183 protein-coding genes and 1 tRNA gene (2 of these 184 cut by a window edge) are annotated in these 230,686 nt (G+C 72.5%); 107 read left to right on the forward strand and 77 right to left on the reverse strand.

Annotation, left to right across the window (positions count from 1 at the left end; genetic code table 11):
• From AMK18_RS03120 to AMK18_RS03145, 5 genes are all read right to left on the reverse strand, one after another.
• Nucleotides 1-1,813, reverse strand: partial view of a non-ribosomal peptide synthetase gene (locus tag AMK18_RS03120; protein WP_073861542.1) — the 5' portion only. It extends 17 nt beyond the left edge of the window; 1,813 of the gene's 1,830 nt are visible here — the first part of the coding sequence; it begins with the start codon at nt 1,811-1,813; its stop codon lies beyond the left edge, outside the window.
• Nucleotides 1,814-1,821: 8 nt separating this feature from the next.
• Complete coding sequence (locus AMK18_RS03125; protein ID WP_018100445.1) at nt 1,822-2,853, reverse strand: TauD/TfdA family dioxygenase; 1,032 nt, start codon at nt 2,851-2,853, stop codon at nt 1,822-1,824.
• Between the two features lie 48 nt (nt 2,854-2,901).
• Nucleotides 2,902-3,684, reverse strand: a complete 783-nt coding sequence (locus AMK18_RS03130) for a thioesterase II family protein (protein WP_018100444.1) — start codon at nt 3,682-3,684, stop codon at nt 2,902-2,904.
• A complete protein-coding gene (locus tag AMK18_RS03135; protein ID WP_158071797.1) occupies nt 3,681-16,325 on the reverse strand; it encodes a non-ribosomal peptide synthetase in 12,645 nt (4,214 codons plus the stop codon). Before AMK18_RS03135 ends, AMK18_RS03130 begins: the two co-directional genes overlap by 4 nt.
• Nucleotides 16,326-16,491: 166 nt before the next feature.
• A complete protein-coding gene (locus AMK18_RS03145) occupies nt 16,492-17,841 on the reverse strand; it encodes a helix-turn-helix domain-containing protein (protein ID WP_073861543.1) in 1,350 nt (449 codons plus the stop codon).
• Between the two features lie 316 nt (nt 17,842-18,157).
• Here AMK18_RS03145 and AMK18_RS03150 point away from each other — a divergent pair, with 316 nt between their 5' ends.
• Nucleotides 18,158-18,352, forward strand: a complete 195-nt coding sequence (locus AMK18_RS03150) for a hypothetical protein (protein WP_018100441.1) — start codon at nt 18,158-18,160, stop codon at nt 18,350-18,352.
• Between the two features lie 12 nt (nt 18,353-18,364).
• On the opposite strand, the gene AMK18_RS03155 is transcribed toward AMK18_RS03150, so the two are convergent.
• A complete protein-coding gene (locus AMK18_RS03155) occupies nt 18,365-21,436 on the reverse strand; it encodes an AfsR/SARP family transcriptional regulator (RefSeq protein WP_073861544.1) in 3,072 nt (1,023 codons plus the stop codon).
• A gap of 242 nt (nt 21,437-21,678) precedes the next feature.
• Here AMK18_RS03155 and AMK18_RS03160 point away from each other — a divergent pair, with 242 nt between their 5' ends.
• Nucleotides 21,679-22,077, forward strand: coding sequence for a nuclear transport factor 2 family protein (locus tag AMK18_RS03160; protein ID WP_073861545.1), 399 nt, complete (start codon nt 21,679-21,681; stop codon nt 22,075-22,077).
• Here the strand turns inward: AMK18_RS03160 and AMK18_RS03165 are convergent.
• The 6 genes from AMK18_RS03165 to AMK18_RS03190 all read right to left on the reverse strand — a co-directional run bounded on the left by AMK18_RS03165 (nt 22,059) and on the right by AMK18_RS03190 (nt 26,139).
• Complete coding sequence (locus tag AMK18_RS03165; RefSeq protein ID WP_241836434.1) at nt 22,059-23,060, reverse strand: helix-turn-helix domain-containing protein; 1,002 nt, start codon at nt 23,058-23,060, stop codon at nt 22,059-22,061. The genes AMK18_RS03160 and AMK18_RS03165 overlap by 19 nt on opposite strands.
• 114 nt (nt 23,061-23,174) lie before the next feature.
• Nucleotides 23,175-24,404: a metallophosphoesterase gene (locus AMK18_RS03170; RefSeq protein ID WP_073861547.1), complete on the reverse strand. Its 1,230-nt coding sequence runs from the start codon at nt 24,402-24,404 to the stop codon at nt 23,175-23,177.
• Nucleotides 24,405-24,499: 95 nt separating this feature from the next.
• Nucleotides 24,500-24,967 (reverse strand): hypothetical protein, encoded by a 468-nt coding sequence (locus tag AMK18_RS03175; protein ID WP_018100436.1) that lies wholly within the window; start codon nt 24,965-24,967, stop codon nt 24,500-24,502.
• A gap of 19 nt (nt 24,968-24,986) precedes the next feature.
• A complete protein-coding gene (locus AMK18_RS03180; protein WP_018100435.1) occupies nt 24,987-25,226 on the reverse strand; it encodes a hypothetical protein in 240 nt (79 codons plus the stop codon).
• A 126-nt stretch (nt 25,227-25,352) separates the two neighbouring features.
• Nucleotides 25,353-25,541, reverse strand: a complete 189-nt coding sequence (locus AMK18_RS03185; RefSeq protein ID WP_018100434.1) for a hypothetical protein — start codon at nt 25,539-25,541, stop codon at nt 25,353-25,355.
• A 13-nt stretch (nt 25,542-25,554) separates the two neighbouring features.
• Complete coding sequence (locus tag AMK18_RS03190) at nt 25,555-26,139, reverse strand: ArsR/SmtB family transcription factor (RefSeq protein ID WP_018100433.1); 585 nt, start codon at nt 26,137-26,139, stop codon at nt 25,555-25,557.
• A gap of 96 nt (nt 26,140-26,235) precedes the next feature.
• Here AMK18_RS03190 and pcaDC point away from each other — a divergent pair, with 96 nt between their 5' ends.
• The 8 genes from pcaDC to AMK18_RS03230 all read left to right on the forward strand — a co-directional run bounded on the left by pcaDC (nt 26,236) and on the right by AMK18_RS03230 (nt 32,945).
• On the forward strand, nt 26,236-27,549 hold the full coding sequence (pcaDC, locus tag AMK18_RS03195) for a bifunctional 3-oxoadipate enol-lactonase/4-carboxymuconolactone decarboxylase PcaDC (RefSeq protein WP_202532903.1): 1,314 nt from the start codon (nt 26,236-26,238) through the stop codon (nt 27,547-27,549).
• A gap of 12 nt (nt 27,550-27,561) precedes the next feature.
• A complete protein-coding gene (locus tag AMK18_RS03200) occupies nt 27,562-28,221 on the forward strand; it encodes an MBL fold metallo-hydrolase (protein WP_073861548.1) in 660 nt (219 codons plus the stop codon).
• Between the two features lie 48 nt (nt 28,222-28,269).
• Nucleotides 28,270-29,049, forward strand: a complete 780-nt coding sequence (locus AMK18_RS03205) for an exodeoxyribonuclease III (protein ID WP_073861549.1) — start codon at nt 28,270-28,272, stop codon at nt 29,047-29,049.
• A 117-nt stretch (nt 29,050-29,166) separates the two neighbouring features.
• Nucleotides 29,167-29,607 carry a DUF6278 family protein gene (locus AMK18_RS03210; protein WP_026171167.1) on the forward strand — a complete coding sequence of 147 codons (441 nt, stop codon included), beginning with the start codon at nt 29,167-29,169 and terminating at the stop codon, nt 29,605-29,607.
• A gap of 137 nt (nt 29,608-29,744) precedes the next feature.
• Nucleotides 29,745-30,488 carry an amino acid ABC transporter ATP-binding protein gene (locus AMK18_RS03215; protein ID WP_018100428.1) on the forward strand — a complete coding sequence of 248 codons (744 nt, stop codon included), beginning with the start codon at nt 29,745-29,747 and terminating at the stop codon, nt 30,486-30,488.
• A 14-nt stretch (nt 30,489-30,502) separates the two neighbouring features.
• On the forward strand, nt 30,503-31,414 hold the full coding sequence (locus AMK18_RS03220) for a glutamate ABC transporter substrate-binding protein (protein WP_073861550.1): 912 nt from the start codon (nt 30,503-30,505) through the stop codon (nt 31,412-31,414).
• A 17-nt stretch (nt 31,415-31,431) separates the two neighbouring features.
• On the forward strand, nt 31,432-32,076 hold the full coding sequence (locus tag AMK18_RS03225) for an amino acid ABC transporter permease (protein WP_018100426.1): 645 nt from the start codon (nt 31,432-31,434) through the stop codon (nt 32,074-32,076).
• Nucleotides 32,073-32,945 carry an amino acid ABC transporter permease gene (locus AMK18_RS03230; protein ID WP_018100425.1) on the forward strand — a complete coding sequence of 291 codons (873 nt, stop codon included), beginning with the start codon at nt 32,073-32,075 and terminating at the stop codon, nt 32,943-32,945. The genes AMK18_RS03225 and AMK18_RS03230 overlap by 4 nt, the downstream gene beginning before the upstream one ends.
• 86 nt (nt 32,946-33,031) lie before the next feature.
• Here the strand turns inward: AMK18_RS03230 and AMK18_RS03235 are convergent, their stop codons facing one another.
• Entirely contained in the window at nt 33,032-34,249 is a 1,218-nt protein-coding gene (locus tag AMK18_RS03235; protein WP_073861551.1) for a L,D-transpeptidase, read from the reverse strand.
• 226 nt (nt 34,250-34,475) lie between these two features.
• Here AMK18_RS03235 and AMK18_RS03240 point away from each other — a divergent pair, with 226 nt between their 5' ends.
• The 5 genes from AMK18_RS03240 to AMK18_RS03260 are packed head-to-tail and all read left to right on the forward strand — an operon-like array spanning nt 34,476 to nt 40,018.
• Nucleotides 34,476-35,639, forward strand: coding sequence for a lipid II:glycine glycyltransferase FemX (locus AMK18_RS03240; RefSeq protein ID WP_073861552.1), 1,164 nt, complete (start codon nt 34,476-34,478; stop codon nt 35,637-35,639).
• A complete protein-coding gene (gene murJ, locus AMK18_RS03245; protein ID WP_073861553.1) occupies nt 35,636-37,330 on the forward strand; it encodes a murein biosynthesis integral membrane protein MurJ in 1,695 nt (564 codons plus the stop codon). The genes AMK18_RS03240 and murJ overlap by 4 nt, the downstream gene beginning before the upstream one ends.
• Before the next feature lie 59 nt (nt 37,331-37,389).
• Nucleotides 37,390-38,073, forward strand: coding sequence for a response regulator transcription factor (locus tag AMK18_RS03250; protein WP_073861554.1), 684 nt, complete (start codon nt 37,390-37,392; stop codon nt 38,071-38,073).
• On the forward strand, nt 38,070-39,491 hold the full coding sequence (locus AMK18_RS03255; protein WP_073861555.1) for a sensor histidine kinase: 1,422 nt from the start codon (nt 38,070-38,072) through the stop codon (nt 39,489-39,491). The genes AMK18_RS03250 and AMK18_RS03255 overlap by 4 nt, the downstream gene beginning before the upstream one ends.
• The gene (locus tag AMK18_RS03260) at nt 39,488-40,018 is read left to right on the forward strand and encodes a hypothetical protein (protein WP_073861556.1); all 531 of its coding nucleotides are present in this window, start codon (nt 39,488-39,490) and stop codon (nt 40,016-40,018) included. Before AMK18_RS03255 ends, AMK18_RS03260 begins: the two co-directional genes overlap by 4 nt.
• A gap of 15 nt (nt 40,019-40,033) precedes the next feature.
• Here the strand turns inward: AMK18_RS03260 and AMK18_RS03265 are convergent, their stop codons facing one another.
• The gene (locus AMK18_RS03265) at nt 40,034-40,831 is read right to left on the reverse strand and encodes an SAM-dependent methyltransferase (RefSeq protein ID WP_073861557.1); all 798 of its coding nucleotides are present in this window, start codon (nt 40,829-40,831) and stop codon (nt 40,034-40,036) included.
• A gap of 232 nt (nt 40,832-41,063) precedes the next feature.
• On the opposite strand from AMK18_RS03265, the gene AMK18_RS03270 reads away from it, so the two are divergent.
• Nucleotides 41,064-41,528 carry a hypothetical protein gene (locus tag AMK18_RS03270; RefSeq protein ID WP_073861558.1) on the forward strand — a complete coding sequence of 155 codons (465 nt, stop codon included), beginning with the start codon at nt 41,064-41,066 and terminating at the stop codon, nt 41,526-41,528.
• A complete protein-coding gene (locus AMK18_RS03275; RefSeq protein WP_073861559.1) occupies nt 41,528-42,307 on the forward strand; it encodes a hypothetical protein in 780 nt (259 codons plus the stop codon). The genes AMK18_RS03270 and AMK18_RS03275 overlap by 1 nt, the downstream gene beginning before the upstream one ends.
• Here AMK18_RS03275 and AMK18_RS03280 read toward each other — a convergent pair.
• The 3 genes from AMK18_RS03280 to AMK18_RS03290 all read right to left on the reverse strand — a co-directional run bounded on the left by AMK18_RS03280 (nt 42,304) and on the right by AMK18_RS03290 (nt 45,127).
• On the reverse strand, nt 42,304-43,476 hold the full coding sequence (locus AMK18_RS03280; RefSeq protein ID WP_073861560.1) for a 4-hydroxybenzoate 3-monooxygenase: 1,173 nt from the start codon (nt 43,474-43,476) through the stop codon (nt 42,304-42,306). The genes AMK18_RS03275 and AMK18_RS03280 overlap by 4 nt on opposite strands.
• Nucleotides 43,477-43,559: 83 nt before the next feature.
• Nucleotides 43,560-44,345, reverse strand: a complete 786-nt coding sequence (locus tag AMK18_RS03285; RefSeq protein ID WP_073861561.1) for an AraC family transcriptional regulator — start codon at nt 44,343-44,345, stop codon at nt 43,560-43,562.
• Between the two features lie 38 nt (nt 44,346-44,383).
• A complete protein-coding gene (locus tag AMK18_RS03290; protein WP_073861562.1) occupies nt 44,384-45,127 on the reverse strand; it encodes a hypothetical protein in 744 nt (247 codons plus the stop codon).
• Nucleotides 45,128-45,232: 105 nt separating this feature from the next.
• Here AMK18_RS03290 and ggt point away from each other — a divergent pair, with 105 nt between their 5' ends.
• Together ggt and AMK18_RS03300 are read left to right on the forward strand one after the other, a co-directional pair.
• Entirely contained in the window at nt 45,233-47,050 is a 1,818-nt protein-coding gene (gene ggt / locus AMK18_RS03295) for a gamma-glutamyltransferase (RefSeq protein ID WP_073861563.1), read from the forward strand.
• A 69-nt stretch (nt 47,051-47,119) separates the two neighbouring features.
• Nucleotides 47,120-47,929, forward strand: a complete 810-nt coding sequence (locus tag AMK18_RS03300) for a glycoside hydrolase family 75 protein (protein ID WP_073861564.1) — start codon at nt 47,120-47,122, stop codon at nt 47,927-47,929.
• Here AMK18_RS03300 and map read toward each other — a convergent pair.
• A complete protein-coding gene (map, locus tag AMK18_RS03305; protein WP_018100410.1) occupies nt 47,926-48,693 on the reverse strand; it encodes a type I methionyl aminopeptidase in 768 nt (255 codons plus the stop codon). The two genes, AMK18_RS03300 and map, sit on opposite strands and share 4 nt — an antisense overlap.
• 72 nt (nt 48,694-48,765) lie before the next feature.
• On the opposite strand from map, the gene AMK18_RS03310 reads away from it, so the two are divergent.
• The 8 genes from AMK18_RS03310 to AMK18_RS03345 all read left to right on the forward strand — a co-directional run bounded on the left by AMK18_RS03310 (nt 48,766) and on the right by AMK18_RS03345 (nt 57,329).
• Entirely contained in the window at nt 48,766-49,035 is a 270-nt protein-coding gene (locus tag AMK18_RS03310; RefSeq protein WP_073861565.1) for a helix-turn-helix domain-containing protein, read from the forward strand.
• A gap of 47 nt (nt 49,036-49,082) precedes the next feature.
• Nucleotides 49,083-49,463 (forward strand): PPOX class F420-dependent oxidoreductase, encoded by a 381-nt coding sequence (locus tag AMK18_RS03315; protein ID WP_018100408.1) that lies wholly within the window; start codon nt 49,083-49,085, stop codon nt 49,461-49,463.
• A 142-nt stretch (nt 49,464-49,605) separates the two neighbouring features.
• Nucleotides 49,606-50,874, forward strand: a complete 1,269-nt coding sequence (locus AMK18_RS03320) for a hypothetical protein (protein WP_198956934.1) — start codon at nt 49,606-49,608, stop codon at nt 50,872-50,874.
• A 171-nt stretch (nt 50,875-51,045) separates the two neighbouring features.
• Nucleotides 51,046-51,888, forward strand: a complete 843-nt coding sequence (locus AMK18_RS03325) for a nitrilase-related carbon-nitrogen hydrolase (protein WP_018100406.1) — start codon at nt 51,046-51,048, stop codon at nt 51,886-51,888.
• Nucleotides 51,885-53,168, forward strand: a complete 1,284-nt coding sequence (locus tag AMK18_RS03330; RefSeq protein ID WP_073861567.1) for an aspartate aminotransferase family protein — start codon at nt 51,885-51,887, stop codon at nt 53,166-53,168. Before AMK18_RS03325 ends, AMK18_RS03330 begins: the two co-directional genes overlap by 4 nt.
• 75 nt (nt 53,169-53,243) lie before the next feature.
• On the forward strand, nt 53,244-54,644 hold the full coding sequence (hydA, locus tag AMK18_RS03335; RefSeq protein WP_073861568.1) for a dihydropyrimidinase: 1,401 nt from the start codon (nt 53,244-53,246) through the stop codon (nt 54,642-54,644).
• An 11-nt stretch (nt 54,645-54,655) separates the two neighbouring features.
• Nucleotides 54,656-55,672, forward strand: coding sequence for a TIGR03842 family LLM class F420-dependent oxidoreductase (locus AMK18_RS03340; protein ID WP_073861569.1), 1,017 nt, complete (start codon nt 54,656-54,658; stop codon nt 55,670-55,672).
• A 94-nt stretch (nt 55,673-55,766) separates the two neighbouring features.
• Entirely contained in the window at nt 55,767-57,329 is a 1,563-nt protein-coding gene (locus AMK18_RS03345; protein WP_073861570.1) for an NCS1 family nucleobase:cation symporter-1, read from the forward strand.
• On the opposite strand, the gene AMK18_RS03350 is transcribed toward AMK18_RS03345, so the two are convergent.
• Nucleotides 57,292-58,065, reverse strand: a complete 774-nt coding sequence (locus AMK18_RS03350; protein WP_018100401.1) for a hypothetical protein — start codon at nt 58,063-58,065, stop codon at nt 57,292-57,294. The two genes, AMK18_RS03345 and AMK18_RS03350, sit on opposite strands and share 38 nt — an antisense overlap.
• 276 nt (nt 58,066-58,341) lie before the next feature.
• Between AMK18_RS03350 and AMK18_RS03355 the strand changes: the two genes are divergently transcribed.
• Together AMK18_RS03355 and AMK18_RS03360 are read left to right on the forward strand one after the other, a co-directional pair.
• Nucleotides 58,342-58,683, forward strand: a complete 342-nt coding sequence (locus tag AMK18_RS03355; protein ID WP_018100400.1) for a hypothetical protein — start codon at nt 58,342-58,344, stop codon at nt 58,681-58,683.
• Nucleotides 58,684-58,796: 113 nt separating this feature from the next.
• Entirely contained in the window at nt 58,797-60,272 is a 1,476-nt protein-coding gene (locus tag AMK18_RS03360; RefSeq protein WP_073861571.1) for an amidase, read from the forward strand.
• Here the strand turns inward: AMK18_RS03360 and AMK18_RS03365 are convergent.
• Nucleotides 60,269-61,333 carry a lipoate--protein ligase family protein gene (locus tag AMK18_RS03365; RefSeq protein WP_073861572.1) on the reverse strand — a complete coding sequence of 355 codons (1,065 nt, stop codon included), beginning with the start codon at nt 61,331-61,333 and terminating at the stop codon, nt 60,269-60,271. The genes AMK18_RS03360 and AMK18_RS03365 overlap by 4 nt on opposite strands.
• Before the next feature lie 247 nt (nt 61,334-61,580).
• On the opposite strand from AMK18_RS03365, the gene AMK18_RS03370 reads away from it, so the two are divergent.
• From AMK18_RS03370 to AMK18_RS03395, 6 genes are all read left to right on the forward strand, one after another.
• Nucleotides 61,581-62,564: an ABC transporter permease gene (locus AMK18_RS03370; RefSeq protein WP_018100397.1), complete on the forward strand. Its 984-nt coding sequence runs from the start codon at nt 61,581-61,583 to the stop codon at nt 62,562-62,564.
• A 1-nt stretch (nt 62,565) separates the two neighbouring features.
• On the forward strand, nt 62,566-63,489 hold the full coding sequence (locus tag AMK18_RS03375; RefSeq protein WP_073861573.1) for an ABC transporter permease: 924 nt from the start codon (nt 62,566-62,568) through the stop codon (nt 63,487-63,489).
• On the forward strand, nt 63,486-65,585 hold the full coding sequence (locus AMK18_RS03380; protein ID WP_073861574.1) for a dipeptide ABC transporter ATP-binding protein: 2,100 nt from the start codon (nt 63,486-63,488) through the stop codon (nt 65,583-65,585). The genes AMK18_RS03375 and AMK18_RS03380 overlap by 4 nt, the downstream gene beginning before the upstream one ends.
• A gap of 73 nt (nt 65,586-65,658) precedes the next feature.
• Nucleotides 65,659-67,323 (forward strand): ABC transporter family substrate-binding protein, encoded by a 1,665-nt coding sequence (locus AMK18_RS03385; RefSeq protein WP_073861575.1) that lies wholly within the window; start codon nt 65,659-65,661, stop codon nt 67,321-67,323.
• Nucleotides 67,324-67,604: 281 nt separating this feature from the next.
• A complete protein-coding gene (locus tag AMK18_RS03390) occupies nt 67,605-68,885 on the forward strand; it encodes a glycoside hydrolase family 16 protein (RefSeq protein ID WP_020207239.1) in 1,281 nt (426 codons plus the stop codon).
• Between the two features lie 47 nt (nt 68,886-68,932).
• The gene (locus AMK18_RS03395; RefSeq protein ID WP_073861576.1) at nt 68,933-69,760 is read left to right on the forward strand and encodes an inositol monophosphatase family protein; all 828 of its coding nucleotides are present in this window, start codon (nt 68,933-68,935) and stop codon (nt 69,758-69,760) included.
• 15 nt (nt 69,761-69,775) lie between these two features.
• Here the strand turns inward: AMK18_RS03395 and AMK18_RS03400 are convergent, their stop codons facing one another.
• Entirely contained in the window at nt 69,776-70,621 is an 846-nt protein-coding gene (locus AMK18_RS03400) for an SDR family NAD(P)-dependent oxidoreductase (RefSeq protein ID WP_073861577.1), read from the reverse strand.
• Between the two features lie 90 nt (nt 70,622-70,711).
• Between AMK18_RS03400 and AMK18_RS03405 the strand changes: the two genes are divergently transcribed.
• Nucleotides 70,712-71,143, forward strand: a complete 432-nt coding sequence (locus tag AMK18_RS03405; RefSeq protein WP_241836437.1) for a MarR family winged helix-turn-helix transcriptional regulator — start codon at nt 70,712-70,714, stop codon at nt 71,141-71,143.
• Nucleotides 71,144-71,149: 6 nt separating this feature from the next.
• On the opposite strand, the gene AMK18_RS03410 is transcribed toward AMK18_RS03405, so the two are convergent.
• Nucleotides 71,150-71,953 carry a nucleotidyltransferase domain-containing protein gene (locus tag AMK18_RS03410; RefSeq protein ID WP_079199216.1) on the reverse strand — a complete coding sequence of 268 codons (804 nt, stop codon included), beginning with the start codon at nt 71,951-71,953 and terminating at the stop codon, nt 71,150-71,152.
• A 126-nt stretch (nt 71,954-72,079) separates the two neighbouring features.
• Here AMK18_RS03410 and AMK18_RS03415 point away from each other — a divergent pair, with 126 nt between their 5' ends.
• Nucleotides 72,080-73,516: a phytoene desaturase family protein gene (locus AMK18_RS03415; RefSeq protein WP_073861580.1), complete on the forward strand. Its 1,437-nt coding sequence runs from the start codon at nt 72,080-72,082 to the stop codon at nt 73,514-73,516.
• A gap of 6 nt (nt 73,517-73,522) precedes the next feature.
• On the opposite strand, the gene AMK18_RS03420 is transcribed toward AMK18_RS03415, so the two are convergent.
• Nucleotides 73,523-74,542, reverse strand: a complete 1,020-nt coding sequence (locus AMK18_RS03420; protein ID WP_073861581.1) for a DUF389 domain-containing protein — start codon at nt 74,540-74,542, stop codon at nt 73,523-73,525.
• A 4-nt stretch (nt 74,543-74,546) separates the two neighbouring features.
• A complete protein-coding gene (locus AMK18_RS03425; RefSeq protein ID WP_073861582.1) occupies nt 74,547-75,860 on the reverse strand; it encodes a hypothetical protein in 1,314 nt (437 codons plus the stop codon).
• A gap of 139 nt (nt 75,861-75,999) precedes the next feature.
• Here AMK18_RS03425 and AMK18_RS03430 point away from each other — a divergent pair, with 139 nt between their 5' ends.
• Nucleotides 76,000-79,347: an ATP-binding protein gene (locus tag AMK18_RS03430; protein ID WP_073861583.1), complete on the forward strand. Its 3,348-nt coding sequence runs from the start codon at nt 76,000-76,002 to the stop codon at nt 79,345-79,347.
• 30 nt (nt 79,348-79,377) lie between these two features.
• On the opposite strand, the gene AMK18_RS03435 is transcribed toward AMK18_RS03430, so the two are convergent.
• Nucleotides 79,378-81,036, reverse strand: a complete 1,659-nt coding sequence (locus tag AMK18_RS03435) for an acyl-CoA dehydrogenase family protein (RefSeq protein WP_073861584.1) — start codon at nt 81,034-81,036, stop codon at nt 79,378-79,380.
• A gap of 23 nt (nt 81,037-81,059) precedes the next feature.
• On the reverse strand, nt 81,060-81,677 hold the full coding sequence (locus AMK18_RS03440) for a TetR/AcrR family transcriptional regulator (RefSeq protein ID WP_018100383.1): 618 nt from the start codon (nt 81,675-81,677) through the stop codon (nt 81,060-81,062).
• A 73-nt stretch (nt 81,678-81,750) separates the two neighbouring features.
• Between AMK18_RS03440 and AMK18_RS03445 the strand changes: the two genes are divergently transcribed.
• The 7 genes from AMK18_RS03445 to AMK18_RS03475 all read left to right on the forward strand — a co-directional run bounded on the left by AMK18_RS03445 (nt 81,751) and on the right by AMK18_RS03475 (nt 90,194).
• Entirely contained in the window at nt 81,751-83,271 is a 1,521-nt protein-coding gene (locus tag AMK18_RS03445) for a class I adenylate-forming enzyme family protein (RefSeq protein ID WP_073861585.1), read from the forward strand.
• Nucleotides 83,272-83,327: 56 nt separating this feature from the next.
• Complete coding sequence (locus tag AMK18_RS03450) at nt 83,328-83,930, forward strand: TetR/AcrR family transcriptional regulator (protein WP_018100381.1); 603 nt, start codon at nt 83,328-83,330, stop codon at nt 83,928-83,930.
• A 178-nt stretch (nt 83,931-84,108) separates the two neighbouring features.
• Nucleotides 84,109-85,032, forward strand: a complete 924-nt coding sequence (locus AMK18_RS03455) for a TauD/TfdA dioxygenase family protein (RefSeq protein ID WP_018100380.1) — start codon at nt 84,109-84,111, stop codon at nt 85,030-85,032.
• 32 nt (nt 85,033-85,064) lie between these two features.
• Nucleotides 85,065-86,366, forward strand: a complete 1,302-nt coding sequence (locus AMK18_RS03460) for an MFS transporter (protein ID WP_073861586.1) — start codon at nt 85,065-85,067, stop codon at nt 86,364-86,366.
• 35 nt (nt 86,367-86,401) lie between these two features.
• Nucleotides 86,402-88,114: an aldehyde dehydrogenase family protein gene (locus tag AMK18_RS03465; RefSeq protein WP_073861587.1), complete on the forward strand. Its 1,713-nt coding sequence runs from the start codon at nt 86,402-86,404 to the stop codon at nt 88,112-88,114.
• A gap of 92 nt (nt 88,115-88,206) precedes the next feature.
• Nucleotides 88,207-89,697 carry an AlkA N-terminal domain-containing protein gene (locus tag AMK18_RS03470; RefSeq protein WP_073861588.1) on the forward strand — a complete coding sequence of 497 codons (1,491 nt, stop codon included), beginning with the start codon at nt 88,207-88,209 and terminating at the stop codon, nt 89,695-89,697.
• The gene (locus tag AMK18_RS03475; RefSeq protein WP_018100376.1) at nt 89,694-90,194 is read left to right on the forward strand and encodes a methylated-DNA--[protein]-cysteine S-methyltransferase; all 501 of its coding nucleotides are present in this window, start codon (nt 89,694-89,696) and stop codon (nt 90,192-90,194) included. The genes AMK18_RS03470 and AMK18_RS03475 overlap by 4 nt, the downstream gene beginning before the upstream one ends.
• Before the next feature lie 69 nt (nt 90,195-90,263).
• On the opposite strand, the gene AMK18_RS03480 is transcribed toward AMK18_RS03475, so the two are convergent.
• Entirely contained in the window at nt 90,264-90,848 is a 585-nt protein-coding gene (locus AMK18_RS03480; protein WP_018100375.1) for a TMEM165/GDT1 family protein, read from the reverse strand.
• 239 nt (nt 90,849-91,087) lie between these two features.
• Entirely contained in the window at nt 91,088-91,729 is a 642-nt protein-coding gene (locus tag AMK18_RS03485; RefSeq protein WP_073861589.1) for a class I SAM-dependent DNA methyltransferase, read from the reverse strand.
• Between the two features lie 40 nt (nt 91,730-91,769).
• Between AMK18_RS03485 and AMK18_RS03490 the strand changes: the two genes are divergently transcribed.
• Nucleotides 91,770-91,970: a hypothetical protein gene (locus AMK18_RS03490; RefSeq protein ID WP_018100373.1), complete on the forward strand. Its 201-nt coding sequence runs from the start codon at nt 91,770-91,772 to the stop codon at nt 91,968-91,970.
• 14 nt (nt 91,971-91,984) lie between these two features.
• On the opposite strand, the gene AMK18_RS03495 is transcribed toward AMK18_RS03490, so the two are convergent.
• The gene (locus AMK18_RS03495; RefSeq protein ID WP_073861590.1) at nt 91,985-92,476 is read right to left on the reverse strand and encodes an NUDIX domain-containing protein; all 492 of its coding nucleotides are present in this window, start codon (nt 92,474-92,476) and stop codon (nt 91,985-91,987) included.
• A 105-nt stretch (nt 92,477-92,581) separates the two neighbouring features.
• Between AMK18_RS03495 and AMK18_RS03500 the strand changes: the two genes are divergently transcribed.
• The 6 genes from AMK18_RS03500 to AMK18_RS03525 all read left to right on the forward strand — a co-directional run bounded on the left by AMK18_RS03500 (nt 92,582) and on the right by AMK18_RS03525 (nt 98,742).
• The gene (locus tag AMK18_RS03500; protein ID WP_073861591.1) at nt 92,582-93,712 is read left to right on the forward strand and encodes a glycerate kinase; all 1,131 of its coding nucleotides are present in this window, start codon (nt 92,582-92,584) and stop codon (nt 93,710-93,712) included.
• A gap of 241 nt (nt 93,713-93,953) precedes the next feature.
• Entirely contained in the window at nt 93,954-94,754 is an 801-nt protein-coding gene (locus tag AMK18_RS03505; RefSeq protein WP_073861592.1) for an ABC transporter ATP-binding protein, read from the forward strand.
• The gene (locus tag AMK18_RS03510) at nt 94,742-95,524 is read left to right on the forward strand and encodes an ABC transporter ATP-binding protein (RefSeq protein ID WP_073861593.1); all 783 of its coding nucleotides are present in this window, start codon (nt 94,742-94,744) and stop codon (nt 95,522-95,524) included. Before AMK18_RS03505 ends, AMK18_RS03510 begins: the two co-directional genes overlap by 13 nt.
• On the forward strand, nt 95,521-96,411 hold the full coding sequence (locus AMK18_RS03515; RefSeq protein WP_018100368.1) for a branched-chain amino acid ABC transporter permease: 891 nt from the start codon (nt 95,521-95,523) through the stop codon (nt 96,409-96,411). The genes AMK18_RS03510 and AMK18_RS03515 overlap by 4 nt, the downstream gene beginning before the upstream one ends.
• Nucleotides 96,404-97,495 carry a branched-chain amino acid ABC transporter permease gene (locus AMK18_RS03520; protein WP_073861594.1) on the forward strand — a complete coding sequence of 364 codons (1,092 nt, stop codon included), beginning with the start codon at nt 96,404-96,406 and terminating at the stop codon, nt 97,493-97,495. Before AMK18_RS03515 ends, AMK18_RS03520 begins: the two co-directional genes overlap by 8 nt.
• Nucleotides 97,492-98,742 (forward strand): ABC transporter substrate-binding protein, encoded by a 1,251-nt coding sequence (locus tag AMK18_RS03525; RefSeq protein WP_073861595.1) that lies wholly within the window; start codon nt 97,492-97,494, stop codon nt 98,740-98,742. Before AMK18_RS03520 ends, AMK18_RS03525 begins: the two co-directional genes overlap by 4 nt.
• Before the next feature lie 75 nt (nt 98,743-98,817).
• Here AMK18_RS03525 and AMK18_RS03530 read toward each other — a convergent pair whose 3' ends face one another.
• Both AMK18_RS03530 and AMK18_RS03535 read right to left on the reverse strand, forming a co-directional pair.
• Nucleotides 98,818-101,196 (reverse strand): discoidin domain-containing protein, encoded by a 2,379-nt coding sequence (locus AMK18_RS03530; RefSeq protein ID WP_073861596.1) that lies wholly within the window; start codon nt 101,194-101,196, stop codon nt 98,818-98,820.
• Nucleotides 101,197-101,415: 219 nt separating this feature from the next.
• Nucleotides 101,416-103,368 (reverse strand): MGH1-like glycoside hydrolase domain-containing protein, encoded by a 1,953-nt coding sequence (locus AMK18_RS03535; protein WP_241836438.1) that lies wholly within the window; start codon nt 103,366-103,368, stop codon nt 101,416-101,418.
• Nucleotides 103,369-103,947: 579 nt separating this feature from the next.
• Between AMK18_RS03535 and AMK18_RS03540 the strand changes: the two genes are divergently transcribed.
• On the forward strand, nt 103,948-105,303 hold the full coding sequence (locus AMK18_RS03540) for a glycoside hydrolase family 5 protein (protein ID WP_073861598.1): 1,356 nt from the start codon (nt 103,948-103,950) through the stop codon (nt 105,301-105,303).
• Between the two features lie 54 nt (nt 105,304-105,357).
• On the opposite strand, the gene AMK18_RS03545 is transcribed toward AMK18_RS03540, so the two are convergent.
• The 4 genes from AMK18_RS03545 to AMK18_RS03560 all read right to left on the reverse strand — a co-directional run bounded on the left by AMK18_RS03545 (nt 105,358) and on the right by AMK18_RS03560 (nt 111,869).
• Complete coding sequence (locus AMK18_RS03545; RefSeq protein WP_073861599.1) at nt 105,358-107,598, reverse strand: CBM35 domain-containing protein; 2,241 nt, start codon at nt 107,596-107,598, stop codon at nt 105,358-105,360.
• Entirely contained in the window at nt 107,595-108,788 is a 1,194-nt protein-coding gene (locus AMK18_RS03550; protein ID WP_073861600.1) for a GH12 family glycosyl hydrolase domain-containing protein, read from the reverse strand. Before AMK18_RS03550 ends, AMK18_RS03545 begins: the two co-directional genes overlap by 4 nt.
• Before the next feature lie 118 nt (nt 108,789-108,906).
• Nucleotides 108,907-110,133 (reverse strand): hypothetical protein, encoded by a 1,227-nt coding sequence (locus tag AMK18_RS03555; protein WP_018100361.1) that lies wholly within the window; start codon nt 110,131-110,133, stop codon nt 108,907-108,909.
• Nucleotides 110,134-110,207: 74 nt separating this feature from the next.
• Nucleotides 110,208-111,869 carry a glycoside hydrolase family 26 protein gene (locus tag AMK18_RS03560; RefSeq protein WP_241836439.1) on the reverse strand — a complete coding sequence of 554 codons (1,662 nt, stop codon included), beginning with the start codon at nt 111,867-111,869 and terminating at the stop codon, nt 110,208-110,210.
• Between the two features lie 313 nt (nt 111,870-112,182).
• Between AMK18_RS03560 and AMK18_RS03565 the strand changes: the two genes are divergently transcribed.
• The 5 genes from AMK18_RS03565 to AMK18_RS03585 all read left to right on the forward strand — a co-directional run bounded on the left by AMK18_RS03565 (nt 112,183) and on the right by AMK18_RS03585 (nt 118,249).
• Complete coding sequence (locus AMK18_RS03565; protein WP_073861602.1) at nt 112,183-113,463, forward strand: ABC transporter substrate-binding protein; 1,281 nt, start codon at nt 112,183-112,185, stop codon at nt 113,461-113,463.
• 89 nt (nt 113,464-113,552) lie between these two features.
• On the forward strand, nt 113,553-114,503 hold the full coding sequence (locus AMK18_RS03570) for a carbohydrate ABC transporter permease (protein ID WP_018100358.1): 951 nt from the start codon (nt 113,553-113,555) through the stop codon (nt 114,501-114,503).
• A gap of 20 nt (nt 114,504-114,523) precedes the next feature.
• Entirely contained in the window at nt 114,524-115,438 is a 915-nt protein-coding gene (locus tag AMK18_RS03575) for a carbohydrate ABC transporter permease (protein WP_073861603.1), read from the forward strand.
• 44 nt (nt 115,439-115,482) lie between these two features.
• Nucleotides 115,483-117,183, forward strand: a complete 1,701-nt coding sequence (locus AMK18_RS03580; RefSeq protein ID WP_073861604.1) for a glycoside hydrolase family 43 protein — start codon at nt 115,483-115,485, stop codon at nt 117,181-117,183.
• Nucleotides 117,184-117,208: 25 nt separating this feature from the next.
• Nucleotides 117,209-118,249: a LacI family DNA-binding transcriptional regulator gene (locus AMK18_RS03585; protein WP_018100355.1), complete on the forward strand. Its 1,041-nt coding sequence runs from the start codon at nt 117,209-117,211 to the stop codon at nt 118,247-118,249.
• A gap of 65 nt (nt 118,250-118,314) precedes the next feature.
• Here AMK18_RS03585 and pssA read toward each other — a convergent pair whose 3' ends face one another.
• The 10 genes from pssA to AMK18_RS03635 form a co-directional block, all read right to left on the reverse strand.
• Nucleotides 118,315-119,169 (reverse strand): CDP-diacylglycerol--serine O-phosphatidyltransferase, encoded by an 855-nt coding sequence (gene pssA / locus AMK18_RS03590; RefSeq protein ID WP_018100354.1) that lies wholly within the window; start codon nt 119,167-119,169, stop codon nt 118,315-118,317.
• Nucleotides 119,156-119,803, reverse strand: coding sequence for a phosphatidylserine decarboxylase (locus tag AMK18_RS03595; protein WP_018100353.1), 648 nt, complete (start codon nt 119,801-119,803; stop codon nt 119,156-119,158). Before AMK18_RS03595 ends, pssA begins: the two co-directional genes overlap by 14 nt.
• Before the next feature lie 182 nt (nt 119,804-119,985).
• Nucleotides 119,986-121,191 carry an acyl-CoA dehydrogenase family protein gene (locus AMK18_RS03600; protein ID WP_018100352.1) on the reverse strand — a complete coding sequence of 402 codons (1,206 nt, stop codon included), beginning with the start codon at nt 121,189-121,191 and terminating at the stop codon, nt 119,986-119,988.
• Nucleotides 121,188-121,721 (reverse strand): MaoC family dehydratase, encoded by a 534-nt coding sequence (locus tag AMK18_RS03605; RefSeq protein ID WP_018100351.1) that lies wholly within the window; start codon nt 121,719-121,721, stop codon nt 121,188-121,190. The genes AMK18_RS03600 and AMK18_RS03605 overlap by 4 nt, the downstream gene beginning before the upstream one ends.
• A 1-nt stretch (nt 121,722) precedes the next feature.
• A complete protein-coding gene (locus AMK18_RS03610) occupies nt 121,723-122,688 on the reverse strand; it encodes an HpcH/HpaI aldolase/citrate lyase family protein (protein ID WP_018100350.1) in 966 nt (321 codons plus the stop codon).
• Nucleotides 122,685-124,697, reverse strand: coding sequence for a protein meaA (locus AMK18_RS03615; RefSeq protein WP_073861605.1), 2,013 nt, complete (start codon nt 124,695-124,697; stop codon nt 122,685-122,687). The genes AMK18_RS03610 and AMK18_RS03615 overlap by 4 nt, the downstream gene beginning before the upstream one ends.
• A gap of 9 nt (nt 124,698-124,706) precedes the next feature.
• Entirely contained in the window at nt 124,707-126,068 is a 1,362-nt protein-coding gene (gene ccrA, locus AMK18_RS03620; RefSeq protein WP_018100348.1) for a crotonyl-CoA carboxylase/reductase, read from the reverse strand.
• 352 nt (nt 126,069-126,420) lie between these two features.
• Nucleotides 126,421-127,233 carry a GNAT family N-acetyltransferase gene (locus AMK18_RS03625; protein ID WP_073862288.1) on the reverse strand — a complete coding sequence of 271 codons (813 nt, stop codon included), beginning with the start codon at nt 127,231-127,233 and terminating at the stop codon, nt 126,421-126,423.
• A 53-nt stretch (nt 127,234-127,286) separates the two neighbouring features.
• Nucleotides 127,287-128,102, reverse strand: a complete 816-nt coding sequence (locus AMK18_RS03630; RefSeq protein WP_026171159.1) for a TetR family transcriptional regulator — start codon at nt 128,100-128,102, stop codon at nt 127,287-127,289.
• 91 nt (nt 128,103-128,193) lie between these two features.
• Nucleotides 128,194-129,975 carry a 3-hydroxyacyl-CoA dehydrogenase family protein gene (locus AMK18_RS03635; protein ID WP_018100345.1) on the reverse strand — a complete coding sequence of 594 codons (1,782 nt, stop codon included), beginning with the start codon at nt 129,973-129,975 and terminating at the stop codon, nt 128,194-128,196.
• A gap of 341 nt (nt 129,976-130,316) precedes the next feature.
• On the opposite strand from AMK18_RS03635, the gene AMK18_RS03640 reads away from it, so the two are divergent.
• Entirely contained in the window at nt 130,317-130,892 is a 576-nt protein-coding gene (locus AMK18_RS03640) for a HEAT repeat domain-containing protein (RefSeq protein WP_073862289.1), read from the forward strand.
• Between the two features lie 48 nt (nt 130,893-130,940).
• On the opposite strand, the gene AMK18_RS03645 is transcribed toward AMK18_RS03640, so the two are convergent.
• Nucleotides 130,941-132,515: an alpha/beta hydrolase gene (locus tag AMK18_RS03645; protein WP_073861606.1), complete on the reverse strand. Its 1,575-nt coding sequence runs from the start codon at nt 132,513-132,515 to the stop codon at nt 130,941-130,943.
• Nucleotides 132,516-132,648: 133 nt separating this feature from the next.
• On the reverse strand, nt 132,649-133,695 hold the full coding sequence (locus tag AMK18_RS03650; protein ID WP_018100342.1) for an Rv2578c family radical SAM protein: 1,047 nt from the start codon (nt 133,693-133,695) through the stop codon (nt 132,649-132,651).
• 148 nt (nt 133,696-133,843) lie between these two features.
• Between AMK18_RS03650 and AMK18_RS03655 the strand changes: the two genes are divergently transcribed.
• From AMK18_RS03655 to AMK18_RS03670, 4 genes are all read left to right on the forward strand, one after another.
• Nucleotides 133,844-134,287 carry an SRPBCC family protein gene (locus AMK18_RS03655; RefSeq protein ID WP_073861607.1) on the forward strand — a complete coding sequence of 148 codons (444 nt, stop codon included), beginning with the start codon at nt 133,844-133,846 and terminating at the stop codon, nt 134,285-134,287.
• 185 nt (nt 134,288-134,472) lie between these two features.
• Nucleotides 134,473-136,935, forward strand: coding sequence for an MFS transporter (locus tag AMK18_RS03660; RefSeq protein WP_073861608.1), 2,463 nt, complete (start codon nt 134,473-134,475; stop codon nt 136,933-136,935).
• Nucleotides 136,936-137,088: 153 nt separating this feature from the next.
• Nucleotides 137,089-139,527: an ATP-binding SpoIIE family protein phosphatase gene (locus AMK18_RS03665; RefSeq protein ID WP_073861609.1), complete on the forward strand. Its 2,439-nt coding sequence runs from the start codon at nt 137,089-137,091 to the stop codon at nt 139,525-139,527.
• Between the two features lie 97 nt (nt 139,528-139,624).
• Nucleotides 139,625-140,344, forward strand: coding sequence for a class I SAM-dependent methyltransferase (locus tag AMK18_RS03670; protein ID WP_018100338.1), 720 nt, complete (start codon nt 139,625-139,627; stop codon nt 140,342-140,344).
• Between the two features lie 39 nt (nt 140,345-140,383).
• Here AMK18_RS03670 and AMK18_RS03675 read toward each other — a convergent pair whose 3' ends face one another.
• Nucleotides 140,384-141,274 carry a LysR family transcriptional regulator gene (locus tag AMK18_RS03675; protein ID WP_026171158.1) on the reverse strand — a complete coding sequence of 297 codons (891 nt, stop codon included), beginning with the start codon at nt 141,272-141,274 and terminating at the stop codon, nt 140,384-140,386.
• Nucleotides 141,275-141,394: 120 nt separating this feature from the next.
• Between AMK18_RS03675 and AMK18_RS03680 the strand changes: the two genes are divergently transcribed.
• The 7 genes from AMK18_RS03680 (at nt 141,395) to AMK18_RS03710 (ending at nt 148,608) form a co-directional block, all read left to right on the forward strand.
• A complete protein-coding gene (locus tag AMK18_RS03680) occupies nt 141,395-142,396 on the forward strand; it encodes an aldo/keto reductase (RefSeq protein ID WP_073861610.1) in 1,002 nt (333 codons plus the stop codon).
• Nucleotides 142,397-142,512: 116 nt separating this feature from the next.
• Complete coding sequence (locus tag AMK18_RS03685) at nt 142,513-143,346, forward strand: M55 family metallopeptidase (protein ID WP_073861611.1); 834 nt, start codon at nt 142,513-142,515, stop codon at nt 143,344-143,346.
• Nucleotides 143,339-144,682 carry a M20/M25/M40 family metallo-hydrolase gene (locus AMK18_RS03690; RefSeq protein WP_073861612.1) on the forward strand — a complete coding sequence of 448 codons (1,344 nt, stop codon included), beginning with the start codon at nt 143,339-143,341 and terminating at the stop codon, nt 144,680-144,682. Before AMK18_RS03685 ends, AMK18_RS03690 begins: the two co-directional genes overlap by 8 nt.
• A gap of 24 nt (nt 144,683-144,706) precedes the next feature.
• A complete protein-coding gene (locus tag AMK18_RS03695; protein WP_073861613.1) occupies nt 144,707-146,695 on the forward strand; it encodes a S9 family peptidase in 1,989 nt (662 codons plus the stop codon).
• The gene (locus AMK18_RS03700; RefSeq protein ID WP_073861614.1) at nt 146,692-147,636 is read left to right on the forward strand and encodes a S66 peptidase family protein; all 945 of its coding nucleotides are present in this window, start codon (nt 146,692-146,694) and stop codon (nt 147,634-147,636) included. The genes AMK18_RS03695 and AMK18_RS03700 overlap by 4 nt, the downstream gene beginning before the upstream one ends.
• A gap of 120 nt (nt 147,637-147,756) precedes the next feature.
• Nucleotides 147,757-147,996 carry a DUF1049 domain-containing protein gene (locus AMK18_RS03705; RefSeq protein WP_018100331.1) on the forward strand — a complete coding sequence of 80 codons (240 nt, stop codon included), beginning with the start codon at nt 147,757-147,759 and terminating at the stop codon, nt 147,994-147,996.
• 63 nt (nt 147,997-148,059) lie between these two features.
• Complete coding sequence (locus AMK18_RS03710) at nt 148,060-148,608, forward strand: GNAT family N-acetyltransferase (RefSeq protein WP_073861615.1); 549 nt, start codon at nt 148,060-148,062, stop codon at nt 148,606-148,608.
• Nucleotides 148,609-148,625: 17 nt separating this feature from the next.
• Here AMK18_RS03710 and AMK18_RS03715 read toward each other — a convergent pair whose 3' ends face one another.
• Together AMK18_RS03715 and AMK18_RS03720 are read right to left on the reverse strand one after the other, a co-directional pair.
• A complete protein-coding gene (locus AMK18_RS03715; RefSeq protein ID WP_073861616.1) occupies nt 148,626-150,494 on the reverse strand; it encodes a transketolase in 1,869 nt (622 codons plus the stop codon).
• Nucleotides 150,495-150,601: 107 nt separating this feature from the next.
• Complete coding sequence (locus tag AMK18_RS03720; RefSeq protein ID WP_018100328.1) at nt 150,602-150,937, reverse strand: DUF6204 family protein; 336 nt, start codon at nt 150,935-150,937, stop codon at nt 150,602-150,604.
• A gap of 185 nt (nt 150,938-151,122) precedes the next feature.
• Between AMK18_RS03720 and AMK18_RS03725 the strand changes: the two genes are divergently transcribed.
• Nucleotides 151,123-153,090, forward strand: a complete 1,968-nt coding sequence (locus AMK18_RS03725; RefSeq protein WP_073861617.1) for a DUF5107 domain-containing protein — start codon at nt 151,123-151,125, stop codon at nt 153,088-153,090.
• A 15-nt stretch (nt 153,091-153,105) separates the two neighbouring features.
• Nucleotides 153,106-153,642, forward strand: coding sequence for an AAA family ATPase (locus tag AMK18_RS03730; protein WP_018100326.1), 537 nt, complete (start codon nt 153,106-153,108; stop codon nt 153,640-153,642).
• On the opposite strand, the gene AMK18_RS03735 is transcribed toward AMK18_RS03730, so the two are convergent.
• The 3 genes from AMK18_RS03735 to AMK18_RS03745 form a co-directional block, all read right to left on the reverse strand.
• Nucleotides 153,639-153,992, reverse strand: coding sequence for a VOC family protein (locus tag AMK18_RS03735; protein WP_073861618.1), 354 nt, complete (start codon nt 153,990-153,992; stop codon nt 153,639-153,641). The genes AMK18_RS03730 and AMK18_RS03735 overlap by 4 nt on opposite strands.
• Before the next feature lie 57 nt (nt 153,993-154,049).
• Nucleotides 154,050-154,859, reverse strand: coding sequence for a class I SAM-dependent methyltransferase (locus tag AMK18_RS03740; protein WP_018100324.1), 810 nt, complete (start codon nt 154,857-154,859; stop codon nt 154,050-154,052).
• Between the two features lie 177 nt (nt 154,860-155,036).
• The gene (locus tag AMK18_RS03745) at nt 155,037-156,533 is read right to left on the reverse strand and encodes a bifunctional phosphatase PAP2/diacylglycerol kinase family protein (protein ID WP_018100323.1); all 1,497 of its coding nucleotides are present in this window, start codon (nt 156,531-156,533) and stop codon (nt 155,037-155,039) included.
• A gap of 113 nt (nt 156,534-156,646) precedes the next feature.
• Between AMK18_RS03745 and AMK18_RS03750 the strand changes: the two genes are divergently transcribed.
• The 3 genes from AMK18_RS03750 (at nt 156,647) to AMK18_RS03760 (ending at nt 159,872) form a co-directional block, all read left to right on the forward strand.
• Complete coding sequence (locus AMK18_RS03750) at nt 156,647-157,420, forward strand: IclR family transcriptional regulator (RefSeq protein ID WP_073861619.1); 774 nt, start codon at nt 156,647-156,649, stop codon at nt 157,418-157,420.
• 73 nt (nt 157,421-157,493) lie between these two features.
• The gene (locus AMK18_RS03755; RefSeq protein WP_073861620.1) at nt 157,494-158,744 is read left to right on the forward strand and encodes an aminotransferase class I/II-fold pyridoxal phosphate-dependent enzyme; all 1,251 of its coding nucleotides are present in this window, start codon (nt 157,494-157,496) and stop codon (nt 158,742-158,744) included.
• Nucleotides 158,745-158,780: 36 nt separating this feature from the next.
• Complete coding sequence (locus AMK18_RS03760) at nt 158,781-159,872, forward strand: MBL fold metallo-hydrolase (protein WP_073861621.1); 1,092 nt, start codon at nt 158,781-158,783, stop codon at nt 159,870-159,872.
• Here AMK18_RS03760 and AMK18_RS03765 read toward each other — a convergent pair.
• Nucleotides 159,820-160,446, reverse strand: coding sequence for a DedA family protein (locus AMK18_RS03765; protein ID WP_018100319.1), 627 nt, complete (start codon nt 160,444-160,446; stop codon nt 159,820-159,822). The genes AMK18_RS03760 and AMK18_RS03765 overlap by 53 nt on opposite strands.
• Nucleotides 160,443-161,225, reverse strand: a complete 783-nt coding sequence (locus AMK18_RS03770; protein WP_079199218.1) for an MBL fold metallo-hydrolase — start codon at nt 161,223-161,225, stop codon at nt 160,443-160,445. The genes AMK18_RS03765 and AMK18_RS03770 overlap by 4 nt, the downstream gene beginning before the upstream one ends.
• A gap of 226 nt (nt 161,226-161,451) precedes the next feature.
• Here AMK18_RS03770 and AMK18_RS03775 point away from each other — a divergent pair, with 226 nt between their 5' ends.
• Nucleotides 161,452-161,856, forward strand: a complete 405-nt coding sequence (locus tag AMK18_RS03775; protein ID WP_073861622.1) for a hypothetical protein — start codon at nt 161,452-161,454, stop codon at nt 161,854-161,856.
• Between the two features lie 83 nt (nt 161,857-161,939).
• A complete protein-coding gene (locus AMK18_RS03780) occupies nt 161,940-164,030 on the forward strand; it encodes a phage holin family protein (protein ID WP_018100316.1) in 2,091 nt (696 codons plus the stop codon).
• Here the strand turns inward: AMK18_RS03780 and AMK18_RS03785 are convergent, their stop codons facing one another.
• From AMK18_RS03785 to AMK18_RS03795, 3 genes are all read right to left on the reverse strand, one after another.
• The gene (locus tag AMK18_RS03785; RefSeq protein WP_073861623.1) at nt 164,031-165,083 is read right to left on the reverse strand and encodes a LacI family DNA-binding transcriptional regulator; all 1,053 of its coding nucleotides are present in this window, start codon (nt 165,081-165,083) and stop codon (nt 164,031-164,033) included.
• 74 nt (nt 165,084-165,157) lie between these two features.
• Complete coding sequence (locus AMK18_RS03790) at nt 165,158-165,733, reverse strand: DUF305 domain-containing protein (RefSeq protein ID WP_073861624.1); 576 nt, start codon at nt 165,731-165,733, stop codon at nt 165,158-165,160.
• Between the two features lie 71 nt (nt 165,734-165,804).
• Entirely contained in the window at nt 165,805-166,740 is a 936-nt protein-coding gene (locus AMK18_RS03795; protein ID WP_073861625.1) for a DUF1996 domain-containing protein, read from the reverse strand.
• Between the two features lie 280 nt (nt 166,741-167,020).
• On the opposite strand from AMK18_RS03795, the gene ligA reads away from it, so the two are divergent.
• From ligA to secD, 3 genes are all read left to right on the forward strand, one after another.
• The gene (gene ligA, locus AMK18_RS03800) at nt 167,021-169,120 is read left to right on the forward strand and encodes an NAD-dependent DNA ligase LigA (RefSeq protein ID WP_073861626.1); all 2,100 of its coding nucleotides are present in this window, start codon (nt 167,021-167,023) and stop codon (nt 169,118-169,120) included.
• A gap of 195 nt (nt 169,121-169,315) precedes the next feature.
• A complete protein-coding gene (locus tag AMK18_RS03805) occupies nt 169,316-170,107 on the forward strand; it encodes a rod shape-determining protein (protein WP_234011715.1) in 792 nt (263 codons plus the stop codon).
• Nucleotides 170,108-170,920: 813 nt separating this feature from the next.
• Nucleotides 170,921-173,212, forward strand: a complete 2,292-nt coding sequence (secD, locus tag AMK18_RS03815) for a protein translocase subunit SecD (RefSeq protein ID WP_073861627.1) — start codon at nt 170,921-170,923, stop codon at nt 173,210-173,212.
• A 51-nt stretch (nt 173,213-173,263) separates the two neighbouring features.
• Here the strand turns inward: secD and AMK18_RS03820 are convergent, their stop codons facing one another.
• Nucleotides 173,264-174,073 (reverse strand): helix-turn-helix domain-containing protein, encoded by an 810-nt coding sequence (locus AMK18_RS03820; RefSeq protein WP_073861628.1) that lies wholly within the window; start codon nt 174,071-174,073, stop codon nt 173,264-173,266.
• A 63-nt stretch (nt 174,074-174,136) separates the two neighbouring features.
• Here AMK18_RS03820 and AMK18_RS03825 point away from each other — a divergent pair, with 63 nt between their 5' ends.
• On the forward strand, nt 174,137-174,442 hold the full coding sequence (locus tag AMK18_RS03825) for a 4a-hydroxytetrahydrobiopterin dehydratase (RefSeq protein WP_018100308.1): 306 nt from the start codon (nt 174,137-174,139) through the stop codon (nt 174,440-174,442).
• 4 nt (nt 174,443-174,446) lie between these two features.
• Here the strand turns inward: AMK18_RS03825 and AMK18_RS03830 are convergent, their stop codons facing one another.
• Entirely contained in the window at nt 174,447-175,409 is a 963-nt protein-coding gene (locus AMK18_RS03830) for a LysR family transcriptional regulator (protein WP_073861629.1), read from the reverse strand.
• Nucleotides 175,410-175,511: 102 nt separating this feature from the next.
• On the opposite strand from AMK18_RS03830, the gene AMK18_RS03835 reads away from it, so the two are divergent.
• Nucleotides 175,512-176,252 carry a class I SAM-dependent methyltransferase gene (locus AMK18_RS03835; protein WP_018100306.1) on the forward strand — a complete coding sequence of 247 codons (741 nt, stop codon included), beginning with the start codon at nt 175,512-175,514 and terminating at the stop codon, nt 176,250-176,252.
• A gap of 70 nt (nt 176,253-176,322) precedes the next feature.
• Nucleotides 176,323-177,258 (forward strand): class I SAM-dependent methyltransferase, encoded by a 936-nt coding sequence (locus AMK18_RS03840; RefSeq protein WP_073861630.1) that lies wholly within the window; start codon nt 176,323-176,325, stop codon nt 177,256-177,258.
• Nucleotides 177,259-177,343: 85 nt separating this feature from the next.
• Here AMK18_RS03840 and AMK18_RS03845 read toward each other — a convergent pair whose 3' ends face one another.
• The 3 genes from AMK18_RS03845 to AMK18_RS03855 all read right to left on the reverse strand — a co-directional run bounded on the left by AMK18_RS03845 (nt 177,344) and on the right by AMK18_RS03855 (nt 181,272).
• The gene (locus AMK18_RS03845; RefSeq protein ID WP_018100304.1) at nt 177,344-178,180 is read right to left on the reverse strand and encodes an aldo/keto reductase; all 837 of its coding nucleotides are present in this window, start codon (nt 178,178-178,180) and stop codon (nt 177,344-177,346) included.
• A gap of 93 nt (nt 178,181-178,273) precedes the next feature.
• Nucleotides 178,274-180,073, reverse strand: a complete 1,800-nt coding sequence (locus AMK18_RS03850; RefSeq protein WP_018100303.1) for an AMP-dependent synthetase/ligase — start codon at nt 180,071-180,073, stop codon at nt 178,274-178,276.
• A 314-nt stretch (nt 180,074-180,387) separates the two neighbouring features.
• Nucleotides 180,388-181,272: a LysR family transcriptional regulator gene (locus tag AMK18_RS03855; RefSeq protein ID WP_073861631.1), complete on the reverse strand. Its 885-nt coding sequence runs from the start codon at nt 181,270-181,272 to the stop codon at nt 180,388-180,390.
• A 124-nt stretch (nt 181,273-181,396) separates the two neighbouring features.
• Between AMK18_RS03855 and AMK18_RS03860 the strand changes: the two genes are divergently transcribed.
• Nucleotides 181,397-182,410 (forward strand): bile acid:sodium symporter family protein, encoded by a 1,014-nt coding sequence (locus AMK18_RS03860; RefSeq protein WP_198956935.1) that lies wholly within the window; start codon nt 181,397-181,399, stop codon nt 182,408-182,410.
• Nucleotides 182,411-182,441: 31 nt separating this feature from the next.
• Here the strand turns inward: AMK18_RS03860 and fdhD are convergent, their stop codons facing one another.
• On the reverse strand, nt 182,442-183,278 hold the full coding sequence (gene fdhD, locus AMK18_RS03865) for a formate dehydrogenase accessory sulfurtransferase FdhD (protein ID WP_073861633.1): 837 nt from the start codon (nt 183,276-183,278) through the stop codon (nt 182,442-182,444).
• A gap of 235 nt (nt 183,279-183,513) precedes the next feature.
• Between fdhD and AMK18_RS03870 the strand changes: the two genes are divergently transcribed.
• From AMK18_RS03870 to AMK18_RS03945, 16 genes are all read left to right on the forward strand, one after another.
• Nucleotides 183,514-184,467 carry a beta-ketoacyl-ACP synthase III gene (locus tag AMK18_RS03870; RefSeq protein WP_018100299.1) on the forward strand — a complete coding sequence of 318 codons (954 nt, stop codon included), beginning with the start codon at nt 183,514-183,516 and terminating at the stop codon, nt 184,465-184,467.
• A gap of 148 nt (nt 184,468-184,615) precedes the next feature.
• Nucleotides 184,616-185,797: an ROK family protein gene (locus AMK18_RS03875; RefSeq protein WP_018100298.1), complete on the forward strand. Its 1,182-nt coding sequence runs from the start codon at nt 184,616-184,618 to the stop codon at nt 185,795-185,797.
• 60 nt (nt 185,798-185,857) lie between these two features.
• The gene (locus AMK18_RS03880) at nt 185,858-187,384 is read left to right on the forward strand and encodes a sugar ABC transporter ATP-binding protein (RefSeq protein WP_063822574.1); all 1,527 of its coding nucleotides are present in this window, start codon (nt 185,858-185,860) and stop codon (nt 187,382-187,384) included.
• Nucleotides 187,381-188,415, forward strand: coding sequence for an ABC transporter permease (locus AMK18_RS03885; RefSeq protein WP_073861634.1), 1,035 nt, complete (start codon nt 187,381-187,383; stop codon nt 188,413-188,415). Before AMK18_RS03880 ends, AMK18_RS03885 begins: the two co-directional genes overlap by 4 nt.
• A 58-nt stretch (nt 188,416-188,473) precedes the next feature.
• On the forward strand, nt 188,474-189,514 hold the full coding sequence (locus tag AMK18_RS03890; RefSeq protein WP_073861635.1) for a substrate-binding domain-containing protein: 1,041 nt from the start codon (nt 188,474-188,476) through the stop codon (nt 189,512-189,514).
• A 50-nt stretch (nt 189,515-189,564) separates the two neighbouring features.
• A complete protein-coding gene (locus AMK18_RS03895; protein ID WP_018100294.1) occupies nt 189,565-190,776 on the forward strand; it encodes a Gfo/Idh/MocA family protein in 1,212 nt (403 codons plus the stop codon).
• 14 nt (nt 190,777-190,790) lie between these two features.
• Entirely contained in the window at nt 190,791-191,795 is a 1,005-nt protein-coding gene (locus tag AMK18_RS03900) for a sugar phosphate isomerase/epimerase family protein (RefSeq protein ID WP_018100293.1), read from the forward strand.
• Between the two features lie 293 nt (nt 191,796-192,088).
• Nucleotides 192,089-195,805: a ThuA domain-containing protein gene (locus AMK18_RS03905; RefSeq protein WP_073861636.1), complete on the forward strand. Its 3,717-nt coding sequence runs from the start codon at nt 192,089-192,091 to the stop codon at nt 195,803-195,805.
• A 112-nt stretch (nt 195,806-195,917) separates the two neighbouring features.
• Nucleotides 195,918-197,036 carry an inositol-3-phosphate synthase gene (locus tag AMK18_RS03910; RefSeq protein ID WP_073861637.1) on the forward strand — a complete coding sequence of 373 codons (1,119 nt, stop codon included), beginning with the start codon at nt 195,918-195,920 and terminating at the stop codon, nt 197,034-197,036.
• The gene (locus tag AMK18_RS03915; RefSeq protein WP_073861638.1) at nt 197,033-197,917 is read left to right on the forward strand and encodes an SCO3242 family prenyltransferase; all 885 of its coding nucleotides are present in this window, start codon (nt 197,033-197,035) and stop codon (nt 197,915-197,917) included. The genes AMK18_RS03910 and AMK18_RS03915 overlap by 4 nt, the downstream gene beginning before the upstream one ends.
• Complete coding sequence (locus tag AMK18_RS03920) at nt 197,914-198,771, forward strand: sugar phosphate isomerase/epimerase family protein (RefSeq protein ID WP_073861639.1); 858 nt, start codon at nt 197,914-197,916, stop codon at nt 198,769-198,771. Before AMK18_RS03915 ends, AMK18_RS03920 begins: the two co-directional genes overlap by 4 nt.
• Nucleotides 198,772-198,792: 21 nt before the next feature.
• Nucleotides 198,793-199,452: an EboA domain-containing protein gene (locus tag AMK18_RS03925; protein ID WP_073861640.1), complete on the forward strand. Its 660-nt coding sequence runs from the start codon at nt 198,793-198,795 to the stop codon at nt 199,450-199,452.
• A complete protein-coding gene (locus tag AMK18_RS03930; protein WP_073861641.1) occupies nt 199,452-200,300 on the forward strand; it encodes a TatD family hydrolase in 849 nt (282 codons plus the stop codon). The genes AMK18_RS03925 and AMK18_RS03930 overlap by 1 nt, the downstream gene beginning before the upstream one ends.
• 4 nt (nt 200,301-200,304) lie before the next feature.
• Nucleotides 200,305-201,480 (forward strand): metabolite traffic protein EboE, encoded by a 1,176-nt coding sequence (gene eboE, locus AMK18_RS03935; RefSeq protein ID WP_073861642.1) that lies wholly within the window; start codon nt 200,305-200,307, stop codon nt 201,478-201,480.
• Nucleotides 201,477-202,901, forward strand: coding sequence for a nucleotide pyrophosphatase/phosphodiesterase family protein (locus AMK18_RS03940; RefSeq protein ID WP_073861643.1), 1,425 nt, complete (start codon nt 201,477-201,479; stop codon nt 202,899-202,901). The genes eboE and AMK18_RS03940 overlap by 4 nt, the downstream gene beginning before the upstream one ends.
• A gap of 6 nt (nt 202,902-202,907) precedes the next feature.
• A complete protein-coding gene (locus tag AMK18_RS03945) occupies nt 202,908-204,083 on the forward strand; it encodes a sugar phosphate isomerase/epimerase family protein (RefSeq protein ID WP_018100284.1) in 1,176 nt (391 codons plus the stop codon).
• A 22-nt stretch (nt 204,084-204,105) separates the two neighbouring features.
• On the opposite strand, the gene AMK18_RS03950 is transcribed toward AMK18_RS03945, so the two are convergent.
• Entirely contained in the window at nt 204,106-205,410 is a 1,305-nt protein-coding gene (locus AMK18_RS03950) for a DUF2254 domain-containing protein (RefSeq protein WP_073861644.1), read from the reverse strand.
• A 257-nt stretch (nt 205,411-205,667) separates the two neighbouring features.
• Between AMK18_RS03950 and AMK18_RS03955 the strand changes: the two genes are divergently transcribed.
• A tRNA-Leu gene (locus AMK18_RS03955) sits at nt 205,668-205,752 on the forward strand.
• 109 nt (nt 205,753-205,861) lie between these two features.
• The gene (locus tag AMK18_RS03960; RefSeq protein ID WP_079199219.1) at nt 205,862-206,683 is read left to right on the forward strand and encodes an RNA methyltransferase; all 822 of its coding nucleotides are present in this window, start codon (nt 205,862-205,864) and stop codon (nt 206,681-206,683) included.
• A gap of 9 nt (nt 206,684-206,692) precedes the next feature.
• Here the strand turns inward: AMK18_RS03960 and AMK18_RS03965 are convergent, their stop codons facing one another.
• The 5 genes from AMK18_RS03965 to AMK18_RS03985 all read right to left on the reverse strand — a co-directional run bounded on the left by AMK18_RS03965 (nt 206,693) and on the right by AMK18_RS03985 (nt 212,380).
• Complete coding sequence (locus AMK18_RS03965) at nt 206,693-207,289, reverse strand: class F sortase (protein ID WP_073861646.1); 597 nt, start codon at nt 207,287-207,289, stop codon at nt 206,693-206,695.
• Nucleotides 207,290-207,379: 90 nt separating this feature from the next.
• Nucleotides 207,380-207,745, reverse strand: coding sequence for a lipase chaperone (locus tag AMK18_RS03970; protein WP_073861647.1), 366 nt, complete (start codon nt 207,743-207,745; stop codon nt 207,380-207,382).
• Between the two features lie 104 nt (nt 207,746-207,849).
• Entirely contained in the window at nt 207,850-209,910 is a 2,061-nt protein-coding gene (locus AMK18_RS03975) for a sensor histidine kinase (RefSeq protein ID WP_241836440.1), read from the reverse strand.
• On the reverse strand, nt 209,894-210,622 hold the full coding sequence (locus AMK18_RS03980; RefSeq protein ID WP_241836441.1) for a response regulator transcription factor: 729 nt from the start codon (nt 210,620-210,622) through the stop codon (nt 209,894-209,896). The genes AMK18_RS03975 and AMK18_RS03980 overlap by 17 nt, the downstream gene beginning before the upstream one ends.
• 21 nt (nt 210,623-210,643) lie before the next feature.
• A complete protein-coding gene (locus AMK18_RS03985) occupies nt 210,644-212,380 on the reverse strand; it encodes an AAA family ATPase (RefSeq protein WP_241836442.1) in 1,737 nt (578 codons plus the stop codon).
• A 207-nt stretch (nt 212,381-212,587) separates the two neighbouring features.
• On the opposite strand from AMK18_RS03985, the gene AMK18_RS03990 reads away from it, so the two are divergent.
• Nucleotides 212,588-215,650, forward strand: coding sequence for an Eco57I restriction-modification methylase domain-containing protein (locus AMK18_RS03990; protein ID WP_073861651.1), 3,063 nt, complete (start codon nt 212,588-212,590; stop codon nt 215,648-215,650).
• Here AMK18_RS03990 and AMK18_RS03995 read toward each other — a convergent pair.
• Nucleotides 215,604-216,839, reverse strand: a complete 1,236-nt coding sequence (locus AMK18_RS03995; protein WP_241836443.1) for a hypothetical protein — start codon at nt 216,837-216,839, stop codon at nt 215,604-215,606. The two genes, AMK18_RS03990 and AMK18_RS03995, sit on opposite strands and share 47 nt — an antisense overlap.
• A gap of 289 nt (nt 216,840-217,128) precedes the next feature.
• Here AMK18_RS03995 and AMK18_RS04000 point away from each other — a divergent pair, with 289 nt between their 5' ends.
• From AMK18_RS04000 to AMK18_RS04015, 4 genes are all read left to right on the forward strand, one after another.
• Nucleotides 217,129-219,195, forward strand: a complete 2,067-nt coding sequence (locus AMK18_RS04000; protein ID WP_073861653.1) for a phosphocholine-specific phospholipase C — start codon at nt 217,129-217,131, stop codon at nt 219,193-219,195.
• A 148-nt stretch (nt 219,196-219,343) separates the two neighbouring features.
• The gene (locus AMK18_RS04005) at nt 219,344-220,639 is read left to right on the forward strand and encodes a cytochrome P450 (RefSeq protein ID WP_018100261.1); all 1,296 of its coding nucleotides are present in this window, start codon (nt 219,344-219,346) and stop codon (nt 220,637-220,639) included.
• A complete protein-coding gene (locus AMK18_RS04010) occupies nt 220,636-221,889 on the forward strand; it encodes a cytochrome P450 family protein (RefSeq protein ID WP_073861654.1) in 1,254 nt (417 codons plus the stop codon). The genes AMK18_RS04005 and AMK18_RS04010 overlap by 4 nt, the downstream gene beginning before the upstream one ends.
• Before the next feature lie 190 nt (nt 221,890-222,079).
• Nucleotides 222,080-223,087 carry a LacI family DNA-binding transcriptional regulator gene (locus AMK18_RS04015; protein WP_073861655.1) on the forward strand — a complete coding sequence of 336 codons (1,008 nt, stop codon included), beginning with the start codon at nt 222,080-222,082 and terminating at the stop codon, nt 223,085-223,087.
• A gap of 48 nt (nt 223,088-223,135) precedes the next feature.
• Here the strand turns inward: AMK18_RS04015 and AMK18_RS04020 are convergent, their stop codons facing one another.
• From AMK18_RS04020 to AMK18_RS04045, 6 genes are all read right to left on the reverse strand, one after another.
• Entirely contained in the window at nt 223,136-223,843 is a 708-nt protein-coding gene (locus AMK18_RS04020; protein WP_073861656.1) for a glycoside hydrolase family 12 protein, read from the reverse strand.
• A gap of 32 nt (nt 223,844-223,875) precedes the next feature.
• Nucleotides 223,876-226,128, reverse strand: coding sequence for a glycosyl hydrolase family 95 catalytic domain-containing protein (locus AMK18_RS04025; RefSeq protein ID WP_073861657.1), 2,253 nt, complete (start codon nt 226,126-226,128; stop codon nt 223,876-223,878).
• Nucleotides 226,125-228,101: a beta-galactosidase gene (locus tag AMK18_RS04030; protein ID WP_073861658.1), complete on the reverse strand. Its 1,977-nt coding sequence runs from the start codon at nt 228,099-228,101 to the stop codon at nt 226,125-226,127. The genes AMK18_RS04025 and AMK18_RS04030 overlap by 4 nt, the downstream gene beginning before the upstream one ends.
• A gap of 40 nt (nt 228,102-228,141) precedes the next feature.
• Complete coding sequence (locus tag AMK18_RS04035; protein ID WP_073861659.1) at nt 228,142-229,104, reverse strand: carbohydrate ABC transporter permease; 963 nt, start codon at nt 229,102-229,104, stop codon at nt 228,142-228,144.
• A complete protein-coding gene (locus AMK18_RS04040; protein WP_073861660.1) occupies nt 229,101-230,177 on the reverse strand; it encodes an ABC transporter permease in 1,077 nt (358 codons plus the stop codon). The genes AMK18_RS04035 and AMK18_RS04040 overlap by 4 nt, the downstream gene beginning before the upstream one ends.
• An 83-nt stretch (nt 230,178-230,260) precedes the next feature.
• Nucleotides 230,261-230,686, reverse strand: the final stretch of a protein-coding gene (locus AMK18_RS04045) for an extracellular solute-binding protein (protein WP_073861661.1). 1,182 nt of this gene lie beyond the right edge of the window; the window shows 426 of its 1,608 coding nt (coding positions 1,183-1,608); its start codon lies off the right edge, out of view; the stop codon is at nt 230,261-230,263.

Below are 230,686 nucleotides of genomic sequence, written 5' to 3' on the forward strand. Positions count from 1 at the left end.
CCGTCAACTCCTCGATGTGGGCGGCGAGATCACGCAGCCTCGGGTGGGCGTAGACGGCCTTCACCGGAAGTGCGACGGCGAGTTCGGCACGTACGCGGGACACGAGCTTGATGGCGAGCAGCGAGTGTCCGCCCAGCTTGAAGAAGTTGTCGTCCGGGCCGATCGACGCGGCGCCCAGCACCTGCGCCCACACCCGGGCGATCAGCTCCTCCGCCCGCCCGTTCGGCCCGGCGCCCTGCTCCGGCGCCTCGACCGGCGCGGCCGCCTCGATCCGGGCGGGCAGCGCGGATCGGTCCAGCTTGCCGCTGGGCGTCGTCGCGAACCGGTCGACCGCGACGAACGCGGACGGCGTCATGTACGAGGGCAGCGCCCCCGCCACGGCGGTACGCAGCGCGGTGGCGTCCCCGCCCCGGTGGTAGGCGATCAGGCACGGCGTGCCCCCGGCGTCCTCGCCCAGGACCACCGCCGCCTCGGTGGCGCCCGCCCGGCTCAGCGTCGCCTCGATCTCCTGCACCTCGATGCGGTGGCCGCGCAGCTTCACCTGCCCGTCGAGCCGTCCGAGGTGCACGAGGTGCCCGTCCGGCAGCAGCCGGCAGCGGTCCCCGGTGCGGTACATCCGGCTCCCCGGCGCGCCGAACGGGTCGGCGACGAACCGCTGGGCGGTCAGGTGCGGGCTGCGCCGGTAGCCGCGCGCGATCCGGGGCCCGGCGAGATACAGCTCCCCGGCCTCACCCGGCCCGACCGGCGCCATGCGGGCGTCGAGCAGCCGCATCCGCAGCCCCGGGAGCACGGCACCGATGTGCGGCTCGCCCGGCTCCTCGATCCAGCCGGCCGTGGCGTCGACCGTGCACTCGGTCGGCCCGTACACGTTCACCGCGCGCAGCACGCCCGCCCGGTGGGCGTCGGCCAGCCGGTCCCACAGCGCCGGGCCGATCGCCTCGCCGCCGACGAGCAGCGTCAGCGGGCGCGGGCCGCCGTCCGGGGTGAGCAGGTCCAGGAGCGGTTCGGCGTGCGACGGGGTGATGTCCAGGTCGGTGAGCCCCTGCGCGTCGATGAAGGCGGCCAGCAGGGCCGGGTCGCGGCGGGTCTCCTCGTCCATCATCACCAGCGTGTCCCCGCGCGACAGCCGGACCCACTGCTGCACCGACGCGTCGAACGACGGTGACGCGTTCCATCCGACCCGCCGCCCCTCACCGCGTGCCGCGCCCTCGTCCTCCAGCTCCCGCAGCAGCAGCGAGGCCGAACCGCGCGCGATCTCCACCCCCTTGGGCCGGCCCGTGGAGCCGGAGGTGTAGATGACGTACGCGAGTGCGTCCGGCCCCACCGGCACCGGCGCGAACGCCTCGCCGGGGAGCGCGGTCAGCTCGCCGACCGTGACGGCCCGGGGGCCGGGAAGCGCCGGACCGGTGCCGTCGGTGACCACCAGGTCGGCCCCGGAGTCCTCGAGGAGCAGCCGCCGCCGCTCCTCGGGGAGCGCCGGGTCCACGGGCAGGTAGGCGGCGGCCGCCGTGAGGGTGCCGACGATGGCGGTGACCAGGTCGGCCCCGCGCGGCAGGCAGAGCGCCACGACGCTCTCCGGACCGGCGCCCAGCCGGGCGATCTGGGCCGCGAACGAGGCTGCGCGCTTGCGGAACTGATCGAACGTCAGCTCCTGGTCCCCGGAGACCACGGCGGTGCGGTCGCCGGGCACGGTCGCGAGCCGGGCCATCAGGTCGGCGGCGCCGGTCCCGGCGGCCGTGCACGTCGCGCAGGGGCAGCCGGCCGGGTGGGCGAGGGCCGGGGCGGTCGCGCGCTCGGGGAGTACGGCGGTCATGGCGGGGCTCACTTTCCGTACAGGGTGGTGGAGGGGGCGGAGGCGGGCGAGCAGTCGGACAGCGGCACCGGCTCGCCCATCGCGACGAGGATCTTCCGGTCGCCGGTGAACGCCTCGCGGCCGTGCGCGCAGAGGATGTTGTCCACGAGCATCACGTCACCGGACTGCCAGCTCTCCCGCACGGTGACCGCCTGGTACGCCTCGTTGATCGCGTCCACCTCCGCGTCGGTGAGGGCGGTGCCGTCCCCGAGGAAGGTGTTGAACGGCAGCCCGTCCGCGCCGAACGTCTCGACCAGCACGTCGCGGACGTCCTCGTCCAGGCTGCGGGCGTTCCAGAAGGCGAAGTGGTTGAACCAGACCTTCTCACCGGTCACCGGGTGGGTGATGATCGCCGAACGCCGCTGCCGGGTCCGCAGGGTGTCCTCGTCCAGCCAGTCGTAGCCGATGGCGTGCGCGTCGCAGTACTCCTCGGCACCGGCCGGGTCCTCCGAGGAGAACGCCTTGCGCCACGGCATGCCCGCCAGGTCCGAGTAGTTGCGTACGAGCAGCCAGCCGGCCTCCGCGAACCGCGCGGTCAGCTCCGGCGGCAGCTTCGCGAGCGCCGCCCGCATGTCACCGACCGTCGTCGCGCCGCCGGTCTCGGCCGCGGTGACGCAGCCGAAGAGCAGCACACCGGGGAAGTCCAGCGTGTAGCTGTTCTCGTTGTGCAGCCGGATCGGCTGGACGGCCGGCAGGTCCGTGGAGGAGAACACGCCCTCACCGAAGTCGGTGCGCGGGGTGGCCTTCTCCTTGTAGCCGGCCCGCTCCGCGATCAGCGCGTCCCGCGCCTCGGCGAACGTCGCCGCGTCGCGCACGGGCAGACCGCGCAGCATGACCGCGCCGGACCGGTGCAACTCGGCCTGGATCGCGGGCCGCTGGGCGGTCAGCCACGCGGTGGCCTCCGCCATGGTGCCGAACTCCGGCGTGTGGACGATCACCGGCTTGCCGGGCTCCCGGACGGGGGCGATACCGGTGGCGGGCGGCTGGGCGAGAGCGGTCACGATGGGTTCCTCTTCCTTGGGTTGCTTCGGGCGAAGTCGGGTGGGTGGTTACGCGGATGCCGCGGCGGAGTCGCGGAGGGTGTCCAGGACCGGGTTGAGGCGGGCGAAGAAGCCCGGCAGGTCCTGCTGGAAGTAGAAGTGGTCACCGGGCAGCACCTGCGGCACGACCTCGTGGCCGGTCACCAGCGACCAGCCGGCGAGCATCTCCGCCGGGACGATCGGGTCCTCGGACCCGCCGAACACGGCCACCGGGCAGTCGAGTCGCGCGTCCGGGGCGGTGCACCGGTAGGCGTCGTCGATCGCGAAGTCGGCCCGGATGGACGGCAGGACGATCTCTCGCAGCTCCGGGTCGTCGAGGATGCCGTCGTCGGTGCCGCCGCGCTCCTTGATGGCCGCGACCAGCTCGTCGTCGTCCAGCCGCTCCGGGTGCACCGGGCACTGGTTCGGCAGCACCGGCGCCCGGCAGGCGGACGCGATCAGCAGACGCGGAGTGCGGCCGGCGGCCCGCAGGGCGCGTACCACCTCGAAGGCGACCAGCGACCCCATGCTGTGCCCCAGCACCACCAGCTCACCGGTGTCGGCGGGCAGCGAGTCCACCACAGGCTGCGCCAGGTCGTCCACGGACAGCGGCAGGTCCTCGCAGTAGCGGGCGCCGCGGCCCGGGTACTGGCCGATCAGCAGCCGCACATCGGCCGGCAGGTGCTCGCGCCAGCCGCCGTAGGCGTGGGCGTTGCCCCCGGCGTGCGGCAGCACCAGCAGCGAGAGGCGGTGCGGGCCGTCACCGGGAAGGTCCCAGACGACGTCTTCGGGGGCGGGGGACACGGGGGTCATGAGCTGATCCGTTCTGTCTCGGTACGACGGCGGAGGGTGGGCCGGGCCTTCTTGGCGGCCGGCGCGGACTTCAGCGCGGTGATGTGCTCGGCGAGCCGGGCCGGTGTCGGGTGCTCGAAGACGTCGCGGACGGTGAGCCGGACGTCCAGGGAGACCGCGATGTGGTTGGTGAGGCGGGCGCCCAGGAGGGAGTGGCCGCCGTGGTGGAAGAAGTCGTCATCGATGGTCAGTGCTTCCTCGGCCCCCAGGGTGCGGGCGAAGAGGCCGGTCAGGGTCTCTTCCAGCGGGTTGCGCGGGGCGCGGCCCCGGGAGGCGACGGCGGCCGGTTCCGGCAGGGCGCGTCGGTCGATCTTGCCGTTGGGGGTGAGAGGGAGCCGGTCGAGGACGGTGAGGTAGGTGGGCACCATGTGCTCGGGCAGCCGCTCGGTGAGGTGCCTGCGGATGTCCTCGGTCGTCGTGTCGGTGTCGGTGACGACGTAGGCGGCGAGCTGGCGGCGGTGGGTGGTGACGGTGGCCTGGGTGAGGTGGGGGTGGCTGAGGAGCGCGGTCTCCACCTCGGCGGGTTCGACGCGGAAGCCCCGTATCTTCACCTGGTTGTCGGCGCGGCCGTGGTAGTGCAGGTGGCCCTCGTGGTCGAAGTGGGCGAGGTCTCCGGTGCGGTAGAGCCGGGTGCCGGGCTCGCCGTAGGGGTTGGGGATGAAGGTGGTGGCGGTGAGGTCGGGGCGGTTGAGGTAGCCGTGGGCGAGGCCGTGTCCGGTGAGGTAGAGGTGGCCGGTGACGCCGGGCGGGACGGGTTGGAGGGTGGCGTCGAGGATGTAGGCGGCCTTGTTGGTGAGGGGTGCGCCGATCGGGATGGTGGTGTGGGGTTCGGTGGTGGGGGCGATGGCGTGGGTGGTGGTGAACCCCATGGATTCGGCGGGGCCGTATCCGTTGACGACCGTCGTGTGGGGCGAGAGCTGTTGGAGTTTGTGCACGTGGGCGGGGGAGGCTGCCTCGCCGCCGGTGTAGGCGACGGTGACGGTGGTGAATGCCTCGGGGTGTTCGTCGGTGAGGTAGTTGAAGAGGCTGGCGGAGAGTTGGAGCATCGTGACGCCGTGGCGGTGGGACAGCTCGGCGATGAGAGCAGGTTCCGGCTTCTGGCCGGGCTGGAGAACGGTGGTACCGCCGTGGAGGAGTGCGCCCCAGAATTCGAGGCTGAAGGCGTCCCAGGAGACCGGCGAGCACTGGAGGAACACCTCGTCGGGCCCGAAGTTCCCGTACGTCTGCGCGGTGACCGTGGAGACCAGGTTGCGGTGTGAGGACAGGATGCCCTTGGGCCGTCCGGTCGAGCCGGAGGTGAACATCACGCACGCCACGTCCTGGCCCCGGACCGGTACACCGAGGTTGCTCGCGTCGTGGTGGGCCAGGTCGTCCGGGTCTTCGGTGCAGGTGGTCCAGGTTCCGGGGAGGCGGTCGGCGAGTGCGGTGTCGGTGACGAGGTGGCTGATGGCGGCCTCGGTCGCGGCGGACCGCAGGCGCTCGTCGGGGAAGTCCGGGTCGAGCAGCACGTGCCCGGCGCCGGTCTTGAGTACGGCGATGAGGGCGGTGGCGAAGGTGGCGTTGCGTTCCAGGAGGATGCCGGCGAGGTCGCCCCGGCCGAGGCCGCGTTCGCGTAGATGGTGGGCCCAGCGGTTGGCGGTGGCGTTGAGCTCCGCGTACGTGTAGCTGTTCTCGCCGTCGATGAGCGCGACGGCCTCCGGGGTGAGCGCGGCCTGCTCCTCGAACCGTGCGACCAGCGAGGTCTCGGCGATGTCGGCGGTGGTCCCGGCCCATGGCCCGAGGATCAGTTGCCGTTCGGTGGCCGACACCACGTCCAGCTCACCGACGCGCAGCTCGGGATCGGCCAGCGCCTGGCGCAGCACCTCGCCGAGCACGGTCACCATGCGTTCGACGGTGGACCGGTCGAACAGGTCCTCCGCGTAGAGCACCGTGCCCCGCAGCCCCTGGCCGTCGTCCGTGCGGAGCAGGAACTCCACGTCGAACTTGGCCGCGCCGCTCGTGACGTCGGGCATCGCGGTGACCGTCGCGTCCCCGAGCCGCAGCTCCGGAACGCCTCCGGATTCCAGCGTGAGGCAGATTTGGAAGAGGGGGTGGCGGGCGAGTGTGCGGGTGGGGTTGAGGGCGTCGAGGACGAGGTCGAAGGGTGCGTCCTGGTGGGCGAAGGCGTCGAGGTCGGTGGTGCGGACGCGTTCCAGGAGTTCGCGGAAGGTGGGGTTGCCGTCGGTGTGGGTGCGCAGGACCAGGGTGTTGACGAAGAACCCGACCAGATCGCGCAGCGCCTCATCGGTGCGCCCGGCGACGGGTGAGCCGATGGCCAGGTCGGTGCCGGCGCCGAGGCGGGTGAGCGCTGCGGCCAGGGCCGCGTGCACCACCATGAACGGGGTGCACCCTTCGGCCCGGGCGAGCTCACCGATGCGCTCGAACAGGTCGTCTCCCAGGGTGACTTCGACCTGACCGCCCCGGTGCGAGGCGCGTGCGGGGCGCGGGCGGTCCAGGTTCAGGGCGTGCTCCTCGGGGAGCCCTTCCAGCGTCTTGTGCCAGAACGCCAACTCCTGGGAGAGCACGCTGTCCGCGTCGTCGGCGGCTCCCAGCGCCCGCTGCTGCCACACCGCGTAGTCCGCGTACCGCACCGGCAACGGTTCCAGGACACTCGCGGTCGCACCCGCGCTCCGCGCCTCGTAGGCCCGGGACAGGTCATCGAACAGCACTCCGGTGGACCGGCCGTCCGTCGCGATGTGGTGGAGCAGGAGCAGGAGGACCGAAGACTCATCACCGACCTCGAACAGGGTGGCCCGGACGGGGAGTTCGCTGCGGAGATCGAAAACGTGGCGCGCGGCCTCGGCCATGACCCGGTCCAGCTCGCCGGAGGTCACCTCGCGGCGCTCGAAGGGCACCTGGGCCTCCGCGGCCGGTACGACGTGCTGGCGCGGTTCGCCGTCGACCGTCACGAACACGGTCCGCAGCGGGGTGTGGCGTACGACCACGTCCTGCAGCGCCGCGTCGAGCACCCCGGCGTCCAGCGGTCCGGTCAGCCGTACCGCCATCGGTACGTTGTACGCGGCGCTGCCGCCGTCCAGCTCGGCCATCAGCCACAGTCGGCGCTGGGCGAAGGACACGGGCGCGTCGCCGTCACCGGACCAGGCCCCGGCGGTGAGCGGCGGGAGCGCGGGCCGGCCGTCGAGGGTGGCGATGTGCTGGGCGAGGCGTGCGGGCGTCGGGTGCTGGAACACGTCCCGCATGGTCAGCCGGATGCCCAGCACCTCGGCGAGGTGGTTGGTGAGGCGGGCCGCCAGCAGCGAGTGCCCGCCATGGGCGAAGAAGCTGTCCTCGACACCCACGGGCCCCGGTGTGCCCAGAACCTTGCTGAACAGGGCGACCGTGACCTCTTCGAGCTGGCTCCCCGGGGCGCGGCCCTGCGAGGCGACGGCGGCCGGTTCGGGCAGGGCGCGTCGGTCGATCTTGCCGTTGGGGGTGAGGGGGAGCCGGTCGAGGACGGTGAGGTAGGCGGGGACCATGTGCTCGGGGAGCCGCTCGGTGAGGTGCCTGCGGATGTCCTCGGTCGTCGTGTCGGTGTCGGTGACGACGTAGGCGGCGAGCTGGCGGCGGTGGGTGGTGACGGTGGCCTGGGTGAGGTGGGGGTGGGTGAGGAGCGCGGCCTCGATCTCACCGGGTTCGATGCGGAAGCCGCGCACCTTGACCTGGCTGTCCGCCCGGCCTTCGTAGTGCAGGTGGCCTTCGCGGTCGAACCGGGCGAGGTCTCCGGTGCGGTAGAGCCGGGTGCCGGGCTCGCCGTAGGGGTTGGGGATGAAGGTGGTGGCGGTGAGGTCGGGGCGGTTGAGGTAGCCGTGAGCGAGGCCGTGTCCGGTGAGGTAGAGGTGGCCGGTGACGCCGGGCGGGACGGGCTGGAGGGTGGAGTCGAGGACGTAGGCGGCCTTGTTGGTGAGAGGCGAGCCGATCGGGATGGTGGGGTGGGGTTCGGTGGTGGGGGCGATGGTGTGGGTGGTGGTGAAGCCCATGGACTCGGCGGGGCCGTATCCGTTGACCACGGTGGTGTGAGGTGACAGGTGCTGAAGCTTGTGGACGTGCGCGGGCGAAGCTGCTTCCCCGCCGGTGTAGGCGACGGTGACCGACGCGAATGCTTCGGGGTGTTCGTCGGTGAGGTAGTTGAAGAGGCTGGCGGAGAGTTGGAGCATCGTGACGCCGCGGCGGTGGGACAGCTCGGCGATCAGAGCAGGTTCCGGCTTCTGGCCGGGCTGGAGAACGGTGGCACCGCCGTGGAGGAGTGCGCCCCAGAATTCGAGACTGAAGGCGTCCCAGGACACCGGCGAGCACTGAAGGAACACTTCATCCGGTCCGAAGTTCCCGTACGTCTGCGCGGTGACCGTGGAGACGAGGTTGCGGTGCGAGGACAGGATGCCCTTGGGCCGCCCGGTGGACCCCGACGTGAACATCACGCACGCCACGTCGTCCCCCGTGACCGGCACACCCAGGTTGTCCTCCGCCGCATCGGCCGGCGCCCCGCCGGAGCACGAGACCACGCGCCAGGGGCCAGTCACGCGCTGCCCGAGGACGTCGTCTGTGACGAGCAGGGCGATGCCCGCATCCCGCGCGGCCGAGCGAAGGCGCTCGTCCGGGAAATCGGGGTCGAGCAGGGTGTAACCGGCGCCGGTCTTGAGTACGGCGATGAGCGCGGCGGCGAAGGTGGCGTTGCGTTCCACGAGGATGCCGGCGAGCTGGCCCCGGCCGAGGCCGTGTGCGCGCAGGTGGTGGGCCCAGCGGTTGGCGGTGGCGTTGAGCTCCGCGTACGTGAAGCTGTTCTCGCCGTCGATGAGCGCGACGGCCTCCGGGGACCGGGCGGCCTGGTCCTCGAAGCGCGCGACCAGCGAGGTTTCGTCGATGTCGGCGGTGGTCCCGGCCCAGGGCCCGAGGATCAGCCCCCGCTCGGCGGCCGACAGCACCTCCACGTCTCCGATGTGTGCTTCCGGGTCGTCCAGGGCCTGGCGCAGCACCCCGCCGAGCACGGTCACCATGCGCTCCACGGTGGCCCGGTCGAACACGTCCTCCGCGAAGACGACCACCCCGTGCAGGCCCCGGCTGTCGTCCGACCGGAGCAGGAACTCCAGGTCGAACTTGGCCGAGCCGTTGGTCAGCCCCCGCACCTCGGCCGTGTGGCCGCCCAGCCCCAGCACCGGAGCCTCCCCGGCCTCCAGGGCGAGGCAGATTTGGAAGAGGGGGTGGCGGGCGAGTGTGCGGGTGGGGTTGAGGGTGTCGAGGACGAGGTCGAAGGGTGCGTCTTGGTGGGCGAAGGCGTCGAGGTCGGTGGTGCGGACGTGTTCGAGCAGTTCGCGGAAGGTGGGGTTGCCGTCGGTGTGGGTGCGCAGGACGAGGGTGTTGACGAAGAAGCCGACGAGATCGCGCAGTGCCTCATCGGTGCGTCCGGCGACGGGTGAGCCGATGGCCAGGTCGGTGCCGGCGCCGAGGCGGGTGAGCGCTGCGGCCAGGGCCGCGTGGACGACCATGAAGGGGGTGCACCCTTCGGCCCGGGCCAGCTCGCCGATGCGCTCGAACAGGTCGTCACCCAGGGCCACTTCGACCTGACCGCCCCGGTGCGAGGCCACCGCCGGACGGGGCCGGTCGAGACTCAGCCCGTGCTCCTCCGGCAGTGCGCCCAAGGCGTCCCGCCAGAAGGCGAGTTCGCTGGAGAGCACGCTGTACGCGTCGTCGGCCGAGCCCAGCACCCGCTGCTGCCATACCGCGTAGTCCGCGTACTGCACGGGCAGCGGCTCAAGCACGCTTCCCTCGGCCCCGGCCAGCCGTGCCTCGTAAGCCCGGGCCAGGTCATCGAAGAAAACACCCGCCGAGCGGCCGTCCGTCGCGATGTGGTGGAAGAGCAGGAACAGGACGGGGTGCCCGTCTTCGAGGTCGAACAGGGCGGCCCGCAGCGGGTTCCCGGTCCTGAGGTCGAACCGGTGCCGGGTGGCCGCGTCCAGGTCGCCGTCCAGCGAGGCCGCCGTCGACGTCCGGCGCTCGATGACGACCCGGGCTCCGGCGGCCGGCTGGACGCGCTGCCGAGGCTCCCCGTCGCCCGTCGTGAACACGGTGCGCAGCGGCGCGTGGCGCTCCACGACGTCGTTGAGTGCGGCTTCCAGGGCATCGACGTCCGGGGTGCCGTCCAGGCGTACGGCCATCGGCACGTTGTACGCGGTGCTCCCGCCGTCCAACTCGGCGAGCAGCCACAGGCGGCGCTGGGCGAACGAGGCGGGGCTGTCCGGCCCGTCGCCCGCCTCGCCCGCGACCAGGGGCGGCAGCGCGGGCCGCCCCTTCAACGAGGCGATGTACTGCGCGAGGCGTGCGGGGGTGGGGTGCTGGAACACGTCCCGGATGGTCAGCCGCACGCCCAGCACATCGGCCATGTGGTTGGTGAGGCGGGCCGCCAGCAGCGAGTGCCCGCCGTGGGCGAAGAAACTGTCGTCCACACCCACCGGCTCCGAGGTGCGCAGCACCCGGCTGAAGAGGGCAACCGTCACCTCTTCCAGCTGCGTCTGCGGCACCCGCTCGGTACTCACCACCGCGACCGGCTCGGGCAGCGCGCGCTTGTCGATCTTCCCGTTCGGCATGAGGGGGAAGCGGTCGAGCGGGGTGAGGTAGGCGGGGACGAGGTGTTCCGGAAGCCGGTCGGCGAGGTGGCGGCGGAGCTCTGCCGGGTCGGCGGTGGTGACGACGTAGGCGGAGAGCTGGTCCTGGTGCTTGGTGACGACGGCCTGGGAGACCTTCGCGTGAGTGAGGAGCGCGGCTTCGACCTCGGCGGGTTCGATGCGGAAGCCGCGGATCTTGATCTGGTGGTCGGCGCGGCCTTCGTAGTGGAGGCGTCCGTCGTGGTCGAAGTGGGCGAGGTCGCCGGTGCGGTAGAGGCGGGTGCCGGGCTTGCCGTACGGGTTGGGTACGAAGCTGGTGGCGGTGAGGTCGGGGCGGTTGAGGTAGCCGTGGGCCAGGCCGTCGCCGGATACGTACAGCTCACCGGTGGCACCCGGTGCGCAGAGCCGGAGCGCGGTGTCGAGCACGTACAGCGGCTTGTTGACGAGTGGTGTGCCGATGGGGATGGCGGTGTGGGGCTCGTCGGCGGGCTCGATGGTGTGTGTGGTGGCGTAGATCATCGCCTCCGCCGGCCCGTACCCGTTGACCACGTTGATGCCCGGCCTGGCGCTGTGCAGCTTGTGTACGTGGACGGGCGAGGCGGCTTCCCCGACGGTGTAGGCCGTGGTTACCGAGTCGAAAGTCTCGGGGTGTTCGTCGGTGAGGTAGTTGAAGAGGCTGGCCGACAGCAGGAGGGTGGTGACGCGGTGCTTGGGGGCCAACTCCGCGATGAGCGACGGTTCCGGCTTTTGTCCGGGTTGCAGGACGACGCGTGCGCCGTGGAGCAGCGGGCCCCAGAATTCGAGGCTGAAGGCGTCCCAGGAGATGGGGGAGGACTGGAGGTATACCTCGTCCGGGCCGGTGGGCAGGTAGGTCTGTCCGACCAGGGTCGATACGAGGTTGCGGTGCGAGGAGACGATGCCCTTGGGCCGTCCGGTGGAGCCGGAGGTGAACATCACGCACGCCACGTCCTGGCCCCGGACCGGTACACCGAGGTTGCTCGCGTCGTGGTGGGCCAGGTCGTCCGGGTCTTCGGTGCAGGTGGTCCAGGTTCCGGGGAGGCGGTCGGCGAGTGCGGTGTGGGTGACCAGGTGGCTGATGGCGGCCTCGGTCGCGGCGGACCGCAGGCGCTCATCGGGGAAGTCCGGGTCGAGCAGTACATGTCCCGCACCGGTCTTGAGTACGGCGATGAGGGCGGTGGCGAAGGTGGCATTGCGTTCCAGGAGAATGCCCGCCAGGTCACCTCGGCCGAGGCCGCGCCCGCGCAGCTCGCGTGCCCAGCGGTTGGCGGTGGCGTTCAGCTCCGCGTACGTATAGCTGCGATCTCCGTCGATCAGCGCAACCGCATCCGGGACCCGTGCCACCTGCTCCTCGAAGCGCTGCACGAGCGACACATCGTCCCGGTCGGCCACCTTCCCGGCCCACGCCCCGAGCAGCACCTCCCGCTCACCCGCCGACAGCACATCGACGTCCCCGATGCGCGCCTCCGGGTCGGCCAGCGCCTGGCGCAGCACCGTTCCGAGCACGGTCACCATGCGTTCGACGGTGGATCGGTCGAACAGGTCCTCCGCGAAGACGACCATGCCGCGCAGGCCCTCGCCGTCGCCCGTGCGGAGCAGGAACTCCAGGTCGAACTTGGCCGAGCCGTTGGCGAACGTCTGCACGGCTTGCGGTCGCACCCCGGGCAGAGCCAGCACCGGTGTGCTGGTCTCCAGGGTGAGGCAGATTTGGAAGAGGGGGTGGCGGGCGAGTGTGCGGGTGGGGTTGAGGGTGTCGAGGACGAGGTCGAAGGGTGCGTCTTGGTGGGCGAAGGCGTCGAGGTCGGTGGTGCGGACGCGTTCGAGTAGTTCGCGGAAGGTGGGGTTGCCGTCGGTGTGGGTGCGCAGGACGAGGGTGTTGACGAAGAAGCCGACCAGATCGCGCAGCGCCTCATCGGTGCGTCCGGCGACGGGTGAGCCGATGGCCAGGTCGGTGCCGGCGCCCAGTCGGGTGAGCGCTGCGGCCAGGGCCGCGTGCACCACCATGAACGGGGTGCACCCCTCGGCGCGGGCCAGCTCACCCACGCGGGCGAACAGGTCGTCACCGAGATCGACGGCCACCTCACCGCCCCGGTGCGAGGCCCGTGCGGGGCGCGGCCGGTCCGGGTTGAGACCGTGCTCCTCCGGAAGGTTCGCCAAGGCGCCCTGCCAGAAGGCGAGTTCGCGGGAGAGCACGCTGTCCGCGTCGTCGGCCGAGCCCAGCACCCGCTGCTGCCACACCGCGTAGTCCGCGTACTGCACGGGCAGCGGCTCAAGCACGCTTCCCTCGGCCCCGGCCACCCGTGCCTCGTACGCACGGGCCAGGTCGGTCACGTACACCTCGCCCGACTGGCCGTCCGTGGCGATGTGGTGCAGCACGAAGACCAGGTGATGCGTGGTGTCGTCCAGCCGGAACAGCGTGACGGCGAGCGGGAGTTCACTGCGGAGGTCGAAGACATGGCGACCGGCCTCGGCCACCGCGTGGTCCAGCTCCCCGGCGGTCACCTCACGGCGCTCCATGCGCAACCGCGCCCCGGTGGCCGGGAGAATGCGCTGCCGAGGTTCGCCGTCCACCGTTTCGTACCGGGTGCGCAGGGGCGCGTGGCGCTCGATGACGTCGTTGAGCGCGGCTTCCAGGGCGTCGGCGTCCAGGGTGCCGTCCAGGCGTACGGCCATCGGCACGTTGTACGCGGTGCTTCCGCCGTCCAGGTCCTCCAGTAGCCACAACCGGCGCTGGGCGAACGACATGGGAGCCAGCCCCTCGCCCGGACCCTCACCGGCGGTCGGCGGAGGCAGCGCCGGAAGGCCCTTCGCCGCACCGACCTTCTCCGCGAGCCGCGCCACGGTCGGGTTCTCGAACACGTCCCGGATCGTCAGCCGGACGCCGAGAGCCTGCGCGATCCGGTTGGTGAGGCGGGCCGCGAGGATCGAGTGCCCGCCGTGATGGAAGAAGTCGTCATCGATCGTCAGCGTGCCGGGCACGTCGAGCGTGCTGGTGAAGAGGCCTATCAGGGTCTCTTCCAGCAGGGTGCGCGGGGCACGACCGCCCGACGACACCGCGACCGGCTCGGGCAGCGCGCGCTTGTCGATCTTCCCGTTCGGCATGAGGGGGAAGCGGTCGAGCGGGGTGAGGTAGGCGGGGACGAGGTGTTCCGGAAGCCGGTCGGCGAGGTGGCGTCGGAGCTCTGCCGGGTCGGCGGTGGTGACGACGTAGGCCGAGAGCTGGTCCTGGTGCTTGGCGACGACGGCCTGGGAGACCTTCGCGTGAGTGAGGAGCGCGGCTTCGACCTCGGCGGGTTCGATACGGAAGCCGCGGATCTTGATCTGGTGGTCGGCGCGGCCTTCGTAGTGGAGGCGTCCTTCGTGGTCGAAGTGGGCGAGGTCGCCGGTGCGGTAGAGGCGTGTCCCGGCGGGGCCGTACGGGTTCGGGACGAAGCTGGTCGCGGTGAGGTCGGGGCGGTTGAGGTAGCCGTGGGCGAGGCCGTCGCCGGATACGTACAGCTCACCGGTGGCGCCCGGCGGGCACAGCCGCAGCGACGTATCGAGGACGTAGAGGGGCTTGTTGACCAGCGGGGTGCCGATCGGAATCACGGTGTGCGGGGCGTCGGCGGGCTCGATGACGTGCGTGGTGGCGTAGATCATCGCCTCTGCCGGCCCGTACCCGTTGACCACCTTGATGCCCGGCCGGACGGTCTGAAGCTTGTGCACGTGTACCGGGGAAGCCGCCTCACCCACCGTGTACGCGGTCGTGACCGAGTCGAAGGTCTCGGGGTGTTCGTCGGTGAGGTAGTTGAAGAGGCTGGCCGACAGGAGCAGGGTGGTGACGCGGTGCTTGGGGGCCAACTCCGCGATGAGCGAGGGCTCCGGCTTCTGCCCGGGTTGCAGGACGACGCGCGCGCCGTGCAGCAGCGGGCCCCAGAATTCGAGGCTGAAGGCATCCCACGAGATGGGGGAGGACTGGAGGTACACCTCATCCGCACCCGTCGGCAGGTAGGTCTGTCCGACCAGCGTCGACACGAGGTTGCGGTGCGAGGAGACGATTCCCTTGGGCCGTCCGGTGGAGCCCGACGTAAACATCACGCAGGCGAGGTCGTCACCGCGGATCGGCACACCCAGGTTGTCCGCGTCGTGGTGGGCCACCGCGTCCGGGCCCTCCACACACGTAACCCATTCACCCTCAAGGCGGCCCGCCAGCCCCGCATGGGTGACCAGGTGACTGATCGCGGTCTCGTCCGCCGCCGACCGCAGACGCTCGTCCGGGAAGTCCGGGTCGAGCAGCACGTGCCCCGCACCGGTCTTGAGTACGGCGATGAGCGCGGTGGCGAAGGTGGCGTTGCGTTCCAGCAGGATGCCGGCGAGTTGACCCCGACCCAGGCCGCGTTCGCGCAGGTGGTGGGCCCAGCGGTTGGCGGTGGCGTTGAGCTCTGCGTACGTGTAGCCGCGCTCGCCGTCGATCAGCGCGACCGCATCCGGGACCCGTGCCACCTGCTCCTCGAAGCGCTGCACGAGCGACACGTCGTCCCGAGCGGTCACCTCTCCGGCCCACGCCCCGAGCAGCATCGACCGCTCGCCTGCGGACAGCACCTCCAGCTCTGCCGCGTTCCGCTCGGCCGGCTCGACCCCGCCCGGGGACGGTTCGACCGAACGGGTGAAGAAGGCGGCCAGCCGGTCCTGGTGGGCGGCCACGGCGGAGACGTCGACGCCCTCCACCGGTGTATCGAAGTCGATGCGGAAACCGTCCGAGGCGCCCAGGTCGTACACGGTGACGTTGAGGTCCTCCACCGGGCCGCTGGTGACGTTGTGGTTCACCGTGGTGCTGCCGCAGACCGTCAGGTCCGCGTTGAAGGACATGATGTTGAGCACCGGACCGGTCAGCCGACGACCGCCGGTGAGCGTCCCCGCGTCCCGGCGCATGTCCTCGAACCGCGTCAACTGGTGGCGCAGACCGTGCTTGACCTCGGCGGCCACCGCACGCACCAGGGTGCGCAGGGACTCGTCCGTGCCCACACGGAGCCGCAGGGGCACGATGTTCGACGTCATGCCCGGCGTACTGCGGGCCGTCTTCGTGGCTCGGCCCGCCACCGGCAGGGCGACCATCAGCTCGTCCAGGTCCGTGACACGGTGCAGGTAGACCGTGAACAGCGCGACCACGAGCACCGGCCAGGAGACCCGCTCGGCGCGCGCCACGGCACGCAGCCGGTCGGCCTCCGCTGCCGTGACGAGGACCGTGCGCCGGGCGAAGGGCAGCAGAGCCCGGGCCGGGGCGGCCCGGCCGGCGCCCCTGACCAGGCTGGGGAACGTCTCCGGAGCGCCCGCCAAGTGCTCCCGCCAGGCCGCCCGTTCGACCGTGGCCTGCTCGGAGGCTCGGTACGCGGCGTCCTCGGCGTACAGCTCGGCGAGCCCACCGAAGGGCGAGTCACCCCACGGCTCCCCGGCGACCGCCCGCTCGTACAACTCGACCAGCCGTTGGAGCAGCATCCCCATGCCCGCGCCGTCCACGACCAGGTGGTGGAAGGCGTAGACGTAGAAGTACCGGTCGTCGGCCAGCTTGATCAGCATGCAGCGGACCGGGCATTCGCCGGTCAGATCGAAGGGCGCCCCGACCGCCGCGTCCACCAGCTCCCAGGCCGCGCCCGCCGGATCCGCCGCACCGCTCACATCGGTGTAGGCGAGCGTGCGCTCCGCCGCGTCGGCGTCGATCAGCTGCCACACCTGCTCGCCGTCGTCCTCGAAGCAGCGGGTGCGCATGACATCGGCTTCCACGACGAGGCGGCGCCAAGCGGCGGCCATCAGCACCGGGTCGACCGGGCCCAGGATGTCCCGGCACTCCGCGATGGTGTACTTCAGGCCGGTGGGGTCCAGGGTGTGCGCCGTCCAGATATCGCGCTGGGCCTCCGAGAGCGGCAGCCGGTAGACGGCCGGAGCGGGTGCGACGGTGGCGTCGGACGGCATGAGGTCTCCTGTGAGTCGCGGCGGGAGCGGGCGGGGCAGTGCCATACAACCGCCGGGGCCGGACGCCGAGCGGCAGTTGTTCCGGCGGTAGGGCCAGCAGTTCGGCGGTGCGGCGGCAGTCGGACGGCAGGCACGGCACACCCCGTCCGCCGCCGCACCGGAGCCCTCACACCCCGGCCGTCGCCCCCGCCGCCGCCCGCACCACGCACAGCACACGGAAGGCCGAGCGCCCGCCGTCCGCGCTGGTCCGGATCACGCCGCCGACCAGCAGTTCGCGGATCAGCCGGCCGCACTCCGGCAGCGGGCGGCCGGTGAGCCGCACGACGTCCTGGAGAAGGAACTCCCCGTCGCCCACCTCGCCCAGGTCGCCGATCAGGGCCCGGTGGGAGGCGGGCAGCGCGGCGAGCGTGCGGCTCACCCGGACCTGGAGGCGGGAGCCGTCCGGGCCGTCGGCCAGGTGGTCGAGGAGCGGGGCCGGGTCGGAGTCCACGATGTTCCGCAGGGTGGACAGGTCGCACACGGTGAGCCAGGAAGCGGCGGCACCGAGGGCCGCCGGGTGGCCGTCGAGGCGGTGGCAGATCCAGGCCACATCCGCGAGCGCCTGCTCATCGGGCACGATGTCGGGCCGGACGCGGCGGAGCTGGCTGAGGAAGAACCGTACGGCGGGCGCGTCCACATGCCCGGCGGCCGGGTCCGGCGCCTCCAACGGGGAGAGCAGGAAAAGGCGTTCACCGGGCACGTTCCAGGGACGCTCACCGGTGATCAGCAGCCGCAGGCCCGGGAACGTACGCAGGAGCCGGCTCAGGCGACCGAAGTCCAGGGCGGCGGTGTCGGCACCGTCGAGGACGAGCACGGCCGCACCGCGTACGGAGGAACCGCCGTCGTCGAGGGCGGCCAGCGCGTCCGCCAGCGCGGGCAGCACCTTCTCGGACGCGCCGCCGCGCAGGAACCGGGCGCAGTCGTCGGCGAGTTGGGGCATCGGATCGTCGTCGGGGCGCAGGCAGTCGGCGGTGGCGCCGTCACCGTAGTGCCAGAGCACCGGCAGCCCGGCGTCGTGCAGACGGGCGGCCGCCTCCAGGGCGAGCCGGGTCTTGCCCACCCCGCTCAACCCGACGACCGTCACCAGCCGTTCGGCGCCTGAACCCAGCTCCTCCACCAGGACACCGGTCTCCGCGTCCCGCCCGACCAGCGGGTACAGCGGCACGGGCGGTGCGGCCCGCTCCATGGACAGACGCCGGACGTCACCGTCCGCCCGGGACCCGCTGCGGGCCGCTGCCTCCAGCGCTGCCCGGGCCCGGGGGCCGAGCCTGAGCGCGTCGGCGATGAGCCGCACCGTATCCGTCCTGGGCCGCTGGGCCTTCCCCTTCTCCAGGTCCCGGATGGCCCGCACGCTGATGGTGGACAGATCCGCCAACTCCCTCTGGGTCTGGCCGATACGGAGCCGGTGGCCGCGTATCAGGGAACCGAGCGGGGCGGTGGTGGCCGGGGTGTCCTGCGGGGGGTGGCTGAGCGTCATGGGAAGGACTCCTGCTCGTCGGGGGGATGGGCGCCCCGGAAGCTGCTGCGGGCCGGGGTGCCGGAGGGGACGGCTGTCGTGCCTTGCTGCTGCCGGAATCCTCCGCGCGCGCCCTATCCGGGAGGCATCGCGAGACCAACGCCCTCACCGGCCCCGACGGCCCCTCGGGATAGGCGGCAGGAGCCCCCGCCCGGGCCGGCGATAAGGCCCCAGCGCCGTGATAGCGGGGGGATAGGCGCGGGGGCGGTGCCGTGAATCCGCCCGTTCCTAACTTGGTGTCCAGAAGGAAACGGAACACCGACGAAGGGACAGTCCGATGAACCGCAACACCACCGCCCGCAACGCCCTCCGCGCCGCTTTCGCCACCGTCGCCGTCGTGATCGTCACCGGCATCGGCGTCCAGGTGGGCTGGGCCGACGACACGTCCGGCACCGGCACCCAGCCGACCGGCACCAGCAGCACCCCCACCCCGGGCGCCACCGGCTCCACCGACAACAACCCCTGGGACTGACCCCCGCAGGACTCAGCCGGCGCCCAACAGCCGCCGGGTCTCAGCGAGTTCCCGCTTCATCCCCCGGCTCGTGAAGACCTCCACCGCGGGGGCCAGCAGTTCACGGGAACGCCCCGGCTCCTCCTCGCCGAGCAGCCGCGCCAGATCCAGGCGGGCCAGAGCGCCACCGCCGAAATCCATGATCTGCTCCCGGGCCGCGACGGCCCGGTCGAAGAAATACCTCGCCCGGTCGGGCCGCCCCATCAGGACGAACGCCTGGCCGAGGTCCCGCAGCAGATGCCCCTCGCCGATCACATCACCGGAATCCCGGCACAGCTCCAGGACCTCCGTGAACGTCAGCACCGCGAGGTCCAGCTCACCCCGCTCCAGCAGCAGTTGGCCCACCCGGCGCAGGGTCCGCGCCCGGCCCCCGAGATAGCCCACCCCGTCGTATATCTCCAGCGCCTCGTCCAACTGCGCCTGCGCCACGTCCACGTCACCCCGGCGCATCCGGATGTGGGCGCTCTGCGTCAGCACGATCGCCCGCCCCACCACATCACCGGCCCGGTCGAAATCCGCCAGCGACCGCCCGTACAGATCGAGGGCGGTGTCGTCGTCGCCGTTCGTCCGCGCGATCAGGGCCATGTCACGCCGGCACAGCGCCTCGCCCTGCGGTTCGTCCAGTGCCTGGAAGACGTCGAGCGCCGAACTCAGCGCCTGGCGCGCCATGTCGAACTCGTTGCGGCTCATGTACAGCGAACCCAGCGACGCCCGCACGGCGGCCGTCCCCCGCAGATTGCCCGCCTTGCGCACGGCGGCCAGCGCCCGTACGTGGGTCTGCTCCCACAGGTCGTAATGGCCCCGCACCTCGAACAACGTCACCAGGGTCGTCGCCAGATTCCAGCTGACGTCGTGCAGGCCCTCGTCGGCGGCGTGCTCCACCATCCCGCACAGGGCACCCTGCTCCGCGTCGAACCAGGCCAGCGGATCGGCGAGCAGGTCACTCGTGCACGACGGGGGCGGCGCCCAGCGCGGGGCGTCGCCGTGCAGGACGGTGAAGTCGCCGCCGTACACCTTGCGATGGGCCTCCTGCGCCAGATACATCCACCCGCCCGCCATCCGCACGAGCGCGTCCCGGCGCAGCTCCGGCGCGTCCTGCGCGGCCAGCTGCTCGCGCGCGTAGACGCGGATGATCTCGTGGAACTGGTACCGGTAGCCGCCGGTCCGCTCCACCCCGACCACGTCCAGCATCTGCATGTCGACCAGCGGTTCCAGCAGGTCCGACGGCACGGGCCGGTCGTCGTCGAGCAGCGCGCCCGCGAGCCAGCCCGGCAGTGTCGGCGTCCGCGCCATGGAGAGCAGCCGCAGCAGCCCCCGGTCCTCGGGCGCCAGACCGTTGTACGTGAGCGACAGGCTGGCGCGCATCGTCATCTCACCGTGCGCCAGCTCATCCAGCCGGTGCCGCTCGTTGGCCAGCCGGTGCACCATCGACGCGAGCGTCCAGTGCGGGCGGGCGGCGAGCCGGGCCGCCACGATCCGCAGCGCGAGCGGCAGCCGTCCCACCGTACGCACCAGGGCCTCGGCCGACGCGGCCTCGCCCTCCACCCGCTCCTCCCCGATGATCCGGGACAGCAGCTTCAGCGCCCGCTCCTCGTCCAGGACGTCCAGCTCCACGCGGTGCGCGCCCGGCAGCGCGGTCAGCCGGGCCCGGCTGGTGACCAGGACCGCGCAGTCCCGGCTCCCCGGCAGCAGCGGCTGCACCTGGCTTTCCGACGCGGCGTCGTCCAGGACCACCAGGAGGCGGCGGGAGGCGAGCCGGGTGCGGTACATCTCCGCCCGCTCGTCGAGCGAGTCCGGGATCAGCTGGCCCGGGATGCCCAGGGCCCGCAGGAAGCGGCCCAGCACCTCCGAGGTGGTGGCCGGGGTCCCCGTGCCGCGCAGATCGCAGTACAACTGGCCGTCGGGGAACCCCGTCTCCGCCAGCCGGTGCGCGAGATTCACGGCCAGCGTGGACTTGCCGGTGCCCGGCTTCCCGGTGATCACGGCAAGACCGACCGCCTTGCGCTCCCGGCCACCGGTCAGCGCCTTCTCCAAGACGGCGAGCTGGGCGTCGTCCGCCACGAAGTCCGAGGTGGCGGCGGGGAGCTGCTGCGGGCGGGCGTCGTGCGGCTGCGGTTCGGCGGCGGGGGAGTCCTGGGCGGCGGCCCTGGACACCGGCTCGGCGCTCGGGGCGGCGGCGCGTTCCGCGTCGGCACGGCCTGGCTCGCTGCGGTCGATGGCGACGGCCGGGCGCCGGGGCGCGGCGGCCTCGACTGCGCTCTCGCCGGGGTCGGCGCTCCCACCGGCGGACCGGGGCGCCTGCCCCCGTACCGGCGGAGGCAGTTCCCCGGCGAGGATGGCCGCCTCCAACCGGCGCAGTTCCCGGCCCGGTTCGAGGCCCAGCTCCTGGTCGAGGATCCGGCGCCCGTCCCGGAACGCCTCCAGCGCCTCCGCCTGCCGGCCCGACCAGTACAGGGCGCACATCAGCTGGCCCCGGAGCCGCTCCCGCAACGGGTTCTCGTGGGTGAGGAGTTGGAGCTCACCCACCAGCCGGTCGTGGCGGCCGAGCTCCAGCTCCAACTGCATCCGCAGCTCGACGGCGCTCAGCCGCTCCTCGTCCAGCTGGCGCGCCTTGTTGGCCAGGGGGCCGCTGTCCAGGCCGGTCAGGGAGTCCCCCTGCCACAGCGCCACCGCGGACTTCAGGAGCGCCACCGCCTTCTCGGACTCGCCGTCGTCGCGCTGCCGCCTCGCCATCGCGACCAGGCCGGTGAAGAGCAGCGAGTCCACGTCCCCGGTGTCCACGTGCAGGACGTATCCCGGCGGCCGGGTCGATATGGAGACCGTGCTGTCCGCACCGGCCAGGAGCTTCCGCAGCCGGGACACGCAGATCTGGACCTGGGTGCGGGCGGTCTCCGGCGGGCTGTCCTCCCAGATGAGGTCCACCAGGTAGTTCGTGCTGACCACCCGGTTTGCTTCGAGCAGCAGGGCGGCGAGGATGACCTCCTGACGGCCCGGCGGCACCCGCAGCGGCCCCTCCTTGCCTCGCACCTGAAGCGGGCCCAGCAATTGGAAGGGTGGTCGCGCCGCGCCCGGGGCATCCTGGACCGTGTGCGTCGTACCCTCGGCCACCGAGACCCCCAGCTCGTAAGCGCGTTGATGCTCCGGGATCAACGTCCCCAAAGTTTTCACAACCCTCACGCATCTGTCCATCCTGCATGCCCAGCGTGACCGGCCCGCGAATAGCGGCGCGATAGGCGGGGGTTGGTGCGGCCCGGAAGAGTACCGGGCGAAGGAGAAAGGAGACGTCCATGCACGCCGACGCCTGGACGAGCAGCGCCCCCTACACCGGGGGCGATCTGGTCACCGCCGCGGGAACCGATCACGTCCGTCTCGTCTACGAGTACCTGGACGCCGGAGACCTCGACGCGTGTGCCTCCCTGCTGCACGACCACATCGCTCTGGAGCTGCCCGGCGCCCCGACGGCCCACGGCCGGACCGCGTTCCTGCACGCCCACCGCAACCACCCGGGGGCACCCGCCCGCCACGAGATCGACCAGGTCGTCGCCCACTCCCGGAGTGTGGTGGCGGCGGGGCGCCGCCTCGGCACGGGCGCCGATGACGCGGGTGTGCGCTTCGTGGACGTCTTCCGCATCGCTGAGGACGGCATGGTGGAGTCCTGCACCCGCTACTACCACGCGGTGCCCTGACCGGCCCCGTCCGCCGGGCGCAGGGCGGCCGCACGGTAGTCGCGCGGAGCCATCCCGTACGCCGTCCGGAAGGCCCGGCTGAACACGGTCGCGTCGGTGAACCCCCACCGGGCGGCGACGGCCTGGATGGGCTGCCGGCGCAGCTCGGGGCGGGCCAGGTCCGCGCGGCAGCCGTCGAGCCGGCGGCGGCGGATCGTCGCGGCGACGCTCTCGGGCTGGTCCCGGAAGAGCGCGTGCAGGCTCCGCAGCGACAGGTGGTGGCGGGCGGCGATGAGGCTCGGGGACAGCCCGGGGTCGCCGATGTGATGGTCGATGAAGGCGCTGACCCGCCGCAGCAGCACATGCGCCCGCAGCTCGGCGGGCGCCTCCACCGGGAACGACCCGATGCGGTCGGCCAGGCAGGACGCGGCCATGTCCACGGCCATCTCGCCCAGCACGCCCAGCTGCTGGGGTGAGCAGTCGGCCCCCGTTGCGGCGAGGTTCGTCAGGAAACCGGCCAGCATCGCGCCCATCCCCGTATCGCCCGGGACACTCCGCGCGAGGATCCGGTCCACCCGCTGCGAGGGCAACGGCATCCGGGCCTTCGGTATCTGGAGGACGATGACCTCGACGTCCCGCCCGTCCGTCCCCGACCCGGACTCGTACGGACGCGAGGTGTCCCACAACGCCATCCCGCCGACGCCGAGTTCGGCCTCACCGCCCTGCTGCGCGAACCAGGCCGAGCCACTGGTCACCAGCGCCAGCTGGTACTGCTCCGGATCACCCTGCCGGATCAGCGCCGGGGTCCTGCGCGACCGCAGCGGACCGTAGCCGAACCGCGCCAGCTGTACGGTCCCGAGACCGAGCATCCCGCCCCGCGCGTCGAAGCTGTCCGGGTCCGCGGCGCGGAACTCCGTGGGGAGCAGGACGTCGGACACCACCTGCTCGAACCACTCGAACCGGTTGTCCGGCGCCATCTCGGCCGCCGCCATCTCCTGCCACACCGTCGGGCACCCCCCTCACGCCTGATCAGCCGCCGGACAGGTCAGGTTCCGGCCAGGTGCAGTCTGATGGATCGGCCAAGATCGCGACAAGCGTTGTCCGCGGCCGGTCGCGGGTCAGGACGCGGCGGACCCGGCCGGGCCCTCCGGCGAACGCAGCACCAGGAGCGTGATCTCGCTGGGGGCGAAGACACGGAACGGCGGGCCCCAGAACCCGGTGCCCCGGCTGGTGTACAGCTGGGTGCGGTCGCCGTGGCGGCTCAGCCCGGCGACGGCCGGCTGGTCGAGGCGGACCAGGTAGTGGAACGGCCAGATCTGGCCGCCGTGGGTGTGGCCCGACAGCTGGAGGTCGACGCCGCCCTCGGCGGCCCGGTCGATGAACTTCGGCTGGTGCGCCAGGAGCAGCACCGGAAGATCCGGGTCGGCGCCGTCCAGCGCCCCGGCGAGGTGCGCGCGGTGACCGGCCAGACCGGAGGACTCGGCGGTGACATCGTCCACCCCCGCCACCACGAGGGTGTCGCCGCCGCGTTCGAGCAGCACATGGCGGTTGCGCAGCGGCTGCCAGCCCAGCTCGTCCATCAGGTCCACCCAGCCCTGCGCCTCGCTGTAGTACTCGTGGTTGCCGGTGACGTAGACGCGGGCGTGGGCGGCGCGCACCGTGCCGAGCGGGGCGGCCTGGGCACGGCGGCGCTCCGCGGTGCCGTCCGCGATGTCACCGGTGTGGCAGACCAGGTCCGCCTCCAGCGCGTTGACCTCCTCGCAGACCCGCTCCGACCAGCGGGCCCGGTCCAGCGGCCCGTAGTGCGTGTCGGTGATGAGGGCGACCCGGGTGCCGTCCAGGCCCGGCCCCAGGCGCGGCAGTCGGACTTCGACCCGGCGCACCCTCGGCACCCGGCGCGCTTCGGCGTACCCCCAGGCGAGCAGGGCGGCGGCGGCCCCGAGCACCGACCAGGTGACGATCCTGGCCCGGTCCTGCCCGTCGCCGGTTCCGGCCAGGGTCAGGGCGAGCCGGAGCAGGACGCCGAGCAGCACGGACCAGGTGAACAGCACCCAGATGGAGCCGAGCATGCTGTCCCCGAGGATCGCCGCCCGGTCCTGCTGCCGCTTGCCGTGGCCCCGCATCATCGCGACGGGCATGGTGACGAGGCCGAGCGCGAACAGGCAGGTGCCGGCCACGGTGACGGGGAGCGGCCAGTGCTGCCCGGTGTACAGCAGTACCCAGCACGGGACGGCCCACAGCAGGACCGGGGCGACCAGGGGGACGTAACGCATGAGGCGCCGCACCCGGCTCGGTGGCGCCGCTGCCGCCCCGCCGTCCGCGGACCGGGCCTCGCTGGTGTCGGTCACGTTTCCTCCTCGGACGGCCGGAATGCCGCCCGGCACTGTACCCGGTCGCCCCCGAGGTCCCGGAGACGGCCACCGCAGGACCGGTGGCCGGAGGGTCAGCCGGTCCCGGCGGCGATCCAGGCGTCGAGCTGTTCGCGGGTGGTGGTGGGGTCCGCGATCAGCCCGGCCAGTTCGTCGTCGGCGTGATGGCGGGTCGAGACCGCAGGGCAGCGCCGGCACGCCTCGACGCCGCTCTGCGTCCACCACTGGCACTTCGTCCGCAGGTGGCAGCGCGGCACGGCCGCCTCGACCACCCTGGGCGCGGCGGCGACCACCCGCTCCACGAGGGCGCAGTCGTCGCCGCGGCGGTTGGCGCAGCCACTGACGCAGTGCGAGGCGAACCGCAGGATGCGCCGGGGGTCGATGCCCTCGGGCACGTCGCCCAGCACCTCGGAGGCGGGCACCGGGTCGGCCAGATAGGCGACGCGGCCGCCCTGCCCGGACCGCACACCCAGGACGACCGCCTCGGGCGCATGCGCGTCACCGCTGGGACACCAGCTCGTCGGAGACTTGTCCTTGTCCACGGTCCTCGGCCCCTTCGCGTCAGCAGGCGGCCCGGGCGGCCGCGCCGTTCTGGGTGATGTAGCCGGTCGGGTTGATGTCCAGGGCGGCGCCGGACTCCTGCTCGGCGGCCTGCTGGATGCCCGCCTTCAGCTGCTCCAGCGAGGTGACGCGTTCGACGGGGGCGGCGGTGGCGGTGGCCGACCCCGCCACCAGGACACCGGCGGCGACGAGGGCCACGGCGGCGGAGGCCGCCGCCGTACGGGACGAGTTCTTCTTCATGGGGACTCCCTTTGCTGCGGACACGGTCCGGCCGCCCGGACGGGCGGCCGCTCACCTGTGCGGCACGCTAGGGTCCGGACCGCGCGCCGGGCGGCAGTCGCCGCGGCGGTCGACCGGCAGTCCGTCCTAGGGGAGCGCGACGGTGCGGCGGGGCGCGGCGGTCAGGCGGAGGCCGACCTCGATCAGGGTCCACCCGAGGACGGTGCGCAGGGGCCGGGGGGCCCGGGCGGAACGGGCGAGGCGGTACTCCTCTGCCTCGGCGTGGAGTTCGGCGGCGCGGAGCTGGTGCAGGGCGAGGTGGGCGTGCGCGTGCATGGGTGGTTCTCCTTTACTCGGTGGTGAGGGGGAACGCATGGGTGTGGACGCGTACGCGGGCGCTGTCGCCCTCGTCCTCGTCGGTGATCAGGTCGCGGTACTCGTTGAGGAGCGCGTGCATCTTCTCGATGAGCTCTCCGGCGAGCGTGGGCGTCAGCCGCAGGGTCGCGCTGCTCATGTCCCAGGTGCGGTTCCACTCCTCGGGCCAGTTGGTGCGTTCGCCGAGCCAGGACGACAGGTCCCGGGCCTGGGTGAGCGCGACCTCCTGCAGATACATCTCGGCGGCACCGCGCACCTCCGGGCTGGAGTGGTTGAGCAGCGAGTCGTCGAACCGCAGCCCCTGGCTCGCCGCCTGCCACCAGCGCTCCCGCCCCTTGCCGTGCTCGGGGGCGTCCGTGATGAAGCCGTGCGCCGCGAGCTGCCGCAGGTGGTAGCTGGTGGACCCGCTCGACTCACCCAGTTTCGCGGCGAGCTGGGAAGCGGTGGCCGGCCCGTCGAAGCGCAGGGTGTCCAGCAGCTGCATGCGCAGCGGATGGGCGAGCCCCCGCAGCGAGCGGGCGTCGAGATTGCGGATCAGTCCGTCGGGCTGTTCTTCCATGGCCTCAACGTTAGCCATGCAAAGACTCGGTTGCAAGGACTTCTTTGCAACTAATCCTTTGCATCGATTTCTTTGGACCCCGGCGAGAACCCGCCCATGGGCACTGCCCTGCTACGTGAGAGGGTCGAGGGCGTGAGTGAGACACCACCGAACACCCTGCAATACCGCTTCGACGGCCCCGAGGACGCGCCGGTCCTGGTCATCGGGCCCTCACTCGGCACCACCTGGCACATGTGGGACCGCCAGATACCCGAGCTCGTCCGGCACTGGAGAGTCTTCCGGTACGACCTCCCCGGTCACGGCGGCGCCCCCGCCCGGCCCGCGACCGCCGTGGCGGAGCTGGGGGACCGGCTCCTCGCGACGCTCGACGGGGTCGGGGTCCAGCGCTTCGGGTACGTGGGGTGCTCCATCGGCGGGGCGATCGGCGCGGACCTGGCGCTGCGGCACCCGCACCGGGTGGCCGCGCTCGCCCTGGTGGCGTCCTCCGCCCGGTTCGGCAGCGCCGACGAGTTCCGGCAGCGCGGCGTCATCGTGCGTACGAACGGCCTGGAGCCCATGGCGCGCACCGCGCCCGAGCGCTGGTTCACGCCCGCCTTCGCCGCGGCGCAGCCCGCCATCGTGGAGTGGGCCGTCCAGATGGTGCGGACCACCGACCCTGGGTGCTACATCGCCGCCTGCGAGGCCCTGGCCGCCTTCGACGTCCGTACGGAACTGAGCCGCATCCCCGTCCCCACCCTCGTCGTGGTCGGGGCGGAGGACCGGGTGACCGGGCCCGGCGACGCGCGCACCCTGGTCGCGGGGATACCGGACGCCCGGCTCGCGCTGGTGCCCGCGGCCTCGCACCTGGCGCCCGTCGAGCAGCCCGGGGCGGTCACCGACCTCCTGCTCACCCACTTCTCCACCGCCTGGCAGGACACCCAGGCGGCCATCCCGATGCCCGACTCCGTGCCCCGGCTCTCCGCCCCCGTCCAGCCCCTCGCGGAGATCGCCCCCGCAGGGCCGGCCCCCGAGGCGGCGGCCGGCGGGCGGCCCGACCCGTACGCGCCGGGCATGCGGCTGCGGCGCGAGGTGCTGGGCGACGCCCAGGTGGACGGGGTCCTGGCCGCCACCGACGACTTCACCGAGGACTTCCAGGAGCTGGTCACCCGGTACGCCTGGGGCGAGGTGTGGAGCAGGGAAGGGCTGGACCGGCGCACCCGCTCCACCGTCACGCTCACCGCGCTCGTCGCCTCCGGGCGGATGGAGAGCCTGGCCGCGCACACCAGGGCCGCCCTGCGCAACGGACTCACGCCCACCGAGATCCGGGAGGTGCTGATGCAGACGGCCGTGTACTGCGGGGTCCCGGCCGCGAGCGCCGCCTTCACGATCGCGCAGTCGGTGATTCGGGCGGAAACGACCCCGCCCGCGTAGCAGGATGGACCTATGAGCAGCCACCCCGGGAACACCGCGCCGACCCTGACCAAGCAGTCGCACTCCTGCATCCGCCTGGAGAAGGACGGGCGCACGCTCGTCATCGACCCGGGCGGCTTCTCGGAGGGCGACGCGGCGATCGGCGCCGAGGCGATCCTCGTGACGCACGAGCACCCCGACCACTTCGACGAGGGGCGCATCAGGGCCGGTCTCGAAGCCGACCCGGAGGCCCGGGTCTGGACCCTGCGCAGCGTCGCGGAGCGGCTGAGCGCGGCCTTCCCGGGGCGCGTCCACACGGTCGGCCACGGCGACACCTTCTCGGCCGCCGGGTTCGACATCGAGGTGCACGGCGAGCTGCACGCGGTGATCCATCCGGACATCCCGCGCGTCACCAACATCGGCTTCCTGGCCGACGGACAGGTCTTCCACCCCGGCGACGCGCTGACGGTCCCCGGCCGGGCCGTCGACACACTCCTGCTGCCCGTGATGGCCCCGTGGAACAAGATCTCCGAGGTCATCGACTACGTGCGCGAGGTGAAGCCGCGCCGCGCGATCGACATCCACGACGCACTCCTGACCGACCTGGCCCGGCCGATCTACGACCGGCAGATCGGCGAGCTGGGCGGCTCCGACCACGGCCGGATGGCGCCGGGCGACTCGACGGGCCTGTGACGGCCGCCGCCCCGGCGGCTGTCAGTGGCAGGCGTTAGGTTTACGTACATGCGCATCGCCACCTGGAACGTCAACTCGATCACCGCCCGCCTGCCGAGGCTGCTGGCCTGGCTGGAGAGCAGCGGCACCGACGTGCTGTGCCTCCAGGAGACCAAGTGCACCGCCGAGCAGTTCCCCGCCGACGCGCTCCGCGAGGCGGGCTACGAGTCCGCGGTCAACGCCAACGGGCGGTGGAACGGGGTCGCGCTGATCTCCCGCGCCGGCCTCTCCGACATCGTCCTCGGCCTGCCCGACGGCCCGGCCTACGAGGACGCGCAGGAGCCCCGCGCGATCAGCGCCACCTGCGGCCCGGTGCGCCTCTGGTCGGTGTACGTGCCCAACGGCCGCGAGGTCGCCCACGAGCACTACGCGTACAAGCTGCGCTGGCTGGAGGCGCTGCGCAAGGCCGTGGCCGCCGACGCCGCCGGTGCGGTCCCCTTCGCCGTGCTCGGCGACTTCAACGTGGCCCCCACCGACGAGGACGTCTGGGACCCGGCCCTCTTCGAGGGGGCCACGCATGTCACCCCCGCCGAGCGGGAAGCCCTGGCCGCCCTGCGCGCCGAGGGTCTGTCCGACGTCGTGCCCCGCCCCCTGAAGTACGACCGCCCGTACACCTTCTGGGACTACCGCGAGCTGCGCTTCCCGAAGAACAAGGGCATGCGCATCGACCTCGCCTACGGCAACGCCCCCTTCACCGCAGCGGTCAAGGACAGCTACGTGGACCGCGAGGAGCGCAAGGGCAAGGGCGCCTCCGACCACGCCCCGGTCGTGGTCGACCTCGACCTCTGAGGGGGCCCCGGCGCCCGCGTTCCGTGAACGCGCGGTGACCGTGTGGTGTTCGGCACTCGAACGACAGGCCGCGCGCCCTGTGGTGCGCAGGCGCGCCGGGATGCGATTCTGAGCGGTATGAACATCCCTTTCTTGGACAACTGGCGTAAGCGTCACGACGGGGCGCGAAAGACGGGCCTCGCGGGCGCCGTCGACGCCGATCCGGAGGGCGTGGCCGAACTGCTCGCCGAATGCGAGCTGCTCCGGGTCCGGGTGGGGGAGCGCGGCATCGAACTGGACGACAGCCCCGCCTCGTTGACGGCGCTCGACCAGCTGGTGCCGCGCTGGCGCGACGACCCGGAGGAGCTGCCCTGGCTGGGCAACGACGCCGGGCTCTACCTCGGCACGGTCCTGGTGCGCAATGTCGACGGGGCGCACTGGCACATCTGGCCGAGCGGTCAGCCCGTCGTGCGGCTCGCCTCCGGCCGGGAGATCGACGTGGTCGAGGCGGGCCTCGACTGGGCGATGTCCGGCAGCCCCGAACTGTCCCAGGTGTACGCGGAGTCCGCCGAGGGCTGACCCTCTCTCCGCGCGCCGGACCGGGCGAAGCGATAAGAATCCTTTTGCCCCATTGGTGCGTGTCGGTCGGGAAGTCCCTTTCCGGGCTGGTTAGTTTGCGCTGACCTCGACCGAGCGACAAGTGGGTAGGGCAGCGTATGGCCGTCGATCCGTTGATCGAGCTGCGAGACGTCAACAAGTACTACGGAAAGTTGCACGTACTGCAGGACATCAATCTCACCGTCGGCCGCGGGGAGGTGGTGGTGGTCATCGGCCCGTCCGGCTCCGGGAAGTCGACGCTCTGCCGGACGATCAACCGGCTGGAGACCATCGAGTCGGGCCACATCGCCATCGACGGCAACCCCCTCCCCGAGGAGGGCCGGGGACTGGCCCAGCTGAGGGCCGAAGTCGGCATGGTCTTCCAGTCGTTCAACCTCTTCGCGCACAAGACCGTCCTCGCCAACGTCTCCCTGGCCCAGGTCAAGGTGCGCAAGCGGAAGAAGGACGAGGCGGACCAGCGCTCCCGCGAACTCCTGGACCGGGTGGGGCTCGGCGCGCACGCCGACAAGTTCCCCGCCCAGCTCTCCGGCGGGCAGCAGCAGCGCGTCGCCATCGCCCGCGCCCTCGCCATGGACCCCAAGGCGCTCCTGTTCGACGAGCCGACCTCGGCACTCGACCCGGAGATGATCAACGAGGTCCTGGAGGTCATGCAGCAGCTCGCCCGCGAGGGCATGACCATGGTCGTCGTGACCCACGAGATGGGCTTCGCCCGCTCCGCCGCCAACCGGGTCGTCTTCATGGCCGACGGCTGCGTCGTGGAGGACCGCACCCCGGAGGACTTCTTCACCGCCCCGGAGAGTGACCGGGCCAAGGACTTCCTGTCCAAGATCCTCAAGCACTGACGGGAGGCCCTGAGTTGCGTACGAGGAAACTGCTGGCCACCTGTGCCGGCCTGCTGCTCGCCCTCTTCGCCGCCGCCTGCGGCAAGGAGGGCAGCCCGCCGGTCAAGGGCCCGAAGGCCGACCAACTGCCCGTCTACCAGGTCGACAAGGGCTTCCAGCTGCCCGAATCGCGGACCTGGCGGAGCGCGAAGAAGCGCGGATACCTCCGGGTGGGCGCCAAGGAGGACCAGCCCTACCTGGGCGAGAAGGACCCGGCCACCGGCGTCTACTCCGGCTTCGACATCGAGATCGCCCGCATGATGTCCGCCTCGCTGGGCTTCGACCCGAAGACGATCCGCTTCAAGACGATCGCCTCCGCCAACCGCGAGACCGCCCTCCAGAACGGGCAGATCGACTACTACGTCGGCACCTACACCATCAACGACATGCGCAAGAAGCTCGTCGGCTTCGCCGGGCCCTACTACATGGCGGGCCAGGGGCTCCTGGTGCGCACCGACGAGGACGACATCCACGGCCCCCAGGACCTGGCGGGCAAGACGGTCTGCTCCGCCGCGGGCTCGACCCCGTACCAGCGGATCGCCGCCGACTACCCGAAGGCGAAGCTCGTCTCGTACGACACCTACTCGATCTGTGTCGACAACCTGCTGACGTTCCAGGTGGACGTCGTCACCACCGACGACGCGATCCTGCTCGGTTTCGCCGCCAAGGCGCCCGACGAGATGAAGGTCGTCGGCAAACCCTTCTCCGAGGAGCCGTACGGCATCGGGGTCCCGCGCAGCGACAACGCCCTGCGCTTCACACTCAACGACGCGCTGGAGGCCAACGAGAAGAACGGCAACTGGAAAAAGGCGTTCGACGCGACGCTCGGCCTGTCCGGCGCACCCGCGCCCAAGCCGCCGCCCATCGACCGCTACCCGGCGAACTGAGAGGACGGCCCACCCCCATGGACGTACTCACCGACAACTTCTCGCTCTACGGCAAGGGCTTCCTCGGCACCCTCGAACTCACCGTCTACGCCTCGATCCTGGCGCTGGTCCTCGGCTTCGTCATGGCCTCCTTCAGGGTGGCGCCGGTCGGCTCGCTCCGGGTGTTCGGCACCGTATGGGTGACGGTCCTGCGCAACACCCCGCTGACCCTGCTCTTCTTCGCCGTACTCCTCGGCCTGCCGCGCTTCGGGCTCGTCCTGCCGTTCAACGTGTTCGCGATCCTCGCGCTGGGGTGCTACACCTCCGCGTTCATCTGCGAGGTGCTGCGCTCCGGCATCAACACCGTGCCCACCGGACAGGGTGAGGCGGCCCGGAGCCTCGGGATGACCTTCGGGCAGAGCCTCGGCTCCATCGTGCTGCCGCAGGCGTTCCGTTCGGTGATCCCGCCGATCGGCTCGACGCTCATCGCGCTCGCGAAGAACTCGGCGATCGCCGGGGCGTTCAGCGTCACCGAGCTCCTCGGCACCTACAAGACCCTCAACGAGCTGGGGTACAGCATCATCTGGACCTTCGTGTGGATCGCGGTGGGGTACCTGATCATCACCCTCGCCATCAGCGCGCTCTTCCACGTCATGGAAAAGCGCTGGGGAGTCGCCCGATGACCGCCCACACCGCACCCACCGCCAACGCCCTGTACGACATCCCGGGGCCGCACACCCGGAAACGGCACCGCCTCTACGGGGTCGTGTCGACGGTCCTCATCCTCGCGCTGATCGGCTGGGTGATCTATCTCCTCTTCGACACCGACCAGTTCACCGCCGCCAAGTGGACGCCCTTCGAGTACAAGGGCATCCAGGAACTCCTGCTGCGCGGACTCGGCAACACCCTCAAGGCGTTCGCGTACGCCGCCGTCCTCTCGTTGGCCCTCGGCGCCGTCCTCGCGGTCGGGCGGCTCTCCGAACACCGCCCGGTGCGCTGGGTGGCGACGATCCTCGTCGAGTTCTTCCGCGCCATGCCCGTCCTGGTGATGATCTTCTTCATCTTCGTGGCGCTGAAGGTGCAGCCGCTGCCCGCGCTGGTCGCCGGACTGACGCTCTACAACGGCTCGGTGCTCGCCGAGGTGTTCCGTACCGGCATCAACTCCGTGGAGCGCGGCCAGCGCGAGGCGGCGTACGCGCTGGGGATGCGGAAGACGCAGGTCACCACCTTCGTCCTGGCGCCGCAGGCGATCCGCGCGATGCTGCCCACCATCATCAGCCAGCTGGTGGTGGCCCTGAAGGACACCTCGCTCGGCTACCTCATCACGTACGAGGAATTCCTCCACGCGGGCAAGCTCATCGCCTCCAATTTGGACTACGATCTGCCTTTCATCCCCGTGGTGATGGTGATCTCACCGATCTACATCGGGATGTGCATGCTGCTCTCCTGGTTCGCCACCTGGGTGGCGAGGCGGCAACGGCGCAATCCGAAGACGGAGGCGGTGGGCGTCGGACCGGCACAGCCCGGCACGCTGATGCCGGGAGGGCGGTAGACGGACGGGAGCGGGGTCCGCCCGGCAGCAGCCGGTGATCACTTCTCGCACGCGGGAAGAAGGTCAGCTGCGCGCCGGCGGACCGGTCAGCCGAGGGCGCTCCTCGTCTGCCACTCGTCCCACGAGACGTTCCACGCCCCGTAGCCGTTGCCCTCCGCGACCGTGCCCTTGGTCTCCGCACCCGTGATCTCGAACGGGTCGCCGACGTGAGCCTGCCGGTAGAGGGCGGCGGCGTTCGCGTCGCTCATCCCGACACACCCCGAACTGTGGTTCGCCACCCCGAAGTACGCCGCGTTCCACGGCGCCGCGTGGGCGTACATGCCCGACCAGGTCAGCCGCATCGAGTAGTCGACCATCTTGTCGTACGTGTGGCCCAGGCCCACCGTCTCGGAGCGCATGTTGATCGTGCCCTCCTTCGCCATCAGCACGGCCGTCCCCCGCCACGAGCGCTTGTCGCCGCCCGGAGTGCCGCCGGAGACGGGCACGTCCATGACCGTGCGCCCGTCCCGCTGCAGCGCCAGCCGGTGCCGGTCCAGGTCCACCTTCACCACCTGGCTCGCGCCCACCGTGAACGTCGTCGCGTAGTCCCGTACGAAGAAGCCGCCGCCAGGACCTGAGTCGACGCCGTTCAGCTCGGCGTCCAGCGTGATGCGCGTCCCGGACTTCCAGTACTCCTTGGGGCGCCAGTCGACGCGGTCGCGGCCCGAGTAGTCGCGCAGCCAGCCCCAGGAGCCCTCGGTGTTGTTCGAGGTCGACACCTTGAGGGCCTTCTCGACGGCCGCCTTGTCCTTGACCGGGTTGTCGAAGACGATCGACAACGGCTGGGCGATGCCCACCGTCGTGTTCTTGCCGGGCGCCAGCGTCAGCTTGTTCACCTTGTCGGCCGCCTTCGTCGTGAACGAGGCCGTGTCGCTGCCGCCCGAGGTGTCGCGCGCCTCCACCCGGTACGTGGTGCCCGGCGCCGCCGCCCGGTCGGACGTCCAGGTCCGCCCGTCGGCGGAGATCCGGCCGCTGAGTGTGCCGTCCTTCCCGGCCGAGACGGTCACCTCATTCAGCTTCCCGGCCGCCAGGGTCACCGTCACCGGCTTCCCCGCGGCGGCCGCGGTGCCGTGCAGGTTGACCGAGATGGAGGCCCGCGCCGCCTTCGAGGGAGCCGCGTCACCGTTCTTGCCGGCCTCGCGGTCCGACGCGGCGGCGCCGCCGGAACAGGCCGTGAGGGCCACGCCGAGCACCGCGCAGCCGGCGATCAGCGCGAGCCGGGCGGGGCGCTGCGGGCGCGCCGGTATCAGGAATGCGGGAATCAACGGAAAACCTCCAGGGCCGTACTCGGTCATCGGTGAAGAGGAACGCACCGGAGCCTAAGTTCCGTAAATCCACGGAAAAGCTGGAATTCCCTGTGTGACGGGAAGCGCAGCGCAACGGTCATGGTCCGGTCACATTCGGCGCGCGGACCCGTCACGGACCGCTGTGAGCATCCTGTGCAGCCCCGCAGAGCAGACCGCGGGGCCCACGAGGGGGAGGGCCACCGACATGTCAGCGCTGCTCGCGACCGGAGACCGCAGCAGGGAACGGGACCTGCGCGTCCACGGCCTCACGCCCGACGAGCACCGGGCCCACCTGGCCACGCGGGCCGACGCCAGCTTCCTGCAGCACCCCTCCTGGGCCGGGGTGAAAGGGGGCTGGTCCTCGGAAAGCCTCGGCTGGCACGACGACGACGGCACCCTGAACGGCAGCGCACTCGTCCTCTACCGGCAATTCCCGGGCACCCGGAAATACTTCGCCTATCTTCCGGAGGGCCCGGCGGCCGACTGGGCCGATCCCGGAATGGACCGCTGGCTGCGCCCCCTGCTCGCGCACCTGCGCGCCGCCGGGGCCTTCGCCGTACGCATCGGCCCCGGTCCCGCCTACCGCCGCTGGACCGGCGCCCGCCTCAAGGCCGCCACCGGCCCCGGCCGCACCGTCGGCGACGTCCTGGCGAGCGAGGTCGACCCGCTCGGTGCCGCCGTGGCCGACCGGCTGCGGGCGCGCGGCTGGCGGCGCTGCGGCGGGGACGGCGACGACGCGGACGCCCAGCCCCGGTACGTCTTCCGGGTGCCGCTCGCCGGACGGACCACCGAGGACCTGTGGTCCGGGCTCAACCAGGAATGGCGCCGCAACGTCCGCCGCGCGCAGAAGGCGGGGGTGCGGATCGTGACCGGGAGCGCCGCCGAACTGCCCGAGTTCCACCGGCTGCTGAGGATCACCGAGGAGCGCGACGGCTTCCGGCTCGGCCGCTCGCTCGGCTACTACCAGCGCCAGTACGCGGTGCTCAACGCCGAGGAGCCCGGCCGGATGAAGCTCTGCCTCGCCGTGCACGACGGGGAGATCCTGGCCGCCCACACCATGATCAGCACCGGCCGTCGGGTCTGGTACCAGACGGGCGCCTCCGCCGACCACCGCCGCGAGGTCCGCCCCAGCAACGCCCTGCAGTGGCAGATGATGTGCGACGCCCTCGCGGGCGGCGCCGAGGTGTACGACATGCGCGGGGTATCCTCCACCCTCGATCCCCACGACCGGCCCTTCGGGCTGCTGCGCTGGAAGCTGGGCACCGGCGGGGAGGTCGTGGAGACCCTCGGAGAGTGGGAGACATCGGTGGGCGGAGCCGCCAACAACACGTTGTACCGGGCGTTCCAGGCGTACCTGGCACGCCGGTGACGGCCACCGGCGCCGCCCCGGAGGCGGCCGCCCCCGAGGAGGAGAACGGCGCGCGCGGCTCCGGTTCGGTGCTGCGCAGCGGCGCCGTGATGGCCGCCGGGTCCCTCGTCTCGCGGGCCACGGGGTTCATACGCTCGGCGGTCGTCGTCGCCGCGCTCGGCACCGGACTGCGGGCCGACGGCTACACGGTCGCCAACACCGTGCCCAACATCCTCTACATCCTGCTCATCGGCGGGGCCCTCAACGCGGTCTTCGTCCCCGAACTCGTCCGCGCCGCCAAGGAACACGGCGACGGCGGGGCCGCGTACACCGACCGCCTGCTCACCCTGTGCACGGTGGGCCTGCTCGTCCTCACCGCGCTCGCCGTGCTCGGCGCGCCGCTGATCATCCAGGTGTACGCCCCCACCTACGACGGCGACCAGGCCGAACTCACCATCGCCCTGGCCCGCTACTGCCTGCCGCAGATCCTCTTCTACGGCCTGTTCACACTCCTCGGCCAAGTCCTCAACGCCCGCGACCGGTTCGGCGCGATGATGTGGACGCCGGTCCTCAACAACCTCGTGATCATCGCCGTGTTCGGGCTCTACCTCTGGACGGCGGCGGGCTCCGGCGGCACCCTCACCCCCGCGCAGGCGCAGTGGCTGGGCTGGGGCACCACGGCGGGCATCGCCGTGCAGAGCCTCGCCCTGGTGCCCTCGCTGCGCGCCGCGAAGTTCCGCTGGCGGCCCCGGTTCGACTGGCGCGGCAGCGGACTGACCCGGCCGCTGCGCGCCGCCGGGTGGCTCGTCATGCTCGTCCTCACCAACCAGGCCGCGTACTGGGTGATCACCCGCCTCGCCACCGCGAGCGGACAGCACGCGGCGGACCAGCACCTCGCGGGCGGCGCCGGCTACACCGCGTACAGCTACGCCTACCAGCTCTGGGTGGTCCCGCAGGGCATCGTGACCGTCAGCCTCGTCACCGCGCTGATGCCGCGCATGAGCCGGGCGGCGGCCGGGGGCGACCTCGCCGGGGTGCGGCGCGACCTCTCGTACGCGCTGCGCACCTCCGCCGCCGTGGTGGTCCCGGCCGCCGCGCTGCTGCTGGCGCTCGCGCCCTGGGTGATGGGCTCGGTCTTCGGCTACGGGCGCACCGGTCCGGCGGACATCACGGTGATGGCGGGCATGATGGCCGCGTTCGCCCCCGGGCTCATCGCCTTCTCCGGGCAGTACGTGCTCTCGCGCGGGTTCTACGCGATGAGCGACACCCGCACCCCGTTCCTGCTGAACCTGGTCATCGCGGCCCTCAACGCCGGGCTCTCGGTCGCCGCCTATCTGACGCTGCCCGCGCGCTGGGCGGTGACCGGCATGGCGGGCGCGTACTCCGTCGCCCTGCTCACCGGCTTCGCCGTCACCGCGTACGTGCTGCACCGCAGGCTCTCCCCGCGCGGCGCGGCGCGCCCCCGGCTCGGCCGCTCGCCCGGGATGTGGGCGCATGTGCGGCTGGTGGCCGCGTGTGTGCCGGCCGGTGCGCTGGCCTACGGGGCGGCCCGCGCCGTCGACACGGAGGGCTCGGGCCTCGGGGACTTCGCCGCGCTGGGCGCCGGGACCGTCGTCCTCGCGCTGGTCGTGGCGGGGCTGGCCCGGCCGCTGCGGCTCACCGAGGTGAGCGCCGCGCTGAACGCCGCCCGGGGCCGGCTGCGGCGCGGCTGAACCGGCCCGCGTCGCCCTTCTGTTCGAATCCATTCCTTGATCGCTGGGATACTGACGCCATGCCTCGCGTGCTCCTCATAGAAGACGACCCCTCCGTACGCGAAGGGGTCGAGCTGGGCCTGCGCAGGCGCGGCCACGAGCTGCGGGCCGTCGGCACCGGCGAGGCCGGGCTCGCCGCGCTCGGCGACTTCCGGCCGGACCTGGTCCTCCTCGACCTGATGCTGCCCGGCATGAACGGCGTCCAGGTCTGCCGCCGCATCCGCGAGACCAGCCAGCTCCCCGTGATCATGCTGACCGCGCGCGGCGACGACTTCGACGTCGTCGTGGGTCTGGAGGCCGGCGCCGACGACTACATCGTCAAGCCCGCCCGTACCGAGGTCATCGAGGCCCGCATCCGGGCCGTGCTGCGCCGCCTCGCCGTCCCGGCCGGGCGCGGCGGCATCGAGGCGCACGGCGAGCTGGCCGTGGACCGCGCGGGCCTCGCCGTCGCCAAGGGCGGCGAACGGCTGCTCCTCGCCCCCTCCGAACTGAAGCTGCTGCTCCACCTCTCGGCCTCGCCCGAACAGGTCTTCAGCCGCCAGCAGCTCCTGGAACACGTGTGGGAGCACAGCTACCACGGCGATGCCCGCCTGGTCGACGCCTGCGTCCGCCGCCTCCGCCAGAAGATCGAGGACGTCCCGGGCAGCCCCCGCTACATCCAGACCGTAAGAGGCTTCGGCTACCGCTTCGGACCGCTTACGTGAAACTGTTCGCCGCCCGCCTCGGCCTCCGCACCCGGCTGATCGCGGCATTCCTCTTCGTCGCGGCCGTCAGCGCCGCCACCACCGCCGCGCTGACCTACCGCGAGGCCCGCTCCGCGATCCTGCAGCAGGCGCAGGACTCCGCCGTCGACCAGTTCCGCGACCGGGTCGGCGACCAGGCCGTCAGCCTGCCCATCTACGGTGAGCAGCTGCGCCACGTCTGCCTGGAGCTGGCCCGGGCGGGCGGCGGGCGCGGCTGGACCGTGTTCGCCGAGTACGGGAAGCTGCGGGCCTCCTCGTCGGACCGGTCCTCCTCCGGGGTGATCACCGCCGAGCTGCGCGCCGCCACCCGGGACAACACCCACGGCTCCTTCCAGCGCGTCGTCAAGGACGGCAGGCCCTGGCTGACCGTCGGCATGCCCGCCCTCTTCGACCGCGGTGACGGCACACAGCCCACCGGCCTCGTCCTCTACGCCGTGATGCCGCTGTCCACCGAGGAGGCCAACGTGGCCGCCATGGTCACCGCCGCCCGCGACGGCGCCCTGCCCGCCCTGCTCGTCGCCCTGGTGCCCGCCCTGCTCGCCGCCCGCAGCGTCCTGCGCCCGGTCCGCGACCTGCGCCGGGCTGCGGCGGGCATCGGCAGGGGCGAGCTCGACACCCGGATCACGGTGCGCGGCTCCGACGAACTCGCCGAGCTCGCCTGGACGTTCAACGAGTCGTCCACCAAGCTCCAGGAATCCGTCGAGGAGTTGCGCCGGGCCGAGGAGCGGGCCAGGCGCTTCGCCTCCGACGTCTCCCACGAACTGCGCACCCCGCTCGCCGGTATGCTCGCCGTCACCGAAGTGCTGGACGAGGACGCCGGGGAACTGCGCCCCGACACCGCCGCCGCCGTCCGCCTGATCAGCACGGAGACCGGCAAACTGGCCACCCTGGTCGAGGACCTGATGGAGATATCCCGCTTCGACGCCCGCGCGGCCGAGCTGCACCTGGACGAGGTCGACGTCGCCGAGACCGTACGCAAGACGCTTCAGGGCCGCCGCTGGGAGAGCCGGGTCACCACCGAACTCCCGGACGGCGTGCGGGCAGTGCTCGATCCGCGCCGCTTCGACGTGGTCGTCGCCAACCTGGTCGGCAACGCCCTGCGGCACGGCGCGGAGCCCGTCACCGTACGGGTGCGCGGAGGCGACCGGCTCGTCCTGGAGGTGGAGGACAGCGGGCCGGGCATCGACGCGGCGGTGCTCCCGCACATCTTCGACCGGTTCTACAAGGCCGACGCGGCCCGCACCCGGTCGGCGGGCAGCGGCCTCGGCCTCGCCATCGCCCAGGAGAACGTACGGCTGCACGGGGGGACGGTCGGCGCGGCGAACCGGCCCGGGGGCGGCGCGGTGTTCACCGTGGAGCTGCCGATGGGGGAGCGGTGAGGGGCGGGCGCGTGCTCGGCGCGCTGTTGCCCGTGCTGCTGCTCGCCACCGGGTGCGGGATCCGTGCGACGGACGTCGTGGAGGCGGGCGAACCGGCGACCGTGGAGGTGGCCCCGGCCGATCAGCTCGGCACCCTGCTGTACTTCGTGTCCTCGTCCTCCGCCTCCCGGCTGATGCCCGTCGTCCGCAACACCCGCACCGTGAGGGTCGGCGGCGGCGGGACCTGGAGGGAGGCCGAGGCCACCGAGCAGCCCGACGCCCTCTCCCTCCTCTTCCTCGGGCCCACCAGGACGGAGCGCGACGCCGGACTCCGTTCGGAGCTGCCCACCGGCCGGACGCGCGTGGCCGTCGAGCTGAACGCGGACGGCGTGCGGGTCACCGTGGACATGCCGGTCATCGGGCTCTCCCAGGCCGCCCGCCAGCAGCTCATCTGCACGGCGGCCCGGGCCCGTACGGCCGACCGGACCGAGGCGGTCACGGTGAAGGGCACGGACGGCGTCATCGGGCCCGCGCACTGCTCGGTCTGACCGCGCTTCGGCCGCTCAGCGGGTCTTGCGGGCGACCGCCCCGTAGACCCCGATCGGAGCCGGCACCGCTGCCACCGGTGCGTCCGGCCGCCAGGACGGGACGGGGACCAGGCCCGGCGTCAGGAGCTCGAAGCCGTCGAAGAACTTCTCGATCTCCTGGTGGGAGCGCGGGGTGAGGGGCGTGGTCGCGTGGGCGTAGACGGCTTGTGCCGCCCGGCAGTCGGCGAAGTCGTCGGTGGCGTGGGAGAGCACCAGGCAGCTGCCGGCCGGGAGCGCGTCGCGCAGGGTGGCCACGACCCGCTGGGGCTCCTGCGCGTCGGTGAGGAAGTGCAGCACCGAGGTGAGGACCAGGGCGACGGGCCGGCCGAAGTCGATGACCTCGCGGACGTGCGGATGGTCCACGACGGCCCGCGGGTCGCGGAGGTCGGCGAGCGCGACGCCGACCAGGTGGGAGCTGCGCAGCAGGGCGTCCGCGTGTGCGGTGACGATCGGGTCGTTGTCGACGTACGCGACGCGCACGTCGGGCGCCGCTTCGAGGGCGACCTCGTGCACGTTGGGGGAGTGGGGGAGCCCGGTGCCGATGTCGAGGACCTGCCGCAGGCCCGCGCCGACGACATGGCGGACGGCGCGTTCCAGGAAGGCGCGGTTGGCCCGGGCACCGGCCCGCTCCTGGGCCGCGGCGGCCACGAGCTCCTCGCCGGCCTGCTGGTCCACCCGGTAGTTGTCCTTGCCGCCGAGCAGGTAGTCGTAGATCCTTGCGGAATGAGGCCGACCGGTGTCGATCACCGGGGCGGGTAACCCGTGCTGCCTCAAGTGGCGCTCCTCTCGGCGGCCGCTGCGGTCGGATTCCAGAGTCTGCCGATGCTGCGATCCTGCCTTTGCGCCCGACAACATGTCAACTAAAGTACACACGAGCAAGATCGATGATGGCGAGAGAGATCACCACGTGAGCGCGAGCCGTGACGAGGGAGAGCCCCGAAGGGGCCCTGCCGGCGAAGGGCCGCATGCGCGACCGCATTCCCTCGCGCACAAGCTGAAGTCGCTGATGGCCCACCGGAAGGACGCGCGAGGCAGGGCCTACGTCTCGCGCACCCTGTCGCAGGCGGTCGACGACCTGCCCGACCCGCCCGCGACGACGTCGTTCGCGCTCATCGCGAAACTCGCCGGCGGCCAGCAGGACAACCCGACGATCAAAACCGTCCTGGCCCTGTGCCGGGCCCTGGGCGACGTGCCGCCCGCCTACCTGCTGCCGCACCCCGGCTACGACGACCTCGCCGCACTCGAAGCCTTCGAGAACCCTCTCGCGCGCCGCGTGCTCGTCCTGCTGGGCGATCTTCCGGAGAGCGAATTCCGCAAAGTGATCGCGCAGTTGGAGGACCGGCGCAGGACCCTCGGCCTCCCCGCCGTGCCCGACGACGGATCGGGCGCGGAGAGGCCGAAGAGGGCCCGGCGGCGACGGACCGAAACCGAAGCCGCCCAGTACGCGGCCGATGCACTGGAAGGTCTCTGATGGACGGCATGATATTCGGCGCCTGCACCGTCGCAGGAGTGCTCGTCACCGCGCTCTGCGCCCGCAGAGCCCTTCACCACCCGCGCGTGTTCACCTGGTTAATCGCGGTCGCATTCGGCGTGTGCACGGTGGGCGTCTTCTTCGCGGTCCCCGCGGTCGCCAGGACGGCCGAGGAGGTCACCGGCCTGGACAACGCCGGGAAGCTGGTGGCGCACATCTGCGCCATCCTCTGGTGTGCGGCCCTGCAGATGACGATGGTGGACCTGGCCTACCGCCCGGAGTACCTGCGCGCCGCGATGTACCAGCGCGTGTGCCTGGCGGTCGTCGTCCTGGCCGTCATGGTCCCGCTCTTCCTCACCACGAACGGCCAGGACGTCGAGTTCACCACGGCGTACGCCGACCACTCGGCCGTGACCGCCTACCTGCTGGTCTACCTCTCCTACGTCCTGATCACCTGCGGTGAACTCGCCTTCATGTGCGGCCGTACCGCCCGCCGGGCCCGGACCACCCGCCCCTGGACCGGCGCCGGTTTCACCCTGTGCGCCGTCGCGGCCGTGCTGGGCGTCGCCTACACGGTGTCCAAGGGGTCGTACCTGGTCTGCTCCGCACTCGGCAGCCCCTGGTCCCTCGACGTCGAGGAGGCGGCGAGCCCGGCACTGAGCGGGCTCGCCGTCCTCTTCCTCTTCGCCGGGCTGACCATGCCGATGCTCGGCGGGCTGCGTCAGCGGCTGCGCGGCGGCGAGCACACCGCGCCCGAGAGCCCCGTGCCCGCGGACTAGTTGGTACCGGAGGTCAATTCGCTGAACAGCCGGTTCGCCGCCTCGGAGGTGAACTGGCGCTGGAGCTCGGCGCGCGCGATCTGCTTCTTGAACTCGCCCTCGTAGCCGCTGTATCCGGCGTTGTGCATGAGGTCGGTGATCCAACTGGCGAACGCCTGGTAGTTCCAGACGTGGTCCAGGCAGGACTGCGAGTAGCTGTCGAGGAGGTCCGCGTCGCCGTCCTTCACGCGGCGGATCACCGCGCGGGCGAAGACCTCGGCGTCGTGCAGCGCCAGGTGGATGCCCTTGGCGCTCATCGGCGGCACGATGTGCGCGGCGTCGCCCAGGAGGTAGAGGCTGCCGTAGCTCATCGGGTCGAACACCACGCTGCGCAGCGGGACGATCTGCCGGGACAGGATCTCGCCGCGCGCGGGCGGGGTGCCGAAGCGGGCCTCCAGCTCGCTCCAGACGCGCTCGTCCGGCCACTGTTCGGGGGTGTCGTCGACCGCGCACTGGAGGTAGACGCGGCTGGCCCCGGGGCCTCGGGGAATCATCCCGGCCAGGCCCCGTTCGTGGATCGCCATCCCTGAGGGTTCGGTCTCGGTGGCGGCCAGGACGCTGAGCCAGGAGTAACCGTACTCGTGGGCGTACTCGGTCAGTTCGGAGGCGGGGACGGAGCGGCGGGAGACGCCGTGGAAGCCGTCGCAGCCGGCGATGTGGTCGCCGCGGATCACCCGCGCGGTGCCGTCGGCGTCCTGGTAGCGCACCACGGGGTGCCCCTCGGTGAGGTTTTCCAGCGCGACGTCGGCGGCTTCGTAGCGCAGGTCGCCGCCCTCGCGCAGGAAGACCTCGGTGAGGTTGCGCACCAGAACCTGCTGCGGGCAGTACATGCTTTCGTTGTCGTCATCGTCCACGTCGACCGGCATCGCGTGGCCGTCGAGGTAGAAACCGCCCTCGCTGTGCGGAATCGGGTCGCCCGCCAGGACCTCTTCGAGTCCCCAGGCGCGGAACAGGCGCACCCCGTAGGTGTCGATGGTTCCGGCGCGCTGCCGCTTCTCGACGTAGGCGCGCGGGTGCTTCTCCAGCACCGTGCAGTCGACGCCGTTGCGCAGCAGGAAGTTGCCGAGCGTCAGACCGGCGACGCCGGCCCCGATGATGACGACGGTCGTGTCCTCGTGTGTCTCAGTCATGCACTCCACTGTGAAAGGCCCGCAGACCGCAAACCACTGGTAACCGGACTCCTGATACCGGAAACCCGCCAGGCTTGAGCGGGCTAGCGTCCGTGGATGCGGAGCCCCGCCTGGTAGCGGCCGGGTGTCTGGCCGACGACGTCGGTGAAGGCGTCGATGAAGGTGGAGGGGTTGGACCAGCCGCACGCCACCGCGGTCTCCGTCACCGACATTCCGTCGGTCAGGTGCGCCAGGGCGTGGTGGATCCGCAGGGTGGTCCGCCAGCGGTGGAAGCTCATGCTCAGCTCGCTGTGGAACAGACGGCTGAGCGTGCGCTCCCCGGCCCCCACCGCCCGGCCCAGCGCGGCCAGGGTGTCGGGCCGGGCGGGGTCCGCGCGCAGGAGGTCGGTGGCGGCGCGCAGCCGGTCGTCACTGGCCTCGGGAAGGTGCAGGGAGGTCTCCGCGGCATCGGCCAGCTCGTCCACGATCACGCCGAGGAGGCGCCGGTGGGCACCGGGCCGCCGCTCCGGCTCATCGGTGAGTGCCAGCAGGGCCTCGCGCAGCAACGGGCTCACCGCGAAGACGCTGGGGTGGTCGATGAGACCGGCGCACAGATCGCGCGGCACGGACACCAGGCGCACGTCGGTCTGCCCGTAGAAGCGGTGCGCGTGCGCGAAGCGCGGCGGCGTCCAGGTGATCCGGTCCGCCGGGGCGACCCAGGTGCCGCGCTCCGTCGTGGTGGCCAGCACTCCGGCGGCGGCGTAGACCAGCTGGCCCTGGTGATGGCTGTGCGGGTCGAGCCGGTAACCGTGCGGCAGCCAGGCTCCGCCCTGCAGAATCGGATCCTCCGCGTCCGCGGGCGGCGACGAGGGTTGGCGGTGTTTCGGCATCGGGCATCAGTTTACCGGCAGCCGCCGCACCCGGCCGCTCAGGCCCCCGCGCGGTGCGAGGTGCGCGGTGCGGGGACCGGGGCCTGGGCCGCGCGGGTGACGTCGGCGACGAGCTCGACCACATCGGGGCCGTACGCCTGGGAGTTGACCACCTTCAGGAGCAGGCAGAAGGTGTTGTTGCCGTGCTTGCGGGCGAGGCGTTCGTGGTTGCGGGCCAGGTAGCGGGTGGCGGCCTGGTTGGTGATGGCCTGCTGGCCGCAGAAGAGGAAGACGGGTCTGGCGTCCTGACCGGTCGTCAGCCGGGCCAGCAGCACGTACTCGCTGGCGCCCTTCTCGACCCGGTAGCGCTCCGATCCGATCTGGAAGGCGCCCCGGTCGGGGCCCGGCTCCGGTTCGGTGTTGATCCGCACTCCGGGGAGCAGGGAGTGCAGGTGCGCGGCCATCCGGCGGTTCGACACCGGGCCGCCGACGCAGAACTCCGTACGCTCGCCGATGCCCTGCTGCGCGATGTCGTGGGACAGGATCTGGGCGTGCGCCTCGCAGTCCTTGATCAGCGCGGACAGTTCGAGCAGGGCGAAGACGTCGTGACGGTGGACCGAGCCGTCGCCGCCCGCGTCGCGGTTGACGACGAGCAGGCACTCGGAGTTCCCCGGCAGCCCGAAGAACGCCTGCTTGCGGCGGAGCTTGCGGCGCCACAGATAGGTGCGCGCGAGCCAGCCGAGGGCGGCGCTGATGCCGGCGGCTATCACGCCCAGCACGATGTTGCGTACGTCGTCAGTCATGGGCGGGCATGTTAGCGGGCATTCGGCCTCAAGTTCGAGGCGGTCCTGACGGGGCGGGCGGAGCGGCGCTACCCTGCGCGGACGATCCTTCACCGGAGGTTGCGCATGCGACGTTCCATCAGGCGAAATGTGTCGTTGGCGGCGATCCTGGCCGCCGTCGTGTCGGTCGGGGCCGCCGCCCCCTCCTCGTCCGCCCACCCCGGACACGACCCCGCGCCACCGCCCAAGTCACCCGTCGCGGTGGGATACGGGGGAGCGGTGTCCAGCGTCGACGCGGACGCTTCGGCCGCCGGTATCGAGGTGCTGCGCAACGGCGGCAACGCGGTCGACGCCGCCGTGGCCACGGCCGCCGCGCTCGGCGTCACCGAGCCGTACTCCGCGGGGCTCGGCGGCGGTGGCTACTTCGTCTACTACGACGCCCGCAGCCACACCGTCCGCACCATCGACGGGCGCGAGACCGCCCCGCGCAGCGCCGACTCCTCCCTCTTCCTGGAGAACGGCAAGCCGCTCGACTTCGCGGACGCCGTGACCAGCGGGCTGAGCATCGGCACCCCCGGCACGCCCGCCACCTGGGACACCGCCCTGAACACCTGGGGCAGCAAGTCGCTCCGGCAGGTCCTGAAGCCCGCCGAACGGATCGCCCGGGACGGCTTCGTCGTGGACGAGACGTTCCGCTCGCAGACGGCCGACAACGAGGAGCGGTTCCGGGACTTCCCGGCTACCCGCAAGCTGTTCCTGCCCGGCGGAAAGCTCCCCGAAATCGGCTCGGTCCTCAGGAACCCGGACCTGGCGCGCACCTACGAGGAGGTCGGCCGCAAGGGCATGGACGAGCTCTACCGGGGCGAACTCGCCGAGGACGTCGTACGGACCGTACGCAACCCGCCCGTCGACCCGGCGTCCGACCGGGTGGTGCGCCCCGGCGACCTGACCGCCAAGGACCTGCGCTCCTACCGCGCGCTGCGCCGGGAGCCGACGAAGGTGAACTACCGGGGGCTCGACGTGTACGGCATGGCGCCGTCCTCGTCCGGCGGCACGACGGTGGGCGAGGCCCTCAACATCCTGGAGTCCACGGACCTCTCGCGGGCAAGCGAGGCCCAGTATCTGCACCGCTTCATCGAGGCGAGCCGCATCGCCTTCGCCGACCGGGGGCGCTGGGTCGGCGACCCCGCCTTCGAGGACGTGCCGACGAAGCAGCTGCTCGGTCAGCGGTTCGCGGACGCGCGGGAATGCCTGATCAAGGACGACGCGGTGCTCACCAGCCCGCTCGCCCCGGGCGACCCGCGCCACCCCGGGGCCTGCCGGTCAACGGGGAAGGCCGCGCCGACCACGTACGAGGGTGAGAACACCACGCACCTGACGACCGCCGACAAGTGGGGCAACGTCGTCGCGTACACGCTGACCATCGAGCAGACCGGCGGCAGCGGGATCACCGTGCCGGGGCGCGGCTTCCTGCTCAACAACGAGCTGACCGACTTCTCCTTCGCACCGGCCGACCCCGCCGTCCACGACCCCAACCTGCCCGGCCCCGGCAAGCGCCCGCGCTCCTCGATCTCGCCGACCATCGTGCTCCGACACGGCGAGCCGGTCCTCGCCCTCGGCTCGCCCGGAGGCGCGACCATCATCACCACCGTGCTCCAGACGCTGACCGGCAAGCTGGACCGGGGGCTCCCGCTGGTCGACGCCATTGCCGCGCCCCGGGCCAGCCAGCGCAACGCACCGGCCACCGAGCTGGAACCGGCCCTCTGGAACAGCCCGTTGCGGGCGAAGCTGGAATCCCTCGGCCACGTCTTCAAGCTCAACCCGGAGATCGGCGCGGCGACCGGCGTACAGCGGCTGCCCGACGGGCGGTGGCTCGCCGCGGCCGAGAAGGAGCGGCGCGGCGGCGGCTCGGCGATGGTGGTGAGGCCCAGCGGGCGGCCCTGACCCGCACACCGGACAGGGGGGGGCACGGCACGACCAACTCCTCGCCAGAAGGGCGCCCCCCCCGTGCGCATGCGAACGCTTGCCCTCGTCACGGCCTCCGGTGCCGCACTGCTCACCGCGGGCACCCCGGCCCCCGTCACCCTCGCGGTGGCGGGGGACCCGGTCCTCGCCGCGCCCGCTCCGGCACCCCGGCCCGTGCTGCCGGCCATGTCGCTCGCCCTGGTGGCGCCGGTCCACCGGGCGCCCGCCCGGGCGCACCGCTCCCGACCCGAGCCCGCCCCGGCCCGCGACCGGGCAGGGGTCGGGGCGGCCGATCTGCTGGCCAAGGCGTCCGCCTGCGAGCAGGTCTCGAACGGCAAGTACCGGACGGACGAGGCGACTTCGCCGACCGTTCCGGTGTGCGGTGCGGACAACGCGGTCTTCTGGAAGGCCGACCTGGACATCGACTGCGACGGACAGGTCACCGCCGCCTGCAACCCGTCCACCGACCCCGCCTTCCACGGCGACACCGCCTTCCACGCCTCGGACGGCCGCCCGCTGAACGCGGCGAAGCTGCCGTACGTGGTCGTGCCCGCGCCCTCCGGCGTCTGGGACTACACCGGGTCCGGCATCCAGGGCGGCGGGGTCGTCGCCGTCGTGCACGGCGAGAAGGTGGAGTACGCGGTCGTCGGCGACGTCGGCCCGGAGCGCATCATCGGCGAAGCCTCGTACGCCACGGCGAAGTCGCTCGGCATCGACCCGGACCCGGGCAGCGGCGGCGCGCCCTCCGGGGTCACGTACATCCTGTTCAAGGACTCCCGGGTGTCACCGATCGAGGACCACGAGGCCGCCGTGCGCACGGGGCGGGCCCTGGCCGAGGCGTTCGTACGGGGGGACTAGAGCGCGGTCAGGATGCGCGGGCCGTCGTCCGTGATCGCCACCGTGTGCTCGGCGTGCGCGGCCCGGCTGCCGTCGGTCGTGCGCAGGGTCCAGCCGTCGCGGTCCGCGCGGTACGTGTCCACGCCGCCCCCGATGAGCATCGGCTCGATGGCCAGCACCATGCCGTGGCGCAGCGGCATCCCGCGCCCCGGACGGCCCTCGTTGGGCACCCCCGGGTCCTCGTGCATCTCGCGGCCCACGCCGTGGCCGCCGAACCCCTCGGGGATGCCGTAGCCCGCGCCGCGGCAGACGGTGCCGATGGCGTGCGCGATGTCACCGATCCGGTTGCCCACGGTGGCCGCCGCGATGCCCGCTTCCAGGGCCTTGTACGCGGTGTCGATGAGCCGGGTGTCGGCGGGGCGGGCGCGGCCCACGGTGAAGCTGATCGCGGAGTCGCCGGCCCAGCCGTCCAGCGTGGCACCCGCGTCGATGCTGACCAGGTCGCCGTCGCGCAGCCGGTAGTCCGTGGGGATGCCGTGCACGATCGCGTCGTTGACCGACGCGCAGATGACCGCGGGGAAGGGGACCGGGGCGAAGTGCGGCCGGTAGCCCAGGAACGGCGAGCCCGCGCCCGCCTCGCGCAGCACCCCGCGCGCCACCTCGTCCAGTTCGCGCAGCGAGACGCCGGTCTCGGCGGCCTCCCGGGCGGCGGTGAGCATGCGGGCGACGACGCGGCCGGTCGCGCGCATGGCTTCGATGGATGTGTCCGTCTTGAGTTGCACCATGCCAATTACAATACCGCAATTACTATACCGGTCCGAGCGGGGCCGGGGTCCGGGCGGTATTAGAATGACGGCATGGTCCGTACCCCCCTGACCCCCGAAGAGCGCCTGCGCGGCGAACGGCTCGGTCTGCTGCTGCGCGAGGCGCGCGGCCCCCGCTCCATGACCGAGATCGCCGCCCACGCCGGAATCTCCGCCGAGACCCTGCGGAAGATCGAGACCGGCCGCGCCCCCACCCCCGCGTTCTTCACCGTCGCCGCCCTCGCGAGCGCGCTCGGCCTCTCCATGGACGAACTCCTGCTGCGCTGCGCCCCGGAACCGGCTGCGGTGCCGCTCGCCGGATAGCGCCCTGCTCGCGCCCCGCTTGCGCCCGCGCGCATAGTCTGGGGGCCATGAGCCTCCAGGACTTCGCGCGCAGCGAGTACGTCAGCCTGACCACGTACCGCAAGGACGGCACCCCCGTCGCCACCCCCGTCTGGGCGGCGGTCGACGGCGGGAAGCTGCTCGTCTGGACCAAGACCGACTCCTGGAAGGTCAAGCGCCTGCGCAACGACACCCGGGTCCGGGTCACCGTCTGCGATGTGCGCGGGCGGACCGAGGAGGGCGCCCCGAGCGCCGAGGGCACCGCCCGGCTGCTCGACGAGCGCGAGACGGCCGCCGTGCGCCGGGCCATCGGCCGCAAGTACACCTGGAAGTACTGGCTGCTCGACTACCCGGCGATGATCGTCCGCCTCGGCAAGCGCCCGCACACCGGGATCTCCATCACACTCTGAGCCCCGCGCCGGTCCGGGCCGGGCGTCGAAGGCTCGCCCCGCCCGCCTCGCACCCGCAAAGCGCGCGTAGCCGTCCCGTAACACGCCTGCGGTCGAATGCCCCGCACCGGAGGGTTCCGGGCGACGGCGGCCGAAGGCGACGGTGACGGTGCATCAAGAGGTGGTATCGGTACGGGACTTCGCGGGTCATCTGCGCGAGCTGGTGGCGCTGCTCGATCCCGGGCGGGGGTGGTACGGAGTTTTCCGCCGCCGTGACCCCGTGGGAATGGACGCCTGCCTGGACGGGGCGGAGCTGCCGCCCTGGGACGTGATGGAGGCGCTGTTCGCGGACCTTGCGGAGGCGCGGGGGAGCGCGTACGCGGAACAGGCGTCGGCGCGTGCCGCCCGGCTCCACGCGGACTGCGCCCTCAGCCTGGACCGCCGCCCAGGCGGCCGCGCCCGCCTCGTGGAACGGCTCGGCCTCATGCTGCGCGAGCAGGAGTACGCCGCCGAGCGGCTGCGGGCGGCCCGGGGGAGCGGCGACGGCGACGGGGCGGCACTCGCCTGGGCCCGCGACGACCACGCCCGCGCCTCGGCCCGCTGCGCCGAACTCCGCAGCCGCCTGGCGGCCGTCTCCCGCACCCCGGACCGGTTCGGAACGGCGACGGCGGCCCCCGCGAGGCCCGCTGACCCGGAACCGGAACCGCAGCCCGCGCCCACCGCAACCCCGCCCGCCCGGAAGCGGAAGGCGACCGGGGCCCGGTTCGCGGGTCTGGAGGCCGAGGACGGCGGCGCGGACAGGGCGCCCGTGCTGCCCGCCGCACCGGCCGCCTCACCGCGCGGCGCCCGCTTCGGCGGAGCGCCCGCCGCACCCGGCACCGAGCAGCCCGCGGCCTCACCCGACCCGGCCGCGCTCCGCACCGCGCAGGCGGTCGTGGGCGCGCTGCTCCGGTTGCGCGCCGAGGGCCGCAGCGGCGAGGCGCACGCCGTGCTCTGCGAGGCGGCGGCCCTCCCCGGACACCGGCTGCCGCTCCTCGCCGTCGAGCTGCACCGGGCCGGGCTCGGCGCCGACTGGGCCACCCTGCTGTGGGAGGTCGCCTCGCTGCCCCCGGACGGGCTCGCGGCCGCCGTGGACGCGCTGGCGGCGGCGGGCCGGACCGAGGACTGCGGGCAGTTGCTGCGGCAGGGCGTCGCCCGTCCGGCCGCCGAGATCGCCGAGGCCGCGACCGCCCTCGACCGGGCCGGCCGGGGTTCGCTGGCCCAGACGCTGCTCGGCGCCTTCGTCCGGGTCCGGTCGCCGCAGGAGGCGGCCAGGGTCGCTTCGATCGACCCGCCCCGGCTCGTACCGCAACTGCTCGCCGCCGCCCGGACGGTGTCCGAGGCGCGCGAACGCGGCGTCGAGCATGCCCTGCGCGTGGCGGGACTCGGCTGAGGCGCGCGGGGTACTGGCCCGCACGGGTGTGAAACATGATCGACTCAGCCGGTTCACGGCGATGGTCTTGCCCCGCCGTGTGACGGGGCTTACGTTCTCCCCTACGCACGTGTCTACGGGCGTAGAAGAAGCACGAAGAGGCTCTCTGACGCCGCGTCGAAGGAGCAGCTCATGTCCCACGTCGTACGCGCCGCACTCGTCCAGGCGACCTGGACCGGCGACACCGAATCCATGATCGCCAAGCACGAGGAGCACGCCCGCGAGGCCGCCCGGCAGGGGGCGAAGATCATCGGCTTCCAGGAGGTGTTCAACGCCCCCTACTTCTGCCAGGTGCAGGAGCCCGAGCACTACCGCTGGGCCGAGGCGGTGCCGGACGGCCCGACCGTACGGCGCATGCAGGACCTGGCCCGCGAGACCGGCATGGTGATCGTCGTCCCGGTCTTCGAGCTGGAGCAGTCCGGCTTCTACTACAACACCGCCGCCGTGATCGACGCCGACGGCTCCTACCTCGGCAAGTACCGCAAGCACCACATCCCGCAGGTCAAGGGCTTCTGGGAGAAGTACTACTTCAAACCCGGCAACGTGGGCTGGCCGGTCTTCGACACCGCGGTCGGCAAGGTCGGCGTCTACATCTGCTACGACCGGCACTTCCCCGAGGGCTGGCGGCAACTGGGACTCAACGGCGCCCAGTTGGTCTACAACCCGTCCGCCACCTCGCGCGGCCTCTCCGCCTACCTCTGGCAGCTGGAACAGCCCGCGTCCGCCGTCGCCAACGAGTACTTCATCGCCGCGATCAACCGCGTCGGCCAGGAGGAGTACGGCGACAACGACTTCTACGGCACCAGCTACTTCGTGGACCCGCGCGGCCAGTTCGTCGGCGACGTCGCCAGCGACAAGGAGGAGGAACTCCTCATCCGCGACCTGGACTTCGGGCTCATCGAAGAGGTCCGGCAGCAGTGGGCGTTCTACCGGGACCGACGGCCCGACGCGTACGAGGGGCTGGTCGAGCCGTGAGCAGCCTCCACCACCGCCACCTCGCCGTCAGCCCCGACTGGCTGGCCCTCTACTACCGCCACCCGCTGGAGATCACGCACGGCGAGGGCCGCCACGTCTGGGACGCCGACGGCAACCGCTACCTCGACTTCTTCGGCGGCATCCTCACCACCATGACCGCCCACGCCCTGCCCGAGGTCACCAAGGCCGTCAGCGAGCAGGCCGGCCGGATCATCCACTCCTCGACGCTCTACCTGAACCGCCCGATGATCGAGCTGGCCGAGCGCGTCGCCTCGCTCTCCGGCATTCCGGACGCCCGGGTCTTCTTCACCACGTCCGGCACCGAGGCCAACGACACCGCGCTGCTCCTGGCCACCACGTACCGCAGGTCGAACCAGATCCTGGCGATGCGCAACAGCTACCACGGCCGGTCCTTCTCCGCGGTCTCCATCACCGGCAACAACGCCTGGTCGCCCACCAGCCTCTCGCCGCTCCAGACCCTGTACGTGCACGGCGGCGTCCGCACCCGGGGCCCCTACGCGCACCTGAGCGACGAGGAGTTCACCGCCGCCTGCGTCGCGGACCTGGAGGACCTGCTCGGCCACACCCGCACCCCGGCCGCCCTGATCGCCGAACCCATCCAGGGCGTCGGCGGCTTCACCTCACCGCCGGACGGGCTGTACGGCGCGTTCCGCGAGGTGCTGAACCGGCACGGCGTGCTGTGGATCTCCGACGAGGTGCAGACGGGATGGGGGCGCTCCGGCGAACACTTCTGGGGCTGGCAGGCCCACGCCCAGAACGGGCCGCCGGACATCCTCACCTTCGCCAAGGGCATCGGCAACGGAATGTCCATCGGCGGGGTGGTCGCCCGCGCCGAGGTCATGAACTGCCTGGACGCCAACTCCATCTCGACGTTCGGCGGTTCCCCGGTCACCATGGCGGCCGGCCTCGCCAACCTCGCGTACCTCCTGGAACACGACCTCCAGGGCAACGCCCGCCGCGTCGGCGGCCTGCTCATCGAGCGGCTGCGCGCGATCGGCGCCACCTCGGAGCGGGTCCGCGAGGTGCGCGGCCGGGGCCTGATGATCGGGATCGAGCTCGTGAAACCCGGCACCGACGAGGCCGACCCGGAAGCGGCCGCGGCCGTCCTGGAGGCGGCGCGCGAGGGCGGCCTGCTCATCGGCAAGGGCGGTGGCCACAACACCAGCGTCCTGCGGATCGCCCCGCCGCTCTCGCTCGCCATCCCCGAGGCGGAAGAGGGCGCGGACATCCTCGCCGACGCGCTGCGCACCGTGGGCTGAGCGCCGGCAACCGCGCGGGTGCGGGGGCCGGACCCTCGCACCCGCGTTCCACCCGTACAACGAGGAGGGGTACCCATGAGCCGTACCGTCATCCGCGGCGGCCTGGTCGTCACCGCGTCGGACGAGATGCACGCGGACGTCCTCGTCGACGGCGGCCGGATCGCCGCGCTCGCCGCCCACGACAGCGACGAGGCGGCCGGCTGGACCGCGGCCCGGACCATCGACGCGACCGGCAAGTACGTCATCCCGGGCGGCGTCGACGCGCACACCCACATGGAGATGCCGTTCGGCGGCACCTACGCCGCCGACACCTTCGAGACCGGCACCCGCGCCGCGGCCTGGGGCGGCACCACCACCATCGTGGACTTCGCCATCCAGTCCGTCGGCCGCTCCCTGCGCGAGGGCCTGGACGCCTGGTACGCCAAGGCGGACGGCAACTGCGCCATCGACTACGCCTTCCACATGATCCTCGCGGACGTGAACGAGTCCTCGCTCAAGGAGATGGACCTCCTGGTCGGCGAGGGCATCACGTCCTTCAAGCTGTTCATGGCCTACCCCGGTGTCTTCTACAGCGACGACGGGCAGATCCTGCGCGCCATGCAGCGGGCCGAGTCCAACGGCGGCCTGATCATGATGCACGCGGAGAACGGCATCGCCATCGACGTCCTGGTGGAGCAGGCCCTCGCCTCCGGCCGCACGGACCCCCGCTACCACGGCGACGTACGCAAGGTGGCGCTGGAGGCGGAGGCCACGCACCGCGCGATCCAGCTCGCCCGGGTCGCCGGATCGCCGCTGTACGTGGTGCACGTCTCCGCCGACGAGGCCGTCGCCGAGATCGCCGCCGCCCGCCACAAGGGGCAGCCCGTCTTCGGCGAGACCTGCCCGCAGTACCTCTTCCTGTCCACCGACAATCTCGCCGAACCGGACTTCGAGGGCGCCAAGTACGTCTGCTCCACCCCGCTGCGGCCCCGGGAGCACCAGGAGGTCCTGTGGCGCGGGCTGCGCAACAACGAGCTCCAGGTCGTCTCCACCGACCACTGCCCCTTCTGCTTCTCCGGGCAGAAGGAGAGGGGGCGGGGCGACTTCTCGAAGATCCCCAACGGCATGCCGGGCGTCGAGAACCGCATGGACCTGCTGCACCAGGCGGTGGTGGACGGGCACATCTCGCGCCGCCGCTGGATCGAGATCGCCTGCGCCTCCCCGGCCCGGATGTTCGGCCTCTACCCGAAGAAGGGCACGATCGCGCCCGGCGCGGACGCGGACATCGTCGTCTACGACCCGGCTGCCCGGCAGACCGTGTCCGCCGAGACCCACCACATGAACGTCGACTACTCGGCGTACGAGGGGAAGCAGCTCACCGGCCAGGTCGAGACGGTGCTCTCGCGCGGCGAGGTCGTCATCGACCACCGCACGTACACCGGCCGCGCCGGACACGGCAGCTACACCCCGCGCGCCACCTGTCAGTACCTGAACTAGGAGCAACGGGCATGGACTTCGGACTCGTCCTCCAGACGGACCCGCCCGCATCGGCCGTGATCAGCCTGATGCGCCGCGCCGAACGCAACGGGTTCCGCTACGGCTGGACCTTCGACTCGGCGGTGCTCTGGCAGGAGCCGTTCGTCATCTACAGCAGCATCCTGGAACACACCGACCGGCTCACCGTCGGCCCCATGGTCACCAACCCGGGCACCCGCACCTGGGAGGTCACCGCCTCCACCTTCGCCACCCTCAACGACATGTACGGCAACCGGACCGTGTGCGGGATCGGCCGGGGCGACTCCGCGATGCGCGTCGCCGGGCGCCCGCCCAACACCCTGGCCCGGCTCGGTGAGGCCATCGACGTCATCCGCGACCTGGCGGAGGGCCGCGAGGCGGAGGTGGACGGCAACCCCATCCGCATCCCCTGGATCAAGGACGGAAAGCTCCCCGTCTGGATGGCCGCCTACGGCCCCAAGGCCCTCGCGCTCGCCGGGCAGAAGGCCGACGGCTTCATCCTCCAGCTCGCGGACCCGTATCTCACCGAGTGGATGATCAAGGCGGTCCGGGACGCGGCGGCCGGGGCCGGACGCGACCCGGACTCCGTCACCATCTGCGTCGCCGCCCCCGCCTATGTCACCGACGACGACTCGCCCGAGGCGCTGGCCCACGCCCGGGACCAGTGCCGCTGGTTCGGCGGCATGGTCGGCAACCACGTCGCCGACCTCGTCGCCCGGTACGGCGAGCACTCGGGCCTGGTCCCGGACGAGCTCACCGCGTACATCAAGGACCGGCAGGGCTACGACTACAGCCACCACGGGCGCACCGGGAACCCCGACACCGCGTTCGTCCCCGACGCCATCGTGGACCGCTTCTGCCTGCTCGGCCCGGCCGCCGCCCACGTCGAGAAGCTGAGACACCTCAAGGGTCTGGGCGTCGACCAGTTCGCGGTGTACAACATGCACGACGCCCGCGAAGCCACCATCGACACCTACGGCTCCGCCGTCATCCCCGCCCTCACCGACTGACCGCCCCCACGGTCGAACACACCCCCGGTCGCACGCGAAAACCCCCCGCGCCCCGCCCCGCACGGCACCGCCCCGAGCGAAGGGTCCAGCCGCCATGACATCGACCGCACATCCCTCCCCGTCCTCCTCGCCGGAACCCATACCGGCCGACGCCTCCCACACCTCCGACCGCGTCGAACTCGCCCCCGGCGCAGCCCCCGACGACAACCGCTTCGTCAACGCCGACCTGCTGCCCGTCCCCCTGGCGCGGCGCGTCTGGACCACGTACAACTTCACCGCCCTCTGGGTCGGGATGGCGCACAACATCCCGTCCTGGCTGCTCGCCTCCGGTCTCGTCGCGCTCGGCATGGACTGGAAGCAGGCCGTCTTCACCATCGCGCTCGCCAACCTGATCGTGCTCGGGCCCATGCTGCTCACCGGCCACGCCGGGCCCAAGTACGGCATCCCCTTCCCGGTGCTGGCCCGGGCCTCGTTCGGGCTGCGCGGCGCCAACCTCCCGGCCCTGATCCGGGCGGCCGTCGCCTGCGCCTGGTTCGGCATCCAGACCTGGATCGGCGGCGTCGGCATCTTCACGCTGCTGGGCAAGGTGTTCGGCGGCTGGGCCGAGGCGTCCGAGATCGGTGGGCAGCCCTGGACGCTCTGGCTGTGCTTCGTGCTCTTCTGGGCGCTCGAACTCGCCATCATCTACCGGGGGATGGACGCGCTGCGCCGGTTCGAGAACTGGGCGGCGCCCTTCGTCATCGTCGGCGCGGTGGTGCTCCTGGTGTGGGTCGCGGTGAAGGCGGGCGGCTTCGGGCCGCTGCTCGACCAGCCGTCGGAGCTGGGCTGGGGCAAGGACTTCTGGCCCGTCTTCTTCCCGTCGCTGATGGGCATGATCGCCTTCTGGGCCACGCTCTCCCTGAACATCCCGGACTTCACCCGCTTCGGCGCGGGCCAACGCGCCCAGATCCGGGGCCAGTCGCTCGGACTGCCGACCACGATGACCCTGTTCGCGCTGCTCTCGGTGCTCGTCACCTCCGGCTCGCAGGCCGTCTACGGGAAGGCCGTCTGGGACCCGGTCGAGCTGGTCGCGCACACCGACAACGTCTTCGGACTCCTCTACGCCCTGGTGACCGTCCTGGTCGCGACGATCTCCGTCAACATCGCGGCCAACGTCGTCTCACCCGCGTACGACCTGGCGAACCTCGCGCCGAAGCTCATCAGCTTCCGTACGGGCGCGCTGATCACCGGGGTCGTCGGCGTCGTCATCATGCCGTGGAAGCTCACCGAGACGCCCGAGCTGTACATCTTCACCTGGCTCGGCCTGGTCGGCGGGCTGCTCGGTACGGTGGCGGGCATCCTGATCGCCGACTACTGGATCGTCCGCCGCACCGTGCTCGACCTCGCCGACCTCTACCGGCCCGGCGGGCGCTACTGGTACACGGGCGGCTGGAACTGGCGGGCCGTCGCCGCCTTCGCGGTCGGCGGTGTCCTCGCGATCGGCGGCTCCCACTCGAAGCCGGGGGAGGGGCCGTTCCCCTCGGACGGCGTCATCCCGTTCCTGAAGCCGCTCGCGGACTACGGCTGGGCGGTCGGCCTCGCCGCCTCGCTCCCCGTGTACGTGGCACTGATGGCGGGCGTCACGTCGGAGCGGAGGTCCGGCTCAGCAGCGCGCTGACGTCGTACGAGTCGGCGGGCGACGGCGTGTTCTTCGGTACCGGCTGGTCGAAGTCCGAGAGGTTGACCACCGCGTCCGTGCCGTCCCCGCCGTGCAACGAGAGCCGCAGCGGATAGGGCTTGCCCGTCGCGGCCACGTCCACGGTCAGCGTCATGTCGCCGCGCATCCGGGTCAGCGGCACCACGGAGTCGCCGTCGATGGTGGTCTTCGGGCCCTTGTTGAGGGTGCCGGTGTCGTCGTTCGCGTTGTCGCTGACGAGCTTCTGGAAGGTGTTGAGGTCGCACGCCTTCGTCAGGCCGCGCAGCCGGGGGCTGTCGGCGGGCGCCTTCAGATAGCGGTCGCCGACGATCGCCGCGAAGGCCGAACCGCCGTTCGGCACCTGGTTCTTCCAGAAGTCCGCGTCCGGCTTCAGCCACACGTCGTCCCCGCGCTTGACGATCAGCACCTTGCCCTGGCTCCGGCCCAGGTCCACCGAGCCGTTGCAGTTCCCGTGCCGGTCCACGGCCAGGTCCAGGGACATGGACGGGGTGCCCTTGCCGAGGTCGCCCCGCGTGGACACGTGCAGGGACTCCGCGCCGAGCAGCGCGTCCCGGGAGCGGTCGGCGATCTGCTGGGCGGTGAGATGGTCGATGTCCTCCGCATGGGCCACGCCGCCGAGGGCGCCGGCAGCACCGGCGCCCATCAGGAACGCGGCGGCCCACACGGCCGGGCGGGTGCCGAGTAGTGAACCGGTCACGTCGCCTCCTCGGTGCGAAGAGTTCGGTGCGAAGAGTCGTGGGGGGGGGCTTCCGGACGACTGCGGTCCGGACCAGTCGAGCGTACGCCGGGGGAGTGAACGCCGCCCGTTCGGCGCACGGCACGCCCGGCGGCGTCTACACAGCGTGACGTTTCCCGGCATTCCCGGGTTAGGCAGACCGCGGGCGGCCCGCTCCGGCATCCGCCCGCCAGAGCCGAACGCGACCGCGCGCGTGCCGCCCCTGCGGTCACGGGCGGTCACCACCGAAAGGGCACCATGAAGAAGACCCTGGGGAGCCTGTCCCGCCGCGCCGCCGCCACCGGCCTGGCCACGGCCCTCGCCGTGGCGGGCGGTCTCGCCGTCGCGGCCCCGGCCTCCGCCACGCCGCCCGGCCTGTCCTGCGACACCGGCAAGCACGCCGTGGACGACTACACCGGTTACGCGCTGTGCCGGAACAACGGCTCCACCACCCAGACCTTCTGGGTCCACCTGGTCTGCGGCTGGTCGCCCGACGTGGACGGCGAGCACGTCACCCTCGCCCCGGGCCAGTCCGGCCAGTCCACCGCGCACTGCGCCGGGCTCGGCACGGGCATCGGCGGGATCAGCGTCCGGCCGTAAGGAGCTCCGCCCCAACGGTTGAGGGCGGCGCGCCCACTCGTTACCCTCCAGTAAGTCCGTTCGCGCGGACAGGTGTACGTGCGCACCTGACGGTACGAGGAGGCGAGCCGCCCATGTCCTCAGCCCCGGCCACCCGAACGGCCGAAGACCCCGTACCCGACCGGGACACCCCGGACCCCGCCCCGCGCGGGCTCGCCGACAGCGTGCGGGCCCTCGCGGACGGCCGGACCACCTCCACCGCGCTCGTCACCGCCGCGCTGGCCCGGATCGAGGCGAGCCAGGGCACCCTCAACGCCTTCCGCCACCTGCGCGCCGAAGCCGCGCTCACCGAGGCCGCCGAGGCCGACCGCAGACTCGCGGCGGGGGAGCGGCTGCCGCTGCTCGGGGTGCCCGTCGCGGTGAAGGACGACACGGACGTCGCCGGGATGCCCACCCACTTCGGCTGCGCCGGGGACCGGGCGGCGGCGAGCGCCGACAGCGAGGCCGTGCGCAGGCTGCGCGCGGCCGGAGCCGTGATCGTCGGCAAGACCAACTCCTGCGAGCTCGGCCAGTGGCCGTTCACCGAGGGCGCCGCGTTCGGCGCCACCCGCAACCCCTGGCACACGGACCACACCCCCGGCGGCTCGTCCGGCGGTTCGGCCGCCGCCGTCGCCGCCGGTCTCGTGCCCGCCGCCCTCGGCTCGGACGGCGCCGGGTCCGTCCGCATCCCCGCCGCCTGGACCCACCTGGTCGGCATCAAACCGCAGCGCGGCCGGATCTCCGTGCACCCGCACAGCGACGCCTTCCAGGGCCTCACCGTCAACGGACCGCTGGCCAGGACCGTCGAGGACGCCGCCCTCCTCCTCGACGCCGTCGCGGGCCCGCACCCCGAGGACCCGCACCGCCCGCCGCCGGTCGACGCCTCCGCCGCGGCCCGCCGCGACCCGGGCCGGCTGCGCATCGCGCTCGCCTGGCGGCCCCCGCTCACCCTCACCGGCACGGCACCCCACCCCGACGTGCGCCGCGCGGTCACCGCGCTCGCGGAGGCGCTGGCCCGGCTCGGCCACGACGTGGTGGAGGCCCGGCCGCGCTACGGGCTCATCGGCCTCGGCTTCGTGCCCCGCGCCACCGCGGGCATCGCCGAGCTCGCCGCCCTGCACCCCGAACCGGCGCTCCTGGACGCGCGCACCCGCAGCGCGCTGCGCACCGGCACCCGGCTGGGCGGCAGGGTGGTGCGGGCCGCCCGGGCGCGCGAGATGCACCAGCACCGGCGGATCGGGGCGCTGTTCCACCACGGACGCGGCGGCGCCGGATTCGATGTGCTGCTGACCCCGACGACCGCGATGCCGCCGCCCCGGATCGGCCGGTTCGACGGGCTGAGCGCCTGGCGCACCGATGTGGCGATGACCGAGGCGTGCCCGTACGCCTGGCCGTGGAACGTGCTGGGCTGGCCCGGCGTCAACGTCCCGGCGGGCTTCACCCCGGACGGCCTCCCGGTCGGCGCCCAGCTCCTCGGCCCGTCGCGCAGCGAGGAACGCCTCGTCTCGCTGGCGGCCCAGCTGGAGGCGGAGCTGCGCTGGCAGGACCACCGACCGCCGCCCCTGGGTTAGGGCACCCGGGCGGTCCACTCCTCGTTCGAGAACTTCGTACGGACCAGTTCCTCCGCCCGGGCCAGCTCCTCCGGGGTCACCTCGCCCCGGGTCAGCCCGTGCCGGTTGCGGAAGGACTCGATCATGCGCTCGATGACGGCCTGGCGCGGCAGGCCGGTCTGCCGGCGGAGCGGGTCCACCCGCTTCTTGGCGCTCTTCGTGCCCTTGTCCGACATCTTCTCCTTGCCGATGCGCAGCACCTCCAGCATCTTGTCGGCGTCGATGTCGTACGACATGGTCACGTGGTGCAGCACGGCGCCCGGGCCGCCGTCCGGGCCGACCACGCGCTTCTGCGCGGCCCCGGCGATCTTGCCGACCTCGGTGGCGATGTCGTTGAGCGGCTGGTACCAGGCCTTGATGCCCATGTCCCCGAGCGCTTCGAGCACCCAGTCGTCCAGGTACGCGTAACTGTCCGCGAAGGAGAGCCCGGAGACCAGGGACTGCGGCACCGCGAGGGAGTACGTGATGGTGCTGCTCGGCTCCGCGAACATCGCGCCGCCCCCGGAGATCCGCCGGACGACCGTGACGCCGTGGCGCTCGACGCCCTCCGCGTCCACCTCGTTGCGCAGCGACTGGAAGCTCCCGATGATCACCGCAGGGGCGTCCCACTCCCACACCCGCAGCGTCGGCGGGCGCCTCCCCGCCGCCACCTCCGCCGTGATGACCTCGTCCAGGGCCATGTGCAGGGCCGGGGACTGCGGGGCGTCGTGGATGAGCTGCCAGTCGTAGTCGCTCCACTCCGTGGCGTGCGCCAGCGCCCGGCGTACGGCGACGGCGACGCCCTCCGAGGTGAGCCCGAGCATCACCGTCGACTCCGGCAGCGCCGCGTCGATCCGGGCCGCGAGGGCCACCGTGTCGGTGGTCGCCGGGGCGCCCTCCAGTGCCGCGTCGATCGCGAGGATCGCCTCGTCCGGCTCCAGGAAGAAGTCACCGGCGACCCGGACGCCCCGCAGCGCGCCTCCCTCGACCTCCAGGTCCACCACGACCAGCTTGCCGCCGGGGATCTTGTACTCACCGTGCACAGCCCTGCCTCCACTTCCGCATACGTACAAAACATGATCAGTCCGGCCCGTTTGCTACGGCGGTATTGCGAGGTCGTGGCGGGACGGCTCCCGGTCTGGTGCCGGCCCCGGAGCCCGCACCAGACTGACGTTCGCACGTCTGTGCAACGTTTTCCCGACCCCCCCAGAAAGCACCACCGCGCATGCATACGCCCCCCAGACCCTGCGCCCGCACGGCGCGTCCCTTGTGCGCGAGGAGGTGCCACCCGTGCTGCGCCATGTGACGCGCAAGGCGGCGGGCTGGCTCCTGATGATCGTGGTGGCGACCAACGCCACCTATTTCCTGGCCAGTTGGTTCCTGGACCCCCGGTCGAACTTCAAGGAACTGCGGCCCGTCCGCACCGAGGCCCAGATCGACCGGGCGCTCGCTCCGTACAACCTCGACCCGTCGGTGCCGGTCGTGCAGCGCTGGTGGGACTGGCTCACCGCCGTCGTCACCCGCTTCGACTGGGGCATGTCGCCCACCGGTGTCTCCGTCAACGGCGAGATCGGCTACCGCTCGCTGGTCAGCGCCGAGCTGGTCGTCATGGCGACGCTCCTCTCCGTCCTCATCGGCGTCACCCTGGGCGTCTGGACGGCGTCCCGGCAGTACGGCTGGGCGGACCGGGTCTCGCAGGCCGTCTCCATCGCCGTGTTCAACGTGCCCACCTCGGTGGCCGCGCTGGCCGTGGTCTTCGTCGCGATCTGGCTCAACCAGCACGCCGGGCTGCACTTCCTCTACGTCGCGGGCGAGAACTCGCCGAACGTCGAAGGGTTGCTCCCCACCCTCGGCGACCGCGCGCTCCACCTGATCCTGCCCACCCTCACCCTGACCCTGATGGGCTACGTGGGCTACCACCTGACGCAGCGTTCGCTGCTGCTCGACACCCTCAACGCCGACTACGTCCGCACCGCGAGGGCCACCGGACTCACCCGCGCCAAGGCGATCCGCCGGCACGCTTTGCGTACCGCGCTCATCCCCACGGCGACCTCCGTGGCGTTCAGCATCCCGGCGATCTTCACCGGCGCCGTCATCACCGAGACGATCTTCGGCTGGAACGGCATGGGCCGCTACTTCATCCAGACCATCAGCAAGAACGACATCCACGGCACCGTCGCCACGGCCGCCTTCGCCGCCGCCCTGACCGCGGTCGGCGCGATCCTCGCGGACATCGCCACCGTCTTCCTCGACCCCCGGGTGAGGGTGAGCTGACATGGGCGTACAACCGACGGAACTCATCAAGCCCGTCCCGGCAGCGGCAACCCGGCACACCGGCTCCGGTCTCGTCCGACTCTACGCGCGCCGATTCCTGCGCAACCGGCTCGCCGTCGCCGGGGTGGCGATCTTCGTCCTCCTCGTGCTGTTCAGCGTGTTCGGCGGACTCCTCACCCCGTACGCCTACTCGGACGCCGACTTCGCCGCGCTCACCCAGCCACCGAGCGGCGCCCACTGGTTCGGCACCAACCAGGGCGGCAACGACATCTACGCCTCCGCCGTGCACGGGCTGCGGCGCTCCCTGGTCATCGCGGTCAGCGTCTCCGTCCTGACCATCGTCGTCGCCGCGGTCATCGGCTCCAGCGCCGCGTACTTCGGCGGGCGGGTGGAGAAGGTGACCCTCGCCGTCATCCACTTCCTGCTGGTCGTCCCCTCCTTCCTCATCCTCGCCCTGGTCTCCCACCGGCTCGCCGGTGACTGGCGGGTCCTCATCGTCGTCCTGACGGTGTTCGGCTGGATGTCCACCGCACGGGTCATCTGGTCCGTCTCGACCTCGCTGCGGGAGCGGGACTACATCACGGCCGCCGAGTTCATGGGGGTGAGCCCGGCCCGCATCATCCTGCGCCACATCATCCCCAACCTCGGCTCGCTGCTCATCGTCAACCTGACCCTGGGCGTCGTGGCGACCGTCCTCAGCGAGACCGCGCTGTCCTTCCTCGGCTTCGGCGTCCAGACCCCGGACGTCTCGCTCGGCACGATGCTCGCCGACGGGGCGAACACCGTCACCAGCGCGCCCTGGCTGTTCGCCTTCCCCGCGGGCCTGGTCGTCCTGCTCACCGTCTCGATGACCTTCGTCGGCGACGGGCTGCGCGACGCCCTCGACCCCACATCCACGACCGGTGCGGCAGGAGGCCGACGATGACCCTCGCGACGACCCTGCCCACCACCCCGCCGCCCGGCGACGCCGTCACCCCGGTCCTCTCGGTGCGCGACCTGCGCATCACCTTCCCGTCCGAGGCGGGCCCCGTGGAGGCGGTGCGCGGCATCGGCTTCGACCTGCTGCCCGGCCGCACCCTGGGCATCGTCGGCGAGTCCGGCTCCGGCAAGTCCGCCACCGCCATGGGCATCATGGGCCTCCTCCCGCCCAGCGCCGCGACCGGCGGACAGGTGCTCCTCGGCGGCCGGGACCTGGTCGGCCTCACCGACAAGGAGCTGTCCGCGATCCGCGGCAACTCCATCGGCATGGTCTTCCAGGACCCGCTCTCCGCGCTCACCCCGATCTTCACCGTGGGCCGGCTGCTCTCCGATGCCCTGCGCGTCCACCAGGACCTGACGAAGCGGGCCGCCTGGGAACAGGCCGTCCAGCTCCTCGACCTCGTCGGCATCCCGGACCCGCGCGCCCGCGCGGCCTCCTTCCCGCACGAGTTCTCCGGCGGCATGCGCCAGCGCGTCGTCATCGCGATGGCCATCGCCAACAAACCGTCCGTCCTGGTCGCCGACGAACCGACCACCGCGCTCGACGTCACCGTGCAGGCACAGATCCTGGACGTGCTCCGCCTCGCGCAGAAGGAGACCGGCGCCGGGCTCGTCCTCATCACCCACGACCTCGGCGTCGTCGCGGGCCACGCGGACGACGTGGCCGTCATGTACGCGGGCCGGTTCGTGGAGCGGGCGGGCGTGGACGAGCTGTTCGCGCGGCCCATGATGCCGTACACCGCGCGCCTGCTGGCCGCCGTGCCCACGGTGGACAGCGGGGTACGCCGCCCCCTCGTCCCGATCGGCGGCGAACCGCCCGCCCTGGTGGACCTCCCGGCCGGCTGCCCCTTCGCGAGCCGGTGCGCCGTGGCGCTCGACGCCTGCCGCACGGACGAGCCCGCCCTGCGCGCGGTCACCGGGCACGGCGACGTGGCCTGCCTGCGCGCGGACGAGATCGCCGCCGGGTCGCTCGATCCGGCGGGCGGCGCGGCGGCGGCGGAGCCGGACGGGCCTTCCGGGCCTTCCAGGGGCGACGCGTCCGCCGGGGACGTGGTGCTCCGGGTCGAGGACCTGGTGAAGACCTTCCCGGTCACCAAGGGGGCCGTGCTCAAACGCCGCGTCGGCACGCTGCGCGCGGTCAACGGGGTCGGCTTCGAGCTGCGGTCCGGGGAGACCCTGGGCCTGGTGGGGGAGTCGGGCAGCGGCAAGACCACCACCCTGCTGGAGATCCTGCGCCTGAAGCGGCCCGAGGGCGGCCGGATCGAGATCGCCGGCACCGAGGTGGGGTCCGCCGAATCCGCCGCCCGGCTGCGGGAGTTGCGCCGGGACGTCCAGATCGTGATGCAGGACCCGATGGGCGCCCTCGACCCGAGGCTGCCGGTCTCCGAACTGCTCGCCGAGCCCCTGCGCGCGATCGGCCGGGACCGCGCGTCCATCCGGGCCCGGGTCCGCGAACTCCTCGCCCTGGTCGGCCTGGACGAGGCGATGAGCGACCGCTTCCCGGCCGCGCTCTCCGGCGGCCAGCGCCAGCGCGTCGGGATCGCCCGGGCCCTCGCGACCCAGCCCAGGCTCCTCGTCCTGGACGAACCGCTCTCCGCCCTGGACGTCTCCGTGCAGGCGGGCGTGATCAACCTGCTGACCCGGCTCAAGCGCGAACTCGGCCTGGCCTACCTGGTGGTGGCCCACGACCTGGCCGTCGTCCGGTACGTCTCCGACCGGATCGCCGTGATGTATCTCGGCCACATCGTGGAGACCGGCGACACCGAGTCGCTGTTCGCCGACCCCAAGCACCCGTACACCAAGGCGCTGCTGTCCGCGATCCCGGTCCCGGACCCGAAGCGCGAACGCACCCGGGAACGCGTGGTGCTGGAGGGCGAACAGCCGAGCGCCGCCCGGCTGCCCGCGGGCTGCGTCTTCGTGGACCGGTGCCCGCTGTACCGGCTGGCCGGCGAGGAGGTGCGCGAGCGCTGTCGTACGGAACGGCCCGCGGCCTCACCCGTGGCGGGGCAGCCCGGCCACACGTACGCCTGTCACGCCGTCTGAGGCACCTCCGCCCACTCGTTCTTCCCATCCCTCGAACCAGAAGGAACACTCCGCCATGCGCGCAAGACTGGCCATGCCCGTCGCCTTGATCGCCGCCGTCTCCGTCGCCGCCACCGCGTGCCAGTCCTCCGGCGGGAGCGACGACTCCGGCGGGGGCGCCAAGAATGCGCCCAAGGCCGCGTCGGCCGCCGTCGACTACAACCCGCAGCCGTACGAGAACATCAAGGACGGCGGCACGTACACCACCGTCGGTACCTTCGACGACCAGGGCAACCCCTTCAACGTCAATGCCACGCTGACCGCGTCCCGGGTGTGGGGCTGGTACAACGCCGACGCGATCACGTACTCGCCTACCGGTGACGTGCAGTACAACAAGGACTACTACAGCGATGTGAAGGTGACCGTCGACGGCGGCAACCAGAAGGTCGTCCTGACGATCAACCCGAAGGCGGCCTTCAACGACGGGACGCCCATCGACTGGCGGGCCATCGAGGCCACCTGGAAGGCCAACAACGGCTCGGACAAGGAGTTCGCGGCCTCCTCCACGGACGGCTACGACCAGATCACGTCCGTCGCGAAGGGGAAGGACGCCAAGGAGGCCGTCATCACCTTCAAGGGCGTCAACGCCTCCTGGTCCACCCTGTTCACCACCTTCCTGCACCCGAAGGCGGCGACGGTCGAGAACTTCAACAAGGCGTACGTGAAGAAGGCCCACCCCGAGTGGGGCGCGGGCCCGTACACCGTCGGCAAGTGGGACACCCACTCGGGCAACATCACCTTCGTCCGCAACCCCAAGTGGTGGGGGAGGAAGGGCAAACTGGACAAGCGGGTGTACGTCAACCTGGAGTCCACGGCGGGCGTCAACGCCTTCAAGAACGGCCAGCTGGACTACACCTCCGCCGTCGACGCGGAGAGCCTGAAGCAGGTCAAGGGCCTCAAGGGCACGGAGATCCGCAGCGGCGGCAGCCCCTTCGAGTACTCCCTGTACTTCAACACCAAGTCGGCGGTCCTCTCCGAGAAGGCCGTCCGCAAGGCGGTCCAGCAGAGCGTCGACCGCGCCCAGATCGCGAAGATCCAGTTCCAGGGGCTCGACTACAAGGAGCCGCTGCCCGGTTCGGCCGTGCTCTACAGCTTCCAGAAGGGGTACGAGGACAACCTGTCGGCCGTCCTGAAGTACGACCCGGCCGAGGCGAAGAAGACGCTCGACGCGGCAGGCTGGAAGCCCGGCTCCGACGGCGTCCGTGTCAAGAACGGCAAGAAGCTCGACGTGGGCTACACCCTCCTGGGTGACGACCCGCTGGGCAAGGCCACTGCCGGGGCCCTCGCCGCGATGCTGAAGCCGGCCGGTATCCACCTCGACATCCGGAAGGGCGACGACGCGGACTTCGCCAAGACCATCAGCGAGCGCAGGTTCGACCTGTTCCTGTCGGGCAACCGCTCCATGGACCCGTTCGGCGCCCGCTACCTGTGCGACTTCTACTGCTCGGACCGTGACTCCAACATCACCGGCTCCGGCAGCCCGGCCCTCGACAAGGAGATCCGCGCCACCACGGAGATCGCCGACCTGGACGAGCAGACGGCGGCGGTGAACAAGGTCGAGAAGAAGGCGCTCCAGGAGTACGCCTTCCTGCCCCTGTTCAGCGGGCCCTCCACGTACGGCGTGAAGAAGGGCCTCGCCAACGTCGGCGCGACGATCTTCTACACCCCGCTGCCGGAGACGGTCGGCTGGCAGAAGTGACGCCCGGCGCCCCACGGCGCCGAAGCACCGGTCCGCAGGCACACCTCTGGTGCCTGCGGACCGTTGGCGTGTGCGGGGCGCCCGTCACTTCGACTTCTGTGGTCCGTACCAAAGTCTTGACACGGGCTTTCTTCACTTCTTAAATCACGTAGCGAACCAAGTACCCCATGCCCGCTCCACCATGTCCGCTCCATCGTGTGTGCTCGACCTGTCATGCACATGGCTTACGTGTGCACGGCGGGGTTCCCCTTCCCTCCCCATACACACCGGAAGGGAGAGTCATGGACTCCCCACGCCTTTCGCGGCGCCTGCTGCGCTCCGTACTCCCGGCCCTCGCTCTCGCCCTGGCCACCGCGGGTCTGGCCGGCACCGGCGGGCCCTCCCCGGCGGGTGCCGCTCCGATGTCGCAGGCCGCGGCGACCGCCACGACGACGTTCTCCGACGAGTTCGACGGCGCGGCCGGTTCGGCCGTGGACGGCAGCAAGTGGCAGATCGAGACCGGCGACAACGTCAACAACCACGAGCGGCAGTACTACACGTCCGGCAACAAGAACGCCGCGCTCGACGGCCAGGGCCATCTGGTCATCACCGCGCGCAAGGAGAATCCCTCCAACTACCAGTGCTGGTACGGGACCTGTCAGTACACCTCGGCGCGGCTGAACACCTCCGGCAAGTTCACCCAGGCGTACGGGCATGTCGAGGCGCGCATGAAGATCCCGCGCGGCCAGGGCATGTGGCCCGCCTTCTGGATGCTCGGCAACGACATCGGACAGGTCGGGTGGCCCAACTCCGGTGAGATCGACATCATGGAGAACGTCGGCTTCGAGCCCTCCACCGTGCACGGCACCCTGCACGGGCCCGGCTACTCCGGCTCCGGCGGCATCGGCGCGGGCTACACCCTGCCGAACGGCCAGGCGTTCGCGGACGCGTTCCACACCTTCGCCGTCGACTGGGCGCCCGACTCCATCACCTGGTCCGTGGACGGAAACGTCTACCAGCACCGCACCCCGGCCGACACGAACGGCAACGCCTGGGCGTTCAACAAGCCGTTCTTCCTGATCCTCAACCTGGCGGTCGGCGGCTACTGGCCCGGCGACCCCGACGGCAGCACCGCCTTCCCGAACCAGCTCGTGGTCGACCACGTCCGCGTCACCACCAACGACAGCCAGCCGCCCGCCACGGGCGGCCGGATCACCGGGCTCGCCGGGAAGTGCGTGGACGTCGCCGCCGCCGCCACCGCGAACGGCACCCCGGTCCAGCTCTACGACTGCAACGGCACCGCCGCGCAGAAGTGGACCGTGGGCTCGGACGGCACCATCCGGGCGCTCGGCAAGTGCCTCGACGTGGCCTCCGGCGGTACGGCGGACGGCACCCCGGTCCAGCTCTGGGACTGCAACGGATCGGCCGCGCAGAAATGGGCGGTCAGCGGGGCCCGCGACATCGTGAACCCCCAGGCCAACAAGTGCCTGGACGTCACGGGCAACAACTCCGCCAACGGCACCCGGCTGCAGATCTGGACCTGCGCGGGAACGGCCAACCAGAAGTGGACGGTCAACGGCTGACCGGACCGGCCCTCCGGCGCCCCGGGGGCCCATGATTGGCTGGGGGCATGATCGATGCCTTCCTCGCCGGTGACCTGACCGACATCGAGGCGGCGGTCCGCGCAGCGGCCGCCGCCGAGATCATGCCCCGCTTCCGGCAGCTCGCCGCCCACGAGGTGGTCGAGAAGAACGGCCCTCACGACCTCGTGACCGTCGCGGACCGGCGCGCCGAGGAACACCTCACCGCCTCCCTCGGCCGGCTCCTGCCCGGCTCGGTCGTCGTCGGCGAGGAGGCCGTCCACGCCGACCCGAAGGTGTACGAGGCGCTGGGCGGCGAGGCGCCCGTATGGATCGTCGACCCGGTCGACGGCACCCGGCAGTTCGTCCACGGCGAGCCCGGCTTCTGCACCCTGGTCGCCCTCGCCCACCGCGGCGAACTGCTGGCCTCCTGGACCTACGCCCCCGCCCTGGACGAGATGGCCGTCGCCGTACGCGGACGGGGAGCGCGGGTCGACGGCACCCCGATCCGGGCGGGCTCGCCCGCGCCCGACGCCGTGCTGCGCGTGGCGATGTCCCACCCCGACTACACCACCGACGAGCAGAAGGCGGCCCTGCTCGGCCTGCGCGCCGAGGGCTTCGCCGCCCGCCCCTGCGGCTCGGCGGGCCTCGAATACCTCGCCGTGGCCCGGGGCGAGAGCGACGCCGTCGCCTTCAACTGGGAGTACGCCTGGGACCATGCGGCCGGGCTCCTCCTCGTCGCCGAGGCGGGCGGCACGCAGTCCACGCTGGCCGGTGAGCCGTTCCGTATCGCGGGCGGCAACGCCCTGCCCTTCACCGCAGCCCGCGACCGCGCCACCGCCGACCGCGTCCTGGCGGCGCTGCGCACGGGCGCCTGACGGCGGGCGGGCCGGTCAGAGGTCCAGCAGCTCCCGGGTCAGCGCGGTGAGCCGCTTGCGGGCCTCGGGGTCGTAGGCCTGGTCGTGCGCCCGCGCGTCCGTGAACCGGTCGAAATAGCGGCCGGTGACCTCCGCGAGCGCCGGGTCGGTGATCAGCCGCACCGTCGGGCGCACCCCCTCCTCGATGGAGACGGCGGGCGTCAGCCCGTACGCGCGCACGCCCTCGGTGTCCATCAGATGGGCCGGGTGCAGCGCGTTGACGGTGACGCCGGTGCGAGCCGTCTCCTCCTCGGCCAGGTCGAACGTCGCCATGATCATCGCGAGCTTGCTCCGGCAGTACGCCTCAAGGCCCTCGTAACCGCGCTCCATCATGACGTCGTCCAGATCGACGGGGGCCTGGCCCATCGAGGCCACCTGGACCACCCGCGCGGGCGCCGAAGCCGACAGCAGCGGCAGCAGCTCCTTGGTGAGCAGATACGGCGTCAGATGGTTGACCGTGAAGCGCAGTTCGTGGCCCTGTGCGCCGAACTCGCGGCGCAGCGGTTCGCTTCCGCCGCCCGCCACCGCGTTGTTGACGAGCACATCGAGCCGGGGCTCGGCCGCGCGGACGGCGGCCGCCATGGCCCGGACCTGGTCGAGGTCGGACAGGTCCGCGAGATACGTGCGCACCTCGGCCCGGCCGGCCGAGAGCTCCCGCGCCTCGGCGGCGGCCCGGTCGAGCCGGGTCCGATCGCGGCCGTGCAGGAGCAGCGTCGCGCCGCGCCCGGCCAGGTCGCGGGCGAGGTGGAGGCCGAGCCCCTGGGTGGCGCCGGTGATGAGGACGGTTCCGTTGAAGGTGTCGGGTGCCGTGTAGGTATCCATGGGTTGAGTTATATCAAGAGCTTGATACGTATTCCATGCTTGCCTTGGGTTCGGTTCCTGCTGTATATCCGGCGCTGTACGCTCGCGACCATGGGAATGACCGCCGGTGAACGCCTCGGCCTGGACATCAAGCGCGCCGAGCAGGCCCTCATGGCAGCCAAGAGCGCCGCGCTCAAGGACGCCGAACTCACGGTCGCGCAGTACGCGGCGCTGCTCGCGCTCTCCGCCAACCCCGGGATCTCGGGCGCGGCCCTCGCCCGGGAGTGCCTGGTGACCCCCCAGGCGATGGCGGGGGTGCTCAAACACCTGGAGGAGCGCGGCCTGATCGCCAGGTCCGCCCACCCCTACCACCAGAAGATGCTGGAGACCCGGCTGACCGACGCGGGCACGGAGACCCTGCGCCTCGCCGACGAGCGCGCGGTCCGCATCGAACGCCGCATCGCGGACGCGCTCACCCCCGAGGAACGCGACACGCTGCGCGACCTGCTGGCCCGCAGCGTCACCGCGATCCGCGCGGACTGAGCCCCGTCACGAAGCGGCGGCCAGCACCTCGCGCACCTCGCGGACCAGTTCCGCCGCCGTCTCCACCGCCGCCGGGTCCAGCCCGCGCAGTGCCGCGTCGACCCGCTCCGCGAACCCGGGCGGGGTCTCGGGGAGGGCGGCGGTCGCCGCGACGGCGCCCTTCTCGTTGAGGCACCAGGTGCGGTGGTGGGCGTGGAGCGCCTGGGCGAGGATGCCGAAGGCGCGGGACAGGCAGAGCGAGACGTGCAGCCGGTCGCCCGCCGGGGCCGACTTGCGGGCCCCCGCGACGGAGAACTCCGCCTCCCAGGCCGCATCGGCCAGCGCCTTGCGCAGCGGCTCCGGGTAGCGCGATGTCTCTTCCCGAAGGGCCGTCAACTCCCCGTCCGGATCGGCCAGTACGCGCCCGAGGGCGACCTCGCCCGGATACGCGAGCGACCAGAAGCCCAGCGGATGGCCCGGCTGGACGCCCACCTCGTAGCGGCCCTCCCGGCAGTCGGCCCAGACCGCCCGGACCCGGTCCACGTCGCGCAGGATCCAGTCGACCTGGACGCCGTCCACCCGCAGCCAGCCGCCCGCGTTCACCCACGGCCCCCAGCCGCCGGGGCCGGTCACCTCGGCCGGGGAGCCCTGGAAGGCGGCGGCCAGTGCGGACAGGGCGGCGGTGTCCGGCGTACCGCGGTAGTACACGCCGAGGTCCCAGTCGGAGTCCGGGCGGTGGGTGCCCCGGGCCCGGCTGCCGCCGAGCAGGACGGCCCGGATACCGGGCACTTGGGTGAGCCGGGCGGCCATCTCGGCGACCCGGGCGGTCATTCCGGAATCGGCGGGTCCCGCGAAGTTCTCTGAGGTCATCGGGCGAGGACACTACCCGGCCCCCGGCTGTCGGTGCCTGCGAATATCCTGGGTGCTCCGACCGTCGGCTGACAAAGGAGTCCGAAGGTGCCGTCGATGCTCGATGCGGTCGTGGTGGGCGCGGGCCCCAACGGACTGACCGCCGCAGTCGAACTGGCCCGCCGGGGCTTCGCCGTCCAGGTCTTCGAGGCCGGACCCGCCGTCGGCGGCGGCGCGCGTACGGAGGAGCTGACGCTCCCCGGCTTCCGGCACGACCCCTGCTCCGCGGTGCACCCCCTGGCCATAGGCTCCCCGGCCTTCGACACGATGCCCCTCGACCGGCACGGCCTGGAGTGGATCCAGCCCGAGCTGGCCCTCGCCCACCCCTTCCCCGACGGCACCGCCGCCGTGCTCGCCGCCTCGGTGGGGGAGACCGCGATGTCGCTCGGCCCCGGGGACGCGGGCGCCTACCGCAGGCTCCTCGCCCCCTACCTCGGCCACTGGGACAGCCTCGCCCGGGACTTCCTGCGCACCCCGTGGGACGGGCTGCCCGGCGACCCGTACCGCTGGGCGCGCTTCGGGCTCGACGCGATCCAGCCCGCCTCGCTGCTCTCGCGGCGCTTCCGGGGCGAGAAGGCGCGCGGCCTGCTCGCCGGCCTCGCGGCGCACGCCATCGCGCCGACGAACGGCCTCGCGACCGGCGGCATCGCCCTCCTCTTCGCGCTCGCCGCGCACGAGCGGGGCTGGCCCGTTCCGCGCGGCGGCTCGCAGGCCATCTCCGACGCCCTCGCCTCGTATCTGCGGGAGCTGGGCGGCACCATCACGACCGGTACGGAGGTCAAGCGCCTGGACGAACTGCCGCCCGCCCGCGCCTACGTCTTCGACACCTCCCCGGCCGCCCTCGCCCGGATCGCCGGTCTCGGCCGCGCCTACCAGGGGTACCGCTACGGCGCCTCCTGCTTCAAGATCGACTACGCGCTGTCGGGCCCGGTCCCGTGGACCGCCGAGGAGCCCCGCCGGGCCGGCACCGTGCACATCGGCCCCACCGCGGGCGAGATCGACGACGCCCTGCACCGGGCGGTCGACGGCCGCGACCCCCGCGTCCCCTTCCTGATCACCGCGCAGTCCAGCCTGGTCGACCCCTCCCGCGCCCCCGAGGGCAAGCACGTCTTCTGGGTGTACGGGCATGTCCCGGCGGGCTGGCAGGGCGACGCGACCGAGGTCATCGAACGGCAGCTGGAGCGGTTCGCCCCCGGCTTCCGCGACCTGGTCCTCGCCCGCGCGGTCGCCGGGCCGCCCGGCATCGCGAAGCGCAACGCGAACTACGTGGACGGGGACATCGCCTGCGGTGCCTTCGCCGGCCTCCAGACCGTCATCCGCCCCAAGCTGGCCCGCGTCCCGTACGCCACCGCGCACCCGGCGGTCTTCCTCTGCTCCTCGGCGACCCCGCCCGGCCCCGGGGTGCACGGCATGTCCGGACACCACGCGGCGAAGGCGGTCTGGCGAAGGCTGCGTGCGTCGGGGGAGCCCGGCCGCCGCCGCTGACGCGGATCAGCTGCGCCCGCCCTCCCGTACCGTGCAGGTGTCGGTGTCCGCCGGGCACCAGTGCGTACGCCCGCCGACCAGGTGGAGTTCGAGGTCGGCGTCCCGCATGCCGTGGTCGTCCAGCGCCTCGCGCAGCGCGGTCGGCGCCGGCTGCGGCGGCAGGCCGAGCACGCCGATGACCACGATGCCGTTGCGCGCCTCCACGGACGCGATCTGCCACTTCCCGGTCGCCGCCCACCGCTCCGCGACCGGACGGGCGTCGGCGGCCAGCGAACGGTCCCGGGCCACGCTGATCGTTCCGGCGGTGAGCGGGGCAGCGACGAGCACCACGACACAGGAAACCGCCACGAGCGTCCAGCCCCGGAACCGCCCGACCCGCATGCGCGCCCGCTCGGCGCCCGCCCGGACGCCGTAACAGAGGAAGACCACGGTGCCGGTGGCGACGATCGCGGCCACGTTGGTCGCGAACAGGAGCGCGGACTCCCCGGCGTCGTGGTAGCGGTGCACCGTCAGCAGGAGCCCCGTCACGGCCAGCGGCGGTACCAGGGAAATAGCGATGGCCACGCCCGGGAGCGTGTCCGAGATGTCGGCGCGCACCAGGGCGAACGCACCGACCGTGCCGGTGGCCAGCGCGGCGAGCAGGTCGATCAGGCGCGGGCTGATCCGCGAGGAGACCTGGCTGTTCGAGGCGAAGGCGTCCGGCGGGGCCGCGATCCAGCCGAGCAGCATCCCGATCGCCACCACCGCCAGCGCGCCCCCGGTCACCAGCAGCAGACAGCGCACCACCTGACGCCGGCGGGCCAGCACCAGTGCCAGCGCGCAGCCGAGGATCGGCGTCATCAGCGGGGCGACGATCATCGCCCCGATCACCGTGGCCGTCGAGTCCCCGACGACCCCCGCGCTCGCGATGACGGCGGCCAGCACGAGCAGCCCCCAGAACCGGGTCGAGCTCGGACTGCGCAGCCCGCGCTCGATGAACAGCGCACCAGTCATCCTCCGGACCGCGTCGGCGTCGACTCCCGCCATCTCCTCAGGTCCTCTCTCGGACGGCCCCGACGGCCGGTACCCGGTCCCCGGCCGCCAGGAACTCCACCACCGCAAGCAGGAACAGCAGACAGAGCGCGATCCCCACGACGACCCACCCCGTCGGATGCGCCCACATCAGATAGACCACCAGCGCGCCCGCCACCAGCAGCCAGGTGAACCAGGCGCGGAACCGGCGGACGAACGGGCCCACCGGACCGGTCCGCAGCCCCGCCCCGTCGGCCGTGGCCCGCACCGCGCCGATCCCGGACGTCCACAGTCCCCGGACCGTCCTCGCACGCCGCCCCGGACCGGTGAGCCAGGCGGCCAGTGCGACGACGACCCCCAGGGCCACCACCATCCGCACCGTCGTCCCCAGGAACCGGGTCATCGCGTCGTAGACCGCGCCCGCCGCCCCCGGCGACACCCCGGCCGGCAGCGCGTCCAGATAGACCGCCCGGAAGATCCGCAGCCCGATGCCGAGCAGCCCCACGGCGACCGCCGCGCCCAGGGCCCCCGCCACCAGCGACCGGCGCCGCCGCACCGAGAGCAGCACGCCCCCGGCGATCAGCAGGACGGCGATCACCGCGAGCCAGTCGCCCAGGAACTGCAGGACCCGTACGTACGTCCTGACCCTGCCGATGTCGTCCGACCTGATGAGCGTGATGTCGGTGTGGACCTCCGGGATGTGCCCGGCCACCGTCATGCCCCGGTCGACCAGCTGCTGCTTGACCCGGTCGACCACGGGGGCGAGGTCCAGCGTGACGGCGTCGTCGGTCAGCTCCACCGCGCCGCCGCCCTTCCCGGTCAGCGCCTTGTCGACGGCCCGGTGCACCCGCCGGTTGCCCTCGGTCCACACCTTCTCGAAGGCGTCCGACGCGGCGACCGCGCGCGCCCTCTCGTGAACCAAACTGCGAACCGCGTCCTCCAGCGAACCGCCGAGCCGCCCGAGCGCCTTCTCCAGCCGGGGCCGGTCGTCCGGCGACACCCCGGACAGCAGCGTGGACAGGTCGATCCGGGTCATGAGCGCGTCGGTCACCCGGTCGGCGACGGCGTCCTGGACGGCCGGGTCGGAGGCGAGCGGGGCGACCGTGTCCACGTACCGGTCGGTGTCCCCGACCTGGTCGGACGCCCACGCGGCGACGACGGAGAGCGGGGCGAGCAGACAGCCGAGGATGATGAGGACGGCGGCGAGGAAGGACCGGCCGCGATGCCGGGGCGGCCGGGCGCGCGCCGACTCCAGCGCGGCCACCCGTTCCCGCAGGGCCTCGACCTCCGCGGCCGAGGAGCCGTCACGCGCCGCCGCGCCGCCGTCGTCCACCGCGCCTCCCGCCGGATCCGGATCCCTGACTGTCCAGGCAACGGCGACCGGCGGGCGCGCGCGAGCGGGGTTGCGCCGAACGGACAACCGGGGTGGCCGGCCGGGGGCCACAGCGGGCCCGGTTAGAGTGGGCGCCCTCATGAACGAGCGGCACACGGCACCCAGCACGGACCAGGTCCCGCCCCTGGTGCGCATACATCTCTTCGGTGGCTTCCGGGTGACCCGCGACGGCGGACCGGCCCTGGCCGAGCGCTGGCCGAGGCAGACCGCGCAGTCCCTGGTGAAGCTGCTCGCCGTCGTCCCCGGACACCGGCTCCACCGCGAACAGGTCATCGACGTCTGCTGGCCGGACGCCGACCCCCAGGCGGCCCAGGGCAGTCTGCGCGTCGCCCTGCACGCCGCCCGCCGGGCCCTCGAACCCGAGCTCGCCTCCCGCGCCACCTCCTCGTACCTCGGCTCGGAAGGCGGACTGCTCTACCTCGACCCCGCCCGCGTCCGCATCGACGCCGACCGCGCCGAGGAGGAGGCCAGGGCCGCGCTCGCCGCCGGTGACGTGGACGTCCTCCGCGAGGCCCTGGAGCGCTTCTCCGGCGAACTCCTCCCCGAGGACCGCTACGCCGACTGGGCCGACGGCCGCCGCTCCCAGCTCGCCGATCTCAAGGAGCGGCTGCTCCTCGCCCTCGGTGACGCCCACCTCCTGGCCGGCGAGCCGCAGGAAGCGGTCACCCTCGCGGAACGGCTCCTGGACGACAACCCCGCCGAGGAACTGGCCCACCGCCTCCTCATCGACGCCTACACCCGGCTCGGGCTGCGCCGCCGCGCGGTGCGCCAGTACCACGTCTGCCGGGCGGCCCTCGATGCCGAACTGGGCGTACGGCCGGGCCCGGAGACCGAGCGCCTGCACCGCGCCGCACTCGCGGCGGAGCCCGCCGGACCGCCGTCCGCGCCCTCCCTGCCCGCCTCGCTCCGCGTCCCCGCCGCCACCCCGCTGCGCGGGCGCGAGGCCGTGCTCGGGCGGCTGCTCGCGGCGGACGGGCCCGCCGTCGTCACCGTGCTCACCGGCGAGGCGGGCGTCGGCAAGACCCGGCTCGTCGGCGAGGTGGCCCGGCAGGCGGCCGCCTCCGGCACCGCCGTCCTGTGGGGCGGCGGACACGACGCGGAGGGGCACACCCCGTACGGCGCCTTCGCCGAGGCCCTGGACGGCTGGCTGGCCGAACGCGACGAGGCGGAACGCGCTCGCGTCGGCGGCGAGTACCCCGAACTGGCCGCGTTCCTGCCGGCGCTCGGCCGGGTCCGCGCCGACTCCGAACGCAGCCCCGAGGAGGAGCGCGACCGCCTCTTCCGCGCCGCGGCCGGTCTGCTCGGCGAGCTGGCCACCGTACAGCCGGTGCTGATCGTGCTGGACGACCTGCACGCCGCGGACCTGGGCTCCTTCCAGTTGCTGAGCCACCTGGCCCGGCGGGCCGCGCGGACGGACGGCTGGCGGTTCCTCGTGACGTACCGGGAAGAGGAGATACCCGACGGCGACCCGCGCGGTGCCGGTCTGTCCTCCCTCGCCCGCCAGGGCCTCGCCGTCCGCGAGGACGTGCCGCGCCTGGACCAGGAGGCGTGCCTCGCCGTCGTACGCGACACGGTCGGGCCGGCCGCCGCCCCCGCCTCCGGGGCCCCGGACCGGATCTGGGAACTCTCCCTCGGCAACCCGCTGTTCGCCGTCGAGCTGGCCCACGGCATGGCCGACGGCACCGGGACCGTCGCCCCGGACGGGGTGCGGCAGCTCGTCGCGGACCGGCTCGCGCGGCTCGACCACGACGCCCGGAGGATGGTCGAGGCGCTCTCCGTGGCCGGACCGGAGACATCGTTGTCGGAACTGCTCGACGTCGCCGCGCACGGACTCCATCCCGTCGTCACCGGGGGCGCCGCCACCGACGCGCTGGAACGCGCCATGGACGCCTCGCTGATCGAGGAGCGGGACATCCTGGTCGGCGGGCGGCACGAGGTGGGCCTCACCTTCCGCCACCCCCTGGTCCGGCTCACCTGCTACGAGAAGCTCTCCGCCATCCGCCGCAGGCAGCTGCACGGCGCCTTCGCGCAGGCGGTGCTCCGCCGCCGCCCCGACGCCGTGGACACCCTGGCCTCGCACTTCACCCGCGCCGACGACCCGCGCGCCGCCGAGTACCTGCGCCGGGCCGCCGCCCGCGCCGCCGCCCTCTTCGCCAACGACACCGCCGACCGCTACTACCGCGACCTGGTCGCCCGGCTCGACGTGGACGCCGCCCGCGCCCGTCTCGCCCACAGCCAGGTGCTGCGCCGCATGGGGAACTTCGCCCAGGCCGCCGAGGTGCTGCGGCTCGCGCTGGACGAGTTCGTCCGGCGCGGCGACCAGGAGGACATCGTGCTCGCGGCGGCCTGGCTCGCCGACACCCTCGGGCGCACCGGCCTGCCCGACGCCGGGCGGCAGGTGCTGGCCGCGCACCCGGTGACGCCGGACAGCCCGCCGGAGCCTGCCGCGGGCCACTACCTGGCGGAGGCGGTGCTGTGCCGCATCCAGGGGCGTTACGAGGACGCCCTGTCGGCCGCCGAACCGGCCCTGGCCTGCGCGCTGCGGGTGCCGGGCATGCCGGGGAACGGGCTGCTGGCCCGGGTCCACTCGCTCCGGGCCAGCGTTCTCGGCCTGACCGGGCGGCTGGACAAGTCCCATGAGGCGGCGGACCTCGCGCTGGTTCCGGCCGAGGCGTACGGCGACCCGACCCTGCTCGGCCAGGTCCTCTCGATCCTGCGGGAGAACGAGCGGCGCAGCGGGCGGCTGCGTGAGGCGGTGGCCACCGGGCAGCGGGCCCTCGATCTCGTGGAGCAGTCGGGGGACCTGGCCGGGGCCGCCTTCGAACGGGCCAACCTCGCCGAACTGTGGCTGCTGCTCCAGGAGTTCGACAGCGCGCGCACCCTCGCCGAGGCAGCGGTCGCGGGTGCCGAACAGAACGACGCCTGGTGCCTTCCGTACGCCCTGACGGCCCTCGCCCTGGTCCGGATGCGCACCGGGGACGCCCGGGACGCCGCCGCCCTGCTCGACAGGGCGCAGTCCTCGCCGGGTCTTGTGGACCGGCAGGCGGGCCACGAGGTACGGGCGGCCCGTGCCGAACTCGCCCTGCGCGACGGGCTCCCGGGCCACGCGCGCCGCGCCGTGGAGGGCCATGAGCGGGACGTGCCGGTGTTCGCCGCCTGGGCCGAGCTGCACTGCGGGCGGCCCGAGGCGGCGCGGCGCCTCGCGGGCGACGAGGTGGCCCGCGCCGCCCGCACCGGCGAACGGCTCGCCGAGGCGGACGCCCGGACGGTCCTCGCCCTGGCCCTGCACCGGCTCGGCGACGGCGAGGCGGCCCGGGAGGCGTTGACACGTGCCGACGACCTGGTCCGGGCCCTGCCCTACCCGGCGGGCGCGGCCCACGCGGCCGAGGTGCGGGCGCTCATGGAAACGGAGCCGGACGCCCGGTAGCGGGGGCGGTCCGGCTCCGTTCGGTGGCGCTTACGCGGGCAGCCGTTCCAACAGCCCCGCGAAGTCCGTGTCCGGCGCGAGGGTGCCGAAGGCGAGGCCCCGGTCCCCGGCGAGCCGCGAGGCGCAGAACGCGTCGGCGACCGCCGTCGGCGCGTGCCGGACCAGCAGCGAGCCCTGGAGCACCAGCGCCGCGCGCTCGATGAGCCGCCGGGCCCGCAGCGGGGCGTCCTCGGTGAGGACCAGCTCGCCGCGCAGCTCCTGCCAGGCCGCGTCCAGCCGGCGGTCCGCCCCCGAGGCGGCCTCGACCTCGGCGCGGAAGGCGTCCAGCGACTCCGGCTCCCGGGCCAGGGCGCGCAGCAGGTCCAGCGCGTTCACATTGCCCGAGCCCTCCCAGATGCCGTTGAGCGGGGCCTCCCGGTACATGCGCGGCATGCCCGAGTCCTCGACGTAGCCGTTGCCGCCGAGGCATTCCAGCGCCTCCGCGACCGCGACCGGCTGGCGCTTGCACACCCAGTACTTGGACACCGCCGTGGCCAGCCGCAGGAACGCCCGCTCCTGTGCGTCGCCGCGCTGAGCCCGGTCGGCGGCCCCGGCGAGCCGCAGCCCGAGCGTGGTCGCCGCCTCGGACTCGACCGCGAGGTCCCCGATCACATTGCGCATCAGCGGCTGGTCGATCAGCTTGGCGCCGAACACCGAGCGGTGGCGCACATGGTGGGCGGCCTGGGCGAGCGCGGCGCGGATACCGGCCGCCGAGCCGATGACGCAGTCCAGCCGGGTCATCGTCACCATGTCGATGATGGTGCGCACGCCCTTGCCCTCCGGGCCGACCAGCCAGGCGACCGTGTCGTCGAACTCGGGCTCGCTGCTGGCGTTGGACCGGTTGCCGAGCTTGTCCTTGAGTCGCTGGATGCGGAAGGTGTTGCGGCTGCCGTCCGGCAGGACACGCGGTACCAGGAAGCAGGAGAGGCCGCCCGGTGTCTGGGCGAGGACGAGGAAGAGGTCGTTCATCGGGGCGCTGGTGAACCACTTGTGCCCGCGCAGCCGCCAGGTCCCGTCGCCCGCCTCGGTGGCCGCCGTGGTGTTGGCGCGCACATCGGTGCCGCCCTGCTTCTCCGTCATGCCCATCCCGGCGAGCAGTCCCGGCTTCTCGGCGGGGGTGCGCAGCCCTGCCTCGTACACCCGGCTGGTCAGCAGCGGTTCGTACGTCTTTGCCAGGTCGGGGGCGTGCCGCAGCGCCGGGACGACGGCGTACGTCATCGAGACGGGGCACAGGTGGCCCGCTTCCAGCGTCGACATCACCATGAAACCGGCCGCGCGCGCCACATGGGCGCCGGGGCGCTCGTCGGCCCAGGCGGCGCCGGCGAGGCCCGCGCTCACCGAGGCGTTCATCAGGTGGTGGTAGGCGGGGTGGAAGTCGACCTCGTCGACGCGGTTGCCGTAGCGGTCGTGAGTGCGCAGCACGGGCTCGTTGGTGTTGGCCTGCTCGGCCCACTCCTGGGCCTGCGCGCTGCCGACGAGACGGCCGAGGCGGTGCAGCTCCTCGGTGTGCCACTCGGCGCCCTCGCGGCGCAGGCCCTCCAGGAGCACCGCGTCGTCGGCCGCGTCGTGTCCGGTCAACGGCGGTGCCTGGTTGGTCACTTCGTGGGTCGCGGCGGTGGGGTTGCTGCGCGGGGCGACGGTTTCGGGCACGGGAACCTCCTGGTGGAAGGGTGTCAGGGCTGCTGTGCGGGCGGGGCGCCCGCACACCGCAGGGCCATGGCGACGAGTTCGGTGAGCAGCGCCTCGGTGGTCGCGCCGTCCCCGGCGCCGAGCGGGTCGACCAGGACCTCGCCGACCGCGCCGGTGAGCGCGGCGGCGGTGATCTCGCCGTTCTGCGCGGGCAGCAGGCCCTCCTCGATGCCCGCGTGGACGACCTCGGCGAACAGCGCGCGGTAGCGGCGGCGGTACTCCAGGCGTTCGGCGCCGACTGCCGGATCGGCCGGGGCGGCGAGCAGCGCGTAGGCCAGGCCCCGGTTCTCCAGGGCGCGGCGGGCGAAGACCTCGACGCCCCGGGCCAGCCGCTCGACCGGGGTCCCCGGCTCGCGCAGCACGGTGCCCAGCACCTCGACCTCGCGCCCGGCGGCGCGCCGGAACACCTCGACGGCCAGCGCCGCCTTGGACGAGAAGTGCTGGTAGACGGAGCCGGCCGCGATACCGGCCGAGTCGGCGACGGCGGTGACCGACGCCTGCGACCAGCCGACCTCCGTGACCACCGAGGTGGCGGCGGCGATCAGATGCTCCCTGGCTGCTTCGAGCCGACTGATTTCGGCTGGGGTCTTGCGGTAGGCCATGAAAGAAGTGAACCATCATTCAGAGTTTCCCGCCATGGTCCGTTCGCACGGTCCGGCTCGTCAGGAGAACGTGATGCACCTCAGTACCCTGCTGGACAGCGCAGTCCGCTCGGCCGGCGACCACGAAGCGGTCGTCTACCGTGAGCAGCGGTGGTCCTACCGGGAATTCGCCGACGCGGCCCGCCGCGCCGCGACCGTGCTGCGGGAGGCCGGGCTCCGGCCGGGCGACCGGCTGGCCGTGATGACGTACAACACCCCCGCCTTCCTGTTCGCCGCGTTCGGCGCCTGGTACGCGGGCGCCACCCTGGTCCCCGTCAACCACAAGCTCCAGACGGGCGAGGTGGCACGCCAGCTGACCCACTGCGGGGCAAGGATCGCCGTCGTCGACGTGGAGATCGGGGAGCGCGCCACCGCCGCCGATGCCGGGGTGACCTGGCTGGTCAGCCACCCCGACGCCGCGCCGGACGCCCTGCCCGCCGACGCGTTCGAGGCGCGCATCGCGGCCGCCGAGCCGTGGACCGGGGACCCCGGGACGGACGACGGGGTCGCGCAGATCCTGTACACCTCGGGCACCTCCGGCACCCCCAAGGGCTGCGTCCACACCCACCGGACGATCACCCTGACCGCCGCCTACACCGCCGCCGCCATTCCGCTGCGCCGCGACGAGCGGTTCCTGATCTGCATGCCCGTCTGGCACGCGTCCCCGCTCAACAACTGGGTGATGGGCACGCTGCTGACGCGCGGCACGGTGGTGCTCCAGCGCGAGTACGAGCCCCGGGGCATGCTGGAGGTCATCCAGCGCGAACGCGTCACCGCGATGTTCGGCGCCCCGATCGCCCTCATCGCGCCGACGCAGGCGGTCCCCGACTTCGCCTCGTACGACCTCTCGTCCGTGCGGGCCTGGATCTACGGCGCCGGACCGCTCGACGCGGACACCGCGCGCCGTCTGATGAAGGCGTACGGCTCCGAGGACTTCCACCAGGTGTACGGGATGAGCGAGACGGGCCCGGTCGGCGCCTCGCTCCCGCCCGCCGAGCAGGTCGCCAAGGCCGGTGCGATCGGCAGGGGCGGCATGCCCGGGGTCGAGCTGCGGGTCGTGCGCCAGGACGGCACGGACGCGGGGGCGGGGGAGACCGGCGAGATCTGGCTGCGCTCCGACACCCGCATGGTGGGCTACCTGGACGACGAGAAGGCCACCGCCGAGGTGTTCGCGGGCGACTGGTACCGCAGCGGCGACCTGGGCCGGGTGGACGAGGACGGGTTCGTCACGGTCGTGGACCGGATGAAGGACGTGATCATCACCGGCGGCGAGAACGTCGCCTCGCAGGAGGTGGAGGGCGCCCTGCGCGGCCACCCGGACGTCCTGGACGTCGCCGTCGTCGGCCGGCCCCACCCCCAGTGGGGCGAGACCGTGGTCGCCGTCGTCGTCCCGCGCGAGGGCGCCGCGCTCGACCTGGAGGGCGTCCGCGCCTGGCTGGAGACCCGGATCGCCCGCTACAAGGTGCCCCGCGAGCTCGTCCTGCGCCCCGCCCTGCCGCGTACCCCGTCCGGGAAGATCACCAAGCACGTCCTGCGCGAGGAGCTGACGCGGTGAGCCCGGGCCCGCACCCCTGCGGCGGGCGGCGGGGCCGAGCCGCGTAGGGTCGGGCCATGGCCGACGAACAGGTGACCAGAGCGAAGCGGGGCCCCGGCAGACCCCGCGAGGAGCGGGTCACCCGGGCCGTCCTGGAGGCCGTGGTCGAGCTGGTCACGGAGAACGGCATGGGCGCCCTGACGATGGACGCCGTCGCGGCCCGCGCCGGTGTCAGCAAACCGGCCATGTACCGGCGTTGGGCCACCAAGCAGGACCTGGTCCTGGCCGCCGCCGAGTCCCGGATCGGGCCGCTCACCGTCCCCGACATGGGTGACTTCCGGGCCGAGCTGCGCGCCGTGCTGACGGCGCGCATGGAGGCGTACCGGCAGCCGGGCGTCGCGCGGCTGCTCGCCGGGGTGATCGGCTCGGCCTCGGAGGCGGGCGCCGAGCCGGGCGCGTACCGCGACTACGCGGCGCGCGTGATGAGCGAGACCCGCCACCTCCTGGAGCGCGGGGTGGCACGAGGCGACGTCCGGGACGACGTGGACATCGCCGCCGCCGCGACGCTCGTCGCCGCCTCGCTGGTCTTCCGCATGGTCGGCGAACAGCGTCTGCCGGACCAGCAGTTGGTGGACTCCGTGGTGGACCTCATCGGCCGGGCGGTCGCCGCCCCGGCGTAATCGCGGGCCTCCCGCACCCTTCACCCGGCCTCGCCGCCGGGCGCTTCGGCATGCCCGAAAGCGTCCGTGACGGTCACCGGAGGGCCCGGGAAATCGATGCGCCCCACCCCTTGCCCCGCCGCATCCTCATATCGATACTGCTGGTTACGTAATTAGCGCACCGCCGGGAGGAACACCCATGCAGACCGCTGTCACGCATCCCAAGCCGGTCCTGGACAAGCCGCTCATGCACTACGGGAGCCGCACCCTCGAACGCCTTGCGCCCGGCGCCGAGCCGGTCACGTACCGGCAGGTCGGGATCAGCCCGCTCACCCCGCACTTCGGCGCCGTGCTCGACGGAGTCGACCTGACCCGCCCGATCACCGAGGAGCTGGCCGAGGAGCTGCGCCAGGCGCTGCTGGAGTGGAAGGTGATCTTCTTCCGCAAGCAGACCGGCTTCACCGCCGAGCACCAGCTCGCCCTGTCCGGCGTCTGGGGCCCGCCCGAGCCCAACCCGTTCTTCCCGAAGACCGGGACGGCCGGCGTCTCGCGCCTGGCCAAGGACGCCAAGGCCGCCGGCAACAAGAACATCTGGCACAGCGACCACTCGTTCATGGTCAACCCGGCGCTCGGCTCCGTCCTGCGCGCCGTGGAGGTGCCCGGGGCGGGCGGCGACACGATGTGGGCGGACATGGCCGCCGCCTACGACAACCTGCCCGACGACCTGAAGGCCCGCATCGCCGAGCTCACCGCCGTGCACGACTGGGCACCCAGCTGGGGCGCCCTCATGAACGACGAGCAGAAGGCCGAGTTCCGTAAGTCCTGGCCGCAGGTCGAGCACCCCGTCGTCGTCCGCCACCCGCGCAGCGGGCGCAAGACCCTCTACGTCAACGAGCCCTTCACCACCCGCATCAACGGGCTGTCCGACGCCGAGAGCCGCGAACTGCTCGACATCCTGGTCCTCCAGGCCCGCATCCCCGAGTACCAGGTCCGCTTCCACTGGGAGGCCGACTCGATCGCCATCTGGGACAACATCGCCACCCAGCACTACGCGATCAACGACTACTTCCCGCAGCGCCGCGTCATGGAGCGCATCGCCATCGCCGGTGTCCCGCTCTCCTGACCCACCCTCCGCCCCTCTTCCCGGGAGATCCCATGACCGCGGCACCGATCGAACGGCCCCCGCACCCCACCCCAGCGGTGGCACCCGCCGGCACCCGTACCCGGGCCTGGACGGTGACCGCGCTCCTCGTGGTCTTCATGATGGTCAACTTCGCCGACAAGTCCGTGCTCGGCCTCGCCGCCGACGAGATCCGCGCGGACCTGCACCTGACCGCCACTCAGTTCGGCCTCGTCAACGGCGCGTTCTTCCTGCTCTTCTCGGTCGCCGCCGTCCTGGTCGGGCTCGCCGCCGACCGGGTGTCGCCGAAGATCCTGCTGCTCCTCATGGCGCTGCTGTGGTCCGTGGCCCAGGTGCCCGCGGCGATCGGCGGCGGCCTCGCCGTCCTCGTCGCCTCCCGGGTCTTCCTCGGCGCGGCGGAGGGCCCGGCCTTCCCCGTGGCCCAGCAGGCCACCCTCGCCTGGTTCCCGAACGACCGGCGCAACCTGCCGGGCGCCCTGATCACCCTCGGCGTCACGCTCGGCGTGATCACCTCCGCGCCCGGCCTGTCCTGGGTCATCCAGCACCACGGCTGGCGCACCGCCCTGTGGGTGCTGGCGGCCGTGGGCCTCGTGTGGGCCGCCGTCTGGAAGGTGCTCGGCGCCGACGGCGGACACCGCGTCGATACCGCCCGGACACCCGTACGCGAGGAGGCGCCCGCCGCCCCGGTCCCGTACCGTGCGATCCTCACCAGCCGCACCTGGATCGGCGCCACCTTCGCCTACTTCACCAGCTACTGGACCGTCGCCCTCATGCTGGTCTGGCTGCCGTCCTACCTCCGCAACGCCCTCGGCTACACGGCCGGTGAGGCGGGCACCGTCGTCGTCGCACCCTGGACCATCGGCGCGGTCGTCCTGCTCGCCCAGGCCGGTGTCACCGGGCGGCTCATGCGGCGCGGCGCCGGCAGCCGCCGCGCCCGGGGCTGGGTCGGCGGCACGCTGCTCGCGCTCGGCGCCCTGTGCTGCCTGGCCGTCCCCCTCGCGGACGGCTCCACGGCCAAGACCGTGCTGATCGCCCTCGGCTTCGGGTTCGGCGGTTCGTACGCGGCCGTCGCGGCGACCACCGTCAGCGAACTGGCCCCGCCGGACCGGGCAGGCGGCGCGCTCGGCGTCATGAACGCCCTGGTCACCCTGGCCGGACTGGCCGCACCGGCCGTCGTGGGCGCCCTCGTCGACGCCCGGGGGACCGGCGGCTACCAGAACGCCGTCGTGCTCTCCGGTCTTCTCCTCGCCCTGGGGGCTGCGGCATCCTTCTGGCTCATCGACCCGGCACGGGACACCGCCCGCCCGACCCCCTGACCCTCCCCCCACCGGACCACCCAAGGAGCCCGCCCGTGAGCGCCGCCCCCGCACTGGACACCAGCCCGCTCGACCTCGCCGTCTCCGAACTCCGCGACCGAGCCGCCACCTGGACCGCAACGCCGCTCCCCGAACGCGTCGCCCTCCTGGAGCGCATGCTCCCGCGCATCGCCGAGACCGCGCCCGCCATGGTCGCCGACGCGGCCGCCGCCAAGGGGTACGCCGCCGACTCGGCCTGGGCCGCCGAGGACTGGGTCACCGCCCCCTGGGCCCTGGCCCAGACGGTGAGCGCCTACCTCCACGTGCTGCGCAGGCTCGCCGCCGGACAGGACCCGGTCGACCGCACGGCCGTCCGCGAACGCGGGGGCCGCGTCCTGGTCGACGTCTTCCCCGCCACCGGGACGGACCGCCTCCTGCTCAACGGGTTCACCGCCGAGGTGTGGACCCTCCCCGGGACCACCCGCGCGCAGGCACTGGCGGACGCGGCGGGGGAGTACCGGGGCCGGCAGGGGAGCCCGGCCGTCGCCCTGGTCCTGGGCGCGGGGAACGTCCCCGCGATCACCCCGCTCGACATCCTGCACAAGCTGTACGCGGAGGGCGAGGTCGTCCTCGCCAAGATGAACCCCGTCAACGCCTACCTGCGCCCGCACTTCGAGAAGGTGTTCGCCGAGTTCATCGACAAGGGCTGGGTGCGCTTCGTGGACGGCGGCGCCGACACCGGCGCCTACCTCACCACCCACGACGGCGTCGACACCATCCACGTCACCGGCAGCGAACGCACCCACGACGCGATCGTCTGGGGCACCGACGACCAGGCCGAGCGGCGCAGGAGCGAGGACACCCCGCTCAACGACAAGCCGTTCACCAGCGAACTCGGCGGCGTCAGCCCCTGCATCGTCACCCCGGGACCATGGAGCGCGGCGGACTTCCGCTTCCAGGCCGAGCACATCGTCACCAGCAAGATGAACAACTCCGGCCACAACTGCGTCGCCAGCCAGATCCTCGTCGTCCCCCGCGAGTGGGACGGCACCGAGCGGCTGCTCGCCGAGATCCGCCGGGTCCTGCGCGAACTGCCGCCCCGCGCCGACTACTACCCCGGCGCGGACGACCGCCTCGACGCGGTGGTCCGCGCCCACCCGGACGCCGAGACCCACGGCGAGGGCGCCTGCCGCCTCCTCGTCCCCGACATCACGGACATGGGCGACCCGATGCTCGACATCGAGGTGTTCGCCAGCGCCCTCGGAGTCGTACGCCTGCCGGGTGCCGACGCGCCCGCGTTCCTGCGCGCGGCGACGGAGTTCGCCAACGACCGGCTCCCCGGCACCCTCGGCGCGACCCTGCTCGTCCACCCCCGCACCGAACGCGCCCACCGCCACGCGGTCGAGGAGGCGGTCGCCGGGCTCCGCTACGGCACCCTCGGCGTCAACTGCTGGTCGGCGTTCGGCTTCCTGCTCGGCTACACCCCCTGGGGCGCCTTCCCCGGGCACAGCCGCCAGGACATCGGCAGCGGCGTCGGCTTCGTGCACAACGCGTTCATGCTGGAGCACGTCGAGAAGGCGGTCGTCCGCGCCCCCTTCGCACCCGCCCCGCGCGGCCTGTTCACCGGCTCCCCGTCCCTGTCCCCGCGCCCGCCGTACTACGTCACCAACCGCACCGGCCGTACGACCATGGAACGCCTCACCGCGTACACGACCGACCCGAAGGCGACCCGGCTGCCGGGGATCTTCGCCTCCGCCCTCCTCGGCTGAGCCGCACCGGGCGTCGGGCAGCCCCAGGCAGCCCGACGCACGTGTCGGATTTCCGCCAGCCTCCGCCCCCACCGGTGGCCCATCCTTGAACCATGCACACCGACACCGAGCGCTGCGTCCGGGCGGTCCGGTCCAAGGACGCCCGCTTCGACGGCTGGTTCTTCACGGCCGTCCTGACCACCCGGATCTACTGCCGCCCGAGTTGCCCCGTCGTGCCGCCCAAGGCCGAGAACATGACGTTCTACCCGAGCGCGGCCGCCTGCCAGCAGGCCGGGTTCCGGGCCTGCAAGCGGTGCCGCCCCGACACCAGCCCCGGATCCCCGGAGTGGAACGCCCGCGCCGACTCGGTGGCCCGCGCGATACGGCTCATCCGCGACGGGGTCGTGGACCGCGAAGGCGTCCCCGGCCTCGCCGCCCGCCTCGGCTACTCGCCCCGCCAGATCGAACGCCAGTTGCTCGCCGAGCTGGGCGCCGGACCGCTCGCCCTGGCCCGCGCCCAGCGCGCCCAGACCGCCCGCGTGCTCATCGAGACCACCGCGCTCCCCATGGCCGAGATCGCCTTCGCCGCCGGGTTCTCCTCGGTACGCACCTTCAACGACACCGTCCGCGAGGTCTTCGCCCTCGCCCCCGGCGAACTGCGCACCCGGGCCGCCCGCACCGCACCCGCGCCCGCCACCCCCGGCGTCATCACGCTGCGCCTCCCGTACCGCGCCCCGCTCAACCCCAGCAACCTCTTCGGCCACCTCGCGGCGACCGCCGTCCCCGGGGTCGAGGAGTGGCGCGACGGCGCGTACCGCCGCACCCTCGCCCTGCCGCACGGCCACGGCATCGTCGCGCTCACCCCGCGCCCCGACCACATCGCCTGCCGGCTCTCCCTCACCGACCCGCGCGACCTGACCCTCGCCATCAGCCGGTGCCGCTGGCTCCTCGACCTGGACGCCGACCCGGTCGCCGTGGACGAGCAGCTGCGCACCGACCCGCTGCTCGCCCCGCTGGTCGACACGGCACCGGGCCGCCGGGTGCCGAGGACCGTCGACGGCGCCGAGTTCGCCGTCCGCGCCGTGCTCGGCCAGCAGGTGTCCACCGCCGCCGCCCGCACCCACGCCGCCCGCCTGGTCACTGCCCACGGCACCCCGGTGGACGACCCCGAGGGCGGACTCACCCACCTCTTCCCGGACCCGGAGGCGCTGGCCGGACTCGACCCCGAGCAACTGGCCCTCCCGCGCAGCCGCCGCCGCACGCTCACCACCCTCGTCCAGGCCCTGGCGGACGGCTCGCTGCGCCTCGGCCCCGACTCCGACTGGGACCGGGCCCGCGCCGAACTGGCCGCGCTGCCCGGCTTCGGCCCCTGGACCGTCGAGGTCATCGCGATGCGCGCCCTCGGCGACCCGGACGCCTTCCTCCCGACCGACCTCGGCATCCGCAGGTCCGCCCAGCAGCTGGGCCTGCCCTCCACCCCGGCCGCCCTGACCGCCCGCGCGGCGGGCTGGCGCCCCTGGCGGGCGTACGCCGTCCAGTACCTCTGGACCGTGGACGACCACCCCATCAACCACCTCCCGGACGCGGAAGGAAGTGCCCCGTGACCCGGCAGCACACCGTCACCGACAGCCCCTACGGCCCGCTGACCCTCGTCGCCACCGACGGCGTCCTCGCCGGGCTCTACATGACCGGTCAGCGCCACCGGCCCCCCGAGGAGACCTTCGGCGCACCCGACCCCCGCCCCTTCACCGAGGCGATCCGCCAGCTCGACGCCTACTTCGCCGGTGAACTGCGCGACTTCGACCTGCCGTTGCACCTGGACGGCACCCCGTTCCAGCGCAGCGTCTGGGAGCAGCTGCGCCTCATCCCGTACGGCGAGACCCGGTCCTACGGCGAACTCGCCGAGAACCTGGGCAAGCCCGGGGCCTCCCGGGCGGTGGGCCTGGCCAACGGCAAGAACCCGGTCGGCATCATCGTGCCCTGCCACCGGGTCATCGGGGCCTCGGGCGGCCTCACGGGCTACGGGGGTGGCCTGGACCGCAAGCAGCGCCTGCTGGCGTTCGAGAACGGTACGGAGGCGAGCACCCCGGCGCTGTTCTGACCGGCAGGTACGGCGAGGGGCCCCGCACACGCGTGTGCGGGGCCCCTCGCCGTACGGCATGGACGTGGCTCAGCCGGTGAAGATCTCCGTCACCGTCCAGATCGCCAGGCCCAGCATGCACAGCCCGCCGATCCGCTGCACGGTCTTCAGCGGTACGCGCTTCGCGATGAACCGGCCCGCCAGCAGCGCCAGCGCCGAGACCGACATCAGGGCGGCGGCGGAACCGATGGCGGTCGACCAGGCGCCGTTGCTGGCCGCCAGGTTGGCGGTCGTGATCTGTGTGAGGTCGCCCCACTCGCTGATGAACACCGCCATGAAGGCCGTCGAGTACACCGGCCAGAACCCGGTCACCGTCTTCGGGCCCTCGTCGTCGTCCTCGTCACCGCCGCCCCCGCGCAGCAGCATGAACGCGCCGAACGCGAAGAGGGAGGCGGAGACGAGCTTGACGATCCAGTCGGGCAGCAGACCGAGCAGCCCGCCCGCCCCCACCGCGATGGCGACGTGCACGATGAACGCGGACGAGGTGCCGAACCAGACGTAGAGCGGGCGCATGCGCGTGCCCATGGCGAGCGACGCGAACATCGTCTTGTCCGGGAGCTCGGCGAGGAAGATCAGCCCGAAAGCGGTGATGATCGCCAGGGGGTCGAGATGCATTCCGGGTGGCTTTCTGTACGAGCCGGGCCCCGGATCTCCGCGAAGTGCCGGTCGGCGTTTCGGAGGACCACTCGGCCCGGCATGACGGCACCGCCCACAGGGCGTGGGCGTGTCATACCTGACCGAAGGTCTCGCCCACCCGTGATGATCCACGAGCCCGGCCACCGGGAACCCGGAGGCTCCAGTGTGTCGACGACCGGTTTGCGGGGCTACTCCCCTTCGCAGCCGTCCACACTACCTCACCCGATCGGCCGCCGCGCGATCAGGAACGCCTGCGGAGTCCGCTCCTCCGGATCCGCCGCCCGCACGAGGCGCGCCCTCAGCTCGAACCCGGCCCGCTCCAGCAGCCCGGCCACCCGGTCCGGGTCGAAGCGGTAGACGTCCAGGTCCACGGGGTGCCCGTACGCGTGCTCCAGCCGTACGCCCTCGTCGTCGCCCGCCTTGAACGCGAGGAGCAGATGGCCGCCGGGGGTCAGGACCCGGCGGAACTCGGCCACGTACGGCCCCAGCTCCCGCGGCGGCGTATGGACGAGCGAGTACCAGGCGACGGCCCCGCCCAGCGAGCCGTCGGGCAGGTCCAGCGCGCTCATCGTCCCCACCTCGAACCGCAGGTCCGGGTAGCGCAGCCGGGCCTCGGCGACCATGCCGGGGGAGAGGTCCGTGCCGGAGGCGTCGAGACCGAAGTCCCGCAGGTACGCGGTGATCCGCCCCGGCCCGCAGCCCAGATCGGCGACGGGCCCGCCGCCCTCCTCGCGCACGTACGCGGCGAAGGCGCCGAGCATCGCCCGGTCCAGGTGCTTCCCGGCCAACTCGTCCGCCAGGAGCGCGGCGTAGTCGGCGGCGACGGTGTCGTACGAGGCCCGGGTGGCGCGGAGAGTCATGCCCGGGACCGTACCGGGGGCGCGGTGCTACCGTCGCGCCATGGCGAAGGTAGCGGTCAGCCTCGACGCGGAACTCGTGGTCGAAGTGATGGTGCTCGCGGGGGTCGGCAACCCGCAGGACGCGGTCGAACTCGTCGTGCGCGACTACATCGCGCGCGGCCACCGCACGGAGGCCCGCGTCGCGGCGCGCGAGGAGACCGCGCGCGACGACGAGACCAGGCCGCCGGAGACCCAGGGCTGACCCGCCGCCCTGCCTCAGCCGACGGGGCGGCCGTCCTCCAGCTCCACGGCGCCCGTGCCGGACTCCAGCGCCCGCAGTGCCGCGTGCATGCGCCGGGCGCGCGCGCCCTTCAGATGCCGGTCGATCTCCGACGGCTCGACCAGCTTCCAGGACAGCAGCTCCGACTCCTGGAGCCGGATCGTCTTCAGCTGCTCCTCGTCCAGGACCCCGCCGTCGTACACGTACGCCACGATCGGCGGCCGGTCGCTGCCGCGCGCCCAGTCCACGGCGAGGAGCCGCCCCGGCTCGATGTCCAGCCCGATCTCCTCCAGCGACTCGCGGCGCGCACCCTGGCGCGGACTCTCCCCGTCGGCCGACTCGACCGTCCCGCCGGGCAGCGTCCACCCCTCCCGGTAGTTCGGCTCCACCAGCAGCACCCGGCCGCGCGCGTCCCGGAAGACACAGGCGGCACCGACGAGGACCTTGGGAAGACCGGCGATATACGTGGCGTAGTCAGTAGTGGTCACACGGTCAGCCTAGGGGCATTTTGATCGATCAGACCATGGGCAGGGAGGGGGTGCGCCGGATAGGGTCGGGGCGGCGCGACTGCCTGTTCGAATGCAAAGGGAATCATGGTGACGGACGGAGCAGTGACCGCACGCGTGCTCGTCGCGGCGGACAAGTTCAAGGGCTCGCTCACGGCCGTGCAGGTCGCGGAGCGGGTGACGGCCGGTCTGCGGCGCGTCGTCCCGGATGTACGGGTGGAGACCCTGCCGGTCGCCGACGGCGGCGACGGCACGGTGGCGGCGGCGGTGGCCGCCGGCTTCGAGCGCCGCGAGGTGCGGGTGACCGGGCCCCTGGGCGACCCCGTCACCGCCGCCTACGCGGTGCGGGGGACCACCGCGGTGGTCGAGATGGCCGAGGCGTCCGGCCTCCAGCACCTGCCCGACGGAGTCTTCGCGCCCCTCACCGCCACCACGTACGGCTCGGGGGAACTGCTGCTCGCCGCGGTCGACGCGGGGGCCCGGACCATCGTGTTCGGCGTCGGCGGCAGCGCGACCACGGACGGCGGCGCGGGCATGCTCGCCGCGCTCGGCGCCCGCTTCCTCGACGCGGACGGCAAGCCGGTCGGGCCGGGCGGCGGCGGTCTCGCGGACCTCGCCGAGGCGGACCTGTCCGGGCTCGACCCCCGGTTCACCGGTATCGACCTGGTCCTCGCCAGCGACGTCGACAACCCGCTGACCGGCCCGAAGGGCGCGCCGGAGGTCTACGGCCGCCAGAAGGGCGCGACCGAGGCGGACATCGCGACCCTCGACGCGGCACTCGCGCACTACGCGTCGCTCCTCGGCCCCGAGCAGGCCGACCTCCCCGGCGCCGGGGCGGCCGGCGGCATCGGCTACGGCGCGCTCGTCGCCCTCGGCGCGCGCTTCCGCCCCGGGATCGAGGTCATGCTCGACGTCCTCGGCTTCGCGCCCGCGCTCGACCGGGCGACCTTCGTCATCACCGGCGAGGGCTCCCTCGACGCCCAGACCCTCCACGGCAAGGCCCCGGCGGGCGTCGCGGCGGCGGCGCGAGCGGCGGGCCTCCCGGTCGTCGCGGTCTGCGGCCGCCTCGCGCTTGCGCCGGAGGCGCTGGAGGGGGCGGGGATCCGGCGGGCGTATGCGCTGCTGGACCTGGAGCCGGATCCTGCGGTGTGCATGGCGGAGGCGGGGCCGCTGCTTGAGCGCGCGGCGGAGTCGATCGCGCGCGACTTTCTGGTCTGAACCGGGGGGCTTACAGGTAGCCCCTCCGGCGATTGAGGAGCGGGGGTCCGGGGGCAGCGCCCCCGGTTCCGGGAAGGGGCGGGTAGGGGACAAGGCGCCCCGCCCGCCCTGTGCACCCGCACAACCCCGCCCCGCCCCACCGTGGCACCCGCACCGCATCCCCCCACCCCCATGGACGCCCCCCTCCTCCCCCTGCTGACCTGTGGCACCACAGGAACCGCGGAAGGAGGAGGCACCCCCCATGCCCACGCTGGAGATCCGCGCACTCACCGCCACCTACGGCCCCGTACGCCCCCTGCGCGGCATCGACCTCGACGTCCCGGCGGGCACGATCACCGCCGTGCTCGGCGGCAACGGCGCCGGCAAGACCACCCTGCTGCGCGCGATATCGCGGACCCTGCGCTTCCACGGCGGCGCCGCCACCGGCACGATCCGGTTCGACGGCCGCCCCCTGGAGCGGCTGCGGCCGGACCGGATCGTCGCCGCCGGGATCGTCCACGTCCCCGAGGGCCGACAGGTGTTCGCCCGTATGACCGTGGCGGACAACCTCCGCGCGGGAGCCCTCGGCGCGGACGGCGGACGCAGGGCCGCGGCCCAGGCACGGGACCGTGTGCACGAGCTGTTCCCCGTGCTCGCCCGCCGCGCCCACCAGAGCGCCGGGCTGCTGTCCGGCGGCGAGCAGCAGATGCTGGCCATGGGCCGCGCCCTGATGGCCCGCCCCCGGCTGCTCCTCCTGGACGAACCCTCGCTCGGCCTCGCGCCGTTGATGGCGCAGCGCATCGCCGACACGGTGCGCGAGATCAACGCCTCCGGCACGTCCGTCCTGCTCGTGGAGCAGAACGCCTCGATCGCCCTGCGCCTCGCCACCACGGCCTACGTCCTGGAGGTCGGCGAGGTCACCTTGCACGGGCCCGCCGGTGAACTGGCCGCATCCGACGAGGTGCGCCGCCGCTATCTGGGCGTCGTGGACGAGGCGGCCGCCGCCGACGCGGACCGGGCGGCGGCCACCACCGTACGCACCCTGAGCAGGTGGTCCGCGTGACCGCCCCCGCGCAGCTCAGCGTCCACGACGTCACCGTCCGCTTCGCCGGGCTCACCGCCCTCGACGGCGTCTCGTTCACCGTCGAGCCGGGCAGCGTGCACGCCGTCATCGGGCCCAACGGCGCCGGAAAGTCCACCACGTTCAACGTGCTGTCCGGGGTCTGCCGGGCGGCCTCCGGCAGCGTCCGGCTCGGCGGGACCGAGCTGACCGGGCTCGCCCCGCACCGGATCGCCGCGCTCGGGGTCGCCCGCACCTTCCAGAACCTCGCGCTGCCCCCGTACGCCACCGTCGCCGACACCCTGATGCTCGGCCGCCACCGGCTCACCCGGGCCGGATTCCTGGCCGCCGGGCTGCGGCTGCCGTCCGCCGCCCGGGAGGCCCGCGCGCATCGCGAACGGGTCTGCGAGATCGCGGAGTTCATCGGCCTGGAAGCGGAGTTGGAACGGCCCGCGAGCGCACTGCCGTACGGGCAGCAGAAGCTGGTCGAGCTCGGCCGGGCGCTGTGCATGGAGCCGCAGGTGCTCCTGCTGGACGAACCCGTCGCCGGGATGACCGCCGACGAGCGGCAGCGTACGGCCGCGGTCGTGGCCGGGGTCCGCGACGGCCTCGGCATCTCGATCGTGCTGGTCGAGCACGACATGGGGGTGGTGATGCGGCTCGCGGACGCCGTGACCGTACTCGACTTCGGACGCCGGATCGCCGACGGAACGCCCGCCGAGGTCCAGAACGATCCCGCCGTCGTCCAGGCATATCTGGGAGCACCGCAATGACCACCTTCATCGAACTCCTCCTCGGCGGCCTGTCCATCGGCTCGGTCTACGCCCTGATCGCGCTCGGCTTCGTCGTGATCTTCAAGGCCACCGAGGTCGTCAACTTCGCCCATGCCTCCCTGCTGCTGGCGGGCGGTTACGTCACCGCCGTGCTCCACGACGACATCGGCTTCTGGCCCGCCCTCGCGGCCGGAGTCGCGGGCGCGGCCGTGGTCGGCGCCGCCGTCGACTTCCTCGTGATGCGCCGCTACCGGGGCAGCGACCACAGCGTCCTCGCCATCGTCACCATCGGCGTCGACATCCTCCTGACCACCGAACTCACCCGGCGCATGGGCACGGAGGTGCTGGCGCTCGGTGACCCCTGGGGCAACCGGGTCCTCACCGTCGGCGGGGTCACGCTCGCCCAGACCCGCGTCGCCGCGTTCGTCGCCGCGGCCCTCCTCATCACCGTCTTCCTGCTCGCCTTCCGCTTCACCTCCTGGGGCGTCTCGATGCGCGCGGCGGCCGAGAACCCCCGGACGGCGGCGCTGATGGGGATCAGGCTCGGCCGTGTCTCGCTCGCCGCCTGGGCGGTCGCCGGGGCGCTCGCCGCCGTCGCCGCGCTGTTCCTCACCGTCTTCCCCACACCCGGCCTGGAACGGGCGACCTCGCTCGCCGCGCTCAAGGCGTTTCCCGCCGCCATCCTCGGCGGCCTCGACTCCACGACCGGCGCCCTCGCCGGGGGCCTGATCGTCGGGGTCACCGAATCGCTCGCCACCGGATACCAGAGCGATCTGTCGTTCCTCGGCCGGGGCATCGGCGACCTGGCCCCCTACCTGGTGATGGTGATCGTGCTGCTCGTACGCCCCGCCGGACTCCTCGGTACGAAGGAGCCCGCCCGTGTCTGAGACCGCCACCCCGTTCGCGTACACCGTCACCGCGCGGCTGCGCCGTCCCCGTACCTGGGCCTGGGCGGCGGGATCGGCGCTGTTCCTCGCCCTCCCCTTCTACCTGGACCGCTTCTGGCTCCAGGCCGGGCTGTTCGCGATGGCCGCCGCGATCGGCGCGATCGGGCTCAACCTGCTGACCGGGGCCACCGGACAGCTGTCCATGGGCCACGCCTTCTTCCTCGCCGTGGGCGCGTACGGCTACTGCGTGCTGGCGGGGGAGAGCGGTACGGAGAACGGGCACACCCTGTCCGGGCTCGGCCTGCCCAGCTGGCTCGCGGCCGTCCTCGCCGTCCTCCTCGCCGGGGCGGCGGGCGGGCTGTTCAGTCCGATCGCGGGGCGGCTGCGCGGCGCCTACCTCGGCATCGCCACCCTGGCGCTGATCTTCATCGGCCAGCACGTGCTGTTCAACGCCTCGTCCCTCACCGGCGGTTACAACGGCCGCCCGGTGCCGCCGCTGTCGCTCTTCGGCCTCACCTTCGACGACACCGAGGTGCTGGTGGCCGCGGTGCCGTTCCAGTCCTCCGAGAAACTCTGGTACGCGGCGCTGCTCGCCCTGCTCCTCAGCGGTCTGTTCGCGCGCGGGGTGCTGCGCGGGCGGCCCGGCCGGGCGCTGAACGCCCTCCGCGACCACCGCGTCGCGGCCGGGGTGATGGGCGTCCCGGTGGCCCGCTACCGGGCCGGGGTCTTCGTCCTGTCCTCCATGTACGCCGGACTGGCCGGGGTGCTCCTGGCCCTGGTCTTCCAGCGGACGGTGCCCGAGTACTTCGGCATGGTCCTGTCCCTCGAATACCTCGCCATGATCGTGATCGGCGGGCTCGGCACCGTGGCGGGGGCCGTGGTCGGCGCGGCCTTCGTGTCGCTGCTGCCCCAGCTCCTCACCCACTACAGCGAATCGCTGCCGTTGGTCGCCGCCCCAGGCACGGGCGGCCTGACCCCGGGCGAGGCTTCGCGCTACCTGTACGGCGCCGCGGTCGTCGCGGCGGTCCTGTTCCTGCCCGGCGGCCTGACGCGCCCGATGAAGAACCCAGGGGAGAAGAAATGAAACTGCGTGTGCTCGGGGCCATGTGCGCGGCCCTCGCCCTCGCCCTCACGGGATGCAGCGAGAAGGCCAAGTCCTCCGACGGGGGAGAGGGGGCCAAGGGCGGGGTCAGGACCGGTGAGGGGGTCACCGACTCGGTGATCGCACTCGGCGCGCTCACCGACATGACCGGCGTCTACGCCTCGCTCGGCAAGAGCGTCACCCAGGCCCAGCAGCTCTGGGTGAAGCAGACCAACTCCGAGGGCGGCATCTGCGACCGCAAGGTGGAGCTGACCGTGCGCGACCACGGCTACGACCCGCAGAAGGCCGTCGCTGGCTACACCGAGCTGGAACCCAAGGTGCTGGGCTTCGTCCAGTTCATCGGCTCCCCGTTCGTCGCCGCCGTGAAGCAGCGCATCGACGGCCAGGACAAGGGCCTCGTCCTGCCGCAGGCATGGTCGGCGAACCTGCTCGGCAGCCCGTACGTGCGCGTCATCGGCGCCACGTACGACATCGAGACGATCAACGCGATCGACTACCTGCTCGCGGAGAAGCGCATCGCGAAGGGCGACAAGGTCGGCCATGTCTACTTCGAGGGCGACTACGGAGAGAACGCGCTCGCAGGCTCCAAGTACGCGGCCCGGCAGGCGGGCCTCACCGTGGTGGAGCAGAAGATCAAGCCCACCGACAACGACATGACCGCCCAGGTCGCCGCCCTGAAGCAGGCGGGCGTCAAGGCCGTCGTCGTCAGCGCGGGCCCACGCCAGGCCGCCTCGCTCGTCGGGGTCGCCGCCGCCACCGGCCTCAAGGTCCCGGTGATCGGCAACAACTCCGCGTACGCCCCGCAGTTGCTGAAGACCCAGGCGGGCCCGGCCCTGACGCGGGACTACTACGTCGCCGCGTCCACCCTGCCCGTCGGCGACCCGGGCACCGGCCCGGCGAAGCTGGCGAAGGAGTACGCCGCCGCCTACCCGAAGGACGGTCTCGACAACGGGGTCATCGCCGGGTACACCGCCGCCGACCTGTACGGCGAGGCCCTGAAGAAGGCGTGCGCGGCCAAGGACCTCACCCGCGAGGGCGTCGACAAGGCGCTGCTCACCATCACCGGATTCGGCACCGACTTCGGGGTCGCGCACGACTTCACCGACCCGGCGGCGCCCTCCACCCGGGAGAGCGTGATCATGAAGCCGGACGACAAGGTCCCCGGCGGCCTGAAGGTGGTCAGGCCGGCCGAGGCCGCGGCGGCCGCCAAGAGCTACACGCTCAAGTAGCGCTCCCCGCAGGGGACATGCCCGGTGGGCGGCACGCGCGATGCGTGCCGCCCACCGGTGTTTCCGGGTTCCCGGTCAGCTGGTGTACGCCTCCAGTTCCGAGAGCTGCGCGGCCGGCCAGCCGGTGTTGGCGGTGAACGTCAGCCGCAGATAGCGGGCCGACGTGCCCGGCAGGGTGACCGTCGCCTGGTTGCCGCTCGACGGATTGAAGGTGTAACCCGCCGAACCCTTCAGGGAGTTGTACGTGTTGTTGTCGGTGCTGCCCGACACGCTCAGGGTCTGGGTGCGCGTCGACCAGGCGGACGACGGCGGCAGCTTCAGGACGAGCCGCTTGACGGACTTGGCGGCGCCGAGGTCCACGGTGATCGTCTGCGGGAAGGCGTTGTTCCTGCTCTCCCAGTAGGTGTTCGCGTTGCCGTCGACCGCGTTGGACGCGCCGTACACGTCGGCGTGGCCGGACTCGGTGACCTGGCGGCCCTGCGCGAGGTTACCGGTCTCCTCGGGCGGGTCGGTCGGGCCGGTGGGCGGGTCCGTGGGGTCGGTCGGCGGGTCGGTGGGGTCCGTCGTGCCGGTGCCGCCGCCCGGGACGCCGCCGTTGGTCCACACCGGGTCGGGCCAGACACCCGTGCAGGCCGGAGGATCGGCGTACCAGCCGGAGTTCCCGGAGCCCCGGGTGATCTGGAAGCCGCTGCCGACGCAGTTGTGGATCGGGTTCGACTGCGCGATGTGCGTCGCCGTGACGTTGTCGAAGGTGGCCGTGCCGGGGGCCTGGATCTGGAGCGCGTAGGTCCCGGCGCCGTCGATCTTGATGTTCTTGAAGTGCAGCCCGTTGGTGGCGCCCTCGATGAGGTGGATCGCGGCGTACGAGCTGTCCAGGACCTCGCTGTCGGTGATGTTGATGTTGCCGTTGATCGGTTCGTTGAGCCCGCTGAACCAGATCGCGCCGACCCCGAAGTTCCAGTTGTAGTCGCTGTTGCCGGTCCGGATCAGGGTGTTCCGTGCGGCCGTGGTGGTGCCCGAAACGGCCGTGCCCTGGCCGGAGTTGACGCCGGGGTAGCGGTTGGCGATGTGCAGGCCGCCGCCGTTGGTGATGGTGTCCGCCATGACGTTGTCGGACAGGGTGATGTCCTTGCCGCCGTAGGTGACGATGTTGTTGGCGAGGATCGGCAGGATCACCGTGTTGAACGTGAACTTGTTCTTCACGTTCGGAACGTTCTCCGCCCACATGGCGAGCCCGTCGTCACCGGTGTTGCGGACGAAGGTGTTGGTGACCGTCGAGTTGGTGACGCCGTAGTGGAAGTTCACCCCGTCGGCGGTCTGGTCCAGGATGCGGCTGTTCTTGATGGTGAAGTTGTCCATCGGGCCGTCCATCCAGGCGCCGCACTTGGTGTGCTGCATCCAGACGTTGTCGACGGTCGAGTTGGACAGGGCACCGCCGATGGCGTTCACCTGGTCGTTGTCGACCCGCTCGCGGATGTCACCGATGATGGCGAAGTCCTTGAGCGTGACGTTGCTGCTGCCGCCGTCCCCGGCGTACTTGCCGTAGACGCCGACGGCCTTGGACCGGTTGGACGGGTCGCGCCCGGTCAGCACCGAGTACCAGGGCCCGGCGCCGCGCAGGGTCACCTTGTCCACGATGATGTGGTCGCGGACCTGGAACGTGCCCTGCGGGATGTACACCTCCTTGCCCTGCGTCCTGCCCGCGTCCACGGCCGCCTGGATCTTGGCGGTCGAGTCGGCGGCCCCGGTCGGGTCGGCCCCGAAGTCGGAGACGACGTCCAGCGCACCGGAGGGCTTGGCGATGGGCGCGCCCACCTGCTCGAAGTCCGCCAGGTCGATGGTGAACGACGGCGAGTCGGCGGTGGAGGAGACCTGGAGCCGGATCTTCGTGCCGATGGGCAGGGTGGACCCGAACATGGTCCGGGCCTCGTCGTAGAAGTGGTGCGGGTTGGTGTCGCCCGGGTTGTTGTTGAACGGATAACCCCCGTAGTACCAGCCGTACTTGGAGGTCACCGGCACCGCCTTGGGTGAGGCCCCGTTCACCCGTACGTCGATCGAGGCGTCCCGGCCCGTCCCGGCGGAGTTGTCCGGCAGCGAGTACCGGAAGGACATCGCGTTGGCGGGGGCGGTGAGCGTGAACTCCACGTACTCACCGACCGCGTCCAGGGTCACCGCCTGCCGGCCCGACGCCTCGGAGGGCAGCGTGCCGTAGAGGCGGTTCGGACCGATCAGGGTGCCGTTGGTGGCCGCGTACTCGGCCTCCTGTTCCTTGAACGGGACGGTCGCGCCGCGGCCGGGTACGGACAGCGGCGAGGGTGCGGGGACACCGGCTGCCTGGGCGGCCGGGGCGCCGGTCAGTACCACGGCGGCGGCGGTGCCGACCGCGGCGAGAGCCAGCGAGAGGGAGGCGGATATGGACCGCTTGAGCAGCGGTCGTCGGGGTGGGGAAGTCACGTCGAAGTCGTCCTTGCGGCTCGTGGGGGCTCTTCGGACGTCCCACAGGCTAGGAGCACCGCCGCAAGGAAGTCCACGACGGTGCGCAAGATTCTGCTTCTAGAACTAAAATTTGTGACTCAAGCCTGAGAGGAATGCGTTGAGTGCGCCGGTTGGCGAGGATTCGGCGCACTCAACGCTCTTACCGCGCAAGCCACTTGCGGGACCGGTGAACGCCCGTCAGCTCGCCGTGCCGTCTCGCGGCCCGAGCAGTTCGAGGTCGCTCAGCGCCACCCGGCACCCCCGCCCGGCCGTCAGAACGAGCCGGAAGCGCTGCGCGGTGACCGGGGCGAACAGCAGCTCCGTCGCCGTGTTCGCGGCCGGTGAGCGGTCCGACCCCGGCCGCACCCGCACCTCGCGCCACCGGTCCCCGTCCGCGTACTGGAGCCGCTGGCCCACGGGCACGCGCACCTCCGACCCCGGCCCCTCGTCGTAGTAGTGGATCCGCGCCCGGTCCACCGTGACCGCACCGGCCGCCGTCACCGTGAACTCCACCGTGCGCGCCCCGTCCGGCGCCGACACCCAGCGGTTGACCGGCGCCCGGTCGAACCAGACGCGCCCGTCGACCGCCGCCTCCGGACCGGTGCCCTCACCACTGGACGAGGCGGACGCCTGCGGGAACCCTTCGCCCTTGTGGTTGAACGCCCGGTTCGCCAGCTCCTCCGGCCTGCGCACCGGGGCCCGCCGCAGATCCACCGCCGTCCCGGACAGCGGACGCCCCGAGGCGACGAGGTGCCCGTCGACCCAGACGCACAACCCCCGGACGCCCAGCCGGTAGTGGCTGCCGTCCCGGTCGTAGACCACGCTCAGCTCGCGCCCGTGGTACGACACGTTCTGGAGCGCGAAGTGGTCCCACCCGGCGGGCACGAGCGGGCGTATCCGCAGCGTGTCACCGGCCGTCGGGCGCACCCCCAGCAGCCCCGTGAGCACCAGGTCCGCGAAGGTCGAGTGGTTGTAGTGCTCACTGCGGTCCGGGAAGTCCGCGATCCACTCCCCGGTGTCCGGGTCCAGGTTCTCCGCGATGTACGGCCGCCGGTCCTTGTGCTGCTGGGCGGCGTACTGGCGCAGCAGCCCCACATAGTCGTCGCGCCCGACGGGGGCCTGCGGGCGTTCGTCCAGCAGGCGGGCCAGGGCGGTGAGGACCTGGCTCGTCTGGAACGGCCAGGACGGCCCGTTCCACTCGCACTCGCCCGGGCTGGCACCCGGGGTGCGGTGCTGCACCATGTAGTACGGGGACGAGGGCGGGACCGTCCGCAGCCCGTAACGCCCGGCGAACGCGTCCGGGTCGGTGAGCCTGCGCCACGCCTCGTCGTACCGCGCGTCGGGCAGCCCGAAGTACCAGGGCACGAATCCGGCCAGCTCCGGTCCGCTGACGAAGGCCCCCTGCCGGTCCGGGTACTGCGGCCCGAAGCGGTCGGTGAAGTGCCGGAACTCCGGGCTCCACAGCTTCTCCTGCACCCGGGCCCGCAGCCGCTCCGCCCGTTCGGCGTGCGCGGCGGCCTTCGCGGTGTCCCCGGCCAGCGCGGCGATGCGCCCCACGGCCTGGTGCCCGGCGAAGAGGTAGCTGTTGAGCGTAGGCCGGAACGCCTCCCCGGCCCAGCCGTCACCGACGTCGAGCCCGCTCGTGGTGAACTCGGTGGCGTCGTTGACCGGGGCGATCCAGTAGAGCCCCATGTCCGCGTCGTAATGGGACTCCCAGGCGTCCAGATCCGCCTCCAGCGCGGCGGAGTGCGCCAGCGGCCCCCGGCCGTCGCCGCTGACCTCGTAATCCGCCCACACCGCCTGGCCGATCCACGAGGTGTACTGGTGCAGGTTCCCGCCGCCGCCCAGCCACCAGGCGAGGGTGTCCTCCACGACGGTCCGGTCGCGCAGCCAGCGCGCCTCGTGGAGGTGGTGCCCGACCGCCGCGCTGATGGTCGAGTTGGCCCCCTCCCACGAGACCGAGGGCAGGAACTCGGTGATCAGCATCCCGTCGGCGGTGGAGCGCAGATGCTTCTTGAAGGCTTCCCAGCGGTAGTAGTACGTGTCCAGAATCGTGCGGTCCGGCAGATCCACGAACGGGATGTTCGCGGCGTACCAGTCGGCGTCGGAGCCGTACCGCTGCCGGGCCAGTGCCCGGACGTCGAGCGGCACCCGGACCGGCCGCCCAGCGGACGGAGAAGCGGCAGGCGCCGCTTGGGCCGCGCCCGCCGCCGGCAGCCCGAGCGCACCGGCCGCGAGCCCGATCAGCGCGGCGTCACGACATACCTGCCGCCGACCGGGGTGCGTGGAGTCGGAAGCTTGATCGGGGAAATGAGGGGTCATCAGGGCCTCCTGGGCTGAATGGAATGCGGTGTCCGGATGTCCGGACGGCGCGCCCCGAGGCCGTCTTTACAACGTTATATAGCTCAACTCGTGAGCAGAGCAAGGGTGTCGGTGCCGCTGGATCAAGGCGCTGTGCCGCCCGCCCGTGAGGGTCACGAAACAACTACGAAAGCGTTGACACGCCATGCGGCCCGGTGCCACGGTTCAGGGCGCGGGCGCCTTTCCGGCCGACTCGCCGCGCCCCCTGGCCCGGCCGGAATCCCCCTCCGCGGGGAGCGCCCGACGCTTTCGACGCACCCTGGCCCCCGCGCGCTCTCCGGCGTGCGCGGAGGTCGCACACCCCCACATATGGGAGCGCTCCCGCACCGTTGACCGCACCATTCGACCCCCACCGAAAGGCGACGTCACATGAAGACCTCCAGAAGGAAGCGCACCGGACTGGCCGCCGCCGCGGCGGCCACGGCGGCGCTGCTGGCCCTCTGCGGGCCGCTCCCCGCCGAGGCGGCCCCCACCGCCGCCGTCCCCGCCCCGCAGGGCACCGCCGGGACGGACTGGCTGCACACCGACGGCAACAAGATCGTGGATGAGAACGGCAAGGAGGTCTGGCTCACCGGCGTCAACTGGTTCGGCTTCAACGCCACCGAACGGGTCTTCCACGGGCTCTGGTCCGCCAACCTGGACACCCTCACCGGGCAGATGGCCCAGCGCGGGATCAACATCGTGCGCGTGCCGATCTCCACCCAGCTGCTCCTGGAGTGGAAGAACGGCCAGGCCGCGGTGCCCAGCGCGGTCAACACGTACGCCAACCCGGAGCTGAAGGACAAGACCACCCTCCAGGTCTTCGACGCCTTCCTCGACACGGCGGAGAAGTACGGCATCAAGGTCCTCCTCGACGTGCACAGCGCCGAGGCCGACAACTCCGGGCACATCCACCCCGTCTGGTGGAAGGGCTCGATCACCACCGAGGACTTCTACTCGGCCTGGGAATGGGTCACGGACCGCTACAAGGACAACGACACCCTCGTGGCGATGGACATCAAGAACGAGCCGCACGGCAAGCAGTCCGAGAGTCCGCGCGCCAAGTGGGACGACTCCACCGACGAGGACAACTTCAAGTACGCCTGCGAGACGGCGGGCAAGCGCATCCTCGCCATCAACCCCAAGGTCCTCATCCTCTGCGAGGGCATCGAGGTCTACCCCAAGGACGGCAGCGACTGGGGCTCAACCGCCGAGGCGGACTACCACTACGACTGGTGGGGCGGGAACCTGCGCGGCGCCGCCGAACACCCCGTGGACCTCGGCGCCCAACAGGACCAGCTCGTCTACTCCCCGCACGACTACGGACCGCTCGTCTTCCAGCAGCCCTGGTTCGAGGGCGACTGGGACCGGAGCACGCTGGAACGCGACGTCTGGGGCCCCAACTGGCTCTACCTGCACCAGAACAACACCGCGCCCCTGCTCATCGGGGAGTGGGGCGGCTTCCTCGACAACGGCCCCAACGAGAAGTGGCTGAAGGCGCTGCGCGATCTCATCGTGGACAACCGCATCAGCCAGACCTTCTGGTGCCTCAACCCGAACTCGGGCGACACCGGCGGACTCCTCGGCTACGACTGGGCCACCTGGGACGAGGCGAAGTACGCCCTGCTCAAGCCCGCGCTCTGGCAGGAGAACGGCAAGTTCGTCAGCCTCGACCACGAGGTCCCGCTCGGCGGTGCGGGCTCCACGACCGGCATCAGCCTGTCGGACCTGTACGGCACCGGCTGACCGGCACGGTGCGCCGGGCGGACGCGAGGTCCGCCCGGCACACCCGGCGGGCGGCTACTCCGTGCGCAGCGCCAGCCAGTCGAGCTCGGCGTATCCCTCGCCCTTGGTCAGCCGGATGTGGTTCACCCCCTCGCGCAGCGTGAGCCGGACGGTGGCGGTGCCCTCGTCGGCGTCCTGCCGGGGGCCGCTGAGCCAGGCACCCGTGGAGGGGTACGCGATCGTCCCGACGGGCGTCCCGTCCACGGTCACGGAGTGCCCGGCGGTCCCGGCCAGCCCGTTCGCGTATCCGACGTCCACCAGGTACGACCCCGCCCGGGGCGCGTCCACCGCGAAATCGACGGAGCTGGTGGCGCCGTCGATGCCGCCCACGTAGTCCGGGAACTCGTTCCACTGGAAGTGCCGGATGCCCGCGCCGCTCACTGTGGCCAGCTCCGCCTCGTACCGGTGGGTGTCGGGGCGTACGTCGATGGAGTCGAGCTCCGCGTAGCCGTCGCCCTTGGCCAGGGTGACCGTGTTCCGGCCCGCCTTGAGCGCGATCCGTTTCACCGCCGTGCCCATCGTGGTGTTCGCCCAGCCCCCGGTGGCCGGGTAGCTCACCGCACCCTGCGCCTCGGAGTTCACCCGCACCTGGTGGGTGGAGGTCGCGGCGGTGCCGTTGGCGTAACGCACCCGAAGCAGGTGGACGCCGGCCTTCTGGGCGTCCACGCTGAAGGTCACCGAGCTGCTGGCGCCGTCGATCCCGCCGACGTAGCCCCGCCCCGAGGCGAGGCCCGTGTCGCTGCCGGTGTGCGGGACGGTCCCGGCCTGCACCGCGTCCTCCGCCTCGTACTTGCCCGGGTACGACGCCGCCGCGCCCGCGGGCTCCACGACGATCCGGTAGCCGTCGAGGTGCTCCATCCCCCGGATCGGCACGGTGAGGTCACCGCCCGCGTCGAGCGTGAGCACCTTGTCGTAGACGTTGTACGGGCCCGACTGCGGGTCGCCCGCGCGTTCGGCCCTGCGGTCGGTGGCCAGCGGGTCCGTGGTCCAGTCCGTCGTGTCGATCCGGACCCTGACCTGTGGGCCGAGGCCGCGCGCCGCGAGGCCCAGGACCCGGACGTCGATGTCACCGTCGTCGCCGCCCGCCAGCACGGTGACGGACCGGGACGCGGAGTCCCAGGACGCGACCGCGTCGGAGCCCTGGTAGTGCCGGGTGTCCCAGCGGCTGACGAAGAGCTGGTTGCCGCGCAGCTCGCGGAACCAGTTCATGAAGTACCAGCCCGCGTTGGGCTTCAGGCCGCCCGAGGTGCGGCGCAGGGTGTTCCCGAGCAGCCCCGGGTTGGTGTAGATGCCCATGGCCGCCGAGTCCACGCCGTACCGGGCGAACTCCGCCCAGTGCTTGACCATGGTCCCGGGAACGCCCTCGAACTCGCCGTTCCCCGGCCCGTACTCCTCGATCATCACCGGACGCGGGGAGATCCCCAACTCCTGTTCCAGCGGCCGGTAGTAGCGGGTCAGGGTCTCGGGCACGTCGCCCGGGCTCGGGCCCAGGCTGTGCCAGCCGATGATGTCGGGCAGGGTGCCGGTGTTCTTCGCGTTGACCAGGAAGTCCCGCATGCGCGGCTGCCGGTCCGCCGACTCCCACGGGTTGTAGTGCTCGTAGTTGGGCCCCATGATCCTCACCGAGCCGTCGATGGCCCGGATGCGCCGGACGGTCTGCGTCCAGAGCCAGTTGACCTTGGCGTCGTAGGTGGCGCCGGGGACGCGCGGGTCGGTCATGAAGGGGCTGTCCGGCTGGGTGCCGAGCTTGTTGTCGGGCTCGTTCAGCGGGGCCACGGCGCTCAGCACGTCCTTGTACTTCTGGATCGACCCGGTGGCGCTGTCCACCTTGCCGTTCCAGTCGTCGATCCCCTTCCAGACGTACGGCCAGCCGCCCATCAGGTCGTTGTAGCGGCCGACCATCTTCACCCCGGTGCCCCGGAGCTTCGCCGCCACCGACTCCGTGGAGCTGGGGTAGGAGGTGTCCCCGTCCATGCTCTGGTGCTGGGCGAGCAGCACCTGCGTGCCGTCGGCGAGCGCGGCCGGGGTGTCCGGCGTGGTCGTCACCCCGAACAGCGTGCCCAGCCCGGCCTTGGTGAGCGGCCCGGACTGCCGGCCGGTGTCCACGGTGATGACCTCGGGCGCGGCGGCCGCCGCCTGCCCGGCCGCCGCGCTGTCCTGGCCGCCCGCCGAGAGCAGCGAACCGGCCAGGACCGCGGTGACCACGAGCGCCGAAGCGGCGGGGCGGACGGCCCGCCGCTGTGCCGGGCGGGTCACCGGAGGTCCCACTTCATGTTCTCGCCGCCCCAGCAGTCCCACAGCTGGATGCGGGTGCCGTTGGCGGTGCCCTGGCCCGCGGCCTCCAGGCAGCGGCCCGAGTTGGGGTTGCGCAGGGTGCCGTCGGAGTTCAGGGTCCACCGCTGGTTGGCGCCGCCCCAGCAGTCCCACAGCCCGATCCCGGCCCCGTTGTCGCGGGCGGCCGCACCGCCCGTCACCTCCAGGCACTTGCCGAAGGCCCGGACGGTCCCGTCGGAGCCGACGGTCCACTGATGCGGGGCTCCGCCCCAGCAGTCCCAGAGGATGACCGGTGTCCCGTTGGCGCTGCTGCCACCGGACACGTCGAGGCAGCGCCCGCTCTGCCGGCCCAGGAGCGCACGCGCACCGCCCCCGCCGCTGCCGCCGTTGGTGGTGAAGGAGAAGTCGTCCACGGCGAGCCCGGCCCCGCCGACCCAGGGTTCGAAGCCCGCCTGCACGCTCGTCATGTACCAGGAGCGCTGGATCTGGCCCCGCGCGACCGCGTCGTCGGTGAAGGACCGCACGGCGAAGTCCAGGGACCCGGTGCCCGAGGTACGGACGTAGGAGATGACGTTCCAGCCGATGTTCCCGACCCACACGTCCCAGCTCGCGCCCTCGATGGTCGTGGTGGCGACCCGGGAACCGATGGGCTGCGGACGGCCCCGGTGGTCCAGCCAGATCATCAGCTCCGCCCCGGTGTTCTGGCCGTCGCTGCGGGGTGTCGGGTCGAACCACAGGTCGTACGAGGCGTTCCACTCACCCGACGCGGGCCGGGTCATGGCCACACTGCTGCGGACGTTCCCGAAGTCGGACACCCGCAGCGGCAGACCGCTGCCCGAGGTGCAGTTGGCGTAGTGGCAGCCCGCGTAGACCGACGGGTATCCGGCCGGGACGCCGTTGGTCGGGTTGTTGTGGTCGGACGCGGTGATCGCGAAACCGCGGTCGCGCGCCTCGATGCACTGGCGCGTGCTCGCGCCCCAGCGGTTGTTCTGCACGAGGTAGCGGCCCTGCTGGATGCTCGTGGAGGCGTACGCGTCGCACAGGGTGGTCGCCGCCGCGGCCTGCGGGGCGGTGGCCAGGGCCGCGCCGAGCGACGAGACGAGCAGGGCGAGAACGGACGCCCACAGGCGTAAGGCTCTCGCTCGGGGACGGTGAAGTGCGTGACGGGACACGGGTGTTCCTCTCGGGTGGGGAGGGCGTGGGGGTGGGGACGTACGAGATATGGGAGCGCTCCCATGTCTCTGTGCGCGGCCCGGGGGGCCGGACCGCGCAGTAGGAGGGGTGCCGCTGTCAGCGGCACCGTGCCGTGAAGCCGTTGTCGGCGAGGCCCCGGCAGAAAGAGGCCTTCGCGGCCGTGTAGCGGGACAGCCTGCCGTCCACGAACCAGGTCGTGTCGGGGGCGAAGTCGAAGCTGCCGTCGTCGATGCCGTCCCAGCCGTAACGGAAGTCCAGGTTGATGTAGACGACCGAGCGGATCACCCCGCGCAGGTCGTACTCGCCCGGCAGATTGGGGATCGGCCCCCGGTAGTTCATCAGCGAGAACAGCCGCTGCACCCAGCGGTCGCCCTGCACCTGCTCCATGCCGTCCGTGGCCCCGTTGTCGGCGGTGAAGTTCATCATGCCCGCCTCGGAGAGCACGACCGGTTTGCCGTGGTCCTTGGCGAACTTGACCAGCTTCAGCACGTTGGCGTCATGGTCGAAGTTCCGCCACACGGCGGCCGGGTTGCCGTTCTGGTCCGTCCCGATGTACGCGTTGCGGCACTGGTTGGCGCCGACGTCGTAGTTCTGCGGCGGGGTGCCGTTGTAGAGGTAGCCCCGGTCGTAGATCGGCAGGCACAGCTCGTGCGCGAAGACGGAGACCCCCACCCAGTCCACGGCCGCGTCCCCGGGATACAGCTGCTCGAACTCGCCGCGCACCGGGTGGTAGACGAACGACAGGTTGTGCGCGGTGGAGTGCCCGTCCAAGTAGCCGGCGAGCGTGTTGAAGGCGTTCTTGTACGAGGAGCAACTGGCGTCGGTGCAGTGGTAGAAGCTGCTCACCTCGTAGTCGAGCCGCAGCTTGAACGAGGCCGAGGGGTGGGAGTTGGTGAACGCGAGCAGACGGTCCAGCTGTGCGGTGTGCCCGCCCGCCGCGATCTCGGCGGTGACCGCCCGGGACCTGGCGGCCTTGGCGTTCTCGTCGCCGCCCTCGAAGCCGGGCGGGTTGTCCTTCCAGCTGATGCCGACCTGCACGGTCTTGCCCTGCGAGGCCAACTCCTCGGCGAACGCGCGGTGTTCGGCGTTGACCCAGTCACCGCTGCGGAGCTCGTAGTAGACCGAGCCGCCGTCGGCGCCCTGGGCGAAGGAGTTGAAGTCGCCCAGCGCGCCCCGGGTGGACTGGCCGAGCAGCAGCTCGGGCGCGGCCGGGTCGGTCGTGGAGGCGGTGGCTGTCTGCGCGGTGAGCAGGAGCAGGGTGGCGGTCGTCGCCGCGGCGAGGGCGCGCCGGAGGCGGCCAAGGCGTGGGGTGGTGTGGGGCACGGGGTCTCCTCGGTACGGGTGGGGGAGGCGGGGTGCCGTGTGCGGTGGGACCGGCACGGCACCCCGGAGGAGGATCAGGGGGCGGTCCAGGTCATGACCGGGGTCGTGATCTGGCTGGTCTGCGTCGTGGGCTGGTAGTTGAAGGAGTACGTGAGCGTGGCGCCGTGCGGGACGGTGACGGGGATCTCCCAGCGGCCGGACGCCTGGTCGTAGGTCAGGAAGTAGTTCTGCGGGGCGCCGCCGTCGATGCGGTACTGCACGGTGACGAAGCTCGCCTCGAAGTTCTTCGGGGTGAACCGGATGGCGGTGGCCGGGCTGGTCACCACGGACTGCGTGTACGGCTCCGTACCGCTCCCGCCGTCGTCACCGGGGTCGGTCGGGTCGGTCGGGTCCGTGGGATCGGTGGGGTCCGTGGGGTCCGTCGGGTCCGTGGGGTCCGTCGGGTCGGTGGTGCCGGAGGAGCCGGTCGACCACAGGGGCTTCTTGATCTCGGCGACGAAGTTGTTCAGCACCGTGGCGTTGGCCTGGACGCGCGAGTCGCCCCAGTTGCCGTTCGCGCAGCCCGGACCACCCGCCTGGGCGCCGGGGGAGCACTGCCACTGCGTCTGGGAGTCCCAGTCGGTGTTGATGTAGGCCGCCGCGCGGATGACGTCCTTGTTGGTGTTCACCCAGTCGAAGTAGCCGGCGTGCCAGCCGTCCCAGATGGCCTGGCCGCTCGCGGGCGCCGGGCTGTTGGTGAAGATGCAGCTCGTGCTGCCCGCCCCGGTCCTGGCACCCTGCGGCGCGGCCTCGGCGACCATCGCGGGCTTGCCGTGCGAGCGGGCGAAGTCCAGCACCCGGTTCTGCAGGCCCACCGGATCGGTGTCGTGCGCACCGCAGCCCCACTGGGTCTGCACGGAGCGGGAGTTGTAGAACGCCGACAGTCCGACCCAGTCGACGTAGGCGTCACCGGGGTACCAGTTGTCGAAGTGCTTGGGGTCGGTGACGACGTAGCCCCACTCCGGGTGGTCGGTGCTGGTGTTCACCGGCCACGCGGCGCTCTGCCAGACCGTCGCGACCCGGGAGGCGCCGAGCGCGTCGATGCGGCCCTTGATGTAGCGGAAGGCGTCCTTGTAGAAGTCGGCGCTGTAGCAGTTCCACGGCCCGTCGTACTCGTAGCCGATGCGCAGCAGGATGTCCCGGTCGTAGCTCTTGAACCGGTTGATCATCTCGTCGACCTTGGCGCGGTACTGAGTGATCAGGTTGGGGCTGCCGGCCGTCACGTCGTCGTCGTTGCGCCCGATGATGGCGCGCAGCGGCTGGTTGTTGCAGCCGGAGGTGGCGTCGGAGAGGTAGAGCCCGACGGCCACGGCCGCACCTGGGTACTCGTTCATCGTCCGGGCGAAGTCCACCGTGCCCGCGCCCCAGTTCACCGGCCCGTCCATGCCGGCCAGCGGGGCGGGCGAGCCGCCGAGCACCAGGTTGGTGTAGAGGGTGACACCGCCCGGGGCCGGTGCGCCCAGCTCCTGGCGGCCCAGGACGTCGGTGCGGTAGTCGGACAGCGTGTCGCTGTCCTGGCCCATCACCATCATGACCTTGCCGTCGGCCGGCACACCGCGTCCCGACGGCGCGGTCGCGGTGGCCGCCGAGGCGGGGGAGAGGGTGCCGAGCCCGGCGAAGGAGAGCAGGGCGGCGAGGGCCACGGCCCCCGACCCCACCGCTCGCAGCAGTGGTCGGCGAGTCGTCGGGTGTCTCATGGCGGCTCCAGAGAAGGGGGTGGGTGTCCGTTGAGCGCTCGAATGATGGAGCCCGCGGGCGGGCGGAGCAAGGGCTTACGAAATTTTCGTTGACCGGTGCAGGTCAGCGCCGCCTCGCTACGAAACTTTGCCAAGTGGCCGGGATCGGCGCGCCCGTTCTGTCCATCTCACACGTGTTCTGGGGTGACTTGGATGGCTCAAACGCGCGTGACCGAAACGGTATCCCGTAGTTTTTCGCGAAACTCTTGACAGATGTTTCGCTTCACGGCGACCTTGGTGCGACTTCATCCCGCACCTGTCCCGGAGGACCACCATGGGCCGTACGCGTGCCCGCAGAACCGCCGCCGCGCTCGCCGCCGCCGTCTCCCTCGTCGCCCTGTCCGCCTGCGGCGCGGACAGCGGGGACGCCGACGGAAAGATCACCCTGACCGTCGCCACCTTCAGCGACTTCGGCTACAAGCCGCTGATCAAGGAGTACGAGAAGGCGCACCCCGACATCGTCATCAAGGAGCGCATCTCCCAGTTCGACCAGCACCACAACCAGCTGTCCACGCAGATCGCGTCGGGCAGCGGCGCGGCCGACGTCGTCGCGATCGAGGAGGGCTACCTCCCCAAGTTCCGCGCGGTGAAGGACAAGTTCACCAACCTCGCCGACTACGGCGCCGACAAGCGCAAGAGCGAGTACCTGGACTGGAAGTGGGACCAGGGCACCCTCGGCGGCACCGACTTCGTGATGGGCTACGGCACCGATGTCGGAAGCCTGGCCATCTGCTACCGCAAGGACCTGTTCGCGCAGGCCGGGCTCCCCACCGACCGCGAGGAGGTCGGCAAGCTCTGGCCCACCTGGGACGCGTACTTCGCCACCGGCGAGACCTTCCGCGCGAAGGTCAAGGACAAGGCCTGGTTCGACAGTTCGGGCAACATCTTCACCGCGATGATGAACCAGACCCAGTACGGGTTCTTCGACGCCGAGGACAAGTACATCGGCGAGACCAACCCCAAGGTGCACGAGTTCTTCGACGCCACCGCCAAGGCCACGGCCAACCACCAGTCGGCCAACCTCCAGCCCTTCAGCCAGCAGTGGAACGCCGGCATCAAGCAGGGCCGCATGGCCACCATGACCTGCCCCGCCTGGATGACCGGCCAGATCAAGACCGCCGCCGGTGAGGCGAACGCCGGCAAGTGGGACATCGCGGCCGTCCCCGGCGGCGGTGGCAACTGGGGCGGGTCCTTCCTCACCGTCCCCAAGCAGAGCAAGCACGTGAAGGAAGCCGCCGCGCTGGCCGACTTCCTGACCTCCGCCGCCTCCCAGAAGAAGATCTTCACCGGCCCCGTCGGCGCGCTGCCCTCCCTCGTCACCGTCCTGAACGACCCGGAGATCAAGGGCACCAAGCAGCCCTACTTCAGTGACGCGCCCACCGGCGAGATCTTCGTGTCCTCGGCCAAGAGCCTCAAGCCGAACTACCGCGGCACCAAGGACCAGCAGGCCCGCATCCCCTTCGGCAACGCCCTCCAGCTCGTGGAGCAGGGCAAGGCCGACCCGGACAAGGCATGGAACAAGGCGCTCGAAGAGGCGAAGAAGAACCTCCGCTGACCTGAGCGGCGGTGCCGGCGCCGACCCGGCACCGCCGCAGCCTCCCACCCCACCCCGTCCGACCCCGACACACCACACGGAGTACGCGCATGGCGCTCCAGGCACGCATCCGACCGGGCACCGGAAGGAGCGGACGCCGAGCCGGCCGGCTGCGGCCGGAGCGGCATCTGCTGCCCTACCTCTTCATCGCCCCCTTCTTCGTCGTCTTCGGCATCTTCGGGCTCTACCCGCTCCTCCAGACCTTCTGGGTCTCGCTCCACGACTGGGACCGGCTGGCCGGGCCCGGCCAGTGGACCGGACTCGACAACTTCACCCGCCTCCTCGGCGACTCCGACTTCTACACCGCCACCTACAACACCTTCAGCATCTTCGTGCTCTCCACCGCCCCGCAGCTGGTCGCCGCCATCGCGCTGGCCTGGCTGCTGGACCGCAAGCTCCGCGCGAGCAGCGTGTGGCGGGCCCTCGTCCTCGTACCGCAGTACGTCTCCGTGGTCGCCGTCGCCCTCGTCTTCTCGCAGCTTTTCGGCCGGGACTTCGGCATCGTCAACTGGGCCCTGGAAGGGCTCGGCATCATTAGCTCACCCGTCGACTGGACCGCCGACACCTGGAGTTCGCACCTCGCGATCAGCTTCATGGTCATGTGGCGCTGGACCGGCTACAACGCCCTGATCTACCTCGCCGCGATGCAGGCCGTCCCCCGCGAGCTGTACGAGTCCGCCCAGATCGACGGCGCGGGGCGGCTGCGCACCTTCCTCAAGGTCACCCTCCCGGCGATCCGTCCGACCGTCGTGTTCACGGTGGTCATCTCCACCATCGGCGGACTCCAGCTCTTCGCCGAACCCTTCCTCTTCGACCAGCAGGGCAACGCCGAGGGTGGCGCCGAGCACCAGTTCCAGACCCTGACGCTGATGCTCTACAAGTACGGCTTCATCAACAACGACGCCGGATACGCCTCCGCCATCTCCTGGGTGCTCTTCCTCGTCATCGCGGTCGTCGCCGCAATCAACTTCCTGCTCGTACGCCGTTCCGACCGCGGCTGACCCGGCAACAGGAGAAACCCATGGCCGTCACCACACCCACCCGGGTCCCCGCACCCCGCAGCGCCGAAGGGCGGGGCCGCCGTCGCCACCGGCCGCCCCGCACCGGCCCCCGCCGCCCGGACCGCCCCGGCGCACTCGCGTACGGCGTGCTCGCCGCGATCACCGCCGCCTCGGTCTTCCCGCTCTACTGGAGCTTCGTCGTCGCCTCGCACGACGACAACTCGGTCCTCGCGGGCTCCACCCCGCCCCTGGTCCCCGGCGGGCACCTCTTCGAGAACATCCAGCGCGTCTTCGAGCTCTCCGCCTTCTGGCAGGCCCTGGGCAACTCGCTGATCGTCGCCTCCACCACCGCCGTCAGCAACGTGCTGCTGTCCTCCCTGGCTGGCTTCGCCTTCGCCAAACTCCGCTTCCCCGGCCGCGGCTTCCTGCTCGTCTGCGTCGTCGTCACCGTCATGGTCCCGACCCAGCTCGGCATCATCCCGCTCTACATGCTCGTCACCGACATGGGCCTGTACGGGAAGCTCTCCGCGCTCATCGTCCCCGCCCTGGTCTCCGCGATCGGCGTGTTCTGGATGCGGCAGGCCGTCGAGGAGAACATCCCCGACGAGCTGATCGAGGCCGCCCGGATGGACGGCGCGGGCCTGCTGCGCAGCTACTGGCACGTGGTGGTGCCCGGTGTACGCACCACCGCGACCGTCCTCGGGATGTTCACGTTCATGTTCGCCTGGAACGACTACTTCTGGCCGCTCATCGCCCTGCCGCCGGAGAACGGCACCGTGCAGATCGCGCTCAACCAGCTCGCGGCCGGCTACTACACCGACTACACCCTCATGCTCGCGGGAGTCGTGGTGTCCGTCCTCCCGGTGCTGGTCGTCTTCACCGTCCTGGCCCGCCGCATCGTCTCGGGAGTGATGGCCGGCGCGGTCAAGGGCTGACCTCGTGGCACACCCCCCCTCCGTATCCACGTCTCAGGAGACACATGACCGCCGCGCCGAGCGTCAGCGCACCCGGCCCCACCGGCGACAGCGCCGGGGCCATCAACAACCCCGTGCTGCCCGGATTCCACCCCGACCCCTCGATCCTGCGGGTCGGCACCGACTACTACCTCGCCACCTCCACCTTCGAGTGGCTCCCCGGAGTCACCCTCCACCACTCCCGCGACCTCGTGCACTGGCGGTCCCTGGGCGGGATGCTGGACCAGGACCGGCTGGTCGAACTGACCGGCAGACCCGACTCCGGCGGAGTCTGGGCGCCCTGCCTCTCGTACACCGACGGGGAGTTCCACCTCGTCTACAGCGACGTCACCAACCTCTCCGGCGCGTTCAAGGACGTCCGCAACCAGGTCATCACCGCACCCACCCCGCAGGGGCCCTGGTCCGACCCGGTGCCGTTCCCCTCGCACGGCTTCGACCCCTCGCTCTTCCACGACGACGGCCCCGGCGGCGACGGACGCAGCTGGGCCCTGTGGATGGAGTGGGACCACCGCCCCGGCCGCCACCCCTTCGGCGGGATCCTGCTCCAGGAATGGGACCGCGCCGCCCGCCGCGTCACCGGCCCGGTCCACCGCATCTTCACCGGCACCGGTCTCGCCCACACCGAGGGTCCCCACCTCTACCACCGCGACGGCCGGTACTACCTGGTCACCGCCGAGGGCGGCACCGGCTGGAACCACGCCGTGACCGTCGCCCGCTCCCACCGCCCCGAAGGCCCGTACGAGACCGACCCGGCCGGGCCCCTGCTCACCTCCGCCGGACACGCGGACCACCCGCTCCAGAAGGCGGGCCACGGCAGCCTGGTCGCCACCCCCGCCGGGGAGTGGTACCTCGCCCACCTTGTCGCCCGCCCGCTCACCCCGCGCGGCGCCTGCGTCATGGGCCGGGAGACCGCGATCCAGCGCATCGAGTGGACGCCCGACGGCTGGCCCCGGCTCGCCGCCGCCCCCGGCGAGGACCCCGCCGCGCCCCGCACCACCGTGCCCGGCCCCGCCCTGCCCCCGGCACCCGTCCCGGGCCCGCCCGCCCGCGACGACTTCGACGCACCGGACCTCGGCCCCGTCTGGTCCACCCTGCGCCGCCACCCCGCCCCGGACTGGCTGAGCCTCACCGAGCGCCCGGGCCACCTCCGGCTGCGCGGCGCCCAGTCGCTCGGCTCCACCCACCACCAGTCCCTGGTCGCCCGCCGCCAGCAGGACCCCGGCCTCACCTTCACCACCGCGATGAGCGCCGAGCCCGGCTCACCGCTCCAGATGTCGGGGCTCGTCCACTACTACAACTCGACGCTCTGGCACTACCTCCACCTCACCTGGGACGAGGAGCTGGGCCGCGTCCTGCGCCTGGGCGTCTGCGACCACGGGGCGTACCGCGAACCCTGCGCGCCCCTGCCCGTCGGCGCCGGGCCCCTGGAGCTGCGCCTCGCCGTACGGGGGGAGCGCGCCCGGTTCTCCGTACGCCCCGCGGGGCAGGACGCCTGGCAGCCGGCCGGGCCCGAGCTGGACACCAGCCCGCTCTCCGACGAGAACGCCACCCAGGGCGACCCGGACACCGGCCACTTCCGCACCTGGGGCTTCACCGGCGCGTTCATCGGCCTGTGCGCCCAGGACCTCACGGGCGCGGGGGCACCCGCCGACTTCGACTGGACCGAATACCGGGCCGATACCCTTCCCGGAGCGGCAGCACGATGACCCCACGCAGAAACGGATGGCAAGGATGACGACGGAGACCACCGGCACCCCGGGCAAGGTCACCCTGAACACGATCGCCTCGGTGGCCGGTGTCTCCGTCTCCACGGTCTCCAAGGTGCTCAACGACCGCTCCGACGTCTCCGCGGAGACCAAGGAGCGCGTCGAGTCCGTCATGGACGACCTCGGATACGAACGGCGCCCCGCCCGCCGCCGGGGCAGCGTGGTCGACCTGGTCCTCAACGAGCTCGACAGCCTCTGGTCCGTCGAGATCATCCGGGGCGTGGACGAGGTCCTGGCCGAGGCGGGCGCCAGCATGGTGCTCTCCGCGGTCCACGGCCGCAGCGCCGACACCCGGGAGTGGCTGGACCAGCTCGCCGCGCGCCGCAGCAGCGGGGCGATCCTCGTCGTCTCCGACCTCACCTCGCAGCAGCGCAGACGGCTCACCGCGATGGACATCCCGTTCGTCCTGGTCGACCCCGTGGGCAACGTCGACGCGCTGGTCCCCACCGTCGGCGCCACCAACTGGGCGGGCGCCGTCAGCGCCACCGAGCACCTGATCGAGCTCGGCCACACCCGGATCGCGCACCTCGCCGGACCCCGCCAGCTGCTGTGCAGCCGGGCCCGCGCGGACGGCTTCCGGGCGGCCATGGAACGCGCCGAGCTGCCCGTACCGGACGGCTGGGTCTCGCACGGCGAGTTCAACGACCGCTCGGGCCGGCAGGAGATGGCCCGGCTGCTCGACGGGGCCGCCGAACGCGGTGAGGAGCCGCCCACCGCGGTCTTCGCCGCCAGCGACCTCCAGGCGCTGGGGGCCTTCGAGGTGCTGCGCGCCCGGGGCCTGGAGATCCCGGCGGACATGAGCGTGGTCGGCTTCGACGACCTGCCCGTGGCGCGCTGGACCCACCCCGCCCTGACGACCGTGCGCCAGCCCCTGCTGGACATGGCCTCCATGGCGGCGACCACGCTGCTCCGGATCATCGACGGGGAACAGGTCGACACGCTGCGCCTGGAACTCTCGACCCGCCTGGAGGTACGCGGCTCCACCGCCGCGCCCCGTACCGCCTGAGGGACCACGCAGAAGGGCCCGGATGCCTTGCGGCATCCGGGCCCTCGTGTCGTTCGTACCAGCCGCTACGGCAGCTGCGCCGCGCGTGCCTCGCGGCGGTTGTCGCGGAAGGTGTTCACCCGGCGGGCGGTCGCGAAGAGCGGGATCACCGCACCCAGGACCACCTGGAGCGCACAGCCGGTCTGGAGGAGCAGCTGACCGCCGGGGGCGTCCAGCGCCCAGGCCGCCAGCAGCCCCATCGCGGCCACGATCCAGCCGAGCATCGCCACCGCGAGGACGCCCCGCGGCTTCGGGTACTCGACCCGGCTGACCATCAGCCACGCCACCCCGATGATCGCGAGGAGCGTCGGGACGAAGGGCAGCTCGAGGAGCACGATCGAGATGACCGTGAGCGCTCCGAAGGGGCTCGGCATGCCCTGGAACATGCCGTCCTTCAGCGTCACGCACGAGAACCGCGCGAGTCTGAGCACCACGGCAAGGAGCACCACGATCGCCGCGAGCGCCGAGACCCGCTGGTGTGCGTCGTCCGCGACCATGCCGTACACGAGGACGAAGTACGCCGGGGCGAGCCCGAAGCTGATGAGGTCCGAGAGGTTGTCCAGCTCGGCGCCCATCGGCGAGGAACGCAGCTTGCGGGCCACGAGCCCGTCGAACAGGTCGAAGATCGCCGCCATGAGCATGAGGATCACGGCGGTGGCCGCGGAGTGCCGCGCCATGCCGCTCTCGTCGCTGCCCGTGAGGTGCGGGATCAGGATGCCCGTGGTGGTGAAGTACACCGCCATGAACCCGCAGGTGGCGTTACCGAGGGTGAGGGTGTCCGCTATCGACAGCCGCAGCGAGAGCGGCATGTCGTCGGCGTCGTCCTCCGCCTCGGCCTCCGGGACCCAGCCGGCCTGTGTGTCGGGATCAATCACGGTCAATGCGAGTCACCCCCGCGGTGGTGGCCTGGCCGACCTCGACCGCGACGTCCACACCTTCCGGGAGGTAGATGTCGACGCGGGAGCCGAAGCGGATCAGCCCGATACGCTCACCCTGCTCCACCTTCGTGCCCTGCGGGATGTAGGGCACGATGCGCCGGGCCACGGCTCCGGCGATCTGCACCATCTCGATGTCACCCAGCTCGGTGTCGAAGTGCCAGACAACGCGCTCGTTGTTCTCGCTCTCCTTGTTGAACGCGGGGACGAAGCCACCGGGCACGTGCTCCACCGACGTCACCGTGCCGGCGAGCGGCGCGCGGTTCACGTGGACGTTCAGCGGGCTCATGAAGATCGCGACGCGGGTACGCCCGTCCTTCCACGGCATGATGCTCTGCACCACGCCGTCGGCCGGTGAGATGACGCGCCCCCGGGTGATCTCGCGCTCCGGGTCCCGGAAGAACCAGAGCATGCCCGCCGCGAGCGCGGTGGTGGGCACGGCCACGGCCGCCCAGCGCCCGGACCGGCGGGCGCGGGTCAGGCTGAGGGCGGCGGTGGCGACGGTCGGCAGGAGCCACGGCGAAGCTCCGCGTGCGATGCGGACCCGGCCGCGTGAGGCAGAGGTATGGCTGTCGGGCATGGATGACCTTCGTAGCGGATTGAGCCGCGCTGGCAACGGGGGACGGCGGCTTTTACCGGCGATGTTATCGGTTGCTGACCGCAACTGGGCAAGCCAGCAGCCGAGTCGGACGTCTGGAAGGCACCGGTTGAGGATGACAGGGTGTGATCTTCTTCGCGGCAAAATCACCACGAAAGGGGCGATCAACCCTGGAAACGGTACTCCTCGAGGAGCCGGCGCCCGATGATCATTTTCTGGATCTCGGCGGTACCTTCACCGATCAGCAGCATCGGTGCCTCGCGGTAGAGGCGCTCGATCTCGTACTCCTTGGAGAAGCCGTAGCCGCCATGGATACGGAAGGCGTCCTCGACGACTTCCTTGCAGTACTCGGAGGCGAGGTACTTCGCCATCCCTGCCTCCAGGTCGTTTCGCTCCCCGGAGTCCTTTTTGCGTGCTGCGTTTACCATCATCGCATGGGCGGCCTCGACCTTGGTGGCCATTTCGGCCAGCTTGAACTGGATCGCCTGGTGCTGCGCGATCGGCTTTCCGAAGGTCTGGCGCTGCTGTGCGTAGGAAACGCCCAGTTCGAACGCACGCTGTGCGACACCGCAGCCACGGGCCGCCACATTGACCCGGCCGACCTCGACTCCGTCCATCATTTGGTAAAACCCTCGGCCGGTGACACCCCCCAGGACGCGATTGGCCGGAATTCGCAGTCCGTCCATGATGAGCTCGGTGGTATCGACCCCCTTGTAACCCATCTTGTCGATCTTGCCGGGGATCGTGAGCCCGGGCCGGACCTCTCCGAATCCCGGTTCCTTCTCCACCAGGAACGTCGTCATCGACTTGTGCGGCGCGGTGCCCTCGGGGTGTCCTTCGTCACTCCGGCACAGAACGGCGACGAGTGAGGACGTACCGCCGTTCGTCAGCCACATCTTCTGGCCGTTCAGGACGTACTCCTCGCCGTCCCTGACGCCCTTCGAGCTGATCGCCGAGACGTCCGAGCCGAGCGCCGGCTCCGACATCGAGAACGCGCCCCGCACCTCGCCCAGCGCCATGCGCGGCAGGAAGGTGTCCTTCTGCTCCTGGGTGCCGTGCTGCTTGAGCATGTACGCCACGATGAAGTGCGTGTTGATGATGCCCGACACGCTCATCCAGCCCCGGGCGATCTCCTCCACGCACAGTGCGTAGGTGAGCAGTGACTCGCCCAGACCGCCGTACTCCTCGGGGATCATCAGGCCGAACAGGCCGAGCTCCTTCAGCCCCTCGACGATCTCGGTGGGGTACTCGTCGCGGTGCTCCAGCTGCGTGGCGACCGGAATGATCTCCTTGTCGACAAAGTCCCTGACCGTCGAAAGGATCTCCCGCTGGACCTCGGTGAGCCCGGCCGTCTGGGCGAGTCGCGTCATGACTGCTTCTCCACGTTCTTCTGCGAGGGCTGGCTGAGCTCCGGGCGGCCGGGCTGCTCCCCGCCCCGCTCCTTGATGTACGTCTCGGTGGGGACCATGACCTTGCGGCGGAACACGCAGACGAGCGTGCCGTCCTGCTTGTAGCCCTTGGTCTCCACGTAGACGATTCCGCGGTCGCTCTTGGAGCGCGACGGCGTCTTGTCCAGGACCGTCGTCTCGCCGTAGATCGTGTCGCCGTGGAAGGTCGGCGCCACGTGCTTCAGCGACTCGATCTCCAGGTTGGCGATGGCCTTTCCGGAGACGTCCGGCACCGACATGCCGAGCAACAGCGAGTAGATGTAGTTGCCCACGACGACGTTCTTGCCGAAATCGGTCGTGCTCTCCGCATAGTTGCTGTCCATGTGCAGCGGGTGATGATTCATGGTCAGCAGGCAGAAGAGGTGGTCGTCGTATTCGGTGACGGTCTTTCCGGGCCAGTGCTTGTAGACCGCACCGACCTCGAATTCCTCGTAAGTGCGTCCGAACTGCATATCAGGCCTCCGGGGCTTCGAACTTGGAGGTGCGCTGCATGCCGGCCGCCCGGCCCTTGCCCGCGATGACCAGGGCCATCTTGCGGCTGGCCTCGTCGATCATCTCGTCCCCGAGCATCGCCGAGCCCTTCTTGCCGCCCTCCTCGGAGGTGCACCAGTCGTAGGCGTCCAGGATCAGCTCGGCGTGGTCGTAGTCCTCCTGCGAGGGCGAGAACACCTCGTTGGCCGCGTCGACCTGACCGGGGTGCAGCACCCACTTGCCGTCGAAGCCGAGCGCCGCCGCGCGGCCCGCGACCTCGCGGTAGGCGTCCACGTCGCGGATCTGGAGGAACGGGCCGTCGATCGCCTGGAGGTCGTGCGTCCGGGCGGCCATCAGGATGCGCATCAGGATGTAGTGGTAGGCGTCCGCCGGGTAGCCGGGCGGCTGCTGGCCGACGACCAGGGTCTTCATGTTGATCGACGCCATGAAGTCGGCCGGGCCGAAGATCAGCGTCTCCAGACGGGGCGAGGCGGCACCGATCTCGTCGATGTTGACGAGGCCCTTGGCGTTCTCGATCTGCGCCTCGATGCCGATCCGCCCGACCTCGAAGCCCATCGTCTTCTCGATCTGCGTCAGCAGCAGGTCCAGCGCCACGACCTGCTGGGCGTCCTGCACCTTCGGCAGCATGATGCAGTCGAGGTTCGGCCCCGCGCCCTCGACCACCGTGATGACGTCGCGGTACGTCCAGTGCGTCGTCCAGTCGTTGACCCGGACCACCCGGGTCTTGCCCGTCCAGTCGCCGTTGTTCAGGGCGTCCACGATGTGGTGGCGGGCGCCCTCCTTGGCGAGCGGCGCGCAGGCGTCCTCCAGGTCCAGGAACACCTGGTCGGCCGGGAGGCCCTGGGCCTTCTCCAGGAACCGCGGGTTCGAGCCGGGCACGGCCAGACACGAGCGGCGCGGGCGCAGACGGTTCACGGGCGTGGTCATGCGGGGACCTCCAGAGGGTCGAGCTTGTTCGCTTTCCGGATCTCGTCGACGATACGGCCGATGATCTCCGTGATGCCGAAGTCCTTCGGGGTGAACACGGCGGCGACACCCGCCCTGATCAGGGCCTCGGCGTCGGCCGGGGGAATGATGCCGCCGGCGATGACCGGGATGTCGCCGGCCCCGGTGCGGCGCAGCCGGACCAGCACGTCCGGCACCAGCTCGGCGTGCGAGCCGGACAGGATGGACAGGCCGACGCAGTGCACGTCCTCGGCGACGGCCGCCGAGACGATCTGTTCGGGCGTCAGGCGGATGCCCTGGTAGACGACCTCGAAGCCGGCGTCCCTGGCCCGCACCGCGATCTGCTCGGCGCCGTTGGAGTGCCCGTCCAGGCCGGGCTTGCCGACCAGCAGCCGCAGCCGCCCGACGCCCAGGTCCTCGGCGGTCCGCGCGGTCTTCTCGCGTACGAGGGCGAGCGGCGAGCCCTCCTCGGCGGTGACCGCGACCGGGGCGGACGACACCCCGGTCGGCGCCCGGAACTCGCCGAACACATCGCGCAGCGCCCAGGACCACTCGCCGGTGGTCACCCCCGCACGGGCGCACTCGACGGTCGCCTCCATCAGGTTCTCGGTACCGGCGGCGGCCTTCTTCAGCGCGGCCAGCGCCTCCGTGGCCCGGGGCTCGTCCCGGTTGTCCCGCCACTCGTGGAGCGCGGCCACGACCCGCGCCTCGTTCGCCGGGTCGACCGTCATGATCGCCCCGTCGAGGTCGGCGGTGAGCGGGTTGGGCTCGGTCGTCTCGTAGACGTTGACGCCGATGATCTTCTCGTCACCGGCCTCGATCCGGGCCCGCCGCTCAGCGTGCGAGGAGACCAGCTCGGACTTGAGGTAGCCGGACTCGACGGCCGCCATGGCGCCGCCCATCTGCTCGATCCGGTCCATCTCGGCCAGCGAGTCGGCGACCAACTCGTCCACCTTGGCCTCGATGACATGCGAACCGGCGAAGATGTCCTCGTACTCCAGCAGGTCGCTCTCGTGCGCCAGGACCTGCTGGATGCGCAGCGACCACTGCTGGTCCCAGGGCCGGGGGAGACCCAGCGCCTCGTTCCAGGCGGGCAGCTGGACCGCGCGGGCCCGGGCGTCCTTGGAGAGGGTCACGGCCAGCATCTCGAGCACGATGCGCTGGACGTTGTTCTCCGGCTGCGCCTCGGTCAGGCCGAGGGAGTTGACCTGGACGCCGTAGCGGAACCGGCGCTGCTTGGCGTCGGTGATGCCGTAGCGCTCGCGGGTGACCCGGTCCCAGATGCGGCCGAAGGCGCGCATCTTGCACATCTCCTCGATGAAGCGGACGCCCGCGTTCACGAAGAACGAGATCCGCGCGACGACGGCCCCGAACTTCTCCTCGGGCACCTGCCCGGAATCGCGTACGGCGTCGAGGACGGCGATGGCCGTCGACATCGCGTACGCGATCTCCTGGACCGGGGTCGCCCCCGCCTCCTGGAGGTGGTAGCTGCAGATGTTGATCGGGTTCCACTTGGGGATGCGGTTGACCGTGTACGTGATCATGTCGGTGGTCAGCCGCAGCGAGGGCCCGGGCGGGAAGACGTGCGTTCCGCGCGACAGGTACTCCTTGACGATGTCGTTCTGCGTGGTGCCCTGGAGCCTGCCCGGGTCGGCGCCCTGCTCCTCCGCGACGACCTGGTAGAGCGCCAGCAGCCACATGGCCGTGGCGTTGATCGTCATGGAGGTGTTCATCTGCTCCAGGGGGATGTCCTGGAACAGCCGTCGCATGTCACCGAGGTGCGAGACGGGCACACCGACCCGGCCGACCTCGCCGCGCGCCAGGACGTGGTCGGGGTCGTACCCCGTCTGGGTCGGCAGGTCGAAAGCGACCGACAGACCCGTCTGGCCCTTGGCGAGGTTGCGCCGGTAGAGCTCGTTGGACGCCTCGGCCGTGGAGTGGCCCGCGTACGTCCGCATGAGCCAGGGGCGGTCCTTCTGACGTTCGGTCATGGCCGGACCTCAGACGTTCCGGAAGCGGTTGATGGCGTCCAGGTGCTTCTCGCGCATCTCCTGGTCGCGCACGCCCATGCCCTCGCGCGGAGCCAGCGCCAGGACGCCGACCTTGCCCTGATGGGCGTTGCGGTGCACGTCGTGGGCGGCCTGGCCGGTCTCCTCCAGCGAGTAGACCTTGGAGAGCGTCGGGTGGATCTTGCCCTTGGCGATCAGCCGGTTCGCCTCCCACGCCTCGCGGTAGTTGGCGAAGTGGGAGCCGATGATGCGCTTGAGCGACATCCACAGGTAGCGGTTGTCGTACTCGTGGTTGTAGCCCGAGGTCGAGGCGCAGGTGACGATGGTGCCGCCCTTGCGGGTCACGTAGACGCTCGCGCCGAAGGTCTCGCGGCCGGGGTGCTCGAAGACGATGTCCACGTCCTCGCCGCCGGTCAGCTCACGGATGCGCTTGCCGAACCGCTTCCACTCGCGCGGGTCCTGGTTCTGCTCGTCCTGCCAGAACTTGTAGCCCTCGGCGTTGCGGTCGATGATCGCCTCGGCGCCCATCTTCCGGCAGATCTCCGCCTTCTGCTCGCTGGAGACGACACAGATCGGGTTGGCGCCGCCGGCCAGCGCGAACTGCGTGGCGTAGGAGCCGAGTCCGCCGCTGGCGCCCCAGATCAGGACGTTGTCGCCCTGCTTCATGCCGGCGCCGTTGCGCGAGACGAGCTGGCGGTACGCGGTCGAGTTGACGAGGCCGGGAGCCGCGGCCTCCTCCCAGCTGAGGTGATCGGGCTTCGGCATCAGCTGGTTCGACTTGACGAGCGCGATCTCGGCGAGCCCGCCGAAGTTGGTCTCGAAGCCCCAGATGCGCTGCTCCGGGTCGAGCATCGTGTCGTTGTGGCCGTCCGAGGACTCCAGCTCGACCGAGAGGCAGTGCGCGACGACCTCGTCACCGGGCTTCCAGGCGTTGACGCCCGGGCCGGTGCGCAGGACGACGCCCGCCAGGTCGGATCCGATGACGTGGTACGGCAGGTCGTGGCGCTTGGTGAGCTCGCTGACCCGCCCGTACCGCTCCAGGAAGCCGAAGGTGGAGACCGGCTCGAAGATCGAGGTCCAGACGGAGTTGTAGTTCACCGAGCTGGCCATGACCGCGACCAGGGCCTCGCCCGGGCCGAGCTCCGGCACCGGCACGTCCTCCACGTGGAGCGACTTGCGCGGGTCCTTGTCGCGGCTGTCGACGCCCGCGAACATCTCGGCCTCGTCCTTGTGGACGGTGACCGCGCGGTACGACTCGGGCACGGGCAGCGCCGCGAAGTCGGCGGCGGTGGGCGCGTCGGAGCCGCCCTTCGCCTCGGTCTGCGACTGGATCGCGTCCAGGATTTCCTTCACGGGGTGCCTCCGGCGGTGCGGCGTTGAGGGAACGCTGAGGGGCCCTGAGAACAGGGGAACGGGTCTGGAGGTGTGCCGTCGGTTCGGCGGGGTGGTGCTCGACTGCTTGCTCGGTGGAGCAGAAGGGTTGCCTGGTGACGCAGGCGCCCGGGCGCGCAAACGCGGTGGTTTGCGGGGACAGCCGGCGTACGTGAGATCCCAGCACGCCGGCCGCCCGGATGCCTTCAACGTATGGCACTGCGTGACAGCTGACAAGGCACTCGGTGCCAGTAATTTCCCTCAATTGTCAGCCGGTCGCCACGCATGAGCAACACGGGCGGCGGTACGGGTTGGTTCGCCCCGGTTTCGCCGGTCAGGCGCGCGTGGGGCGGTAGATGTACGGGGTCGTGGTGGTCAGTGCCGTGAAGCCCAGGCGCTCCAGGATCGGGCGGCTGTCCTCGGTGGCGTCGACCTGGAGGTAGTCGTAGCCCCGCTCCGCCGCCACGCCCGCCCGGAGGGCCACCAGCGCCCGGTAGACGCCCCGCCCGCGCCAGGCGGGGTCCGTGCCGCCGCCCCACAGCCCCGCGAACCCCGTGCCCGGGTACAGCTCCATCCGGGCCGAGCTGACCGGCTCGTCGCCCGCCATGGCCACGAGGGCCACGAAATGCTCCGGGGCCTCCCGCAGCCGGTCCACGACCAGCCGGCGCAGCCAGGACCCGTCCCGGCCGAACGCCCGCTCATTGGCGCGCGCCATCAGCTCCGCGCCCGCCTCGTCCCGCACCTCTTCCAGCCGGACGCCCTCCGGCAGCCGCACCTCCGTGGCGAGCTCCGCCACCCGCGCCACGAGCAGGGTCTCCCGCTCCTCGGCCTCGAAACCGGCCGCCAGCAGCCGCGCGCCCAGGTCGGCGGGGCGGTCGTGCCCGTACAGCTTCCACTCGAACTCGTCGCAGCCCAGCAGCGCGCTGTGCGCCACCTGCTCCGCGATCGCCGCGTCGGCCCGGGCGGCGTCCAGGTCCGGCGCGGACCACACCACCCCGTTCCAGTCGTGCGCGGCGCCCACCTGCCGGACGACGTCACCCACGCGTTCGACGCGGCCGCGGGGGCCTTCGGGGAGGGCCTGTTCGCGCATCACCCGGTCGAAGACGGCGAGGAGGCGGGCGCGCTCGGATGTCACATGATCGTTCATGCGCACACCCCAGCACCGGGGGCCCACCCCGGCAACAGGGTTTCCGGGGCGGCTCAGCGCTCCTTGAGGGCCTGCTGAATGGTCCGCATGACCTCGTCCAGGGGGGCGTCCGTACGCGCCACGGCGACCAGCACCTCGCCCTGCGTCTCCACCGACGCGGCCGGCGGCTGCGCGGGCTCGGCGCCCGCCGTGCGGCCCGCGCCGATGCCCGTACCGAAGGTGTCCCGCACGATGGCGAAGGCCTGGTCGAGCTGCGCCTCCACATCGCCCTGCCCGTCCGCCCGCAGCCAGCGGCGCAGCACATGGTTGTGCGCGGTGACGACAGCGGACGCGGCGACCTCGGCCAGCAACGGGTCGTCGTTGCCGGGGTGCTGGTCGCGCTCGTCGAAGTGGCCCAGCAGATAGCGCGTGAACAGCCGCTCGTAGCGGGCCACCGAGGCGATCTCCGCCTGGCGCAGGGTCGGCACCTCGCGGGTCAGCTTGTAACGGGCCACGGAGACCGCGGGCTTGGCCGCGTACATCCGCATGACTTCCTTGATGCCCCGGCACACCGTGTCGAGCGGGTGCTCGTGCGCGGGGGCCGCGTTGAGGACGGCCTCGGCCCGTACGAGGGTGTCGTCGTGGTCCGGGAAGATGGCCTCTTCCTTGGAACGGAAGTGGCGGAAGAAGGTCCGCCGGGCCACACCCGCCGCGCCCGCGATCTCATCGACCGTGGTCGCTTCGTACCCCTTCGTCGCGAAGAGTTCCATCGCCGCGGCGGCCAGCTCGCGGCGCATTTTGAGCCGCTGGGCGGCGGCTCGGGTGCCTGCGGCACTTTCCGGGACGTCGGGCGCGGCGGACACACGGGTGGACCTGGCGGGCTGGGACATGGTGTGAACGTACTGCATGGGGGCGGGAGAGCGCGCCTGCGGGGGCGGGCCGCCCGGAGGCCCGAGCAGCCCGCCCCAGCCGGCTCCCGCGTCAGCGCCGGGCATATTCGCGGAATCCGCGCCCCGTCTTGCGGCCGAGGCAGCCCGCGGCCACCAGGTGCTCCAGAAGCGGGGCGGGCGCCAGGCCCGGGTCGCGGAACTCGTTGTGGAGGACCTTCTCGATGGCCAGCGAGACATCGAGCCCGACCACGTCGAGGAGCTCGAACGGGCCCATCGGGTAGCCGCCCCCCAGCTTCATCGCGGCGTCGATATCATCGAGGGACGCGTAGTGCTCCTCGACCATCTTGATGGCGTTGTTGAGGTACGGGAACAGCAGCGCGTTCACGATGAAGCCCGCCCGGTCCCCGCAGTCCACCGGGTGCTTGCGGACCGTGTGGCACACCTCGTGGACCGTGGCGTGCACGTCGTCGGCGGTGAGCACCGTACGCACGACCTCGACCAGCTTCATCGCGGGCGCCGGGTTGAAGAAGTGCATCCCGACGACGTCCTCGGGCCGCCCGGTGGCCCGGGCGATCGCGACGACCGGCAGCGAGGAGGTCGTCGTGGCCAGCACCGCACCCGGCCGGCACACCTTGTCCAGCGTGGCGAACAGCTCCTGCTTGACCAGCAGGTCCTCGGCGACCGCCTCCACGGCCAGGTCCACCTCGGCGAACGCGTCCAGCGAGGCCGCCGCGGTGATTCTGGCCAGCGTCTCGTCCCGGGCCTGCTCGCTCAGCCGCCCCTTGGTGACCGACCGGCCCAGCGACTTGGCGATCCGGGCCTTGGCGAGGTCCGCCTTCTCCTGGCCGCGCGCGGCGAGCACCACGTCGTAACCGGCCTTGGCGAAGACCTCGGCGATCCCCGAGGCCATCGTCCCCGAGCCCGCGACGCCCACCGACCGCACGGTCCGCCCGGCGGCCTCCGCGCCGCGCGGCGCGGGCGTCAGCGCGTCCGGCACCACGGTCTGGCTGCCCGGCTCGGCGTAGGTGTAGAAGCCGCGGCCCGCCTTGCGGCCGGTCAGCCCGGCGGAGGCGAGCTGGCCCAGGATGGGCGCGGGGGCGTGCAGCCGGTCGTGCGAGGTGGAGTACATCGCCTCCAGGACCGTACGGGCCGTGTCGATGCCGATCAGGTCCAGCAGGGCCAGCGGACCCATCGGCAGACCGCAGCCCAGCTTCATCGCGGCGTCGATGTCCTCGCGGGTGGCGTAGTTCGCCTCGTACATCGCGGCGGCCTGGTTGAGATAGCCGAACAGCAGGCCGTCCGCGACGAACCCCGGCCGGTCGCCGATGGCCACCGGCTCCTTGCCCAGCAGGCGCGCCAGCTCGGTGACCGCCTCGACGGCGGGCGGGGCCGTCAGTACCGAGGAGACCACCTCGACCAGCTTCATCGCCGGCGCCGGGTTGAAGAAGTGCAGGCCGAGCACCCGCTCGGGGCGCTGCGACTCGGCCGCGAGACGGGTCACCGACAGGGCGTTGGTGCCGGTCGCGAGGATCGTGGTGGGGGAGACGACCGCGTCGAGCTCCCGGAAGACCTGCTGCTTGATCTCGTACGACTCCGGCACGACCTCGATGACCAGCTCCGCGTCGGCGGCAGCCTGGAGGTCGGAGAACGTACGGAAGCGGGCGAGCGCGTCGCGCCGCTCCTCCTCGGTGATCCGCCCGCGCTCCACGGCGCGGGCGGTGGACGCCTCCAGCGAGGCGACGGCCCGGCGGGCGGCGGCCTCGTCGGTGTCGATACCGATGACCTCGCGGCCGGAGCGGGCCAGGACCTCGGCGATTCCGGCGCCCATCGTGCCGAGGCCGACGACGGCAATGGTGGAGAGAGGGATGTCCATCACGGGACTCCAGGGATGAGTGACGACTGAGGGGACGCACGGGGCGCGCGCGGCGCACGGCGTGCGGGAGGTGCCTGTCGTGGTGTTCGAGCACCGGGCGTGATCCACGCCCGGGACCGGAAAGGAGCGACGGACCCTGTCCCGGGGCCACGTCTCGTACAGCTGCCGAACCGACAACACTCCGGGGCTGCGTCACCAGGCCATCGGAGCGACGGGAGGGGATCCCGCTCAACTGAGCTTAACCAGCGAGTAACGAGCGCGCCAGCCCTGGCCAGTTGTGGCCCGTGCCACATTTCAGGACCCCGTCGATACGCACCGTGTCCGCCGATACGCTGACGGTCATGGACGACGAGGAGTTCCGTTCCCTGGCGCACCGGCTGGCCGAAGAGGCGGGGGAGTCGGCGGCCTGCCGCGCCCTGCTCGCCACCGAGGACGAGGAGGAGCTGGCCCGGGTGCTGGTCGAGCACGAACGCCCGCTGTGGGCCCGCGAGATCGCCGCCTTCCGTCTGGGCTGCGCAGGCGACCGGCGCGCCTTCGAACCCCTGGTGCTCCTCCTCAACCACCGCGACCCCGACCGCTGCGTCAGCGCCGCCCACGCCCTGACCCGCCTCGCCGACCCCCGCACCCCCCGCGCCGCCGCCGCCCTCGCCACCAACCCCCTGCGCACGGCCTACGCCCTCCACCCGGTCCGCCTGCTCACCGCCCTCCGGGCCCCGGAATCCGCCCCGGCACTGGTCACCACCCTGTCCCGGCTGCTCGGCCCGGACGAACCGCACTGGCGCGTCGCCCTCGCCTGCGTCGAGGGCCTGGGCTCCCTGGGAGACCCCGCCGCCCGCCCGGTCCTGGAGGCCGCGCTGCCCCGGCCGCGGCTGGCGGGGGCGGCGCGGGAGGCGCTGGGCCGGTTGCCGGGCGAATGAGCGAAGGGGCGCACGCGGTCGTCCCGCGTGCGCCCCTTGAAGCCCGGGTCAGCCCCGGAACCCCAGCAGCCCGTGCAGCGTGCTGCCCGTGTCCGGGCGTAGCGCCGGGCGGGCCGACTTGGCGGGGTCCGGTTTCGGGTCGGGGGTCTTCGCGCAGACCGCGTCCGCCTCGCCGCGGCCGGCGCGGGGGACCTTGCCCTTCGCCAGGTAGTCCGTCAGGTAGCGGTCCAGGCAGGCGTTGCCGCTCAGGGTGACGCCGTGGTTGCCGCCGCCCTGTTCGACGACCAGGCGGGAGCCGCGCAGCTTGCGGTGCAGGGTGACTCCGCCCTCGTACGGGGTGGCCGCGTCGTCCGTCGCCTGGAAGAGCAGGACCGGGGGCAGGGCGTGGTTCGAGACCCGGACCGGGTTCAGGGGTTCCACCGGCCAGTCGGCGCACGGGGCGTTGTACCAGGTGTTGCCCCAGGCCATGAACGGGGCCTTCGCGTGCACCCGCCAGGTGTCGTTGCGCCAGGTGTTCCAGTCGCGCGGCCAGTCGGCGTCGCGGCACTGGACGGCCGTGTAGACGGAGTAGCCGTTGTCGCCGTCCGCGTCCACCGCGCCGAACCGTTCGAACGCCGCGATAAGCGGCTTCTCGTCCTTGTCGTTGACGTACGCGGCGAACGCCTCGGCCAGCACCGGCCAGTAGCCGTTGTAGTAGCCGCCGGGCAGGAAGGTGTCGTCCAGTTCGCCCGCGCCGACCTTCTTGCCCGCCGGGCGCTTCTTCACCGCGTCCCGCATCCGGTACCAGGCGGCCTCGACCTTCGCCGGGTCACCGCCCAGGTGGTACGTGGCGTCGTACTTCGCGACCCAGGCGGCGAACGCCTTGTGCCGGGTGTCGAACGCGTAGTCCTGGGTGAGGTTGTCCTCGTACCAGACGCCCTCGGGGTCCACGTTCGAGTCGAGGACCAGCCGCCGGACGCGGTCCGGGAAGAGCTTCGCGTACACCGTGCCGAGGTAGGTGCCGTAGGAGTAGCCGAAGTAGTTCAGCTGCCGCGCCCCGGTCGCGCGGCGGATCACGTCCAGGTCCTTGGCCGCGCTCACCGTGTCCATGTACGGGAGCAGGTCCGGGTACTTCGCGCCGCAGGCCGCCGCGAAGTCCCGGGCGCGGTTGCGGTTGACCCGCTCGCCGCCGAGGGACTGCGGTACGGGGTCGGGCCTGACCGGGTCGAAGTACCCGGGCAGGCAGTCCAGGGCCGGGCGGCTCTTTCCGACGCCGCGCGGGTCGAAACCGATCACGTCGTACTGCGAGGCGACCGCCTTCGGCAGTGAGGAAGCGACGAACGGGGCCATCGACAGGCCGCTGCCGCCGGGCCCGCCCGGGTTCACCAGCAGCGGTCCCTGGAAGGTCTTCGAGGTGTGCGGCACGCGCGTCAGGGCCAGGGTGACCTGGCGCCCCGCCGGGTCGTCGTGGTCGAGCGGGGAGCGCACCGTCGCGCACTGGAGCGTCGGGGAGGACTTCGTTCCGCAGTCCTTCCAGGCGAGCGGTGCACGCGGTGTCGCGGTGTCCGCCGTGGCCGGGGCGGCGGTCACCAGACCGGCGACCGTCGCCCCGAGGGCGCACAGCAGTACTGAACGGTTCGTCATATGGCCTCCCGGGATGGGGGAACACGGCTGCGCGGTAGGCAGCCCCCGCCGCATGTTCCCCGCAATCGGAGCCGGAAGGACCCGTTGTCGTGAGAGATGACCCGTTTGCGCGCCCGTGCGGGGCGCCGCCCCCTCAGAGCAGGGTGAGCTGGGTGGGCTCCGAGGCGTCGAGCGGCGGATGCGGCTCGCGCCGGGGGAGCTTGCGCGCCGTCCCCCGGTGGGCGGGGCCGATGCCGTATTCGGCCGCCAGCTCGTGCACGTACCGGGTGATGCGCCGCTGGTACCAGGTCGGCGCGTAGGCGCCGTCCGCGTACAGCCGCTCGTAACGCCGTACGAGATGCGGGTGGTGGTGGCCCAGCCACTCCATGAACCACTCCCGGGCGCCGGGGCGCAGATGCAGGACGAGCGGGGTCACCGACGTCGCGCCGGCGGCGGCGATCGCGCGGACGGTGGCCCGTAGCTGCTCGGGGCTGTCGCCGAGGTGCGGGATGACCGGCGCCATCAGCACCCCGCAGCCGATGCCCGCCTCGCTCAGCCTCCGTACGACGTCGAGGCGGCGCTCCGGCGAGGGCGTGCCGGGCTCCACGGTCCGCCACAGCTCGGGGTCGGTGAAGCCCACCGAGACCGAGACGCCGACCTCGGTGACCTCGGCGGCCTGCCGCAGCAGCTCCAGGTCGCGCAGGATCAGCGTGCCCTTCGTCAGGATCGAGAACGGGTTCGCGTGGTCGCGCAGGGCGGTCAGGATGCCGGGCATCAGCCGGTAGCGGCCCTCCGCCCGCTGGTAGCAGTCGACGTTGGTGCCCATCGCGATGTGCGCCCCGTGCCAGCGCGGCGAGGCGATCTCGCGGCGGACCAGCTCCGGCGCGTTGACCTTGACGACGATCTGCGAGTCGAAGCCGAGTCCGGTGTCGAGGTCGAGATAGCTGTGGGTCTTGCGGGCGAAGCAGTAGACGCAGGCGTGTGTGCAGCCCCGGTACGGATTCACGGTCCATTCGAACGGCATCCGGGAGGCGCCGGGCACCCGGTTCACGATCGAACGGGCCCGGATCTCGTGGAAGGTGATGCCCCGGAATTCCGGAGTGTCGAAGGTGCGAGTGGTCACCGCGTCGGCGGCGAAGAGCGCACCCGTACCGCTCGTGGGGTGGTTGGCGTTGTCTTCAGCCAGATTGTCCCAGCGCATGGACGCCTCCTCGGTAGTTCTGGACCGAGAATAGAACACGTGTTCCCATGATCGTTTTTTCCCCTTCGTCCCGGCCCGGATTTTGAGCCCGACACACGAGGTGATTGGCTCAGCACACCCCGAAGAACCGAGTGCTGGAGGAGCAGGCATGGCGCAGGTCGAAGCCACGACGGAGCGGATCATCGCGGCGGACGCGGAGGCGGTGTTCGACGCGCTGGCCGACTACAAGGACGTCCGCGGCAAGGTGCTCCCCGCCCACTACAGCGAGTACGAGGTGCGCGAGGGCGGCGACGGCGAGGGCACCCTCGTCCACTGGAAGCTCCAGGCCACCAGCAAGCGGGTCCGTGACTGCCTCCTGGAGGTCACCGAGCCGACCGACGGCCAGCTCGTGGAGAAGGACCGGAACTCCTCGATGGTCACCACCTGGACCGTCACCCCGGCCGGCGAGGGCAGGTCCAAGGCCGTCGTCGCGACCGTGTGGAACGGCGCCGGGGGCATCGGCGGCTTCTTCGAGAAGACCTTCGCGCCCAAGGGCCTCGCCCGCATCTACGACGAGCTGCTGGCCAACCTCGCCGCCGAGGTCGAGAACTGACCCCCCGTCGTCACCGCCCGGCCTCACCGGTTCGGGTGGTCTTTGCGGCGGTGCGGTTGTGCGCCGTAGTGCCTCCTACCGGGGGATACGCCCCCTGAGTGCGCCGCCGGCGCCCCCCGTCGCGTTTGCCCTCACTTGTCGCGCGATGCGAGAAATGTGCGGCAGCGCGACGAGGGGAGCGGCACGTGGTGGGTGGCATCACACTGTTGGAGGACGAGCCCGGCGGCCCCGGGGACGCCGAGGTGGCGCCCGCGCCCGCCCCGCCTCCGCCGCCGCCCGCCGCGACGGAGACCGCCCCCGGTGGCACATCCGACGGCATGGCGACGGACCCCCGCCGCATCCGGCTGGTCTTCGTCGGGCTGATGCTCACGCTCCTGCTCGCGGCGCTCGACCAGATGATCGTGGCCACCGCGCTCCCGAAGATCGTCGGCGAGCTGCACGGCCTGGAGAAGATGTCCTGGGCGGTCACCGCCTATCTGCTCGCCTCCACGATCGGACTGCCGCTCTACGGGAAGCTGGGCGACCTCTTCGGCCGCAAGGGCGTCTTCCAGTTCGCCATCGTCGTCTTCGTCGTCGGCTCCGCGCTGGCCGGCTGGTCGCGCACCATGGACCAGCTCATCGCCTTCCGGGCGATCCAGGGGATCGGCGGCGGCGGGCTGATGATCGGCGTGCAGGCGATCATCGCGGACGTGGTCCCGCCCCGCGAGCGCGGCCGGTTCATGGGCCTCATCGGCGCCGCCTTCGGCCTCGCCTCGGTGGCCGGTCCGCTGCTCGGCGGCTTCTTCACGGACCACGCCTCCTGGCGCTGGTGCTTCTACATCAACGTGCCCTTCGGCCTGATCACCCTCGCCGTGATCACCGTCGTCCTCAAGCTCCCCCGGCCCACCGTCCGCCCCCGGCTCGACATCCTCGGCGCCGCGCTCCTCGCCGCGGCCTCCACCTGCCTGGTGCTGCTGACCAGCTGGGGCGGCACGGAGTACGCCTGGGGCTCGGGCGCCATCCTGGGGCTGGGCGCCGGAGCTGCCGGAACGACTCTGCTGTTCGTCCTCGTGGAGCGCCGCGCCGCCGAACCGATCATCCCGCTCCGGCTGTTCCGCGACTCGATCTTCAACGTGACGGCCCTGGTCGGAGCGGTCGTCGGCGTGGCGCTGTTCGGCGCGGCCAGCTATCTGCCGAGCTTCCTCCAGATGGTCGACGGAGCCACCGCCACCGAGTCCGGCCTGCTGATGCTCCCCATGATGGGCGGCGTCGTCGGCGCCTCCGTGATCTCGGGCCAGCTCATCTCCCGCACCGGGCGCTACCGCGTCTACCCGATCGCGGGCAGCGCGATCTCGGCGGTGGGCATGTATCTGCTGTCCCGGCTGGAGACCGACACCCCGCGCTTCGAGTACAGCATCGCGCAGGCGGTCCTCGGCGTCGGGATCGGGCTGATCATGCCGGTCCTGGTCCTCGCCGTGCAGAACTCCGTGCGCCCCGCCGACCTGGGCACCGCCACCAGTGCCAACAACTACTTCCGGCAGATCGGCGGCAGCGTCGGCGCCGCCGTCTTCGGCACCCTGTTCGCCGGACGGCTCGCCGACGCGCTCGCCGTCCGGCTGCCCTCCGGGGCGGACCTCCCCGACCCGGAGTCGATCAGCCCGCAGCTGGTCCACGCGATGGAGCCCGCGCTGCGGGACGCCTACATCCAGGCGTACGCCGACGCGATGCCCCGGATCTTCCTCTACCTCGTGCCGGTCCTCGTGCTCGGCCTGTTCTTCGCCTTCTTCCTCAAGGAGAAACCGCTGGTGTCCCACAGCCCCGAAACCACCGCAGGCCCCGAAGCCACCACCGAGTACACCCCGATCCCCTCCGCCCGCACCGACGCCGCCGCCCCGTCCGCCGGCTACCTCTCCGGCGTCCCGGTCTCCGGCAGCGTCCAGCACTCCGACGGTACGAAGGTGCCGCGCGCCGCCCTCACCCTCATCGACGTCCAGGGCCAGCAGGTCGGCCGGGGCGCCAGCGGTGAGGAGGGGCGGTACGCGCTCAGCGTGCCGGGCGCCGGTTCGTACGTCCTGATCGCCGCCGCCGGGGGCCACCAGCCGCAGGCCGTCAGCGTCACCGTCGGCGAACGCCCGGTCGAGCTGGACGTGGTGCTCGGCGGCGCCGGCCGGCTCGCCGGCACCGTCGTCACGGCCGACGGGGCGCCCGTGCGCGACGCGGCCGTCACGCTCACCGACGTCCGCGGCGAGGTCGTCGCCTCCACGCGCAGCGGCCGCGAGGGCGGCTACGTGATCGGCGAACTGGTCGCGGGCGAGTACACCCTCGCGGCCTCCGCCCCGGCCTTCCGGCCCGCCGCGCTCCCCGTCAGCGTGCAGGCGGCCCGGGAGACCCGGCAGGACATCGAACTGGCCGGGGGCGCCGTGCTGCGCGGGATCGTCCGGGCCACCGCCGGGCGGCCCGTCGAGGACGCCCGGGTCACGCTCCTGGACGCGGCGGGCAACGTGGTGGACACCGTGACCACCGGCCCGGACGGCGCGTTCCGCTTCGTGGACCTGTCCACCGGCGAGTACACCGTGATCGCGGCCGGATACCCGCCCGTCGCCACGGTCCTCCAGGTCGCGGGCGGCGGGCGCACCGAGCGCGACCTCCAGCTGGGGCACGAGGACTGAACATCCCCGGAGCCTTTCGGTGCGCCCCCGAAGCGCGCGGGGCGCACCACCCCTGCGGGGGATTCCGCCGATGACCCGCGGACGCCGGTCGCATCCCCGTACCGTGGAGTCACGCGCCGCGGAATGCCGCGGTGAGGAAGGAGCCTTCCCCTCATGGACCTCGGTGTGCCGCCGCAGAGGACACCACTGACGGCCGACGGCACAGCGGGCCGCCTGCCGCTCGCCGTGGCCGTGGTCGACGCTGAGGGGCTGGTCTCGCACTGGTCGTCCGGCGCGAGAAGGCTCTTCGGCATCGCCCGCGAGGCGGCGGTCGGGCTCCCCGCCGGTGAAATCCTGCCGGTCTCGGGGGTGTTGGGCGGCTCTCAGGGCATGTACGCCGACGAGGGCCCGGCGCTCGACAGCTCGCTCAGCGGGGACTTCCCGTACCCCGCCTCCGGCCGGGCCCGGCTGGACGAGCCCGGGCACGGCCGGATCGACGTGCTGTGGTGGGCCTACCCGCTCGCCGGACCCGGACCGGCCCGGCTCCTCGTGCTCGCCGCCGACTGCGCGCAGTTGCGTGACGTGGAGGACGGCGAGGACGGCCCGGCCCGTACGGTCGCCCCCGGCTTCGCCCTGCACACCGACTTCCCCGGCCACGCCGAGCTGTCCGCGCGGCTGCCGGAGATCCTGCCGAACATGAGCGTCCAGGAAGCGACCGGCATCGTCGCCCAGGTGCTCGAACTGGGCTACCCGGTCCTGGAGTTCAGCCACCACGAGCGCATCCCCGTCACCCCGGACTGGGGCGTGCCCAAGCGCGCCGGAGGGCTGCCGGTGCGCGAGGAGCGGTACGGCGCGGACGAGCGGGTGGTCCCGCAACGCACCGTCCCCCGGCCCGAGTTGGACCTCGAATACGCGGCGGTCCGCGAACGGCTGGAATTCCTCAACGAGGTGAGCGGCCGCATCGGCACCTCGCTCGACCTGGAACGCACCATCCGCGAGGTCACCAGCGCCGCCGTCCCCCGCTTCAGCGACTTCGCCGGTACGCATCTGCGCGCCGCCGTCCTCGCCGGTGAGGGCTTCCCCGACGGACCGCCCGACGTCACCACCATCTGGCACCGCGTCTGGGTCGAGCACAACGACGAACCGGGCCGCTGGGACGACACCGTGCCCGTCGGCGAGGCCATCGCCTTCCCCGAACACACCCCGTTCTTCCAGTGCATGGTCACCGGCGAGCCGGTCATCGTGCCCCATGTGAGCGAGGAGCTGAGCAACCGGATCTCCGGCGAGTTCGAGAAGCGGGACCTGCGCCCCCTGATCACCCACCGCTCGCTGCTCATCGTGCCGCTCAAGGCCCGCGACGTGGTCCTCGGCTTCATGGTCCTGATGCGTCGCCCCGGCCGCGAGCCCTTCGACGACATGGACCGCACCACCGGCGCCGAACTCGCCGCGCGGGCCGGGCTCGTCCTGGACAACGCCCGCATGTACACGTACCAGGAGAACGTCGCCGAGACGCTCCAGGACAGCATGCTGCCCAACGTCGAGCCCCGCATGGCCGGTTGCGACATCGCGACCCGCTATCTGCCGGGCACCCGGCTCGGCCGGATCGGCGGCGACTGGTTCGACTCGGTGAAGCTCCCCGGCTCGCGCACCGCCCTGGTCGTCGGCGATGTCATGGGTCACGGGCTCAACTCGGCCGCGATGATGGGCCAGTTGCGGACCGCGGTGCTGACCATGGCCACCATGGAGATGCCGCCCGCCCAGCTCCTGCGCAATCTGGACGACCTCGCCCAGCGTCTCGGCGAGCAGTACCTCGCGACCTGCCTGTACGCGGTCTACGACCCGATCGCGGGCGAGCTCCAGATCGCCAACGCCGGTCACATCCCGCCCGTGCTCGTCCGCGCCGAGGACGGCCGGGCCGAACTGCTCGACCTGCCGACCGGGGCGCCCATCGGCGTCGGCGGGGTCGCTTTCGAAACCGCCACCGTGCGGGTGCGCCCCGGGGACCGCCTCGTCCTGTGCACGGACGGGCTGGTCGAGGTGCGCGGCCAGGACATCGGGGCCGGGCTCGCCGCGCTCTGCGCCTCCGCCGCCCACCCCGCCGCGTCGATGGACGACGCCTGCGACACCATCATCCGCGCCCTGAACACCGGCGGCGGTCGCAAGGACGACGTCGCCCTGCTGATGGCCCGGCTCAACGGCATCGCGGACGAGGACGTCGCCGAGTGGCAGCTCGCCCTGGACCCCCGCGAGGTGTCCCGGGCCCGCCGCCTGGTGCGCGGCCAACTCCTCGACTGGGAGCTGCCCGACGCCGTGGAGGCGGCCGAGCTGATGGTCAGCGAGCTGGTCACCAACGCCGTCAAGCACGGCCGCACCCACCACATCGGACTCCGCCTGGTCCGCACCGACGCGCTGCTGTGCGAGGTCAGCGACGACGAACCGGCCCCCGCCGCGCTCCTCGCTGTCACCGACGGCGACGAATGCGGCCGGGGCCTCATGGTGGTGAGCAGCCTCGCCCGGGAGTGGGGCACCAGCGGCACCGCGCGCGGCAAGACCGTCTGGTTCGAGCTGGCCCTGTCCCGCGTCCCGCGCCCCCGGTCCAACCGCCGCCGCTGACAGAGAGGTCGCGTCCGCACCCTTGCCCCCGGGCCCCCCTGGGCAGTAGTCCCTGGCTGAGCAATATGAGCCTGCACGACGGGACTTGGGAGTACGCATGGGTGTGTCACAGCAATACCGCGAGGCGTGGGAAGGGTACTGGGCGGCCACCTCGGACGAGCCCGGCGCGGCCATCTGGGACTCCGGCCCGGATCTGAGCGCCATACCGCACAGCCGGCTGCTCCTCCCGCACGCCGACGCCACCCTGCCCGTCGTGGACCTCGGCTGCGGCAACGGCACGCAGACCCGGCACCTCGCCACCCTCTTCCCGCGCGCCCTCGGCGTGGACCTCTCGGAGGCGGCGATCGAGCACGCCCGGAAGGCGGACCCGGGGGAGAGCGCCGCGTACGAAACGCTCGACCTCACCGACGCCGACGCCGTGCGCGCCCTGCACGCGCGCATCGGCGACACGAACGTCTACATGCGGGCGGTGATCCACCAGAGCGACCCGGAGGCCCGCCCGGCCGTCGCCGCCGCCGTCGCCACGCTCCTCGGCGCACGCGGCCGGGCCTTCGTCGCCGAGCTGACCCCCGCCTCCAAGGACGTCCTGCAACGCGCCTCGCAGGGACCGGGCGGACCGGGCCCGAAGCTGCGCCGGGTCTTCGAGCACGGGCTGAAACCGGCGAGCGCCACCGACGAGGAGGTCCCGCGGCTGCTCGCGGCGGCCGGGCTGACCGTCCTGGACAGCGGCGACACGGTCCTGCCGCAGACCGAGAACCTGCCCGACGGCACCCGGATCGACCTGCCGGCGAGGTGGTTTGTGCTGGCCACGGGCTGACACCGGGCGCCGGGGGCGCTCCGGCCCGCGCCCCCGGCCTCAGCTCCCCGTGTCGTCCCGCAGCAGCGCCATCAGGGCCCGCGCCCCCGGGCTCAGCGCCCGCGCCTCGGGGAGCACCACGGCACTCTCGTAGAACGCCTCACCGGCGCCCTCCGGCCGCACCGCCACCAGTCCGCGCGCCTCGGGCTTGCGGGAGAAGTGGTGCGGCACGAGCGCGATGCCCAGCTGCTCGTGCACCAGCTCCAGCAGGCTGTGGACGTCGGTGACCTCCAGAGCCACCGTGCGCCGCACCCCGGCCCCCGTGAACGCCGCGTCGGCCGCGCGGCGCGGACCGAAGTCCGGGTGGAAGTCGATGAACGGCTCACCCGCCAGTTCCGCCCAGGCCACCCGGTCCGCCGCTGCCAGCCGGTGCCCCGGCGCGCACAGCAGCACCATGGGCTCCCGGGCCAGCGGGACCAGCTCGCCGCGCCAGCCCGCCGGGTCCACCGTCGCGGCGAACGCGATGTCGAGCCGGCCGCCCGCCACCCCGTCCACCAGCCTCGCCGTGCCCTCCTGGCGCAGCCGGATCTCCATGTGCGGGTGGGCGTGGTGGAAGGCGGCGAGCAGCCGGGGCAGCCGCAGCCCGGCCACGCACTGCTCCACGCCCACCGACAAGGTCCCGCGCAGCAGCCCCCGTACCGCGTCGACGGCCTCCTTCGCGGCCCGCACCCCGGCCAGGGTGCGTTCCGCCTCGACCAGCAGGGCGCGCCCCGCCTCGGTCAGCCGTACGCTGCGGGTGGTCCGGCTGAACAGCGGCGTCCGCAGCTCCTGCTCCAGGGCCCGGACGGAGGCGGAGAGCCCGGACTGCGAGACGGCGACCCGCTCCGCCGCGCGGGTGAAATGCCGCTCCTCGGCGACGGCCACGAAATGTTCCAGCTGACGCAACTCCATGATTGAGAACTCTAGGCCCTGAATCCAAGCGGAATCTCCTGTTGGACTACTGGATCGAAGTGGGCCAGCCTGGGAGTGTCCTGCCGGTCATGGCCGGAACACCTCTCGCATGGAGCCCGTATGTACATCCCGTCCGCCGACCGCTACGCGAACATGCCCTACCGGCGCACCGGGCGCAGCGGCCTGAAGCTGCCCGCCCTCTCGCTCGGCCTGTGGCACAACTTCGGCGGGGACCGGACACCGGAGACCCAGGGTGAGATCCTGCGCCGGGCCTTCGACCTCGGCATCACCCACTTCGACCTGGCCAACAACTACGGCCCGCCGCCCGGCTCCGCCGAGACCGCGATGGGCCGGGCGCTCGCCACGGACTTCGCCGCCCACCGGGACGAGATCATCGTCTCCACCAAGGCCGGCTACCTGATGTGGGACGGCCCGTACGGCGAGTGGGGTTCCCGCAAGAACCTGCTGTCCTCGCTGGACCAGAGCCTCACCCGGCTCGGCCTGGACTACGTGGACATCTTCTACTCGCACCGGCCCGACCCCGAGACCCCGCTCGAAGAGACCATGGGCGCGCTCGACGCGGCGGTCCGCCAGGGCAAGGCGCTCTACGTCGGCGTCTCCAACTACTCACCCGAGCAGACCCGCGAGGCCGCCCGGATCCTGAAGGAGCTCGGCACCCCGCTCCTGATCCACCAGCCGCGCTACTCGATGCTCGACCGCCGCCCCGAGGAGGGGCTGCTCACCACCCTGGACAAGCTGGGCGTCGGCTCCATCGCCTACTCGCCGCTGGAGCAGGGCATCCTCTCCGACCGCTACCTGAACGGCATCCCGGAGGGCTCCCGCGCCGCCGGCAGCAGCCCCTTCCTGTCGGCCGAGGCGGTCACCCCGGACCTGGTCTCGCGGCTGCGCGAGCTCAACGAACTCGCCGCCGCGCGCGGCCAGTCGCTCGCCCAGCTGGCCCTGGCCTGGGTGCTGCGCGGCGGGCGCGTCACCTCCGCCGTGGTCGGCGCGAGCAGCGTCGCCCAGCTGGAGAACAACGTCGAGACGGTCCGGAACCTGGACTTCACCGACAAGGAACTCAGCCGGATCGAGAAGCTGCTGAAGGGCGCCAAGCGCGGCTGACGACAGGGCCCGCCCCCGGCGGCCCGCAGCGGCCGCCGGGGCCGTCATTGGATTGGACCTGTGGCGTGCTCGGCATCCCTGGCCTGGGCGTTCATCGGCGCGTACCGTGTGGCCGCATGAAGATCCTCGTCAGCGCCGACATGGAAGGCGCCACCGGCGTGACCTGGCCGGCCGACGTGCTGCCCGGCACGCCGCAGTGGGAGCGGTGCCGCTCCCTGTTCACCTCCGACGTCAACGCCGCCGCCCTCGGCTTCTACGACGGGGGAGCGGACGAGGTGCTGATCAACGAGGCCCACTGGACCATGCGCAATCTGCTCCTGGAGAGACTGGACGACCGCGTCCAGATGCTCACCGGCAAACACAAGTCGCTCAGCATGGTCGAGGGCATCCAGCACGGCGACGTCGACGCGGTCGCCTTCGTCGGCTACCACACGGGCGCCGGTACGGAGGGCGTCCTCGCCCACACCTACCTCGCCAACTCCATCACCGGGGTCTGGCTGAACGGCGTCCGGGCCAGCGAGGGCCTGCTCAACGCGCACGTCGCCGCCGAGTACGGAGTCCCCGTCGTCCTCGTCACCGGCGACGACCTGACCTGCGTGGACGCCGAGGGGTACGCCCCCGGAGCGGAGAAGGTGGCCGTCAAGGACTACGTGTCGCGGTACGCCGCCGTCTGCCGCACCCCCGCCCGTACCGCCGCAGACATCCGGGCGGCCGCCGCCCGCGCCGTGTCCGCGGCCGGGCGGTACACGCCGGTCGAGGGCGGTCCGTTCACCGTCGAGCTGGAATTCGACGCCGAGCACCTGGCCGCGGCGGCCACCGTCGTACCCGGCGCGGCGCCGAGCGGCGAGAGGCGGGTCTCCTACACCAGCGCGACGATGTACGAAGGTATCCGCACGTTCAAGGCGGTGACGACGATCGTCTCGTCCGCCGTGGAGGAGCAGTATGGCTGAGGCGACCGCCCCGCAGGACTCCGTCGACGCCCTGGCGCTCGACGAATCGGTGACGTTCACCTCCGAACTGATCCGCATCGACACCACCAACCGGGGCGGCGGCGACTGCCGCGAGCGCCCCGCCGCCGAGTACGTCGCCGAGCGCCTGGCCGCCACCGGCCTGGAACCCGCGCTCCTGGAACGCACCCCCGGCCGCACCAATGTCGTCGCCCGGATCCCCGGCACCGATCCGTCCGCCCCCGCCCTCCTGGTCCACGGCCACCTCGACGTGGTGCCGGCCGAGGCCGCCGACTGGACCGTGCACCCCTTCTCCGGCGAGGTCCGCGACGGGACCGTGTGGGGGCGCGGCGCCATCGACATGAAGAACATGGATGCGATGGTCCTGGCCGTCGTCCGGTACTGGGCCCGGGCCGGCATCCGCCCGCGCCGCGACATCGTCATCGCGTACACCGCCGACGAGGAGGCCAGCGCGGAGGACGGCTCGGGCTTCCTCGCCGACCGGCACGCCGCTCTCTTCGACGGCTGTACGGAGGGCATCAGCGAATCCGGCGCCTTCACCTTCCACGCCGGACCGAACATGCCGCTCTACCCCATCGGCGCCGGTGAACGCGGCACCGGCTGGCTGAAGCTCACCGCCCGCGGCAAGGCGGGCCACGGCTCCAAGGTCAACCGGGCCAACGCCGTCACCGCGCTCGCCGCCGCCGTCACCCGCATCGGCGAGCACGAGTGGCCGGTCCGGCTCACCCCGACGGTCCGCGCCGCGCTCACCGAGCTCGCCGCGCTCCACGGCATCCACCCGGACCTCGACGCCCCCGGCTTCGACGTGGACGAACTCCTCGGCAAGATCGGACCGGCCGCGGCCCTCGTCGCCCCGACCGTCCGCAACAGCTCCAACCCGACGATGCTGGACGCCGGTTACAAGGTCAACGTCATCCCGGGCCACGCCACCGCCTACATCGACGGCCGGACCGTCCCCGGCGGCGACGAGGAGTTCCACGCCACCCTGGACCGGCTCACCGGGCCCTCGGTCGACTGGGAGTTCGCCCACCGCGAGGTCGCCCTCCAGGCCCCGGTCGACTCACCCACGTACGGGAAACTCCGCGCCGCCATCGAGCGGTTCGACCCGGACGGGCACGTCGTGCCGTACTGCATGTCCGGCGGCACCGACGCCAAGCAGTTCTCCCGGCTCGGCATCACCGGCTACGGCTTCTCGCCGCTGAAGCTGCCCGTCGGCTTCGACTACCAGGCCCTCTTCCACGGCGTGGACGAACGCGTCCCCGTCGACGCGCTGCACTTCGGCGTCCGGGTCCTGGACCACTACCTGCGCACCGCCTGAACCACTCGGGGGAGACCGACACCCATGCCCACCGCACAGCCCCACGGCAGCTGGCCGTCACCGATCGACGCCGCACTGGCCGCCTCCCACGACGGACGGCCCGAGTACACCGGCGCGGTCGGTGACGAGCTGTGGTGGACCGAACCGCGCCCCGCCGAAGCCGGCCGGCGCGCCCTGGTCCGCCGCACCGCCGACGGCACCACCACCGAACTGCCCGCCCCCTGGGACGTCCGCAGCCGGGTCATCGAATACGGCGGACAGCCCTGGGCGGGCACCGAGCGGGCGGAGGGCGGCCCGCTGGTCGTCTTCGTCCACTTCGCCGACCAGCGGCTGTACGCCTACGAGCCCGACGGCGACCGCGCACCGTGGCCGCTCACCCCCGTCTCCGCCGTCGGCGGCGGACTGCGCTGGGCCGACCCGCGCGTCCGGCCGGACCGGGGCGCGGCCGGTGAGGTGTGGTGCGTCCTGGAGGAGTTCACCGGCGAGGCGCCCACCGCGCTGCGCCGGGTCCTCGCCGCCGTGCCCCTGGACGGATCGGCGGCCGAGGACCGGTCCGCCGTACGCGAACTCAGCGACGGGCAGCACCGGTTCGTCACCGGACCCGAGGTGTCGCCCGACGGGCGGCGCGCCGCCTGGATCGGCTGGGACCACCCGCGCATGCCCTGGGACGGCACCGAGGTGCTGGTCGCGGACATCGGCGACGACGGCACCTTCCGGGACGCCCGGTCTGTCGCCGGAGGCCCCGAGGAATCCGTGCCCCAGGTCCAGTGGACCGCCGACGGGCAGCTGCTCCTGGCGAGCGACCGCAGCGGCTGGTGGAACCTGGTCAGGCTCGACCCGGACACCGGCGAGACCCGGGAACTGTGCCCGCGCGAGGAGGAGTTCGCCGGACCGCTGTGGAAGATCGGGCTCGTCTGGTTCCGCCCCCTGGACAACGGGCTGATCGCGGTCCTGCACGGCAAGGGCACCACCACCCTCGGCATACTCGACCCGGAGACCTGCGAACTGGTCGACATCGCGGGCCCGTGGACCGAGTGGGTGCCGACGCTCACCGTGCGCGGCTCCCGCGTCACCGGCGTCGCCGCGAGCCCGCACAGCGGCTACGAGATCGTGGAGCTGGACACCGCGACCGGGCACACCCGGATCACCGGCACTCCGCATGAGGATGCCGTCGACCCCGCCTACTACCCGGAACCGGTGCTGCGGACCTTCACCGGACCCGGCGGACGCGAGATCCACGCCCAGATCTACCCGCCGCGCAACCCCGGACACACCGGCCCCGAGGGGGAGTTGCCGCCCTACGTGGTGTGGGCCCACGGCGGTCCCACCGGGCACGCCGCCCTCGTCCTGGACCTGGAGATCGCCTACTTCACCTCGCGCGGCATCGGCGTCGCCGAGGTGAACTACGGGGGCTCCGCCGGATACGGCCGCGCCTACCGCAACCGGCTGCGCGAGCAGTGGGGCGTCGTGGACGTGGAGGACTGCGCCGCCGTCGCCGGGACGCTCGCCGCCGAGGGCACCGCCGACCCGGACCGGCTCGCCATCCGGGGCGGCAGCGCCGGTGGCTGGACCAGCGCCGCCTCGCTGACCGGCACCGACGTCTACGCCTGCGGCACGATCATCTATCCCATCCTCGACCTCGCGGGCTGGGGCACGGACGAGACCCACGACTTCGAGTCCCAGTACCTGGAATCGCTGGTCGGCCCCCTCGCCGAGGTCCCCGAGCGCTACCGGGAACGCTCCCCGGTCGGCCGCACCGACCGGCTCACCGTGCCCTTCCTGCTCCTTCAGGGCGAGGACGACCCCATCTGCCCGCCGGTGCAGTGCGAGCGCTTCCTCGCCGCCGTGGAGGGGCGCTCCATCCCGCACGCGTACCGCACCTACCCGGGCGAGGGCCACGGCTTCCGCCGCGCCACCACGATGATCGACGCGCTGGAATCCGAACTCTCCCTGTACGCCCAGGTGTTCGGCTTCGCCCGGCCCGACGTGGCCACCCTGGAGCTGAAGCGGTGACCCTCACCCAGTCGGCCCGCCCCGCCCGGCTGCGCCCCGGGTCCAGGGTCGCCGTCGTCTCCCCGTGCGGGCCCGTCCCCGTCGACCGGCTGGAACCCGGCCTGGACATCCTGCGCGGCTGGGGCCTCGACCCCGTGCCCATGCCGCACGTGCTGGACGTGCACCGGGACCTGGACTACCTCGCCGGTACGGACGAGGCCCGGGCCCGGGACTTCCAGGACGCGTGGTGCGACCCCTCCGTGGACGCGGTGATCTGCGCGCGCGGCGGGTACGGGGCGCACCGCATGGTGGACCTGGTGGACTGGGCGGCGGTGCGCGCGGCCGGACCCAAGGTGTTCGTCGGCTACAGCGACGTCACCGTGCTCCACGAGGCGTTCGCGCTGCGGACCGGCTTCGCCACCCTGCACGGGCCGATGACGGGGACCGAGACCTTCCTCAAGGACCCGCGCACCCAGGAGTCCCTGCGGGCCACGCTCTTCGACCCGGGGACACAGCTGACCCTGGGCCTGGAGGACGCCAGGGCACTGGTCCCGGGCCGGGCGCGCGGCATCACCTACGGCGGCTGTGTGAGCCTGCTCGCCGCCGACCTCGGCACCCCGCACGCCCGTCGCTCGGCCCGGGGCGGGCTGCTCGTCATCGAGGACACCACCGAGGACCCGTACAGCCTGGACCGCATCCTCACCCAGCTGCTGCGGGCCGGGGCGCTCGACGGGGTCGCCGGGGTGGCCTGCGGGTCCTGGGCGGGGTGCGGGCCGTACGCACAGGTGCGGGCGGTGCTCGCGGACCGGCTGGGCGCGCTCGGCGTCCCGGTCGTGGAGGAGCTGGGCTTCGGCCACGGGCCCACCGGGCTGACGATCCCGCTCGGGGTGCCCGCGGTGCTCGACGCCCCGGCGGACGGCGGCCCGGCCACCCTCACCGTCGAGGTGCCCGCCCTGCTCTGACCGGGGGCACGCCGCCCCCGTCACCCGAATGGCCGAACATCTCCGCCGGTGGGTACGGGGGCGGAGCCATGCTGGAGCCCCGGGGCGACGGCCGTACCAGGGCCGGGAAAGGGGCTGCTCATGAGCCCGAAGGACGTGTCGAGCAGCGGGAAGAGCGGCAGCGGGGCGTTCACCCCGGGCCGCATCCTGGTCCTCGTCATCGCGGTGCTGTCGGTCGTGTTCATCGCCGAGAACACCAAGGACGTCGAGGTCCGCCTCATCGTCCCGCTGGTCACGGCGCCGCTCTACGTATGGCTGATCGTGATGTTCGTGGCGGGCATGGCGTGCGGCGCGTACGTCTTCCGCAGGCGGTCCAAGTAAGGGCGATGGCCGTGCGGCCGGGGCGGACAAGCCCCGGCCGCACGGCCGTTCTACGCTGGGGCGATGTCCGACACCCGCTATCTCGCCGAGGGACCGCGCACGGCGATCCGCCCCTTCACCCACGGCGACGCCGACGAGTTCACCGCCCGGGCCCGGGAGAGCGCCGCGCTGCACCGGCCCTGGCTGTTCCCGCCCGCCACCCCCGAGGCGTACGCCGCTTACGCGGGTGTGCTCATCGAGGACCCCACGAAGGCGGGGTTCCTGGTGTGCGAGCGGGACGCGGCGGGCGCGCCCGGGGCGATCGCCGGGTTCATCAACATCAACAACATCGTCGCCGGGGCCTTCCGCTGCGGCGCCCTCGGCTACGGAGCCTTCGCGCACGCGGCCGGGCGGGGCCTCATGGGCGAGGGGCTGGAGCTTGTCCTGGACCACGCCTTCGGCCCCCTCGCCCTGCACCGCCTGGAGGCCAACGTCCAGCCGGACAACGCGGGGTCGATCGGGCTGGTGCGCCGGGCGGGCTTCCGGCTGGAGGGCTACTCACCGGACTTCCTCCACATCGACGGCGCCTGGCGCGACCACGAACGCTGGGCGATCACCGCGGAGATGCGCTGACCGCGTGACACCGGCCGCTACTTGACCAGGCTGCGCGCCGCGTCCGCGATGTGCGTGCGGGAGATCCCCGCCGCGTCGAGCAGCTCCGGCGTGGTCCCGGACCCGGGGAGGTTGCTCCCGGCGAGGTGGACGAAGCCCGGGTGGCTTCCGGACTCCGCGAGCGACGACAGCACCGCCTCGCCGATGCCGCCCTCCGGGTGGTGGTCCTCGACCACGACCAGGGCGCCGGTCTCCCGGGCCGCGAGAGCCAGCGCGCCGGAGTCGAGCGGCTTGACGGAGTAGAGGTCGATGACCCGGGCCCGTACGCCCTGCTCGGCCAGCAGATCGGCGGCGGCCAGGCACTCGTGCAGCGTGACCCCCGCGCCGACCAGGGTGACCTGGTCGTCGTCGCCGTGGCGCAGGGTCTTCGAGCCGCCCACGGGGAACGTCTCGTCGCTCCCGTACAGCACCGGGTAGGCGCCGCGCGTGGTGCGCAGGTACGAGATGCCGTCGATGTCGGCCATCGCCACGGTCAGGGCCGCCGCCGAGGTCGCGTCGCTCGGGTAGAGCACGGTCGAACCGCGCACCGCGCGCATCATCGCCAGATCCTCGACGCCCATCTGCGAGGGCCCGTCCGCGCCGATCTCCACCCCGCTGTGCGTCCCGCAGAGCGCCATCGTGATGTCCGAGACGGCCGCCATGCGGATGAAGTCGTGCGCCCGGGTGAGGAACGCCGCGAAGGTGGTCGCGTACGGACGGAAGCCGCGCACGGCCATGCCGACGGCTTCGGCGACCATCTGCTGCTCCGCGATGTACGTCTGGAAGAAGCGGTCCGGGTACGCCTTCTTGAAGTCCTCCGAGTGCGTGGAGTTGCCGACCTCCGCGTCCAGGGCGACGACGTCGGGCCGTACGCCGAGTGCGACGAGCGCCTTGCCGAAGGCGACCCGGGTGGCGACCTCGTCGCCCTTCTCGAAGCGCGGCAGCTCCACGGCGGCGTCGCTCCGGGCGGGGGCGGGCGCGGCCTTCGGCGGCCGGGGGCCCTCCACCCGCAGGTCGCGGACGCCGCCCAGCTCCTCGATCGCGCGCTCCGCCAGGTCCTCGGGCAGCGGCTTGCCGTGCCAGCCCTCCTTGTCGGCGACCTCGCTGACCCCGCGTCCCTTGACCGTCTTCGCGACGATCACCGTGGGGGCGGTGCCGTCCGCCGCCGTCTTCAGGGCCCGGTCGACCTCGGTCAGGTCGTGGCCGTCGACCACGAGGGCGCGGCAGCCGAACGCCTCGACGCGGCGCGCGTAGGTGTCCGTGTCCCATTGCAGTTCGGTGGGGCCGGACTGGCCGAGGCGGTTGACGTCGATGATCGCGGTGAAGTTGCCCAGCCGGTGCTGGCCGGCCTTGTCCAGGGCCTCCCAGACGGACCCCTCGGCCATCTCGCTGTCGCCGCACAGCACCCAGACCCGGTACGGCTGGTTCTCCAGGTCCCGCCCGGCGAGCGCGATGCCCACGCCGTACGCGATGCCCTGGCCCAGCGAGCCGGTCGCCACGTCCACCCAGGGCAGCTCGGGCGTGGGGTGGCCCTGGAGGCGGTGCCCGAAGCGGCGGTACGTCGTCATCAGCTCCTCGTCGCTGATGGCACCGGCCGCCTTGAACATGGCGTACAGGAGCGGCGAGGCGTGACCCTTGGAGAAGACCAGGTGGTCCCCGGCCGGGTTCTCGGGCGCGTTCCAGTCGTACCGCAGATGCCGGGTCATGAGGACCGCCATCAGATCGGCCGCCGACAGGCTGGACGTGGGGTGCCCGGACCCCGCCGAGGTGCTGGCGCGCACCGAGTCCACCCGCAGCTGCTGGGCGAGCTCGAAGACCTCGGTGAGATCGCTGTCGGGGCCGAGCGTGCTGGTCTGTTCGCTGGTCATGGGCCGGACCTTTCGCGTGAGGGCGGGACGACGAACGGGTTCCCGAATCCACGCGGTCCATCACCTTCCGGGGGCAGGTTGCCCTCCATCGGGCGCCCGGCCCGGCCTCACCGCCGCTTGTAGTTGATCTTCATCGTGTCCATGTCCGTCGCCGTGGACCGCAGCTCCCCGTGCCCGTACCCCGCCTCGCGCAGCGTCGTCTGCGCCCGGTCCTCGGCGAGGGCGCCGGCCATCTCCTCGCCGTCCTCGGCGTCCGAGACGACCACATAGCGGAAGCTGAAGTGCTTGAGGACCCGGTCGTAGGTGAGCGACCCCTCCTCGGTGAACTGCATTCCGGCGAGCCCGTGCTCCTCGACCTCGGCCAGCAGCCGCTCGCGCGCCGCGTCCGTCAGATCCTGGAACGTGCCGCGCACGATCACCCGGTAGGTGTGCTGCGTACTCATCTGTCGTGCTGTCCCTCTCGCCCGCCGTGTCCGATGTCCGCAGCGAGCGTACGGGGGCCGGGAGCGGGACGGAAACGGAATTCCGGGCGCCGAGACACCCCTTGTCGGGGCGGCGACCGGCGTGTTCCATGGTCATCGGGGGGCGCCCGGACCTGTGGCGGCCCGCGCGAGGGAGCGAGGTTGCCTTGGCCACCACCGTACGACGTGCCGTCCTGACCCTGCCCGCGGCGGCTACCGGGCCGGAGAACCCGCTGCCCGCGCTGCGGCCGCTGGACGAGACGCACGTCATCGAAGACCGGGACCGGGACGGGCTCCCGCGCGACATGGCCCGCCAGCTCGGCCACGCCCCGCTGACCACCGTCCTGCCCGTCCGCCTCCTCGACGGCTACGGGCGCGAGCGCGTTCCCACGGACCTCGACGCGATCGTCATCGAGAACGACCACCTGCGGGTCACCGTGCTGCCCGGCCTCGGCGGCCGCATCCACTCCCTCGTCCACAAGCCGTCCGGCCGCGACCTCGTCTACACCAACCCGGTCCTCCAGCCCGCCGACTTCGCGCTCAACGGCGCCTGGTTCTCCGGCGGCATCGAGTGGAACATCGGCGCGACCGGGCACACCACGCTCTCCTGCGCCCCGGTGCACGCGGCGCTCGTCCCGGCGCCCGACGGCGGCGAGATGGTCCGGCTCTGGGAGTGGGAGCGGCTGCGCGACCTGCCGTTCCAGGTGGACCTGTGGCTCCCCGCCGACTCCGCGTTCCTGCACGTCGGCGTACGCATACGCAACCCGCACGAGCAGCCCGCGCCCGTCTACTGGTGGTCCAACATCGCCGTCCCCGAGGACGAGCGCGGCCGGGTGATCGCCCCGGCCGACGAGGCGTGGCACTTCGGGTACGAGCGCAGCCTGACCCGGGTCCCGGTGCCCGAGAGCGGCGGCACCGACCGCACCTACCCGCTGCGCAGCGAGTACCCCGCCGACTACTTCTACGAGGTGCCCGACGGCGCCCGCCGCTGGATCGCCGCCCTGGACGAGCAGGGGCGCGGGCTCGTCCAGACCTCCACCGACCTGCTGCGGGGCCGCAAGCTGTTCCTCTGGGGCAGCGGGCCCGGCGGGCGGCGCTGGCAGGAATGGCTCACCGAGCCCGGCACCGGCGGCTACGCGGAGATCCAGGCCGGTCTGGCCCGCACCCAGCTGGAACACGTCCCGCTGGAGCCGGGCGGCGAGTTCAGCTGGCTGGAGTCGTACGGGCCGCTCGACGCCGACCCGTCCGTCGTGCACGGCGACGACTGGGCCGCCGCCCGCGCCGAGACCGAGCGGCGGCTCGCGGACGCCCTGCCGCGCGCCGACGTGGACGCCGCCTACACCGCCTGGCGCGCCCACGCCGACGCCGAACCGGGCGAACGCCTCGCCACCGGGTCCGGCTGGGGCGCCCTGGAGGTGCGGCGCGGCCGGTACAAGCTGCCCGGCACGCCGTTCACCGACGACACGCTGGGCGAGCAGCAGGCCCCCTGGCTGGAGCTGCTGGACCAGGGCGCGTTCCCCGGTCCCGACGGGACGGTCCCCGGGCCCACCCTGGTCTCCCGGCACTGGCGGGACATGCTGGAGACGGCGCCCGCCGAACCGCTCACCGAATACCACCTCGGCATCGCGCAGTGGCACGGCGACGACCGCGCCCAGGCGGTCCGCAGCTGGGAACGCGGACTGGCCGCGGCCGCCTCGCGCTGGCCGCTGCTGCGCTGCCTGGCCGTCGCCGCCCTGGTGAGCGGCCAGCGCGAACTGGCCGCCGAGTACTACGCGGAGGCGTTCGACGGGCTGTGCGCGGAGCGCCGCGACGGCGACGAGCCGTGGGCCGCGGCCGCCGCCGCGCTGGGCCGGGAGGCGATCGAGGCGCTGCTCACGGCGGGGCGCACCGAGGCCGCCCGCATGGTGTGGCAGGGGCTGCCCCCGGAGGTCCGGGCGCGCGGCCGGTTCCGGCTGCTGGATGCCCGGTTGCTGATCGCTGAGGGGCAACCCGACGCCGCGAAGGCCGTGTTCGACGCGGGCTTCGAGGTGGCCGACCTGCGCGAGGGCGCTGAGATCCTTGAGGAGGTGTGGCAGCGGCTGACGGACGAACCGCTGCCGGACCCGTACGACTTCCGGATGCGCCCGCGCACCTGACAGGAGAAGCACTGCATGATCATCTGGATCAACGGAGCCTTCGGCAGCGGCAAGACCACCCTGGTCACCGAACTGCACCGCAGACTGCCGGAGGCGCTGGTCTTCGACCCGGAGGACGTCGGCTACGTACTGCGCGGGATCGTCGAGGTGCCGGAGGGCAACTTCCAGAACATCCCGCTGTGGCGCAGGCAGGTGGCCTCGCTGGCCCAGGGGCTGGTGGAGGAGTACGGCCGGCCGGTCCTGGCGCCGATGACCGTGGTCCGCAGGCAGTACGCCGACGAGATCTTCGGGGCCCTGGAGAAGGCGGGCGTCCCGGTCCATCACTTCTTCCTGAACGTCTCCGCCCCCGTACTCGAACAACGGCTGCACGACCGGGTGTTGCTGCCCGACGACCCGGAGCGCGACGAGGCGGCCCGGCGCTGGGGGAAGGCGCGGATTCCGGAGTGCGTGGCGGCGGTGGGCAACCTGCGCGAGGACACCGTGGTGCTGGACGGCGAGCTGCCCACCGATGAGCTCGCCGCCCTGGTCCTGGAGCGGACCGGCCTGGCCTAAGCGGGCGCGTTGCGGTCGACGTACTCGAAGACCGAGCCGTCCGGGTGCACCGCGATCAGGTTGCGGCCGACCGGGGTCGGGACGGGGCCCGCGATGACGCGGGCGCCGACCCGGGTCAGGGACGCGTGGGCCTCGTCCACGTCCTTCACGGCGATGGTCGCGCTGACCTTGCGCAGGATCTCCAGCTCCGATTCGGGGCCGCTCATCAGCAGGAAGCAGCTGATCGCGGCGACGGACACCCCGCCGCGCTCGAAGCGGAGGGCCCGAGCGCCGGTCAGTCGCTCGTAGAAGGCCACCGCCGCCTCCAGATCGGCGACGCAGATACGCAGCGTGGTTCCGAGGATCTCCATGGCGGCAAGGTTAGTTGGCCACCCACCGCCATGTGATCCATTCGGTCCCGGCCGCGCTCAGGCTCGGCAGAGCACCTCGCCGTGCGGCACCATGAACCAGCCGTCGTCCTGCGCGCCCCACGTACGCCACGCCTCGGCGATCTCCGCCAGTTCCTCGGCCGTGGCGTGCCCGCCGTCCACCGCGAGCTTCGCGTACGCCGAGCCGACGGTGCGGTCGGCCCACAGCCCGCTCCACCAGGCGCGGTTCTCCGGCGTCGCGTAACACCAGGAGCCCGCCGTGGGTGTGATGTCGGTGAACCCGGCCTGCCGTGCCCAGGAGAGCATCCGGCGCCCGGCGTCCGGCTCGCCGCCGTTGGAGCGGGCCACCCGGCCGTACAGGTCCGCCCAGCGGTCCATGCCCGGCGACTCGGGATACCAGGTCATCGCCGCGTAGTCGCTGTCGCGCGCGGCGACGACGCCCCCGGGGCGGCACACCCGGCGCATCTCGCGCAGCGCCTGGACGGGATCGCCCACGTGCTGGAGCACCTGGTGGGCGTGGACCACGTCGAAGGAGTCGTCGGGGTAGTCCAGGGCGTGGACGTCCGCCACAGCGAACTCCACGTTGTCCACGCCGCGTTCGGCGGCCACCTCGGCGGCCTGGGCCAGGATCTCGTCGGTGGTGTCGACGGCGGTCACCCGGCCCGGGGCGACCAGCGCGGCCAGGTCCGCGGTGATGGTGCCGGGGCCGCAGCCGACGTCCAGCACGTCCAGGCCCGGACGCAGTTCGCCGACGAGGTAGGCGGCGGAGTTGGCGGCGGTGCGCCACCGGTGCGAGCGCAGCACCGACTCGTGGTGGCCGTGGGTATAGACGGCGGTCTCCTTCGACATGACCGTGCATCCTCTCTCGAAACGCGAACCGCGAAAGCGCTGATCGGTAGGACCACCGTAGGCCCTGTTGTCGAATAATGAGATGGGCATCTTGCTATGTGGACAGCGGTCGGGCGCGCGAAAGGGGCGGCCGACTCCGCGTCGACCGCCCCCTGTTGGCCGCTGGGCCAGGTCTCCCTACACCGGCCGCGGGCAGTACACCGTCAGCGCCTCCGGCAGCTTGTCGATCAGCAACTCCGAATCGCTGTGCGCCACTTCACCGTCGTACGCGTACGGCGTCCCCGGCTTCAGGCCGGAGATCCGCACCCGCTGACGGCGGACCGCCGCGTGCATGGGGGAGCGGGTCAGCGGGCCCGCGACGGCCGCCGCGAGCAGCCTCAGCCCCGGCGTCCGGCCGCCGTGCACCACGCGGACGTCCAGCAGCCCGTCCGCGAGGTTGTGCCGCCGCCCCGGCGCCGGGCCCACCCGCTGGAACAGGCCGTTGCCGACGAACAGCAGCCACAACGGGCGGCACCGGCCCTGGAGTTCGGCCTCCAGGGGCCGTTCGCCGCGCAGCACGTGCAGGGCCGCGAGCACCCCCGCGGGCCAGCCGCCGATCCGGGGCGACCAGCGCTCCCGCATCCGCACCAGCTCCGGATACACGCCCAGGCTGAAGGCGTTCAGGAAGTACCCGTCGGACCCCTCAGGCCCCGGCCGGAACCGGCCCACGTCCACCCGCACCGCGCTTCCGGCGGTGAGCGCGGAACAGGCGTCGGCCACGGTCTCGATGCCCAGGTCGTACGCGAAGTGGTTCAGGGTCCCGCCCGGGAACACCGCGAGCGGCACCTCGTGCTCCACCGCCACGGACGCCGCCAGATTGACCGTGCCGTCCCCGCCGCACACCCCCAGCGCCGTGCACCGGTCCGCCGCCTGCGCCAGCTCCGAGGCGAGCCGGCCGGGCGCGCACTCCACGATCTCCGCCTCCGGCAGCGCGTTCCGGATCAGCGCGGCCGTCGCGGTCGCCGTCCCCGACTCCTGGTTGGCGACCACCACAAGGCCCCGGCCCTCGGGCAGGGCGGGCGCGTCGGCGGGCGGTCTGCCCGGCGCGGGCAGCTGCCCCCTCGTCGGTATCACCCCCCGCAGGGCGAACGCCGCCCCCACACCCAGCGCCGCCCCGGCCAGCACATCGCTCGGGTAGTGCACCCCGGTGTACACGCGGGACGCCGCCACGGACAGCGCGACGGGGGCGACGATCGCCCCCCAGCCCCGCGACTCCAGGGCGACCCCGGTCGCGAAGGCGGCGGCCGACGCGGCGTGCCCGGACGGGAACGACGTGGTCACCGGCTGCCGCTTCAGCTGCCGTATCACCGGCACGGCGTCCAGGATCGGCCGCTCCCTGCGGACCGCCCCCTTGCCCACCGTGTTGATCGCGGCCGACGCCACCGCGAGCGAGGCGATGCCCCGCAGCGCGGCCCGCCGGGCCCGGGCGCTGCCGCCGAAGGCGGCCATACCGGCCGCCGCCCCGACCCACAGCAGCCCGTGATTGGCGCTGCGGCTCAGGCGGGGCAGCACCGGGCCCGCGGCCGGCCAGTGGCGCTGGGCCAGATTCTGGAACACGGCGAGATCGCGCCGGTGGAACCGGTCGCGCAGCCCGGCGATCCGGGACGGGACGGAAGCATTGCTCGCTGACGACATGCGACAGCGGATACCCCGCATCGCCGCCCCGAACCAGCAGCCACGCCGAAGGTAGCCTGAGGTTCGTCACACCGGTCGCGGCCGGGACACCGAACAAGGGGGAATGCGGGGCCATGGGGCGACTCGTGCCGGCGGTGACCAGGGCGTTCGACGTCCTCGAACTCTTCCTCCAGGGCGACGGCACGCTGTCCGCCCCCGAGGTGACCCGCAAGCTCCAGCTGCCCCGTACCACCGTCCACGAACTGCTCACCACGCTCGCCGCCCGGTCGTATCTGGTCACCGACCCCGAGCGGCCCGGACGCTACCGGCTGGGCGTGCGCACCTACCAGCTCGGCAGCCGGTACGCCGAACAGCTCGACCTGGCCGCCGAGGGCCGCCAGGTCGCCCGGCGCGTCGCCGAGCGGTGCGGCGAGTCCGTGCACGTGGCGATCCTCGACGGCACCGACACCGTCTGCGTGGCCCAGGCGGACTCCACCCACGCCGTCCGCACGGTGTCGGCGGCCGGCCACCGGCTGCCCGCCCACTGCACGTCCGCCGGCAAGATGCTCCTCGCCTCGCTGCCCGCCCCCGAGCTCGACGCACGGCTCGACGGCCTCCAGCCGGCCGCCCTGACCCCGCACACCCTCACCGGCGAGCGCGAGCTGCGGGCCGCGCTCGACACCGTGAGGGAACGCGGCGTCGCGACGGAGCACCAGGAGTCCGACCCCGGCGTCAGCTGTGTCGCCGCCCCCGTGCGCGACCGGTCGGGGCAGGTCGTCGCCGCGCTCTCCGTGTCGGTCCCGATGATCCGCTGGACCGAGGAGCGCGAGCGGGAACTCGCCGCCCTCGCCGTCGAAGCCGCCGACGAGCTGTCCGGCCGCCTCGGACACGACCGGAGCACGGTGTGAGCCGGGCCAGGGAAGGCGCCCCGCCCCGTTCCCTCGTATAAAGGTCCCGAGGGCGGACGGCGAAGGAGGCCCGATGGGCCGGGAGCGGACCGGGGGGCACGAGCGCGGCACGGACGCGGTCCGGGAGGACCGGGGCCCCGTACGGTACGGGCCGCCGGCTCCCTGGCCGGGCCTGCCCGTCCTGCCCGAACTGGCCGGGGTGCTGGCCTCCGCCGCCGGTGACGCCGCGCCCCAGCCCGCCGGCGGATCGGCCGCCCTGCGCGAGGCCGCCTGCGCCTACTGGGACCGGCGCGGACTGCGCTGCGACCCCGGGCGCGTCGCCGCCGCCCCCGGCACCGCACCGCTGCTCCTCGCCCTGATCGCCGCGCACGGAGGCGACGTCCTGCTGCCGCGCCCCTGCCCCGCCTCCTGGATCCCGCAGGCCAGGCTGCTCGGGCGGCCCGCCTACCAGGTGCCCACCCCCGCCGAGTGCGGCGGCGTGCCCGACCCGTACGCCCTCCTCGAAACCGTGCGGCGGGTACGCGCGGAGGGCGGCCGGCCCCGGCTCCTGCTGCTCTCGGTGGCCGACGACCCCACCGCCACGGTCGCCCCGCCGGAACTCGTGCGCGAGGCGTGCGAGGCCGCCGTGGACGAGGGGCTGCACATCGTCAGCGACGAGACCTGGCGCGACACCCTGCACCGCCCGCACGACACGGTCCTGGTCAGCCCGGCCGAGATGTGCCCCGACGACGTCACGGTGGTCTCCGGCCTGTACGGCGCGCTGACCCCGGCCGCCTGGCCCGTCGCCGTCGCCCGGTTCCCCGACACCGCGCGCTCCGCCGTCCGCCATGCCCGTACGCTCGACGTCCTCACCGCACTCGGCGCCTCCGTCGCCGGACCGGTCGCGGCGGCCGCCGCCCACGCGCTGCGCGAACCGGACGCCGTCACCGAACGGGCCCGGCGCTCCGCCGCCCTGCACGCCCGGCTCGCCGCCGGGGCGCACCGCGCCGTCCTCGGCTGGGGCGCCCTCGCCCGGCCCCCGCAGGCGGGGCGCCACCTCTACGCGGACCTCGGCCCGCTCCGCTCCCGGCTCGCCGCCCGGGGCGTCACCGACTCCCTCGAACTGGAGGAGTTCCTGTCCGCCCGGCTCGGCACCCCCGCCCCCGGCGGCCACCGCTTCGGCGACGAACTCGGCGCGCTCCGGGTCCGGCTGGGCACCGGCGCGCTCCTCGGCACGGACCCGGAACGCCAGGCCGAGGCGCTCACCGCCCCGGACCCGCTCGAATTGCCGCACATCGCGGCAGCGCTGAGCATTTTCCGAGCAGCCCTCGACGCACCGCGCTGACCCACCCCGCCGGCGCACTCCTGGACGGGAGCCCCGATGACGGACCGGACCGAGACCCCCCTCGCACCCCCCGCGGTCTGCGGCGACGTCCTCACCCCGCGCCCTCTCGGCGAGGTGCGCACCTGGCCCCGGAGCTTCGCCGACCGGCTCACCGCCCCGCTCCCCGGCGTCCGGAGCATGTCCCGGCTCGCCCGCGAGCACGCCATCCGGCCCAACGCGGAGGGCCTGCGCCACATCCACCGGCTGCCGTACGCCCCCGAGCCCCTGCCGCCCGTCCCGGCGGGCGCCGCGTCCGTCACCTGGGCCGGGCACGCCAGCTGGATCATCCGCACCGGCGGCCTCACCGTCCTCGCCGACCCCGTCTGGTCCCGCCGCATCCTCGGCACCCCGGCCCGGATCACGCCCGTCGGCGTCCGCTGGGAGGACCTGCCGCCCGTCGACGCGGTCGTCATCAGCCACAACCACTACGACCACCTGGACGCCCCCACCCTGCGGCGGCTGCCCCGGCACACCCCGCTGTTCGTCCCGGCCGGACTCGGCGCGTGGTGCCGCCGCCGGGGCTTCGCCAACGTCACCGAACTCGACTGGTGGGAACACGCCGAACTGGACGGCGTCCGCTTCGACTTCGTGCCCGCCCACCACTGGTCCCGGCGCACCCTCACCGACACCTGCCGCTCGCTGTGGGGCGGCTGGGTCGTCCAGGACACCAAGGGGCCGGGGGACGGCGGCCGGATCTACTTCGCCGGGGACACCGGATACGGCCACTGGTTCGCCGAGATCGGCCGCCGCCACCCCGGCATCGACCTCGCCCTGCTGCCGATCGGCGCGTACGAGCCCCGCTGGTGGCTCGGCGACGTCCACACCGACCCGGAGGAGGCCGTGCAGGCGTACGAAGACCTCGGCGCCCACGCGATGGCGCCCATGCACTGGGCGACCTTCCTGCTCTCCGCCGAACCGGTCCTCGAACCGCTCACCCGGCTGCGGACCGCCTGGCAGCGCGCCGGACACCCTCGCGACCGGCTCTGGGACCTGCCCATCGGCGGCTCCCGCCTGCTGACCGCCCGCCGGGCCGACGTCACCGCGCCCACCACGCCCGCGTCCGGCGCCACACCGCGGGCGCCCCGCTGATCAGCAGCGTCAGGCCCACCGCCGCGACCACCCCCTGCCACGGCTCCGGGAACAGCGAACCGCCCAGGATCCCGATCAGCTGGTACGTCGCCGCCCACGCCAGACACGCGGGCGCGTCGCCCCGGGCGAACCGCCGCAGCTCCATCCGGCCCAGCAGGCACGCCAGCATCACCGGGATCCGCCCGGCCGGCACCAGCCGGGACAGCACCAGGACCGTCACCCCGTGCTCGTCCAGCTTCCGCTGCGCCTGCTCAAGACGCTCCGGCGCCGCCCGGTCCCGGATCGTCCGCAGCCACCGCGACCCGTTCTTCGACCGCACCCCGCGCTGCCCCAGCCAGTACAGGGATATGTCCCCCAGGAAAGCCGCCGACGACGCCACCGCGAACACCACCAGCAGCGCGAACGGCGACGACTGGTGGAACGCCACCACGGCCGCCGAACTCACCAGCGCTCCCGTCGGCACCACCGGGACCAGCGCACCCAGCGCCACCAGCAGGAACAGCGAGGGATAGCCGACCGCCTGCTGCGTCGACTCGGCGGGCAGCTGCGCCGTCTGGCGCAGGAACTCGATCACGCGCGGCCCTCCGGCCGGACCCGCTCGCCGTGCGCCAGCCGGTGCACCACGACCTCCGGCGCCACCATCGCCGCCTTCCGCACGAACTCCTCGCCCGGCGCGTGGAACTCGTGCGGCCGGACCCCGTCCATCCCGATCGGCCAGTACGTGCCGTAGTGCACCGGCACCGCCGCGCGCGGCCGCAGCCGGGTCAGTGCCTGGGCCGCCCGCCCCGCGTCCAGGTGCCCGTGGCCCAGATACGGCCCCCAGCCGCCGACCGGCAGCAGCGCCACGTCCACCGGGCCTACCGCCTCCGCCATGTCGTCGAAGAGCCCGGTGTCCCCGGCGAAATACGTACGCGCCGCGCCCTCCACCACGTAACCCAGCGCGGGGGAGCGGTGCGGGCCCAGCGGCAGGCGCCGGCCGTCGTGCAGCGCCGGGACCGCCCGCACCCGCACCCCGCCCACGCACACCTCGTCGCCCGCGACCACCTCGGTGATCCGCAGCCCGCGCGCCCGGCGCAGCAGCCGCAGCCCCGGCACCGACCGCACCGAACCGCGCGGCACCAGGACCCGGGCCCCCGGCGCGACGCGCGCCAGCGACGGCAGATGCAGATGGTCGGAGTGCAGATGCGAGATGAGGACCACATCGGCCACGGCCGCGTCCGGACCGGGCAGCTCGCCCCGGCGCCGCCGCAGATGCGCGAAGCGCCGTACGAAGAGCGGATCGGTCAGGAAGCGGATCCCGGAGTCCTCGATCGTGCACGTGGCATGACCCCACCAGGTGATCTCCACCGGCACGCGCCGCCTCCTCCTGCTCACCGGAGCCCTCCGACCCCGTCACACCTGCCCCGACGAGCCTACGGCCAGTCACGCCCGGGCGGTCGGCGCACCCCGGCGCACCCCTGGATCACCGGCCCGGGCCCGTGCCCCCGTGCGCCCCCTCGCCGCCCCGGAACGCTCCCTCGGCCCTCGCGTACGGGCGCATAGGGTCGGGGAACGACGATCACGGGGAGAAGGACGGGCCATGGGGGACGTACGCGTGGCGGCCATCGCCAGCCTGACGCCGCTGGAGGAACTGGACAGCGATCCGTTCCTCGTGGACACCCGAGGCCAGCACGCCATGTGCGCCCGCTGGGCCGCCGACCAGGGCTACGTCGTCGCCCGGCAGCTGCGCCTGTACGGGCTGCGTCCTGACCACCCCGCGCTCTGGGACGGCATCGACAGCGGCGAGGTCGAGCTGTTCGTCGCCCCCTGCGACCGGGTCCTCGCCCGCGCCCTGGCCTCGGTGCCGGAATTCACCGCGGAGTGCGAGCGGCGCGGCGTACGCCTGGAGATCGCCGGGCTCGCCGAGCCGTCCTACACCGCCGACGGCAAGGCCGGAGTGCACCGCCGCCTGTCCATGCCGACCGCCGGATACGACGGCTGCTGACCGGGCGCAGGCCCGCCGGGACCGCTGTGAAAGGCTGGGAAAGGGCCCGGAACGGCAGGGCCCGGACATGAGGTGACGAGGGCGTGGGCGACAGACGATGGCGGCGCGCCGGCGCCGCGCTGATGCGGGTGATCGCGGTCTGGGCCGTCTCGACGCTCACCATGCTCGCGCTCGCGGGCATCCTCCCCGACTTCCGGCTCCAGTCCGCCGACGGCGACAGCATCACCAAGACCGCCTTCACCGCGGCCTGGGGCGCGGGCGCCTTCGGACTGCTCTCCGCCCTGGTCTGGCCCGTCCTGGTGCGCGCCCTGCTCATCGTCCCGGCCCTGGTCCTCGGCGCGCTCGTCTTCTTCCTCAACGGCTCGCTGCTGCTGATCGCGCTCCGGCTCATCCCGGACGGCCGGGGCGCCGCCGCCCCGGAGACCGCCGTCGCCGTCGCGGCCGTGATGTCCGCCGTCGCCTCCGCGACCTCCACCGCCCTCGCCGTGCGCGACGACAACGCCTACCGCCGTCGCCTCTCCCGCCTGGCCGACCGCCGCCGCCGGCGCACCGGCACGGGCGACGCGCGCGGCGGCCCGCCGGGCACCGTCTTCATCCAGCTCGACGGGGTCGGCCACGACGCCCTCGTCGCGGCGGCCGCCGGGGGAGTCATGCCGACCGTCGCCCACTGGCTGGCCGAACCGGAAGGACACCGGCTCATGCCCTGGCGCACCGACTGGTCCAGCCAGACCGGTGCCAGCCAGCTCGGCATCCTGCACGGCACCAACCACGACGTCCCCGCCTTCCGCTGGTACGAGAAGGAGACCGGCCTCGTCATGGTCTCCAGCAAGCCCGCGAGCGCCCTGGAGCTCCAGCGCCGCGCCATCACCCGCACCCGGGACGGCGGACTGCTCACCCTCGACGGCGCCAGCCGGGGCAACCTCTTCAGCGGCGGCGCCGCCCAGCTCGCGCTCGTCCTCTCGATGGCCGCCAGACTCGGCAAGGGCCGCCGCTCCCGGGCCGGGTACTTCGCCTACTTCTCCGACCCGGCCAACGCCGTCCGCACCGCCGGCTCCTTCGCCGCCGAGGTCTGCCGGGAGATCGCCCAGTCGACCCGCTCCCGCCTCCGCAAGGAGACGCCCCGCATCAAGCGCGGCGGCCTGTACCCCTTCATCCGCGCCTTCGCGACCGTGGTCGAACGCGATGTGGTGGTCGCCGCCGTCATCGGCGACATGTTCGCCGGCCGGACCGCCGTCTACGCCGACCTCGTCGCGTACGACGAGGTGGCGCACCACTCCGGACCGCGCAGCCGCGACGCGGAGAAGGTGCTCGCCCGCCTCGACCGGGCGCTGGCCCTGATCACCAAGGTCGCCGAGCAGGCGCCCCGCACCTACCGGATCGTGTTGCTCTCCGACCACGGCCAGAGCCCCGGGGACACCTTCGCCGGGGTGTACGGGCTGACCCTCAAGGACCTCGTCCGGGCGGGCAGCGGACTGCCCGTGCCCCGGCGCGCCCAGCGCACCCGCAGCGCCTCCGAGGCCCGCGACGCGGTCCGGATCGCGCTGCACCGGCCGGTCGCCGGGGGCCAGGAGGAGCACGTCGCGAAGCCCTCCGACCCGATAGTCCTCGCCTCCGGCAACCTCGGGCTCATCTCCTTTCCGGACATCGAGGGCCGCGCGTCCCAGGAGCAGCTGGAGCGCCGCCACCCCGCGCTGCTCTCCACGCTCGCCAACCACCCGGGCATCGGCTTCCTGCTTGTCCGCAGCGAACGCCACGGCTCGGTGGTGCTGGCCCGCGACGGCGTACGGGTGCCCCTGGCGGAGCTGGCCGACGGAGAGGGACCGCTGGCCGTGTACGGTCCCGGCGCCGCGGACGCGATCCGGCGGACGGACACCTTCCCGCACGTCGCCGACGTGATGGTCAACTCCATGTACGACCCCGCCACCGGCACCGTGCACGCCTTCGAGGAGCAGATCGGCTCGCACGGCGGCCTGGGCGGCGACCAGTCCCGGCCGTTCCTGCTGTGGCCGCGCACCCTGACCGACCCGCTGGACGCGGTCACCGGCGAGGACGGGAAGCGTCCGGACGAACTCGTCGGCGCCGAGGCCGTGCACCGGGTCCTCCGGCGCTGGCTTCAAGAGGCCTCCGGGCCCCAGGTGCCGGTGACCTCGGACGAGGAGCCCGGCCGCGCCTGATCAGGCCGACTGCCGCCGTACGAGGGTCGGGTGGAAGATCACCGACGGGGGCGGGTCCACCGGCTTGCCGATCTGCTTGAGCAGCAGCCGGGCCATCTCCGCAGACATCTCCTCCACCGGCTGCCGGACCGTCGTCAGCGGCGGATCACAGGCCAGCGCCGCGCTGCTGTCGTCGAACCCGACGAGCGCGACGTCGTCCGGGACCTCCTTCCCGGCCCGCAGCAGCACCGGTACGGCCCCGAGCGCCATCAGGTCCGACGCGATGAACACCGCGTCCAGGTCCGGTCGCTCCGCCAGCAGTCGCCGCATCGCCGCCGCGCCCCCGGCATGGGTGAAGTCGCCCTCGGCGGTCACCACGTCCGAGATGCCGTGCGCCGCGGCCGCGTCCAGGAACCCGGCGAGCCGCGCCTGACCGGCCGGCATGTCCTGCGGGCCCGACACCGTGCCGATGCGGCGGCGGCCCAGCGCGGCGAGATGGTCGGCGGCCAGCCGCGCCCCGGCCCGCTGGTCCGCCTCGACATAGGTGAGCGGCGTCGGCCTGCGGGGCTGCCCGGCGAGCACGGCGGGCAGCCGGGTTTCGTGCAGCAGCCCGGGCAGCGGGTCGTCCGCGTGCGAGGAGATCAGCACCACCCCGTCGACGTGCCCGTGGCGCAGGTACGAAAGGAGCTGGTCGCGGGACTCCTGGTCGTCGGCCAGCATCAGGACCAGCTGGATGCCCGCCGGGCGCAGCACCTCCAGGAGACCGGCCACCACCCGCCCGAAGTACGGATCGGAGAACATCCGGCCGATGAACGGCTCGGGCACGGTGCGCCGCTCCCGCTCCGAGACGACCAGCGCGATCGAGTCGGTGCGCCGGGTCACCAGCGACCGGGCCGCGCGGTTGGGCACGTAACCGGTGGCGTCCACCGCCGCCTCCACCGTCCGCCGCAGCGCCGGGTCCACCGTGGTCGCCCCGTTGATCACCCGGGACACCGTCGCCCGTGACACCCCGGCCACTCCGGCGACGTCCTCCAAGGTCACGGGGCGGGCGGGCGGCGACGCGTCGGCAGGCATGCAGTCTTTATACCGGGTGGTACGACCGGTGGAGCAACGGCCATGGTTGCCTTGGTGTTACGTTGACCCGCCCGTCAGCCGGGAGCGCCGGACGGGGCGGGCAGCCGGGCGATCTCGGCCCGGCGGGCGGAGACCAGGGCGGCCGCGAGCCGCTTGGCGTCCGGCCGGGTGCCGGCCCCGGTCTCGGAGCGCGACACCTGGGCGGTCTGGCGCAGATGGGCGCCGATCCGGTCCACCAGGAAGCGGTCGAAGGCCGCGCCCTTCAGCGTGCGGGCCCGCGCCAGGTCGTCGGCCGTCACCATGCCGGGCATGTGGTGGCCCTCGTGCACATTGGTGTCCGGGAGCCCCATCCGGTCCAGCAGCGGGCGCAGCCGGGCCAGTTCGCCGTTCTGCGAGGTCTGCAGCCCCGCCGCCCAGCTCCGTACGGCGGTGTCGCCGGAACGGTCGGCGGCGAGCGACAGGAGCGCCACGGCCGACTCGTTCATCGGGGTCATGAGCTGCGCCCAGGCGGCATCGGTCGGATCGGCGGGGGCGCCGGTGGCGGACGGGGCGGGCGGGGGAGTGCTCTCCGGATCGGCCGCCGGGGAGCCGCAGCCGGCCAGGAGGAGGAGCAGCAGGGTGAGCGCCGCCGCGCTGCGGGCCGCTTTCATCAGGGCTCCCTCGGGGAGGGCCCGTCCGGGGCGCGGGGCCCCGGACGGGCGGGTGGGGACGGGGGCGTGCGTCAGGGGGTGCCGTCGGCCCCGCACTTGATGATGGCGTTGATGCAGTCGCGTACGCGCTGCGCCAGTTCGGCCTCGGGCCACACGTTGAAGAAGTCGCCGTGCATCGTGTAGCCGGGACCGGACGCCAGCCGGAACCTGGACGGGTCACCGTTGACCGGGTACCGCAGCACCTGGCGGAGCTTGGGCACCGGCACCGGGTGGGTGGCCGGGCACTCGCCGTTGACCGGGTACGACATGTGGCTCTTGTGGTCGGGCGAGTCGAGGTCCTTGCCGTTCCAGCACTGCGGGAAGTCGAGGTACGACTCCAGCATCCCGTCGGACGGGCAGTTCACGAAGTCGTGCGACGGGTTGACCTCGCCGTGGTGCAGACACGACCAGCGCGAGATCGTGTTGTCGTCCGGCCCGGTCGCCTTGGCGTTGCCCGCGACGATCCGCAGACCCCGGGGGAAGGGCTGGATCTGCCGGATGACGTCGTCCCGGACGCCCTCGCCCAGGTAGTAGAACGTGGTGCCGGTGGGCTCCACCTCCTTGTCCCCGTCGTACAGGGTGGGCACCCAGTACGACGACAGGTCGATGTCGGGCGAGCAGGTGCTCCGGGCCTTCTCCAGCGAGGCCAGGTCGGAGTGGCCGTTGGTGGAGTCGTTGCCGAAGAAGCTGTGCATGTGCGAGGCGCCGGGCAGGCCCGGGAAGACGATCGGGTCGTCGGGCGCCCGGTGGGTGTACGGGCACTCGGCGAGGAACTCGGCCACCCGGACCACGTCGGCGGCCGCCTTGGGGGCGGGGGCCGGCGCGCCGGCGGACGCGCTGCCGGTGGAGGCCTGAAGGAGGGTCAGGGCGAGCGCGGCGGCGGCGAGCGCCGCCGTGCGGTACCGCCGGGGCGATGGGGTTCTGCGGGGGCTGTCCTCGCCGCTGCGTCGTTGACGGAAGAAGAGCACGGCACTCCTGTTCGGGGGAAGTGGTGGGGGGATGTGCCCTGATCATGAGCGGCATGATCAGGCGAGAGAGCGCTCTCTGCCAGGGAACGTAGGAGCGTGTTGAGGGCATGTCAATACAGCTGACGAACCTTCGATTGCAGGCGTTGTGGGGGCGGTTGAGGCCGGGAAAGCCGGGAGAGCGCTCTCTCTGGCATTTGTTGACCAAAACCCCGGGCGTGAGGCATGGGAGAGCGCTCTCCCATCTTTTCCGGGAAGGGCGTTGTCAGTGGTGGGCGGCAGGATGGAGGGCATGACGAACTCAGCAGTCGTGCTCGCCGACCATGCCTCCTACGCCGCCGCCGTCGAGGAGGCCGCCCAGGCCGCCGCCGCGTACTACGCCACGGGCGAGAGCACGCTCGACGACGACGCCTACGACCGCCTGGCGCGCGGCATCGCCGCGTACGAGAAGGAGCATCCGCAGGAGGTGCTGCCCGCCTCGCCGACCGGCAAGGTGGCGGGCGGCGCGGCCCTCGGGGACGTGCCGCACACCGTGCCGATGCTCTCCCTCGACAACGTCTTCTCGGCCGAGCAGTTCGCCACCTGGACCGCGTCCCTGGAGCGCCGGATCGGACGGCCCGTCACCGCGTGGAGCGTCGAGCCGAAGCTCGACGGGCTCGCGGTCGCCGCCCGGTACCACGAGGGCCGGCTGGAACGGCTGATCACCCGGGGCGACGGGACCGCCGGTGAGGACGTCTCCCACGCGATCGGGACCGTCGTCGGGCTCCCCGCGCGGCTCGCGGAGCCGGTCACGATGGAGATACGCGGCGAGATCCTGATGACCACCGAGCAGTTCGAGCGGGCGAACGCGGTCCGCACCGAGCACGGCGGCGCACCCTTCGCCAACGCGCGCAACGGCGCCGCGGGCACCCTGCGCGCCAAGGACCGTGCGTACACGGTGGAGATGACGTTCTTCGCGTACGGCGCCCTGCCGCTGCCCGACTCCGGCGCACTGGCCGCCGAGCTGACCGAGCTGCCGCACAGTCAGGTGCTCGCCCGGGTCGCGGAGCTCGGCGTGCACACCGCCGCGGACACGGAGGTCGCGCCGCGCACCGCCGCCACCGTCGAGGAGGTCCAGGCCCGGATCGAGGAAGTCGCCGCGCTGCGGGCCGCGTTGCCGTTCGGGATCGACGGCATCGTGATCAAGGCGGACCTGGCGGCCGACCAGCGCGACGCCGGTTCCGGCACCCGGGCCCCGCGCTGGGCCATCGCCTACAAGCTGCCCGCCGTCGAGAAGGTCACCCGCCTCCTCGGCGTCGAGTGGAACGTGGGCCGCACCGGCATCATCGCGCCGCGCGCCGTGCTGGAGCCCGTCGAGATCGACGGCTCGACCGTCAGCTACGCCACGTTGCACAACCCGGCCGACATCACCCGCCGGGACCTGCGCATCGGTGACCACGTGATGGTCTACAAGGCGGGCGACATCATCCCCCGCATCGAGGCGCCCGTCGCCCATCTGCGCACCGGGGACGAACAGCCCATCGACTTCCCCGAGGCGTGCCCGCAGTGCGGTTCGGAGATCGACAGCAGCGAGCAGCGCTGGCGCTGTGTGCGGGGCCGCGACTGCCGGATCGTCGCCTCCGTCTCGTACGCCGCCGGGCGCGACCAGCTCGACATCGAAGGGCTCGGCACGACCCGGGTCGTCCAGTTGGTCGACGCCGGTCTCGTCGCCGACTTCGCCGACCTGTTCATGCTGGAACGCGAACAGCTGCTGACGCTCGACCGGATGGGGGAGACCAGCACCGACAATCTGCTGGCCGCGATCGACACGGCACGCTCGCAGCCGCTCTCCCGGGTCTTCTGCGCCCTCGGTGTGCGCGGTACCGGGCGCTCCATGTCCCGCCGGATCGCCCGCTACTTCGCGGAGATGGACCGGATCCGGGCCGCCGACGAGGAGGAGTTGCAGCGCGTCGACGGCATCGGCAAGGAGAAGGCGGCCGGTGTGGTCGCGGAGCTGGCCGAGCTCGCCCCGCTCATCGACCGGCTGGTCGCCGCCGGGCTGAACATGACCGAGCCGGGCGCGGCCCCGCCGCCCCCGCCGGGCGAGGAGGCCGACGAGGAGACGGCCGCCGGTGCCGAGGGCGCCCCGCTGGCCGGGATGACCGTGGTGGTCACCGGGGCCATGACGGGCGCGCTGGAGAAGCTGTCGCGCAACCAGATGAACGAGCTGGTCGAGCGGGCGGGTGGCAAGTCCTCCTCCAGCGTCTCCAAGCGCACGACGCTGCTTGTGGCCGGGGAGAAGGCGGGCTCCAAGCGGACCAAGGCGGAGGACCTGGGGGTGCGGATCGCCACGCCGGAGGAGTTCGCGGAGCTGATAGCGGAGTTCCTGCCGGTCGACGCGTGACGTGAGGCGCGTGACCGCGCGGGGCGTGCCTGTGGCGCGCGCTGCCCGTCGTGCGCGCGGGGCGTGTCCTTCGATTTTGCTGGGGAGTGGCTTTCTTTGCCTCCCTATTGCATAGTGAGGGCTCGGCCATGCCTCGCGATCAGCGGGTCACTGGGTGTGTGTACGGCCGCGGCTGCGTGCCGGGGGTGAGGGGCGATGCGTTCTTTGCGCGACGGACGGCGGCACGACCGGGGCGTCACCCGGGGCCTCGCCCTCGACCTCGGCAGCTCCCGCACCCGGGCCTGGGTCCCCGGCCGGGGCGTCGTCGCGGACACCGTCCACGGCACCGGTGAACACGGCCCCGGCCGGCCCGTCCGGCGCGGCCGCATCGTGGACCCGGAGGCGTGCGGCCGGATGCTGGCCCGCATCGCCGACCGGGCCCTGGGCGAGCGCCGCGAGGACGCGGTCATCGTCCTCAGCCACCCCGTGCTCGCCGGGCCCGGCCACCGCGCCGCCGCCCGCGACCTGCTCCATGCGCTCGGCCCCTCGGACGTCATCGTCCTGGACAGCGCCCGCGCCGCCGCCGCGTGCGCCGGGCCCGGGGACGGCGGCCCCCTTCTCGTCCTCGACATCGGCGCCGAGCTGACCGAGGCGACCCTGCTGGTGGACGGCCTGGTGCGCGACGCCCGCCTCGCCGAGACCGGGCTCAGCGACCTGGACCCGGGCGAACCGCCCACCGCCGCCGTCCGCGCGGTCCTGGACATGGTCATGGCCATGTGGCGGCAGGACCCGCACGGCGCGCTGCTCGGCGCCCTGCGCAGGGGCCCGCTGCTCGCCGGGGGCGGTGCGCTGCGCCCGGACGTCACCAACCGGATAGCGGTCCGCCTCGGCGTCCCGGTCCGGCGCACGGACGACCCGGCGACCACGGTCGTGCGCGGGGCCGGACTGGTCCTCAGCTCCGTCCTCCGCCACGCCGCGGCGCCCGCCCTGCCCGGCCGCCCCCGGTGACCCCGCTCCCGGGGCCACCCCCGGTGACCCCGCTCCCGGGGCCGCCCCCGGGGAACGCGCACCCGGGCCGCCCGTCCGCCGCGCGGCAGTACCTCGTCGCGCTGCTCCTCGCCGTGCTCGCCCTCGTCGGCGGCGCGCCCGCGGCGGCCGGGGCGGGCCTCCCCGTACGCGCGACGGCGGCCCTTCCCGCGATGACGGCGACGACCGCAACGCCGGCGACCCTCACGCCCGCCGCGACGACCGCCCCCGGCCTCCCCGTACAACAGTCGACCACCGAGGTGCCCCGGACCGACCCGCCCCCCGCCACCGTCGACCGGGGCCCCGACACCACCCCCTGGGCCGCCGCCGAGCACCCCCGTACCGCACACCAGTTGCCCCCGCCCGGCCCCGGCGGGCTCGTCCCGTGCCCCGCGCGGGCCCCGCTTCCACGTTCCGTCCCCTGGTCCGTCCGTACCGCCCCCGCCTCCGCCGTCCAGCGCCCGCGCGTGGCGCTGCCCGGCGTGCGCGGTCCTCCTAGGGCCTGTCGTCAAATTCCCGTCTGCCGGGCGACGCCATGCACGCACTCTCGCCGCACCGGCCCCAGACCCCAGTACATCCAGTACAGGGGTCTGGGGCCGGCACGCCGAGAGCACGCACCTGACGCCGCCCGGCCCGCCCTCCGGGCGGACGACGGGAATTTGACGACAGGCCCTGTGCCGGTGCCCACCGGCCCGGGGACCGCTCGCCGGTCCCGCAATCCATCAACGCCGTGCCGTTCCCGCCGTTCTGACCGGGTGAGGGGCGTGCCCGGCGCCCCCTCGGAGGAATCCCGCAATGACGCGCGCCACCACGGTGCGGGCGGTGCTGGCTGCGGCCGTGCTGCTCGTCTCCGTGCTCATCACGCTGACCATGTCCCCCAGACTCGGCCTGGATCTCCAGGGCGGCACCCGCATGGTGCTCCAGGCCCAGGACTCCGACACCGCGAAGGCCGACCGCGAGAGCACCGACCGCACCGTGGAGGTGCTGCGCCGGCGCATCGACTCGCTCGGAGTGACGGAACCGACGCTCACCCGGTCCGGCGAGGACCGGATCATCGTGGAACTCCCGGACGTCCAGGACCCGCGCAAGGCCGCCGACGTCATCGGCAAGACCGCCCAGCTGACCTTCCACGCCGTCCAGGGCCCGGGCGAACAGGACGGGGACGGCAAGGGCCTGACCCTGCCCGACGAGCAGGGCCGCCACCTGGCCCTCGGGCCCGCAGCGCTCTCCGGCGCCGGGGTCAAGGAGGCGTCCGCGTCCTTCGACGCCCAGCAGGGCGCCGGCTGGACCGTGTCGCTCGGCTTCCACAAGGACGCCGGGCGGGACTGGACCCGGCTGACCGGTGAGGCGGCCTGCCACCCGGTGCAGGATGAGCGGCGCCGGGTCGCCATCGTGCTCGACAAGCGGGTGATCTCCTCGCCCCAGGTCTCGCCGACCGTCGCCTGCGGTTCGGGCCTGCCCTCCGGCTCCACCCAGATCACCGGCTCGTTCAGCGCGGACGAAGCCCGCGAACTCGCCCTGCTGATCGAGGGCGGCGCCCTGCCCGTACCCGTCGAGATCGTGGAGCAGCGGACGGTCGGCCCGACGCTCGGCACCGCCGCGATCGACGCCAGCGCACGGGCCGCCCTGATCGGCGCGGCGGCCACCGCCCTGTTCATCATCGTGATCTACCGCCTGTTCGGCGCCCTCGCCGCCGTGGCGCTCGCGGCCTACGGAGTGATCTCGTACGCCGCCCTCGTCGCCCTCGGCGTCACGCTGACCCTGCCCGGGCTCGCCGGTTTCGTGCTGGCGATCGGCATGGCGGTCGACGCGAACGTGCTGGTCTTCGAGCGGGCCCGGGAGGAGTACGCCGGGCGGCCCGGGAAGAGCCTGCGGGCCTCGCTCGCTGCCGGGTTCAAGGGCGCCTGGACGGCCGTCGCCGACTCCAACGTGACGACGCTCATCGCGGCCGGGCTGCTGTTCTTCCTCGGCTCCGGACCGGTCAAGGGGTTCGGTGTCACGCTCGCCATCGGCGTGCTGGCGTCGATGTTCTCCGCGCTGGTCATCGCCCGCGCCCTCACCGAGATCGCGGCGCACTCGCGGTTCGTCGCGGACTACCGGGGCGTCAACGGCATCGCGATCCCGGGCCGGGTGCGGACCTGGCTCACCCGGCGCGACCCGCAGCCGATGCGCTCGCCGCGCCGCTGGCTGATGGTCTCCGCCGTCCTCATCGCGGTGGCCGTCGCGGGCATCCTGGTGCGCGGGGTCAATCTGGGCGTCGAGTTCACCGGCGGGCGGCTGGTCGAGTACTCCACCAGCCGCCCCGTGGACGTCGAGACCGCGCGGACCGCCCTCGCGGGCGCCGGGTTCGGGGACGCCGAGGTCACCACGGCCGGTGCGGGCGACATCTCCGTGCGCACCGGGGAGCTCGACAACGACGGCGAACACGCGCTGCGGGCCGCCCTGGCCGCCGAGGGCGGCGAGACCACCAAGGTCCGGGACGAGCTGATCGGCCCCAGCCTCGGCGACGAACTGCGGCGCAACGCCCTGATCGCCCTGGCCATCGCCGTACTCGTCCAGCTGGCCTATCTGGCGGTCAGGTTCCGCTGGACGTTCGCCGTCGCCTCGGTCGGGGCGCTCGTGCACGACGTGATCATCCTGATCGGGGTGTTCGCCTGGCTGGGACGCACCGTCGACGGCATCTTCCTGGCGGCGCTCCTCACCGTCATCGGGTACTCCGTCAATGACTCGGTCGTGGTCTTCGACCGGGTGCGGGAGCTGTGGGCGAAGGCCCGCAGAAAGCCCCTCGCGGAGGTGGCTAACAAGGCGGTCCTCCAGACCGTGCCCCGGACGGTGAACACCGGGATGGGCGCCCTGTTCATCCTCACCGCCCTCGCCGTGCTCGGCGGCGACTCGCTGGAGGACTTCGCGCTCGCCCTGCTGATCGGCATCGTCGTCGGGACGTACTCCTCGGTGATGACCGCCGTACCGGCCGCGCTGCTGCTGGAACGCACCAGCAAGGTCCCGCCGCCCGCCCGCACCCGGGCCCCGCGCGCCCGGCAGCGCGCCGGACGCCGCGACCCGCACGACAACGGGGCGCGGGTGTAGCCGCGACGGGCCCGTGTCAGCCGATCCGGCGGGCACGGGCCCGGTCCGCCCTCAGGGCACCAGAGAGCGCAGATACGCGGCGGTGTCCGCGTCGGCCGGCAGCAGCGTCTCGATGGCCAGCTCGGCCACCGTCACGTCCATCGGCGTGTTGAACGTGGCGATCGAGGCGACGAACGACAGCACGTGCCCCTCGTGCTCGATGATCAGCGGCAGGGCGAACGGCACCGAGGACGAGGGCGGCTGCCAGTCCTCGTCCCCGTCCGGCCCGGCCGGCAGCGGATAGCCCGCCACCTCCTCGTACAGCGCGCGCAGCTCCGGCGAACGGACCAGCGCGATCTGGCGCTCCATCTGCGCGAGAAGGTCCGCCCGCCACGCGCGGAGGTTCCGGATGCGCGGGGCCAGGCCCTCCGGGTGCAGGGTGAGCCGCATCGCGTTCAGCGGCGGGGCCAGGAGGTGGTCCGGTACGCCGTCGAGCAGCCGGGTCATCCCCTGATTGGCCGCCACCACCGTGTACATCCCGTCCACGACGAACGCCGGATACGGGTCGTAGCCCCGCAGCAGCCGGTCGAGGCCGTCCCGGAGCGCCCCCATCGCCGGGTCGTCGAGCGAGGTCTCCGCGTAGTGCGGGGCGTAACCCGCCATCACCAGCAGGGCGTTGCGCTCCCGTACGGGCACGTCCAGGTGCTCGGCGAGCCGCAGCACCATCTCCTCGCTGGGGCGCGAGCGCCCCGTCTCGATGAACGAGATGTGCCGGGCCGAGGAGCCGGCCCGCAGCGCGAGCTCCAGCTGACTGACCCGGCGCCGCTCCCGCCAGCTGCGCAGCAGCGGCCCTACCCCCGTGTCGAGCGCGACAGTTGTCATACGGAGACCGTAACGTCACCGGCACCGCCGACCGGCATCGACCACCAGTGAGGGAGCCGCCCCATGCCCGCCGCACCGCTGCCGCAGAACGAGATCGAGGACCGGCTGCGCGAGCTGCCCGGCTGGTCGCTGGAGGGGGACCGGATCGCCCGCACCTACCGGCTGCCCTCGCACTTCGCCGCCGCCGCGCTCGCGATGCACGTCGCCGCGATCCAGGACGAGCTGAACCACCACAGCGACCTGACGCTCGGCTACAACACCGTCGCCCTCTCGGTGAACTCGCACGACGCGGGCGGCAAGGTCACCGAGAAGGACCTCGGCCTCGCCGCCCGCGTCGCGGCGGTGGCCCCCGGCCACGGGGCGGAGTAGCCCCTCACGCCGCGGCCCCGAACCGGGGGTGGGTGGCGAGCCAGCGCGCGTAGCTCTCGCTGCGTTCCACCGCCTGGGCATACGCCGCCCGGGTGTGCTCGCTCACCGCACCGGCCGCCGCCGACGCGGCGGCCGAGCGCGGATGCCAGCCCAGCAGATGGCGCCAGCTGAGCGGAGCCCCGGCGACCGGCAGGGTCACCACCCCCGGCGTCGGCGGGAACGTCGCCCGGCACAGCCCCACCGCGCGCCCCACCTGGACGAGATGGACGACGGACGAGGTGTCCGTCTCGTACACCGACACCGGGCGGAAGCCTGCCCGCGCGCAGGCCGCCACGAAGCAGTCCGCGAAGCAGCCGTCGCCCGGCACGTCCGCCCAGCACTCCTCCGCCAGCTCGGACAGCTCCAACTCGGCCCGGTCGGCCAGGGGATGGGTCTCCGGCAGCATCACGAAGACCGGATCGACCCCGACGACCTGCCACTCCAGCCGGTCCGCGTCCGGCGGGGCGCTCTCGCCACAGGTCCCGATGAGCGCGAAGTCGAGCCGCCCGTCCACCAGTTGCGAGGCGACCTCGGCCACCGACCAGGAGGTGTACGTGGACACCGGCGCCGCCGGGTGCGCGGCGGCCAGCCGGTCCACGAGGCCGCCGAGCAGCGGGCCGTGCGTGCCGCCCAGCCGGAACCGCTCCATGGTCCCCATCGCGTTGGCGAACCGGACGGCCTCCTCCTGGAGTTCGCTGACGGCGGGCAGCACGATCCGGGCCCGTTCCAGGACCAGTTCGCCCAGCGGCGTCGCCCGCGCGCCCGTGTGGTCGCGCTCGAAGAGCGGCCCGCCGAGCGCCTTCTCGATCCGCCGCAGCTGGGCGCTGAGCGCGGGCTGAGCGAGGCCCAGCGCGGTGGCGGCCTTGGTCAGGCTGCCCGTGTCGGCGATGGCACGGACGGTTCGCAGATGGCGCAACTCCAGCTCCATCACCGCACGTTATGGCCCCCGTGGCCGCACGGCAATACGTCGGTGGTACAGACCTCTGGTTCGCTCCCACGGGCTGCGGCGATGCCCTAGAGTCGCCTCCCGATGCTCGACTACAACGAAGAGGCCACGGTCTACGACGCCACGCGCGGCGGGCTGCCCCGCGCCGAGGCGGCGGCCGCCGCCGTGCTCGGCCTTGTACCGGACACCGCGCGCTCCCTGCTGGACATCGGCTGCGGTACGGGCCTGGTCACCGGCCGCATCGCCGCCGGGCGGCCCGGGCTGCGGGTGACCGGCTCCGACGCCGCGCACGGCATGGCCGTCGTCGCCCGGCAGCGCGTCGGCGCCGTCGTGCTCGCCGACGCCCGCCGACTGCCCCTGCCCGACGCGGCGGTGGACGCGGTCTCCGCCGTCTGGCTGCTGCATCTGCTGCGCGAACCGGGCGCGGTCCGCGCGGTGGTGGCCGAGGCGGCGCGCGTGCTGCGGCCCGGCGGGGTGTTCGTCACCACCGTCGACAAGGACGCCGCGCACGACGTGGGCAGCGACATCGACGCCGCGTTCGCCCCCTATCTGGCGCCGACCCCGGCCGACGGCACGGACCTGGTCGTCGCCCACGCGGCGGAGGGCGGCCTCGACGTGGCGGGCGACGCGTTCTTCACCGGACACGGGCAGGGCCGGTCGCCGGTGAGCGCGGCACACGGGGTCCGGCGGGGCTACTACACCTCCCGCCTGGTCCTGCCGGGAGACGCCGCCGAAGAGCTCGTCCGGAGCCTGGCCGCCCTGCCGGACCAGGACCGCAGGCGGGCCGACCCGGAGTACCGGCTGCTGGCCTTCCGGCGCGGGTAGCGCACCCCGACGGCTTGCTGGAACGGCAAGGAAGTTTGCGGGAGCGGCCGCGCGTGGTGACCCTGGTGCCATGAGCAACCACTCCGGCCACGGCCACCACCACGACGGCCACCAGGGCCTGCACCACGAGCCCTCCGCGCACGGGCACCACCACGGCGGGTCCGAGCCCGACTGGGACGTCATGGCCCCGCTCCTGGAGCGCAACGCCGAGCTCAGCAGCGCGCAGTACACCGAGGCGGCCCGCTGGATCGCCGCCCTGCCCACCGCCCCGAAGGTCCGCCGGGTCCTCGACGTCGGCGCCGGACCCGGGGTGGTCGCCTGCCTGCTCGCCGAGGTCTTCCCGGACGCCGAGGTCGTCGCCGTCGACGGCACCCCCGCCCTCCTCGAACGCACCCGGGACCGGGCGCGCCGCCTCGGGCTCGACGGCCGCGTCACCACCCTGCACGCCACCCTCCCCGAAGAGCTGTCCGCCCTGGGCGAGGCCGACCTCATCTGGGCCGGGAACACCCTGCACCACATGGGCGACCAGCGCGCCGTGCTCGCCGGATTCGCCGGGCTGCTGCGCCCCGGCGGCACCGTCGCCCTGGTCGAGGGCGGACTCCAGGCCCGGCAGCTCCCGCGCGACCTGGGCTTCGGCAGGCCCGGGATCGAGGCCCGGATGGAGGCCGCCGAGGCGGAACTCTTCCAGGAGATGCGCGCCGAACTGCCCGACGCCCGGCGCGAGGTCGAGAACTGGGCGGCCCTGTTCGACGCGGCCGGCCTCACTCCGCAGGGCACCCGCAGCTTCCTGCTCGACCTGCCCGCGCCCCTCGACGACGCGGCCCGCGAACAGGTCGTCGCGGACTTCACCCGCCGCAGCGGCGGGCTGCGCGACCACCTGGACACCGATGACCTGGACGTGCTCGACCGGCTCCTGGACCCGGAGGACCCGGCATCCCTGCACCGCCGCCCGGACGTCTTCCTGCTCCTGGCCCGCACCCTGCACCTGGGCCGTCGCGACGCCTGAGCCGTGCCCGTAAGGACGTAACGACGAAACCGCCGCCCCCGGCTCGCGTACGAGCGGGGGCGGCGGCTTCGCGAAGCCGTGGCGGTCAGGCGCCGGCGTTGAACTCGCCCGGGTTCGGGCCGAGCCGCTTGCCCTCGTCCAGCGCCGCGAAGGCGGCCAGGTCGTCGGCGTCCAGCTCGAAGTCGAACACGTCGATGTTCTCCGCGATCCGCGACGGGGTCACGGACTTCGGGATCACCACGTTGCCCGTCTGGAGGTGCCAGCGCAGCACCGCCTGGGCGGGCGTGCGGTTGTGCTTGCGGGCGACCGCGAGGACCGTCGGGACCTCCAGCAGGCCCTTGCCGGAACCGAGCGGCGACCACGCCTCGGTGAGGATGCCGTGCTGGGCGTGCAGGGCGCGGGACTCGGCCTGCTGGAGCTGCGGGTGCAGCTCGATCTGGTTGAGCACCGGCACCACAGAGGTTTCACCGAGCAGCCGCTCCAGGTGCTCCGGGAGGAAGTTCGACACACCGATGGCCTTCGCGCGGCCATCGGCGTGGATCTTCTCGAACGCCCGGTAGGTGTCGACGTACGCGTCCTTGGCCGGGACCGGCCAGTGGATCAGATACAGGTCCACGTAGTCGAGGCCCAGCTTCTCCAGCGAGGCGTCGAAGGCGCGCAGCGTCGAGTCGTAGCCTTGGTCGCTGTTCCACAGCTTGGTGGTCACGAACAGCTCGTCGCGGGCGACGCCGGAGGCGGCGATGGCCTTGCCCGTGCCCGCCTCGTTCTGGTAGATCGCGGCGGTGTCGATGCTGCGGTACCCGGACTCGATGGCGGTGGCGACCGCCTTCGTCGCCTCGTCGTCCGGCACCTGCCAGACTCCGAACCCGAGCTGGGGCATCTCGACGCCGTTGTTGAGGGTGAGGGAGGGGACCTGGCTCACGAGCTGAGGATCCTTACGTTGAGGGGGTGGGACTCCCAGGGTCAACGATCAAGAACGCCCACGCATTCCCGGGCACCGCGATCCGTTCTCCGCTCAGCGGTACAGCGCGTCCACCTCGGTCTCGTACGCCGCCTCGATCGCCTTGCGCTTCAGCTTCAGCGACGGGGTGAGCAGCCCGTGCTGCTCGCTGAACTGGTGCGCCAGGATGCGGAACGTACGGATGGACTCGGCCTGCGAGACCGCGGTGTTCGCCGCCACCACCGCCCGGCGCACCTCCATCTCCAGATCCGGGTCGCGCACCAGCTCGCCCGGGGACAGCTGCTGCCGCCCCTGCATCGTCAGCCAGTGCTCCACCGCCTCCTGGTCGACGGTGACCAGCGCCGCCACATAGGGCCGGTCGTTGCCGACGACGATGCACTGCGCCACCAGCGGATGCGCCCGCACCCGCTCCTCCAGGGCGGCCGGCGACACGCTCTTCCCGCCGGACGTCACCAGGATCTCCTTCTTCCGCCCGGTGATCGTCAGATAGCCGTCCTCGTCCAGCGACCCCAGGTCCCCGGTGGCCAGCCAGCCGTCGTTGAGCACCGCGTCGGTCGCCTTCGGGTCGCCGAGATACCCGCCGAACACATGGCTCCCGTGCACCCACACCTCCCCGTCCTCCGCGATGTGCACCGTGCTGCCGGGGATCGGCTGCCCGACCGTGCCGTACCGGGTGCGCTCCGGCGGATTGGCGGTGGCCGCCGCCGTCGTCTCGGTCAGCCCGTACCCCTCGTACACCGTCACCCCGGCGCCCGCGAAGAACAGGCCGAGGCTGCGTTCCATGCCCGAGCCGCCCGACATGGCGTGCCGGATGCGGCCGCCCATCGCCTCGCGGACCTTCTTGTACACGACCTTGTCGAAGAACTGGTGCTGCATCCGCAGCCCGGCCGAAGGCCCCGGGCCGGTGCCGAAGGCCCGGGCCTCCATCGCCTCCGCGTACTTCACCGCGATGTCGACGGCCTTGTCGAACGGCCCCGCCCTGCCCTCCGCCTCCGCCCTGCGCCGGGCCGCGTTGAAGACCTTCTCGAAGATGTAGGGCACCGCCAGGATGAACGTCGGCCGGAACGAGACCAGGTCCGGCATCAGGGCCTTCGCCGACAGTTCCGGCTGGTGGCCCAGCTTGACCCGGCCCCGGATCGCGGTGATCTCCACCATCCGCCCGAAGACGTGCGCCAGCGGCAGGAAGAGCAGCGTCACCGCCTCGTCGCCCGGTCTGGAGTGGAACACCGACTCCCAGCGCGCGGCCATCGTGTCCGCCTCGAACATGAAGTTGGCGTGCGTGAGGACGCAGCCCTTGGGGCGGCCCGTGGTGCCCGAGGTGTAGATGACGGTCGCCACGGACTCCGGGGTCACCGCCCGCCGGTGCCGGTGCACCACCTCGTCCTCGACGTGCGCACCCGCCTCGACCAGCTCCGCGACCGCTCCCGCGTCCAGCTGCCACAGCCGCTTCAGCTGCGGCAGCCGGTCGATGACCGAGGCCACCGTCATCGCGTGGTCCTCGTGCTCCACCATCACCGCCGACACCTCGGCGTCGTGCAGCATCCACAGCACCTGCTCGGCCGACGACGTCGGGTAGACCGGCACCGACTGGGCGCCCACCGCCCACAGCGCGAAGTCGAACAGGGTCCACTCGTAGCGCGTACGCGACATCAGGGCGACCCGGTCGCCGAACCGCACCCCGTGCGCGATCAGCCCCTTGGCCAGCGCCAGCACCTCGTCACGGAACGCGGCCGACGTCACGTCCTGCCAGTTCCCGTCCGCGTCTTTTCGGCCGAGCGCGATCCGGTGCGGGTCCTCGTCGGCATGGTCGAACACGACGTCGGCGAGGCCGCCCACGAGGGGCGCGGCCGCCATGGGTGGGACAGTGAATTCGCGCAATGACCTGCTCCTTGGGGTGCTCCGCACAGCGCCGCGACGCTACCCCACCGGGCGGCGGCGCGGGAGGGTCCGGAACGGCCCGTACCACTTGGTATATGCACAGGTCAGGGGCCGAAATCCGGCCAGATGGGCAAGGCTCGGGCGCGCTTGGGACCGCGGGGTAAGCGGCTCGCGCGGGAATCTCCACCGAATCTGTACGCCGCGATCACTGCCGGTGTGGGCTGCTGTGTCCCGGTTTGGCGGATCCCCGGCTGCCGCGTCCCCGGCATTCTCCCCCTCGCGGGGCCGGGTCATGCCGGTTCACGCCCACGAACCCCGCGGATCAGCCGGTCCCCGCCCGCCAGGATCGCCGCCGCCAGCGCGTCCGCCGCCTGCTGCGCGCCGCCCCGGCGCCTGCCGTGCAGCAGGACGAAGTCCACCGCGCCCAGCTCCGGCAGCCCCGCCCGGACCGGCACCGGTTCCAGGCCGGGCGGCACCAGGCCCCGGGTGTGCGCCATCACGCCGAGCCCCGCGTGGGCCGCCGCCACCAGCCCGCTGAGGCTGCCGCTCGTGCACGCGATCCGCCAGGAGCGGCCCTGCTCCTCCAGCACCTCCAGGGCCCGCGCCCGCGTGATGCCCGGCGGCGGGAAGACGACCAGCGGCACCGGACGGTCCGGGTCGAGCCGCAGCCCCGGCGCGCCGATCCAGACCAGGGCGTCCTGCCAGACCAGCTGCCCGTGGGTGTCCCCGGCCCGCCGCTTGGCCAGCACCAGATCCAGACGGCCCGCCTCCAGCTGCCGGTGCAGGGTCCCGGACAGCTCCACGGTGAGCTCCAGCTCGACCTCCGGATGGTCGCGCCGGAACGTCTGCAGGATCTCGGGGAGCCGGGTCTGCACGAAGTCCTCCGAGGCGCCGAACCGCAGCCGCCCGCGCAGCCGCGTCCCGGTGAAGTAGGCCGACGCCCGCTCGTGCGCCTCCAGGATCGACCGGGCGAAGCCGAGCATGGCCTCGCCGTCCGCCGTGAGATCGACGCGGTGGGTGTCCCGGGCGAACAGCTGCCGCCCGGCCGCGTCCTCCAGCCGCCGCACATGCTGGCTCACCGTGGACTGCCGCACCCCGAGCCGGCGGGCGGCGGCGGTGAAGGACAGCGTCTGGGCGACGGCCAGAAAGGTGCGCAGCTGCGCGGGGTCGTACATGCCGGGCAGGCTATCGCGGAACGTGATGACAGTCAGAGCGGTGTACGTGTTTCCCGATCGGAGGGCGTCCGAGCAGGATGGTTCCCGGGCACGCCCGACCCTCACCGAGAGAAACGTGGAGCAAATGAGCCGCCGCCGCATCCCGCAGCCGCCGTCCTGGCTGCCGGTCGACCCGTACATAGCGGCGCTGATCGGCACCGTCGTCCTCGCGGCGCTGCTGCCCGCCTCGGGCCCGGCCGCCGAGGTGGCCGGCGGGGCCTCCACGGGCGCGGTCGCGTTCCTCTTCTTCCTGTACGGGGCGCGCCTGTCCACGGCCGAGGCGCTGGACGGGCTCCGCCACTGGCGGCTCCACCTCACGGTCCTGGCCTGCACCTTCGTCGTCTTCCCGCTGCTGGGGCTGGCGAGCGCGGGCCTCGTGCCGTACGTCCTGTCGCCGCAGCTGCAGAGCGGCTTCCTCTTCCTGTGCCTCGTCCCCTCGACCATCCAGTCCTCGATCGCCTTCACCTCGATCGCCCGGGGCAACGTCCCCGCCGCGATCTGCGCCGGGTCCTTCTCCTCGATCGCCGGGATCTTCCTCACCCCGCTCCTCGCCGCCGCGCTGCTCGGCGGCAGCGGAGGCGGGTTCTCCGGCGACGCCCTGCTGAAGATCGGCGTCCAGCTGCTGCTGCCGTTCGCCCTGGGCCAGCTGCTGCGCCGCCGCATCGGGGGCTTCCTCGCCCGCCACCGCAAGGTCCTCGGCCTGGTCGACCGGGGCTCGATCCTGCTCGTCGTCTACACCGCGTTCAGCGAGGGCATGGTCGCCGGCATCTGGCACCAGGTGACCCCGGCCCGGCTCGGCGCGCTCCTCGCCGCCGAGGCGGTCCTGCTCGCGCTGATGCTCGCGGTGACCTGGTACGGCGCGAAGCGCCTCGGCTTCGGCCGGGCGGACCGCATCGCGATCCAGTTCGCCGGGTCCAAGAAGAGCCTGGCCTCCGGGCTGCCCATGGCCAGCGTCCTCTTCGGGGCCCAGGCGAGCCTGGCGGTGCTGCCGCTGATGCTCTTCCACCAGATGCAGCTGATGGTCTGCGCGGTCATCGCCAAGCGGCGGGCCCGAGAGGGGCAGGACGCCGTGTCGCCCGAAGCCGTGCCGGTGGCCTAGCCCGCGACCGGCGCGCAGCCGTGCCGGTGGCTCAGCCCGCGTCCAGCGCGATGCGGTGCTCTCCCGCGTACACGTTCATCGAGGGCCCCCGCAGGAAGCCGACCAGGGTCAGGCCCGTCTCGGCGGCCAGGTCGACGGCGAGGGACGAGGGCGCCGAGACGGCCGCCAGCACGGGTATCCCGGCCATCACCGCCTTCTGCGCCAGCTCGAACGAGGCCCGCCCCGACACCAGCAGGACGGACCGGGACAGCGGCAGCCGCCCGTCCGTCAGCGCCCGGCCCACCAGCTTGTCGACCGCGTTGTGCCGCCCGACGTCCTCCCGTACGTCCATCAGCTCGCCGGTCTCCGAGAAGAGCGCCGCCGCGTGCAGGCCCCCGGTCCGGTCGAAGACCCGCTGGGCGGCCCGCAGCCGGTCCGGCAGCCCGGACAGCAGCGCGGGGGTCAGCAGCAGCGGGGGAGTGTCGGCGACGGGGTGCCGGGTCGTGGTGCGGACGGCGTCCAGGCTCGCCTTGCCGCACAGCCCGCAGGACGACGTGGTGTAGACGTTGCGCTCCAGCGTGATGTCGGGGACCTCGACACCCGGCGCGAGTTGCACGTCCACCACGTTGTACGTGTTGACTCCGTCGGCGGTCGCACCCGCGCAGTACACGATCGACCGCACATCGCCCTGGTCGCCGATCACGCCCTCGCTCACCAGGAAACCCGCCGCCAGCGCGAAATCGTCGCCCGGGGTGCGCATGGTGATGGCGAGCGGTTTCCCGTTCAGCCGGATCTCCAGCGGCTCCTCGGCGACGAGGGTGTCGGGACGCGCGGAGACGGCCCCGTCCCGGATGCGGATGGTGCGGCGGCGCTCGGTGACCCGTCCCATGACCGTTGAACCCGATTTCTGTAGGCGAGGGGGCCTCGGAGCGCCCCGACGCTGCCATTGTCCTGCACCGGCGACAGGGCGTCGCCACCGGATGGCCGGGCCGCGGATCACCTGGGCTGCTGCCGAGCCCTCCAAGCCGGAGCCGGGATTCCTGTGGGATCACCTGCCCCCGTACCGGGCGGTAGCGACCAAGACTGGTTGGTTCCTGACAGTTGGAGCGAGGGGACCCCGTTTTATGACCGGCTCACGTGTCGTGGCGCTCGGCCACTACCAGCCCGCCAAGGTGCTCACCAACCATGACCTCGCGGCCATGGTCGACACCAGTGACGAGTGGATTACCAGCCGCGTCGGCATCAGGACCCGCCACATCGGCGGCCCCGACGAGCCGGTGGACGAGCTGGCCGCGCACGCGGCCGCCAAGGCACTCGCCGCGGCGGGTCTCCAGCCGGGGGACATCGACCTGGTGCTCGTCGCCACCTCCACCGCCATCGACCGCTCCCCGAGCATGTCGGCCCGGGTCGCCGCCCGCCTCGGCATGGAGGCGCCTGCGGTCATGGACATCAACGTGGTCTGCTCCGGCTTCACCCACGCCCTCGCCACCGCCGACCACGCGCTGCGGGCCGGTGCCGCCACCCGCGCCCTGGTCATCGGCGCCGACAAGATGGGCGACATCGTCGACTGGACGGATCGTTCCAGCTGCGTGCTGATGGGGGACGGCGCCGGAGCGGCCGTCGTCGTCGCCGACGAAACGCCTGACCCGGAGCGCCCTGGCGTCGGACCGGTGCTCTGGGGGTCGGTCCCCGCCATGGGGGACGCGGTCCGCATCGAGGGCACGCCGCCGCGCTTCGCGCAGGAGGGCCAGTCCGTCTACCGCTGGGCCACCACCCAGCTGCCGCCCATCGCCCGCAAGGTGTGCGAGAAGGCGGGCCTCACCCCGGAGGACCTGGCCGCCGTCGTCCTCCACCAGGCCAACCTCCGGATCATCGAGCCGGTCGCCCGGAAGATCGGCGCGGTCAACGCCGTCGTCGCGCGCGACGTGGTCGACTCCGGCAACACCTCCGCCGCCTCCATCCCCATGGCGCTGTCCAAGCTGGTCGAACGGGGCGAGATCCCCAGCGGGGCGCCGGTCCTCCTCTTCGGCTTCGGCGGCAACCTCAGCTACGCGGGACAGGTGATCAGCTGCCCCTGAGCCGTGCGTGATCCGGCCCTTTGTCCTCGGAGTGGAGAAAGTTCGCCGGATTCCTGCGCGACTTCTTCCCAGTCCCGGCAACCGCTGCTACGTTCCCCTCCCAAGCCCGACGGACAGGCCGACGAGGCGGGAGGGGCGCGTGAGACGTATGACGGCACGACCCGCGAACGCCCACCAGGCGCAACTGCTCAAGCTGTTGCGCGACGGTGGGCCCAACTCCCGGGCGAAGCTGGGTGATCAGGTCGACCTCTCCCGGTCCAAGCTGGCCGTCGAGGTGGACCGGCTGCTGGAGACCGGACTCGTCGTCGCCGACGGGCTCGCCGCGTCCCGGGGCGGACGCCGCTCGCACAACATCCGGCTCGCCCCGCACCTGCGCTTCCTCGGCGTCGACATCGGCGCCACCTCCGTCGACGTGGCGGTCACCAACGCGGAGCTGGAGGTCCTGGGCCACCTCAACCACCCCATGGACGTACGCGAAGGGCCCGTCGCGGTCTTCGAGCAGGTGCTGTCCATGGCGGCGAAGCTCCGGGACTCCGGGCTCGCCGACAGCTTCGACGGCGCCGGGATCGGCGTTCCCGGACCGGTCCGCTTCCCCGAGGGCGTCCCCGTCGCACCCCCGATCATGCCCGGCTGGGACGGCTTCCCGGTCCGCGAGGCACTCAGCCAGGAGCTGGGCTGCCCGGTCATGGTCGACAACGACGTGAACCTGATGGCCCTGGGGGAGCAGCAGGCGGGCGTCGCCCGTTCCGTCGGCGACTTCCTCTGCGTCAAGATCGGTACGGGCATCGGCTGCGGCATCGTCGTCGGTGGCACCGTCCACCGGGGCGCGACGGGCAGCGCCGGCGACATCGGCCACATCCAGGTCGAACCCGGGGGCCGGCTCTGCGCCTGCGGCAACAAGGGCTGCCTGGAAGCCCACTTCAGCGGCGCCGCCCTGGCCCGCGACGCCGAGGACGCGGCCCGCGCCGGACGGTCCGAGGAGCTCGCGGCCCGCCTGGAGGCGTCCGGCCGGCTCACCGCCGCGGACGTGGCCGCCGCCGCGGCCGCCGGGGACGCCACCTCACTCCTCCTGATCCGCGAGGGCGGCAACCACGTCGGCCAGGTCATCGCGGGCCTCGTCAGCTTCTTCAACCCCGCCCTGGTGGTGATCGGCGGCGGGGTGACCGGACTCGGCCACACCCTGCTGGCCGCCGTCCGGGCCCAGGTCTACCGGCGCTCCCTGCCGCTGGCCACCGGCAACCTTCCGATCGTCCTGGGCGAGCTGGGACCCGCCGCCGGAGTCACCGGTGCGGCCAGGCTCATCAGCGACCACCTGTTCTCACCCGTCTGACCCGCCCGGCCGCCCACACGGCCCCCCATACCCACACCTCGTCCGCCGAGGGGATTCGTCATGGCTCCGCAACCACCGCTGCTCACCATGTCCGGCATCACCAAGTCCTTCCCCGGTGTCCGCGCCCTCGACGGCGTCGACCTGGAGGTCGAGGCAGGCGAAGTCCACTGCCTCCTCGGCCAGAACGGGGCCGGCAAGTCCACCCTCATCAAGGTCCTCGCCGGGGCCCACCAGCCCGACGACGGCGAGATCACCTGGCGCGGCGCGCCCGCCGAACTCAAGACGCCCATGGCCGCGATGCGCCTCGGCATCGCCACGATCTACCAGGAACTCGACCTGGTCCGGGGCCTGTCGGTCGCCGAGAACGTCTTCCTGGGCCACGAGTTCACCAGCGCCGGTTTCGTCGTCCGCTCCCGCCGCGCCCGCGCCGAGGCCGCCGTCCTGCTGGCCCGGCTCGGACACCCGGAGATCGACCCGGCCCGCCCGGTCGGTGAACTCTCCGCCGCCCAGCAGCAGATCGTGTCCATGGCCCGGGCCCTCTCGCACGACGTCCGCCTCATCGTGATGGACGAACCGTCCGCCGCACTCGACCCCGACGAGGTCGGCAACCTCTTCCGGATCATCGCCTCGCTCACCGCCGAGGGCGTCGCCGTCGTGTACATCTCGCACCGCCTGGAGGAGATCCGCCGCATCGGCGACCGGGTGACGGTGCTCAAGGACGGCCGGGCCGTCGCCGCCGGGCTGCCCGCCGACACCACCCCGACGCACGACATCGTGGCGCTGATGACGGGCCGCAAGGTGGAGTACGTCTTCCCGCCCCGCACCCCGCCGCCCCCCGGACGCGCCGAGTCCGCCCCCGTACTCACCGTCGAAGGGCTGGCCAGGGACGGGGAGTTCGCCCCGGTCGACCTGGAGGTGCGGCCCGGCGAGATCGTCGGCCTCGCCGGGCTCGTCGGGTCCGGGCGCTCCGAGATCCTGGAGACGGTCTACGGAGCGCGCCGGGCCACCGCGGGCCGGGTCACCGTCGACGGGAAGGCGCTGCGGCCCGGGAGCGTGCGCTCGGCCGTCGCCGCCGGAATCGGGCTCGCCCCCGAGGAACGCAAGGCCCAGGCCCTGCTGATGCTCGAATCCGTCACCCGCAACGTCTCGGTGTCCACCATGTCCCGCTACTCCAAGGCGGGTTGGCTGGACCGGGGCGCGGAGCGCAGGGCGGCGGGCGAGGCCACCCGCACCCTGTCGCTGCACCCCGACAACCCGGACACGCCCGTCCGCAACCTCTCCGGCGGCAACCAGCAGAAGGCGGTCCTGGCCCGCTGGCTGCTGCGCGGCTGCCGGGTGCTGCTGCTGGACGAACCGACCCGCGGCGTCGACGTCGGCGCCCGCGCCGAGCTCTACGCCGTGATCCGCGGACTGGCCGACGAAGGGCTGGCCGTCCTGCTCGTCTCCAGCGAAGTGCCCGAAGTGCTGGGCCTCGCCGACCGGGTGCTCGTCCTGCGCGAGGGGCGTGTGGTGCACACCGCCGACGCCACGGACCTGGACGAGCACCGCGTACTCGACCTCGTGATGGAAGGGAGCCCGACGTCATGACCCACCCCGTTCCCACGGCGCGGCAGAGCGGGCCGGACCAGGGCCCCGCCCCCGTGGCCCTGAAGAAGCCCGGACCCCGGCGCGCCCCCGGGCTGCGCCTGGACCTGCACACCCTGTCCCTGCTCGGCATCCTCGCCGTGCTGGTGGCCGTCGGCGGATTCACCGAGCCGGACGCCTTCCTGGACACCGGAAACCTCCAACTCGTCCTGACCCAGGCGTCGGTGATCGGTGTCGTCACCGTCGGAGTCACCTTCGTCATCACCTCGGGCGGTATCGACCTCTCGGTCGGCGCGATGGTCGCCCTGGCCTCCGTCTGGGCGAGCACCGTCGCCACCCAGGAGTACGGGCTCGCGGGCATCCTGTTCACCGCCGTGCTCGTCGGCGTCGGCGCCGGTCTGGTCAACGGGGTGCTCATCGCGTACGGGAGGGTGGTGCCGTTCATCGCGACGCTGGCGATGCTCGCCTCGGCGCGCGGAGTCGCCCTCATGATCACCGACGGCAAGACCCAGATCGTCACCGTCGACGCGGTCCTCGACCTGGGGCTCCCGGACTCCTACGTCCTCGGCATCCCGCCGCTCGTCCTGATCTTCGCCGCGGTCACCGTCGCCGGCTGGCTGCTGCTGAACCGTACGACCTTCGGCCGCCGCACCGTCGCCATCGGCGGCAACGCGGAAGCGGCCCGGCTCGCCGGCATCGACGTCCGCAGGCAGCGGCTCTACCTCTATCTGCTGTCCGGGCTGTGCTGCGGCATCGCGGCCTTCATGCTGATCATCCTGTCGGGCTCCGGACAGAACACCGCCGGCAACCTCTACGAACTCGACGCCATCGCCGCCGCGATCATCGGCGGCACCCTCCTCAGCGGCGGACGCGGTACCATCACCGGCTCCGTTCTCGGCGTCCTGATCTTCACCACGATCACCAACATCTTCGCGCTCAACAACCTGCAGAGCGACGTCCAGCAGATCGCCAAGGGCGCGATCATCGTCGCCGCCGTCCTCGTTCAGAGCCGCACCGCCCGCACCGAGACCTGAACCACCCCGGCCCGTTCACCCCCCCGCACCCACCCACCGGATGAAGGGTTCCACAGCCATGCAGCAAACCAGTCGCAGAGGGCTCCTGTTCGGCACCGCGGCCGTCTCCGCCGGTGCCCTCCTCACCGCCTGCACCAGCAACGACCCCAAGGAGAAGGACGCCCCCGCGCAGAGCGGGGCGCCCGCCGCCGACGACAAGCCGGGCAAGCCCGTCACCATCGGCTTCGCCGGACCCCAGGCCGACCACGGCTGGCTCAACGCCATCAACGAGCAGGCCAGGTCCCGGGCGAAGAAGTACTCCGAAGTCACCCTGGAGACCACCGAGGGCTCCAACGACACCGCCGCCCAGATCGGCCAGGTCAAGACCCTCATCAACAAGAAGGTCGACGTCCTGGTCGTCCTGCCCGCCGACGGCAAGGCCCTCACCCAGGTCGGCCTGGAGGCCATGCGCGCGGGCATCCCCGTCATCAACCTGGACCGCATCTTCGCCTCGCCGCAGGCGTACCGCTGCTGGGTCGGCGGCGACAACTACGGCATGGGCCTCAACGCCGGCACCTACATCGGCGAACAGCTCAAGGACAAGAAGAACGCCAAGGTGGTCGAGCTCGCGGGGATCGACAACCTGGAACTCACCAAGCAGCGCAGCAAGGGCTTCGCCGACGCGCTGAAGAACTACCCCAACATCGAGCTGGTGGCCCGTCAGGCGGCCGACTTCACCGTGGAGTCGGGCCAGGCGAAGATGGCGCAGCTCCTCCAGGCGCAGAAGAAGTTCGACGCCCTGTGGAACCACGACGACGACCAGGGCGTGGGCGCCCTGCGCGCGATCCAGCAGGCCGGGCGCGACGAGTTCCTGATGGTCGGCGGCGCCGGGGCCAAGTCCGCCATGGACGCCATCAAGGCCGACAACAGCGTCCTGAAGGCCACCGTCCTCTACCCGCCGACCATGGCCGCGTCCGCCATCGACCTGGCCCGCGCCCTCGGCCAGTCCAAGGGCGTGTCCGGCCTCGCCGAGCTGGAGATCCCCACCAACCTCACCCTCTACTCCGCCGTCGTCACGAAGGACAACGTCGACCAGTACCTGCCGACGGGCTTCAACTGACCCGTACCGCCGACGTACGTGCCGAACCACCGACGAGGAGGAAGCCCCGGATGGCCCAGAGGGAACAGACGCAGGAGACCGCAGCGCCGCCGACGCTCGGCATCGGCATGGTCGGATACGCGTTCATGGGCGCCGCCCACTCCCAGGGGTGGCGCACCGCCGGACACGTCTTCGACCTGCCGATGCGGCCCGTCCTCGCCGCGGTCTGCGGACGCGACCGCACCGCGGTCGAGGCGGCCGCCGGCCGGCACGGCTGGGCCGCCGCCGAGACCGACTGGCGCGCCCTGATCGCCCGCGACGACGTGCAGCTGGTCGACATCTGCACCCCCGGCGACAGCCACGCGGAGATCGCCGTCGCCGCCCTGGAAGCCGGCAAGCACGTCCTCTGCGAGAAGCCGCTCGCCAACACCGTGGCCGAGGCGGAGGCCATGACGGCGGCGGCCGGGCGCGCCGCCGCCCGGGGCCAGTCGGCCTTCGTCGGCTTCAACTACCGCCGGGTGCCCGCCCTCACCCACGCCCGCCGGCTCATCGCGGAGGGCCGCCTCGGCACCCTGCGCCATGTCCGCGCCGTCTACCTCCAGGACTGGCTGACCGACCCCGCGTCCCCGCTCACCTGGCGCCTCGACAAGGACCGCGCGGGCTCCGGCGCGCTCGGCGACCTCGGGGCCCATGTGGTGGACCTGACGCAGTACCTCGCGGGGGAGCCGCTGGTCGCGGTGTCGGCGCTGACCGAGACCTTCGTACGCGAACGCCCCCGGTCCGCCGGACCGTCCGCAGGGATCGGCGGCGGGGCGGCGGCCGGGGGCACCGGCCCGGTCACCGTGGACGACGCCGCCGCCTTCACCGGGCGGCTCGCCTCCGGCGCCCTGGCGTCCGTCGAGGTGACCCGGATGGCGGCCGGCCGCAAGAACGCCCTGCGCCTGGAGATCAACGGGGAGCGCGGCTCGCTCGCCTTCGACCTGGAGCGCCTGAACGAACTGTCCTTCCACGACCACACCGAACCCGCCGTCACGGCCGGATTCCGGCGCGTCCTCGTCACCGAGCCCCAGCACCCCTACCTGGAGGCGTGGTGGCCGCCGGGCCACTCCCTCGGCTACGAGCACACCTTCGTCCACCAGGCCCGGGACGTGGTGTGCGCCCTCGCGGGCGCGGACGCCCCGCCCGTCCCGTCGTTCGCGGACGGCCTCCAGGTGCAGCGCGTGCTGGCCGCGGTGGAGGAGAGCGCCGCGAAGAACTCCGTCCTCACCCCCGTAACCCTCTAGGAGGTCCCGCCGCCATGCCCCGTCCCTTCACCCTCTTCACCGGCCAGTGGGCCGACCTCCCCTTGGAGGAGGTCTGCCGGTACGCCCGCGACTTCGGGTACGACGGCCTCGAACTCGCCTGCTGGGGTGACCACTTCGAGGTGGACAAGGCCCTCGCCGACCCCGCGTATCTGGACGGCCGCCGAGCGCTGCTCGACAAGTACGGCCTGAAGTGCTGGGCGGTCTCCAACCACCTGGTGGGCCAGGCCGTCTGCGACCACCCCATCGACGAACGCCACCAGGGCATCCTGCCCGCCCGCATCTGGGGCGACGGCGAGCCCGAGGGCGTGCGCCGCCGGGCCGCCGCCGAGATGGCGGACACCGCACGGGCGGCCGCCGCCTTCGGCGTGGACACCGTCATCGGCTTCACCGGCTCGTCCATCTGGCACCTGGTCGCGATGTTCCCGCCGGTCCCGCCGCACATGATCGAGCGCGGCTACGAGGACTTCGCGGAGCGCTGGAACCCGGTCCTGGACGTCTTCGACGCGGAGGGCGTCCGCTTCGCCCACGAGGTGCACCCCAGCGAGATCGCGTACGACTACTGGACCACGCACCGCGCGCTCGAAGCGGTGGACCACCGCCCGGCCTTCGGACTGAACTTCGACCCGAGCCACTTCGTCTGGCAGGACCTGGACCCGGTCGGCTTCCTGTACGACTTCCGGGACCGGATCTACCACGTGGACTGCAAGGAGGCCCGCAAGCGCCTGGACGGCCGCAACGGCCGCCTCGGCTCCCATCTGCCCTGGGGCGACCCACGCCGGGGCTGGGACTTCGTCTCCGCCGGCCACGGGGACGTGCCCTGGGAGGACGTGTTCCGCATGCTGCGGTCCATCGGCTACGAGGGCCCGGTCTCGGTGGAGTGGGAGGACGCGGGCATGGACCGGCTGGCGGGCGCACCGGAGGCGCTGGCCTCCCTCAAGCGCTACGACTTCGACCCGCCGAGCGCGTCCTTCGACGCGGCGTTCGGGGGCGGTGACTGATCTCCCTCGCGACGGCGCCCGGCGGCACCACACGCGCCGCCGGGCCGCTCCGTCCTGCCCTCGTCCCGCTTTGTCCTGACGCAGGAAAAAGTCCGACAACTCTGCGCACAAGGGCTTTCCGTTCCGGACGAACAGGCCTACCGTCTCTGACGTGGCTCTGACATGCCCCTGACATAGGCCACTGTCATCTCCCTGTCACCGGCGTCGCACGGACCCGGTTGACCTGCGCGGCAGTCCCCGCGCGAATGGCACGGCAGCACAGCCCGCACAACCGGCACTCAACCGGAGGACACGTGCACACAACCCGCAGCGGCAGTCGCACCAGGCGCCGCGTCCGTAAATCCCTCGCCCTGTTCGCCGGCGGCCTCCTGGCCGCCGCCACCCTCAGCCTGAGCACCGCCTCGGGCACGGCGGTCGCCCACGAGGAGCCCGCTCCGGCGCCCGCCGCCGAAGACTTCCAGCAGGTCACCCTCGCCAAGGGGGCCGCCGAGACCGGCGAGCCCATGTCGCTGGCCGTGCTTCCCGACCGCAGCGTGCTGCACACCGCGCGCAGCGGCGAGCTGCGCATCACCGACAGCGCCGGCAACACCAGGATCTCGGGCGTCATCCCGGTCTACTCGCACGACGAGGAGGGCCTCCAGGGGATAGGCGTCGACCCGAAGTTCAGCGAGAACCGGGCGATCTACCTCTACTACGCGCCCCCACTGGACACCCCGGCGGGCGACGCCCCCGAGACCGGCACCGCCGCCGACTTCGCCCCCTTCGACGGAGTCAACCGGCTCTCCCGCTTCGTCCTCAACGAGGACGGCACGCTGGACCTCGGCAGCGAGAAGAAGGTTCTCGACGTCCAGACGTCCCGCGGCATGTGCTGCCACGTCGGCGGGGACATCGACTTCGACGCGGACGGCAACCTGTACCTGTCGACCGGCGACGACTCCAACCCCTTCGCCTCCGACGGCTACAGCCCCATCGACGAGCGCCCGGACCGCAACCCGGCGTTCGACGCCCGCCGCTCCGCCGGCAACAGCAACGACCTGCGCGGCAAGATCCTCCGCATCAAGGTCGCCGACGACGGCTCGTACACCATTCCGGACGGCAACCTCTTCGCCCCGGGCACGGACAAGACACGTCCCGAGATCTACGCGATGGGCTTCCGCAACCCGTTCCGCTTCTCCGTCGACAAGGCCACCGGCATCGTCTACGTGGGCGACTACGGGCCCGACGCCGGTGCGGCCGACCCCAAGCGGGGACCGGCCGGACAGGTCGAGTTCGCCCGGGTGACGAAGGCCGGGAACTTCGGCTGGCCGTTCTGCACGGGCGACAACGACCCGTTCATCGACTACGACTTCGCCACCAAGACCTCCGGCGCCGCCTTCGACTGCGCGGCCCCGAAGAACACCTCGCCGCACAACACCGGCATCGTGGACCTGCCCCCGGCCCAGCCCGCCTGGATCCCGTACGACGGCGGTTCCGTACCGGAGTTCGGAACCGGCTCTGAGTCGCCGATGGGCGGACCGGTCTACCACTACGACGCCGATCTCGACTCACCCGTGAAGTTCCCCGAGGCGTACGACGGGGACTTCTTCGCCGGTGAGTTCGGCCGGCAGTGGATCAAGCGGATCGAGCAGGACGCCGACGGCGCCGTGCAGTCCATCAACGACATTCCGTGGTCCGGTACCCAGATCATGGACATGGCCTTCGGGCCCGACGGGGCCCTGTACGTCCTGGACTACGGCCTCTCCTGGTTCGGCGGCGACGAGAACTCCGCCCTCTACCGCATCGAGAACGCCACCGGCGGACGCTCCCCGATCGCCGAGGCCTCATCCAACAAGACCTCGGGCACCGCGCCCCTGAAGGTGCAGTTCTCCTCCGCCGGTACCACCGACGGCGACGGCGACGCACTCACCTACGAGTGGGACTTCGGCGACGGAGGAACGTCCACGGCCGCGAACCCCACGTACACGTACAAGAAGAACGGCACCTACACCGCGACCGTCACCGCCGAGGACCCCTCCGGACGCACCGGTTCGGCCAGCGTGCACGTGACCGTCGGCAACACCGCACCCACCGTGAAGCTGGAACTCCCGGGTGACGGGCAGCTGTTCACCTTCGGCGACGAGATCCCGTTCAAGGTCACCGTCACCGATCCCGAGGACGGCACGATCGACTGTTCCAAGGTCCAGGTCAGCTTCGTGCTCGGTCACGACAGCCACGGCCACCCGATCACCTCGGCCCACGGCTGCACCGGAACCATCAAGACCGAGATGGACGGCGGGCACGACCCCAACGCCAACATCTTCGGTGTCATCGACGCCTCCTACACCGACGGCGGAGGCGGCGGCCAGGCCGCACTGACCGGTCACGACCAGGCGCAGCTCCAGCCGCGCCACCGTCAGGCCGAGCACTTCACCGCCTCGTCCGGCATCAAGACCTACGACAAGGCGAACGCCGAAGGCGGCAAGACCGTCGGCGACATCGACAACGACGACTGGATCTCCTTCAAGCCGTACATCCTCGGCGACTCCACCAAGCTCACCGCCCGGATCTCCTCCGGCGGCGCGGGCGGCTTCCTCGAAGTGCGCACCGGTTCGCCGACCGGCAAGATCCTCGGCTCCGCACCGGTGCCGGTGACCGGTGGCTGGGAGACGTTCCAGGACATCGACGTCCCGCTGCGCGGCGTCCCCAAGAAGGCCACCGAGCTCTTCCTGGTGTTCAAGGGCGGCGAGGGCGCGCTCTACGACATCGACGACTTCGAACTCTCCAACACCCCGCCCGACAAGACCGCCAAGCGCGTCCTGGTCTTCTCCAAGACCGCCGGCTTCCGCCACGACGCGATCCCCGAGGGAATCGCCGCGCTGAAGGAACTCGGCAAGGACAGCAACATCACGGTCGACGCCACCGAGGAGGCGGGCCAGTTCACCACCGCCAACCTGGCCCGCTACGACGCCGTCGTCTTCATGTCGACGACCGGTGACGTCCTCAACGCCGACCAGCAGAAGGCCTTCGAGAACTACATCGCCACCGGTGGCGGCTACATGGGCGTCCACGCCGCCGCCGACACCGAGTACGACTGGTCCTTCTACGGCGGACTCGTCGGCGCGTACTTCGACAGCCACCCGGCCATCCAGCCCGTCACCGTCCGCGTCGAGGACCACAACAACCCGGCCACCGCCCACCTGGGCGACACCTGGCAGCGGACCGACGAGCTGTACAACTACCGCACCAACCCGCGCGACAAGGTCAAGGTCCTCGCCACCCTCGACGAGACCACTTACACCGGCGGCACCATGAAGGGCGACCACCCGATCACCTGGTGCCAGACCTACGAGGGCGGCCGTTCCTTCTACACCGGCCTCGGCCACACCAGGGAGTCCTACGCGGATCCGGACTTCCGCAAGGTTCTCTCGGGCGGGTTGCGTTACGCGGCCGGCCAGGTGAAGGCCGACTGCAAGCCCAGCACCGGCTACCGGTCGATCTTCAACGGCAAGACGCTCGAAGGCTGGAAGCAGGCAGGCCCCGGGAAGTTCAACGTGGTCGACGGCGAACTGCGCTCCGAAGGCGGCATGGGCCTGCTGACCTACCAGGCCAAGGAGCTGAAGTCGTACTCCCTGAAGCTCGACTGGAAGCTGGCGGGCGACGACAACTCCGGCGTCTTCGTCGGCTTCCCGGAGTCCGACGACCCCTGGTCCGCGGTGAACAACGGCTACGAGGTCCAGATCGACGCCTCCGACGCCGTCGACCGCACCACCGGCTCCGTCTACACCTTCAAGGCGGCCGACACCAAGGCCCGTGACCGGGTGCTGCGCCCGCCCGGCCAGTGGAACAGCTACGAGATCAAGGTGCGCGGTGAACGGCTCCAGGTCTTCCTCAACGGTGTGAAGATCAACGACTTCACCAACACCGACCCGGTCCGCAGCCTCAAGGACGGCTACATCGGCCTCCAGAACCACGGGGCCGACGACCAGGTGTCCTTCCGCAACATCCAGCTGAAGGAGCTGCCCTCGGCATAAGGCGGTCCCCCCATGGCGGCGGGCGTGCCCGCAGGACCGCCCGCCGCCCTCCCTCTCCCGTACAGCGCCACAGGATCGGCCCAGCCAGAACCCCCAGTCAGGGAGGCAGCTCGTGTCAGCAACCGCTGTTCGTACCGGAGTCTGGTTCATCGGAGCACACGGCTCCGTCGCCACCACCGCCACAGCGGGGTGTGCGGCGGTCGCGGCGGGACTCCACCCGGCGGTCGGCATGGTCACCGAGACCGCCCCGTTCGCCGACAGCGGCCTGCCACCCGTCACCTCCCTCGTCTTCGGCGGCCACGACATCCTGGACTGCCCCCTCCCCAAACGGGCCGAGGAACTTGCCGCCGGGGGAGTGCTCCCGCACGGTCTCCCTTCGGCCGTACGGGCCGAACTCGGCGCCGCCGAAGCGGAGATACGCATCGGCGGGCCCCTCCCCGGCGACACCCGCACCGACGAGGAACTCATCACCGCGTTCGCCGCCGACCTGAGGGACTTCACCAGCCGCAACCGCCTGGCCAGGACCGTCGTTGTCAATGTCTCGTCCACCGAACCCGCGCCCGCCCCCGACGCCATACGGCTGCCCGCCAGCTCGCTCTACGCCGCCGCCGCGCTCCGGGCCGGCTGCCCGTACGTGAACTTCACCCCCTCCACCGGTCTGCGCGCACCCGCCCTCCGGGACGCCGTCGCCGCTTCGGGCCTGCCGCACGCCGGCCGCGACGGCAAGACGGGCCAGACCCTGCTGCGCTCCGTGCTCGCCCCGATGTTCGTCCAGCGCGCCCTGCCCGTACGCGCCTGGTCCGGCACCAACCTGCTGGGCGGCGGGGACGGGGCCGCGCTCGCCGACCCGGCCGCCGCCGCGGCGAAGAACGCCGGCAAGGAACGCGTCCTCGCCGACACGCTCGGCGACGCCCCCGAGGGCGAGGTCCACATCGACGACGTTCCGGCACTCGGCGACTGGAAGACCGCCTGGGACCACATCGCGTTCGACGGGTTCCTCGGGACCCGCATGGTGCTCCAGACCACCTGGCAGGGCTGCGACTCCGCCCTCGCCGCGCCCCTGGTCCTCGACCTGGCCCGGCTGGTGGCACGGGCTCACGAAGTCGGACTGACCGGCCCCCGGCCCGAACTCGGCTTCTACTTCAAGGACCCGGACGGCGGACCGGCCGCGCTCGCCGAGCAGTACACGGCCCTGGTCGCGTTCGCCGAACACCTGCGGGGCGGGAAGTGACGGCACGCGCCTGGGCGGAACTGCTGCGGATCTCCGCCCTGTTCACCGTCCCCGGCGACGCCCTCGCGGGCGCCGCAGCCGCCGGCCGGCGCCCCGACCGCTCCACCGCCCTGGCGATGGGCGCCTCGCTCTGCCTGTACGAGGCCGGTATGGCGCTCAACGACTGGGCCGACCGCGACGAGGACGCCGTCGACCGCCCGCACCGGCCGATCCCCTCGGGCCGGATCACACCCCGCGCGGCCCTCACGGCGGCCGGCGCCCTGACCGGGGCCGGCCTGGCGCTCGCCGCCCGCGCGGGCCGCCCGGCGCTCACGGTGGCCACCGCTCTCGCGGCGACCGTCTGGGCGTACGACCTCCGCCTCAAGCACACCCCGGCGGGCCCGGCCGCGATGGCGGCGGCGCGGAGCCTGGACCTGATGCTGGGAGCGACGGCCACAGGGCGGTATCCGGCGCTGCGCGCCACCCGCGCCGCCCTGCCCGCCGCCGCTCTGCTCGGCGCGCACACCTACGCGGTCACCACCGTCTCGCGCCACGAGGCGCGGGGCGGCTCCATCACCGCGCCCGCCACGGCGCTCATCGCCGCCACCGGGATCGCCGGCGCCGTGGTGCACGAACGGCGGGCCCCGCGCACCGCCCCCACCAGGCTCCTCCTCACCGCGCTCACCGGCGCCTACCTCCGCACTGCCGCACGCCCCCTCACGCACGCCGTGCTCAACCCCTCGCCGCCCCTCACGCAGCGCGCCGTCGGCAGCGGCATCCGGGCGATGATCCCGCTCCAGGCCGCCCTCACCGCACGCGCCGGAGCACCCGGGGCCGCGCTGGCCGTCATGGGCCTCGTCCCGCTCGCCCGCGCCCTCTCCCGGAAGGTGAGCCCCACATGACCCTCCGCCTCGGCTACGGAACCAACGGACTCACCGATCTCCGACTGGACGACGCCCTCGCCCTCCTCGCCGACCTCGGCTACGACGGAGTCGGCCTGACCCTCGACCACATGCACCTCGACCCGATGGCCCCGGACCTCGCCGCCCGCACCCAGCACGTCGCGTCCCGCCTCCAGCAGCTGGGGCTCGGCGTCACCGTCGAGACCGGCGCCCGCTACGTCCTGGACCCGCGCCGCAAGCACGGCCCCTCGCTCCTGGACCCGGACCCCGACGCCCGCGCGGCCAGGACCGCACTGCTCGTCCGGGCCGTCGAGGTCGCCGCCGACCTCGGTGCCCACGCCGTGCACTGCTTCAGCGGTGTCACGCCCCCGGACACGGCACCCGACGCCGCCTGGCAGCGGCTCACCGGCGCCCTCGACCCGGTCCTCGGTGCCGCCGACCGGGCCGGGGTCCCCCTGGCGATCGAGCCGGAGCCCGGGCACCTCCTCGCCAACCTCGCCGACTTCCACCACCTCCGGTTGCTCAGCGGTGACCCCGACGCCCTCGGCCTCACTCTCGACATCGGCCACTGCCAGTGCCTGGAGCCCGCCCTGCCCGTCGACTGCGTGCGCGACGCCGCTCCCTGGCTGCGCCACGTACAGATCGAGGACATGCGGCGCGGCGTCCACGAACACCTCCCCTTCGGCGACGGCGAGATCGACTTCCCGCCCGTCCTCGCCGCCCTCGACGCCCTCGGGAGCAGCGGATACGCCGGGCTCACCGTTGTCGAACTGCCCCGCCACTCCCACGCGGGCCCCGAACTGGCCCGCTCCTCCCTCGACTTCCTGAACAAGCACCGCCCGTCGGACCACTGAGACCGCCGAAGGGAGCACACCGTGACGCACACCCCGAAGACCCCGCTCCTGACCCGCGAGGAACTCGACACCCTGCTCGGCGGAGCCGCGCGCGCCTGGCTGGACGAAGCCCTCGCCGAGGCAGCCCACGCCGCGGCCCACAAGGACACCGCTCCCACCGACGGCTACGCCGTGCCGCCGTGGGAGCTGCGGTACGCCGCCGCCGGCCGCCACTGCGGACTCGAACACGCCGACTCCGTACGCGCCCTGCTGCTCACCGAGGCACGCGCCGGTCTGCCCACCCTGACCCGCCTCTACGAACAGGGCACCGCCGCCGAACGCCGGGCGGTCCTCCTGGCCCTGCCCGCACTGGACCTCGGCCCGGCCGCCCTGCCGATCGTCGCGGACGCCCTGCGCGCCAACGACACCACCCTCGTCGCAGCGGCCGTCGGGCCGTACGCCGCCGCCCACCTCGATCCGCACGGCTGGCGCCACGCCGTCCTCAAGTGCCTGTTCACCGGCGTCCCCGTCGAAGCCGTCGACGACCTGGCCCGAAGATCGCGCGGCGACACCGAACTCGCCCGGATGCTCGGCGACTTCGCGTCCGAACGCATCGCGGCCGGCCGACCCGTCCCCGCCGACCTGCACCACGTCCTCGCCCTCACGGACCCTGGCCCCGCCGCCCCCACGGAGGAGACCTGATGCGCATCTTCGACCCCCACATCCACATGACCTCCCGCACCACGGACGACTACCAGGCGATGTACGACGCCGGGGTCCGCGCTCTGGTCGAACCCTCCTTCTGGCTCGGCCAGCCCCGCACCTCGCCGGCCAGCTTCTTCGACTACTTCGACGGCCTCCTCGGGTGGGAGCCCTTCCGCGCCGCCCAGTACGGCATCGCCCACCACTGCACGCTCGCCCTCAACCCCAAAGAGGCGAACGACCCCCGCTGCACCCCCGTCCTCGACGCCCTGCCCCGCTACCTCGTCAAGGACTCGGTCGTCGCCGTCGGGGAGATCGGCTACGACTCGATGACCCCGGCCGAGGACCACGCACTGGCCGCCCAGCTCCAGCTCGCCGCCGACCACGGCCTGCCCGCCCTCGTCCACACCCCGCACCGCGACAAGCTCACCGGCCTGCGCCGCACCATCGACGTCGTCCGGGAGTCCCCCCTCGACCCCGAGGCGGTGCTGCTCGACCACCTCAACGAGACGACCGTGAAGGACGCCCTCGACAGCGGCTGCTGGGCGGGCTTCTCCATCTACCCCGACACCAAGATGGACGAGGACCGCATGATCGCGATCCTCAAGAGCCACGGCACCGAGAAGGTCCTCGTCAACTCCGCCGCCGACTGGGGAAAGAGCGACCCGCTGAAGACCCGCCGGGTGGCCGACGCCATGCTCGCCGCCGGCTTCACCGACGACGACGTCGACCAGGTCCTCTGGCGCAACCCCGTCACCTTCTACGGCCGGAGCGGCCGCCTCCACCTCGACACCCCCGCACCCCGGCCACTCCACGAGGGCAACTCCATCCTGCGCGGAGGGGAGTGACGCCATGCGCTTCCGCCACCCCGACGGAACCGTCGTCCACCTCGCGTACTGCACCAACGTCCACCCCGCCGAAACCATGGACGGCGTCCTCGCCCAACTCCGCGACCACTGCGAACCCGTACGCAGGAGGCTCGGGCGTGACCGCATCGGCATCGGCCTCTGGCTCGCCCGGGACGCAGCCCGCACCCTGATCGAGGACCCCTCGCGACTGCGCTCCCTGCGCGCCGAGCTCGACCGCCGCGGCCTCGAAGTCGTCACCCTCAACGGCTTCCCGTACGAGGGATTCGGCGCCGAAGAGGTCAAGTACCGGGTCTACAAGCCGGACTGGACGGACCCCGAACGCCTCACCCACACCACCGACCTGGCCCGGCTGCTCGCGGCGCTCCTGCCCGACGACATCACCGAGGGCACCATCTCCACCCTGCCCCTCGCCTGGCGCACCCCGTACTCGGGCGATCCCGAAGCGGCCCGTACCGCACTCGACGCGCTCACCACCCTCGGTGAACGCCTCGACGCCCTCGCCGAACTCACCGGCAAATCCATCCGGATCGGCCTCGAACCCGAACCCGGATGCACCGTGGAAACCACCGCCGACGCCATCGCCCCCCTCACCGCAGTCGGCCACCCGCGCATCGGCGTCTGCGTCGACACCTGCCACCTCGCCACGTCCTTCGAAGACCCGGACACCGCCATCGACGCCCTCACCGAGGCCGGCATCCCCACCGTCAAGGCACAGCTCTCCGCCGCCCTGCACGCCGAACACCCCCATCTCCCCGAGGTGCGCACCGCCCTCGCGGCCTTCGCCGAACCGCGCTTCCTCCACCAGACCCGGACCGCCACCGCCGCCGGACTGCGCGGCACCGACGACCTCGACGAAGCCGTCACCGGCGAGACCCTGCCCGACAGCGCCCCGTGGCGCTCCCACTTCCACGTACCGCTGCACGCACCGCCCGCACCCCCGCTCATCTCCACGCTCCCCGTACTCCGCACCACGCTGGCCCGGCTCGTCGGCGGTGCCAAGCCGCTCACCCGGCACCTGGAGGTCGAGACGTACACCTGGCAGGCGCTTCCCGCCGGGCTACGCCCCCGCACTCGCGCCCAGCTCGCCGACGGCATCGCCGCCGAACTCGCCCTGGCCCGCGACCTCCTGACCGAGCTCGGCCTGAAGGAGCTGCCATGACCACCGCCGGGGCGGCCGCCCCGCCCACCCCTCTCCTCGTCCTCGACGTCGTCGGGCTCACCCCCCGCCTCCTCGACCACATGCCCCACCTCAAGGCCCTGGGACAGTCCGGCACCCGGGCCCCGCTCGGCACCGTCCTGCCCGCCGTCACCTGCGCCGCCCAGTCCACCTTCCTCACCGGCACCACCCCCGCCGAGCACGGCATCGTCGCCAACGGCTGGTACTTCCGCGAACTCGGCGACGTCCTGCTGTGGCGCCAGCACAACGGTCTGGTCGCCGGAGACAAGCTCTGGGACGCCGCCCGCCGCGCCCATCCCGGCTACACCGTGGCCAACATCTGCTGGTGGTACGCCATGGGTGCCGACACGGACTACACCGTCACGCCCCGCCCCGTCTACTACGCGGACGGCCGCAAGGAACCCGACTGCTACACCCGCCCGCCGGCCCTCCACGACGAACTCACCGACAAGCTGGGCACCTTCCCCCTCTTCCACTTCTGGGGACCGGGCGCCGACCTCGTCTCCTCCCAGTGGATCATCGACGCCACCCGCCACATCCTGGACACCCGCCACCCCGACCTCGCCCTCTGCTACCTCCCGCACCTCGACTACGACCTCCAGCGCTACGGCCCCGACGACCCGCGCGCATTCCGGGCCGCGGCCGACCTGGACCGCGCGGTGGCCCCGCTCCTGGACGACGCCCGCCGTGAGGGACGCACCGTCGTCGCCCTCTCCGAGTACGGCATCACCCGGGTCGACCGGCCCGTCGACATCAACCGGGCGCTGCGCCGCGCCGGACTCCTGGAGGTCCACACCCAGGACGGCATGGAGTACCTGGACCCGATGACGTCGAGGGCCTTCGCCGTCGCCGACCACCAGATCGCGCACGTCTACGTACGCCGCCCCGAAGACCTCGAAGCCGCCCGCGAGGCCCTGGCCGGACTCCCGGGCGTCGACCTCCTCCTCGACGACGAGGGCAAGAAGGCCCACGGTCTGGACCACCCCCGCTCCGGGGAGCTGGTCGCCGTCGCCGACCCGGACGCCTGGTTCACGTACTACTACTGGCTCGACGACGACCGCGCGCCCGACTTCGCCCAGCTGGTCGAGATCCACCGCAAACCCGGCTACGACCCGGTCGAGCTCTTCATGGATCCCGAGGACCCGTACGTCCGGGTCAAGGCGGCCAAGGCCATCGCCCGCAAGAAGCTCGGCATGCGGTACCGCCTGGCGGTCGTGCCGCTCGATCCCTCACCCATACGCGGCAGCCACGGCCGCCTCCCCGCGAGCGACGAAGAAGGGCCGCTCATCCTCTGCTCCACCCCCCACGCGTTCACCGGATCCGTCCGGGCCACCGAAGTGAAGTCCCTGCTCCTCACGCTGGCCGGTCTCCCCGGGGACCCGTCGAGCCCAGAACGAAGGTAGGACACCATGACCGCGTACAACGACGCACCTGGAACGGAAGACGGCCTGCGGCGCAGCCTCGGCGTCAACCGCCGGCGTTTTCTCAGCACCTGCACCGCCGCCGCGGCGACGGCCATCGCCGCGCCCGTCTTCGGTGCCGCGCCCGCCTTCGCCCACCAGGGCCACGGGCACGGGCACGACCACGGGCACGACCATGGCCACGGGCACGGACAGGCTCTCGTCCCTGCGGACAAGCGGGGCATCATCCTGTACACCGTGCGCGACGCCACGGGCCGGGACCCGCTCAGCACCGACCTCCCCTCGGGCTTCCGCGAGGTCTTCAAGCAGCTGGCCCGCTTCGGCTACCGGCAGGTCGAGTTCGCCGGATTCGGCCAGCACGCGAATGCACCCGGGGGCAGCAACCTCGAAACGGTGGAGGGCGCGAAGCTCCTGCGCTCCTGGCTGGACGACTACGGTCTGCGCGCCCAGGGCAACCACGGCTTCATCCCCTCCTCCTGGCCCCTGAGCCAGAGCGACCTGGACGAGTTCAAGCGGCAACTCGAGATAGCGAACATCCTCGGCATGGAGCACATGGGCACCGGTGGCGACCCCACCGGCAGCGCCTACCGGGCCGACTGGGACGTGGCCGCCGACAAGTGGAACGCACTGGGGCAGATCGCTCGCCGTGCGGGCATCAAGCTGTACACGCACAACCACGACGCGGCCTACGGCTTCCTGCTCGACGGCGGACCGCTGGACGACCAGGGGCGGCCCACCCGCAGCTCCGGCGTCCGCAAGCTCGAGTACTTCCTGAAGGTCACCGACCCCAAGTCCGTATGGCTGGAGATGGACATCTTCTGGGCGCACGTCGCCCAGTACAAGTTCCACACCTACACCGCCCTCGACGGCTCGCAGCGGGAGAACGTCTTCGACCCGGCGGCCCTGGTCCGCCGCAACAACAAGCGCTACCCGCTGTTCCACGCCAAGGACGGCGTCGCCAACACCACCAGCGGCGACGGCTACGACATGGTCCCGTTCGGCACCGGAATCATCGACTACCGGACGTTCTTCAGCCGCGTCGGAGAGGCGCGCTACCGCAACCCGATGGTCGAGCAGGACAACGCACCGAGCCCGACCGACCTCGCACAGTCCCTGAACCATGCGCGGATCGGCTACGAGGGCATCGCGGCGCTGCGCAAGTAGGGAGAGGCCCGGCGCGGCCGCGTCAGCCGATGCCCTGCCGGTCCGGCAACAGCGAGAACTCCCGCTCGGCGGCGTCCGGCACCGCGTGCTCCACCGCCTGTACGGTGAGCGCCCGGTGCCGGACGAGCGGACCCCGCCGGTCCGGCCCGGCCAGCGGCATCAGGTCGTCGATGCCGGCGAGCAGCCTCCGTGTCACCTGCGGGACGTCCGCCGCACACCGGCGCACCTCCTCGAAGCCCAGGTCCACCAGGTCCTCCCACGACGGCACCTCCTGCACCAGCCGGACCGCGCCCTTGCGGTCGCGGTGGTGCACGGTGCCCAGCGGCAGCCGCACCGCCGCCGCCAGGAACTGCACGATCCGGTCCAGGCACTGCACGGCCGTCGTCGGGTCGTTCGTCGCGGCGGACAGCGCCCGCAGCGCGATGTCCGACAGCTGGCGCAGCCCGAACGCCAGGTCCTGGTGCAGGGTGCGCTCCACGCCCACCGACACCGTGTAGCGCAGGGTGTGCCGGGCCGGGGCCGCCCCGCCGTGCACGGCGAGCACCGGCGTCCCCGGCACCACGAAGTCCCCGAGCCGGGGGACCAGCCGGAGCACCACACCCTGGCGCCGGGCGGCCCGGACCAGCCGGGCCACGTTGACGTCGCGGAGGACCCCGGCCCGCCCCTCGTAAAGGATCTGCCCGGTCTCCTCGGGCAGCGGCTCCGCGCCCGGGCGTCCTGCGGGCATCCGGCCCAGCACCCGGAAGGTGTCCCGGGTGATGTGGTCGAGGACGGGCCCGATCTGCATCAGGCGCAGCGTCGAGCTCACGTACGCGATGAAGAGGAGCAGGCTCAGCCCGACGAGCAGGGCGGTCAGCACGCTCTGGACGAACGGCAGCGAGGTGACCCGGCGCGGGTCGGTCTCGCTCTCGTACGAGCTGAGGACCAGCAGCGAGAACACGAACGTCGCCAGGAACACCGACAGGGTCAGCTTGCTGATCCGGCTCCGTACGAAGATCCGCACCACCCGGGGCGTGAGCTGGCCGCTCGCCATCTGCACCGCGACCAGCGAGATGCTGAAGACCACACCGATGAAGGTCATCATCGCCGAGCTGACCGTCACGACGATCTGCTTGGTGTCCTCGGCGACCTTCACCAGGTCCTTGATGTCCTCGTACGCCCGCTCCTCGCGCAGGTACGAGACGATCTGCTCGTCCACCTCGGACGCGGCGAACCACAGCACGCAGGCGACGACGAGCGTCATGGCCGGGGCGAACCAGAAGGTCTCGCGCAGATGCTCGCGCAGCGGCGACAGCGCGCGGGGAGGACGGGAGCCGCGATCACTCATGGTGGCGAACGTAACCCGCCCCGCCCGGCCACCGGCGGACCCCGCCGCCGACCCTCCGGCGGCACGGTCCGTACGTACGCCGCGACGGTCCGTACGGGGGCCGGGCGAAGCACCCGCGAAATGGCTCTCCGGTACCTCCGCACCGCACTGACCAGCGCAATGTCCACGGCCCGGCCACCCGATATGCAGGTGAGAGGCACCCCAAACCCCTGGTATTGTTTTCTTTGTCGCCGCGGGAAACCGGGGCGGATCACCTGGTCCGGGTGGCGGAATGGCAGACGCGCTAGCTTGAGGTGCTAGTGCCCTTTATCGGGCGTGGGGGTTCAAGTCCCCCCTCGGACACTCATCCAGTTCCCACGGTTCATCGCGAACCGTGGGAATTTCTGGTTTCCGGGCGGCCCCGCGCCGCGGCCGGAGGAGCCGATCACCCCTTGGAGGACCCCCGGTGGCTGTGCAGCGGATCACGACCCGCAACGCCCGCTTTCAGCAGTTCCAGACGCTGCTCACCAACCGGACCAAGCGCGGCCGCGCCCGCGAGTTCATCGTCCAGGGCGTCCGGCCGATCACCATGGCCGTCGAGCACGGCTGGACGGTCCGCTCCCTCCTGTACGACGCGAGCCGCCCGCTCTCCCGCTGGGCGGAGGAGCTGGTGCGCGGCATCACCACGGAGCGCATCGCCATGGCCCCCGACCTGCTCGCGGAGCTGAGCGAGAAGGCGGAGGGCACCCCGGAGGTCCTGGCCGTGGTCGAGATGGAGCCGGACGAGCTGTCCCGCCTCCGCGTCGACGAGGACTTCCTCGGCCTCGTCTTCGACCGCCCGACGCAGCCCGGCAACATCGGCAGCATCATCCGCTCCGCCGACGCCTTCGGCGCCCGTGGACTCATCGTGACCGGGCACGCGGCCGACCCGTACGACCCGAAGGCGGTCCGCGCGACGACCGGCTCCTTCTTCGCCCTCCCCGTCGTCCGGACCCCCTCCCACCGCGAGGTCGGCGCCTGGCTGGACGCGGAGCGCGACCGGGGGCGCCCCGTGGTCGTCGTCGGCACCGACGAGGACGGCGAGTGCGACGCCTCGGAATTCGACCTCACCCAGCCCGTCCTGCTGCTCATCGGCAACGAGACGACGGGCCTCAGCACGGCCTGGCGCGACCGCTGCGACCACGTCGTCAGCATCCCGATGACGGGCTCCGCCAGCTCGCTCAACGCGTCGAACGCGGCGTCGATCGTGCTGTACGAGGCGCGGCGGCAGCGGTTGGCGAAGCGCAAGGGCTGACGGCCCCGGCTACTTCCGCTTCGCGTACACGATCAGGTTGTCCACCGGGTGTCCGGCCGCGTCGAAGGCGCCGTCGCAGGTGATCAGGCGCAGGGCCCGTTCCGTGGTGCGGCCGTAGACGCGGGCCGTGGGGAAGGCGTTCTTGCTGACCGTCTCGTGGGCGGTGACCTCGAAGTGGATGTCCTTGCCGCTGCCGTCGCGGACCACGATGTCCGCGCCCTTGGCGATCTTGCGCAGGTCGTGGAAGACGGCCCGGCCGAAGCGGGTGTCGTTGTGGCCGATGAGGACCGCCGCGCCGGGTTCGCCGGGGACGGCGCTGCCCGTGTACCAGCCGGTCGTCATGCCCTTGTCGGCCGGCGGGACCTCGACCGTGCGGTCCGGGTTGAGGCCGAGCCGCATGATGTCGCTGTCCACGCCCAGGGACGGGATGGAGACGTGGGCGGGCGGCTCGGCGGTGGCGGTGGCCTTGGGCGCGGGAGCCTCGGGGGCCGCCGCCGACGCGGGGGCTTTCGAGGGCTGCGGTGCGGGGTCGCCGGAGCAGCCGGTCAGGGCGGCGAGCGCGGCGAGGGTCAGGGCTGCGGTGCGCGGAAGGGTGGTGCGGGGCATGGGTCGGGGCTCCAGGGGTCGTACGTACGGCAGTGGCGCCGCCCGGGTCGGAAGGGCGGCGCCACTGCGGCTCATCGGGTGCGGGACGGGTCAGCCGTCGCGGCGGGCGGTGCGGCGGCGCACGACGACCGTTCCGGCGCCGCCCAGCAGCAGCGCGGCGGCCGCGGAGCCCGCGAGGGCGGTCGTGCCGCTGTTCGAACCGGCAGGCTGCTCACCGGCCGCGACGCCGCCGCGCGGCGCCTCGGACGGGACCGCCGAGGGCGGCTCCGTCGCCTTGGCCGACGGCACGGCGGACGGTTCGGCGGACTGCTCCGCCGGGGGACGGGTCGGCTCGGCCGAGGGCTTGGCCGACGGCCTGGCCGAGGAGTCGGCGAAGGCTGCGGTGGCCGGTACGCAGACCGCACCGGCCGCGACGGCGGCGAGGAGGGCGGTACGCAGGGTGGTGCGCAGGGGCATGGGCAGAGCTCCGTTCCGGATGGGCCTCAGGGGCGGCCGCGGTGCGGGGGCGCACCGCGGCGCGAGGCATGCGGACAGGCTCGCGCCAAGTTGTGAGGAAGCTGTCAGATCGTTGTGTTCATCGCATCAGGGTCGACCGGAGTCGCAGGGGGCGTGGTGTCGGCCGGGAGCCGGAGTGTGAACACCGAGCCCTCGCCGGGAGTGCTCACTGCCGTCGCCGTGCCGCCGTGCGCCTCCGCCAGCTTCCGCACGATCGCCAGCCCGAGCCCGCTGCCGCCCGTCCGCCGCGACCGGGACTTCTCGCCGCGCCAGAACCGGTCGAAGACGCGGGCCAGGTCGTCCGCCGGGATGCCGCTGCCCGTGTCGGCGACGTCCACGAGCACCGCGTCCCCGTCCTCGGAGCCGTAGGCGCGCAGCGTGACCGTCCCGCCCTCCGGGGTGTGACGCACGGCGTTCGACACCAGGTTGCCCACCGCCTGCCGCAGCCGGACCGGGTCGGCCGTCAGCGCCGGCAGCGGGCGGTCCGCCGGGCGGACGCCCAGCGCGACGCCCGCCGCGTCGGCCCGGGCCTGGTGCGCGGCAGCGACCTGCCCCAACAGCTCGGCCACGTCCACCGGTTCGGGGTGCAGCCGCAGCGCACCGGCGTCCGCCTGCGCCAGGTCCTGGAGGTCGTCGATGATGTGCTGGAGCTGGACGGCCTCCGTGTGCAGGAAGGCGATGAACTCCGGGTCCGGGTCGGCCACCCCGTCCTGCGCCGCCTCCAGCCAGCCCCGGATGTTGCTCAGCGGGGTGCGCAGTTCGTGGGCGACGTCGCTCACCATGGCCTTGCGCTGCGCCTCCAGGCGGGCGCGGTGCGCGGACATGTCGTTGAACGTGGCGGCGAGGCGCCCGATCTCGTTGTCCGCGGCCACCACCACCGGCGCGCTGTCCTCCCCGTCGCGCATCCGCTGGGCGGCGCCCGTCAGCGCCCGCAGCGGGCGTACGAGGCGGGCGCCGACGAGCACCGAAGCGCCCACGGTCAGGGCCAGCACCAGGGCCGCCGCGCCCGCGATCCGCGCGGTGTTCGCCGGTGAGAGGTCGAAGCCGGGCACGGTCCCGCCGCCCGGGTCGCCGATGAAGAGCAGGGCGGGCGAGGCCACGTACGAACTCAGCTGCTCCCGGCGGGCGGTGCCCACACAGGACGCGATGGCCCGGTCGTTCTCGCTGGTGGCGGCCGCCTGCTGGTCGCCGGGGCCCGGCACCGCGCTGGGCTCGGCGCTCCGCTCCTCGCGGGGCGCCTCGGTCGGCACCGCGCTCGGCTCGACGCTCGGCGGCATCGTGGCCATCGGCGCGGCGGGCACCGGCACCGCCTCCGCCGGAACGGGCTCGGCCGCCTGCCCCCAGGACAGGGCGAGGCTCAGGTGAACGCCGTCGCGGCCCTGGCGCTCCAGACAGGCGTCGGCCAGCTGGTTGAGGGCCTTCAGCGCCTTCCGCTCCGTGGCCGTCGGGGTGTCCAGCGCGTCCACGGCGCACCGTGTGCCCTGGATCCGCTCGGGGTCGTTGCCGCCCACCACCTGGATCAGCGGCCGGCCGCTCGCGCCCTCCACCACATCGGCGGCGATCCCGAAGTCGCCCAGGCAGGCCACGCCCCGGTCCGCGATCTTCCGCAGCCGGGTCCGCTCCGACGCGGGCAGCCGGAACGGTCCCACCGCGCGCGGGTCGAACCGGTCCGTGGTCGCACCCGTCACCCCGGCGCCCTCGGACGCCAGCGCGGTGTCCACGGACAACGGGTCGACCACGGCCGACGCCTGGGCCGGAAGGGCCGCCGCGTCCGGGGCCGCCGAGTCGGCGAGCGGGGCGCGCCCCTGGGTCGTCAGGGCGATCCGCCGCCCGGACTGCCCGGCCAGCTCCCGTACCGTCTTCTGCACGCCGTCCCAGGTGGGATGAGCCGCCGCGTAACCGAGCAGCTGGTGGTAGATCCGGGCGTCGGCGGCCAGATTCTGGCCCTGCTCCTGCCGGATCGCGCCCGAGGTCGTCTGCACGGCGATCCAGGCGGTCGCCGCCACCGAACATGCCGCGACCAGGGCGGAGACCGCGAGGAGCCGGGCGAACAGGCTCTTGCGCAGGGGTACGGTCCGCCGTCCACCGGGACCGGGGGAGCGGCGCACGCTACGAAGTCGCCGCACGGGCCGCCGCCTTCGCCGGGTCCGTCAGCTTGTAGCCGACACCGAAGACCGTGAGCAGCCGGACGGGCCGGCGCGGGGCCGGTTCGATCTTCTTGCGCAGGTTCATCACGTGCACATCGACGGTCCGGTCGCTGATGTAGCGGTCGAAGCCGTGCAGTTCGCCCAGGAGCTGCTGCCGGGAGAACACCCGGTCCGGCTCGGCGGCGAGCGTGGCCAGGACACGGAACTCGCCCGGGGTGCACTCCACGGCCCGCCCCTCCACCGACACCACGTGCCGGACCGGATCGACCACCAGCGCCCCCACCCGCAGCACCCCGGCATCCTCCGGTTCGCCGCCCGCGCCCCGGCGGCTGCGGCGCAGCAGCGTACGCACCCGGGCCATCAGCTCGCGCGGGCTGTACGGCTTGGTCATGTAGTCGTCGGCGCCCAGATCGAGGCCGAGCAGCAGATCGTCCTCCGTGGTGCGGGCGGTGAGCATCAGCACCGGCAGCTCCCGGTGCTCCGCGCGCAGCACGCGTACGACGTCGAGGCCGTCGGCCCGGGGCATCATCACGTCGAGGACCAGCAGATCGGGCTCCCGGTGCCGGACCGCGTCGAGCGCCGCGAGACCGTCGGGCGCCACGGTCACCCGGTGGCCCTCGCGTTCGAGATAGCGGCGGAGCAGCTCGGCCTGATTCTCGTCGTCTTCGGCAACGATCACATGTGCGCACACACGATCGATCGTAGACAGGTGTTACGCCGTGCCCGCGTCCCGGTGCGCCTCCATCAGTTCGTCGTGCGCGGCGACGACGTCCCAGGCGAGGACGGTGACCATCTCCTCCCGGGTCGGGGTGGAGTCGGTGTGCGCGGAGTACAGCCGCAGATCGCGCTGCGCCGACGCCTTCGCGCACAGCTCCCGGGCGAACCGGGCGTTGCCCACCAGGTCGGCCTTGCCGTCGTCCACGATCGCCGTGCACAGCGAGTTCAGGACGTCGAGCGCGCCCGCGTCCGGCTCGTCGCCCTGCGAGGCCAGCACGGACCGGGCGATCCGCACCAGTTCCTCGGCGGAGTACGAGGGGAAGTCGACGCGGGTGTTGAAGCGGGAGACCAGTCCGGGGTTGGTGGCGAGCAGCCCCGACATCTCGTCCCGGTAGCCCGCGAGCACCACGACGAGCCGGTCCCGGTCGTCCTCGGCCCGCTTCAGCAGCACCTGGATCGCCTCCTTGCCGAAGGCGTCGCCGCCGCTCGTCCCGGTGTTGTACAGCGCGTACGCCTCGTCGATGAACAGCACCCCGTTCAGCGCCGAGTCGATGACCTCGTTCGTCTTGAGGGCCGTCGACCCCAGGTGCTGCCCGACCAGGTCGGCGCGCTGGGCCTCCACCACATGCCCCGAACTCAGCAGCCCGAGCCCGGCGAAGACCTGGCCGATGATGCGGGCCACGGTCGTCTTGCCGGTGCCGGGCGGCCCCGCGAAGACGAAGTGCCGGGGGCGGGCCCCGCCGGGCAGCCCCTGCTCCTCGCGCAGCGCGGACATCCGCAACTGCGCGAGCAGCGTCTGGACCTGGCGCTTCACCGGCTGCAAACCGATCATGGCGTCGAGCGCCCGCTGCGCCTCGGCGAGCACCCGGGCCCGCTCGTCGGCGGACAGCCCGCCCTCACCGTCGCCGCCGGAATCGGCCTGCGGCGCCGCCCCGCCCGCCGTGGCCGCGACGGAGGCGGCAGGTGCCGGGTCGGGCTTGCTCACCGGGCGGGCCTGGGCGCGCGACTCCACGTCGAGCAGGTCGGGCGCGCACCGGAACGAGTACTGGTACCGCTTCAGCGCCTCCTCCTCGCGGCCCAGCGCCTCCAGCGACCGCCCCATGAAGTACTTCACCTCGGCGTCGAACCTGCTGCCCGCGCCCAGCTTCCCCGGCAGCGCGGACAGCACGTTCAGCGACTCGTGGCAGACCCCCTGGGCGAACAGCGACCCGCCCACGTACAACTGCGCCTCGTCCCGCAGGAAGGCGTCGGTGATCCCGGGCGCGAACCTCAGGACGAGCGGCCAGTCCTCCTTCAGGAACGCGTACCGGGTGCAGACGAACCGGGTCTCGTCGCAGTCCAGCAGCGCCGTGGACAGCCCCTTCCACGCCTCGTCGAGCCGCCGGTCGTCCAGGAACGCCGACATGGCCGCCAGCCACAGATCGCGGGCGGTCTCCAGCCGGAAGGTGACGTAGTGGCCGATCTGGAAGGTGGACCGGAAGGGCAACTGGTACTTCGACCGCAGAGTCCCGAACTGCGCCGAGTTGCGCAGCATGCCGTCCAGCGCCGCCTTCTGGTCCGTGCCGGTCACATGCAGCCCCAGCCAGGCGTCGGCGGTGCTGGGATCGTGCTGCGTGGCGAGCGCGAACTGCGCCGCGGCCCCCGCGTTGTCCCCCTGCCGCATGAGGACCATTCCCTGGTTCCACGCCTGCTCGGCCTTCCTGGCCGACCCCCGGCTCGCGGCACCCTGCACGTGACTCTCCCCTCGCCGGGCACGCCCGTGGCCCCCCGGCCGCCCGTGATCACATCCGCAACGGTCGTCAGGATAGCCAACACCGGACGAGCGGCCTCCCGCACGTCGACCTCCTCGGATACGATTTCGCTCCCCGTCTCCGCTCCCCACCGCCACCTCCGCTCGCGACCGCCACCTCCCCACCGTCACCGCCGGGAAGTCCGCCTGATGTCCGCCCTCCCCAGCAGCCGGACCCCGGACCGGCTCCGCACGGGGGTGCGCGCCGCGCTCACCACCCTCGGCACCGGCTTCCTGCGGCACCCCGCCAACACCTCCCTGCGCGCGCACGTGGACGCCGCCACCCTCCACAACGCCCTGCTGCGCCTGGTCTTCCGGCTCCTCTTCCTCTTCGTCGCCGAGGACCGCGACGTCCTGCTGTCCCCGGACGCGACCGCCGCGGCCAGGGCGCGGTACGCGGCGCACTTCTCGACGGCCCGCCTCCGCGCCCGTGCGCGCGGCGCCGTGGAGCAGGGTGAGCTGTACGCGGCGTTGCGCGCCGTACTCGACGCCCTCGGTGACCCCGCCGGGGCCCCCGGCCTCGGCCTGCCCGGGCTCGGCGGCCTCTTCGCCCCCACGGAGGCCGACGCCCCGCTGCACGGGCTCGCGCTGTCCGACGAGGACCTGCTCACCGCGGTGCGCCGGCTGTCCGAGGCCCCGGACCCGGGCACACGGCGGGCCCGGCCGGTCGACTTCGGCCGCCTCGAAGCGGAGGAGCTGGGGTCCGTCCATGAATCGCTCCTCCAGCTCGTGCCCCGGATCGACGCGGCGGAGCGCGCCTTCACGCTGGTCGGGCTCCCCGGCAACGCCCGTAAGACGTCGGGCTCCTACTACACGCCGGCCGCTCTCGTGGAGTGCCTGCTCGACGCCGCGCTCGACCCGGTCCTCGACGCCGCCGTCGCACGCGGCGAGGCAGCGGGCGCCGCCGCCCGGGAGCTCCTGGCCCTCACCGTCTGCGACCCGGCCTGCGGCTCCGGCCACTTCCTGGTGGCGGCGGCCCGCCGCATCGCCCGCCGCCTCGCGGACGTGCGCGGAGGCACGACGGAGCCGTACCGCGACGCCCTCCGCGAGGTCGTCGCCCACTGCGTGCACGGCGTGGACCTCGACCCGATGGCCGTCGAACTGGCCAGGATGGCCCTGTGGCTGGAGGCCCCGGAACCCGGGCGGCCGCTCACCTTCCTCGACGCCCGCGTCAAGCACGGCAACGCCCTGATCGGCGCGGCGCCGGACCTGCTGCGGGGCGGCATCCCGGACGCGGCGTTCACCCCCACGGCGGGCGACGACCGCGAACACGCCAGGGCCCTGAAGAAGCGGAACAGGGCCGAGCGGAAGGCCTTCTGCGACCGGCCCGTCACCCCGGGACGCGAGGAGGCCGACGCCTGGTGCGCCGCGTTCCTGTGGCGCAGGACGGCCGATGCCCCGCCCGCGGTGACCGACGCGGTCCTCCGCGACCTGCCGGGCGCGCCCCGCTCCACCCACGAGGAGATCGCGCGGCTGCGCGACCGGTACCGGTTCTTCCACTGGCACCTGGAGTTCCCCGAGGTTTTCGGCCCCGACGGCGCCGGCGGCTTTGACTGCGTCCTCGGCAACCCGCCCTGGGAGCGCATCAAGCTCCAGGAGCAGGAGTTCTTCGCCCAGCACGACGCGGGGATCGCCGCCGCGAAGACGGCCGCCGCCCGCAAGCGCCTGATCGCCGCGCTCAAGGAGGACCCGGACCGGGCCGCCCTGCACACCGCGTTCGAGGCGGCCAAGCGCACGGCGGAGGGGACGAGCCACTTCTTGCGCAACGGCGGACGCTATCCGCTCACCGGGCGCGGCGACATCAACACGTACGCCGTGTTCGCCGAGGCGGGCCGGGCGCTGACCGGCCCGCGCGGCCGGATGGGCATGATCGTGCCGACGGGCATCGCCACGGACGCGACGACCCGCTTCTACTTCAAGGACCTGGTCGAGGGGTGCGCGCTCGCCGCCCTGTACGACTTCGAGAACGCCGCGCCCGTCTTCCCCGACGTCCACCGCTCGTTCAAGTTCAGCGTCCTGTCCCTGACCGGACGCGCCCTGCGCGAACCCGCCGCCCGGTTCGCCTTCTTCCTCCGCGACCCGGCCGAACTCCGCGACGAAGGGCGGGTGTTCGCGCTCACGCCCGAGGAGATCGCGCTCCTCAACCCCAACACGGGCACCTGCCCGGTCTTCCGGAGCCGCCGCGACGCCGAGATCACCCTCGGCATCTACGCACGGCTCCCCGTCCTCATCAAGGAGGACGACCCGGACGGCAACCCGTGGGGCGTCACCTTCGGCACGATGTTCCACATGGCCAACGACTCGCACCGGTTCCGCACCCGCGAGGAGCTGACGGCCACCGGCTGGCAGGCGGCGGGAAACCACTACGTCAACGGCGACCGGGTCATGCTCCCGCTGTACGAGGCCAAGATGGTCGACGCGTACAACCACCGCGCGGCCGACGTGGTCAAGAGCGCCACCGCCGTCAAGCGCCAGAACCAGCCCGCCTATCTGACGGCCGACGCCTGGGCCTCCGCGTCCCGCCTGGCCGTCCCCGGGAACTGGGTGGACCGCGCCGAGACACCGCCCGGCACACCGCCCGGCCGCCTCGCCTTCCTCCGCATCAGCAGCCCCACCAACCAGCGCACCATGATCTCCGCGATCCTGCCCCCGGCGGCGATCGGCGACTCCGTCTTCCTCCTGCACACCAGGAACGCGCGCGACAGCGCGGCCCTGGTCGCGCACTTCAACTCTTTCGTCTACGACTACGTCACCCGCCAGAAGGCCGCCGGGCTCAACCTCAACTTCTTCTACATCCGCCAGCTCCCCGTCCTGCCCCCGGCGACCGTCCACCGCCACACGGACTTCCTGACCCCGCGCGTCCTCGAACTCACCTGCACCGCCCACGACATGGGCCCCTTCGCCGCCGACCTGGGCGACACGGGCGGCCCGTTCCGCTGGGACGAGGAACGGCGCCGCCGGATCCGGGCGGAGCTCGACGCGTTCTTCTTCCACCTGTACGGGGTCGGCCGCGCCGACACCGCGTACATCCTGGACACCTTCCCCATCGTCCGGCGCAAGGACGAGGCCCGGTACGGCGGCTACCGCACCAAGGACCTCATCCTGACCGCGTACGACCACATGGCCGCCTCGGGAATCGCGACGGGCGGCACCTACACCTCACCGCTCAGCCCACCACCGGGTGCCGGGCCCCGGCACCGGTGTCGCGGGTGACCTCGGCGAGCACCTCGTAGTAGGCCCGGGGCCGCCGCTCGAAGTCCGTCCAGGCGGACAGCGCGTCCAGCTCCCCGCTCGGCGCCCGCAGCAGGTCCACCGAGGTCTGCCCGAAGCGGGCGGTCAGGCCGTCGCGCTCCGCCTCGGCCAGCTGGTGGCGGAGCCGGGCCACGGCGGACCGGGCGCGGCGGCGGTCCTCGGGGGCCGCCCGGAGCATCGTGGCGCAGCCGGTCGCGGGCCCGGCGTCCGTCAGCAGCGGTTCGAGGCGGGCGGCCAGCGCCTCGGCCGCGTTCGCCGCGTCCCGTCCCTCCGGCCCGGCCTCCACCAGCACGTGCAGGGCGGTGACCAGGGCGATCGTCCGGGGGTCGGAGTGGCCGGCGGAGAGGCGGACCACCACGTCCGCGCCGACCGCGTCGGCCGTCCGCCGGGCGGCGGCGACCGCCTGCTCCGCCGTAAGCCGTCCGACGCCCGGCAGTCCGCCCAGCTCCCACACGCCCGCGTCGAGCACATCGCGCACGGTGCACACGCCCGCCTTCTCCCACTCCTTCGTCCGGAAGCGGCGCCGCTCGTCGTCCCGCAGCCGGGTCACGGGCACCCGGCCCAGTTCCTCGCGCACCCGCTGCTCCCGCAACGGCACCCACGCCTCGCGCACCGCCTCGACGGCCCGCGTGCGGTCCTCCTCCACCGCTGCCGCGGCACCGGCCAGCCGCCAGGCGCGGTCCACCAGGCCGGGACGGACACCGCTCAGCCGGGCCGCCGCACGGATGTTCCCGCCGACGAGGCCCACCGTCAGCAGAGGCAGCCCGAACATGATCAGCCTGTCGGAGAGGGCGATGCGTTCGTCGTAGACCTCGTCGTCCTGACCCAGGGCATACAGCTCTCCCTTGTCCGGACCTTCCGCGACCACGAAACCGGAGTCCCAGCCGTGACCGGTCTCGGGGTCGTAGGAGGGTGCCTTCAACTGCGGATCACGATCGGGGTCGCACCGGTACGCGCCCTCACGCGTGCGGTGCTCGTAGGGGTCAGTCCACCGCACCGTGCACGCCCCGTCCGCCTTCTCGCGCAGCACGGTCAGGTCGAGCTGACGGAGTTCCGGCATCTCCGGCGCGGTCGCGTAGGCGAACGCCGAGCCCGTAATGAGCAGGAGGCCGAGCGCGAGCATCCAGCGAAAGAGAGGTCTGTGTCCCACTCGCGTACCTCGCATCCTGTCGGTGGTGGCCGATATGAGGACAGACTCGCGGGGGCCTGGCCGGTTCCGTCAGGTGTGGATTCGGCAGAACCGAGGGTGCGTCGCTGCCTGGGCCGGGCAGTTTCACGGACCGTCGGGGAATGGGCCCGGTCCCGGTGGGTAGGTTCGCCGACTGTTCCGCCCGGCGTCACTCCGTGCACACTGCAAGGGTCTTACGCGGAGACCGGCGGGTCTGGAACACTCCAGTCGCTCTTCACCCCACATCCCCCCACCGCGAAGGCTTTCCCCCATGGCAGAAATCGACCGCCGCCGGCTCCTGAAGCTCGCCGGGGGCTCCGTCGCCCTCACCGCCCTGTCGAGCAGCATCGCCCGCGCCGCGTCCCTTCCCGCACGGGGGCGTACGAGCACCATCGAGGACGTCGAGCACATCGTCGTGCTGATGCAGGAGAACCGTTCCTTCGACCACTACTTCGGGACGATGAAGGGCGTACGCGGCTACGGCGACCCGCGCCCCGTCACGCTGCCCAGCGGCAAACCGGTGTGGCACCAGGCGGATGCGGCGGGCAAGGAGGTGCTGCCGTTCCGGCCGCCGGCCGACAAGCTCGGGATGCAGTTCCTCCAGGACCTGAACCACGACTGGGCGGGCGGCCACCGGGCGTTCAACAAGGGGGCCTACGACCAGTGGGTGCCCGCCAAGACGGCGACCACGATGGCCCACCTCACCCGGGACGACATCCCGTTCCACTACGCGCTCGCCGACGCGTTCACCGTCTGCGACGCCTACCACTGCTCGTTCATCGGCTCGACCGACCCCAACCGCTACTACCTGTGGAGCGGTTACACCGGCAACGACGGCGCCGGCGGCGGGCCCGAGCTGGGCAACGACGAGCGGGGATACGGCTGGACGACCTACCCGGAGCGGCTCGAAGAGGCCGGGGTGTCGTGGAAGGTGTACCAGGACATCGGCGACGGGCTCGACGCCGCCGGGTCCTGGGGCTGGATCGGTGACGCCTACCGGGGCACGTACGGCGACAACTCGCTTCTGTACTTCAACAGTTATCGCGGTACCGAGCCGGGCGACGCCCTCTACGACAAGGCCCGCACCGGCAGCGACCTGAAGAACGGGGGCGGTCTGCTGGACGACCTCAAGGCCGACATCAAGGCCGGGACGCTGCCCTCGGTGTCCTGGATCGTGGCGCCCGAGGCGTACAGCGAGCACCCCAACTGGCCCGCGAACTACGGCGCCTGGTACATCGCGCAGGTGCTGGACGCGCTCACCGCGGACCCGGAGGTCTGGGGACGCACCGCCCTGTTCATCACGTACGACGAGAACGACGGGTTCTTCGACCACGTCGTGCCGCCGTACGTCCCGTCCGGGCCCGCGCAGGGGCTGTCCACCGTGGACACCGCCGCCGACTACTTCCCGGGCGACCTGCGGTACGCGGCGGGCCCCTACGGGCTCGGCCAGCGGGTGCCGATGACCGTGGTGTCGCCGTGGAGCACCGGCGGCTACGCCTGCTCGGAGGTCTTCGACCACACCTCCGTCATCCGGTTCATGGAGCGGCGCTTCGGGGTGCACGAGCCGAACATCTCGCCCTGGCGGCGGGCCGTCTGCGGCGACCTCACCTCCGCCTTCGACTTCGGGCGCACGGACCCCGCCGCGCCCGAACTGCCGTCCACCGCCGCCTACGAGCCCCCGGACGGCGACCGGCACCCCGACTACAGGCCCGTGCCGCCCGCCACCGGAGCGGTGCCGCGGCAGGAGCCCGGCTCGCGCCCCACCCGCCCGCTGCCCTACGCGCCGCTGGTGGACGGCACCGCCGACCCGGCCGCCGGCACCTTCCGGCTCACCTTCGGCGGGGGGCCGGCGGCCGGTGCGCAGTTCCTCGTGACGTCCGGCAACCGCACGGACGGGCCCTGGACCTACACCACGCACGCGGGCGCCTCGGTCGGGGACACCTGGAACACCGCGTACTCCCAGGGCGTCACCGACCTCACCGTCCACGGCCCGAACGGCTTCCTGCGCTCCTTCCGCAACCCCGGCAAGGCCGCAGGACCTGAGGTGACGGCCCGTCATGACACCGCGACGGGCAACCTCGAACTCGCCCTCAGCCACTCCGGCACCGGAACCGTGCGGCTGACCCTGCGCAGTGCCGCCGCCTACGGGGGAGAGGTGCGGACCGTCTCCGTACGTCCGGGGGAGACCGTCAGGCAGACGCTCGACCTGCGCCGCAGCAAGCGCTGGTACGACGTCACCGTCACGAGCGACGCGGACGCCACCTTCCTGCGGCGCTTCGCCGGGCACGTCGAGACGGGCGCGCCCGGGGTGAGCGATCCGGGGCTGCGGACCGGCTGAGACCCCACGCGGACCGGCCGGGATGACCACCCTAGGTTCACGATTGATCGCGAATGACCGTCCTGGCGCACACAAAATCCTTATAGTGAGCGAGTGTTGACCGCGTGATCTTGACGCGTGCCGTCGTTCGCCACAGGAGTCAGGAATCATGACGCGCCCCTCCCCGGCCGAGTCCGCGCCGGTGTCCCCGGACGCCCCCTCCGGCTGCCCGGCCCACGCCGGAGCCGTGCCGCTCTGGGGACCCGGCTTCCAGGCCGAGCCCCAGAGCGTCTACCGCGCGATGCGCCGCGAGCACGGCCCCGTCGTCCCCGTCGAACTGCTCGGCGGCTTTCCGGCCTGGCTGGTCATCGGCTACCGGGAGCTCCACCGGGTCACCAGCGACGGCGAGTTGTTCCCGCGCGACGTCGGCCTGTGGAACCAGTGGCCGAACGTCCCCGACGACTGGCCGCTGCTGCCGATGGTCGGGCGGCCCCTGCCGTCCATCTACTTCAGCGCGGGCAAGGAGCACCTGCGGCACGCCCGCATGGTCACCCCCGCCCTCGAAGGCGCCGACCCCTTCCGCATCCGGCAGCACTGCGAGCAGCTGGCCGACCGGCTGATCGACGCGGTGTGTTCCCGGGGCACCGCCGACCTCGTCGCCGAGTTCTGCGAACCGCTGCCCGTGCTCGTCCTCGCGCGACTCGTCGGATTTCCCGACGAGGAGGGCGCCGACATCGCGCGCGTGCTGAAGGACCTCGCGGACGGCGGACCGGAGGCACAGAGCGCCCACCTGCGGTTCGGCGAGCACATGGCCCGGCTGCTCGCCGCGAAGCGGGCCGAGCCGGGGGACGACGTGACCTCCCGCATGCTCGACTTCCCTGAGGAGTTCACCGACGAGGAGTACACGCTCGACCTGATGGCCATCACGGCCGCCGGGCACCTGCCGACCGCCGACTGGATCAGCAACTCGGTCCGGCTGATGCTCACCGAGGACGAGTTCGCCGACTCCATGGCCGGCGGCCGGCGCAGCATCGGCGAGGCCATGAACGAGGTGCTGTGGGAGGACACCCCCACCCAGATCCTGGCCGGCCGCTGGGCCGCCCGCGACACCCAGCTCGGCGGGCAGCGCATCAAGGCCGGGGACATGCTGCTCCTCGGGCTCGGCGCCGCCAACACCGACCCGCTGATCCGCCAGGGCGTCTCCGGCGGACCGGGCCCCGCCCAGGGCGGCAACGGCGCGCACCTCGCCTTCAGCCACGGCGAGTACCGGTGCCCGTTCCCCGCCCAGGAGATCGCCGAGATCATCGCCAGGACCGGCATCGAGGTCCTGCTCGACCGGCTGCCCGACCTCCGGCTCGACGTCGCCGTCGAGGACCTGGTCCGGCGCCCCTCGCCCTTCCTGCGCGGCAACACCACGCTCCCCGTCCGGTTCACCCCCGTACGCACGACAGGAGAATTCTCGTGACCTGCCCCCATGCCGCCCGGGCCGCGGCCGACCCGGGTGCCACCGTCGTCATCGACCCCATGGTCCAGGACCTCGACGGTGAGACCGCGCGGCTGCGCGAGGCCGGGCCGCTGGCCCGGATCGAGCTCCTCGGCGTGCCCGCGTGGACCCTCACCCGGCACGCGGACGCCCGGCGCCTCCTGGTCGACCCGCGCCTGGTCAAGGACATCGACGCGTGGGGGCTCTGGCAGAGCGGCGAGGTGACGCACGCCTGGCCGCTCATCGGCATGATCGACGCCGGACGGTCCATGTTCACCGTCGACGGCGCGGAGCACCGCAGGCTGCGCACCAAGACCTCCCAGGCGCTCACGCCCCGCCGCCTGGAGGCGATACGCCCCGACATCGAGAAGTTCACCGCCGAGCTGCTGGACGCGCTGGAGGAGGGCGGCCGGGACGGGGCCGTCGTGGACCTCAAGTCGGTGTTCGCCCAGCCGCTGCCCATGCGGGTCGTCGGCATGCTGATGGGGGTCGACCCGGCCGAGAACGCCATGCTGACCCGGCAGTACAAGAAGTTCTTCTCCATGCTGACCCCGCAGGACGAACGGCTCGCGCTCCTCGCCGACCTGGACGTCTTCTACGCCGGACTCGTACGCGAGAAGACCGCGCACCCCACCGACGACCTGACCTCCGCGCTGATCCTGGCCGAGGAGGGCGGCGAGCCGCTGACCGAGGAGGAGGTCGTCGGCAACCTCAAGGCCATGGTCGCCGCCGGGCACGAGACCACGATCGGGCTCATCCTCAACGCCGTCCGCGCCCTGCTCGCCCACCCCGACCAGCTGCGGATGGTCCTCGACGGCACGGTCTCCTGGGACACCGTGATCGAGGAGACCCTGCGCTGGGACACCCCGACCACCCATCTGCTGATGCGGTTCGCCACCGAGGACATCCAGGTCGGCGACTCCGTCATCGCCAAGGGCGAGGGTGTGGTGATCTCGTACCGGGTGATCGGCCGCGACCCCGAGCAGCACGGCCCGGACGCCGACGCCTTCGACATCACGCGCTCCACCCCGATCCGGCACATGACCTTCGGGCACGGCCCGCACATCTGCCCCGGCGCGGCGCTCTCCCGGGTCGAGGCGGGGATCGCCCTGCCGGCGCTCTTCGCGCGCTTCCCGGAGCTGCGGCTCGCGATCCCCGACGCCGAGCTGCGCAACCTCCCGGTGATGACGCAGAACGACATGGAGTCCTTCCCGGTGCTGCTCGGCGGCTGAGCCGGTGTGACGGGGAGGCGGCCGACGGGCATATCGTGGCGGTAGCCGGAAGCCTCCCCGTGTGTCGAAGCGCTTCGACAGTGGTCTGGACATGCTGTCATGGCAGGGCTAGGCTCGCGCTGTCTCTCCACGTCACGGCTGGAGAGAGCGGAGTCGAAGCGCTTCGCCAATCCGACCGTGAGGGAGAGCCGTGGTCACCCTGGCCGAGGTCGCGCAGCACGCCGGAGTCTCCGCGAGCACGGTGAGCTACGTCCTCAGCGGGAAGCGGTCCATCTCCGTCGCCACCCGCGAGCGCGTCGAGCAGAGCATCCAGCAGCTCGGCTACCACCCCAACGCCGGGGCCCGGGCGCTCGCCAGCAGCCGGTCGAACATCATCGCGCTGATGGTGCCGCTGCGCACCGACATGTACGTGCCCGTGATGATGGAGATCGCCATCGCGGTCGCCACCACCGCCCGCACCCACGGCTACGACGTCCTCCTCCTCACCGGCGAGGAGGGGCCCGCGGCGGTGCGGCGGATCGCCGGCAGCTCGCTGGCCGACGCGATGATCCTGATGGACGTCGAACTCCACGACGAGCGCCTTCCGTTGCTGCGCGAGACCGACCGGGCCGCCGTACTCATCGGGCTGCCCGCCGACACCACCGGACTGACCTGCGTGGACCTCGACTTCGAGGCCACCGGCGCGCTCTGCGTCGAGCACCTGGCCGGCCTCGGCCACCGCGAGATCGCCGTCATCGGCGAGGCCGCCGCGGTCTACGAGCGCCACACCGGCTTCGCCGAGCGGACCGTCGACGGCGTACGCGCCAAGGCGCAGGAGGCCGGGGTGCGCGTCCTGCACCGCCCTTGCGAGGGCGGATACGCGGCGATGGCCCAGACCCTGTCCCGGATATTCGACGAGCGCCCCGGCACCACCGGCTTCATCGTGCAGAACGAGGCTGCGGTGGAGCCGCTGCTCAACCTGCTCCGCCAGCAGGGCAAGGCCGTCCCCGAGGACGTGTCGGTGGTGGCGATCTGCCCCGAACAGGTGGCCACCCAGGCATCGGTGCGGCTGACCTCCGTGGCCATACCGGCGCAGGAGATGGGCCGCCGCTCCGTCGAGCACGTCGTCGCCAAGCTGTCCGGCCGGGGCACCGACGAAGTCGAGCTGCTGGCACCCGAACTGACGGTACGTGAGAGCACCGGGCCCGCTCCTCGCTGACCGTGTGAGCCGGCCCCCGCGCGGGGGCCGGCTCCTCAGGTGTGCCGGTCAGCTCGCGGAGACGCCGAATCCGTTCGTACGGAAGTCGAGCCCGCCGGCCGACGAGGTGATCTCGTAGCCGAACTGGACGTCACCGATGGTCTCGTTGCCCCACCAGCCCTTGGTGTCCTTGATCCACTTCAGGATCGGCAGGATGTCCACCGTGCCCGAGGTGGAGTCCGAGGTCCGCAGGAACGAGAAGACCTGGTTGGAACCGTTGTCGCCCTTGTACACGGTCCAGGTGTGCCCGCCCAGCGTCAGGTTTCCCTGCGAGGTGCCCAACGGGCCCACGGAGCCGTTGTAGTTGACCCAGAGCATGACCTCGTAGTCGTAGTCGCTGTCCCAGATGTCGTACGAGGTGTTGTACGCGCCGGACGACGGGACGGTGACGTTGTACGTGCTCGTGAGCGACGACAGCGAGCCGATCGGCTTGTTCACCACCTTCTTGGCGTTCGGGTACGACTTGATGCCGCCGGTGTTCGGGTGGTCGGCCCAGACGCCCCAGTCCGAGGAGGAGTTGGCCCAGATGGACTGGGTGCCCGCGCCGGAGCCCCAGATGTTGTTGTAGAGGGTGTAGTTGTCGGAGGTGGTGTACGTGCCCCACTGGTCCGAGGAGGACCAGACGGCCGCCTGGGCCGGGGCGGAGGCGAAGCCGACGAGGGCCGCCAGGGCCACCGCCGGGGTCAGGGCGAGCCTGCTGAGGGTGCGTCGTGCCATGGGTCGTCCTTCCATGGTGGGTGGGGGGAGTGCTACCGCGGCCGGAGTTCCAGGACGCGGTCCACGCCGGCCGTCAGCTCCAGGGGAGCCGAGGGGGAGCCGGCGGAGGCTTCGGTGAGGTTGTGGGCTCCGAGGGTGTGCGCCTCGCCCGTGCGGACGTCGACGCGGGCGTCCCGTTCCGGACGCAGCACCGCCGTCGCGGTGCCGTCCACCGACCAGCGCAGGTCCACGGAAGCGCCGAACCGCGTCCGCACACCGCGCAGTTCACCGCCCGGACAGCCCGCGAGCGGTGCGGGCAGCAGGACCAGGCGGCGCGGCGTCGACTGCACCAGCGACTCGATCACGGCTGCGGGCAGCGCGTGCGCCGCGTCCGCGTTGTACACATTGCGGGCCGGGTAGTGGGCGCTCATCAGCGAGTCGTGGAAGAAGTCGCCCGCGAGGACCGAGCGGACCGCCGCCGAGGCCCGGCCCCCGTCCCGCAGCCGGGTCGCGATCAGCGCGTGGTGCAGATGGCCGTGGGCCGAGTCGTTCTCCGCGCCCCGCAGTTCGAGCGCCCGGTGCGCGGCGGTGGCCAGCCCCGGCATGTCGTACGGGTTGACCGCGTCCAGCGGCCACACCGGGTACAGGTGGCTGAGGTGGCGGTGGTCGTACGTCTCCGCCAGGCCCGGCCACGCCCACTCGGCGAGCGCGCCGTCCTCGTTGACCCGGTAGTCGGCGAGCCGGTCCGCCAGCGCACGGCGGCGTTGGGCGACCAGGGCGTCCGGGCAGCGGTCGGCCGAGGCGGTGAGCGCGTGGCGGGCCGCCGCCAGGTCCATCGTCGCGTCGACCGTGCCCCAGCTCGCGTTGGCCGGACGGTTCTCCGGCGAGTACGAGGGCACGACGGCCACCCGCCCGTCCGGGCCGGTCCGGGTCAGGAAGTCCTCGTAGAACAGGGCCGTTTCGTGCAGGGCGGCGGTCAGCCGGGGGTCCTCGGCCCCCACCGTCTCCGCGTGCTCGATCAGCGGCTCCAGGAGCCAGTCCGCGCCCGCCGTCCACAGGTGCAGCGGGTAGGCGCGCTGGTAGTGCCGGGTGTGCCCGGACTCGCCGTCCGTGTGCGACGGGGCCACGATGCCGCGCGCCCCGAAGATGGCCCGCGCGTTGTCCCGCCAGTCCGCCAGCTGCCCGTACACCAGCGCCGCATGGGCCTCGGACACCTCCGGCAGCGCCGCCGCCGCGGCCGAGGCGATCTGGAGGTTCAGGTTGGCGTTCGTCGTGAACGCCCCCGACCAGGCGGTGTCCCAGTCGCCCGTCCAGAGCCCGGTCAGCCGGGGCGGCAGGGCCCCCGACGCGGACAGCAGGTGGTAGCGGCCCGCCGCGCACAGCCGTTCCAGCAGCGCCGGACTGTCCGGCCGGCGGACCAACTCCGATCCGGGCAGCGCCCGTTCGGCCGGGTCCGCGTCCAGGGTGAGCGCCGCCCGTTCGAAGGCGGGCCGGTGCAGCGCCGCATGCCGGGTCAGCAGCGCGTCATACCCGTCACCCGGCAGCGCGGCGCACTCCGCCGCCAGGTCCAGGTGCCCGGTGTGCCGTCGCACCCGGGTCAGCAGCAACAGGCTCCTCGCGCCCTCGACCCGGACCCCCTCGCCCGCCACCGAGACCCGCCCGCCCTCCGCGCGGAGCACCGTCGCGCCGGTGTACGCGAGCTCGCTGTCCGGGTAGCCCGCGCGCAGCGTCAGCCGGGCCCCGTCCGGGGTGAGCACGGTGCTCCGGCCGATCGCCAGCTGTGCCGGGGCGCCCGGCAGGGCGTGGTCGAGCGTCACGTCCACGGCGAGCCCCGGGCCGGTGACGTGCTGGACGATCACGTCGTCGGCGCGCGAGACGAAGACCCGGCTGCGCCAGGACTCGCAGGCGGCGGTGATCTCACCGGTGGCGAAGTCGACCGCCCGTCGGTAGGCAGCGGCCGGGTCGGCGGCGTTCCCGGGCACCGGCCGGACGCGGGTCTGGAAGGCCGGGTGGAAGGGCTGCACCCACACCAGCGGACGGCCCGCGCCGAAGTGCTCCGCCGCCCCGGTGTCCCCGGCGAGCAGCGCGCTCTGCACCCGGCCCAGCCGGTCCGCCAGCTCCGGCGGCCGGACCCGCTGACTGCCGTTGGGCCGGACCAGGGTGTGGTGGTTGACGATCACGCGGTCGTCGGCCGGGTCGCCGTACACCATGGCGCCGTGCCGGCCGTTGCCACCGAGGAAGGCGTCCTCCCAGCGGGCGGCGGGGCGCGGCTCCCAGGTGGAGTCGATGTCCGTACGTCCGGTCACGGCGCGGGTCTCCGCAGCACCGCGACGCCGTAGCGGCCGAGTGCGATCCGGTCCGTCACCGCGCGCCCGGTGAGCAGGTCCTCGTACACGCCGGGCACGGTGACCGTGACCATCTCGCGGCGGTGGTGCAGCAGGAACAGCAGCTCGCCCCGGCGCACCGCCTCCACCCCCTCGGGCAGCCCGGCGAGGACCGGCTCGACCCCGGCCTCCCGGACCACACCGGCCAGGAGGGCCCGCAGCGCCGGGGGCTCGGGGAGCGTCGACACGTACACCGCGCGGCCCCGGCGCAGCACGGCGGGCAGCCCGGCGAGCTCGCCGTCGCGGTAGGCGGCCAGCACCTCGGTGCCCTCGGCCGCCTCCAGCTCCTCGGACCAGAGGGTGCCCCGGAAGCGGTCGCACTCTACGGCCTCGTCCGCCTCCAGCGGCCACCACTCGTGCAGGGTCGCGATCCCGAACAGCTCGCGCAGCCGGGCGTCCATGCCGCCCGGCCGGACGCGGTCGTCCACGTCCGCGACGCCGCTGAAGAAGCCGCACACCAGGCGCCCGCCGCCCGCCACGTACGCCACGAGGTTGTCGACCGCCGCGTCGTCGAGGAGGTAGAGGTGTGGGACGAGGACCGCCTTGTACCGGCTCAGGTCGGCGTCGGGGCGGGCGAAGTCCGTGGGCGTGCCGTTCTCCCACAGCGCCCGGTGCCAGCGCCGGATCACCTCCGGGTAGTCGAGCCGCGCGGACGGGGCGCCCTCCTGGGCGCCCGCCCACCAGGCGTCCCAGTCGTGCAGGACAGCGACCTCGGCGGCCACGTCCGTACCGGACACGGCGGATCCGATCGCGGCCAGTTCACCGCCCAGCCGCCGGGTCTCGCGGAAGGAGCGGCCCTGCTCACCGGCGTGGCCGAGCATGCCCGAGTGGAACTTCTCCGAGCCCTGCCGGGACTGCCGCCACTGGAAGTAGCAGACCGCGTCGGCGCCGCGCGCCACCGACTGGAGCGACCAGAGCCGGTTCAGCCCCTCCGGCTTCGGGTGGTTGACGCCCCGCCAGTTCACCGCGCCCGCCGCCTGCTCCATCAGCATCCACGGGCCGTCCGCCTGCGAGCGCGTCATGTCGGCGAGCATCGCGTTGTACTGCCCGCCCTGCGGGTCGCGCGGGTCCGGGTAGACGTCGACCGAGACGATGTCCTCCTCCGCCGACCACGCCCAGGCGTCCTGCCCCGACCACAGCGGCATGAAGTTGGTGGTCACCGGGATGTGCGGGGTGTGCCGGGCGACGATGTCGCGTTCGGCGGTGAAGCACTCCATGAGCGCGTCGGACGTGAAGCGTTTGAAGTCCAGCACCTGGGTGGGGTTCCTCATGTACTGCGCCTTGCGCGGCGGCAGGATCTCCGTCCACGCGTCGTAGTGCTGGCTCCAGAAGGCCGTGCCCCAGGCCTCGTTGAGGGCGTCGAGCGTCCCGTACCGGCCGCGCAGCCAGCGGCGGAAGTGGCCCGCCGTCTCGTCGCACCAGCAGTGCGTGCAGTACTCGTTGTTGATGTGCCACACGGTGAGCGCCGGGTGCTCCGCGTACCGCGCGGCCAGGTCCTCGGTGAGCGCGGCGGCGTAGCGGCGGTAGACCGGCGAGCTGGGGCAGAACTGCTGGCGCGAGCCGTACCAGACGATGGACCCGTCCTCCGCGCGCGGCAGCGTCTCCGGGTGCCGGGACCCCATCCAGGGCGGCGGGGAGGCGGTCGGGGTGGCGAGCACGACGCCGATGCCGTGGGCATGCATCAGGTCCATCAGCCGGTCAAGCCAGTCGAACTCCCGGGCCCCCGGGCGGGGTTCGATCTTCGCCCAGGAGAAGACGCCGAGGGTGACGGAGTTGACCCCGGCCTCCTTCATCAGCCGGACGTCGTCCTCCCACACCTCCTCGGGCCACTGCTCGGGGTTGTAGTCGCCTCCGAAGAGGATGCGGCCACGGGCCGCGTCGCGCAGGGACGGCATGGCGTCTCCGGTTCTCCTGGGTCGGGGTCTGCGGGGCCGGTCAGCCCTTCACGGCGCCGGTGAGCATGCCCTTCTGGAAGTGCTTCTGGACGAACGGCGACAGCACCGCGACCGGGATCAGCGCGAGGATCATCACCGCCATCTGCACGGCGAGGCTGTTGATCTGGCCGCTGCTGACGGCCGCGCCCATCGCGCCCGGCGGCACCTGGTGCTGGAGGACAAGCTGACGCAGGATCATCTGCAAGGGGTACTTGTCGCTGTCCTGGATGTAGAGCATCGCGTTGAACCACTGGCTCCAGTAGCCGACCGCGTAGAACAGCGAGATCACCGCGATCACCGCGCGCGACAGCGGCATGATGATCTGGAGCAGGATGCGCCACTCGCCGGCCCCGTCGATGCGGGCCGCGTCGATGAGTTCGGGCGCGGTGTCCATGAAGAAGCCGCGCAGCACCAGCACGTTGAACACGCTGATCGCGCTCGGCAGGATCATCGACCAGTAGCTGTCGCTCAGCCCGATCCCGGTGACCAGCAGATACGTCGGGATGAGCCCGGCGCCGAAGAACATGGTCGCCATCAGCGTCATCAACAGCGGACGGTGCGCGTACGAGTCGCGGCGGCTGAGCCCGTACGCGCAGAGGATCGAGACGACCATGCTGACGGCCGTACCGACGACGGTGAGACCGACGCTGACGGCGGCGGCACGGGTCACCGCGCCCCCGCTCAGCAGCTCCTTGTACGCGACGAAGGTGATGTGCTTCGGCCAGACGACCAGGCCGCCCGCGTCGTTGATGGTTCTGGTGTCGGAGAGGCTGGTCACCAGCACCACCCAGATGGGGACGATGATGACCGCGCAGATCGCGACGAGCCCGAAGCCCTTGAAGGCGAGCCCGGCCTTCGTCGGCTCCTCCTCCCACACGGGGCGCGGCTCGATGCGCAGGGCACGCTGGAGGCGTGTCTCGGTGGGGGGCGCCGGTTCCGCCCGCTGGCCCAGGAGAGTTGTCATTTCTTGGAGTACACCCCCTGCTCGCCCAGCATGTGGGCGACCTTGTTGGCACCCAGCACCATGGCGACGCTGAACAGCCCCTTGAAGATCCCGGCGGCGGCCGCGTAGCCGAAGTCGCCGGTCTTGATGCCCGTCCACCAGATGTAGGTGTCCAGGATTTCCGAGGCCCCCGCGCCCACCTGGTCGCGCTGGAGCAGGATCTGCTCGAAGTCGAGGTTGAGCGCACTGCCCACCCGCAGCACGAGGAGCAGGGCGATGACCGGGCGCAACGCGGGCAGCGTGACGTGCCACATGCGGCGCCAGCGGCCGGCCCCGTCGACGGCGGCGGCCTCGTACAGATCGGTGTTGACGGCGGCGAGCGCGGCCAGGAAGACGATGACGCCCCAGCCGGCGTCCTTCCACACGGCCTGCGCGCTCACCAGGAACTTGAAGAAGCCCGGGTTGGTCATCAGGTCGAAGCCCTCGTGACCGTGTTCGCGCAGCCACTGGGCGACCAGTCCGGCGCCGCCGAACATCTGCTGGAACACGGTGACGACGAGCACCCAGGAGAAGAAGTGCGGCAGATAGACGACCGCCTGCACCCAGGCCCTGACCCGGGTGCTCATGATCGTGTTGAGCAGCAGCGCGATGGCGATCGGGATCGGGAAGAACAGGACCAGCTGGGTCACGAAGATGACCAGCGTGTTCACGAGGACTTCCCAGAACCGGTAGTCCTCGAAGATCCGGGTGAAGTTGTCGAACCCGACGAACGGGCTGCCCGTGATGCCCAGGTCGTATACGTCGTAGTCCTGGAAGGCCACGATGTTCCCGAGCAGCGGGATGTAGTTGAAGATCAGCAGCAGCGCGATGGCCGGCATCGTCATCAGGATCAGCGTGCGGTCGCGCCGCAGCCGCTGCCGCCAGGTGATACCGCCGCGTTCCCGCCGGGGCTCGGGAACGCCCCCGGCCCGCGCCCTGCCCGCCTTCTTCGTCTCCCCGCCGTCGCCGTCCCCGGCGCCGCTCCCGCCGGCCGGGACGCCCGTCCCGCCGGCGGTGCGGTCCGGGGCGGCCGCGACCGTGGCCCGTGCCTTCACCGTGTGCTCCCCATGTCGTGCTCCTGACCCCGGCCGCCGGGCAGTGCGTACCCGGCGGCCCCCTTGCCTGCCTTGCGTACGCGTCAGTTGCCGGAGCCGTTCTTGTCGAGGATGTCCTGGTACCAGTCGCGCAGCTTGTCGCCGCCGCTCTTCTTCCAGGTGTTCACCGCGTCCTCGACGTCGGAGACCTTCTTGCGCCCCCGGCGGATGTCCTTCTGGAGGTCGTCGAAGGGCGTGTACAGGGAGGCGTAACGCTGCGGCTCGACCACCTGCATGCCGAAGAAGAGGGGCTTCTTGATGTGCGGCGCCTGACGTGCCATCCAGCCCGCGTAGTCCTTGGCCAGCTGCGGCTGGTCCGGGTAGGCGATGGAGGTGGGCGGCGAGGCGACGAACAGGAACGTGGAGGGCTGCGCCTCCTCGACACCCTGCGGGGTGTACGTCGGGGTCCCGTCCTTGATGGTGTAGTGGGTGCCCTTCACGCCGTAGTTGGTGAGCATGAACTCCTCGGT

Origin of the sequence: Streptomyces sp. CB01249, assembly GCF_001905735.1 — a bacterium.
Taxonomy (GTDB): domain Bacteria; phylum Actinomycetota; class Actinomycetes; order Streptomycetales; family Streptomycetaceae; genus Streptomyces.

Excerpts from the sequence above, each read along its gene's own strand:
- AMK18_RS03130 (WP_018100444.1), bottom strand. The coding sequence starts at position 3,684 with ATGACCCCCGTGTCCCCCGCCCCCGAAGACGTCGTCTGGGACCTTCCC.
- AMK18_RS03135 (WP_158071797.1), bottom strand. The coding sequence starts at position 16,325 with ATGCCGTCCGACGCCACCGTCGCACCCGCTCCGGCCGTCTACCGGCTG.
- AMK18_RS03145 (WP_073861543.1), bottom strand. The coding sequence starts at position 17,841 with ATGACGCTCAGCCACCCCCCGCAGGACACCCCGGCCACCACCGCCCCG.
- AMK18_RS03150 (WP_018100441.1), top strand. The coding sequence starts at position 18,158 with ATGAACCGCAACACCACCGCCCGCAACGCCCTCCGCGCCGCTTTCGCC.
- AMK18_RS03160 (WP_073861545.1), top strand. The coding sequence starts at position 21,679 with ATGCACGCCGACGCCTGGACGAGCAGCGCCCCCTACACCGGGGGCGAT.
- AMK18_RS03180 (WP_018100435.1), bottom strand. The coding sequence starts at position 25,226 with ATGAAGAAGAACTCGTCCCGTACGGCGGCGGCCTCCGCCGCCGTGGCC.
- AMK18_RS03185 (WP_018100434.1), bottom strand. The coding sequence starts at position 25,541 with ATGCACGCGCACGCCCACCTCGCCCTGCACCAGCTCCGCGCCGCCGAA.
- AMK18_RS03190 (WP_018100433.1), bottom strand. The coding sequence starts at position 26,139 with ATGGAAGAACAGCCCGACGGACTGATCCGCAATCTCGACGCCCGCTCG.
- pcaDC (WP_202532903.1), top strand. The coding sequence starts at position 26,236 with ATGGGCACTGCCCTGCTACGTGAGAGGGTCGAGGGCGTGAGTGAGACA.
- AMK18_RS03200 (WP_073861548.1), top strand. The coding sequence starts at position 27,562 with ATGAGCAGCCACCCCGGGAACACCGCGCCGACCCTGACCAAGCAGTCG.
- AMK18_RS03205 (WP_073861549.1), top strand. The coding sequence starts at position 28,270 with ATGCGCATCGCCACCTGGAACGTCAACTCGATCACCGCCCGCCTGCCG.
- AMK18_RS03210 (WP_026171167.1), top strand. The coding sequence starts at position 29,167 with ATGAACATCCCTTTCTTGGACAACTGGCGTAAGCGTCACGACGGGGCG.
- AMK18_RS03215 (WP_018100428.1), top strand. The coding sequence starts at position 29,745 with ATGGCCGTCGATCCGTTGATCGAGCTGCGAGACGTCAACAAGTACTAC.
- AMK18_RS03225 (WP_018100426.1), top strand. The coding sequence starts at position 31,432 with ATGGACGTACTCACCGACAACTTCTCGCTCTACGGCAAGGGCTTCCTC.
- AMK18_RS03230 (WP_018100425.1), top strand. The coding sequence starts at position 32,073 with ATGACCGCCCACACCGCACCCACCGCCAACGCCCTGTACGACATCCCG.
- AMK18_RS03240 (WP_073861552.1), top strand. The coding sequence starts at position 34,476 with ATGTCAGCGCTGCTCGCGACCGGAGACCGCAGCAGGGAACGGGACCTG.
- AMK18_RS03250 (WP_073861554.1), top strand. The coding sequence starts at position 37,390 with ATGCCTCGCGTGCTCCTCATAGAAGACGACCCCTCCGTACGCGAAGGG.
- AMK18_RS03270 (WP_073861558.1), top strand. The coding sequence starts at position 41,064 with ATGGCCCACCGGAAGGACGCGCGAGGCAGGGCCTACGTCTCGCGCACC.
- AMK18_RS03275 (WP_073861559.1), top strand. The coding sequence starts at position 41,528 with ATGGACGGCATGATATTCGGCGCCTGCACCGTCGCAGGAGTGCTCGTC.
- AMK18_RS03280 (WP_073861560.1), bottom strand. The coding sequence starts at position 43,476 with ATGACTGAGACACACGAGGACACGACCGTCGTCATCATCGGGGCCGGC.
- AMK18_RS03285 (WP_073861561.1), bottom strand. The coding sequence starts at position 44,345 with ATGCCGAAACACCGCCAACCCTCGTCGCCGCCCGCGGACGCGGAGGAT.
- AMK18_RS03290 (WP_073861562.1), bottom strand. The coding sequence starts at position 45,127 with ATGACTGACGACGTACGCAACATCGTGCTGGGCGTGATAGCCGCCGGC.
- ggt (WP_073861563.1), top strand. The coding sequence starts at position 45,233 with ATGCGACGTTCCATCAGGCGAAATGTGTCGTTGGCGGCGATCCTGGCC.
- AMK18_RS03300 (WP_073861564.1), top strand. The coding sequence starts at position 47,120 with ATGCGAACGCTTGCCCTCGTCACGGCCTCCGGTGCCGCACTGCTCACC.
- map (WP_018100410.1), bottom strand. The coding sequence starts at position 48,693 with ATGGTGCAACTCAAGACGGACACATCCATCGAAGCCATGCGCGCGACC.
- AMK18_RS03310 (WP_073861565.1), top strand. The coding sequence starts at position 48,766 with ATGGTCCGTACCCCCCTGACCCCCGAAGAGCGCCTGCGCGGCGAACGG.
- AMK18_RS03315 (WP_018100408.1), top strand. The coding sequence starts at position 49,083 with ATGAGCCTCCAGGACTTCGCGCGCAGCGAGTACGTCAGCCTGACCACG.
- AMK18_RS03325 (WP_018100406.1), top strand. The coding sequence starts at position 51,046 with ATGTCCCACGTCGTACGCGCCGCACTCGTCCAGGCGACCTGGACCGGC.
- hydA (WP_073861568.1), top strand. The coding sequence starts at position 53,244 with ATGAGCCGTACCGTCATCCGCGGCGGCCTGGTCGTCACCGCGTCGGAC.
- AMK18_RS03340 (WP_073861569.1), top strand. The coding sequence starts at position 54,656 with ATGGACTTCGGACTCGTCCTCCAGACGGACCCGCCCGCATCGGCCGTG.
- AMK18_RS03345 (WP_073861570.1), top strand. The coding sequence starts at position 55,767 with ATGACATCGACCGCACATCCCTCCCCGTCCTCCTCGCCGGAACCCATA.
- AMK18_RS03355 (WP_018100400.1), top strand. The coding sequence starts at position 58,342 with ATGAAGAAGACCCTGGGGAGCCTGTCCCGCCGCGCCGCCGCCACCGGC.
- AMK18_RS03360 (WP_073861571.1), top strand. The coding sequence starts at position 58,797 with ATGTCCTCAGCCCCGGCCACCCGAACGGCCGAAGACCCCGTACCCGAC.
- AMK18_RS03375 (WP_073861573.1), top strand. The coding sequence starts at position 62,566 with ATGGGCGTACAACCGACGGAACTCATCAAGCCCGTCCCGGCAGCGGCA.
- AMK18_RS03380 (WP_073861574.1), top strand. The coding sequence starts at position 63,486 with ATGACCCTCGCGACGACCCTGCCCACCACCCCGCCGCCCGGCGACGCC.
- AMK18_RS03385 (WP_073861575.1), top strand. The coding sequence starts at position 65,659 with ATGCCCGTCGCCTTGATCGCCGCCGTCTCCGTCGCCGCCACCGCGTGC.
- AMK18_RS03390 (WP_020207239.1), top strand. The coding sequence starts at position 67,605 with ATGGACTCCCCACGCCTTTCGCGGCGCCTGCTGCGCTCCGTACTCCCG.
- AMK18_RS03395 (WP_073861576.1), top strand. The coding sequence starts at position 68,933 with ATGATCGATGCCTTCCTCGCCGGTGACCTGACCGACATCGAGGCGGCG.
- AMK18_RS03400 (WP_073861577.1), bottom strand. The coding sequence starts at position 70,621 with ATGGATACCTACACGGCACCCGACACCTTCAACGGAACCGTCCTCATC.
- AMK18_RS03405 (WP_241836437.1), top strand. The coding sequence starts at position 70,712 with ATGGGAATGACCGCCGGTGAACGCCTCGGCCTGGACATCAAGCGCGCC.
- AMK18_RS03410 (WP_079199216.1), bottom strand. The coding sequence starts at position 71,953 with ATGACCGCCCGGGTCGCCGAGATGGCCGCCCGGCTCACCCAAGTGCCC.
- AMK18_RS03420 (WP_073861581.1), bottom strand. The coding sequence starts at position 74,542 with ATGGCGGGAGTCGACGCCGACGCGGTCCGGAGGATGACTGGTGCGCTG.
- AMK18_RS03430 (WP_073861583.1), top strand. The coding sequence starts at position 76,000 with ATGAACGAGCGGCACACGGCACCCAGCACGGACCAGGTCCCGCCCCTG.
- AMK18_RS03440 (WP_018100383.1), bottom strand. The coding sequence starts at position 81,677 with ATGGCCTACCGCAAGACCCCAGCCGAAATCAGTCGGCTCGAAGCAGCC.
- AMK18_RS03445 (WP_073861585.1), top strand. The coding sequence starts at position 81,751 with ATGCACCTCAGTACCCTGCTGGACAGCGCAGTCCGCTCGGCCGGCGAC.
- AMK18_RS03450 (WP_018100381.1), top strand. The coding sequence starts at position 83,328 with ATGGCCGACGAACAGGTGACCAGAGCGAAGCGGGGCCCCGGCAGACCC.
- AMK18_RS03455 (WP_018100380.1), top strand. The coding sequence starts at position 84,109 with ATGCAGACCGCTGTCACGCATCCCAAGCCGGTCCTGGACAAGCCGCTC.
- AMK18_RS03460 (WP_073861586.1), top strand. The coding sequence starts at position 85,065 with ATGACCGCGGCACCGATCGAACGGCCCCCGCACCCCACCCCAGCGGTG.
- AMK18_RS03470 (WP_073861588.1), top strand. The coding sequence starts at position 88,207 with ATGCACACCGACACCGAGCGCTGCGTCCGGGCGGTCCGGTCCAAGGAC.
- AMK18_RS03480 (WP_018100375.1), bottom strand. The coding sequence starts at position 90,848 with ATGCATCTCGACCCCCTGGCGATCATCACCGCTTTCGGGCTGATCTTC.
- AMK18_RS03485 (WP_073861589.1), bottom strand. The coding sequence starts at position 91,729 with ATGACTCTCCGCGCCACCCGGGCCTCGTACGACACCGTCGCCGCCGAC.
- AMK18_RS03490 (WP_018100373.1), top strand. The coding sequence starts at position 91,770 with ATGGCGAAGGTAGCGGTCAGCCTCGACGCGGAACTCGTGGTCGAAGTG.
- AMK18_RS03500 (WP_073861591.1), top strand. The coding sequence starts at position 92,582 with ATGGTGACGGACGGAGCAGTGACCGCACGCGTGCTCGTCGCGGCGGAC.
- AMK18_RS03505 (WP_073861592.1), top strand. The coding sequence starts at position 93,954 with ATGCCCACGCTGGAGATCCGCGCACTCACCGCCACCTACGGCCCCGTA.
- AMK18_RS03515 (WP_018100368.1), top strand. The coding sequence starts at position 95,521 with ATGACCACCTTCATCGAACTCCTCCTCGGCGGCCTGTCCATCGGCTCG.
- AMK18_RS03525 (WP_073861595.1), top strand. The coding sequence starts at position 97,492 with ATGAAACTGCGTGTGCTCGGGGCCATGTGCGCGGCCCTCGCCCTCGCC.
- AMK18_RS03540 (WP_073861598.1), top strand. The coding sequence starts at position 103,948 with ATGAAGACCTCCAGAAGGAAGCGCACCGGACTGGCCGCCGCCGCGGCG.
- AMK18_RS03560 (WP_241836439.1), bottom strand. The coding sequence starts at position 111,869 with ATGAGACACCCGACGACTCGCCGACCACTGCTGCGAGCGGTGGGGTCG.
- AMK18_RS03565 (WP_073861602.1), top strand. The coding sequence starts at position 112,183 with ATGGGCCGTACGCGTGCCCGCAGAACCGCCGCCGCGCTCGCCGCCGCC.
- AMK18_RS03570 (WP_018100358.1), top strand. The coding sequence starts at position 113,553 with ATGGCGCTCCAGGCACGCATCCGACCGGGCACCGGAAGGAGCGGACGC.
- AMK18_RS03575 (WP_073861603.1), top strand. The coding sequence starts at position 114,524 with ATGGCCGTCACCACACCCACCCGGGTCCCCGCACCCCGCAGCGCCGAA.
- AMK18_RS03580 (WP_073861604.1), top strand. The coding sequence starts at position 115,483 with ATGACCGCCGCGCCGAGCGTCAGCGCACCCGGCCCCACCGGCGACAGC.
- AMK18_RS03585 (WP_018100355.1), top strand. The coding sequence starts at position 117,209 with ATGACGACGGAGACCACCGGCACCCCGGGCAAGGTCACCCTGAACACG.
- AMK18_RS03595 (WP_018100353.1), bottom strand. The coding sequence starts at position 119,803 with ATGCCCGACAGCCATACCTCTGCCTCACGCGGCCGGGTCCGCATCGCA.
- AMK18_RS03600 (WP_018100352.1), bottom strand. The coding sequence starts at position 121,191 with ATGACGCGACTCGCCCAGACGGCCGGGCTCACCGAGGTCCAGCGGGAG.
- AMK18_RS03605 (WP_018100351.1), bottom strand. The coding sequence starts at position 121,721 with ATGCAGTTCGGACGCACTTACGAGGAATTCGAGGTCGGTGCGGTCTAC.
- AMK18_RS03610 (WP_018100350.1), bottom strand. The coding sequence starts at position 122,688 with ATGACCACGCCCGTGAACCGTCTGCGCCCGCGCCGCTCGTGTCTGGCC.
- AMK18_RS03615 (WP_073861605.1), bottom strand. The coding sequence starts at position 124,697 with ATGACCGAACGTCAGAAGGACCGCCCCTGGCTCATGCGGACGTACGCG.
- AMK18_RS03625 (WP_073862288.1), bottom strand. The coding sequence starts at position 127,233 with ATGAACGATCATGTGACATCCGAGCGCGCCCGCCTCCTCGCCGTCTTC.
- AMK18_RS03630 (WP_026171159.1), bottom strand. The coding sequence starts at position 128,102 with ATGTCCCAGCCCGCCAGGTCCACCCGTGTGTCCGCCGCGCCCGACGTC.
- AMK18_RS03635 (WP_018100345.1), bottom strand. The coding sequence starts at position 129,975 with ATGGACATCCCTCTCTCCACCATTGCCGTCGTCGGCCTCGGCACGATG.
- AMK18_RS03640 (WP_073862289.1), top strand. The coding sequence starts at position 130,317 with ATGGACGACGAGGAGTTCCGTTCCCTGGCGCACCGGCTGGCCGAAGAG.
- AMK18_RS03645 (WP_073861606.1), bottom strand. The coding sequence starts at position 132,515 with ATGACGAACCGTTCAGTACTGCTGTGCGCCCTCGGGGCGACGGTCGCC.
- AMK18_RS03650 (WP_018100342.1), bottom strand. The coding sequence starts at position 133,695 with ATGCGCTGGGACAATCTGGCTGAAGACAACGCCAACCACCCCACGAGC.
- AMK18_RS03655 (WP_073861607.1), top strand. The coding sequence starts at position 133,844 with ATGGCGCAGGTCGAAGCCACGACGGAGCGGATCATCGCGGCGGACGCG.
- AMK18_RS03665 (WP_073861609.1), top strand. The coding sequence starts at position 137,089 with ATGGACCTCGGTGTGCCGCCGCAGAGGACACCACTGACGGCCGACGGC.
- AMK18_RS03670 (WP_018100338.1), top strand. The coding sequence starts at position 139,625 with ATGGGTGTGTCACAGCAATACCGCGAGGCGTGGGAAGGGTACTGGGCG.
- AMK18_RS03675 (WP_026171158.1), bottom strand. The coding sequence starts at position 141,274 with ATGGAGTTGCGTCAGCTGGAACATTTCGTGGCCGTCGCCGAGGAGCGG.
- AMK18_RS03680 (WP_073861610.1), top strand. The coding sequence starts at position 141,395 with ATGTACATCCCGTCCGCCGACCGCTACGCGAACATGCCCTACCGGCGC.
- AMK18_RS03685 (WP_073861611.1), top strand. The coding sequence starts at position 142,513 with ATGAAGATCCTCGTCAGCGCCGACATGGAAGGCGCCACCGGCGTGACC.
- AMK18_RS03690 (WP_073861612.1), top strand. The coding sequence starts at position 143,339 with ATGGCTGAGGCGACCGCCCCGCAGGACTCCGTCGACGCCCTGGCGCTC.
- AMK18_RS03695 (WP_073861613.1), top strand. The coding sequence starts at position 144,707 with ATGCCCACCGCACAGCCCCACGGCAGCTGGCCGTCACCGATCGACGCC.
- AMK18_RS03705 (WP_018100331.1), top strand. The coding sequence starts at position 147,757 with ATGAGCCCGAAGGACGTGTCGAGCAGCGGGAAGAGCGGCAGCGGGGCG.
- AMK18_RS03710 (WP_073861615.1), top strand. The coding sequence starts at position 148,060 with ATGTCCGACACCCGCTATCTCGCCGAGGGACCGCGCACGGCGATCCGC.
- AMK18_RS03715 (WP_073861616.1), bottom strand. The coding sequence starts at position 150,494 with ATGACCAGCGAACAGACCAGCACGCTCGGCCCCGACAGCGATCTCACC.
- AMK18_RS03720 (WP_018100328.1), bottom strand. The coding sequence starts at position 150,937 with ATGAGTACGCAGCACACCTACCGGGTGATCGTGCGCGGCACGTTCCAG.
- AMK18_RS03730 (WP_018100326.1), top strand. The coding sequence starts at position 153,106 with ATGATCATCTGGATCAACGGAGCCTTCGGCAGCGGCAAGACCACCCTG.
- AMK18_RS03735 (WP_073861618.1), bottom strand. The coding sequence starts at position 153,992 with ATGGAGATCCTCGGAACCACGCTGCGTATCTGCGTCGCCGATCTGGAG.
- AMK18_RS03740 (WP_018100324.1), bottom strand. The coding sequence starts at position 154,859 with ATGTCGAAGGAGACCGCCGTCTATACCCACGGCCACCACGAGTCGGTG.
- AMK18_RS03745 (WP_018100323.1), bottom strand. The coding sequence starts at position 156,533 with ATGTCGTCAGCGAGCAATGCTTCCGTCCCGTCCCGGATCGCCGGGCTG.
- AMK18_RS03750 (WP_073861619.1), top strand. The coding sequence starts at position 156,647 with ATGGGGCGACTCGTGCCGGCGGTGACCAGGGCGTTCGACGTCCTCGAA.
- AMK18_RS03755 (WP_073861620.1), top strand. The coding sequence starts at position 157,494 with ATGGGCCGGGAGCGGACCGGGGGGCACGAGCGCGGCACGGACGCGGTC.
- AMK18_RS03760 (WP_073861621.1), top strand. The coding sequence starts at position 158,781 with ATGACGGACCGGACCGAGACCCCCCTCGCACCCCCCGCGGTCTGCGGC.
- AMK18_RS03775 (WP_073861622.1), top strand. The coding sequence starts at position 161,452 with ATGGGGGACGTACGCGTGGCGGCCATCGCCAGCCTGACGCCGCTGGAG.
- AMK18_RS03785 (WP_073861623.1), bottom strand. The coding sequence starts at position 165,083 with ATGCCTGCCGACGCGTCGCCGCCCGCCCGCCCCGTGACCTTGGAGGAC.
- AMK18_RS03790 (WP_073861624.1), bottom strand. The coding sequence starts at position 165,733 with ATGAAAGCGGCCCGCAGCGCGGCGGCGCTCACCCTGCTGCTCCTCCTC.
- ligA (WP_073861626.1), top strand. The coding sequence starts at position 167,021 with ATGGAGGGCATGACGAACTCAGCAGTCGTGCTCGCCGACCATGCCTCC.
- AMK18_RS03805 (WP_234011715.1), top strand. The coding sequence starts at position 169,316 with ATGCGTTCTTTGCGCGACGGACGGCGGCACGACCGGGGCGTCACCCGG.
- secD (WP_073861627.1), top strand. The coding sequence starts at position 170,921 with ATGACGCGCGCCACCACGGTGCGGGCGGTGCTGGCTGCGGCCGTGCTG.
- AMK18_RS03820 (WP_073861628.1), bottom strand. The coding sequence starts at position 174,073 with ATGACAACTGTCGCGCTCGACACGGGGGTAGGGCCGCTGCTGCGCAGC.
- AMK18_RS03825 (WP_018100308.1), top strand. The coding sequence starts at position 174,137 with ATGCCCGCCGCACCGCTGCCGCAGAACGAGATCGAGGACCGGCTGCGC.
- AMK18_RS03830 (WP_073861629.1), bottom strand. The coding sequence starts at position 175,409 with ATGGAGCTGGAGTTGCGCCATCTGCGAACCGTCCGTGCCATCGCCGAC.
- AMK18_RS03835 (WP_018100306.1), top strand. The coding sequence starts at position 175,512 with ATGCTCGACTACAACGAAGAGGCCACGGTCTACGACGCCACGCGCGGC.
- AMK18_RS03840 (WP_073861630.1), top strand. The coding sequence starts at position 176,323 with ATGAGCAACCACTCCGGCCACGGCCACCACCACGACGGCCACCAGGGC.
- AMK18_RS03850 (WP_018100303.1), bottom strand. The coding sequence starts at position 180,073 with ATGGCGGCCGCGCCCCTCGTGGGCGGCCTCGCCGACGTCGTGTTCGAC.
- AMK18_RS03855 (WP_073861631.1), bottom strand. The coding sequence starts at position 181,272 with ATGTACGACCCCGCGCAGCTGCGCACCTTTCTGGCCGTCGCCCAGACG.
- AMK18_RS03860 (WP_198956935.1), top strand. The coding sequence starts at position 181,397 with ATGAGCCGCCGCCGCATCCCGCAGCCGCCGTCCTGGCTGCCGGTCGAC.
- fdhD (WP_073861633.1), bottom strand. The coding sequence starts at position 183,278 with ATGGGACGGGTCACCGAGCGCCGCCGCACCATCCGCATCCGGGACGGG.
- AMK18_RS03870 (WP_018100299.1), top strand. The coding sequence starts at position 183,514 with ATGACCGGCTCACGTGTCGTGGCGCTCGGCCACTACCAGCCCGCCAAG.
- AMK18_RS03875 (WP_018100298.1), top strand. The coding sequence starts at position 184,616 with ATGACGGCACGACCCGCGAACGCCCACCAGGCGCAACTGCTCAAGCTG.
- AMK18_RS03880 (WP_063822574.1), top strand. The coding sequence starts at position 185,858 with ATGGCTCCGCAACCACCGCTGCTCACCATGTCCGGCATCACCAAGTCC.
- AMK18_RS03885 (WP_073861634.1), top strand. The coding sequence starts at position 187,381 with ATGACCCACCCCGTTCCCACGGCGCGGCAGAGCGGGCCGGACCAGGGC.
- AMK18_RS03890 (WP_073861635.1), top strand. The coding sequence starts at position 188,474 with ATGCAGCAAACCAGTCGCAGAGGGCTCCTGTTCGGCACCGCGGCCGTC.
- AMK18_RS03895 (WP_018100294.1), top strand. The coding sequence starts at position 189,565 with ATGGCCCAGAGGGAACAGACGCAGGAGACCGCAGCGCCGCCGACGCTC.
- AMK18_RS03900 (WP_018100293.1), top strand. The coding sequence starts at position 190,791 with ATGCCCCGTCCCTTCACCCTCTTCACCGGCCAGTGGGCCGACCTCCCC.
- AMK18_RS03920 (WP_073861639.1), top strand. The coding sequence starts at position 197,914 with ATGACCCTCCGCCTCGGCTACGGAACCAACGGACTCACCGATCTCCGA.
- AMK18_RS03930 (WP_073861641.1), top strand. The coding sequence starts at position 199,452 with ATGCGCATCTTCGACCCCCACATCCACATGACCTCCCGCACCACGGAC.
- eboE (WP_073861642.1), top strand. The coding sequence starts at position 200,305 with ATGCGCTTCCGCCACCCCGACGGAACCGTCGTCCACCTCGCGTACTGC.
- AMK18_RS03940 (WP_073861643.1), top strand. The coding sequence starts at position 201,477 with ATGACCACCGCCGGGGCGGCCGCCCCGCCCACCCCTCTCCTCGTCCTC.
- AMK18_RS03945 (WP_018100284.1), top strand. The coding sequence starts at position 202,908 with ATGACCGCGTACAACGACGCACCTGGAACGGAAGACGGCCTGCGGCGC.
- AMK18_RS03950 (WP_073861644.1), bottom strand. The coding sequence starts at position 205,410 with ATGAGTGATCGCGGCTCCCGTCCTCCCCGCGCGCTGTCGCCGCTGCGC.
- AMK18_RS03965 (WP_073861646.1), bottom strand. The coding sequence starts at position 207,289 with ATGCCCCGCACCACCCTTCCGCGCACCGCAGCCCTGACCCTCGCCGCG.
- AMK18_RS03970 (WP_073861647.1), bottom strand. The coding sequence starts at position 207,745 with ATGCCCCTGCGCACCACCCTGCGTACCGCCCTCCTCGCCGCCGTCGCG.
- AMK18_RS03990 (WP_073861651.1), top strand. The coding sequence starts at position 212,588 with ATGTCCGCCCTCCCCAGCAGCCGGACCCCGGACCGGCTCCGCACGGGG.
- AMK18_RS04000 (WP_073861653.1), top strand. The coding sequence starts at position 217,129 with ATGGCAGAAATCGACCGCCGCCGGCTCCTGAAGCTCGCCGGGGGCTCC.
- AMK18_RS04005 (WP_018100261.1), top strand. The coding sequence starts at position 219,344 with ATGACGCGCCCCTCCCCGGCCGAGTCCGCGCCGGTGTCCCCGGACGCC.
- AMK18_RS04020 (WP_073861656.1), bottom strand. The coding sequence starts at position 223,843 with ATGGCACGACGCACCCTCAGCAGGCTCGCCCTGACCCCGGCGGTGGCC.
- AMK18_RS04030 (WP_073861658.1), bottom strand. The coding sequence starts at position 228,101 with ATGCCGTCCCTGCGCGACGCGGCCCGTGGCCGCATCCTCTTCGGAGGC.
- AMK18_RS04035 (WP_073861659.1), bottom strand. The coding sequence starts at position 229,104 with ATGACAACTCTCCTGGGCCAGCGGGCGGAACCGGCGCCCCCCACCGAG.